This window comes from Streptomyces sp. NPDC042371 (genome assembly GCF_056437465.1).
This window is the reverse complement of record NZ_JBWKAP010000001.1, coordinates 1,022,132-1,249,709: the sequence shown is the minus strand read 5'-3', so window position 1 is coordinate 1,249,709 and position 227,578 is coordinate 1,022,132. Positions and strand designations below refer to the sequence as shown.

Below are 227,578 nucleotides of genomic sequence, written 5' to 3'. Positions count from 1 at the left end.
ACCCAGATCGCGTTGTTCTTGATGGCGGTCCGGATACTGTCGTCCGTGAAGAGCGTCTTGTAGTTGCCGAACGCGGTGAAGTCGCCCGAGTCGTCGAAGAAGCTGCGGAAGAACGAGTACCCGATGGGGTACAGGACGAGCGCGCCGAGCAGCACCAGGGCGGGCAGCAGAAAGAGCACCGCCATGGTCCTGCGGGTGCCGGTCACGCTCTTGCGCGGGGTCGGAGCCGGGGGCGGCGCCACCTCTGGCGCACCCCCGGCGTTCGCGGACGCCACCGCGTCAGTCCTTGTACGCCTTGGCCGCGGCGGTCTCCAGCGCCTGCTGCGCGCCCGCGACGTCCTTCGGGTTCGCCAGGAAGTCCTGCAGCGCCTTCCACTCGCCCTTGCCCGGCGTGCCGCCGAAGGACTGCGGGGCCTGGTCGGACATGTCGAAGCGGACGTCGTCACCGGCCGCGAGCATGGCCTTGGCGATGTCCCGCTGCACGTCGTTCGGGTACGCGGACAGGGGCAGGTTCTTGTTCGGCGAGATGAAGCCGCCCGCCTCCGCCCAGATCTTCGCGGAGTCCGGCGAGCCGAGGAACGTCAGCAGCGCCTGCGCGCCCTTGGTGTTCTTCAGCGCGACGGCCGCGTCACCGCCGACCACGGCGGGGGAAGACTGGCCGACCACGGGGAAGGGGAACACCTTGGCGTCCGTCCCCACCACGGCCTTGGTCTCCGAGATGGCCAGCGAGACCATGTCGCCCTCGAAGACCATGCCCGCCTTGGGCTGGTCGCCGCCGGTGAAGGTCTGCTTCACGGAGGCGGGGAACTCGGTCTGCAGCGCGCCCTTCGAGCCGCCCGCCACGAAGCCCTTCGTACCGAAGACCTCGCCGAGCGTGGTCAGCGCCTTCTTGACGGACGGGTCCGTCCACTTGATCTTGTGCTGGGCGAGCTGGTCGTACTTCTCCGGGCCCGCCTGCGAGATGTAGATGTTCTCGAACCAGTCGGTGAGGGTCCACGCGTCGGCGCCCGCCACGGACATCGGCGGCACGCCGGAGTCGTAGACGGTCTGCATGGTCTTCATGAACTCGGCCCAGCTCTTGGGTGCCTTGACACCCGCGTTCTCGAAGACCTTCGTGTTGTACCAGACCAGCGACTTGTTGGCGGCCTTGAAGTACACGCCGTACTGCTTGCCGTCGACGATCCCGAGCCTCTTCCAGCCCGTGGCGTAGTTCTTGTCGAGCTGCTTCTGCGCCTCGGCGCCGACCGGCTTGGCCCACTTGTTCGCCACGGCCTGCTCGATCGCGCCGACCTGCGGCAGCATCGCGACGTCCGGCGGCTGCCCGCCCGCCACCTTCGACTCCAGGAAGCTGATGATGGGGTCCTGGGCGGGTACGAAGGAGACCTGGGCGCCGGTCCTCTTCTCGAACTCGTCCAGCACCTTCAGGAACACCTTGCGCTCCGAGCCGCCCCAGACGGCGGCCACGGACACGTTCTCCCCTTCCAGCTTCGGCAGTTGGAGCGCGGCTCCGGTGTCGTTGTCCGAGCCGTTGTTCCCCTTGTCCCCGTCGTCGTTGTCGCCGCCGCACGCGGTGACGGTGAACGCGAGCGCGCCCGCGACGACGGCTGAGGCGATCTTGACGGTGGTACGCCGATGTAGCGGTGCCCTGCGTGTACGAAGAGTGCTGCGCATCACTGCCCCGTTCTCTTCCCTGGCGAGTCCCGTGCGGTCTGGTCTACGCCCGCGCGGGGAGGGGCGGCAAGAGCGCCTGCGCTGTCAACTCGCTGATCGTGATGGCGTTGTGACGTGGCGTCATGGGGTTTGGGGTGAGCTGCACGCACTGTGCGCAAGTGGGCTGTTGGCGGGGCGCACGGTCACAGGGACACGGTGGCAGGGGGACACGCGGTCAGAGCAGGGACGGCACCTGGTCCGCGGAGACGGAGCGGGCCGCCCGCTCCAGCGCACTGGCCAGCAGGGCCAGGTCCGTCGGGCCGTTGCCGAGCTCCCGCACCGGGCGCCGGGCCGGAGGGTCTCCCATCCGCTCCCACTCCAGGGGGACCACCGTGGGCCGCAGCGTCGCCGTCCGCGGAATCCGGCCCGTGACCCGGCCCGCCTGGAACGCCGTGGCCCGCCCGTCGGGGGAGCGGAGCTCGCCCCGCCCGGGCGCGGGCTCCTCGGGGCCGGAGGCCACCGCGTCAAGGACCACACGGAGCGACGCCCGCTGGCCCAGCTCGGTCTCCAGGACCCGGTCGCTGCGCCCCGTGGCCGCCACGAGATGCACCCCGAGCCGCTCCCCGTCCCGTGCGACCGCCTCCAGCGCGCGGACGACGGAACCGGCCGCGGGCCGCCCGGGGGACCCGAGCGCGGGGGAGAGCAGCGCGTCGAAGTCGTCGACGAGGACGACGAGGCGGGGCAGCGGCGGCCCCGGCTCCACCCGCTGCCGCGCCGCGGCGGGCCGCAGCCGCATCGTGGCGCTGGGCGGCGGATCGAGATCGCCGTCGAGGCCCTGCGCGGTCACGGGGGCGGAGGGGGGAGTGTCGGAGAGGGCCGAGGTCGCAGAGGTCCCGGACGTCGCGGTCGTCGTCGAGGAAGCCGAGGCCGCGGAGGGTGCGGACGACTGCGAGCGCTGCGCCACCAGCCGCCCCGACACCGCCCGCTGCGTGTGCCACTCGGCGAACCCGAGCCTGCCGAGCAGCTCGGCCCGCCGCTTCAGCTCCGCGGCCAGGGACTGCGCGAACTCCCGCATCCGGACCGGGTCGTTGGCCACGAGGTGAGTGGTGACGTGCGGCAGGTCCGTACAGACCCCGAGCCCCGTCCCCTGACGCCCGGCGACCGCGGCGCCGCCCGCGCCGACCCCGTCCCGCCCGTCGACCAGCACGATGCCGAGCCGGTCGGGGCGCTCGGCGGCGGCGAGGGAGGCGGCGACGGAGCGCAGCAGTTCCGTACGGCCGCTGCCCGCGGGGCCTTCGGCGAGCAGATGCGGCCCGTCGGTGCCGAGGTCGGCGACGACGGGACCGCGCGGGCCCGCGCCGAGCACGGCCGTGGCGCGGCCGCCGAGGGCCTCGGGGTCGTCGGCCGCCGCCGCCCACCGCGCCATCAGCGAGGCGGGCGTGGCCCTGGCGAGCCCCAGCTCGTCGAGGAGCCGGGCCGACTGGGGCAGCGGCGCGGAGACACGGGTGTGCCCCTCGCCGGAGCTGCCGTCCGTCCGCAGCGGCGCGAGGGCCCGCGCGAACCGCTCGGCCCAGGCCGCCGACACGGCGTCCACGGCGGCGACGGTGCCGTGGCCCGCGGGCCGCCCGCCCGCCGTCCGCAGCAGCCGCAGCGCGGTCGCCACATCGCCGCTGAGTAGCGCGGCCGCACCGCACGCGCGGAAGGCCGGTGACACCGAGCAGGCCGCCTCGTACGTATCGAGGACCGGGGAGGCGGGGGAGGCGGCGACCGTCTCGGCGAGGCACACGACGTGGATCCCGGCCCGCGCGCCCTCACCGGCGAGCCGGACGGCGGACTCGCGCAGCCCGGCGGACCCGGGGTCGCCGTCGACGACGACGACCGTGCGGGCGCCGGTCGCGGCGGTGCCCGTCGCCTCCGCGCCGCCGTCGGCGATGTGGTCGTCGAGACGCCGGATCAGCTCGTCCGTGCGCGCCGCCGCCTGGTCGCGGTCGTAGGCGAGGAGGAGGCGGCAGTCCTGGCCGTGGGTGGGCCGCAGATGGGGGAGCCAGCCGAGCCAGGCCCACTCGGCGGTGCGCTCGGCCACCGGGCGCGCCCGGTCCGTGCTGATCAGCACGATCTCCAGGGAGTCGGGGGAGTGCAGCGCGGCGAGCTGGGCGACGACCGCCCTGGCCAGGCCGGTGAGCCGGTCCCGGGGCCCGGCGAGGCCCAGCGAACCGGCCTCGCGCAGCCCGACCGTGACGGGGACGGCGGGCAGCAGCCCCTCCCGTCCGTCGGCGGCGGGCAGGGCGCGGTCGACCGTGCCGAGCCGCACCGCGAGCGCCTCGGGGTGGCCGGGCCCGCGCTCCCAGAGGCGGGGGCCGGGGCCGAGCGCGGTGAGCAGCAGGGCGGCGGGATCCGGCCACGCCTCGGGCGTGCGGGCGGCAGCGGTTATGGCGAGGTCCTCCGGGGAGAGGGCCGACGGTCCGCGCCCGCCTGCGGGTGTGCCGTACGCGCCGTCTACGGAGCCCTCGTGCCGGCCGTCGCCCTGCTCTCCGTACCCCTCCTGTCCCTCGTAACCCTCGTACTCGTCGAAGGTGTCGGGGCCGTCCGGGCCGTCGTACGGATCGTGGGCCTGGCCGCCGTCCCTGCCGCCGGTCAGCCGCCGGGCCCAGGCCGAGAGTCCGCCGCGCTTGCGCAGGCCGCGGGGCACGGTCGTGCCGCGCGGGGGTGTCCCGGTGCGGGTCCGCTCGGCGTCGGGGGCGCTGCCCTGGTGCGGCACCACGGGGGTCTCGGCGCCGGTGGGGCCGCCGTGCGTGCCCCGTGGCCGGTACGCCCCGTGCGCGTCGTGTTCGACCGGCGCGGGGCGGTTCTCGGACGCCCCCTGCGGGGCGTGTGCATCCTTCGAGCCGTACGCCCCCTCGGCGCCCGTGCCGGTGGCGGCGCCCCAGCCTCCCGAGCCGTACGCATGGTGGGCCGCGGATCCTGCCGGTGCCGCCTCCACGAGGGTGGGCGGCGCCGAACCGGCGGTCCGCACGCGCACGTGGCCCTCGCCGTCCGGCGCCGTCGCGAGCGGCGTGCCCGGGCCCGACGTGGGGCCGCCACCGCCGTCCGTCAGGCGGAGCGCGGATTCGCCGATGCGCAGCAGGGAGCCGGGGGAGAGCCGCACCGGGCGGTCGGTGATCTCCTTGCCGTCCACCGCCGTGCCGTTCGTCGAGCCGAGGTCCGTGACCGTGACCCGGCCGTCCGCGGTGAGCGTGACCGAGCAGTGCATGCGGGAGACGTCCGGGTCGTCCAGGGGGACGTCCGCGTCGGCGGAGCGGCCGACCTGGATCCGGCCGCCGTGCAGCAGATGGACACCGCCCGCGTCCGGACCCGCCACCACGTGCAACTGGGCGGCGGCCCCGGCCAGTTCGGGACCGGGCTCGGCGGGGGCGCCCAGCGAGAGCACCGCTCCGTCGATCAAGGGGGGCTCGCCGAGCGTGCAGCGCTGGGCGTCGAGGCGCTCCGGGCCCGCGTACAGCACGAGGGGGGCCTCGCTGCCCGCCACGGTCGTGGCGAGGCCGGACGCCACCGCGGCGAGCGCGGTCCCCGCGGGGGCGGTGACCAGGACGTCACAGACGCCGTGGGCCCCGGTCGCCGCCGTGGGGCGGTCTTGCTGCTCGGTCTGGCCGCTGCGCGGCCCGAGGACGGTCAGCCGGATCTGCATCGCCGTCAGCGGTCCCTTCTGCGCTGGGCGCCCGGCACGGGGGCACGCGCTGTGATTCCCCCCACCGCACACGGGCACGTCGGCCAGTACTGGAGGCATCCTGTCACCTGCCACTGACAACACGCCCGGCGGCCAACTGTAAGTGATCTTGATTGGTCGGCTCTGCTCGGAAAAGTGCCTGCTTGGACCGTTGCGGATATCTCCGGGCGTTCTCGAGCAAAGGTCAATTCGGGACCACTCGGCAACCAATGGCCACGGGCGAGCGTCTTTCCACCGAACAACGATCCGGCACGCCCCGGAAAGAAAAGGCCGGGCGGAATCCGACCGGCCGGTGCCGTGTTCGACGGCATTACAGTGGGTCGGAACACCATCGGACAGACCCCCGGACAGGACCAGCGTCCGGATGGGACCAGCCAGACCAGCAGGGAGCGCATGACGTGCGGCCGGTAGGCAGCAAGTACCTGCTCGAGGAGCCGCTCGGGCGCGGCGCCACGGGCACCGTCTGGCGAGCCCGCCAGCGGGAGACCGCGGGTGCCGAGGCGGCCGTTCCGGGCCAGCCCGGCGAGACCGTCGCGATCAAGGTCCTCAAGGAAGAGCTCGCCAACGACGCGGACGTCGTGATGCGCTTCCTCAGAGAGCGGTCCGTCCTGCTCAGGCTCACCCACGACAACATCGTCCGGACGCGTGACCTGGTCGTCGAGGGCGACCTCCTCGCTCTGGTCATGGACCTCGTCGAGGGCCCCGACCTGCACCGCTACCTGCGCGAGAACGGCCCGTTCACGCCGGTCGCGGCGGCCCTGCTGACCGCCCAGATCGCCGACGCGCTCGCCGCCAGCCACGCCGACGGCGTCGTGCACCGCGACCTGAAGCCCGCGAACGTCCTGCTCAAGCAGGACGGCCAGGGCATGCACCCGATGCTCACCGACTTCGGCATCGCGCGCCTCGCGGACTCCCCGGGCCTGACCCGCACCCACGAATTCGTCGGCACGCCCGCGTACGTCGCGCCGGAGTCCGCCGAAGGCCGCCCCCAGACCAGCGCCGTCGACATCTACGGCGCGGGCATCCTGCTGTACGAGCTGGTCACCGGGCGTCCGCCGTTCTCCGGCGGCTCCGCCCTCGAAGTCCTCCACCAGCACCTCAGCGCCGAGCCGCGCCGCCCCTCGACCGTCCCCGACCCGCTGTGGACGGTCATCGAGCGCTGCCTCGACAAGAACCCGGACCGCCGCCCCAGCGCCGAGAACCTCGCCCGCGGCCTGCGCGCCGTCGCCGAGGGCGTCGGCGTGCACTCCACCCCGGCGCAGATCGCCGCCGCGGAGGGCGTGGGCGCGCTGCTTATGCCGGACCCCTCGCCGGCTTACGTCCCGGAGACCCCGGGCGCGGCCGACCCCACGCAGGTGCTGCCGAACAACGCGGGCTCGTACGACCCGAACGCCGCGACCAGCGTCATGCAGAGCACCGGCGGCCACGGCGACGCGGACCCGACGTCCGTACTGCCGAACAACCGCGGCGGCAACGCCGACCCGACCGCGGTCATGCCGCCGGTCCCGCCGAACGGCCCCGGGGCGGACCCGAACGACCCGCACCCCTGGCAGAACCAGATGGCCGCGGCCCGCGACCGCAACGAACAGACGCAGTACCAGGCGTATCTGGACCCCGACCAGGACCCGCTGCGCCGCCGCCCCCAGCGCCAGGTGGCCAGGCCCCAGCAGCCGCCGCAGCAGCAGCGCCCCCAGCAGTACGCGCCGCAGCAGCCGCGCGGGCAGCGTCCGCAGCAGCAGTACGCGCCCCAGCAGCACCAGCCCCAGCACCAGCCTCAGCAGTACGCCGCGCCCCCGCAGGCGGCGCCGCCCCAGCAGCCCGCCCCGCGCCCCGCGCGCGAGCCCCGGCAGCGCAGTGCCAACCCGATGAAGATCCCGGGCCTCGGCTGCCTCAAGGGCTGTCTGTTCACCATCGTCATCCTCTTCGTGGCGAGCTGGCTGGTCTGGGAGTTCAGCCCGCTGCAGGACTGGATCGGCACGACGAAGAGCTTCTGGGGCCAGCTCTCGGACGGGTACGACAAGGTCAGCGAGTGGCTCGGCAAGCTCAACGGCAACTAGCCGAAGTGCCGCAATCCCCGTACGACCTTGGGGATTTGTCGACATCTGCAGAGTGATTTCTGCTCCCGGAGTGAAGGTTGGCGGCAAGGCCGCGTAGTTTTGTCGCCAACACGCATCCGTAGGAGCAGTCTTGACGCGCAAGATCGGCAGCCGGTACACCGCCCACCAGATCCTGGGCCGTGGCAGTGCCGGCACGGTGTGGCTCGGCGAGGGGCCCGAAGGCCCCGTCGCCATCAAGCTGCTGCGCGAGGACCTGGCCTCCGACCAGGAACTCGTCGGCCGCTTCGTCCAGGAGCGCACGGCTCTGCTCAGCCTCGACCACGCGCGCGTGGTGGGCGTCCACGACCTCGTGGTCGACGGCAACGACCTGGCCCTGGTCATGGACCTCGTCCGCGGCACGGACCTGCGCACCCGCCTCGACCGCGAGCGGCGCATGGCCCCCGAGGCGGCGGTCGCCATCGTCGCGGACGTCGCCGACGGGCTCGCCGCCGCGCACGCCGCGGGCATCGTGCACCGTGACGTCAAGCCCGAGAACGTCCTCCTGGACATGCAGGGCCCCCTCGGCCCCGGCGGCTCCCACCCCGCCCTCCTCACCGACTTCGGCGTCGCCAAGCTGATCGACTCGCCGCGCCGGACCCGCGCGACGAAGATCATCGGTACGCCGGACTACCTCGCGCCCGAGATCATCGAGGGCCTGCCGCCGCGCGCGGCCGTCGACATCTACGCGCTCGCCACGGTCCTGTACGAGCTGCTGGCTGGCTTCACCCCCTTCGGCGGCGGGCACCCCGGCGCGGTCCTGCGCCGCCACGTCACCGAAACGGTTGTGCCGCTCCCCGGCATCCCCGAGGAGCTCTGGCAGCTCCTCGTCCAGTGCCTGGCCAAGGCGCCCGCGTCCCGGCTGCGCGCCTCGGAGCTGGCCGCGCGGCTGCGGGAGCTGCTGCCGCTGGTCGCGGGGATGCCGCCGCTGGACGTCGACGAGCCGGACACGGAGCCTTCGCCGGCCGAGCAGGCGTACGAGGACGCCGACCCCGAGCCCCGGGAGGCCGCTCCCCGGCGGGGCGCGGTCCCCCTGGTCCCCGGCTCGGCCTCCGCCGACTCCAACCGCGACACCCATACGTCGATGCGCGTCCCTGGCCCCGACGAGCTGTCCGGCGGCGCCCGCGGCACGGCCCGCGCGCCCCGCACCGCCGGTGCGGCCCGGCCCGGCTCCGCCAAGCACCGCTCATCGGCGCGGCGGCGGCGGATCACGCTGGGGGTGGCGGGAGTGGTGATCGTCGCCGCGGCGGGGGTCGGCACGTGGGCCGCCACGAGCGGCGACGACTCGGACGCGTCCCCCTCCGACACCCACAACTCGGCTCCCCCGACCCCGTAACGCCCCCTCACCGAACGGCACGGGCACCCCGTGCCGCTTCCTGTGCTTCTCCACGGTGTCCGCCGGTGGGGGCCCTGTCCCGCCGCCGCGCGGCGGATACCTCCCACCCGCCCACCCGTTTACCCGGCGCCGGAGGGTGCGGGTAGCCCGTGGCGGTTGTTGTGCTTCTCCGGCTGCTGGTGGGTGTTCTGTTCCGCCGCTGCGCGGCGGCCACTTCCCACCCACCCGCCCGTTTGCCCCGCGCCGAAGGGTGCGCGTAGCCCGCCCTGGCTGGTGTGCTTGTTCACCTGGCCGCTGGGGGCGGGTGTGTCCCGTCCCGCCGCCCCGCGGCAGACGCTTCCCCCCCGGCCGTTTGCCTGCCCGGCACCGGCTGGGTGCGCTCCGCCACCCGCCCGCCGGTGGGGGTGCCTCCCCCCCCCGCCCCTCCGTAACCGGGCCGCGCCCAGTCGTCGTGCCGCCCCTACAGACCCGTGCGGTGCCGGGTGAACGGGTGGGTGGGTGGGAGGCATCCGCCGCGCAGCGGCGGCACAGGGACTCGCCCCCCCCGAGCCGCAGGGGAGCCCACAGAGGGCGCCGGAGGAGAGAGTTCCAGGCGCCCTGGAGGAGCCGCTCGGCCAGCCCCGCTTGCCGAAGCCGTTACGCTGGAGTCGTGGCAGTCGTCGATGTATCCGAAGAGCTCAAGTCCCTCTCCTCGACCATGGAGTCGATCGAGGCCGTCCTGGACCTCGACAAGATGAGGGCCGATATCGCCGTGCTCGAGGAGCAGGCGGCCGCACCGTCCCTCTGGGACGACCCGGATGCGGCGCAGAAGATCACCAGCAAGCTGAGCCACCTCCAGGCGGAGGTCAGGAAGGCCGAGGCGCTCCGTGGGCGCATCGACGACCTCGGCGTGCTGTTCGAGATGGCCGAGGAGGAGGACGACCCGGACACCCGCGCCGAGGCCGAGTCCGAGCTCACGGCCGTCAAGAAGGCGCTGGACGAGATGGAGGTCAGGACCCTCCTCTCCGGGGAGTACGACTCCCGTGAGGCCGTCGTCACCGTCCGCGCGGAGGCCGGCGGCGTCGACGCCTCCGACTTCGCCGAGAAGCTGCAGCGCATGTACCTGCGCTGGGCGGAGCGCCACGGCTACAAGACGGAGCTCTACGAGACGTCGTACGCGGAAGAGGCCGGCATCAAGTCGACCACCTTCGCCGTCAACGTGCCGTACGCGTACGGCACGCTCTCGGTCGAGCAGGGCACCCACCGCCTCGTCCGCATCTCGCCCTTCGACAACCAGGGCCGCCGCCAGACCTCCTTCGCCGGTGTCGAGATCCTCCCCGTGGTGGAGACGACCGACCACATCGAGATCGACGAGAGCGAGCTGCGCATCGACGTGTACCGCTCCTCGGGCCCCGGCGGCCAGGGCGTCAACACGACGGACTCCGCGGTCCGGCTGACCCACCTGCCGACCGGCATCGTCGTCTCCTGTCAGAACGAGCGCTCGCAGATCCAGAACAAGGCGACCGCGATGAACGTCCTCCAGGCGAAGCTCCTCGAGCGTCGCCGCCAGGAGGAGCAGGCGAAGATGAACGCCCTGAAGGGTGACGGCGGCAACTCCTGGGGCAACCAGATGCGTTCGTACGTCCTGCACCCCTACCAGATGGTGAAGGACCTGCGTACGGAGTTCGAGGTCGGCAATCCCGAGTCCGTCTTCAACGGCGAGATCGACGGCTTCCTGGAAGCCGGAATTCGCTGGCGCAAGCAGCAGGAGAAGTAAAAGCCGCCGAGAACGGCTTTATCGACAAGGTAACTGTGGCCTCAGAGGCCACAGTTACCTTTTTCGTCACAGTCAGATCTCCGTACGCCGGTCAACTCCCCTAATTTCGGACATCGCGCCCGCAACGACCTTGACGCTGCTGTGAAAAGTGGAAAGGCTAGCGCGCGGCATGCGTATTTCTGGGGCGCATGGGATCTGTGGGGGCCGATCGAATGCCCCCGGCGGTGAGCGCAGCCCCGGACGCTGCCTCACTGACGATTCAGCTACTGGGGGTAGCAGCCAGATGACGAAGAAGACGCGGATCCGTGTCGCGCGCATAGCCGCCGGTGCGGTGATCGCCGCCGGTGCCTCGCTGACCGCCGCGGGTGCCGCCTCGGCCCTCGACGTCGGCGTCGACCTCGGCGGTGTGAGCGCGGGTGCTCACGCCGACGAGAGCGGTGTCGGCGTGGACGTGGACGTTCCGGGCGCGGGCGATGAGACCCCTCCCACGGAGCCCACCGAGGAGCCCACGGAGCCGACGGAGGAGCCCACCGAGCCCACCGAGGAGCCGACGGAGCCCACTGAGGACCCGACGGACCCGACGGAGCCCACCGAGGACCCGACGGACCCGACCGACCCCACCGACCCGCCCACCTCGGACCCGACCGACCCGGGTCACGACAACGGCAACGGCGGCGGCAACGGCGGCAACGACAACGACCCCGCCGGCGGCTCCAACCCCGTCGAGCAGGGCAAGGGCAAGGACAGCCTGAGCGACACCGGCTCCAAGCCGGTCGAGCAGGGCGGCAGCAACGCCGACAAGGCCGACAACGGGGAGCTGGCCGAGACCGGCGCCGCCGAGACCACGTTCCTGCTGATCGGTGCCGCGACGATGATCGCCGGTGGCATCGGCTTCCGCATCCTGCCGCGTCTCGTCGGCAACCGCGGCGCCGCTGCCTGATCCAGGCGGTGCCGTACGCCACGTACGCATGAAGAAGGGCCCGGAGCTTCACGAAGCTCCGGGCCCTTCCGCGTGACGCCGGTGTCGGCGCCGTGACTCTCTGTGTGCCGTCTACGCGGACTGGTGTGCCAGCAGCGCGACCGCTGCGATCAGCACCACGAGCAGCGCTATCAGTGCCGCGGGATTGAGCCCCGCGAAGGGGCCCTCCTGCTGCATGCGCTCGCGATTGGCCCGGCACACGGGGCAGCGGCCTTCACTCACGGGCGCTGCGCAGTTCGCGCATACCAACCGATCCAGGGTCATGCGCTTCTCCTCCCGCACAGTCTCAGCCTGCCCAACGCTAGGGGGAACCCAATCGTTCCCCCTACCACTGTGCCAGCTTCCGCGGATTTCGGCGCGGCCCGCCCCTTCATGACGGTTTCCGGCACCGCCAGGCGTGACAATCCGCGCAACTCAGGACGCCGACTGCGCTCGCGTACCGCCTTCGCGTATGGTCACGCTCACCTACCCCCGGCAACCCGTGGTGCATCCGTGATCCGATTCGACAACGTCTCCAAGGCCTACCCGAAGCAGACCCGCCCAGCGCTCAGGGACGTCTCCCTAGAGATCGAGAAGGGCGAGTTCGTCTTCCTGGTGGGCTCCTCGGGCTCCGGAAAGTCCACTTTCCTGCGGCTCGTCCTGCGTGAGGAGCGCACCAGCCACGGCCAGGTGCACGTCCTCGGCAAGGACCTCGCGCGCCTGTCCAACTGGAAGGTGCCGCACATGCGCCGCCAGCTGGGCACCGTTTTCCAGGACTTCCGTCTCCTGCCCAACAAGACGGTCGGCGAGAACGTCGCCTTCGCGCAGGAGGTCATCGGCAAGTCCCGCGGCGAGATCCGCAAGTCCGTGCCCCAGGTCCTCGATCTCGTGGGACTCGGCGGCAAGGAGGACCGGATGCCCGGCGAGCTCTCCGGCGGTGAGCAGCAACGTGTCGCGATCGCGCGCGCGTTCGTCAACCGCCCGAAGCTCCTCATCGCCGACGAGCCGACCGGCAACCTCGACCCGCAGACGTCCGTCGGCATCATGAAGCTGCTCGACCGGATCAACCGGACCGGCACCACCGTCGTGATGGCCACCCACGACCAGCAGATCGTGGACCAGATGCGCAAGCGGGTCATCGAGCTGGAGAAGGGCCGTCTCGTCCGCGACCAGTCGCGCGGCGTGTACGGCTACCAGCACTGACGGCCCAGCTCGCCCGTACCGTCTGATCCACCTGATCCACTGAAAGGCCGCCATGCGCGCCCAGTTCGTCCTGTCGGAGATCGGCGTCGGTCTCCGCCGAAATCTCACGATGACCTTCGCGGTGATCGTCTCCGTAGCGCTTTCGCTCGCCCTGTTCGGCGGTTCGCTGCTCATGCGTGACCAGGTGAGCACGATGAAGGGCTACTGGTACGACAAGGTCAACGTCTCGATCTTCCTGTGCAACAAGGCCGACGCCGAGCAGGACCCCAAGTGCGCCAAGGGCGCCGTCACGAACGAGCAGAAGGACCAGATCCTCGGCGATCTGAAGAAGATGCCCGTCGTGGACAAGGTCGCCCACGAGTCGGCCGACGAGGCCTACAAGCACTACAAGGAGCAGTTCGGCGACTCCCCGCTGTCCAGCTCGCTGACGCCGGACCAGATGCAGGAGTCGTTCCGCATCAAGCTGAAGGACCCGGAGAAGTACCAGGTGGTCGCGACCGCCTTCTCCGGGCGTGACGGCGTGCAGGCCGTGCAGGACCAGAAGGGCTATCTGGACAACCTCTTCGGACTCCTGAACGGCATGAACTGGGCGGCCGTGGCGGTGATGGCGCTGATGCTCGTCGTCGCGCTGATGCTGATCGTCAACACCGTGCGCGTCTCGGCGTTCAGCCGCAGACGCGAGACCGGCATCATGCGGCTCGTCGGCGCGTCGAGCTTCTACATCCAGATGCCGTTCATCATGGAGGCCGCGGTCGCCGGTCTCATCGGCGGCGGCCTCGCCTGCGGAATGCTGCTGATCGGCCGGTACTTCATGATCGACCACGGTCTCGAGCTCTCCGAGAAGATCAACCTGATCAACTTCATCGGCTGGGACGCGGTCCTCGCCAAGCTGCCGCTGGTCCTCGCGATCGGTCTGCTCATGCCCGCACTTGCCGCGTTCTTCGCGTTGCGCAAGTACCTGAAGGTGTGACAAGAGCCCTCAGCGTGTCAGGGCGTCGTGCGGTTCAACCCACCGTACGGCGCCCTTCGTTGTCCTAGACTCACCGTCATGTCAGGCCTCGACCGATTCGCCGAGAGGTTCCCCGGGTCCCGCCGCATCCGCCGCGGGGCGACCCTGACATTGGTCTTCGCGAGCGTCCTCGTCACCGGCGCGGCCACCGGCTCCTGGAGCGACGCGGCGGACGACGGCCGGAATGAGCCCCCTCCTTCGGTACGTTCCGACGCCTTCGCGCCACCGGAGGGCGACCCCGGCACCGCCGACGAGGCCGCCGACGCCGCCGCGGAGGCGATGGCCGACGGCAAGTCCGGCAAGAAGGCCGCCGAGGAGGCCGTCAGCCGCAGCGGAGACCGCTGGGGGTCGGTGTACTCGCCGGGGGAGTTCCAGGAATTCGAGAAGGCCCTCGGCGGCGCGTACACGGGCGTCGGCCTGTGGGCCCGGCGCGCGGCCGACGGGCACATCGAGGTCTCCCGGGTCCAGGAGGACGGGCCCGCGGGCCGGGCCGGGATCCGCGAGGGGGACCGGCTGCGCTCCGTCGACGGCAAGCGCGTCACGGGCCGCCCCGTGACCGAGGTCCTCTCCCTGCTGCGCGGCGAGCGCGAGGGCACGCGCGGTGCGCGCGAGGGCACTCCCGTGGTCCTCGGCATGGAGCGCGGCACGCGCGCGTGGCGCGCGAAACTGCACCGGGCCAGGCTCTCCACGGACTCCGTGACCGTCACCGAGGTGCCGGGCGGCGCCGTCCTGATCAAGGTCGACGCGTTCACGAAGGGCTCGGGGGAGGCCGTGCGTGCCGCGGTGCGCGAGGCTCCCCAGGGTGCCGGGATCCTGCTCGACCTGCGCGGGAACTCCGGAGGTCTGGTGTCGGAGGCGGTCACCGCCACGTCCGCCCTGGTCGACGGCGGCCTCATCGCGACGTACGACGTGCGGGGCGAGCAGAAGGCACTCCACGCCGAGCGCGGCGGCGACACCGACAGACCCGTGGTCGCCCTCGTCGACGGCGGCACGATGAGCGCGGCCGAGCTGCTCACCGGCGCCCTCCAGGACCGCGGCCGCGCCGTCGTGGTGGGCTCCAAGACCTTCGGCAAGGGTTCGGTCCAGATGCCGAGCCGCCTGCCCGACGGCTCCGTGGCCGAGCTGACCGTCGGCCACTACCGCACTCCTTCGGGGCGTGCCGTCGACGGACAGGGCATCACCCCCGACCTGGAGGCCGAGGACGGGGCCGAGAAGCGGGCCGAGACAGTATTGACTGGCCTCGGACCCCCCTCGTAGTGCGAAAATGGCCGCACTATGGCGAAGGAAAAGGTAAAGCGCAAGGCCGCGAAGGCCGCTGAGAAGGCACCCGCCCGGAAGATGGTCGCGCAGAACAAGAAGGCGCGGCACGACTACCACATCATCGATACGTACGAGTGCGGCCTCGTCCTGATGGGCACCGAGGTCAAGTCGCTGCGGCTGGGCCGCGCCTCCCTGGTGGACGGGTTCGTGCACATCGACCGCGGCGAGGCGTGGCTGCACAACATCCACGTCCCGGAGTACGTGCAGGGCACCTGGACCAACCACTCCGCCACGCGGAAGCGCAAGCTCCTGCTGCACCGCGCGGAGATCGACAAGCTGGAGTCGAAGTCCCAGGAGTCGGGTCACACGATCGTGCCCCTGGCCCTGTACTTCAAGGACAGCCGGGTCAAGGTCGAGATCGCGCTGGCCAAGGGCAAGAAGGAGTACGACAAGCGGCAGGCGCTCAAGGAGAAGCAGGACCTGCGCGAGACGAACCGCGCGATCGAGACGGCCAAGCGCCGTCAGCGCGGCGCCTAGCCAGCGGGCCCCGTGGGTCCCCGGCGGGCCGCGCGGGAATTGGCTGGCCCCGTCGTGCGTTGTTCACGTACGATGGGTACCGCACCTCACCGCAGGTGCATTGATAAATCAACATGGGGATGATCGGTTTCGACAGCGGATGTCGAAGCAGGGGAAGCGAGCCGAGGAAGCGGCAATGATCTCGTAAACCATATGTCGCAACCAATAATCGCCAATTCTAAGCGCGATTCCCAGTCCTTCGCCCTCGCTGCCTAATAAGCAGTGACTGAAGGACCCTTAATGGGTGTCAGCCCGGGAGTGTTCCCGACCCGGATCCTGGCATAATCTAGGGAACTAAACCATCGAGCCCGGTCACGGGGTTCGATGGGAAATCAAACAGTGACTGGGCCCGTCGGAGACTTGTTCGCGAGATCACCGGGGCCGAGAAAATCGAAGCGAACTGCGCTCGGAGAAGCCCTCCTTTTGCACCGTTGGACGCGGGTTCGATTCCCGCCATCTCCACAATTCCCATGTGCGGCGAAAGCCCTCTGGCACCAGGCCAGGGGGCTTTTTCCATGCCCGGACGGCGGGCGCGGTGCGCGTCAACTCCCCTATATCGAAAGGCTGTTGGACCGGCGATCGGCGAAAAGGGCACATCCTCCGGTCATGTGACTCGTTAGGGCAAAGAGTGCAGGTTCGCAGCGGCCGTGCGGTGCAGCGCCCGGGCCGGGTAGGCAGGAGCAGGAGGCAGTCGCTTGGATGCCACCGTCACTCTCTTCGGCTCCGTGCTCGCCACCCTGGGGGTCCTGGGTGCGGCTGTGGTGGCGTATCTCGGCAAGCGTGGTGAGAACGCGCTCATGGGTTTCTCCAGTCTGACGGAGAAACTCCAGATCGAGCGGGACAGGCTGGAACGCCAGGTCGCCGAGCGGGACGCGAAGCTGGCCGAGTTGAATGCACTGCACGTGCACGATCAGAGTGAGATCGCCCGGCTGCTCATGGACAACGAACGGCTCGGAGGCACGCCGTGATTCAGCTTGAGCGACTCCTGGCCCACCGCTGGCGCACGGTTTTCCTGGTCTGTGTGCTGCTCGCGCTCTCCGGCGTCGCGGTGATCCTGTGGGCCCGGATCGACGCCGGGGACCGCCGCGCCGACCGGTTCGCGACGGAGGCGGACCGGCGCGGTGCGGCCGTCTCCACCCTCGCCCGCGACGTGCGCACCCTGCGCGCTCAGGTCCGTGCGCACGGCGACACCCCCGCCGCACCTGACCCCTCCGAGGCCATCGACGACCTGCTGGCCCGGGTACGGGTCCCCACGGGCGCCCCCGGAACGCCCGGCGAGGACGGGAAGCCCGGAGAGCAGGGCGCGCGGGGCACCGGCGGGCGGCAGGGCACGCGGGGAACACAGGGCGAGTCCGGGGAGCGGGGCGACCGGGGCACCCAGGGGGAGCCGGGCGCGGCGGGCGCCTCCGGAGAGCCGGGAAAACCCGGTGAGCCGGGGGCGGCGGGCCAGGACGGCCGCAGCGGCGAGCAGGGCCCGGCGGGCGCTCCTGGCCCGACCGGCCCTCCTGGCACGGACGGCGCCCCCGGGGCCGGTGGCTCCCGCGGCGAGCAGGGCCCCAGAGGCGAGAAGGGGGAGCGCGGCGAGAAGGGCCCCCCGGGCTCCCCCTGCCCGGACGGCTACAGCCTCCAGGAGCCGTCCGGCGACCCCGACGCCCTGATCTGCCGCCGAACGGGCGGCGGCCCCACGGCCCCGGGCCCGGCCCTGACCCTGCTGGCGGCGCTTCCGCCGCAACGTCGCCGTTTGCAGGGTCAGGAGCACTGAGGGGCGAGGCGGGGCGGTGTCGTATGGCCCGGAGTTGGGTTTGTCCGGCCGCTCCGGGCCTGCGTTGCCCCTGCTGGCGGCGCTTCCGCCGCAACGTCGCCGTTTGCAGGGTCAGGAGCACTGAGGGGCGAGGCGGGGCGGTGTCGTATGGCCCGGAGTTGGGTTTGTCCGGCCGCTCCGGGCCTGCGTTGCCCCTGCTGGCGGCGCTTCCGCCGCAGCGCCGCCGTTTGCAGGGGCAGGGGCACCGAGGGGCGAGGCGGGGGCGGTGTCGTACGTTCCGGAGTGGGGGTCTGTCCGGCCGTCCCGGGCCCCGTCCCGTATGGCTCGGAGTGGGGTCTGTCGCGGGGCGGCTGAGTCCGGGATGCTCCAGGGTCATGAGTAGACCTGTGAGACGCGTCAACACCCGCATGCGCCACTGGATCTGGCCCGCCGTGCTCGCCGTCGCGGCGGCCGGGCTCTCCGCCGGGTCTCCGGCCGGGGCGGACTCCGACCGGTCGGGGCTTCCCGAAGCCATCGACGCCATTCTGGGCGACCCGCGCATGGAGGGCGGCGTGGCCAGTGTCGTGGTCGCCGACTCCGCGTCCGGTGACGTCCTGTACCAGCACCTTCCCAGCGGGCGCCTGATGCCCGCCTCCAACACCAAGCTGCTCACCTCGGCCGCGGCCATGGAACTGCTCGGCCCCGACCACCGGTTCACCACGGACGTCCGCACCACCGCCCAGCGGCACGGCTCCGTGCTCCGGGGCGACCTGTACCTGCGGGGCACCGGCGACCCGACCACGCTCGCCAAGGACTACGACCAACTCGCTGCCAAGATCGCCGACTCGGGGATCAAGCGGGTCGCGGGGCGGCTCGTCGCCGACGACACCCGTTTCGACAGCAAGCGCATCGGCGACACGTGGGGCGGCGACGACGAGTCGGCGTACTACGCGGCGCAGATCAGCGCGCTGAGCGTCGCGCCCGACACCGACTACGACACCGGGACGGTCATCGTCGAGGTCGAGCCGGGGGCGCGGGCCGGGGCCAAACCGCGGGTGACCGTGACGCCGAAGACCGACTACGTAGACATCGATCTGCGCGCGACCACCGTCGCGGAGGGCGGCGACGACACCATCGCCGTGGAACGTCAGCACGGCAAGAACGTCATCACCGTCAGCGGCACCGTCCCGGTCGGCGGGGACACCACCAAGGAGTGGGCCACCGTCTGGGAGCCCACCGGGTACGCGGCCGCCGTCTTCAGGGACGCCCTGGCCGCGCACGGCGTGAAGGTGAGCGGACCGACCAGGGCCGGGCTCGCGACGCCGAAGAAGGCCCGCGAGCTCGCCACGCACGACTCCATGCCGCTGAAGGACCTCCTGGTCCCCTTCATGAAGCTGTCCAACAACATGCACGCGGAGAGCCTCACCAAGGCCATGGGCCACAAGGCGACAGGGCGTGCCGGGAGTTGGGACGACGGCATCACGGCCATCGGCGGCTATCTGAAGACCGCGGGCGTCGACCCGGGCAGGATCCGCCAGGTCGACGGCTCCGGGCTCTCCCGCAAGGACAACGTCGCGGCCGAGCAGTACATCAAGCTGCTGCGTTCGGCGAAGGGCGAGCCGTGGTTCGCCGACTGGTACACCTCCCTGCCGGTGGCCTGCGCCCCGGACAAGTTCGTCGGCGGCACGCTGCGCACCCGGATGTGCGGGACCCCCGCCGCCCTCAACGTCCACGCGAAGACCGGCACGTTGACGGGCGCGTCCGCACTGTCCGGCTACGTCAAGGACAAGAACGGGCGGGAGCTGGTCTTCAGCATCATCCTGAACAACTACCTGCCCTCCTCGGTGAAGGCCCTGGAGGACGCCATCGTGGTGACCCTCGCCTCCTCGACCGAGGACAAGGCGGTCCTGGTCAAGCCGCTTTCGACACGTGCGGCGGAGCGGGACGGCGGCGAGCTGGAGTGCTCGTGGCGCAAGCCCGTGCGCTGCTGAGCAGCAGGGCGCAGCAGGCGGCGGCGACCGGCACCCCGTAGCCCGCGGCGGTGCTCAGGTGCTCCACCGCCCAGCCGCCGCCCGCCGCGCCGCAGGCGATGCCCCCGAGGAGACCGGTCACGGCGAGGGTCATGCCCTCGTTCAACCGCCCCTCGGGGGTGCGGCGCTGGACGAGCGTCATCGCGGTGACCATCGTGGGCGCGGTCGCCATCCCCGCGAGAAGCAGCGCTCCGGAGAGGACGATCAGCGAGCCGGTGGTCACCACCGCGAGCAGGGGCAGTGTCATCGCCGCCGCCATCGCCGCGGCGCACAGCAGGTGGCGGCGGCCCAGCGGCCCGCGCGGCCGCGCCGCTCCGTAGACGAGCCCCGCCGCGCAGGAACCCGCGGCCTGGAGGGCGAGGACGACGCCCGCGGCCGCCTTGTGCCCCCGCTCGTCGGCGAAGGCGATCGTGACGACTTCGAGGGAGCCGAAGACGGCACCGGTGGCGAGGAAGCCGATCAGCAGAGCGGGGATCCCGCGCGCGCGGAGCAGCGATTTCGTCCCGGCCGACGGGCCCGTGCGGTCCTGCGGCGGAGGCTCCGTCGCCCGCTGGGCGGCGAAGACGAGCACGCCGGTCAGCAGCAGGAGCACGCCGATCAGGGTGCCCGCCTCGGGGAAGAGCGTGCCGCACAGGAGCGCGGCGAGGACGGGGCCGAGCATGAAACAGAGCTCGTCCGCGGCCTGTTCGAAGGAGTTCGCGGTGTGCACGGCCTGCGCGTCTCCCTTGAGGAGGTGGGCCCAGCGGGCCCGGGACATGCCGCCGGTGTTGGGTGTCGTGGCGGTGGCCGCGTACGACATGAACAGCGTCCAGTCGGGCGCTCCGTAGCGCACGCACAGCAGCAGGGAGAGCGAGCCGAGCGCGGCGATCACGGTGGCGGGCACCGCGACGCGTGCCTGGCCGTGGCGGTCGACGAGCCGCGCCGTCCAGGGCGCCACGACGGCGGTCGCCGCGAGGCCGGTCGCGGTGACGGCGCCTGCCAGCGCGTACGAACCGCGGGCTCCGGAGATCATGATGACGGCGCTCACGCTGAACATGCCCATGGGGAGCCGGGCGACGAGGTTGCCGAGGGTGAAGGCGGTGGCGCCGGGTATCGCGAAGAGACGGGCGTACGGGTTGTGGGGCATGCGGCCACCCTGACCGGGGGCGCCTGTCGGGGTCCAACACCTTCTGAGCGCGGATTCACGCACCTCCGTTGTAAGTTCCTGCGTTGTCGGATCCTGCGTTGTAGGTTCCTGCGATGACCGCAGAACCAGTCGTACGCCGTGACGTGGACCCCCGGCTGCTGCGCGCCTTCGTCGCCGTGGCGGAGGAGCTGCACTTCACCCGCGCGGCCACCCGGCTGTACGTCGCGCAGCAGGCGCTGAGCCGTGATGTCCGCCGCCTCGAACGGGAGTTGGGGGCCGTGCTCTTCGCGCGCAGCACGCGGCAGGTCACGCTGACCGCCGACGGCGAGCGGCTGCTGCCGCACGCGCGGCGCGTCCTTGCGGCCCAGGACGACCTGGTCGCCGCCGCCACGGGCGCGGCGCGTCCGCTGCTCGTCGATGTGAACAGCCCGGGCCTGGCCTTCGGGCGCATCCTGGAGCGGGCCCGCGCGCTGGTCCCGGAGTGTGAGCTGATGGCCCGCTTCGAGAGCGGCCTCACCGGATCCGCCGCCGAGATCGTCGCCGGTCGGCTCGACGCGTCCTTCGGGCGGTACGCGGGACTCGATCCGGCGCTGCGGGCCGGGCTCGACCAGCAGCCCGTGCGGTACGAGCCGATGGCGGTGCTGCTTCCGACCGGCCATCCGCTGACGGAGCTCGACGCGGTGCCGCTGGACGCGCTCGCGGGGGAGACCGTGTACGCGGGGGCGGGCAACCCCAGGACGCCGGAGTGGACCGGCCTCGCGCGTCTGCTCTTCGAGGGGCGCGGCATCGGGATCGCGCCACCCGCGCCCCTCGCCGTCGGCCCAGAGGAGTTCGAACGCATCATGGCGAAGAACCGGAATCCGGTCCTCGCGGTGGTGGACTTTCCGGCCATGCCGGGAGCCGTGCTGCGGCCGCTCGTCGATCCCGTACCGCTGTCCCCCGTATCGCTGGTGTGGCGTAAAGGTTTGATTCATCCGGGAGTTGACGCTTTGCGGACGGCCGCCGCGGCTCTTGCGGCCGAGGAAGGGTGGCTGGAGAAGCCCGCGAATGGATGGCTTCCCGCCACAGATGCACTCATCATGATGAGTCACAACTGACTGAGGACCACGCCTGCCTCCGGTCCGCTACGTTCGTGGCTCGAGTGCAGTGTGATAAAGGGAGCGCTCGGGCCGGGTGGGGGCCCGGTCCGGACGGCGGCAGTTGGGGTCGTGCGCGCACCCGAGTCAGTGACGTGGGGGGTTGTGCGTACGCATGGAAACGTGGCGAGAAGATGCTCTACCAGGACATACTCATGATCCGAACGAAGTCACCGTTCAGATCGACGGCTTGGGGCACCAGCTTGCGGACCTGTCCGCGGAGCCCGGCCGTGAGGGCGTGGCCGAGGGGCCGGTCTTCGTCGACGCGACGGGCCGCCGCAGCCGCAGGTTCCGCCGCTTGGGAGTGGCCGTCGGCAGCGCCTGTGCGGTCTACGCGGCGCTCATAGCCGGCACGCTGCTCTCCGGCAGCTCCAGCGCGCCCTGGCTGCCCATGCCGGGCCCCAAGGTCGAGAAGCCCGCGAGCAAGGCGGACGCGCCCAGCCAATCCGCGGCTGCCGCCGATCCGTCCGCCTCGTCCGGCCGCTCGCCGTCGCCCGGCGCGACGGACGCGCTCGGCGCGAAGCCCGGGCCCGGCGCCGACGACGGCCCAGGACCCGCCCGCAGCAGGAACGACGGCGACCGGCCGGGCACGTCCCCCGACTCCGCCCCCGGCGGCGGCGCCAGGCCCGACCCCGTCCCCGACCCCACGGACGGCGGCGACCCCGGCGCGGACCCGACCGGCGACCCCGGAAACCCCGACACCGACCCCACCGCCCCGGTCGACCCGCCCACCGTCCCGCCCACCGAGCCGTCGCAGTCCGGCGGAAGCGGTGGCGGCAATGGCGCCGGTGGCGGCGGGGGCGGAAACGGCGGAGGCGGTGGGAGCGGCGCCGAAGTCCCCGTCGGATACACCTCACCCGCCGAGCAGCCCCCCACGGACACGCAGCCGTCCTCCACGAACACCCAGCAGTCCTGAACGGACAACTCGGCGGTCCTGGATGGTCAACTCGGCGGTCCTGAAAGGGCACCCAGCCGCCCGGGCCGGACAACTCCACAGCCCTCACCGGATACGAAGCCGTCCTGAGCGGACAACTCAGCAGACCTAACCGGATGCGAAGCGGACCTCACCGGACAACTCAGCAGTCCTGGACGGGCACCCAGCCGTCCTGGCTGGACAACTCAGCAGCCCGCGGCCGGACAGCACAGCAGTCCTGGACGGACAGCACAGCCGCCCGGGCCGGACAACTCCACAGCCCTCACCGGATACGAAGCCGTCCTAGCCGGACGACTCAGCCGTCCTAGCCGGACACGAAGCCGTCCCCGGAGGACGCACCACGATGAACACCCGCACCACCAGGGGCCGGTCGGACCGCCCCGGGAACAGTCACGTCCAGAACCGCCGCGGAAGGCGCCGCGCCAAGCCACCCGCGAGCCCCCGGCCCCAGGCCCGGCGCCGCCGACTGCCCATGCGCCATCTGCTGCCCTCGCTGCTCCTCGTCGCGCTGCTCGCGATGCTGATGCTGCGCGGGTACGTGCACAGCGAGATCCTCGCCGACCACCGCGTCAGACCGCCCGCGCCGACCGACCACGTGCCGCGGAAGATCCTTGAGGGCGGCCCGGTCATCGACACGCGGAACGGGCGCGAGACCACGCTGAGCGTGCCCGACCACCGGATCGTGCTGACCTTCGACGACGGCCCCGACCCGGAGTGGACCCCCAGGGTCCTCGACGCCCTGAAGGAACACCACGCCCACGGCGTCTTCTTCGTCACCGGCACCATGGCCTCGCGCCATCCCGACCTGGTCAGGCGCATGGTGGACGAGGGCCACGAGGTCGGCCTGCACACCTTCAACCACCCCGACCTCTCCTACCAGTCCGCGAGCCGCATCGACTGGGAGCTCTCGCAGAACCAGCTCGCCCTCGCCGGTGCGGCGGGCATCCGCACCTCGATCTTCCGCCCGCCGTACTCCTCCTTCGCCGACGCCATGGACGACAAGTCGTACCCCGTGGCGAAGGCCATCGGCCGCCGCGGCTACCTCACCGTGGTCAACGACACCGACAGCGAGGACTGGCAGCGCCCCGGCGTCGACGAGATCATCCGCAGGGCCACGCCCCAGGGCGGCAAGGGCGCCATCGTCCTCATGCACGACTCCGGCGGCGACCGCTCCCAGACCGTCGCCGCCCTCGGCCGCTTCCTGCCCGATCTGCAGAAGCGGGGCTATGAGTTCGGGACCCTCACCGAGGCGCTGGACGCACCCAGCGCGCACACCGAGGTCACCGGCGTCGAGCTGTGGAAGGGCAGGGCCTGGGTCTTCCTGGTCGGCGCCTCCGAACACATCACCGACGGCCTCGTCGTCGCCCTCGCCGTCATCGGCGTCCTCGTCTTCATCCGCTTCGGCCTGATGCTGCTGCTCTCCGCCGTGCACGCGCGCCGGGTGCGGCGGCGGGACTTCCGCTGGGGCCTGCCGGTCACCGAGCCCGTCTCCGTCCTGGTCCCGGCCTACAACGAAGCCAAGTGCATCGAGGCGACGGTCCGTTCCCTGATGACGAGCGACCATCCCATCGAGGTCGTCGTCATCGACGACGGCTCGTCGGACGGCACGGCCCGCATCGTGGAGGGCCTGCACCTGCCGAACGTACGCGTGGTGCGCCAGCAGAACGCGGGCAAGCCCGCCGCCCTCAACCGAGGCATGGCCAACGCCCGCTTCGACATCGTCGTGATGATGGACGGCGACACCGTCTTCGAGTCGTCCACCGTCCGCGAACTCGTGCAGCCCTTCGGCGACCACCGCGTGGGCGCCGTCGCGGGCAACGCGAAGGTCGGCAACAGGGATTCGCTGATCGGCGCCTGGCAGCACATCGAGTACGTGATGGGCTTCAACCTCGACCGCCGGATGTACGACGTGCTGCGCTGCATGCCGACCATCCCGGGCGCGGTCGGCGCGTTCCGGCGCTGCGCCCTGGACCGGGTCGGCGGCATGAGCGACGACACGCTCGCCGAGGACACCGACATCACGATGGCGCTGCACCGCGAGGGCTGGCGGGTCGTGTACGCGGAGAAGGCGCGCGCCTGGACCGAGGCCCCGGAGTCGGTCCAGCAGCTCTGGTCGCAGCGCTACCGCTGGTCGTACGGCACGATGCAGGCGATCTGGAAGCACCGTCGCGCGCTCGTGGAGAGCGGTGCGTCGGGCCGCTTCGGCCGGATCGGCCTCCCCCTGGTCTCACTCTTCATGGTGCTCGCCCCGCTCCTGGCCCCCCTCATCGACGTGTTCCTGCTCTACGGCCTGGTCTTTGGCCCCACCCAGCGGACCGTCGCCGCGTGGCTGGGCGTGCTCGCGGTGCAGGCGGTCTGCGCGGCGTACGCCTTCCATCTGGACCGCGAACGCATGACCCACCTGATCTCGCTGCCCCTCCAGCAGATCCTCTACCGGCAGTTGATGTACGTCGTACTGCTGCAGTCCTGGATAACCGCCCTCACCGGAGGCCGCCTGCGCTGGCAGAAGCTGCGGCGCACGGGAGGGGTGGGGGCGCCCGGCGCCATTCCGCGACAGCGGGCGGGCAGCCATGACCGGAGGACGGTTGCATGAACAACCACGTACCCGCAGCGACCACCGACCCCTCGGCCCCCGCCCCTGCTCCGGCCGCCGCCCCGGAGAAGCCGGGCCGCGACCGCTACCTGGACCTCCTGCGCTCGCTCGCGCTCGTCCGCGTCGTCGTCTACCACCTGTTCGGCTGGGCGTGGCTGACGATCCTGTTCCCCTCCATGGGCGTGATGTTCGCGCTGGCGGGCTCCCTGATGGCGCGCTCGCTGAAGCGCCCCGCGTGGGGCGTGATCAAGGGCCGCATCCGTCGGCTCCTCCCGCCCATGTGGGTGTTCGGCGCGGCGGCGCTCTTCCTCCTCTTCGCGGGCGGCTGGGACGTCTCCGAGGACCCCGACCACGGGGGCACGTGGGGCCTGGTGTCGACGCTCAACTACGTGTTCCCGGTGGGCGCTCCGCCGTTCCCGTGGAACCTGGGCGACAAGGCGGGCCTCCTGGAGGACACGTGGCCCGCGCAGGCGGTGGGCCCGCTCTGGTACATCCGCGCGTACCTGTGGTTCGTCATGGCGTCCCCGTTCCTCCTCTGGGCGTTCCGCAAGGCGCCGTGGGCGACGCTGTTCGCGCCGCTCGTGCTGACGGCGGTGGTCGGCACGGGCGTCGTGACGATCCCCGGCGAGACGGGCAACACGATCTCGGACTTCGCGGTGTACGGGAGTTGCTGGGTGCTCGGTTTCGCACACCAGGAAGGGCTGCTGGCGCAGGTCCCCCGCTATCTCGCGGTGTCGGTCTCGGCCCTCGTCATGGCGTTCGGCCTGTGGTGGGCGTCGGGTCATCTGGGCCCGGACGGCTGGGACCTGAACGACATTCCGCTGGCGCAGGCGGCGTGGTCGTTCGGCTTCGTGGTCATCCTGCTCCAGTACGCGCCGTCCTGGCAGGAGCTGCCGGGCAGACTGGCGAAGTGGGACAAGCTGGTCACGCTCTCCAACAACCGCGCGGTCACGATCTACCTCTGGCACAACTTCCTCATCATGGCGACGGTCCCGATCATCGACATGGCGTACGACCTGCCGCTGATGGAGGACGAACGCTGGAGTTCGGCGCTCGACACGACGTACATGGTGTGGATGACCGTCCTGGTCTGGCCGTTGATCGGCCTGATGGTGGTCGCGGTGGGCTGGGTGGAGGACCTGGCGGCGAGGCGGCGGCCGAGGCTGTGGCCGAACGGGTCGGTTCCTTCGCGCCGATCTCCCCGACGCCCTCCCCGACAATCCCCCCGACACCCTTCCCGACAATCCCCACGGCAATCTCCGCGGCGATCTTGACAGAAACCGCGTAACCCCCCAATGCGTTGCGTGAATGTTACGTGCAAGTGTGCGCCCGCAATGGTTTGAAATGCCGTTGTAAATCCAGGCGTTCGGCACGTCCGGGGTGGCGTCCGGCCCGCCGCACCGAACACCAAGATTCGCTCCAGCGAACGCCATTCGCACGCAAAGTCGCAGCCCGAGGTGGCGCGATGCCGACGCGCGCCCCATGCGTTGCATTTGCCAACATGATGGTGATCATGGGCCGTAATGATCTCGACGCTGCGTGTAGCCGACTCCTAAGCTGACGGCTCTTCCCGCTGCTCGCGCCGGACGACCGCATGCCGTGCGGCGGGCCAACCTCTGCCAGGAGCTCCCTTTGCTTTACAGGAAGACCGCGCTGCGCGTCGCCGCGCCCGTCGCCGTACTCGCCCTCGCGCTGACCGCTTGCGGCGGCGGTGACGACAAGAAGTCGGACGACAAGAAGGCGGACGCCACCAGCTCCCAGAACAAGCCCGCGGAGCCGTCCACCCTGAAGGCCGGCGAGACCACCACGGGCGAGGTGAAGGAGGAGAAGGGCAACGTCACCTACGACGTCGCCGCCGAGAAGATCGACGTGGGCACGGCTGCCGAGACCAAGAAGCTGGTCTCGGACCCGAAGCAGGCGAAGGGCCTGGTCGTGGCGACCGCCCACATGAAGATCACGCACAAGGCGGGCGCCCCGCTCACGGACACGCCGAACGTGGCCGAGACGACGGAGATCTACGCGGACGGCACCCGCGGCGGCCTGCTCATCGGCGCCGCCGAGGACGCGCCGGGCTGCGAGGACGAGCTGGAGCTCGAGGGCTGGAAGAAGGGCGAGACCCACACCCTCTGCGAGACCTACCTGATCCCCGAGGGTTCGAAGGACCTCGAGGTCCGCTGGTCCGCCAAGGAGGACGGCAAGCAGATCGCCTGGAAGGTCGCCGGGAAGTAGCGGTGGCGCGTAGGTAACTGCCGTGTACGGCAGGGTTCGACGGTCCGGGCATCGCGGTCTTCGGCGATGCCCGGACGTGTGCGTCGCGAGGAGCTCAGTAGCCGACCGTGAAGCGGGAGCGGTGGTGGTTCGGGGATTCCGCTTCGTCCAGGAGCGCCACCGCCAGGTCCTCCATGGAGATGGACGAGGTGCCGTCCGCGGCCACCAGGAGTTCGTCCTTGCCGAGTCGGAACTCGCCCGTGCGCGTGCCCGGTTCGAAGAGGGCCGAGGGGCTGAGGTAGGTCCAGGCGACCCGGGTGTCCGCCGTGTGGAGCGCCGCGTACTGGGCGTTGGACGCCTCGGCGATGTGGCGCCAGGCCGCGGGGACGTACCTCGGGTCGTCGATCGCGAGGCGGCCCTCCGTGCCGGGGACCGTCAGGCTGCCCGCGCCGCCGATGACGATGAGGCGTACGTCGTCGGTGCGGGCGAGGCCGGACAGGAGCGACCTGGTGATCGCGGGGTGTTCGCGCTCGCGGCCGGGTGCGGGTCTGGTGGCGTTGACGACGACGTCCTGTCCGGCGCTCAACTCGGCGACCTGGTCTGGGCTTTCGGCGTCGCCCGTGCGGTGCGTGGCTTCCGGGTGCAGCTCGGTGAAGCGTGCGGGGTCGCGGACCACGGCGGTGACCTCGTGGCCGCGGGCGAGGGCCTCGGCGACGACGCGGCTTCCGGCGTTTCCGGCTGCTCCGAAGACGGTGATGCGCATGGGTGGGCTCCTTGAGTGAGGGGTTACCGGTGAGGGCGTGATGAGTTACGCGCGGCGGGGCTGGCGGCGGCCCTGGCCGAGCACCACGCTGCCCAGGACCAGGACGAGTCCGACGACCTGCCACACGGTGAGTGTCTGTCCGAGGATCACCAGACCGGCGAGCGTGGCGACGACCGGGTTGGCCAGGCCGAGGAAGGACACGGAGGAGGCGGGCAGGCGTTCGATGCCGCGGAACCAGAGGGCGTACGCGAGGGCCGTGCCGATGATGCCGAGGTAGGTGTATCCGGCGAGGTTGGCCCCGGTGAAGTGGTCAGGGAGGCCTTCGGCGGTGAGGGCGATGGGCGCCAGGACCAGCCCGCCCGCGGTCAGTTGCCACCCGGTGAGGGCGAGCAGCGAGACGCCTTCGGGGCGGCCCCACCGCTTGCTGAGCACGACGGCGAGGGCCATCAGCGTGGTGGCCGTCAGCATGGCCACGATGCCCGCGAGGTCGACCGTGGCGCTGCCGCGCAGGACGAGGAGGGCGACGCCGCCGACGCCGACCAGGCCCGCGATCAACGTACGGCGGGTGGGCCGCACCTTCAGGACGCCGATGCCGAAGCCTGCCACGAGCAGCGGCATGACCGCGCTGACCGTCGAGGCGACGCCGCCGGGCAGGTGGTAGGCGCCGAAGAAGAGGAGCGGGAAGAAGGCGCCGAAGTTGAGGAGGCCGAGCACGGCCGCCTTCCACCACCAGTCGCCGGTGGGCAGCCTCCGGGTCAGGGCGAGCAGGATGAGTCCGGCGGGCAGCGCGCGCAGGGCGGCGGCGAGCAGCGGGCGGTCCGGGGGGAGGAGCTCGGTGGTCGTGACGTAGGTGGTGCCCCAGGTGGCGGGGCCGATGGCGGCGAGCGCGGCGAAGCCTGCGGCGGCTTTGGCGGAGGAGCGGGGGGTCTGCGCCGGGCTGGACCCTTGTGGCGCGTTGGATCCCCGTGCCGGAAGCTGCGTGCTGACGCTGCCCGTGGTCGTGGTCTTGGACATGGCGTTCCCCTCGTCGTTCCCCTGAACGCTGTTATTCTCAACGTTGAGATAAATATGGACCCCAGGTCTGCGAACGTCAAGTATCTGAACGTTGAGAGACTTGCGTTCAGGGATACCGAGATGCCAGCCAGGAGCGGAGACACGATGTCCGAGGACGACGCCATCGACGAGCTGCGGAGCCAGTGGCGCCGCGAGCGCCCCGACCTGGATCTCGCCCAGCTGGACGCGATGGCCCTGGTCGGCCGCATCAAGCGGGCGGACCACCTGCTGAGCAAGGGCATGAAGCGGGTCTTCGTCGAGTACGGCCTGGAGTTCGCGGAGTTCGACGTCCTCGCCACGCTGCGCCGCGTCGGCGCCCCGCACGAACTCACCGCGGGCGGCCTCCTCAAGACCGCGATGGTGACCTCCGGCGCCATCACCAACCGCCTCGACAAGCTGGAACGCAAGGGTCTGATCGAACGCAACCCGGACCCCAACGACCGCCGCGCCATCCGTGTCCGCCTCACCGAGTCCGGCCGCGACCTGGTCGACCGCGCGGTGGTGGACCACATCGCGAACGAGGAGAGCATGCTGTCCGCCCTGTCACCGGAGGAGCGCGCCACGATCGACGGGGTGCTGCGGCGGCTGCTGGTCTCGCTGGGGGATACGCATCTGGGCTGAGGGTGCGTCGATCTCCGTGCGCACCGTCTCCGCATAGCGGCTGCCCTCCCGGCGCAGGGCATGCCCACGCCTCGCTCCACCTCCTCACCGCCCCCACCCCACCCCCGTGAGAGCAACGTTCCGCCGTGGTCATCGCGCGGCACAAGGTTGAAATGCGATCTCCCTACCTTCGGGACCGTCGGCCGCTGCCCGCGGACTACCCCTGGAGGCGTGAGATGTGGATCGAGCGGTGGGAACCGGAGGACGAGAGGTTCTGGAAGGAGGAGGGCGGGGAGAAGGTCGCCCGGCGGAATCTGGCGTTCTCCGTGTTGTCCGAGCACGTCGGGTTCTCCGTGTGGAGCCTGTGGTCGGTGATGGTGCTGTTCATGGGGCCCGAGTACGGGATCGACGCGGCCGGGAAGTTCTTCCTCGTGTCGATGGCGACCCTGGTCGGGGCTGTCGTCCGGGTTCCCTACACGTTTGCCGTGGCGCGGTTCGGGGGGCGGAACTGGACCGTCATCGCCGCTGCGCTCCTGCTGCTGCCCACCGTCGCCGCCTTCGTCGTCATGGAGCCGGGGACGTCGTACGGCACGTTCATGCTGTGTGCCCTGCTCACCGGCATCGGGGGCGGCAACTTCGCGTCCAGCATGACCAACATCAACTCCTTCTTCCCGTTGCGGAAGAAGGGGTGGGCGCTCGGGCTCAATGCGGGGGGCGGCAACATCGGCGTGCCCGTCGTGCAGCTCGTGGGGCTTGCCGTCATCGGGGGCGGAGGTGGGCCGCGTGCGGTGCTGGGGGTGTACGTGCCGCTCATCGTCGTGTCCGCCGTCTGTGCGTATTTGTTCATGGACAGCATTTCGTCCGTGCGCAATGACACGGGCGCGGTGAAGGCCGCGGCGCGGGACGCGCACACGTGGATCATGTCGCTCCTGTACGTGGGGACGTTCGGGTCGTTCATCGGGTACGGCTTCGCCTTCGGGCTCGTGCTGCAGACGCAGTTCGGGCGTACGCCGTTGGAGGCCGCGCAGCTGACCTTCGTCGGGCCGCTGCTCGGCTCGCTCGTCCGGCCCGTCGGCGGACGGCTCGCCGACCGGTTCGGCGGGGCCCGCATCACCCTGTGGAACTTCCTCGGGATGGGCGCCGCGACCGGCGTCGTCGTGATCGCGTCCTTGCGCGAGTCGCTGCCGCTGTTCGTCGGCGCGTTCGTCGCACTGTTCGTGCTGACGGGGCTCGGCAACGGATCCACGTACAAGATGATCCCCGGGATCTTCCAGGCCAAGGCGGAGGCCGCGGGGCTCGTGGGGGAGGCGGCCGCGGCCCAGGGGCGGCGGCTCTCCGGGGCGGCCATGGGGCTGATCGGCGCCGTCGGCGGGCTCGGCGGGCTCGGCATCAACCTCGCGCTGCGGCAGTCCTTCCAGACGGTGGGCTCCGGTACCGGCGCGTACGTCGCCTTCCTCGCCTTCTACGGTGTGTGTGCGGTCGTCACCTGGGCCGTATACCTTCGGCGGCCGGTCGCCCGTACGGCCGCGGCGACCGACACTGAGGAGAAGTCGCAGCTCAGCTACGCCGAGGTGTGACGTAACACGGCGGACATCGGAGCGAACCGGGCCCGTCACGCGCCGTTGACAGGCTCGGTCGTCCGCCGTCCACGAAACACAAGCGGGACCATAGAGATAGACGAGACAGGTGGGACTGGCGGCGCTGACGGGACTGACAGGACTGACGGGACTGAAACGAGAGTCGCTTATGCACGGCCCAGCCAGGAACGACCCGACCACCCCCAGCCCCCTCGCCGGGTTCACCGTCGGCGTGACCGCCGCCCGGCGCGCCGACGAGCTCGGCGCGCTCCTTGAGCGGCGCGGCGCCACCGTGCTGCACGCGCCCGCCCTGCGCATCGTGCCGCTCGCCGACGACAGCGAACTGCTCGACGCGACGAAGCAGTTGATCGACCACGCGCCCGACATCGTCGTCGCCACCACCGCCATCGGGTTCCGCGGCTGGATCGAGGCCGCCGACGGCTGGGGGCACGGCGAGGCGCTGCTCCGCTGTCTGCGCGGGGTCGAACTGCTCGCCCGCGGGCCGAAGGTGAAGGGGGCCGTGCGTGCCGCCGGGCTCACCGAGGAGTGGTCCCCCTCGTCCGAATCCATGGCGGAGGTGCTTGACCGGCTGCTCGGTGAGGGGGTCGAAGGGCGGCGCGTCGCCCTTCAGCTGCACGGGGAGCCGTTGCCCGGTTTCGTCGAGGCGCTGCGGGCCGGTGGGGCCGAGGTCGTCATGGTGCCCGTCTACCGGTGGCTGCCCCCGGAGGACCTCACGCCCGTGGACCGGCTGCTCGACGCGGTCGTCGGGCGGGGCGTGGACGCGCTGACGTTCACCAGCGCGCCCGCCGCCGCGTCCCTGCTCGCCCGTGCCGCGGAGCGCGGCATGACGGACGAGCTCCTCGCCGTCCTGCGCCACGACGTGCTGACCGCCTGCGTGGGACCCGTCACCGCGCTGCCCCTGCAGTCCCTGGGCATCGACACCGTGCAGCCGGAGCGGTTCAGGCTCGGGCCGCTCGTCCAGGTGCTGTGCCGGGAACTGCCGGGACGGGCAAGGGCGTTGACCGTCGCCGGGCACCGCGTGGAGATCCGCGGGCACGCCGTCCTGGTCGACGACGAGCTGCGGGCCGTGCCGCCCGCGGGCATGTCGCTGCTCGGCGCCCTCGCCCGCCGCCCCGGCTGGGTGGTGGCCCGCGCCGAGCTGCTGCGCGCCCTGCCGGGCGCGGGCAGCGACGAGCACGCGGTGGAGTCCGCGATGGCCCGCCTGCGCACCGCACTCGGCACGCCGAAGCTGATCCAGACGGTCGTGAAGCGCGGGTACCGGCTGGCGATCGACCCGTCTTCGGGGTCCAAGTACGCGGGGTGAGGCGCCTGCGGCCCCCGGCAACCGGGGGTGTGGGTTCTTGGGGGAACCTGGTGCGCCGGGTTCCGGACCCGGCCGGGGAAGGGCACTGTAGGGGTACGCAACGGCATTCACTCACCGGTAACCCCCAAGGCGGTGACACGCGCATGGCGTTGGGCACGGCCCCGGCTCCGTACGAGCTGCGATTCGACTCCGGGCGGAGCTGTCTGGACCTCGTGGCGACGAACCACCCCGCGGAACGGCTCGACTCCGTGGCGCGGCTGCGCGCCTGGCTCGTCGGCGCGGGCCTCGTCCCCGCGGAAGCGTTACTGCACGGCGCGGGTCCGCAGTGGCTCGCCGCCTTCCATGAACTGCGGGCCCAGGTCGGCCAGTTGGTGCGCGGTGAGATCGAGGGCCGTCCCCGGGCCGCCGCGGCCGCGCTCGACCGCGTCAACGCGCTAGCCGCCGCGGCACCCCCGGCCCCGTGTGCGGTTCGTGCCGCCGACGGCACGCTGATCCGCGTCCTGCGCGGCGAACCCGGCTGCGCGGCGCTCGTCGCCGCCGTCGCCCGTGACGCCGTCGACCTGCTCACCGACCCGGTGGCCCGCGCCCTGCTCCGGCAGTGCGAGGGCGACAACTGCCCGATCGTGTACCTCGACACGTCCCGCGGCCGACGCCGCCGCTGGTGCTCCAGCGAGGTGTGCGGCAACCGCGAGCGGGTGGCCAGACACCGCAGGAGGGCGGCACTCGCCCGGCCGTGAGACCGGCCCTGAATCCGGCCGTGAATCCGGCCGTGAATCCGGCCGTGAATCCGGCCCCGAGCCCGTCCCTGAGCCGGGCCGCCCTCTCCCCGCCCGCACGCCCCAACCGTACGAACGTACGCAGCCGTTGAACGCCCGGCACCCCGCCTACGTACCTCCGTCGTGAGACCAGCCCGACCCGCCGAAAGTGCGGACACCGGAGGTACGCGTGCGCAAGGATTCCGCCGTGGCCGATGAGCGCCCGCAGCCGCACCGCCATCGTCTCGGCCGGCCCCCGGGCCCGGACGAGGAGTTGATGCGCGCCCTCTACCAGGAGCACGCGGGACCCCTTCTCGCCTATGTGCTCAGGCTGGTGGCGGGCGACCGGCAGCGCGCCGAGGACGTCGTGCAGGAGACGCTCATCCGTGCCTGGAAGAACGCCGGTCAGCTCAACAGGGCCACCGGTTCGGTACGCCCCTGGCTGGTGACGGTCGCCCGGCGCATCGTCATCGACGGTCACCGCAGCCGGCAGGCCCGGCCGCAGGAGGTCGACCCGTCGCCGCTGGAGGTCATCCCCGCGGAGGACGAGATCGATAGGGCGCTGTGGCTGATGACGCTTTCGGACGCATTGGAGGACCTGACTCCCGCACATCGGGAGGTACTTGTCGAGACCTACTTCAAAGGGCGTACGGTCAATGAGGCGGCCGAGACGCTGGGCGTACCCAGTGGGACGGTCCGTTCACGGGTCTTCTACGCGCTTCGCTCGATGAAGCTGGCGCTCGAGGAGCGGGGGGTGACGGCATGACCGATTTCCACAGCCACCACGGCGCGCACCATGACGACGACCTCCACGAGACGGTCGGTGCCTACGCCCTGGGGGTGCTCGACGACGCGGAGGCCACGCGGTTCGAGGCGCATCTCGCCGGCTGCAGGCCGTGCAGGGAGCAGCTGGACGAGCTCTCCGGCATGGAACCGATGCTGGCCGCGCTCGCGGACTTCCCCGGCCCGCGCGGCGTACCGGAGATCGGCGAGCAGCTCGCCGCCCGGCCGAGCCCCCGCCTCGCCGAGCGCCTCGTCGCCGAGGTGTCCGCCAAGCGGGAGCGCGGGCGCAGGCGCGGCCTGTACCTGGTGGCGGCGGCGGTCGCGCTGATCGTCGGCGGTCCGCTCGCGGTCCTCGCGGCGACCGGTGACGGCGGCTCGAACGACGTGGCGGCCGACCCGCACCCCACCAGCCCCGCCGAGGACGCCTTCTTCCACCACATGAAGCAGAAGGCGCGGGCCACGGACCCGAACACGAAGGTCAGCGCCACGGTCGGCACGGAGGAGAAGCCCTGGGGCACGCACGCCGTCCTGGAGCTCAAGAACGTCAAGGGCCCGCTGAAGTGCTCGCTGATCGCGGTCGGCAAGGACGGCGAGAAGGAGACCGTCAGCAGCTGGTCGGTGCCCGCGTGGGGGTACGGAATCAAGGACAGCCCGGACAAATGGGCGCGCGGTCCGCTGTACGTCCACGGGGGCGCCGCCATGGACCGCAACGACATCGACCACTTCGAGGTGACCACGTTCGAGGGTGACCGGCTGGTCAAGGTCGACGTGTAGCGCACGACAAGTGCACAGGATGGGCCCCTTTCGCCTAAGGTGGACGGCTGCTCGGTTGGGGCAGCAGCACGGTGTGAAAGGGGCCTCGGTGGCCGACGTACGCGACCGCGAGATCAGCGTCGAACAGGAACATCTCGACCAGGTCTACCGACGTCTCGAGGAGAAGATCCACGAGGCGGAGTTCCTGATGAACGACGCGGCCAAGCGCTCCCAGGTCGGTACGCCGGGTGCGCTCGCCGAGCGTGACGCGCAGGTCTTCCGCGCCGGTGTCCATCTGAACCGGCTCAACAACGAGTTCGAGGACTTCCTCTTCGGACGTATCGACCTGCTTCAGGGCAAGGACGGCAAGAAGGGGCCCGACGGCGCGTACACCGCGATCGAGCCCGCGGAGGGCGCGGTCCGCGAGGACGAGAGCGGCAAGTACGCGGAGATCGCGGAGACGCTGCACATCGGCCGCATCGGCGTCCTCGACGCGGACTACTCCCCGCTGGTCATCGACTGGCGGGCGCCCGCCGCCGCGCCGTTCTACCGCTCGACCCCGGTCGACCCCGGCCGGGTCGTGCGCCGCCGCGTCATCCGCTCCAAGGGCCGCAAGGTCCTCGGCGTCGAGGACGACCTGATGCGCCCGGAGGTCACCGCCTTCCTCGACGGCGAGACGCTCCCGGTGATCGGCGACGGCGCCCTGATGGCCGCGCTCGGCCAGGCCCGCAGCCACTCGATGCGGGACATCGTGGCGTCGATCCAGGCCGAACAGGACATGGTCATCCGGGCGCCCGCCGCTTCGGTGACGTACGTGGAGGGCGGCCCCGGCACCGGCAAGACCGCGGTGGCCCTGCACCGGGCCGCGTACCTGCTCTACCAGGACCGCCGCCGGTACGCGGGCGGCATCCTCATCGTCTCCCCGACCCCGCTCCTGGTCGCCTACACGGAGGGCGTGCTGCCCTCCCTCGGCGAGGAGGGGCAGGTCGCGATCCGCGCGGTCGGCTCGCTGGTGGAGGGCGTGGAGGCGACCGAGTACGACAGCCCCGCGGTGGCGCGGGCCAAGGGCTCGTCGCGGATGCTGAACGTGCTGCGGAGGGCGGCGCGCGGGGCGCTGGAAGGCGTGACGGTCCCGGTCCGGGACCCGGCCCCGCAGGACGGCCAGCTGTCCTTCGGCGACGAGCTCCCCGAGCCGCAGTCCGCCGCGCCCGCCACCCCCACCCGGCTCCGCGTCGTCGCCTTCGGCCGCCGTCTCGAACTGGACGCCGAGCAGCTGAACCGCATCCGCCGCAACGCCCTGGGCGGCACCGCCCCCGTCAACCTGCTGCGCCCGCGCGCCCGCAAGCTCCTCCTGGACGCCCTGTGGTCGCAGTCCGGCGCGGCGGGCCGCCACAGCGACCCCGAGCTCGCCGCCGAACTCCGTTCCTCCTTCGACGACGACATCACGTCCGAGGACGACTTCATCCGCTTCCTGGACGCCTGGTGGCCGGAGCTCACCCCGCGCGGGGTGCTGACCGCGATGAGCGACGAGAAGCGCCTGGGCCGCTGGGCCCGCCGCATCCTCAACCCGGGCGAGGTCCGCAAGGTCGCCCGCTCACTGAGGCGCGACGCCCTGTCCGTGCACGACGTGGCGCTCCTCGACGAGTTGCAGGCGATCCTCGGCACGCCGCACAGGCCGCGCAAGAAGAAGGAGCTCGACCCGCTCGACCTGCTCACCGGGCTCGAAGAGCTGATGCCGCAGCGCGAGGAGTCCCAGCGCGAGCGCGCCGAGCGCCTCGCGGCGGAGCGCACCGAGTACGCGCACGTCATCGTCGACGAGGCGCAGGACCTGACCCCCATGCAGTGGCGCATGGTCGGCCGCCGCGGACGGCACGCCACCTGGACCGTCGTCGGCGACCCGGCCCAGTCCTCGTGGTCGGACCCGGACGAGGCGGGCGCGGCGCGCGACGAGGCCCTCGGCACCCGGCCGCGCCGTCGTTTCACACTCACCGTCAACTACCGCAACCCCGCCGAGATCGCGGAGCTCGCGGCCAAGGTGCTTGCCCTGGCGATGCCGGGCGCCGAGTCCCCGTCGGCGGTCCGCTCGACCGGCGTGGAGCCCCGCTACGCCGTCGTACGGGACCGGGACCTCGCCGCGTCCGTGCGCGAGGAGGCGGCGCGGCTCCTGGAGCGGGTCGACGGGACGGTCGGTGTCGTGGTGGCCATGAACCGGCGCGAGCAGGCGGCGCGCTGGCTCGCTGGGCTCGGCGGCCGGGTCGTCGCGCTCGGCAGTCTGGAGGCCAAGGGCCTGGAGTACGACGCGACGCTCGTCGTCTCGCCCGCGGAGATCGCGGACGAGTCACCGGCGGGCCTGCGTGTGCTGTACGTGGCGCTGACCCGTGCGACGCAGCAGCTCACGGTCCTTTCGGGGGAGCGCGACGAGCCGGACGCGGAGGGCGTGCCGGACCTCCTGAGGGACTGACGGCGAGGCGTTCGGGGGACCGGCCGCGAGGCGTTCGGGGGGCCGATCGCAAAGAGAACGCACGGATGCCCGGGACGGGAATTGCCTTACGGGGTTCGTTTGTTACCTTGGATGTGGCACCGGCTCGATCCAAGCCCCCGGGCCCAACCATCGTCGCTACGAGCGACCACTTGCCGCGAGGCGAGCATGGCGGGTCGGTGTCATAAGCGTTCGAGAGGCCCACGTCACCAAGTGACGTGGGCCTCTTTCTGTTTTGGACAACTTCTCGTATGGTGGAAACAAGTTTCCAAAAACGCAGCGCACTGGCCGGTGAACAAAACGTTCTCAATCCGGGGCGGCTACCACGTACTCGGCGGTAGGTGCGACCATCGGACGGCAAGAGCTACAAGGTGAAAGCAGAGGAAGTCGGCCATGGCAACGGCGCCCAGCGTCTCCTACTCGATGACGGTCCGGCTGGAGGTGCCCGCGAGCGGAACGGCGGTCTCCCAGCTCACCACGGCCGTCGAGTCATCCGGGGGCTCGGTCACCGGCCTCGACGTCACGGCCTCCGGCCACGAGATGCTGCGGATCGACGTGACGATCGCGGCGTCCTCCACCACGCACGCCGACGAGATCGTCGAGCAGCTGCGCACCATCGAGGGCGTCACCCTCGGCAAGGTCTCCGACCGTACGTTCCTGATGCACCTCGGCGGCAAGATCGAGATGCAGTCCAAGCACCCCATCAGGAACCGTGACGACCTCTCCATGGTCTACACCCCGGGCGTCGCCCGGGTCTGCATGGCGATCGCGGAGAACCCCGAGGACGCGCGCCGTCTGACCATCAAGCGCAACTCCGTTGCGGTCGTAACGGACGGATCGGCCGTTCTGGGCCTCGGCAACATCGGCCCGAAGGCCGCGCTGCCGGTCATGGAGGGCAAGGCGGCCCTCTTCAAGCGCTTCGCCGGTATCGACGCCTGGCCGATCTGCCTGGACACCCAGGACACCGACGCCATCGTCGAGATCGTCAAGGCCATCGCCCCCGGCTTCGCGGGCATCAACCTGGAGGACATCTCGGCGCCCCGCTGCTTCGAGATCGAGGCCCGGCTGCGCGAGGCCCTCGACATCCCCGTCTTCCACGACGACCAGCACGGCACCGCCATCGTCGTCCTCGCCTCCCTCACCAACGCCCTGCGCGTGGTGGGCAAGGGCATCGGCGACGTGCGCGTGGTCATGTCGGGCGCGGGCGCGGCCGGTACGGCCATCCTCAAGCTGCTGCTCGCCGCTGGCGTCAAGAACGCCGTCGTGGCCGACATCCACGGCGTCGTGCACGCCGACCGCGAGGACCTGGTGGGCGCCGAGGCGGACTCGCCGCTGCGCTGGATCGCCGACAACACCAACCCCGAGGGCCTCACGGGCACCCTCAAGGAGGCCGTCGTCGGCGCCGACGTCTTCATCGGCGTGTCGGCTCCGAACGTGCTGAACGGCGACGATGTCGCCGCGATGGCCGATGACGCCATCGTGTTCGCGCTCGCGAACCCGGACCCCGAGGTCGACCCGGCGATCGCCCGCCAGACGGCGGCAGTTGTCGCCACCGGGCGCTCGGACTTCCCGAACCAGATCAACAACGTCCTGGTCTTCCCCGGCGTCTTCCGCGGCCTCCTGGACGCCCAGTCGCGCACGGTCAACACGGAGATGATGCTGGCCGCCGCGGGCGCCCTGGCGGACGTCGTCGCCGAGGACGAGCTGAACCGGAACTACATCATCCCCAGCGTCTTCAACGACAAGGTCGCACCCGCCGTGGCGGACGCCGTGCGCACCGCCGCGAAGGCCGCGGGCGCCGCTGTGACAGGCGCCACGGCCTAGCGACACGGCGCGTCGCGGGACCCGGGCCCCACGGGGCCCCTCTAGGGTGGCTTGGCAGATAGCCCTCCCGGCCCCCGGCATTTCAGGGGCGGCGGACGCTTTTCGTGTGACCCCCAAGGGCGCCGGATTGGCTTTCCCGCCGCAGGTGGGGGCAGGATGCGTAATCGGGCGCGAGGGTCTGAGGTCAGACCCGGGTCCGGGGACTGTCCGAGGACCCTGGCAGCATCGTCTTCGCTGTGCCCATCATGCGGCTCTGCCGCGTGGCACGCCTCAACGGCAAAAGAACACGGGAGTACAAACATGAACCGCAGTGAGCTGGTGGCCGCGCTGGCCGACCGCGCCGAGGTGACCCGCAAGGACGCCGACGCCGTGCTGGCCGCGTTCGCCGAGACCGTCGGCGAGATCGTTGCCAAGGGCGACGAGAAGGTCACCATCCCCGGCTTCCTGACCTTCGAGCGCACCCACCGTGCCGCTCGCACCGCCCGCAACCCGCAGACCGGCGAGCCGATCAACATCCCGGCCGGTTACAGCGTCAAGGTTTCGGCTGGTTCCAAGCTGAAGGAAGCGGCGAAGGGCAAGTAGCCCCGAGCAGCTGAAAGAGGCGGCCACCCATTCGGGTGGCCGCCTCTTTCGCGTGCCGTGGTGCTTGCCGTGCCTGCCGTCAGGCCAGCGGGGCCTTGCCGGGCAGCTCGACCTTCGCGCCGAGCTCCACGAGCTTCGCCATGAAGTTCTCGTAGCCGCGGTTGATCAGGTCGATGCCGTGGACACGGGACGTGCCCTGCGCCGCCAGGGCCGCGATGAGGTACGAGAAGCCGCCGCGCAGGTCCGGGATGACCAGATCGGCGCCCTGGAGCTTCGTGGGGCCGCTGACGACCGCCGAGTGGAGGAAGTTCCGCTGGCCGAAGCGGCAGTCGGAGCCGCCCAGGCACTCGCGGTAGAGCTGGATGTGCGCGCCCATCTGGTTGAGCGCCGAGGTGAAGCCGAGCCGGGACTCGTAGACCGTCTCGTGGACGATGGACAGGCCCGCGGCCTGCGTCAGGGCCACGACGAGCGGCTGCTGCCAGTCGGTCTGGAAGCCGGGGTGCACGTCCGTCTCCAGGGCGATCGCGTTGAGCGAGCCGCCCGGGTGCCAGAAGCGGATGCCCTCGTCGTCGATCTCGAAGGCACCGCCCACCTTCCGGTAGGTGTTCAGGAAGGTCATCATCGAGCGCTGCTGGGCGCCGCGGACGTAGATGTTGCCTTCGGTCGCCAGGGCCGCGGAAGCCCAGGAGGCAGCCTCCAGGCGGTCCGAGAGGGCGTGGTGGTTGTAGCCGCCGAGGCTGTCGACACCGGTGATCCGGATGGTCCGGTCCGTGTCCATGGCGATGATCGCGCCCATTTTCTGCAGGACGCAGATCAGGTCCTCGATCTCGGGCTCGACCGCGGCGTTCGAGAGCTCGGTCACGCCCTCCGCGAGCACGGCGGTGAGCAGGACCTGCTCGGTGGCGCCCACGGACGGGTACGGCAGACGGATCTTGGTGCCGCGCAGGCGCTGCGGGGCCTCCAGGTACTGACCGCCCTCGCGCTTCTCGATGGTGGCGCCGAACTGGCGGAGCACCTCGAAGTGGAAGTCGATCGGACGGCCGCCGATGTCGCAGCCGCCGAGGCCGGGGATGAAGGCGTGCCCGAGGCGGTGCAGCAGGGGGCCGCAGAAGAGGATCGGAATGCGCGACGAGCCCGCGTGGGCGTCGATGTCGGCGACGTTCGCGCTCTCCACGTGGGAGGGGTCCATGATGAGCTCGCCCGGCTCCTCGCCGGGGCGGACCGTGACGCCGTGCAGCTGCAGCAGGCCGCGCACGACGCGTACGTCACGGATGTCGGGGACATTGCGCAGCCGGCTCGGGGCGCTGCCGAGCAGCGCGGCCACCATGGCCTTTGGCACGAGGTTCTTCGCGCCGCGGACACGGATCTCGCCCTCGAGCGGGGTACCGCCATGGACAAGCAGGACATCATCGGTGACGGTCATGAATCTCGCGTTCCGATTGGCTGGACGGGGGGACCAAAGGGCCAAGCGTAATGGCCGCGTACCCCCCTTCCGTAAGGCTGCGGACGCACAAACCACGTCATGAGTTCGTGACAACACGAACCGTGCGGAACCGGACACACCGGGTCACCACCCGCGACGTGCGTCCCGGCCGCCTCTTCCGGGCCCTGAGCTGCATTCACTCCGGTATGCGCATTGCCTCCCCGCGCAGGGCAAAGATGCGGGATCATGTGGTCCATGACCGAGGTGTCCTCGCTCACAGGCCGGCTGCTCGTGGCCACACCGGCCCTGGCGGACCCGAACTTCGACCGCGCGGTGGTGCTGCTCCTCGACCACGACGAGAAGGGCTCGCTCGGCGTTGTCCTGAACCGCCCGACGCCGGTGGACGTCACCGACATCCTGGAGGGCTGGGGGGAGCTGGCGGGCGCGCCGGGGGTGGTCTTCCAGGGCGGTCCCGTCTCGCTGGACTCGGCGCTCGGGGTCGCGGTGATCCCCGGTGAGAAGGGCGCGCCGCCGCGCGCCGCCCGGCGGCGGGCCGGTGCGCGGTCCCCCGTCCCCGCGGACCCCATCGGCTTCCGCCGTGTGCACGGCGCGATCGGCCTCGTCGACCTGGAGGCCCCGCCGGAGCTCCTCGCCGCGGCCCTCGGCTCCCTGCGGATCTTCGCGGGCTATTCGGGCTGGGGCCCCGGGCAGCTGGAGAACGAGCTGGCGGACGGCGCCTGGTACGTGGTCGAGTCCGAGCCGGGTGACGTCTCGTCGCCGGACCCGGAGCGGCTGTGGCGGGCGGTGCTGCGGCGCCAGCGCAGCGAGCTCGCGATGGTGGCGACCTATCCGGACGACCCGTCGCTGAACTGACGGGAGCCGGACTGCCGGGACTGGTGCAGGTACCGCTCGGCCAGCGGATGGGCGTCCCTGGCGGGGATCGCCAGGTGCACGGTGACGGACGGGGCGTTCTTCAGGCGTACGCAGCGCAGCGACGGGTGGGTGTTCCTGCGGGCCACCGGTTCGGGGGCGATGCCCACCCCGTGCCCCGCGGCCACCGCCTCCAGCCACTCGTCGAGGTTGTCGGCGGTGCAGGCGAGCCGGGGCCGACGCTCCGGGGGCCACAGTTCCGGTCTTGTCGTGCCGGTCACCGTGTTCACGACCAGCGGCAGATCGGCGAGCTCAGCCCAGTCGACCACGCGGCGCCCCGCCAGCTCCGCGGCCCCCCGCGCGACGACGGCGACGCGCGGCTCCCGCAGCAGCACCCGGGTGCGGACCGCGGCGCCGGACGGCACGTCGCCCCGTACGACCGCGACGTCGCACGCGCCCGACAGGAGCCCGGCGAGCGGCTCGTCGCGCCGCACGAGCCGCACCCCCGCGCCGGTCGCCGCCTTGAAGGCGTGGACGAGCTCCGCGCAGGCCTGCGGCAGGAGCGAGGTGAACCCGAGCCGCAGGAGGGGCGGCTCGCTGCCCGCGGTGCGCAGCGCCCCGTCGATCCGGGAGAGCAGTGGCGCCAGCTCGTCGCGCAGTCGGCTGCCGGCCTCGGTGAGTTCGACGCGCCGCGTGGTCCGCTCCAGGAGGCGGGTGGCGAGGGCGTCCTCCAAGGCCCGCACGGTCCGCGTGAGTGCGGGCTGCCCGACGCGCAGGGCCGCGGCGGCGTGCGTGAAGCTCAACTCGTCGGCGACGGCGAGGAAGCCTCGCAGGTGGCGCAGTTCGACACCGTCCGGTACGTGATCCATGCCGCCCCAGCATAAATGAGCGCCGCAGGCATTTCCCCCGGGATGCGGAGGGTGCCTACGTTTCCCACTCGCCGTGCGAAGCGGCGCGAGGAGACAGGGGAGTTGAGCGCTGTGCGCAAGGTGTGGCTGTTGATGGTGGGGTCCTTCACGCTGGGGCTCGACGCCTATGTGATGGCGGGGCTGCTGCCGGTGGTCGCCGACGACCTGGGGACGACCGTCTCGCTCGCCGGGCAGATGGTCACCGTCTTCACCCTCGCGTACGCGGTGAGCGCGCCGCTCGTCGCCGGGCTGCTCTCCGGGGTGCGGCCGCGCGTGCTGATCGTCGCCTCGCTCGCCGTCTTCACGCTCGGCAACGGGCTCACCGCGCTCGCGCCGGGCCTCGCCGTGCTGCTCGTCTCGCGTGCGGTGGCGGGGGTCGGCGCGGGGGTCTACTCGGCGCTGTCCACCGCGGCCGCCGCCTCGCTCGCGGGGGAGGAGCGGCGCGGGCGGGCGCTCGCGCTGGTGATGGGCGGGATGAGTTCGGGCACGGTCCTCGGGGTGCCGCTGGGCGTGCTGCTCGCCGACCACACGTCGTGGCGGGCCACGATGTGGCTGGTGACGGGGCTCGGCGCGGTCGCGCTGATCGGCCTTGCGGTGGGGCTGCCCGAGGTGCCCGCCGCGCCGTCGGTGCCGATGCGGGCGCGGCTCGCGGCGCTCACCGACCGGAAGGTGCTGCCCATCGTCGGCGTCTCCTTCCTGGGCGCGGTGGCGAGCCTCGGCCTCTACACCTACCTCGCGCCGGTGCTCGACTCGGCGGGCGGCGTCGGCGAGGGACAGGTGGCGCCCTACCTGTGGGCGTGGGGGATCGGCGGCGTGCTCGGCAGCGTCGTCGCCGGGCCGCTCGTGGACCGCACCGGCCGGGTGTTCGCCCTGGTGACCGGGATCGTCGCCACCCTCGTCGTCGCGATCGGCGTCCTGCCGCTGCTCGGCGCCGCCGCCTACCCCGCGCTCGTCGTCTGGGGCGCCGCGGGCTGGGCGTTCCAGGTCCCGCAGCAGCACCGCCTCCTCGCCCTGCGCGCCGGACGCGGCACGGTCGCCCTCGCCCTCAACAACTCCGCGCTCTACCTGGGCAGCGCGGTCGGCTCCGGGGCGGCCGGGCTCGCCCTCGCGGGGGGACTCGCACCCAAGTACCTGCCCTGGGCGGCGGCCGCGGTGGCGGCGGCGGGCCTGGCCCTGCACCTGCTGCACCGGGCCCCCGCGCAGCCCCCGGCCGCCGCCTCACCCGACACTGCCGCTGCCGGGACGCCCCGGGCGTGAGTACCCTTGGCCGTTATGAGCACTCTTGAGCCCGAGCCCGAGCGCGGGGCAGGTACGGGGACCCTCGTTGAGCCGGCGCCGCAGGTGTCGCACGGTGACGGCGACCACGAGCGCTATGCGCATTACGTCCAGAAGGACAAGATCATGGCGAGCGCGCTCGACGGCACGCCCGTCGTGGCGCTCTGCGGCAAGGTGTGGGTCCCCGGCCGCGACCCGAAGAAGTACCCCGTCTGTCCCATGTGCAAGGAGATCTACGAGTCCATGGGTGCAGGCGGCGACAAGGACAAGGGCGGCAAGGACGGCAAGAAGTAGTCCCTTCCGGTCCTTGACGAGACCCCTTCACGGCCCCTGACGAGACCGGTTCCGGTCACCCGACGAGGCCACTCGCCCGAGGGGCGTTGCGCCTGCCGCAACGCCCCTTTTGCGTTGTGCAATCGCGTGACAGCCTACGGTTTCATGACCTTTGAGCACCTCATCCCGGCGCCCGCACGCGCCGAGGCCACGCAGAGCTCGTCCTTCGTCATCGACGCCGCCACGACCCTCTGGGCCGGGCCCGGCACCGAGTCCACCGAGCGGTGGCTGCGGGCCGCGCTCGGCGGCGCGCTCGGTCTGTCCCTCCAGCACGGCTCCGACGGCGCCGCCAACTCCCTTGCCCTGCGCGTCGACGACTCCCTGGAGCCGGAGGCGTACCGGCTCACCATCGACAGCGACCGGGTCGAGATCCGCGGCGGCGCGGCAGCCGGTGTGTTCTGGGGCGCCCAGACGCTGCGTCAGCTCGTCGGCCCCGACGCCTTCCGCCGCGCCCGACTGCGGCCCGACGGCGCCGAGGTGGCCGTCCCCGCGGGGGTGATCGAGGACGCGCCCCGCTTCGGCTGGCGCGGCATGATGCTCGACGTCTCCCGGTACTTCATGCCGAAGGACGGGGTCCTGCGCTACCTCGACCTGCTCGCCGCGCACAAGCTCAACGTCTTCCACTTCCACATCACCGACGACCAGGGCTGGCGCGTGGAGATCAAGCGCCACCCCAGGCTCACCGAGGTCGGCTCCTGGCGGTCCCGCACCAGGTGGGGCCACCGCGCCTCGCCCCTCTGGACCGAGCACCCGCACGGCGGTTACTACACCCAGGACGACATCCGCGAGATCGTCGCGTACGCGGACTCCCTGCACATCACCGTCGTCCCGGAGATCGACATCCCCGGGCACTCGCAGGCCGCCATCACCGCCTATCCGTACCTCGGCAACAGCGACGTCGTCGACACCGAGGCGATGACGGTCTGGGACAGCTGGGGCGTCAGCCCGAACGTCCTGGCCCCCACTGAAGACGTACTCCGCTTCTACGAAGGGGTCTTCGAGGAGATCCTCGACCTCTTCCCCTCCACCTTCGTCCACGTCGGCGGCGACGAGTGCCCCAAGGACCAGTGGAAGGCCTCGGCCACCGCGCAGGCCCGCATCAAGGAGCTCGGGGTCGGCGACGAGGACGGGCTGCAGAGCTGGTTCATCCGGCACTTCGACCGCTGGCTCGCCGACCGCGGGCGGCGGCTCATCGGCTGGGACGAGATCCTGGAGGGCGGCCTCGCCGAAGGCGCCACCGTCTCCTCCTGGCGCGGCTACCGGGGCGGCATCGACGCGGCCAAGGCGGGCCACGACGTCGTCATGTGCCCCGAGCAGCAGGTGTATCTGAACTTCCGGGAGGACGGCGGCCCCGACGAGCCGATGCCCATCGCCTACGTCCGCACCCTGGAGGACGTCTACCGCTTCGAGCCCGTCCCCGCCGAGCTCACCGAGGAGGAGGCGGCCCACGTCCTGGGCACCCAGGCCAACGTCTGGACCGAGGTGATGGAGCACCAGGGACGCGTCGACTACCAGGTGTTCCCGCGCCTCGCGGCCTTCTGCGAAGTGGCGTGGCGGAAGCTGCCCGCCCCCGCCGAACGGGACTTCGCCGACTTCGAGCGGCGAATGACCGCCCATTACCCGCGACTTGACGCCCTGGGGGTCGACTACCGGCCGCCGAGCGGCCCGCTGCCGCGGCACCAGCGCCCCGGCGTGCTCGGACGCCCGATCGAGGGGCCGCCCCCGAACCTGTGAGCAGGGCCCCGAGCGCGTGCTCCCGGCGGCCCACGCCGGGAGCACGCGCCGCCGGAAGCCGTGCGAAACCGCCACATCCGCCTGGTTCGCGGACGAATGCCTCCTAGCGGACCCCCGCGTCGGGGCCCGGGGAAGATGTGCCAGAGTTGCCACGTCCGGGTTGTGAGCACGTACCGTACGGCGGAACAGGCGTAACGGTGACACGTCGCGAAACGGCGAGCGCTTCACCTACGCGATGTATGTGGAGTACGCGGCCGGGCATCGGGAAGGGGCAGCCGGTTTTGAGCACGCACGCACCGCAGGCGGCACAGACACCGCAATCGGTGACGCTGCCCGCCACGCTGGACGAGGCAGTGGCGGCACTCGCCGCCATGCCCGCCGCCGTGCCCGTCGCCGGTGGCACGGACCTGATGGCCTCGGTCAACTCGGGACAGCTGCGCCCCGCCGCCCTCGTCGGCCTCGCCCGCATCAGCGAGATCCGCGGCTGGCAGTACCAGGACGGCCACGCCCTGCTCGGCGCCGGTCTCACCCACGCCCGCATGGGCCGCCCCGACTTCGCCGCCCTGATCCCCGCCCTGGCCGCCGCCGCGCGCGCCGCGGGGCCGCCCCAGATCCGCAACGCGGGCACCCTCGGCGGCAACATCGCGTCGTCGGCGCCGACCGGCGACGCGCTGCCCGTCCTCGCCGCGCTGGAAGCCGTGCTGATCATCGCGGGACCCGGCGGCGCCCGCCGCGAGATCCCCGTCTCACACCTGCTCGCGGGCATGGAGATGCTCCGCCCCGGCGAGCTCATCGGCTTCGTGCGCGTGCCGCTGCTGCACGCCCCCCAGGTCTTCCTCAAGGCGACCGGACGCACCGGCCCCGGCCGGGCCTCGGCCTCCGTCGCACTGGTCCTCGACCCCGCGCGGCGCGGGGTGCGGTGCGCGGTCGGCGCCATCGCGCCCATGCCGCTGCGGCCGCTGGAGGCCGAGGAGTGGGTGGCCTCCCTGATCGACTGGGACGGGGAGCGGGGCAGCCTCGTCCCGGAGGCGGTCACCGCCTTCGGTGAGTACGTGGCCACCGCGTGCATCCCCGACCACCCCCCGGCGGCCGACGGCACCGAACAGCCGCTGGCGCCCGCTGTACTGCACCTGCGGCGCACCGTCGCCGCGCTGGCCCGACGAGCACTGGGGAGGGCACTGTCGTGAGCGACGACCGGCACGATGAGAACACGGCCGACGGCGGCGGCTGGCAGCCGCACCCGCAGGGCGAGTACGACTCGGACGCCACGGCGTTCGTGCAGCTCCCCGAAGGCATGCTGGACGCCCCGCTCGCCGCCCCCGGGCACGGCTACGTACCGCCGCAGATAACGGTCAACCCCACCACCGCGGCCGCCACCGACCCGGCGGCCACCGGCGCCTGGGTCATGCCGCCCGAGGTGACGGGCGCGGTCCGCTGGCCCGAGGCGGGCGCGGGCACGGGCGTGGCGCAGGAGCAGCCCGAACCGCACGCGCACGCGGAGCCGCACGCGCACGCGGACCCGCACGGGTACGACCCGCGGGCGACCGGCCAGTGGAGCTTCCCCGAGGCGGAGCCCGCGGGACAGCAGCAGGCCTACGGGCAGGAGTACGGCCACCAGTACGGACAGGCGGCCCCGGCTCCCGCGCCCGGCGCCTCCGACGTCACCGGGCAGTGGTCGATCCCCGTCGCAGATGGTGATCTGCCGGACGAATCGGGCGAGTTCACGGCGTCCTCGCTCGCCGCGCAGTGGGGCGGCACGCCGCCCGCGACGCTGCCCGGCGGCGCGGCCGCGCCCTGGGCGACCGGGGCGGGCGCCGGTGCGCCCTGGAGCACGCAGTCGCAGGAGGTCGTGCACGAGCCCGTCCTGGACGTTCCTCAGGAGAGCTACGTCCCGGAGCCGGAGCCGGAGCCGCAGCCCCAGCCGGTTGCGGAGCAGGAGCCCCAGGCGGAGAGTCGGTTCGAGAAGACGCAGTTGCTGCGGGCGATCAGGGTGCCGTCGGAGGAGCCGCCGGTCGCGGAGCCCGAGCCGGAGCCCGAGCCCGAGCCGGTCGAGGAGTTCGCCGAGCCCGTCGAGGTCGTACCGGCCCCCGAGCCGACCGTGGAAGCCCCGGCAGAAGTCGAGCCCGAGGGCGTACCCGACGTACTCGACGCACCGGTCGGAGCGGACGAAGCAGACGAAGCAGACGAAGCAGACGGAGCGGTCGAAGCGGTCGAAGCGACCGCCCCGGACGAGACCACCGAAGCTGAAGCCGAGGCCGAGGCCGAGGCCACCGTCGTCACCGACCCCGAGCCCGAGCCCACCCTCACCCCCCTCCACGACGACCACCCCCTCGTCTCCTACGTCCTTCGTGTGAACGGCACCGACCGTCCCGTCACCGGCGCCTGGATCGGCGAGTCCCTGCTCTACGTCCTGCGGGAGCGGCTCGGTCTCGCCGGGGCCAAGGACGGGTGCTCGCAGGGCGAGTGCGGGGCCTGCAACGTCCAGGTGGACGGCCGTCTCGTCGCCTCCTGCCTCGTCCCCGCCGCGACCACCGCGGGCAGCGAGGTCCGTACCGTCGAGGGCCTCGCCGCCGACGGGCAGCCCTCCGACGTGCAGCGCGCGCTCGCCGCGTGCGGAGCCGTGCAGTGCGGCTTCTGCGTGCCGGGCATGGCGATGACCGTGCACGACCTCCTGGAGGGCAACCCCGCCCCCAGCGACCTGGAGGCCCGCCGCGCCCTGTGCGGCAACCTCTGCCGCTGCTCCGGCTACCGCGGTGTCCTCGACGCCGTGCGCGAGGTCGTCGCCGAGCGCGAGGCGACCTCGACCGCCGCAGCCGAGGCCTCGGCGCAGGACGAGCACGACCACGGCCACGAGCACGGTCATGCGGACGCCCGTATCCCGCACCAGGCAGGCCCTGGTGACGGCGGCGTCCACCCGACCGCGTACGACGGCGGACCCGGACCCGAAGGACCGCAGGGCCCCTACGGCCAGGACGGAGGCCACGCGTGAGCACCGAAGCCACCACCGCGACCACGCCCGCCGCCGACCGTCAGGCGGCCGAGCAGCCGCCGCGCGGCATCGGCGCCTCCCTGCCGTCCGCGGAGTCCCGCGTGAAGACGGAGGGCACCTTCCCCTACGCCGCCGACCTGTGGGCCGAGGGCCTGCTGTGGGCGGCGGTCCTGCGCTCCCCGCACGCGCACGCCCGCATCGTCTCCGTCGACACCAGCCACGCCCTGGAGATGCCGGGCGTCCGCGCGGTCGTCACGCACGAGGACGTCCCCGGCGAGCAGCTGCACGGCCGCAGGACCGCGGACCGGCCGGTCTTCGCCTCCGATGTCGTACGCCACCACGGCGAGCCCATCGCCGCCGTGGCCGCCGACCACCCCGACACCGCACGGATGGCCGCCGCGGCCGTCATCGTCGAGTACGAGGTGCTCGAACCGGTCACCGACCCGGAGAAGGCCTTCGAGGCCGAACCGCTGCACCCCGACGGCAACCTCATCCGCCACATCCCGCTGCGGCACGGCGACGCGGAGGCGGCGGGCGAGCTCGTCGTCGAGGGCCTGTACCGCATCGGCCGCCAGGACCCGGCGCCGATCGGCGCGGAGGCGGGCCTCGCGGTGCCGCGCCCCGACGGCGGCGTGGAGCTGTACATCGCCTCCACCGACCCGCACGCCGACCGCGACCGGGCCGCCGCCTGCTTCGACATCAGCCCGGACCGCGTGAAGGTGGTCGTCACGGGTGTGCCGGGCGCGACCGCCGACCGCGAGGACGCGGGCTTCCAGCTCCCGCTGGGCCTCCTGGCGCTGCGCACCGGCTGCCCGGTCAAGCTCACCGCGACCCGCGAGGAGTCCTTCCTCAGCCACGCCCACCGCCACCCGACGCTCCTGCGCTACCGCCACCACGCGGATGCCGAGGGCCGCCTGGTCAAGGTGGAGGCGCAGATCCTGCTCGACGCGGGCGCGTACGCGGACACGTCGTCGGAGGCGCTCGCCGCGGCGGTCTCCTTCGCCTGCGGTCCGTACGTCGTGCCGAACGCCTTCATCGAGGGCTGGGCGGTCCGTACGAACAACCCGCCTTCCGGGCACGTCCGTGGCGAGGGCGCACTCCAGGTGTGTGCCGCCTACGAAGCCCAGATGGACAAGATCGCCAAGAAGCTGGGCGTCGACCCGGCGGAGCTGCGGATGCGCAACGCCATGGCGACCGGCGACATCCTGCCCACCGGGCAGACCGTGACGTGTCCCGCCCCGGTGGCCGAGCTCCTCGCCGCCGTGCGGGACGCCCCGCTGCCCGAGCTCCCCAAGGACACCCCCGAGGACGAGTGGCTGCTGCCCGGCGGCCCCGAGGGCGCGGGCGAACCGGCCGCCGTCCGCCGCGGCGTCGGCTACGGCCTGGGCATGGTCCAGCTCCTGGGTGCCGAGGGCACGGACGAGGTCTCCACGGCCACCGTGAAGGTCCACGACGGTGGGGCGACGGTGATCTGCGCGGCCGTCGAGACCGGCCAGGGCTTCACCACGCTGGCCCGCCAGATCGTCCAGGAGACGCTGGGCATCGAGGACGTCCGCGTGGCGCCCGTCGACACCGACCAGCCGCCCGCGGGTCCGAGCTGCCGCGGCCGCCACACCTGGGTGTCGGGCGGGGCGGTGGAGCGCGCGGCGAAGATGGTCCGCACACAGCTCCTGCAGCCGCTCGCCCACAAGTTCGGGATGTCGACCGAGCTGCTCCAGATCACCGACGGCAAGATCACCTCGTACGACGGCGTGCTCTCCACGACCGTCACCGAGGCCCTGGAGGGCAAGGAGCTCTGGGCCACGGCCCAGTGCCGCCCGCATCCGACCGAGCCGCTGGACGAGGCCGGGCAGGGCGACGCCTTCGTGGGCATGGCGTTCTGCGCGATCCGCGCGGTCGTTGACGTCGACATCGAGATCGGTTCCGTGCGGGTCGTGGAGCTGGCCGTCGCGCAGGACGTGGGCCGCATCCTCAACCCCGCCCAGCTGAAGGCCCGCATCGAGGCGGGCGTCACCCAGGGCGTGGGCGCGGCGCTCACGGAGAACCTCCGCACGCCGCGCGGTCTCGTCCGCCACCCCGACCTGACCGGCTATGCCCTGCCGACCGCCCTGGACACGCCGGACATCCGCATCGTGAAGCTGGTCGAGGAGCGGGACGTCGTGGCGCCGTTCGGCGCGAAGGCGGCCAGCGCGGTCCCGGTCGTGACGTCACCCGCGGCGATCGCCTCGGCGGTCCGCGCGGCGACGGGCCGCCCGGTCAACCGCCTCCCGATCCGCCCCCAGGCGGCGGTCGCGGTTCCTTCGACGTAGAACCGAGTGTGTTCGTGGCGGGTTGGGGGATTTTCACCCTGGTGGGCGGCGCGGTGCTGGCCACCAACGTGTGCCGGGCGGCGGAGTGGTTCCAGATGCTCTCCTACCAGCAGCGGCGATGGCCGAAGAGTGTGACGACCGTGCGCGTCGGAGGGGCGCTTTTCTCGGTGGCCGGTGCCATGGCTCTCCTGAGAGTCTGGTGAGGTGCGGAGCGAACGAAGCGCGGAAGCGACGGACGGGCCCCGCGGGCCCCGCGGTGTCATCGTCGTCACCGGCATCATGGCGTCCGGCAAGTCCACGGTCGTGGCCGAGCGGCTGCCGAAGGCCGCACATGTGCGGGGCGACGCGTTCCGCCGGATGATCGTGTCGGGCGGGACGCCGTACGAGGGCGTTCCTGGCGGTGCGGGCGAGGCCCAACTCCGGCTCCGCTACGGCCTGTCGGCGTCGGCCGCCGACGCGTACGCCGACGTGGGATTCACCGCGGTCGTCCAGGACGTCATCCTGGGCGAGGAGTTGAAGACCTACGTGGACCTCGTGCGCACCAGCCCCGCGTACGTCGTCGTGCTCGCCCCGCGCCCCGAAGCTGTCGCCGCCCGCGAGGCCGCCCGCGGCAAGACGGGGTACGGCGCGTGGACGGTCGGGGAGCTGGACGCGATCCTGCGGGAGTGGACGCCGAAGGCCGGACTCTGGCTGGACAGCACGGAGTTGACGGTCGGCGAGACCGTGGACGCGATCCTGGCGAGGCTGGACGAAGCCCGGGTGAAGTGACTCCACCCGGGCCCCGTGGTGAGCGCTACTTGCCGTAGTACGCGTTGTGCAGGGACACGGACGACTTGTTGCCGTCCTTGTCCGTGATCCTGGCGCGGAGCGAGACGCCCTTGCCCTTCGCCGGGTTCTGCACGGAAACCTTCCCGTCCCGGACGGTGACCTTCTTCCAGGTCCCGCCGTCGTCGTACGAGACGTACACGGCAAGGGACTTGAGATTCCCCGCGTCCGCCGCGGCGCCCTGCACGGTCACCGGGACGGACTGGGTCGCGCCCGCCGGTGCGCCGCTCGACAGGTCCAGCTTCGGGGCGAACCGTGCCGTGGAGGCGGGGAGTCTGGTGCGGCCGGCAGTCTTCTCGGAGCGGAACGTCCAGGAGGCCTCGACGCGTGAGGAGGCCGTGGCCACCTTCGGGTCGCGCCGCACGGACGTGGTGAGCCGGTACTCGGCGTCGCCCGACGGCACCTCGAACGTCTCGGCGCCGCTCACCGCGTCGTTCTTCTCGGCGATCTTCGCGCCGTTGCGGTAGAGCGTCGACTTCTCGGCGGAGTACGCGCTCCAGCCCGCGTGTCCCTCGCCATCCGCGACGACGGGGATGCGGCCGCCCAGCTTGTCGCCCTCGCGGAAGACGCCGATGTCGGCGGCGTTCAGGGCGGGCCCGAAGACACCGACGTTGAAGGCCCTCGTGTAGCTCTTGCGGGCCTTGAACGTCTCGGGGGCCATCTCGTAGTAGCCCTCAAGGACCGGCTCGCCGTCCGCGTCCTTGTCGCCGTACTGGTCGAAGTCGATGCCCCACTTCGTGCCGCCGGTCGCGGTCACGTACGTCGTCGTGGTGCGCGGCAGCTTCGTCGGCTCGAAGATGTGCGAGATGCCGCCCGCCTCCGGCCGGTATCCGGCGACGGCGAGGGAGCCCGACCTGCCCGGGGCCGAGGCGCCCGAGCGGACCTTGAGCGTGGCGAAGTCGGCGGGCTTCAGGTGCTTGGTGTAGCCGGTCGGGATCTTCTTGACCTGGCCGCCGAGGAGCATGTCGTAGCGGGTGCCCGCGCCCTTCGTCCAGGTGCCGAGCCACTGCAGCCCGAAGCCTTCGGGGACCTCCGCGCCCAGGTGGGCGGTGCGCAGGCCGTGGAAGGTGTTGTTGAGGGGGCTGGACTCGTAGCGCTTGTAGATGTAGCGCGGCCAACCCGACACCGCCTTGGCGTCGCGGTCGGGCACGGTGATGTCGACGGGCTTCGCCTTCCGGGCGTCGAGCGTCACCGTCATGTTCTTGTCGACGGTCAGCCGGGGCTGGAAGAGCCAGTCGGTGCCCTTGTCGGCGTCGTCCGGGTCGACGAAGACCGACCAGTCGAGCAGGTAACTGCCCTTGGCCACCCGGACCTTGGCGGTCTTGCCGTCCGGGAAGAGGTTGAGGCCCTTGTCCTTGCCGCTCATGGCCGACATCGTCGCGTCGTGGTGCGCGGTGGGCCTGCCGTCGCGGCCGATCGTCTTCAGCGTCACCTCGTACCGCTCGATCTCGCGCTCGACCGCGGCGGCGGTGCGCACGGTCTGGCCGCTGCCGCTCGCCACGACGTACGCGGAGTACGTGCCGTCGACGGTGCCGCCCGGCCGTGTGTCCGTGGTCAGGTCGACGGAGGCGGTGCCGCCCGCGGGGACGTTCACCTTCTTCGCGCCGAGGGTGAAGAACCCGGCGGGGGCGGGGTTGCCCTTCGGGTCGGTGGCGTCCACGGCGAGGTCGAGGGTGACCTCGTCCTTGCCGAGGTTCTTGTACGTCACCTTCTTGGTGACGGGCTCGTCGTCGGTGTGCGGCCACTTCTGGAGGCCGTAGTTGAGGGAGACGGGTTCGGCGATCACGGTCTGCTTGATGGCCTTGTCGACGGCGACGCGTCCCGAACCCTGCTGGAACGCCGTGTACTTGCCGCCCTTGGTGGAACCGGTGAGCGCGCCCTTGAGCTCGTCGTGCTTCCACTCCGGGTGCTGCTGCTTGAGCAGGGCGGCGGCGCCCGCGGCGTGCGGGGTCGCCATCGACGTACCGGAGATCGTCAGATAGCCCTCAGGCTTCTGACCGACCTCCTCTTCGAGGACCGAGCCGGGTGCCGCGGCGGCCGTGATGTCGACGCCGGGCGCGGTCACGTCGGGCTTGATCGCACGGTCGCCGACCCGCGGGCCCTGGCTGGAGAAGTCCGCCAGCTTGTCGTTGTCGTCGACCGCACCCACGGTGAGGGCCGCGTCCGCGCTGCCGGGGGAGTTGACCGACTTGGCGGCGCCGTCGTTGCCCGCGGCGATGGCGAAGAGGATGCCCTTGTCCTTGGAGAGCTTGTTGACCGCGGCTTCCAAGGGGTCGATGCCGGGCTGGTCGTACCCGCCGAGGCTGAGGTTGACGACGTCGGCGCCCTCTGCGGCCGCCCAGTCCATGGCGGCGAGGATCCCTGAGTCCTCGCCCTCGCCCGCGTCGTCGAGGACCCTGCCGTTGAGCAGCTTGGCGCCGGGCGCGACGCCCTTGAGCCTTCCGCCGGACTTGGCGCCGGTCCCGGCCGCGATGGAGGCGACGTGGGTGCCGTGGCCGTAGTGGTCCGCGGTGCCCGGAGAGGTGGAGAAGTTCTTCTCGGCGAGGATCTGGCCCTTGAGGTCGGGGTGGGTGGCGTCGACGCCCGAGTCGAGGACGGCGATCTTGACGCTCTTGCCGTCGTATCCGGCGGCCCACGCCTTGTCGGCGCCGATCTGCTTGACGCTTTTGTCGAGGGTGGCTTTACGGGTGGCGTCGGGCCAGACGTGGCTGATGCCGTCCTTGCTGCTGGTGAGCGCCTTCCACAGGGCGGCGGCGTCCTGGGGCGGGGTGGTGAGGGCTTCGGCGTTCAGCGTCTTCAGGTTCCTGCGGACGGTGGTGGCACCGGCGGCGCGGACATCGGCCTTGGCGGCGGTGACGGCGGTGCGGGATCCCTTGTAGCCGACGATGAGTTTGAGGCTGCTCTTGGACTCCAACTCGGCGGTGTCGAAGAGCCGTTGGTCCACCCTGCCGTCGGCGATCAGGCGCCGTGCGTCGGAGGGCAGGACGAGGGTGTGGCCGTTCGGCAGCCGCTGTGTCCGCACGGGTATGTGCGCACGGCCCTTCGCGGGCCGGAAGGCGGTGACGCGCCCCGAGCGGTCGAGGGTGACGCGGTCGCCGGTGAGGAGGGTGAGGTTTGTGGGCTTGGTGAGGCCTGTCCCTGGTGCCGGGGCTTTGGTGGTCGGTGCGGTCGGTGGTGTGGCCGACGCGGGGCCGGTCGTGCCCGCGGCGAGGGCCATGGCGGCGGCCGCGGCGATGGTGGCCGCGCCCGCTCTCTTGGCGTGGTTGCGCAAGTTCTCCCCCTGGAATCGTGGTCCGAGGTGCTGTCCGGGGAGTATGCAGAGCGCCGAGCCGTGTTCCGAACTCCGTTACCGAATCGGCTAGTTGGGGTTACGTGTCTGTGTGGTTCCCATGAGATTCTGAGAGATGGTTCACGGGAACCCGTGGGTTCGGGCGGCCTCGGTCTCCGCGCGCTACCAGATCTCTTCGTCCATGAACTCCGCGGCGCCCAGGGTGGACGGCGGGACCGCCACCGGCGTCACCGACAGGAGCCCGCGGTCCTCGGGATGCACCACTGCCGAGAAGCGGTACGCGTCCGGGGTGAGCCGAACCGCGCCCTCTCGGCATTGGAGGTCGACGCGGATCTTCAGGGTCCTGGTGGCGCAGGGCGCGGTGTGCCGCCGGGTCAGTACGCCGTCGTCGGCGGCGTCGACGATGTCGGCGGGCTCGCCGTTCAGATGTACGGATATGCGGGCCTCGGCGTGGGTGAACTGCTGGCGCAGCAGCTCCACTTGGGCGAGCGCCGCGCGGGCCTGGAGGTCGGCTGCGCGGGAGGTCTGTCTCGCCGCCACGACCTGCCATGAGGCGATACAGGCCGCGGATGCGGCCACCAATGCGCTGCCCGCCGCGATGTAGTCCCTAGTTTCCACAGGCACCCCCGTCCCATACTGGCGCGGGAAACGCGAGAGGGGTGGTCCCTTGTGAGGGACCACCCCTTCGGTTGCTGCGGTGCGGCGCGATGACGCGCCGTCGGAGGCCGTGGCGGGATTCGAACCCGCGTTACTGGATTTGCAGTCCAGCCCCTGAGCCTCTCGGGCACACGGCCAAGTCGTCGACCGATCTCGTCGACCTGACTTCTTGAACGTAGCCGTGGTCATGCGACCGCCTCAAGCGATCACGGGGTGCCGCAACGGGACTGCCATACGGCGTTCACGAACGGGGTGACCTGGGCGTACCGCGACCGCCGCTGTCACCGGGGCCGCTCGGTGTCTTCGACTCGTACCGGGGCCGCCCGGTGTTTTGCGGAGTGTGGCGGTTCCGGGCCGGGAGTAAAGGGCGCTCCGCTGCGCTGCGCGTCGGCTGCGCCGATTCCGCTGCGCTCCACCCTTGACTCCCGCCCCTCCACCGCACGCAGACCTTGACCCGGACGGCCAGGGGTGGGGGCTGCGGGTCCGGCTGGGATGGGTCATCACCTTTCATCGCCGGGTGCGGACCGGCCCAACGTGAGTCACCCTCACCGCATGCGTGCGGCATCGCCGCTCGGGTCATTGGCTCGCGCGGCCGGGTGCGGACCGGCCCATCGTGCGTCGCTCTCACGGTTTGGGGTGGGTCAGCCGCTCTCGTTGCCGGGTGCGGTCCGGCCCATCGTGCCTCGCCGTCGCCGTCGCCGTCGCCGTCGCCGTCGCCGTCGCGGTTGGGGTGTGGGTGTGGGTGCGGGTGCGGCATGGCGTGCGGGCGGCGACCGCCCCGCCCGAAGCGCCACCAGCCCTCGGCCCTGGGCCCCGGGCCCTCCGGCACCTACTTTGGGAAAGTTGCGAACCGACCCGCCGCGCGCCCCCTCGCTACGACTCCCGCGCCCCGGCTTGCGAGGTCCCGTGAGGGGCGTGGGGCGTGGGGCGTGCTGGGTCGGTCGTCCCTTCCGGCACCAACTTCCGCAAAGTTGCGGCCCGGCTCATCGTGGGCGGCCGTCACCGTGAGGGTTCTGCCCACCGCGCGGCCTCGCCGCTCGGGCCCTCGGCTCGCGCTGCCGGGTGCGGACCGGCCCATCGTGCGTCGCTCTCACGGTTTGGGGTGGGTCAGCCGCTCTCGTTGCTGGGTGCGGTCCGGCTCATCGTGCCTCGCCGTCACCGTCACCGTCACCGTCGCGGGTGCGGGTGCGGGTGCGGGTGCGGGTGGGGGTGGGGTGTGGGTGTGGGTGTGGCGTGCGGGCGGCGACTGCCCCGCCCCAAGCGCCACCAGCCCCGGGCCCCGAGCCCCGGGCTCTCCGGCACCTACTTGGGAAAAGTTGCGAACCGACCCGCCGCGCGCCCCCTTCCCGCACCCCGCGCGCCGTCCCGCCCACCACTCATCTCCCGCATCCGGCAGGGCAAGCCCGCATGCGCGGGGGCCGCATGGGGCTTGGATGGGGGGCGCGCGGCGATCCCCTTCGCAACTTTCCCAAAGTAGGTGCCGGAGGGGGCGGCCCGACCCAACCACCCACTCCCACACCCCCCACGCCTCCTACACCTCGCGCATCCGGCAGGGCACGCCCGCATGCGCGGGGGCGCATCCGGCATGGGTGGGGGCGCGCGGGGAATCCCTTCGCAACTTTCCGAAAGTTGGTGCCGGAGAGGGGGGGGCAGCCCTCGGCCGGGCACAGTGCATCGACTGTCGCTCTCGCCCACGATGGGCCGGTCCGCACCCGATAACGAGAGCGGCTGACCCGACCCGAACCGTGAGGGCGACGCACGTTGGGCCGGTCGGCACTCGGCCGCGCGAGCGGATGGCCCGAGCGGCGAGGCCGCGCGGCTGGCTCAGCCGCGACCGTGGCGGCCGCCCACGATGGACCGGTCCGCACCCGGCAGCGCGAGGGGATGACCCATCCCAGCCGGACCCGTAGCCCCCACCCCTGGCCGTCCGGGTCAAAGTTAACGTGCGGTGCAGGGGCGGGAGTCAAGGGTGGAGCGCAGCGGAATCGGCGCAGCCGACGCGCAGCGCAGCGGAGCGCCCTTTACTTCCGGCCCGGAACCGCCACACTCCGCAAAAAACCGGGCGGCCCCGGTCACCATCAACGCCCCCGGCCCACCGAAGTCGCAGAGGGCGCGCACTCACGTACTAGGCCAAGAACTGGCCTAGTTGCCTTCTAGCGTGACGCATGTCCGACGGAGCCGTACCAACGGAAGGCGGTCGCCACCATGCCCCACACCGACACCGACACCGACACCACGACCCTCGGCGAGACAGCGCTCACCGGCGAGCGTGCCGACCTGCTGCTGGCCCTGGCCCAGCACCGGACCATGCTGCGTCACACCACCCGCGACCTCACCGACGAGCAGGCCGGACTGCGCACCACCGCCAGCGAGCTGTGTCTGGGCGGCATCATCAAGCACGTCACCTCGGTCGAGAGGGTGTGGTCCGCCTTCATCCAGGAGGGCCTCGCGGCCCTGGGCGCCGTCACCGACATGACCGACGACGACTGGGCCAAGCGGGCCGAAGAGTTCCGGATGTTGCCCGGCGAGACGCTGGCGGGTGTCCTCGACGCCTATGAGGAAATCGCCGCCCGCACGGACGAGTTGGTACGCGGGCTGCCCGACCTGGACGTGTCCCACCCCCTCCCGGACGCCCCCTGGTCCGCGCCCGGCACGCGCTGGTCGGCGCGGCGCGTCCTGCTGCACGTCATCGGCGAGACCGCGCAGCACGCGGGTCACGCGGACATCATCCGCGAGTCCCTGGACGGCGCCCTCAGCATGGCGTGACCGTGCTCGTCAGAACCGCGCCGGACACGACGTCGAAGAGGCGATCGGCGCGCGGTGCGAGCGCGGGCTGGTCGCCGAGCCAGGCGAGCATGGCCACCAGCGCGAACAGGTCAGCCCCGTCGATGTCACCCCGCGCCACACCCGCCGCCTGGGCGCGGGAGAGGAGCCGCGCACCGGCCGCCCGCAGGGCCACGCACGAGGCGTGGAGCGCGGATTCGGGGTCCGTGATGGCGGCCGCCATCAGCGCGGTCGCGCCCCGGTAGTGCGTCGTCCACGCGACGCCGTCACGCAGCCACGAGACGAGGGCGTCCCCGGGCGTACTCGACGTCTCAAGTGCGCACGCCTTCGCCGTCAGTTCGTCGAAGCCCGTGCGGAGCAGCGCGTCGAGCAGTGCCTCACGCGTCGGGAAGTGCCGCAGCAGCGTCGCGAGCCCGACATCGGCTCGGCGCGCGATGTCGCGCAGCGCCACGTCGACGCCCTGCTCGGCGATGGCGGTGCCCGCTACGGCGAGCAGATGGTCGCGGTTCTTCCTGGCATCGGCCCGCATCTGTCCCTCTTGCTTGACTATCCGGATCGCTGATCCATATATTCGGATCAGTGATCCGTTTATGTGGATCGCTGGTACGGATAAGCGTATCCCGCAGCGCGAGCAGGAGAGAAGCGATGGCGATGATGGCGACGCAGACGATGAAGACCGTCCGGCTGCACGAGTTCGGCGGCCCTGAAGTCCTGCGGTACGAGGACGCGCCGGTTCCCGAGCCGGGGCCGGGGGAGGTGCTCGTCCGCGTGCACGCGGTCGGTCTCAACCCTCCCGACTGGTACGTACGTGAAGGGCTGCTCAACATGCCTCCCGAGCTCAAGCCCCCGCTCGATCTCCCTCTGATTCCGGGGACCGACGTCTCGGGCGTCGTGGCAGCCCTCGGCCCCGGCGCCGATGCCGACCGCTTCTCGGTCGGCGACGAGGTGATCGGCCTGCTGCGCTTCCCCACGGCTCTCCAGGGCAGCGCGTACGCCGAGTACGTCACCGCCCCGGTGGTCGACCTCGCCCACAAGCCGACCACCGTCGACCACGTGCACGCCGCCGGGCTGCCCATGTCCGGGCTGACCGCGTGGCAGTTCCTGATCGAGCTCGGGCACGACCACCCCTCGCCCTTCCAGGACGCCCCGCACAGCCCGATCGCGCTCGACAGCGGCACCACGGTGCTCATCAACGGCGCCGCGGGCGGCGTCGGGCACCTCGCCCTCCAACTGGCCAAGTGGAAGGGTGCCCGCGTCATCGCCGTGGCCTCCGGTGCCCACGAGGCGTTCCTGCGCGAGCTCGGCGCCGACGAGTTCATCGACTACACCAAGGAGCGGCCCGAGGACGTCGTCCGCGACGTCGATCTGGTCCTGGACACGGTCGGCGGCCCTGCCAGCAGGCGCTTCCTGCGCACCCTCAAGCGCGGCGGCTCCCTCTACCCCGTCTACTTCGGCGAGTTCGACGACGAGGAGAACGCCGAGCTCGGCATCACGGTCTCGCTCACCCAGGTCCGGTCGAGCGGCGCGCAACTCGCCGAACTGGGCCGCCTGGCCGACGCGGGCACGGTGCGGGTCGCGCTCGACAGTACGTTTCCGCTCGCGGACGCCCGGGCCGCGCACGAGCGGGCCGCCCGGGGGCACATCCAGGGCAAGATCGTGCTCACGGTCGCATAGCCGGTCAGTCGGTTTGAGGCGGCGGATCGATCTCCGCCCAGATCGTTTTGCAGGGCCGGAGTGGCAGCGGACCCAGGTCCGTGCCCCAGCGGTCCGCGAGTGCCTCGATCAGGAGCAGGCCCCGCCCCGACTCCGCCTCGACGGAGGGCCTGCGGGGGTGCAGTGGCGGGCTCCGGTCGGCCCGCGCGTCCGTCACCTCGATACGCAGCGTGTTCGCTGCGCTGAGCAGTAGCGCCAGCCGGAAGCTCCGACCCGGCACGTGGCCGTGCAGCACGGCGTTGTTCGCCAGCTCCGCGACGACGTGCTCCGCCGCCTCGCACGGGTGGCCCCAGCTGTGCAGTTGCTCCCTCGTCAGGAGCCGGGCCAGTCGCGCGCCTCTTCGAGTCGCGGAGAGCAGGATCGTGAACTGGCGTACGGATGTGGGGGTTTGAGCCCGGGTGGTTTCTTGGTTCACGTCACTCAGCGTGGCGGGGCGTGCGTAGCGTGGACAGGGTGGCGCGCTGTGCGTGCGGGGTCTGTCCGGACGTTGTCCCGGCTTGTCCCGGCTGTCTCGGTCGGCGCCCGGGTACGTGTGCGCGTTGAGTTGGGGCGGTACGTCGGAGGTGGGCGCGGTGGAAGAACGTAACGACGGTGTGGACGAGCCGGGTTGGGACGTCGACCCGGAGGATGAGATCAGCTCGGTGGTCGAGATGGTCGGCCATCAGCTGAGGCTGCGGAGGGAAACGGCGGGGATGAGGGTGGCCGAATTCGCGCTGGCCATCGGGTACGGGGAGGACTTGGTCCGGAAGGTGGAGCGCGGTGCGCGGATCCCGCGCCCCGAGTATCTGGACAAGGTCGACGAGGTGGTGGGGGCGGGGGGCTTCGTCTCCGCGATGAAGAAGGAGATGAGGGAGGCCCGGTACCCGCGGAAGGTTCGAGAGCTGGCGAAGCTGGAGGAGCGGGCGGTCGAAGTGGGCTTGTACAGCAACCACAACGTGCATGGTCTTCTACAAACGGAGGAGTTCGCGCGAGCCCTGCTGGAAACGCGGAGGCCCACGTACGCGGTCGAAGATCTGGAGCGTCTGGTGGCTGCGCGAATGGCTCGCCGGTCGATTTTCGACCGCTCACCTGCGCCTGAGCTCAGCTTCGTACAGGAAGAGGTGACCCTGCGGCGGCCTATCGGGGGGACAATGGTGCTGCGCCTTCAGCTCGAACGTCTGCTGGAGGTGAGCGAGTTGCGGAACGTCGAGGTTCAGGTGATGCCCACTGATCGTGGCGACCACCCCGGGACTGGCGGTCTGATCGAGTTGCTCAAGTTCGGTGACGGTACTGCTGTGGGCCGCTCCGATGGCGAGTTCGGCGGCCGTCCAGTCTCTGATCCGAGGCAGCTCCGTATTCTTGAACTCCGGTATGGCATCATCCGGGCCCGTGCTCTCACGCCGGGAGAGACGCGGACCTTCATCGAGGAAGTGCTGGGAGAAACATGATCCGCAAGGGCTCTGCTGGTGACCGCGTCGAACTGGAGTGGTTCAAGAGCAGCTACAGCAGCAGCAGCAACGGCGAGGACTGCGTTGAGATTGCGTTGGAGTGGCGCAAGAGCAGCTATAGCGACAGCAACGAGTCCGGCGACTGCGTCGAGATCGCCACCACCCCCGCCCTCATCCACATCCGCGACTCCAAGACCCCCCGTGCCCCCCACCTCACCCTCACCCCCTCCTCCTGGTCCACCTTCATCACGTACGCCTCACGCGGCTGAGAGACGTACGACCAAGGAACGATCAGGTCCCCACCCCCGGACAGGGGTAAAACCAACCGACGCCTCTTACGCTGGCGTGCATGACTGACACCGGCGGCGTACTGAGCAAGCCCTACCGCGCCCTGAGCATCGGCATCGTCTCCGTCGTGCTGCTGATCGCCTTCGAGGCGACCGCCGTCGGGACGGCGATGCCGGTTGCCGCCCGGGAGCTCGACGGCGTCTCGCTGTACGCCTTCGCCTTCTCCGGGTACTTCACCACGAGCCTCTTCGGCATGGTGCTCAGCGGCCAGTGGGCCGACCGGCGAGGGCCGCTCGGACCGCTCGCCACCGGCATCGCGCTGTTCGCCGCGGGGCTGCTGCTGAGCGGGACCGCAGGGTCGATGTGGCTGTTCATCGCGGGGCGGGCCGTGCAGGGGCTCGGCGGCGGACTGGTCATCGTCGGGCTGTACGTGATCGTCAGCCGGGCCTACCCCGAGCACCTGAGGGCGTCGATCATGGCGGCGTTCGCGGCGAGCTGGGTCGTGCCGTCCGTGGTCGGTCCGCTGATCTCCGGGACGGTCACCGAGCACCTCGGCTGGCGGTGGGTCTTCGTCGGCATCCCCGTCCTCGTGCTCGCGCCGCTCGCGCTCGCGCTGCCCGCGATACGGCGGACGGCGTCCGGGCCGGTCGACCCGGACGCGCCGGTCGCCGCGTTCGACCGGCGCCGCATCCGGCTGGCGCTCGGGATCTCGCTGGGGGCGGGGCTGCTCCAGTACGCGGGACAGGAACTGCGGTGGCTCTCGCTGCTGCCCGCCGTGGTCGGCGGGGCGGTCGTCGTGCCCGCGGTGCTGGGGCTGCTGCCCAAGGGGACGTACCGGGCGGCGCGTGGGCTGCCGTCGGTCGTGCTGCTGCGCGGCGTCGCGGCGGGGTCGTTCATCACCGCGGAGTCCTTCGTGCCGCTGATGCTCGTCACGGAGCGCGGGCTCAGCCCGACCATGGCCGGGCTCTCGCTGGCCGTGGGCGGCGGGACCTGGGCCCTCGGGTCGTACGTCCAGTCGCGGCCCCGTATGGAGCCCTACAGGGCGCGGCTCGTCGCGTCGGGGATGGTGCTCGTCGCGGCCTCGATCCTCGCGGCTCCCTCCGTGCTGATCGAGGGGGTGCCGGTGTGGGTCGTCGGTGTCGCCTGGGGCTTCGGATGCTTCGGCATGGGCATGGTGATCGCCTCGACCAGCGTGCTGCTGCTGCGGCTCTCCGCGCCCGAGGACGCGGGGTCGAACTCGGCCGCGCTGCAGATCTCCGACGGACTCTCGAACGTCCTGCTGCTCGCGGCCGGAGGCGCCGCGTTCGCCGCGCTGGGCGGCGGCACGGTGGGGGCGGGGCACGGTGCGGACGCGGCGGAGGGGGTCGCCGGGTCGCATCCGGCCGCGTTCGTCGCCGTCTTCGTGCCGATGGCCGTGGTCGCGCTGGCCGGGGCGTGGGTGGGGACGAGGCTGCAGGGCGCGCAGGTGCCGGACGAGACCGCACCGGTCCCGGCGCCGGACGAGACGGGGCTAGTGGTGACCGACGTGGTGACGGACGTACGAATGGACGCGCTGTCGGACGCGGCGCCGGACGCGCGGACGGACGTACGGACGGACGGCTAGCCGGACGCGATGTCCGACGTACGAGCTGACGTGCAGGGGGACATGCTCACCGGCACATACGCACCGCACCCGCGCCCCGCGCACCCCGTGTGAGACCCGTCGCACCTGCCCCGGTCACCGCCTCGCCCTCAGCGGAACGTCAACGCATCACCGGTAAGGTGGCCCGGTTGTCATACGTGCCGCCGACCCGCGAACCCGGAGACCGTGACTACCACCAGCGCCGCCGCCAACTCCTCCCACCACCTCTCTCCCGCCTTCCCCGGCCGCGCCCCCTGGGGCACCGCCAACAAGCTGCGAGCCTGGCAGCAGGGGGCGATGGAGAGGTACCTCCAGGAGCAGCCGCGAGACTTCCTCGCCGTCGCCACCCCCGGCGCCGGCAAGACGACGTTCGCGCTCACGCTCGCGTCCTGGCTGCTGCACCACCACGTGGTGCAGCAGGTCACCGTGGTCGCGCCCACCGAGCACCTGAAGAAGCAGTGGGCCGAGGCCGCCGCCCGCATAGGCATCAAACTGGACCCCGAGTACAGCGCGGGACCGCTGAGCAAGGAGTACCACGGCGTCGCCGTGACGTACGCGGGCGTCGGCGTGCGGCCGATGCTGCACCGCAACCGCTCCGAGCAGCGCAAGACCCTCGTGATCCTCGACGAGATCCACCACGCGGGCGACAGCAAGTCGTGGGGCGAGGCGTGCCTGGAGGCCTTCGAGCCCGCCACGCGCCGCCTCGCGCTCACCGGTACGCCGTTCCGGTCCGACACGAACCCGATCCCCTTCGTGCAGTACGAGGAGGGGAACGACGGCATCCGGCGCTCCTCCGCCGACTACACGTACGGCTACGGCAGCGCGCTCGGCGACGGCGTCGTGCGGCCCGTCATCTTCCTTTCGTACTCCGGCAACATGCGCTGGCGGACCAAGGCCGGTGACGAGATCGCCGCGCGGCTCGGTGAGCCCATGACCAAGGACGCCGTCTCGCAGGCCTGGCGCACCGCCCTGGACGCGCGCGGCGAGTGGATGCCGAACGTCCTCAAGGCCGCCGACAAGCGGCTCACGGAGGTCAGGAAGGCCATCCCCGACGCGGGTGGCCTCGTCATCGCCTCCGACCAGGACTCCGCGCGTGCCTACGCCAAGCTGATCCGCGAGATCACCGGGACCAAGGCCACCGTCGTCCTCTCCGACGACACCGGCGCCTCCAACCGCATCGACGACTTCAGCGCCAGTACCGACCGGTGGATGGTCGCCGTCCGCATGGTGTCCGAAGGCGTCGACGTGCCGCGCCTCGCGGTGGGCGTGTACGCCACGACGATCTCCACGCCGCTCTTCTTCGCGCAGGCCGTCGGCCGTTTCGTGCGGTCCAGGCGGCGCGGCGAGACCGCGTCGGTCTTCCTGCCCACCGTCCCCGACCTGCTCACCTTCGCCAACGAGATGGAGGTGGAGCGGGACCACGCCCTCGACAAGCCGAAGAAGGAGGGCGAGGAGGACCCCTACGCCGAGTCCGAGGCCGAGATGGACGAGGCGAACAAGCAGGAGGACGAGGACACCGGGGAGCAGGAGCAGTTCTCCTTCGAGGCCCTGGAGTCCGAGGCCGTCTTCGACCGCGTGCTCTTCGACGGCGCCGAGTTCGGCATGCAGGCGCACCCGGGGAGCGAGGAGGAGCAGGACTACCTGGGCATTCCCGGGCTCCTCGAACCCGACCAGGTGCAGATGCTGCTCCAGAAGCGGCAGGCCCGGCAGATCGCCCACAGCAAGAAGAAGCCGGACGACGAGGCGGACCTCCTCGAACTGCCCGCCGAGCGGCGGCCCGTGGTCTCCCACAAGGAACTCCTCGGGCTCAGGAAGCAGCTGAACACGATGGTGGGCGCGTACGTCCATCAGAGCGGGAAGCCGCACGGCGTGATCCACACCGAGCTGCGGCGCACGTGCGGGGGGCCGCCGAGCGCGGAGGCCACGGCGGGGCAGCTGCGCCAGCGCATCGAGAAGGTCCAGGAGTGGGCCACCCGGATGAAGTGACGCCCGGCCGTTCCTGAAGTGACTTTCGGGTAAGGAGTCGGGGGTTCCGAGTGGGGAGGTCGTGTGCGGAGGTCGTGCGTGCGGCCTCCCGGGCGGCCGTCCCGTAACGGGGCAATGGGGGGCGCTAGGGGCGCCTCGGTGCCCGGATTCTGGACGAAGTCTTCCGCTCAGCGGGACGGCCTCGCTAATGTCCCCGCAAAGCACACGCCCCGTGGCAGCGCCGCCGCGGAGCGCAGCCGGTGTTCCGACCGGCGGCCTCTGACGCGCGTCGCCCACGGGACCGGCGACGCAACCGCCGCGTAGGGGGGCCGCCGACCCTCACCTAAGGAGTGGGCGTCGTGACCGCGGAGACTTCCCAGACGCTCGACCGAGGACTGCGCGTCCTCAAGCTGCTGGCCGACACCGACCACGGACTGACGGTCACCGAGCTCTCCAACAAGCTCGGCGTGAACCGCACGGTGGTCTACCGCCTGCTCGCCACGCTCGAACAGCACGCCCTCGTCCGACGCGACCTGGGCGGCCGGGCCCGCGTCGGCCTCGGCGTGCTGCGGCTCGGGCGGCAGGTGCACCCGCTGGTGCGCGAGGCCGCGCTGCCCGCCCTGCGCTCACTGGCGGAGGACATAGGGGCGACGGCCCACCTCACGCTCGTCGACGGCTCGGAGGCCCTCGCGGTCGCGGTGGTCGAGCCGACGTGGACGGATTACCACGTCGCGTACCGCACGGGCTTCCGTCACCCGCTGGACCGGGGAGCGGCGGGCCGCGCGATCCTCGCGGCCAGGCAGAGCCTGATCACCGACCCCGGCTACGCGCTGACCCACGGCGAGCTGGAGGCGGGCGCGAGCGGCGCGGCGGCCCCGCTGGTGGGCGTCACCGGCCTGGAGGGCAGCGTGGGAGTCGTCATGCTGGCGGACTCCGTGCCGGAGCGGGTGGGGCCGCGGGTGGTGGACGCGGCGCGGGAAGTCGCCGACGCGTTGCGCTGAGGCCGGGGGGAAATGTGAGCCCGGCCGGCGATTGAGGACGAGCTCGGCGCAGCCGGCGATGACCGGACCGCAGCCGAAGGCCTCCGCGCGTTAGATTGATCCCGTGTTCTCGCTCTCTCGTCTTACGCGCCCCCAGGCCCTCGCTGTCTGCGCCCTGCCCGTCGTGGCTCTGCTCGCCGTCGCCGGGCTCGCGCCGTTGCCGTTCGCGGTGGCTCAGCCCGGGGGGACGGCGGACGTGCTCGGGAAGCACGAGGGAAAGCCCGTCCTGACGGTCAGCGGCGTGCCGACCCGCAAGACGCACGGTGAGCTGCGGATGACCACCATCGTCGCCACGGGGCCGGAGATGGACGTGTATCTCGGTGACGTGATCGACGGATGGTTCCGGAGCGACCGCGCCGTGATGCCAAAGGACTCCGTCTATCCCGTCGGCGACAACGTCAAGGAAGTCGAGAAGCACAACCTCGGCGACATGAAGAAGTCACAGGACGACGCCACGGACGCGGCGCTGAACTATCTGAAGGCGAACGGGGTCGACGACACCGACAAGGTGAAGGTCAAGGCCGACCTCGGCAAGATCGGCGGGCCGAGCGCCGGGCTCTTCCTCTCGCTCGGGATCATCGACAAGCTCGACGGCGACGGCAGCGGCGGCGACCTCACGGGCGGCCGCAAGATCGCGGGCACCGGCACGATCGAGGCCGACGGCACGGTCGGCCCGGTCGGCGGCGTGTCCATGAAGACGCAGGGCGCGCGGCGCGACGGCGCGACCGTCTTCCTCGTCCCGAAGGACGAGTGCTCGGACGCTCAGGCCGAGCTGCCGGACGGGCTGCGGCTGGTGCCGGTCACGACGCTGAAGGGAACGGTCGACGCGCTGCGGGCGCTGGAAAAGGGCGGGAAGGTCCCGAGCTGCTGACGAGGCGCAGGCCCAATTCGACCAGGCTCCAGCCGAGTTGAGTGCGGATTGCTGCGTGGCGCTGGGGTCGGGTAGGTGCCGTGCGGTGTAATTCCTCGGCGCGGGCGTGATGCAGGGACAGGTGGATGTCCGAGTGCATGGCTGTCGATCCTCTCACTCTGCGGGGCGCGTCGGGATGAGCTGGGTCTGGATGCGCACGGGAGTGGCTCGGGGGTCGTTCTTGCCCTTCACCAACTCGCGGTATTCGTCGATGACTTGATGGAGCTTCTCGCTCAGCTCCGTGGTCAGCTCGGGGGTCAGGTCCAGCGTGGCGTCACTCAGTTCGGAACTGGCCTGCCACTCCTCGGGCCACTCGTGGCGGGTTCCGACCCAGGTCGCCATCGCCTCTCCGTAGAGGGTCACCACTTCGTGGAGGTAGAGCTGGGCCGCCCCGCGCACGGCCGGGTCCGGGTCGCGTGCCAGGGAGTCGCTGAAGTAGGTCCACTGGTGTGCCGCACGCCACCACCGTTCGCGCCCCTTACCGTGCTCCGGGTCGTCGTCGATGAACCCGTGTGCCGCGAGTTGGCGCAGGTGGTAGCTGGTGGAGCCACTGGACTCGCCCAGGCGCGCGGCCAGTTGGGAGGCGGTCGCGGGGCCGTCCCTGCGCAGTGAGCCGAGCAGGCGCATTCGCAGGGGGTGTGCGATCCCGCGCAGTGAGCGGGGGTCGAGTTGGATGCCCTCACGGGGATCGGCTTCCGGCATGCCCCGTAGCGTAGCCATGCAAAGACTCCTCTGCAACGGGTTCTTTGCAGAGGAGTCTTTGTGACTTGCCGTCAGGCAGCACGCGTTGTCGCTACTCCTTCACGAAGCCCTCCTGGATCAGCCAGTCCTTCGCCACCTCGTGCGGGTCCTGGCCGTCCACGTCCACCTTGGAGTTGAGGTCCCGCGCCACCTTGTTGTTCAGCTTCTTCGTGATGGGGGCCAGGACCTCCGCCATCTCCGGGTGCTCCTTCAGGGACTTGCTGTTGATCTCCGGGGCGACGTTGTAGTTGGGGAAGAAGTGCTTGTCGTCCTCCATCGTCGTCAGGTTCATCGCCTTGATGCGGCCGTCGGTCGTGAAGACCTCGCCGTACGTGCACGTCCCCTTGGAGGCCTGGGTGTAGATGATCCCCGTGTCCATCTTGGTGATGCTGGAGGAGGGGATCTTCATCCCGTACTTCTTCTGCATGCCGGGCAGCCCGTCCTCCCGCGACGCGAACTCGCTCTCCACACAGAGCGATACGGCCTTCGGGTCCGACTTCGACAGGGCCGCCACCTCGGAGAGCGTCTTCGTCTTGTACTTCGACGCGTTCTTCTGGTTCATCGCCAGGGCGTAGGTGTTGTTGAGCGTGGCTGGGTCGAGCCAGGTGACGCCGTTCTTCAGGTCCGCGTCGCGCACCGCCTGCCACTGCTTCCGCGGGTCGGTGATCGGCTTGGTGTTGCCCTGGTACGTGATCCAGGCCGTGCCCGTGTACTCGTACATGGCGTCCGCGTCGCCGCCCTTCACGGCCTCGCGCGCACCGATCGAGCCCTGGATGCCCGTGCGGTCGAGCACGTCCGCGCCCGCCGCCTCGAACGCGATGCCCATGACCGCGCCCAGGATGAGCTGCTCGGTGAACTCCTTGGAGGTGACCGTCAGATCGGCGCCCTTCAGGGGCAGGCCCTTGCCGATGGAGCCGGGCTTGACGTCGTCCACCATCGGGCTGCCGCTGGTGAGCCCGCAGGCCGCCAGCAGCGCGCCGCCCAGGACGGCGACCACGGTCGTGCGTGCGGTGATCCAGGTGATCCCGGGGTTCCTCATGCCTCCACCTCCAGGCCCCTGGGGCGCAGGAACAGTTCGGCCAGCGAGGCCAGCCAGTCCACCAGGAGCGCCAGCGCGATCGTCAGGATCGAACCGAGCATGAGGACCGGCATGCGCTGGTTGGTCATGCCCGTGGTGATCAGGTCGCCGAGGCCGCCGCCACCGCCGAACGTGGCGAGCGTCGCGGTGCCGACGTTCAGGACGAGCGCGGTGCGGACGCCCGCGAGGATCAGCGGTACGGCCAGCGGGAGTTCGACCTTCGCCAGGACGCCGAGCGGCGACATGCCGATGCCGCGGGCCGCCTCGATCAGGGTCGGGTCGTTCGCCTTCAGGCCCGCGATCGTGTTGGAGAGGACCGGCAGGACCGCGTAGATGATGATGCCGATGAGGGCGGCCTTCTCGCCGATGCCCAGCCAGATCACCAGGAGCGCGAGGAGGCCGATCGCGGGGGTCGCCTGGCCGATGTTGGCCACGGCCATCGCGACCGGTGCGCCTTTGCGCAGCTTCTTGCGGGTCAGCAGGATGCCGAGCGGGATGGCGATGATGAGCACGAAGAACGTCGAGATCACCGTCAGCTGGATGTGCTGGCGCAGCCTGAGCCAGACGTTCCCGTTCGCCAGCGCGTTCTTGGAGATCGAGTCGAGGTCGGCCTGCTGGAACCACCACCAGGTCGCCAGCAGGACCACCGCGAGCACGGCGGGCAGGAAGGTCAGCTTCTGCCAGGTGACCCGGCGTGGCGGCTTCGCGGCGACCAGCGCGGGCGGGGCCTCCAGCTCGGCCTCGCCCTCGTCGCGGAAGGCGAGCCCCTTGACGTCGTGCTCGCCCCGCGGCCGCGACGCCTGCTTCGGGGACGGTTTGCGGTCCGGGATCCGGGGCGTGTCCCCGGAGGTGCCTGTCACGCGCTCGCCTCCCCGCCGAGACCCTCCTGCGCGTCATGGGTCTGCCGGGCGCGCTGCTCCTCCAGTTCGTGCTGGTGCTCCACGGCTTCGAGGCGGTCCGCCTCCAGCATCTCGTGGACGGAGTTCATCAGCGTCTCCATGTCGACGACGCCCGTGTACTCGCCGCGCCGCCCGGTCACCGCGACCCGGCCCGCGTTGTCCGTGAGGACGGCCTCCAGCGCGTCGCGCAGGGTGGCGTCGCGGGTCACCGTGTCGTGCACGAGGGTGCCCGCGCGGGCCAGCGACCCCTTGGCGAGCGTCAGGTCGCCGCGGCGCAGCCACTTGTAGGGGCGGCCGCGCTTGTCGAGCAGGAGCAGCTCGTTGGTGCCGCCGCCGCGCAGCTTGTCGAAGATGTCCTGCAGCGGGTCGTCGACGGTCACCGTCGGGATGTCGGCGATCTCCACGTCGCGTACGCGGGTGAGGTTGAGGCGTTTGAGGGCCGCGCCCGCGCCCACGAAGCCCGACACGAAGTCGTCGGCGGGGTTGGTGAGGATGGCTTCCGGGGTGTCGAACTGCGCGATGTGCGAGCGCTCCCGCAGCACGGCGATGCGGTCGCCGAGCTTGATGGCCTCGTCGAAGTCGTGCGTGACGAAGACGATCGTCTTGTGCAGCTCGTGCTGGAGCCGGATCAGCTCGTCCTGGAGGTGGTCGCGGGTGATCGGGTCGACGGCGCCGAACGGCTCGTCCATCAGGAGGACGGGCGGGTCGGCCGCCAACGCCCGTGCCACGCCCACGCGTTGCTGCTGGCCGCCGGAGAGCTGGCGCGGATAGCGGCCGTGGAACTCGGCGGGGTCGAGCCCCACCAGGTCGAGCATCTCCTCGACCCGTGACTTGATCTTCGACTTGCCCCAGCCGACCATCTTCGGCACGAGCGCGATGTTCTGCGCGACGGTCATGTGCGGGAAGAGGCCGGAGGACTGGATCGCGTACCCGACCTTGCGGCGCAGCTTCACCGGGTCGATGTCGGTGACGTCCTCGCCGTTGATGCGGATGCGGCCGCCGGTCGGCTCGATCAGGCGGTTGATCATCTTCAGGGTGGTCGACTTCCCGCAGCCGGAGGGGCCCACGAAGATGACGATCTCGCCCGCCTTGATCTCCATGTTCACGCTGTCCACGGCGGGTTCGCTGCTGCCCGAATAGCGCTTGGTGAGGTTCTCCAGCTCGATCGTCGCTCCGGAGGTCGTGGCGGCCCGCCCGGCGCCCTCGGCCGTCGCACCCTCGTGCGGTGCGCTCTCGCTGGCGGTGGTCTCAGACACGGATCCCCCTCGGGATGGTCAGCCTGCCGATCAGGACGTACGCGGCATCGAAGAGCAGCGCCAGGACGACGATCCCGAGCGTGCCAGCGAGCACCTGGTTGAGCGCGTTCTTGCTGCCGAGCGAGCCGATCCCGCGGAAGATCTCGTTGCCGAGCCCGGGGCCGGACGCGTACGCGGCGATGGCCGCGATGCCCATCAGCATCTGGGTGGAGACGCGGATGCCGGTCAGGATGGGCGGCCAGGCGATCGGCAGCTCCACCCTGAAGAGACGGGCGAGCCGCGACATCCCGATGCCCTTGGCCGCGTCGATCAGCGAAGGGTCCACGCCCCGCAGCCCGACGATGGCGTTGCGCACGATCGGCAGCAGCCCGTACAGGGTCAGCGCGATGACGGTCGGCGCGACGCCGAGCCCGACGATCGGGATCAGCAGACCGATCATGGCGAGGGACGGCACGGTGAGGATGGTGGACGTGGTGGTCGTGGCGAGATTGCCCGCCCATTCGCTGCGGTACGTGAGGACGCCGATCAGTACGCCGATGAGGGTGGCGACGACCATGCACTGGAAGACGGCGCTCGCGTGCTGAAAAGCGTCCGTCAGCAGTTGCTGGTGGCGGTTGCCGAGGTAGTCCCAGAAGTTCACTGAAGTGCTCACCTCGCCTTTCCGAAGGTACTCACTAGTCGGTGACTCGGGTCGGTGACTCAGGGGTCTTCGGACGCCTGCTCCACCAGCGGGATGATCCGCAGCGGAACGGGGTTTTCCATGACGATCGCCGTGGAAGCCCGGACGATGCCATCAAAGCCCACGACCCGGTCGATCACACGTTGGAGATCCGCGTTCGACCGGGCCACGAGGCGGCAGAGCATATCGCCGTGCCCCGTGATGGTGTGCAGTTCAAGGACCTCGGCGACGGTCGCCAAATGGGCCCGTACGTCAGCCCCCTGGCCCTGTTTGATCTCCAGCGTCGCGAAGGCCGTCACCGGGTAGCCGAGCGCCGCGGGATCGACCTCCGGGCCGAAGCCGCGGATGACTCCATTGGACTGAAGCCGGTCCATCCGCGCCTGCACCGTGCCGCGCGCCACGCCGAGCCTGCGGGACGCCTCAAGAACCCCGATACGCGGCTCCCGCGCCAGGAGCACGATGAGTCTGCCGTCCAGATGATCGATCGCCATGACGCCTCCATGGTGGTCATGATGTACAGATAGCCCGCCCATCCTGGCCACCCACTGAGCAGATTGACCACTGAAAACGAGAACTATTGCGCACCTTGTGGTTCAGCGGGAGCCTCACACCATGACTGAGACCACCACCCACACCACACCCGACACCGCGCGCGAGGCCGACCCCTTCCCGGTCAAGGGAATGGACGCGGTCGTCTTCGCCGTGGGCAACGCCAAGCAGGCCGCGCACTACTACTCCACGGCCTTCGGCATGAAGCTGGTCGCCTACTCCGGACCGGAGAACGGCAGCCGCGAGACCGCGAGTTACGTCCTCACGAACGGCGGTGCGCGCTTCGTCTTCACCTCCGTCATCAAGCCCTCCACGGACTGGGGCCACTTCCTCACCTCCCACGTGGCCGAGCACGGCGACGGCGTCGTCGACCTCGCCATCGAGGTGCCGGACGCGCGTGCCGCGTACGCCTACGCCGTCGAGCAGGGCGCACGGGGCATCACGGAGCCCTACGAGGTCAAGGACGAGAACGGCAAGGTCGTCCTCGCCGCCATCGCCACGTACGGCAAGACCCGCCACACCCTGGTGGAGCGCACCGACTACGACGGGCCGTATCTGCCCGGTTTCGGGCCCGCGAACCCGATAGTCGAGCCCCCGGCCAAGCGGACCTTCCAGGCGATCGACCACTGTGTCGGCAATGTCGAGCTCGGCAAGATGAACGACTGGGTCGGCTTCTACAACAAGGTCATGGGCTTCACGAACATGAAGGAGTTCGTGGGCGACGACATCGCGACCGAGTACAGCGCGCTGATGTCGAAGGTGGTGGCCGACGGGACGCTCAAGGTCAAGTTCCCGATCAACGAGCCCGCCATCGCCAAGAAGAAGTCGCAGATCGACGAGTACCTGGAGTTCTACGGCGGCGCGGGCGTCCAGCACATCGCGCTCGCCACGAACGACATCGTCGAGTCCGTCCGCACGATGCGCGCGGCGGGCGTCCAGTTCCTGGACACCCCCGACTCGTACTACGACACCCTCGGCGAGTGGGCCGGTGAGACGCGCGTCCCCGTCGAGACCCTGCGCGAGCTGAAGATCCTCGTCGACCGCGACGAGGACGGCTACCTGCTGCAGATCTTCACCAAGCCGGTCCAGGACCGCCCGACCGTCTTCTTCGAGATGATCGAGCGGCACGGCTCGATGGGCTTCGGCAAGGGCAACTTCAAGGCGCTCTTCGAGGCGATCGAGCGCGAGCAGGAGAAGCGCGGCAACCTCTAGTCGGGTTAGTCCGGCTGCGTTCGCCATGCGTGGTCCGGCTTGAAAGCCACGTCGTACCGCGCGGGGACGTCCCTGAACCTGCCGGGTTCCGGGATCAAGGGCCGGTGCGGCAGGCCGTGTTGGAGCGTAGGAGCGCCGAGGTTCTCGAAGAACCGCTCGAACGTGCCTGCCGGGCCCGCCGCGACGCCCACGACCTGACTGTGGTGGCGCTCCATGCGGTAGGCGTGCAGGCAGTTCTTGGGCACGAAGCCGAAGTCGCCGGGGGTGAGCAGCTTTTCCAGCTGCTCGCCCTCGGTGTCCTCGACGAACAGCCGGACGGCGCCCTGGGTGACGTAGAAGACCTCGTGCGTGTCCGCGTGCACATGGGCCGGTATGAGGTCGCCCTTGGGGCCCTCGACGGTGAAGAAGTTGAAGGTGTTCTCGGTCTGCTCGCCGCCCGCGTAGACGGTGATCAGGTCCCCGAACAGATGGGCGCGGTCGCCCTCGCCCTTCTCGATGACGTAGGGCTTGCCCGGCTCCGGGGGGATTCGGGACGCCCTGCGGTAGCGGGTGGCGTACTCGATGGTCATGGGCGGCGCTCCTCGCGGCTCGTTCCTTGATGTCAGGTACCCTGACATTAATGACTGAGGACCCCGCCCGACGCAACCTGCCCCAGCTCCTCGGCGAGGCCCGCCGCTGGTTCGAGGAGGGGCTCCTGACCGCCATGGACACGGCCGGTGCCACCCCCGTGTCGCCGACGCAGGTCCAGCTCTTCGCCGTCCTCGACGACGAGGGCACCACGGTCTCCGAACTCGCCCGCCGCATGGGCGTCACCCGGCAGACCGCCCACCAGGCCGTGCACGGCCTCGTAGGCGCCGGGCTCCTGGAACAGGTCGCCGACCCCGCATCCGCCCGGCAGCGGCTCATCAGGCGCACCCGGGAGGGCGAGCGCGCGCACCGCGAGGCCGAAGCCGTCCTGGCGCGGCGGGAGGAACTGCTCGCCGAGCGCATCGGCCGGGACGCGGCCGACGCCTTGCGGGCGGCGCTCGAAGCGCCGTGGGGACCGGCGGTGGACTAACGCGCCGGGGCGGTCCGCGCGGTGCTCGGGGCGGTCCGCGGCTGCGCGGGCTGACGCTGGGGCTGGGTGCGTGGTGTCCGGCTGCGCGGGGGAGAAGCCTGACGGGCCGGTGCCACCGGGCGCGGCGCGTACATCTGCTCGGGCCCGCCCTCCGGCGGCTCGCCAAGCGCCGCCAGCGCCCGCTTCGCCGCGGGCACGCCCAGCGGCGAGAAGTACGGGTTGATCCGCAGCGCGTCGCGGAGGTGGCGGCGCGCTGCGCCGTACTGACCGAGCTCCCGCTCGATCGTGCCCCGGTGGAAGGCGAACAGGGCGCTGCGCGGGCCCTTCTCCATCGCCTTCGTCACGAGCTTCAGGCCCGCCTCGCCGTCCCCGGACCGGTGCAGCGCCCAGCCCAGCGCGTCCGCCGTCTCCGGACTGCCGTGCCGCTCGTACTCCGCGGTCAGCCGCTCCACCGCCGCGTCCGCGTCACCGTGGTCCGCCTCGAAGAGGCCGAGGATCCGCTCGTTGTTGATGCCGCCGGAACCCTCCTGCTTCACCCGGGCCCGCAGCGCGTCGTACTGCGCCCGCGCCGCCGGGACCAGCCTCAGCGACTCGTACAACTCGCCCAGCTCCAGGGCGTACTCGGGCAGCGGATGCCTGGCGAGCGCCGAACGGTAGGCGTGCAGCGCCTCCGACGAGCGGCCGAGGGCGGCCAGGGCGCGGCCCCGGCCCGCCAGCGACGGATGGTGCTCGGCGTCGGCGGCCAGCGCCGCGTCGTAGTAGCGCAGCGCCACCGTCGGCTCGCCCCGCTCCCACGCGAGCTCCGCGACCCGGTACAGGGCCGCCGCCTTCGCCGCGGGCGCCTGGGTGAGCGCCGCCGCGTCGGTGAGCGCGGCGTTCGCGTCCTCGCGCCAGCCGCGGTCGCGGTAGACCTGCCCGGACCGCGCCATCACCGCGGGGCCCGAACCCAGCTCCTGCAAGGACTCCAGGGCCCTGCCCACGCCCTTCGCGTCACCGAGCCCGCTGTACGCGTCGATCAGCGCGGGATACGCCGCCCACCGCTTCGGCGCCTGCTTCGCCGCGAGCTCGCCCCACTTCTTCGCGGCACGGAAGTCGTGCCGGGCGTTGGCGAGCGTGGCGAGCCCCGTCAGGGCCTCCGGATTCCCCTGCGGCCGCGTCTTCAGCGAGGTGTTCAGCGCACGCTCGGCCTTCGGGAAGTCCGCGACGTCCGCACGCCGCACGCCCCGCGCCACATACGCCGAGCCGAGCACCGCCCACGACTGGTCGTCCCCGGGATGGGCCCGCAGATGCGCCTCGCGCTCACCGATGAGCGCCGCCAGATCCGGCAGCGCCGCGGGCGCGCCCGCCCCCACGGCCGCCATCGCCCGCCCGGCCGGGCCGAGCGCGGGCGGCGCCGCCTTCGCCGCCATCTCGTCGTCCAGGGGCAGCAGCACGAGCACACCGCCGAGCACCACGCTCCCCGCCACGGAGCCGATCAGCACACGCTTCACCGAAGGCCTCATGACGTCACTGTGCGTCAGTGACGTCAATACGAAGAGCACATCCCGGCATGTGGAAGGGCGTCGCACACGGGTTCACACCGATGGCCCCGGGTGCGAGGCTGTGATCATGAGCCGCACCCTCATCGACCTCCTCCAGGAAGGCCTCCCGGCCGAGGCGATCCTCACCGACCCGGACGTCACCTCCTCGTACGCCCACGACATGGCGAGCTTCTGCGAAGCGGGCGAACCGGCCGTCGTGGTGCTGCCCCGCACCGTCGAGCAGGTCCAGCACGTCATGCGCACCGCCACCGAGCTGCGCGTCCCCGTCGTCCCGCAGGGCGCCCGCACCGGCCTGTCCGGCGCCGCGAACGCCAGCGACGGCTGCATCGTCCTGTCCCTCGTCAAGATGGACCGCATCCTGGAGATCAGCCCCGTCGACCGCATCGCGGTCGTGGAGCCCGGCGTCGTCAACGCCGCGCTGTCGCGCGCGGTCGGCGAGCACGGCCTGTACTACCCGCCGGACCCCTCCAGCTGGGAGACGTGCACCATCGGCGGGAACATCGGCACCGCCTCCGGGGGCCTGTGCTGCGTGAAGTACGGCGTCACCGCGGAGTACGTCCTCGGGCTCGACGTCGTCCTCGCCGACGGACGGCTCATGAGCACCGGGCGCCGCACCGCCAAGGGCGTCGCCGGATACGACCTGACGCGCCTCTTCGTCGGCTCCGAGGGCAGCCTCGGCATCGTCGTCCGCGCCGTCCTCGCGCTCAAGCCCGAGCCGCCCCAACAGCTCGTCCTGGCCGCCGAGTTCCCCTCGGCGCAGGCCGCGTGCGACGCCGTCTGCAAGATCATGGAGGGCGGCCACGTCCCGTCGCTCCTCGAACTGATGGACCGTACGACGGTGAAGGCCGTCAACGCGCTGGCCCAGATGGGCCTGCCCGAGACCACCGAGGCGCTCCTGCTCGCCGCCTTCGACACCCCGGACCCCGCCGCCGACCTCGCCGCCGTCGGCGCGCTCTGCGAGGCCGCGGGCGCCACGCAGGTCGTCCCGGCCGAGGACGCCGCCGAGTCGGAAATGCTGCTGCAGGCGCGGCGGTTGGCCCTCACCGCGCTCGAAGCCGTCAAGGGCACCACGATGATCGACGACGTGTGCGTGCCGCGCTCCAGGCTCGCCGAGATGCTCGTCGGCGTAGAGCGCATCGGCGAGAAGTACGACCTGACCGTCGGGGTCTGCGCGCATGCGGGCGACGGCAACACCCATCCCACCGTCTGCTTCGACGCGGCGGACCCCGACGAGGGCAGGCGCGCCCGCGAGTCCTTCGACGAGATCATGGCCCTCGGCCTCGAACTCGGCGGCACCATCACCGGCGAACACGGTGTCGGCGTCCTGAAGAAGGAGTGGCTGGCGCGCGAGATCGGCCCGGTGGGAGTGGAGATGCAGCAGGCCGTCAAGGCGGCCTTCGACCCGCACTCACTCCTCAACCCGGGCAAACTCTTCTGACAGACAGCCGTAGGTGCAGCTGTAGGTGTATTCGGCTCCGCGATCGCCCCCGTGGCGGCGGAGCTCACTCACCGTCCTTGGACTCGTCCGAGGGCCACGGGTCGCTCAGCCACAGCTCGTCCGCACGGCTACGGCCGGAGGCGGGCGCGAGCAGCTCGGCGAGGCCGTCGTCGATGCCGAGCTGCTCGGCCTCAGAACCCGGAGGGACCACCCGCAGCGTCCGCTCCAGCCAGGCCGACACGGCGGCGGCCGGCGCCTCAAGGAGCGCGTCGCCGTCCGGCGAGCTGAGCGCCATCAGGACGACGCTGCGCCCCTCCACCTTCGTCGGCCAGACCCGCACGTCCCCGTGGCCGCACGGCCTGAACACCCCCTCCACCAGGAGCTCCCTGGCGAACGTCCAGTTCACCGGGTGCTCGGAGCCGATGTGGAAGGCGATGTGGACGGCATAGGGGTCGGCGGTGCGGTAGGTGAGGCGGGCCGGGACGGGGATGGCCCGTTCCGGTGAGAGGACCAGTTTGAGCTCCAGCTCGCGTTCCACCACGGAGTGCATATCGATGCCCTTCCTTCTCCTTGTAGCTCTTCGCGGGCCCTGGGAGCGGACCCGTACGAGTGGAGAGCGCGAGATCCACGCGGCATTACGCGGGTTCCGGAAATTTTCTTCGGACGACTTCGCGGAGGGGGCAGGAAGGGGGCGTCGGGGACGCGGGGGATGTGTGGGGAGCGTGCCCGGAAAGTGGTCCGTAGGGCGGGACCCACCCGATGGGACACGGAGGTCTGATAAATGTGGAGCCCCCAGAAGACCCCCGAGCAGATACGGGACGACGGACATGAGCGCCCCAACTCCGGCCCCAGGCGACGATCGGCCGCGCGAAGGCTACTACCCCGACCCGTCCATTCCCGGATATGTCCGGTACTGGAACGGTGCTGCCTGGGTGCCCGGTACGAGCCGTCCCGCGCCGTCCGACGGCGAGCCGCTGCCGCCCCCGCCCGGCGCGGGCACCGGCGGCGCCCCCGCGGACGCCGCGCCCGCGGAGGAGACGGGCCCCGTCTTCTTCGACGAGACGCCGCACGCGGGCCAGTCCGAGCAGGGGGACCCGGAGACGGGCCGGTTCGAGGCGGCGCACCCCGAGTCCGTACACCCCGAGTCCGCGCCCCCCGAGGCCAACCAGCACGGTTCGAGGCCCGAGCCCGCCTCCGCCTGGCACGCCGACGCGGGGCGGCAGTCCGGCCTCGGCGGCGAGCAGGAGCGCCGGGTGTCCTGGGGCGGCGCTCCGGGCCAGGCCGACCCGCGGGTGCCGAGCGACGCGACGCCCGAGAGGGCGCCCGAAGCCCCCAAGGCCCCGGAAGCGCCCGAGCCGCCGCAGGACGAGAGCAACCCCGGCACCGTCACCATCCGCGCCGTCAAGCCCGGCGCCGCCAAACCGACGGCGGGCGAGGGCACGGTGACGTTCCGTCGGCCGACCGGGCCGGTGCGGCCCGCGGCCGAGAGGCCCGGCGGGCAGGCCACGCCCGCCGCGTCGGCCGGTACCGACGGCACCATGTCGATCCGCGCGATCCGCCCCAAGTCCGCGCAGCAGGGCGGCAGGACCGCCACGGGCCGCCCGTCCTCCGTACCGCAGCAGGGGGGAGTGCCGGCCCAGGCGGCCACACCACCCCAGGCCCCGCAGCCGCAGGCCCAACAGCCCCAGCCCGCCGTGCCGCAGCAGGGCGGTGCAGGCGGTGTCCCCTCGCCCGTCACCTCAGGGCCCGGCGGCGGCTCGCCCTCCTGGGCCCAGCAGGTGCACCAGCTCGCCCAGTCCCCGGTGCCCGGGGCCGACGGGGCCCCCGGGCAGCAGGGCGAGGGACAGCCCGTCGTGCCGTGGAAGCCGGTCGCCGAGGACCCGTTCCTCGCGCTCGCGCAGACCCAGGCCGCGGCCCGGCCCGCCGGACTCGGCAGGCGCCTGGCCGCACGCCTCATCGACACCGTCGTCCTCGTCGCCGTCACCGGCGCCGCCGCGCTGCCGCTCGGCACCAAGGCCGCCGACCACGTCGACAGCAAGATCGACGCGGCGAAGCTCTCCGGCGAGAAGACCACGGTCTGGCTCCTGGACGGCACCACCGCGGGCTACCTCGGCCTGATCCTCGCCGTCCTGCTGCTCTTCGGCGTCGTCTACGAAGCGCTGCCGACCGCCAAGTGGGGCCGCACCCTCGGCAAGAAGGTGTGCGGCATCGAGGTGCGGGACATGGAGGAGCACGAGGCGCCGACGTTCGGGGCGGCGCTGAAGCGCTGGCTGGTGTACAGCATTCCGGGCGTGCTGGTGATCGGCGTCGTCGGCGTGCTGTGGTGCGTCTTCGACCGGCCGTGGCGCCAGTGCTGGCACGACAAGGCCGCGAAGACCTTCGTCGCGGGGTGAGCCTGGCGGCGGCCGGGTCAGAGCCTGTGTCATAACCCGGTCGGCCGCTCGCCGGATGCGGAGCGGGGGCCGAAGCGGTCGACTCGGGCCATGAGCACCGAACCGCCGCAATATCCGCCGCCGGACGACGACCCGTTCAAGAAGCAGCCGCCGCAGCAGCCCCCACAGGGCGGCGGCTCCCCGTACGACACCCCGCCCCAGGGCGGTGGCTCGCCCTACGGGGCCCCGCCGCCCGGTTCAGGCCCTCCGCCCCCGGGAGACGGCGGCGGCTCCCCCTACGGCGCCCCGCCGCCGCCCTACGGCGGCGATCCGTACGGTGGGGGACCCGGTGGCCACGGCGGACAGGACCCGCTGGCCGGGATGCCTCCGCTGGCCGACGGAGGCAAGCGCGTGCTCGCCCGCATCATCGACATGATTCTGGTGGGCATCATCGTCGGTCTGCTGTCGTGGCTGTTCGGCACAGCGGAGTACGACATCGACCCGGACAACGTGAACACGGGCAAGTCGTTCGGCCAGTCGCTGCTGGCCGCCGTGCTCTACATCGCGTACGACAGCTTCATGATCTCCAAGAGCGGTCAGACGCTCGGCAAGAAGTGGCTGGGGATGCGGGTCGCCAACCTCAACGACGGGGCCACGCCGACGCTGCAGACCGCTCTCGCCCGGGCGGCCGTCCTCTGGCTGCCGTTCGCGTTCTGCTGCGCCTGCATCTGGACGGCGATCTGTGGTGGCTGGAGCTTCTTCGACAAGCCCTACAAGCAGGGCCTGCACGACAAGGCCGCCAAGACGGTGGTGGTCAGCGCGTAGGTTCCCGCACGGAGTCGGCGAGCACGGGGTCGGCTCGCACGGCGTCGCGCTGCTCCGGGACGCGCCCTTCGGCGGAGGAGGCCACCGGAACGGAGCGCGCGGCGGGCGCTTTGGGCTGTTTGGGCAGCGGGACCGTCACGGCGACCAGCAAACCGAGGCCCAGTGCGGCCAGGGCTATCACCGCGATGCCGACTCCCGAGGAGGTCTGGGAGAGCAGGAGCATCGCGAGGGTCGAGAAGACGACGGTCACGGAACCGTAGGTGATCTGTGCGGTGGTCGGACGTGGCATGGTTCGCGGCATGACGTGATCCGTCCTCGGCAGGGATCCCCCCATGGCTTTTGGCCAATGGGGGCGGATGCGGATATATGAACGGCTGTATACGAATCAAAGGGTCCCCGACGGCGACGACTTGGGATGTGCCGTCTCGCGCGGTAGCGCACCGTCGATTGGGACTCTATTCCGCTGCATGCCCGACGGGAACGGGCGGTAAGCGTGACCTAACCCACGGTGCCGGAGCACAGGGGGCGCACGGGTTCATGACGTCCACTAAGTGGACAGAAGGGCGCGCCTGTTGACCTTCGGCGTGGGGCAGTGCTCCGTGTCCGGATAGCGGTGCCGCGCGTCTGCATAGTGCACTTGGCCTGTTCAAGTCAAGGACTGTCTTTTCTCCCGTACTTCCGGTCGAATGTCGTCACTTGTGACGCGTACATCGCGCGCGGACCTCCTCCGACCGGGAATTACGGTCCGCCATTTTCGCGCGGGCGCGGGGGAGGAATTCATCAAGTGACAGTCAGAACACGGACGTTCAGAGCCACCGCGGTGGCCGTGGCGGTAGCCGCGGCCGCCGCGACGTTCTCAGTGGCGACGGCTTCGGCGGAGGACGGTGCCTCGGGCGGGGCACCGGCCATCGACCGGCAGGACCCGTCGCGCCCCAAGGCGCAGGTCGACCACGACCTCGAGGGGCCGTTCAGCAAGCAGCAGGCACAGCAGCGCAAGGCCGCCCTGCAGCAGGTCGTCGCGGGCGACGCCAAGGTCCAGAAGAAGGGCGGCTCGCAGGTCGTCAAGCTCGACGACAAGAAGTACGTCGAGCTGGGCCGGGAGAAGACCGACAAGATCTTCACGATCCTGGTGGAGTTCGGGGACAAGGTCGACGACACGACCATGTACGACCCCGATGGCGCCGAAGGACCGGAGCAGCCGGTCAAGAAGTACGGCGGCAAGCCGGGACCGCTGCACAACAAGATAGCCAAGCCGGACCGTGCGAAGGACAACAGCACGGCCTGGCAGAAGGACTACAACCAGAAGCACTTCCAGGACCTGTACTTCGGCAAGGGGAAGGACTCGAAGGGCAAGGCGAAGCACTCGCTGAAGACCTACTACGAGAAGACCTCCTCCGGCCGGTACTCGGTCGACGGGGAAGTCGCCGACTGGGTCAAGGTCGACTACAACGAGGCCCGCTACGGCTCGAACTACTGCGGCGACACCAACTGCCCGAACGTCTGGGACGCGGTCAAGGACGGCGTGACCGCCTGGGCCAAGGACCAGAAGGCGAAGGGCCGTACGGACGCGCAGGTCAAGGCGGACCTGGCCAAGTACGACCTCTGGGACCGCTACGACTTCGACGGCGACGGCAACTTCAACGAGCCGGACGGCTACATCGACCACTTCCAGATCGTCCACGCGGGCGAGGACGAGTCGGCCGGTGGCGGCGCCGAGGGCACCAACGCCCTGTGGGCGCACCGCTGGTACGCCTACGGCAACGACGCGGGCAACACCGGCCCGTCGAACAACAAGGCCGGTGGCACCCAGATCGGCGACTCGGGCATCTGGGTCGGTGACTACACGATGCAGCCGGAGAACGGCGGCCTCGGCGTCTTCGCCCACGAGTACGGCCACGACCTGGGTCTGCCCGACCTGTACGACACTTCGGGCAAGGGTGACAACTCGGTCGGCTTCTGGTCGCTGATGTCGGCCGGTTCCTGGCTCGGCACCGGCAAGGACGCCATCGGTGACATGCCGGGCGACATGACCGCCTGGGACAAGTTCCAGCTGGGCTGGCTCGACTACGCCAAGGCGAAGGCCGCGACGACGTCCGAGCACAAGCTGGGCGTCTCCGAGTACAACACCCGGCACCGCCAGGCGCTCGTCGTCGACCTGCCGAAGAAGTCCGTCACCACCAATGTCGTGAAGCCCGCCGAGGGCTCCAAGCAGTGGTGGAGCGACCAGGGCGACGACCTCAAGAACACGCTGTCGCGCTCCGTCGACCTCACCGGCAAGTCCAAGGCCGAGCTCTCGCTGCAGGGTTGGTGGGACATCGAGGCCAACTACGACTACCTCTACACCGAGGTCTCCACGGACGGCGGCGCCAACTGGACGCCGATCGACGGCACCGCGGACGGCAAGCCGATCACCCGTGACGCGGGCGACAAGCCCGCGTTGACCGGTGTCTCCGGCGCGTACAAGAAGCTGGCCTTCCCGCTCGACGCCTACGCGGGCAAGAAGATCGACGTCCGCTTCCGCTACTCCACGGACGGCGGCGCGGGCGGCAAGGGCTTCGCGGCCGACGCGCTTTCGGTCACCGCGGACGGCGCCAAGCTGTTCGAGGACGGCGCCGAGGGCGACGACAACGGCTGGGCGTCGAAGGGCTTTTCGCGCATCGGCGAGTCCTTCACCAAGAAGTACGACCAGTACTACCTCGCCGAGAACCGTCAGTACGTCTCGTACGACAAGACCCTTGAGGTCGGCCCGTACAACTTCGGTTCGAAGATCCGTCCCGACTGGGTGGAGCACTACCCGTACCAGACCGGCCTGATGGTCTGGCAGTGGGACACCTCGCAGAAGGACAACAACACCAGCCAGCACCCCGGCAAGGGTCTGATCCTTCCGGTCGACGCGCACGCGAAGCCGCTGAAGTGGAAGGACGGCACGGTTCTGCGCAACAAGATCCAGCCGTTCGACGCGCCCTTCAGCAAGTACGCGACGGACAAGGTGACGCTCCACAACGGGGACGTCGCGCTGAAGATCAAGTCCCAGAAGGGCGTCTCGGTCTTCGACGACCGCAAGGGCACCTACTGGTACAGCGAGAACCCCACGGGAAGTGTCAAGGTCACTGACACCAACACTCAGATCAAGATCATCAAGCAGCCCAAGGACGGCTCGACGATCACGGTCCAGGTGGGTCGCTCGACGAAGTAGTTAGCGTTTACGCAGGTCAAACCATGATCGGCCGTCGCCCTCTAGCGGGCGGCGGCCGATCGTGTTTAGGTGCGTCCTGTGGATTTCTTATTGACGCGGGACCCGGACCGGGGTCTCGTGCGATGTCTCACGGGGGTGTGACCAAGCATGTCCGCAGGAGGTTTCTGCAAGCTGCCGAACGGCAGCGTGGTGGTGGCGCTGACCCTGCCGAACCCGTCGCCGTCCGGCGGCACGGTCCGGATGATCGTGCACGCCGTGAACCGCGCGAGGGCCCTGACCCGGCTCCGCAATCTGGGCCTGCGGGCCGTCTACCTCCGCGGCAACGCGGAACCACCGACTCCGGACGAGGTGACGGCGGTCCTGCACCATCCGGACGGCCTCATATGGCGCACGGCGCCGGACGACGCGGCGGAGCTGTGGCACCCGATCCGGGCGCTGCGGCGACAGAGCCGCGGCACGGCCGGGGTGCCGTTCTGACGGCACCCCGGTCGGGCGGCGAGGTGGACTCCCCGGGGGCGCGGGGAACCGCGCGACCAGCCCCCACCGGGCCGCAGGTCAGACGACGGGCTTGCCCGTGAGTTCGACCCCGGCCGAGCGGAGCTCGGCCATCGCCGCTTCCGTGGTCGCCGCCGTGACCCCCGCCGTCAGGTCCAGGAGCACGGTCGCTTTGAACCCCTCCCGCGCCGCGTCCACCGCCGTGGCCCGGACGCAGTGGTCCGTCGCGAGGCCGACCACGTCGACCTCGGTGATCTCCCGCTCCCGCAGCCACTCGGCCAGCGAGACCCCGTTCTCGTCGACGCCCTCGAAGCCGCTGTACGCCGCCGAGTACGCCCCCTTGTCGAAGACCGCGTCGATGGCACCGGAGGCGACCGCGGGCGCGAAGTTCGGATGGAAGCCGACGCCCTCCGTACCGGCCACGCAGTGCGGCGGCCAGGAGTCGACGTAGTCCGGGTGGTCGGAGAAGTGGGCGCCGGGGTCGACGTGGTGGTCGCGGGTCGCCACCACGTGGCGGTAGCCCGCCGGGGCCTGGCCGATCAGCTCGGTGACCGCGGCGGCCACGTCCGCGCCACCGGCGACCGCGAGGCTGCCGCCTTCGCAGAAGTCGTTCTGCACGTCTACGACGATCAGGGCGCGGCGCATGGCGGGTGTCCTTCGGCTCGGCAGTGCTCGGCAGTGCGGGGGTGGTGGGGGCGGCGGGGGACTCGGCCGGATGGAACCGAGCGTAGAGACTTCAACCACGTTGTGGGAGGGGGCCACGGGCGGCCGGGCCGCCCCTCCCCGCGATGTCAGACGTATTCCGTCGGAATGACCGCTTCGCCCCGCGACAGCTGGGTCGCCGAGAGCGGGAGGCCCGCGCGCGCGGCGGCGTGCCGGTCGCGGACCGTGTCCAGCGGCTCGCGGGCGACCACCTCACCGCCCTTGACCAGCTCGGTCAGGAGCTGCCGGTCGGCGAGTCCGGCCGGGACGGCGCCCGTGCCGACGACCTCGGCCTCGGCCACCCCGTACTCGTCGGTCCGGCGCGCGGCCCACTTGCGGCCGCCCAGCGAGGACTTGGCGCCGAGCGACTTCTTCGCCACCGGCTCCAGGTCGGCCTTCGGGTCCGCCGAGTGCGCGCGGGCCACCAGCTTGTAGACCATGGAGCAGGTGGGGTGCCCCGAGCCGGTGACGAGCTGGGTGCCCACGCCGTACGCGTCCACGGGCGCCGCCGCGAGCGAGGCGATGGCGTACTCGTCGAGGTCGGAGGTGACGACGATCTTCGTCTCCGTCGCGCCGAGCTCGTCCAGCTGCTGGCGCACCCGGTGGGCGACGAGCAGCAGGTCGCCGGAGTCGATGCGGACGGCGCCGAGCTCGGGCCCGGCGACCTCGACGGCGGTGCGGACCGCCTCGGTCACGTCGTAGGTGTCGACGAGCAGCGTGGTGCCGGGGCCCAGGGACGCGACCTGGGCGCGGAACGCGTCGCGTTCGTTGTCGTGCAGCAGGGTGAAGGCGTGGGCGCTGGTGCCGACGGTCGGGATGTCGTAGCGGAAGCCCGCGGCCAGGTCGGACGTGGTGGCGAAGCCCCCGACGTACGCGGCGCGGGACGCGGCGACGGCCGCAAGCTCGTGGGTGCGGCGGGCGCCCATCTCGATCAGCGGGCGGCCACCCGCGGCCGAGGACATGCGGGAGGCGGCGGCCGCGATGGCCGAGTCGTGGTTGAGGATGGAGAGGATCACCGTCTCCAGGAGCACGCACTCCGCGAAGGACCCCTCGACCCGCAGGATCGGCGAGCCGGGGAAGTAGACCTCGCCCTCGGGGTAGCCCCAGATGTCGCCGCTGAAGCGGTAGCCGGAGAGCCATTCGAGGGTCGGCTCGTCGACGATCTCGCGCTCGCGCAGGAAGCCGATGACGTCGGCGTCGAAGCGGAAGTTCTCCACGGCGTCCAGGACCCGGCCCGTTCCGGCCACCACTCCGTAGCGCCGCCCCTCGGGGAGTCTGCGGGTGAAGACCTCGAAGACGGAGCGCCGGTCGCCGGTGCCCGCCTTCAGCGCGGCCTGCAGCATCGTCAGCTCGTACTGGTCCGTGAAGAGCGCCGTCGACGGAACATCCACCGGCAGGCCAAGGTCCGCTGTGTTCATACGAGGGATGCTACCCCCAATCTCGTCACTCTGACGATTTCGTGGGGCGCGCCAGAGGCCATTTGTGCGAGGGCCCCCTCGGAGTGGCAGCATGGGGCAGGTGAGTACGGCTCCCGCAGAGATCACACGCCCGGAATCGGACGAAGAGGCGCTCGTCGTCCCCGAGCCGGACGTCCCCTGGATCACCCTGGTGCACAACGACCCGGTCAATTTGATGAGTTACGTGACGTATGTGTTCCAGACGTACTTCGGGTACTCGAAGGAGAAGGCCACGAAGCTGATGATGGACGTCCACCAGAAGGGCCGCGCCGTCGTCTCCAGCGGCAGCCGCGAGGAGATGGAGCGCGACGTACAGGCCATGCACGGGTACGGGCTGTGGGCCACCCTTCAGCAGGACCGCAAGTAGCGGACCGGAAGCAGCGGACCGGAAGTAGCGACGCATCTGATGCCAGGACAATTCGAAGCGATCCCCGGCGGCGGTGCCGCCGTCGCGCTCGACGAGGTCGAGATCTCGATCATCCGCTCCCTCGCCGTGCAGCTCCTGGAGCTGATCGGGCCGGGTCCGGGCGGTGAGGTCTCCGACGACCCGCTCGCGGAGCTCTTCGCCGAAGGCCCCAGCGAGCCGCCCGCCGATCCGGTGATGCAGCGTCTGCTGCCCGATGCGTACGGCGGTCCGGGCAGCGAGAACGGCGCGAGCGACGAGGACGAGCTGCGGGCGTATTCGGCGGAATTCCGGCGGTTCACAGAGAATGACCTGCGGGCCAAGAAGCGTGACGACGCCCTGGTCGTGATCCGCTCGCTCGACGCGATGGCGGCGTCGGGCGAGGGCGGAGCTGTCCTGAAACTGTCGGTCGAGGAGTCCCGGAACTGGCTGGGCGCCCTCAACGACCTCCGCCTCGCGATCGGCACACGGCTCGAGGTGAGCGACGAAGACGACGCCGATCTGCTCTACCGGCTGCCGGACTCCGACCCCCGCAAGCCGATGGTGATGGCCTATCTCTGGCTCGGCGGACTGCAGGAAACGCTGGTCGGGACGTTGCTGGACTGATTCCGGGCAGGAATCCGTGCAGAATGCAGTGAAATTTGTTGTAGTAGACAGGTTCCGTTCGCTCCGCGGGTGGTTCGCTCAGCGGAGCCTCAAATCCGGATAACGATCCCGTCACGTCATTGCCCGGCTTTGTGGTGTCAAGGGCACTTTGTCCGCTTCTCCTTGTGGTGTGCACCACAAGTGGCTCATTCCCTCACTGTTGCCACCGTGATAAATCTTCACGACCGCTCGGCGACGCCACCCATGTCGCCGAGGGCGCTTCAGCCGGCAGACCGCCGGTAGCACTCCATCCATATCCGGGGGGATCAGGACCTGATCCGCAGCCACAACGCAGATGTGCGGGCGCGGATCGGCATGGAGAAAGGCGTCACCATGACCTCAGTGCAGGTCGAAGAGCACCACGACGAGCACGACAGCAATGGGGTCGTGCACGGCTCGTCCGGCGAGGGCGAGGGATATCAGCGCGGGCTCGGAGCCCGGCAGATCCAGATGATCGCGATCGGCGGTGCCATCGGCACCGGCCTGTTCCTCGGCGCGGGCAAGGCCATCCACAAGGCCGGACCGAGCCTCATCCTGGCGTACGCCATCGCGGGCCTCGTCATCTTCTTCATCATGCGGGCGCTCGGCGAGCTCCTCATGTACCGGCCCGTGTCCGGCTCCTTCTCGGAGTACGCACGCGAGTTCATGGGCCCGTTCTTCGGATTCGTGACCGGCTGGACGTACTGGCTCTTCTGGGTCGTCACCGGCATCACCGAAGTGACCGCGGCCGCCCAGTACATGCAGTACTGGACCCACGACTCATTCCCGCAATGGGCCTACGCGCTGGTCTTCACCGTCATCCTGTACGGCGCGAACCTCATCTCCGTGAAGCTCTTCGGCGAGCTGGAGTTCTGGTTCTCGATGGTCAAGGTCACCGCCATCATCGGCATGATCCTGATCTGCGTCGGCATCCTCACCATCGGCTTCTCCGACGCCGGTGACACCGCCACCGTGGCCCACCTGTGGAACCAGGGCGGTTTCTTCCCCAACGGCATCGGCTCCACGCTGATGACCCTGCAGATCGTGATGTTCGCCTTCCTCGCCGTCGAGCTGGTCGGCGTCACCGCGGGCGAGTCCAAGGACCCGAAGACCGTCCTGCCCAAGGCCATCAACACCGTGCCGTGGCGCATCGCCGTCTTCTACGTCGGCGCGCTCATCATGATCCTGTCGGTCGTCCCGTGGACCTCCTTCAAGCCCGGTGTCTCGCCGTTCGTCGCGGCCTTCGAGGAGATGGGTCTCGGCGTCGGCGCCGCGATCGTGAACTTCGTGGTCCTCACCGCCGCGCTCTCCTCCTGCAACTCCGGCATGTACTCCACCGGCCGCATGCTGCGCGACCTCGCGATGAACGGCCAGGGCCCCAAGTTCTTCACCAAGCTCACGAAGAACGGCCTGCCGCTCATCGGCACCACGGCCTCCGCCGCGTTCATGCTGGTCGGCGTCTGGATCAACTACCAGTGGCCGGGCGAGGCGTTCAACTACGTCGTCTCCTTCGCGACCATCTCCGGCATGTGGGCCTGGATCATGATCCTGGCCTGCCAGATCCGCTACCGCCGCAAGGCCGACCGCGGTGAGCTGCCGCAGTCCACCTTCCGGGCCCCGGGCGCCCCGTACACCAGCTGGTTCGCCCTGCTCTTCATCGGCATGGTCATCGTGATGATGGGCATCGACAAGGACGCGCGGATCTCGCTGTACGCCGCTCCGGTCTGGGCCGCGATCCTGACGGTCTCCTACCTGATCCTCAAGAGCCGCAACCCGGAGGCCGCGGCCTTCAACAAGCGCAAGATCGGCGCCTCCGGCGGGGTCTCCTCGGAAGACTCCCTCTCCAAGGACTGAGGCTCCCCAAGGCCACCGTCCAGCATTCGGGCCCGCGCGTACCACACTTCGGTACGCGCGGGCCCCTCTGCTTATCCTGGCTGCCATGCTGACCATCACCCAGGCCCTCCACGACCAGATCGTCGCGCACGCGCGCCAGGACCACCCCGACGAGGCGTGCGGCGTGGTCGCGGGCCCGGAGGGCACCGGACGTCCCGAGCGGTTCATCCCGATGCTGAACGCCGCCCGCTCGCCCACGTTCTACGAGTTCGACTCGGGTGACCTGCTCAAGCTCTACCGCGAGATGGACGACCGCGACGAGGAGCCGGTGATCGTCTACCACTCGCACACCGCCACCGAGGCGTACCCCTCGCGCACCGACATCACCTACGCCAACGAGCCCGGCGCGCACTACGTCCTGGTCTCCACGGCGGACACCGACGACGCGGGCCCCTTCCAGTTCCGCTCGTACCGGATCGTGGACGGCGAGGTCACCGAAGAAGAAGTAAAGGTCGTCGAGGCATACTGAGCTTTACTCAAGAGGGCGGCAGGAGCCAGGAAGCCGGTGCGAAACCGGCACGGTCCCGCCACTGTGACCCCACTCCGAAGCCGGGGCGGGGGAGTCAGGAACTGACCTGCCGTCCTCCTCCACGCAACGCAGGGGACGCGGAAATCCCCTGGAGGAGGCAGTTCAGCCATGTCCCGCCACACCGGCATACGCGCCCTGGCCGCCGCGGCCCTGCTCGTCCCGCTCGCCGCGTGCTCCTCGTCGGACTCGGGCGACGCGGGCGGTGACACCAAGCCCGCGGCCAAGACCGCCGGATTCCCGTACACCGTCACCAACTGCGGTGTGAAGACGACGTACGACGCACCCCCGAAGCGCGCCGTCACCATGAACCAGCACGCCACCGAAGTCATGCTGGAACTCGGCCTCAAGGACCACCTCGCGGGCACGGCCTACCTCGACGACAAGGTCCTGCCGCAGTATGAGAAGGCGTACGACTCCATCCCGGTCCTCGCCAAGGAGTACCCCTCCTACGAGAAGCTGCTCGCCGCCAACCCCGACTACGTGTACGGCGGATACGCGAGCGCCTTCCTCGCGAGCGACGGCCGCAGCCGCTCCGCGCTCGCCAAGTCCGGCATCGAAAGCCGCCTCAACGTCGAGGGCTGCGCGAAGCGGCCCGTCTCCATGGACGACGTCTACCGCGAGATCCGCGAGGTCGGCTCCACCTTCGGGGTGCGGGCCCGCGCGGACAAGTGGGTGAGCGGCGCTCAGCGCGAACTCGCCGCCACCGCAGAGAAGTCGAAGGGCAAGAAGTCCCGCTCCGTCTTCGTCTACGACAGCGGCGACAAGACCGCGTTCACGGCGGGCGGCCGCGGCATCGGCAACGACATCATCAAGCGGGCGGGCGGCCGCAACGTCTTCGCCGACGTGGACAAGTCCTTCAGCGACGCGTCCTGGGAGTCCGTCGTGAAGAACAGGCCCGAGACCATCCTGATCCTCGACTACGGCGCCACGACCGTCGCCCAGAAGAAGAAGCGCCTCCTCGACGATCCGGTCCTCCAGGACGTCCCCGCCGTCAAGAACAAGAGCTTCGCGGTGCTGCCGCTGTCGGACATGGTCACGGGAGTACGAGCACCCGAGGCGGTGAGGAAGCTGGCGGCGCAGCTGTGAGCGGCCAGCGCACCCAGCTGCGGGAGAGCAGCCCCGCGGGGCAGGGTTCCCAGCCCGTCCGGCGTTTGACGAGCCCGAAGGGCGATCGGCGGAGCTCAGGGGGGCGGCGCCTGGTCGTCCTGACGGTGCTCGCCGTCGCCCTCGCCGCCGTGACGCTCGCCGGGCTGGCCCTCGGTTCCGTCCGCATCCCCACCGCCGACGTCCTGGAGATCCTCACGGGCCGCGCGGAGCCTTCGCCGTTCCGCACCATCGTCCTTGACGTGCGGCTCCCGAGGATCATCCTCGGAGCCACCGTCGGAGCAGGACTCGCCGTCATCGGCACCGTCCTCCAGGCCCTCGTCCGCAACCCCCTCGCCGACCCGTTCCTGCTCGGCGTCTCCTCGGGCGCCTCCGTCGGCGCGGTCGGCGCGATCGTGCTCGGCTCCGCCTTCGGCCTCGGCGCCGCCCTGTCGACCAGCGTCACCATCCCGGCCGCCTCCTTCGCGGGCGCCCTGATCTCACTGGTCCTCGTCTACGCCCTGGCCCGCAGCGGAGGCGGCGGCTTCGCCACCGGCAGGCTGATCCTCGCGGGCGTCGCCGTCTCGTACATCCTGACCGCGCTGACCAGCCTCATCCTGGTCACCGCCGACAGCGCGGACCACCTCAAGGAGGTCCTGTACTGGACGCTCGGCGGCCTCGGCAACGCCCGCTGGGACATGCTCGCCCTGCCCTGCGTCACCCTCATCCTCGGCACGGCCCTCCTGATGTCGATGGCCCGCCCCCTCGACCTGCTCCTCGCCGGTGAGGAGGGCGCCACCGTCCTCGGCCTGGACGCCACCCGGTTCCGTGCCGGAGTCTTCGTCCTCGCCTCGCTCCTCACCGGCGCCCTGGTCGCCTACAGCGGAGCCATCGGATTCGTCGGCCTGATGGTGCCGCACGCCGCCCGCATGCTGGTCGGCGCCGCGCACCGCGCACTGCTCCCGGTCGTCGCGCTGATGGGCGCGGTCTTCCTGGTCGCCGCCGACCTCGCCGCACGCACCGTCGCCGCGCCGCAGGACATCCCCGTCGGCGTGCTCACCGCGCTCACCGGCGGCCCGTTCTTCCTGTGGCTGCTGAGGCGGCGCAACGAAGGAGTACCGGCATGACCCAGCCGCCGCCCGCCGGTGAACTGCGCACCGAGCGCCTCTCGTACGAGGTCGAAGGCAGGCTCCTCGTGGACGCCGTCGACCTCACCGCCGACCCCGGCGAGACCGTCGGCGTCGTCGGCCCCAACGGCAGCGGCAAGACGACGCTGCTCCGCTGTGTGTACGGCACGCTGCGCCCCACCGGCGGCCGCGCCCTCCTCGACGGCGACGACCTGCACACCATGCCCCCGAAGGCGCGCGCCCGGCGCCTGGCCACGGTGCCGCAGGACGGCCAGGCCGCCTTCGAGCTGACCGTCCGGCAGGTGGTCGCCATGGGCCGCTCCCCGCACAAGCGGTTCTGGGAGGCGGACACCGCGGCCGACGACGAGCTCGTCACGGCGGCGCTCGCCCGGGTCGGCGTCGACGAACTGGCCGACCGCACCTTCCCCTCGCTCTCCGGAGGCGAGCGCCAGCGCGCCCTGGTCGCCCGCGCCCTGGTCCAGGAGCCGACCCTCGTCGTCCTCGACGAGCCCACCAACCACCTGGACATCCGCTACCAGCTGGAGATCCTCTCCTTCGTACGTAACCTGGGCACCACGAACCTCCTGGCCCTGCACGACCTGAACCTGGCCGCGTACTTCTGCGACCGCCTCTACGTCCTCGACGGCGGCCGTCTCGTCGCCTCCGGGGCGCCCAAGGAGGTCCTCACCGCCGAGCTGCTCGCCACCGTGTACGGCGTGACGGCCGAGGTCAGCACGCATCCGCTGACCGGCGCCCCGACCGTCGTCTATCTGCCGCCGCCCGCATCCTGAACGGATTCCGTCCACCAGTTGAGATCACATTCCGGGATCCGGACCGGGAATCGATACGATGACCGCATGGTTCCCCATGACGTGAGCGAAGAGACGCCGAGCGCACCCCTGCTGCTCGTGGCGCGGCTGCACGTCGACCTGTGCCGCCTCGCCAGCGCCATCTGTACCCGCTGAACCGGTCCACCGCGGCCCGACGCACGGCCGCGGGCCGCGGCGGCCGCCTCCGTACGCCCGGCGCACCACACCGCAAGCCCCGCGCCGCCGCGCGCCCACCACTCGCACTTCTCGACTCCCGACAGGAGCCCTCAGCATGGCCATCGAGGTCCGCATCCCGACCATCCTCCGCACCTACACCGACGGCGCCAAGGCCGTCGAGGGCAGCGGGGACACCCTCGCCGAGCTCTTCACCGACCTCGACTCGCGGCACGCGGGCATCGCCGGACGCATCGTCGACGACGGCAAGCTCCGCCGCTTCGTGAACGTGTACCTCAACGACGAGGACGTCCGCTTCCTCGACGGCATCTCCACGAAGCTCGCCGACGGCGACAGCGTCACGATCCTGCCGGCCGTCGCCGGCGGCATGGTCTAGGCCCGATCCCGGATGCCTCGCTACGACTCCCCGCTCGCCGCGGTCGGCAACACGCCGCTCGTCCGCCTGCCGCGGCTCTCCCCTTCGGAAGACGTCCGCATCTGGGCCAAGCTGGAGGACCGCAACCCGACCGGCTCCATCAAGGACCGGCCCGCCCTCCACATGGTCGAACAGGCCGAGAAGGACGGCCGGTTGACGCCCGGCTGCACGATCCTGGAGCCGACCTCGGGCAACACCGGCATCTCGCTCGCCATGGCGGCCAGGCTCAAGGGCTACCGCATCGTGTGCGTCATGCCGGAGAACACCTCGCAGGAGCGGCGCGACCTGCTCGCCATGTGGGGCGCCGAGATCATCTCGTCCCCGGCGGCGGGCGGCTCCAACACCGCGGTCCGGGTGGCCAAGGAACTGTCGGCCGAGCACCCGGACTGGGTGATGCTCTACCAGTACGGCAACCCCGACAACGCGGGCGCCCACTACGCCACGACGGGCCCGGAGATCCTCACCGACCTCCCCTCCATCACCCACTTCGTGGCGGGCCTCGGCACCACGGGCACGCTGATGGGCGTCGGCCGCTACCTCCGCGAGCAGCAGCCGGACATCAAGATCGTCGCGGCGGAACCCCGCTACGACGACCTCGTCTACGGCCTGCGCAACCTCGACGAGGGCTTCGTCCCCGAGCTGTACGACGCCTCCGTCCTGACCACCCGCTTCTCCGTCGGCTCGGCCGACGCCGTGACGCGCACCCGCGAACTCCTCCAGCAGGAGGGCATCTTCGCGGGCGTCTCCACGGGCGCCGCGCTGCACGCCGCGATCGGCGTCGGCAAGCGGGCGGTCAAGGCGGGCGAGTCCGCCGACATCGTCTTCGTCGTCGCCGACGGCGGCTGGAAGTACCTGTCGACGGGCGTCTACACCGCCGCGACGACCGAGGCGGCCATCGAAACACTGCAGGGCCAGCTCTGGGCGTAGGACCGTGCTGGGCGGGCCGGATCCTCCGGCCCGCCCGCCACTAGCCCGCCAGGTACTTCACCTGGTCCCACAGCACCGGATCCATCACCCCGGCCCTGCGCCGGAAGTCCCACACCGGCACGTCCCGCAGCTCGTCCGTCTCCAGGAAGCTCGCGCGGCCCTCCGCGTCGCCCACCGCGCCCGGCGGCAGCGGAATCACCCCGGCCCGCTCGTCGTGGTACTTGCTGGTGATCTTCGCGACCAGCGCGCGCTCCCCGCGCACCGACAGGACCAGACACGGCCGGTCCTTCCCGCCTGGACCGTCCTCGTACGGCACCCGCGCCCACCAGATCTCGGCGGGCCGAGGCGTCGGCAACCGCCGCCTCGACCCTCTCGGCGGCCGGGTCCTGCCCGGCGGCCGGGAACTCCGCTTCCGGGGTCCGCGCCCCCAGCCGTCCACCAGCGTGACGACGAGCGCGAGCACCACCACTGCGGCCAGCGCGAGCCACCACGACGTGTCCATACCCACGACGGTACCGGCGCGCATCCCGCACCGCCTGCCGCCTCCCCCGGTCCCACAAGCCCCCCGAACCGGTGACAGTGCAGGTGAGTTCCCCCACAACGGCCCGCGACGGAGGAGCGACCAGGCCTTTTGCGCCTTACGCTCGACGGACCGCACACTCCCCAGCTCTCCTGCCAGCGCGGAGGTTCCAGCTTCATGAAGCTCACCGTCGTCGGCTGCTCGGGGTCGTTTCCCTCCGTGGACTCGGCCTGCTCGAGCTACCTCGTCGAGGCCGACGGCTTCCGGTTGCTGCTCGACATGGGCAACGGCGCCCTCGGCGAGCTGCAGCGCCACATCGGTCTGTACGACCTCGACGCGATCTTCCTCAGCCATCTGCACGCCGATCACTGCATCGACATGTGCGGGTACTTCGTGGCCCGCTACTACCGCCACGAGGGCGGCCGTTGCGCCCCCATCCCGGTCTACGGCCCCGAGGGCACCGAGCAGCGCCTCACCACCGCGTACGCGGACACGCCCTCCGCCTCCTCGATGAGCGAGGTCTTCGACTTCCACACGGTCAAGCCCGCCTCGTTCGACATCGGCCCTTTCTCGGTGCGCACCGAGAAGATGCGCCACCCCGTCGAGGCGTACGCCATCCGCATCGAGCACGCCGGGAAGTCCCTCACGTACTCCGGGGACACGGGACCCTGCGACCACCTGGACGAACTCGCCACCGGAACCGACCTGTTCCTGTGCGAGGCCGCCTTCACGTACGGCAAGGAGAACATCCCCGACCTGCACCTGAACGGCCGAGAGGCCGGGGAGTCCGCCCGGCGCGCCGGTGCAGGAAGGTTGCTGCTCACCCACGTCCCGCCGTGGACGGATCCCCAGGTGAACCTCGCCGACGCCCGCGCCGTGTACGCGGGCCCCACCGCTCTCGCGGCGCCCGGCGCGACGTACGAGGTCTGAGAGCCTTCAGTCCCGGCGGTGGCCGCGGCCGCCCAGCGCCATCCGGTTCCACGTGTGGCGGCGGCCGCGGATCGCCACCGAGTAGTCGTACATGACCTCCGGGTCGCACATCCCCGGCAGGAACGAGTCCCCGAAGTGGTGGGCGTCGATGCCCACCTCCTTCGCCGTCAGGGCGAGTTGGGGCACCACGTTCGCGTGCGAGCCCTCCTGGCTGGTGCCGATCGCGCCCATCACCACCGCACCCGCGTCCTGCACGGCGGCCACCGCCTCGGCGGCCAGCTCCTTGGTGACGCCCGGCAGCGTGCCCGGCAGGGGCAGCACCACGCCGTCCGCACCCGCGTCCACCAGCGAAGTAAGACGGTCCACCGTGACCCGCTCCGGATGCCCCGCGTGGTGCATCTTGCCGCTCCACAGCGCCACGTCGTCACCGAGCCCGGCGCGCAGCTCCTCGGTGACCCGCGCGAGTCCTTCGTACGAACCGCCCGTGCCCGGGTTCGCCGTCAGACAGAGCATCGCCGCACCCATGTCGATCAGCCGCTTGGCGTACTCGGGCTTGGCGCGGCGGATCTCGGGGACGTCGCCGGGCTCCAGGTTGATGCCGACCGGGCGCCCGATGTACGCGGCGAGGTCGGTGAGGGAGGTGAACGTGCCGAGGCCCGGCAGGGTGAGGCGCTCGCCGTCCCAGGCGCGCTCGATGAGGTTCAGGACGACGATGTCGGCGCCGAAGGCCGCGACCAGCTCGGCGTTGTGGACGCCCGGCATGCCCGGCATCGGGATCAGGGCGGCGCGGTCGGCGAAGACCTCGGCGACCATGGTGCGGCCCTCCGCGGCGGCGACGGAGGCGGTCAGGGCGCGGCCGCGCAGGGCGGCGAGGCGCTCGCGGTCGAGGTCGAGGATGCGGGGAGTCCGCTGGTCGTTCATACCTCGACCGTATGCCCCGGACACGACGAAGCCCCTCGCCGTTGGTACCTACGGCGAGGGGCTTACGTCACTCAGGTGCGGGCGGAGACTACTTGCCCTCCGCCTTCAGGAGCTCGGCGAGCTCCTCGTCGGACTCGCGGCCCGGCGTCGGCAGGTTGAACTTGGTGATCGCGAAGCGGAAGACCACGTAGTAGACCGCCGCGAAGCAGAGGCCGACCAGGGCCAGACCCCACGGGTTCTTCGCGATGCCGAGGTTCAGCAGGAAGTCGACCGCACCGGCCGAGAAGCCGAAGCCGTCCTTCATGCCGAGCGCCCAGGTCAGCGCCATGGAGACACCGGTGAGCACCGCGTGGATCGCGTACAGGACCGGCGCGATGAACATGAAGGTGAACTCGATCGGCTCGGTCACACCGGTCACGAAGGCGGTGAGCGCGAGCGAGAACATCATGCCGCCGACGACCTTGCGGCGCTCGGGACGGGCGCAGTGCACGATCGCGAGGCAGGCGGCGGGCAGCGCGAACATCATGATCGGGAAGAAGCCGGTCATGAACTGGCCCGCGGTCGGGTCGTGGTGCAGGAAGCGCGCGATGTCGCCGTGGTAGTCCACGCCGCCGTCGGTGTAGGAGCCCGCCTGGAACCACGGGAAGGAGTTCAGGAGGTGGTGCATGCCGACCGGGATCAGCGCGCGGTTGGCGACACCGAAGACACCGGCGCCGACGGCGCCCGAACCGACGAGCCACTCACTGAAGTTGTGGATGCCGGCGCCGAGGACCGGCCAGATCAGACCGAAGACGATGCCCGCCACGAGGCCCGCGAAGGCCGACAGGATCGGGACGAGGCGGCGGCCGCCGAAGAAACCGGCCCAGTCGGGCAGCTTGGTCCGGTAGAACTTCTGGTAGAGCAGGGCCACGATGATGCCCATGACCACGCCGCCGAGCACACCGGCGTTGACCGGCGCCTCGTTCATGACGATCTTGCCGTCCACGACGGACGCGACCTTGGGCAGGTTCTTGTCCGTGAAGGTGGCGAGCACCTTCTGGAAGACCAGGTAGCCGGTCACGGCCGCGAGGGCCGTCGAGCCGTCCGACTTCTTGGCGAAGCCGATCGCGATGCCGACGCAGAACAGCAGCGCCATGTTGTCGAGCAGCGCGCCACCGCCGGCCGCCATGTACTCCGCGAGCTTGTTGACGAAGGTCGGGAACGACTCCTTGCCGAGCATGTCGGTCTGGCCGAAGCGGACGAGGAGGGCCGCGGCGGGCAGCACGGCGACCGGCAGCATGAGGCTGCGGCCGATGCGCTGCATGACAGCCATCACGCCGGCGCCCTTCTTCTTCTTGTCGGCCGCGGGGGCGGCGCTGGGCGTGGACACAACTTCCTCCAGTGGGCAAGGCGCCGCCTGGGGACATGGAAGTGGGGGACGGCGGCGTCTCCGGGGGACGCGGCGAGAAGGCCGCGTGGTCTACACCAATTAGTGGTGTAGACCTGTTGTAGCACGGTGAAGGTGACGTAAGGAACCCACGATTCCTGTGGGCTGGGCCATATCCGGATATGACAGACGAAAGACCCCCGGACCAGAGGTCCGAGGGCCTGACGGAGAGGTCGAGGAGCTCGACTCGCGGGGGGAGTTACGCCTTGGTCTGCTCCCGGTCGAGAGCCTCCGCTTCCTCCTCTGGTTCACGTCCAGGGGTGTGCAGATTGAACTTGATGATGACGAAGCGGAATAGCGCGTAGTACACGACGGCGAAGCACAGACCGATCGGAATGATCATCCATGGCTTGGTCGCCAGGCTCCAGTTGATGACGTAGTCGATCAAGCCCGCGGAGAAGCTGAAGCCGTCCTTCACGCCCAGCGCCCACGTCACCGCCATCGACACACCGGTGAGCACCGCATGGATCGCGTACAGCAGGGGCGCGATGAAGAGGAACGAGTACTCGATCGGCTCGGTGATGCCCGTGACGAACGACGTCAGACCGACCGAGAGCATCATGCCGCCGACCACCTTGCGGCGCTCCGGGCGCGCGCAGTGCGTGATCGCGAGGGCCGCCGCGGGCAGCGCGAACATCATGATCGGGAAGAAGCCCGAGGTGAACTGGCCCGCCGTCGGGTCGCCCGCCAGGAACCGGTTGATGTCACCGTGCACGACCGTGCCGTCCGGCTTGGTGAAGTCGCCGAACTGGAACCACACGAAGGTGTTCAGGAACTGGTGCAGGCCGACCGTGAGCAGCGCGCGGTTGGCGACACCGAAGATGCCGGAGCCCAGCCAGCCGAGGTCGACGAGCCACTTGGAGAAGCTGGTCAGCGCGTCACCGATGGGCGGCCAGATCCAGACGCAGAGACCGGCGAAGACCAGGCCCACGAACGCCATGATGATCGGCACCAGCCTGCGGCCGTTGAAGAAGCCGAGCCAGTCGACCAGCTTCACGCGGTGGTAGCGCTGCCAGAACCAGGCGGCGAGCAGCCCCATCACGATGCCGCCGAACACCCCTGGATTCTGGTACGCGGCCTGCGCCACCTTCCCGTCCTCGGCCACGCACACCCCGCTCCACATGCCCGCGCCGCCGAAGACGGTGTCCTGCGGACAGCTGTCGGGGAAGGCGCGGAGCACCGCGTAGTAGACGAGGAAGCCCGCGACCGCAGCGAGCGCGGTGGAGCCGTCCGACTTCTTCGCCATGCCGATCGCGACACCGATGCAGAACAGCAGCGGCAGGCCGAGCGAGGAGTCGAGGAGCGAACCGCCCGCCGCCGCGAAGACCTTGGCGACGTTGGTCCAGCCGAGGCCGTCGTCCCCGAACACGTCGGGCTGTCCCAGCCGGTTCAGGATGCCTGCCGCGGGCAGGACCGCGATGGGCAGCTGGAGGCTGCGTCCCATCTTCTGGAGGCCCTGGAAGAGGCCGTTCCACCACTTCTTCTGCGGCACCGCCGCGGCGGTCGAACTCATCGGCGTCCCTCCCGGAACAAGCCAGGTTTGGCGGTCGTTGAAAACTGGTGTAGACCAGTTGCGGAACGTGTGGGAGCGCCGCCCGATGGGGGATGGCACCTTGACCGTCATCATTGGGCACGACTGTCGTAACCGCCCGCGAAGATGGTCCAACCGTGCGTTACCGTGACAAAGCGGTCCCCCGGCCGCGAGAAACACAGGGAGAAAGACATGGCCAGCAAGGCTGAGAAGATCGTTGCCGGGCTCGGCGGCATCGACAACATCGAAGAGGTCGAGGGCTGCATCACGCGCCTGCGCACCGAGGTCAAGGACCCGGCTCTGGTCGACGACGCCGCCCTGAAGGCCGCGGGCGCCCACGGTGTCGTCAAGATGGGCACCGCGATCCAGGTCGTCATCGGCACCGACGCGGACCCCATCGCCGCGGACATCGAAGACATGATGTGAGTTCCTGACCCCCTGAACTCACGGCCGAGGGCCCCGTCCGGACGACTGTCCTGACGGGGCCCTCGCGCATGTGCCACCGGCGTACGCCCTCCGCCGGGGCGACGGCGGCGAGAGCCGGGGTGACGGCCGCGAGAGAGCTCGGGGTGACGGCCGCGAGAGAGCCCGGGGTGACGGCGACGAAAACCCGGAAACCCCGCGTCCACCCACCGGATAGGCTCATCGCCATGTCTCGAATCGACGGCCGCACCCCCGAACAGCTCCGCCCCATCACCATCGAACGCGGCTGGAGCAAGCACGCCGAAGGATCCGTCCTCATCTCCTTCGGCGACACCAAGGTCTTCTGCACCGCCTCCGTCACCGAAGGCGTCCCGCGCTGGCGCAAGGGCAGCGGCGAAGGCTGGGTCACCGCCGAGTACTCCATGCTGCCCCGCGCCACCAACACCCGCGGCGACCGCGAATCCGTCCGCGGCAAGATCGGCGGCCGCACCCACGAGATCAGCCGCCTGATCGGCCGCTCGCTCCGCGCCGTCATCGACTACAAGGCGCTCGGCGAGAACACGATCGTCCTCGACTGCGACGTCCTCCAGGCCGACGGTGGCACCCGCACCGCCGCCATCACCGGGGCGTACGTGGCACTGGCCGACGCCGTCGCCTGGGCCCAGGGCAAGAAGCTCATCAAGGCGGGCCGCAAGCCCCTCACCGACACCGTCTCCGCCGTCTCCGTCGGCATCGTCGGCGGCGTGCCGCTCCTCGACCTCCGCTACGAGGAGGACGTGAAGGCTGACACCGACATGAACGTCGTCTGCACCGGCGACGGCCGCTTCGTCGAGGTCCAGGGCACCGCCGAGGCCGAGCCCTTCGACCGCAAGGAGCTCAACGCGCTGCTCGACCTCGCCGTCGGCGGCTGCGAGGACCTCGCGGCGTTCCAGCGCGAGGCCCTGGAGCAGACCCGCTAGCGGGACATACGACCCACGTCGTTCAAGCAGGCAACCAACAACCCCCTGCCGGGCGTTGTTACGAGTACGGGCGCGCGGACGAAGCCGCGCGTCCGTACGCACCCTGGGGAGGGGACCGAACCATGGCCGCGCGCCACCGTCGCATCGCCACCGCCGTCGCCACGGCACTGATCGTCATCCCGGCCGGCGTCGGCCTCGTCGGCTGTGACGCCGTCTCGAAGGCCCTGGACTGCGTCCAGACCGCCGACACGATCGCCGACAGCGTCACCGACCTGCAGCAGGCCGTCGAGAACGCGGGCGACGACCCCGCCGCGGCGGACAAGGCGCTCGACGACATCGGCAAGAACCTCGACAAGATCGGCGACAAGACCGACAACACGGACGTGAACAAGGCGGTCGACGACCTCGACAAGGCCGTCGACAACGTCCGCCAGTCGGTCAAGAACGGCGACGCCACGCCCGACGTCAGCCCGGTCACGGACGCGGCGGGCGAACTGACGAAGGTCTGCACGCCGTAGCGGCAGCGGTGAGGCGGCGATACTGGGGAGATGACCCGCCTCATCCTCGCCACCCGTAACGCAGGCAAGATCACCGAGCTCAGGGCGATCCTCGCCGACGCAGGCCTCACCCACGACCTCGTCGGCGCGGACAGCTATCCCGAGATCCCCGACGTCAAGGAAACCGGCGTCACCTTCGCGGAGAACGCCCTCCTCAAGGCCCACGCCCTCGCCCAGGCCACGGGCCTGCCCGCGGTCGCCGACGACTCGGGCCTCTGCGTCGACGTCCTGAACGGCGCCCCCGGCATCTTCTCCGCCCGCTGGGCAGGCCGCCACGGCGACGACCGGGCCAACCTGGACCTGCTCCTGGCCCAGCTCTCCGACATCCCCGCGGAACACCGCGCCGCCCACTTCGCCTGCGCCGCGGCCCTGGCCCTCCCCGACGGCACGGAACGCGTGGTCGAGGGCCGCCTCCTCGGCACCCTCCGCACCGCCCCGTCCGGCACGGGCGGCTTCGGCTACGACCCGATCCTCCAGCCGGAGGGGGAGACGCGCACGTGCGCGGAGCTGACGGCGGCGGAGAAGAACGCGATCAGCCATCGGGGGGAGGCGTTCCGGGGGCTGGTGCCGGTGGTGCGGGAGTTGTTGGGCTGACGCCGAACGGGCCGTGGGGCCGGTCTCGATCGACCGGCCCCACGGCCCGTTGTGAGTGCGGCCGGTGGGACTCGAACCCACACGGGTGTGAACCCACTGGGACCTAAACCCAGCATGACTGCCAAATTCCATCACGGCCGCTCAAAAACGGTCACTAGCGTCTGACCGGCGGCATTCAGTCTACGGGTAGGGCCGACTGCGCGGCGAGAGGCCGTCTTTTCTTCTGACGGCACCACGTCTCCGTCAGGGCGTGGCAATTGGGACACAGGTAGCGCAGATTCTCCCGCCGGTTGTCGCGCCAGTCCCCGTTCACGTGGTCGATCTGCAGAGTGAGCGAATGTCCCAGCCACTCGCCGGTATTGGCGCACTGCGCACACGCGTACGGAACCCCGATCTCGGTCAGGGCCCGGTGGAGCTGAGCCCTGTTGGCCCGCCCGGAGTGGTCCGGCAGGACGACCAGAACGCGGTGTGCGGTCGAGAGTGGCGCGGGACGTTCCGGCTGCCCCCAGGCTCGGCGCTTGAAGTGGCTGGTGTCGAGGCCGAGGCGGGTGGCTGCGCGCCGGATGCGCCGGTGGTTGGTGTCGTTCACCTCCATGGCGAGACCGCGCATCACATCGGCGTAGCTGGTCGAGCTTTCCACCAGCTCGCGGAGGTTCTCCTCCGGGATCGGCAGGCGCCGGTGCGAGAAGTGCTCGGTGTCGATGTGCCGGGCACGCAGCATGCGGCTCAGCGTTGCGCGTGAGCGGCTGTCGTCCGGCACACCGAGTGCTCGAGCCACACCGCGCACGCTTGTGGCTGCCGCGGCCGCTGTCCGCAGCTCCTCGGCAGAGAAGGGGAGGTCCAGCTCGGGGCGATCGATGCCGGGAAAGTGGCTGATGTCGATGCCCGCCGCACTGATGCGTCGCCGGATATGGGAGAGCGTCCCTGTGGCTGGTGCGGCGCCCAGCTTCAGCGCAACTTCACGCAGTGAGGAAGAAGAGGCGGCAGCTTCGGCGATGTCGGCGTCCGGGTACTTGCGCCATGGGCTGCGTTTGGCGAAATGGCTCGTGTCGATGCCGTGGCCGGTCACCTTCTCCTGAAGCACGCGCCGTTGCCCGCCGCTTGTCCCGAGGCCGAGGCGGCGCATCAAGTCGGTCCAGTTACGAGCCTTCGGGACGATCGCCGCCAGCCGATGCTTGCTATAGGGGTCCCGCTCGTCCATGTGCCCACCCGCCCTCTCGGCCACGCGTTCGCAGCCTCGTACGGCCTAACGAACCGAAAATCGGACCGTTACTACCGATAAGCGGAACAGCCCGCCTCACTTCTCAGTGGGGCGGGCCGTTCCGTTGGGGGAGGAGGGGCGAGGTCAGAACTTCGGGGTCGTGGCCTGGGACTCGACCATCTCCGCCGCCTCCTCCTTTGTCTCCACCGACGGCGGCGATCCCGACAGCGGCTTCTGGGCCGTTTCCTTCATGCAGGCCACCGCGATGACGCCGACGAGCGCCGCGGCCATCGAGTAGTACGCCGGGATCATGTCCGTGCCCGTGATGCTGATCAGGGACGTGATGACCAGGGGGGCCGTGCCGCCGAAGAGGGAGGCGGAGATGTTGTAGCCGACGGAGAGGGAGCCGTAGCGGACCGAGGTGGGGAAGAGGGCCGGGAGCGTGGCCGACATCGTGCCGAGGAGGCAGACCAGGGAGAGGCCGAGCAGCAGCATGCCGCCGGAGACCGCCACCAGGCTGCCCTGCTTGATGAGCAGGAACGACGGGATGGAGAGGACCAGGAAGCTCAGCATGCCCGTCATCAGGAGCGGCTTGCGGCCGAAGCGGTCGGAGAGCTTGCCGACCTGGTTGATGATCAGCATCAGGACGACCATCGTGCCGATGAGGATCAGGAGGCCGTGCGAGTCGTCGTAGCCGAGCTCGTCCGAGAGGTACGTCGGCATGTAGGACAGGAGCATGTAGTCGGTGACGTTGTACGCGCCGACCAGGGCGATGCAGAGGATCAGCGTCGGCCAGTAGTCGCGGAAGATCTTCGCCAGGTCGCCCTTGGCCGTCGACTCGACGGTGGACGCACCCTCGGACGCCGAGTGGAAGGTGGCGTCCTCCATCTTCTGGAAGGCGGGGGTCTCGTCCAGCTTGAGCCGCAGGTAGAGGCCGACCAGGCCCAGCGGGCCCGCGACGAGGAACGGGATGCGCCAGCCCCAGGACTCCATGGCGTCCGAGCCGAGGGCGGTGTTGAGGATGAGGACCAGGCCCGCCGCGCCCGTGTACCCGGCCAGCGTGCCCATCTCCAGGAAGCTGCCGAAGAAGCCGCGGCGCTTGTCGGGCGCGTACTCGGCGATGAACGTGGAGGCACCGCCGTACTCACCGCCCGTCGAGAAGCCCTGGACGAGGCGGAAGAAGATCAGCAGGACGGGGGCCCAGAAGCCGATCGTGTCGTAGGACGGGATCAGGCCGATGGCGAGCGTGCCGATCGCCATCATGATCATCGTCAGCGCGAGGACCTTCTTGCGGCCCACCTTGTCGCCCATCGGGCCGAACACCATGCCGCCGATGGGCCGCACCAGGAAGGACACCGCGAAGGTGGCGAACGAGGAGATCAGCTGGGCCGTGTCGTTCCCGGACGGGAAGAAGACGTGTCCGATGGTGACGGCCAGATAGCTGTAGATGCCGAAGTCGAACCATTCCATGGCGTTGCCCAGCGAGGCCGCTTTGACGGCCCGCTTGACCGCGGCCTCGTCCGTGACCGTGATGTCGGTACGGCGCAGAGGCGGGTTCCTGCGGCGTTTCACCGCTCGGAACAGGGTCCGGTGGCGCTTCATCGCCTCCGGGTCGGCCTCGGCCTCGATCTCTTCTTGGGCCGCCATGGAGTGGTTCCTTTCGTTCTTCGTGCAAGTTCCCCGAGAGATCACTTGCTCGAAGATGGCCGATGCAAACGAAGGCCCCCCGTCAGGGGGCCCACGTCACACCGGGACGGCGAACGAAAGGGAGGGGCCGGTGCGGATCAGACGCCGAGGTCCCTGATGATCTTGGCCACGTGGCCCGTGGCCTTCACGTTGTAGAACGCGTGCTCGACCTTGCCCTGTCCGTCGACCACCACGGTGGAGCGGATCACGCCGGTCACCGTCTTGCCGTACAGCTTCTTCTCGCCGAAGGCGCCGTACGCCTCAAGGGTCTCCTTGGAGGGGTCGCCGACCAGCGTGACCTTGAGGTTCTCCTGCTCGCGGAACTTCGCGAGCTTCTCCGGCTTGTCGGGGGACACGCCGATCACGTCGTACCCGGCGGCGGCCAGCACGTCGAGGTTGTCCGTGAAGTCGCAGGCCTGCTTGGTGCAGCCGGGGGTGAGCGCGGCGGGGTAGAAGTACACGATGACCTTGCGGCCCTTGTGGTCCGCCAGCGAGACGTCCTTGCCGTCGGCGTCGGGCAGGGTGAAGGCGGGGGCGGTGTCGCCGGGCTGCAGTCGCTCGCTCATGGGCGCTCTCCTCATACGGGTGGCCGGGTGGTTCGCAAAGAGTGTGGTGACGGAGTCGAGCGTAATAGGGGTGCCGTGGGGTGCGGCGCGCGCGAAGCTGACAGACTGTGGTCAGAGTTCACGTCCACACAATCGATACGACCACGGAGGCAGCGCGGTGTCGGATGCCAGGACCCCTGCGCAGATCGAGGCGGACATCAAGCGCCGGCGCGACCAGCTTGCCGAGACCCTCGACGAGATCGGGGTGCGCGTCCACCCGAAGACGATCGTCGGCGACGCGAAGGCCAAGGTCGTCGCGGGCGTGGACAACTCGCTGGGCCGGGCGTACGTAGGGGCGAACCGCCTCGTCTCGGACGTGCGCGGACAGCTCGTCACGGAGGACGGTTCGCCGCGCATCGAGCGCATCGTGCCCGTCGCCCTGGTGGCCGTCGGTCTGGTGGGGCTCCTCGTGGTGAGCTCGCGCCGACGTGGCGCCTGACGGGACGAGTGCCGCCCCGGGAGCCCACGGGCCCTGCCGGGGCAGGTAGGTTCTGGGGCGTGACCGAGAAGCCCCCCGTGACATCCAGGACTCCCCACGACGACAAGCTGCCCATCCGCATGCTGCACGACCGCGTGCTGGTGCGGCAGGACACGAGCGAGGGTGAGCGGCGCTCCGGCGGCGGCATCCTGATCCCCGCGACAGCGGCCGTGGGCAAGCGGCTCGCCTGGGCCGAGGTGGTCGCGGTCGGGCAGAACGTCCGGACGGTCGAGCCGGGCGACCGGGTCCTGTACGACCCGGAGGACCGCGCCGAGGTCGAGGTGCGGGGCGTGGCCTACGTACTGATGCGGGAGCGCGATCTGCACGCCGTGGCGGCCGACCGGTTCGAGGGGTCCGAGGACTCGACGGGTCTGTACCTGTAGGAACTGCTGGACCTGTAGGACCTGTAGGACCTGTAGGACCTTCAAAACGTATGCGTAAGGGGCTGGTGACCATCGTCACCAGCCCCTTACGCATACGTTTTGCTACCTTGGAAGGACCCCGACGAGACGCGCCGTACCGGGTTCCTGCAAAGACGACGCACCCCCATCAGGTAACGCGTTCGCGTTTCTACTCGTCGGAGGTGCCGTCATGGCCTGGGTTCTGCTGATCATCGCCGGTCTGCTCGAAGTGGGCTGGTCGATCGGGATGAAGTACACGGACGGCTTCACGCGCCTGTGGCCCAGTGTGTTCACGGGCGCGGGCATCGTCGCGAGCATGATGCTCCTGTCGCACGCCGCCAAGACACTGCCGATCGGTACCGCCTACGGAGTGTGGGTCGGCATCGGCGCGGCCGGTGCGGCGGTGCTCGGCATGGTCATTCTGGGTGAGCCGGTGACCGCCGCCCGGATCTTCTTCGTCTGTCTGCTGCTGGTGGCCGTGGTCGGCCTGAAGGCGACCTCCGGCCACTAGAGGTCCCCAGGGCCGGAGGAGCGGGGCTCGGCGGCGCGTCAACCGTCCGTGAGGCCGCCGAGCGCCCCGCCGTCGTCCGTGCCGCCGTCCTGGCCGCCACCGGTATCGGTGCCGCCGCCCGTCGGCCCGCCCTGGGCGCCGCCGTCGGTGGGTCCGCCGTTGGCGGCGCCGCCGTCCGTCGGCCCGCCGGTGTTCTGGCCGCCGGTCTCCTGGCCGCCCTGCTGGCCGCCGTCCTGGCCACCCGTCTGGCCGCCCGTCTGGCCTCCGTTGTCCTGGCCGCCCGTGGTGGTGCCGCCGGTGTCCTGGTCGCCGGTGGTGCCGCCGTCCTGGCCGCCCCCGGTGTCGGGGCCGCCGTCCGTCGTGCCGCCGGTGCCGGGCTCGTCGACGCCGCCCGTCGTCGGGTCGGGCACCTCGGGCAGGTCCGCGCCCTGCTCCAGCTCCAGGTCGAAGTCCTTGACCGGCTTGCCCTCCAGGGCCGACTTGGTGAACTGCGCCCAGATGCGCGCCGGGTAGGCGCCACCGTTGATGCGGGCCTCGCCGAGCGCGCCGTACAGCGGGGTGTGCGCCCCGGTCTCCGGGTCCTGGCCCATGACGGCGACGACCGTGGCGAGCTCGGGGGTGTAACCGGCGAACCAGGCCGCCGTGTCGTTCTCCGCGGTGCCCGTCTTGCCCGCGGCCGGGCGGCCCGCGCCCTGCGCCGCCGTGCCGGTGCCGCCCTGGACGACGCTCTGCAGGACCGACGTGGTGGTGTCGGCGGCCTCGCGGGTGACGGCCTGCTGGGTCCGCTGCTCCGGCAGCTCGATCTCGCTGCCGTCCTTGGTGATCTTCTCGACGAGCGTGTACGTGCCGTGCTTGCCGTGGTTCGCCAGCGTCGCGTACGCCTCGGTCATGTCCAGGACGCTCGCGGTGGAGGGGCCGAGTGCGATCGACGGGGACGCGGTCAGGTCGGGGGTGTTCTCGGGGACGCCGAGGTCGACGGCGGTGTCCTTGACCTTGCCGGAGCCGACGTCGACGGCCATCTGCGCGTACACCGAGTTCACGGACTTGTCGGTGGCGGTGCGGACGGTGATGTCGCCGTAGTTGACGTTGTCCTCGTTCTCGGGGGCGTACGTCCCGCCGCTCCAGCCCTGCACCGGGCGCTTGTTGGTGCCGTCGTAGACCGTGTTCGGGGTGATCGGGCGGCCGTCCTGGGTGACCGAGCCGTTCTCCACGGCCGAGGTGAAGACGAACGGCTTGAACGTGGAGCCGACCTGGTAGTCGCGCCGCGTCGCGTTGTTGACGTACTGCTTGGTGTAGTCGATGCCCCCGTACATCGCGACGACCTTGCCGGTGGCCGGGTCGATGGAGGCGCCGCCCGCGCGCACGTTGCGGTCGACCTTGCGCGCCTTCTTGTCGACCTTCGACATCACCTGCTTGTCGACGGCCTCCTTGAAGGCGTCCTGACGGTCCTTCTGGAGGGTCGTGGTGATGCGGTAGCCGCCCTTGGCGAGGGTGTCCTCATCGATGATCTTGTTGGCCGTCAGATAGTCCTCGACGGCCTTCACCACATAGCCGCGCTGCCCGGACAGGCCCGCGGCGCCCTTCGCCTCGTCGGGCACCGGGAACTTGCTCTTCGCCCGGTCGGACTTGCTGAGCCAGCCCTCCGTGACCATGCCGTCCAGGACGTAGTTCCAACGGCCCGCCGCGCGCTGCTTGTTCTCGGGGTGGGTGGCGACGTCGTACGCGTTGGGGGAGTTGAGGAGGGTGGCGAGGTAGGCGCCCTGGGCGACGGAGAGGTCCTGGACGTCCTCGCCGTAGTACGCCTGGGCGGCCGCCTGGATGCCGTACGCGTTGCGGCCGAAGTAGCTGGTGTTCAGATAGCCCTCGAGGATGTCGTCCTTGCTCACCTCGCGGTCCAGCTTGATCGAGATGAAGAATTCCTTCACCTTTCGGGTGACCGTCTGCTCCTGCCCCAGGTAGTAGTTCTTCACGTACTGCTGGGTGATCGTGGAGCCGGACTGCTTGCCCTTGCCGGTGACGGTGTTCCAGGCCGCGCGGATCATCGCCTTGGGGTCGACCGCGGACTCGCCGTAGAAGTCGCGGTCCTCGGCGGCGAGCACGGCGTGCTGGACGGTGAGCGGGACCTGCTTGAGCGGCACCTTCTCGCGGTTGACCTCGCCGTCGCGGGCGATCTGGGTGCCGTCGGAGTAGAGGTAGACGTTGCTCTGCTTGGTCGCGGCGGCGTTCGCGGGCGGGATGTCGACGAGCATGTAGCCCGCCATGAAGCCGCCGATGCACAGCAGGACGATCAGGATGAAGCCGCCGAGGACCATGCGCCAGGTGGGGAAGATCCGCCGCCATCCCTTGCGCTTGGGACGCTTGGGCTTCTTGGGCTTCTTCCCGTCAGCGGAGGCGCCCGCGGCTCCGGACGCCGCCTCGGAGGCCTCAGCCGACTCTGCGGACCCAGCCGCCTTCGCCGTCCCCGCGGACCCCGCCGCCTTCGCCGCCCCCGACCCCTCCCCGGCCGGGCCCGTCGCGGTGTCAGCGGGCGTGTCCTGCGGCTCCCTGGGCGCCCAGCCCTGGCGCCCGGCAGGACCCTGCTGCTGCGGCTCGTCGCTCATGTCTTGCGGAACTCCCGGTTAGCGTCGTACATCCAGTACGCCTCGTAAACCCGACTGCAACCCCGTTGCAACCCCATTGGACACCGTTGCCACATGCGTTCATGACCAGGCACGCGCCCCCGCGCCGAAAATGCCTGGCACGAGCGACTCCGATCGCACTAGGCTCCAGCGCTTTGGCCCGATTCGGGACGAAGCCCACTGTGAAAGGGATGCTCGTGCGTGCTGGACGGTTCCGTTTGTACGCGGCCGTCACCGAGGGGAGCTTCCGCAGGTACGCCACGTATCGGATGGCGACGGCCGCGGGGGTGTTCACGAACACCGTCTTCGGGCTGATTCTCGCCTACACCTACCTGGCGCTCTGGGACGAACGGCCCGGCCTCGGCGGCTACGACCAGTCCCAGGCACTCACCTATGTGTGGCTGGGCCAGGGGCTGTTGACGGTGATGGCACTGATGGGCGGCGGCTTCGAGGGCGAGCTGATCGAGCGGATCCGCACCGGGGACATCGCCGTCGACCTGTACCGGCCCGCCGACCTGCAGCTCTGGTGGCTGGCGGCCGACCTGGGCCGGGCCGCGTTCCAGCTGCTCGGCCGCGGAGTCGTACCGATGGTCTTCGGAGCCCTCGTCTTCGATCTGACGCTGCCTGAGGACGCCCTGCGCTGGCTGGCGTTCCTGGTGGCCGTCGCGCTCGGGGCGCTGGTCAGCTTCGCGATCCGGTTCCTGGTGGCGCTCTCCGCCTTCTGGCTGATGGACGGCGCGGGCGTCACCCAGGTGGCGATGCTCGCGGGCACGTTCTTCTCCGGGATGCTGCTGCCGCTGAACGTCTTCCCCGGCGCCCTCGGCGAGATCGCCCGCGCGCTGCCCTGGTCGGCGCTGCTGCAGCTGCCCGCCGACGTGTTCCTCGGCGAACGCTCCGGGACGGCGCTGCTGGGGACGTACGCCTTCCAGCTCGGCTGGGCGGCGGCGCTGCTGACGGCCGGGCGGCTGCTGCAGGCCGTGGCGACGCGACGGGTGGTGGTCCAGGGTGGCTGACGGTGACCGGCTCGGGCTCAGGCTCCAGGCCCTCCGGGAAGGGGTGCGCGCCTACCGCCTGATCTCCGCCATGTGGATCCGCTCCCTCATGGCGTACCGCCTCTCCTTCGCGATGACCGCGCTCGGCAACTTCGCGGTGACCGCGTTCGACTTCCTGGCGATCCTGCTGATGTTCTCCCAGGTCGACAGGCTCGGCGGCTACTCGCTGCCCGAGATCGCGTTCCTGTACGGCGCCGCCTGCACCGCGTTCGGGCTCGCCGACCTCGCCCTCGGCTCCATGGACCGGCTCGGCAGACGCGTGCGCGACGGCACGCTCGACACGCTCCTGGTGCGGCCCGCCCCGGTCATCGCGCAGGTCGCCGCGGACCGCTTCGGGCTGCACAGGATCGGCAGGCTCGCGCAGGCCACGCTCATCCTCACGTACGCCCTCGTGGTCCTGGACATCGACTGGACCCCGCTGAAGGTCCTGATGGTGCCGCTGATGCTGCTGTGCGGCGCGGGCATCTTCGCGGCGGTGTTCGTGGGCGGCGCTGCCTTCCAGTTCGTGGCGCAGGACGCGGCGGAGGTGCAGAACGCCTTCACGTACGGCGGCACCACCCTGCTCCAGTACCCGCCGACCCTCTTCGCCAAGGACCTGGTGCGCGGCGTCACCTTCGTCCTGCCGCTGGCCTTCGTGAACTGGCTGCCCGCGCTGTACGTGCTCGGGCGGCCCTATCCGCTGGACCTGCCGACCTGGGTGGCGTTCACGCCGCCGCTGGTGGCCCCGGCCCTTCTCGCGCTCGCGGGCCTCGCCTGGCGCACGGGCCTCCGTTCGTACCGCAGCACAGGGAGCTGAACTGACATGGCGGATCCCCTCATCGAGCTGGACGGGGTGGAGAAGGTCTTCGACGTACGCAGGAAGACCGGCTTCCTGCGGCGTGCGCGCCACGAGGTGCGGGCGGTCGACGGGATCTCCTTCACCGTGCCGCGCGGCGAGATGGTCGGCTACATCGGCCCGAACGGTGCGGGCAAGTCCACGACGATCAAGATGCTGACGGGCATCCTGACGCCGAGCGGCGGCCGGTTGCGGGTCGCCGGAATCGACCCCTCCCGCGAGCGCACGCGCCTGGCCCGGCGCATCGGCGTGGTCTTCGGCCAGCGCACCACGCTCTGGTGGGACCTGCCGCTGATCGACTCGTACCGCCTGATGCACCGGATGTACCGGATCCCGGACGCCCGCTACGCCGAGAACCTCGACCGCTGCGTGGAACTCCTCGAACTGGGCTCGCTCCTCGACGTCCCGGTGCGCCAACTCTCCCTGGGCCAGCGGATGCGCGGCGACATCGCGGCGGCGCTGCTGCACGACCCGGAGGTGCTGTACCTGGACGAGCCGACGATCGGCCTGGACGTGATCAGCAAGGCGAAGGTCCGCGATTTCCTGCGGGACTTGAACGCCGAGTCCCGCACGACGGTCCTCCTCACCACCCACGACCTGACCGACATCGAGCAGCTCTGCAAGCGGGTGATGGTCATCGACCACGGACGCCTCATGTACGACGGTCCGCTGGCGGGCCTGCACGAGGTGGGCGAGAGCGAGCGCACGCTGGTGGTGGACCTGGAGCGCGAACTCCCTCCGATTGAGGTGGGATCGACGGCGAGGGTGGTGAAGGTGGAAGGCCCAAGACAATGGCTGGCCTTCCCTTCCTCACAGTCCGCAGCCCCCCTGGTCGCCCGCATCGCGAACGACTACCCCCTGGCCGATCTCTCCGTCAGAGAACCGGACATCGAGGCGGTCATCGCGAAGATGTACGCGGAGAAGCCGACCTCGTAGGCTGCGGAGCTATGAGCGACGACCGCCCGAACCTCCCAGACGTCCCTTCCGGACCCTCCGCCCCCGACCTGCGGGCATCCGACGCCGACCGTGACCGGGTCGCCGAGCAACTCCGGGACGCGATGGCCGAGGGCCGCCTCGACATGACGGAGTTCGAGGAGCGCCTCGACGCGACGTACAAGGCGCGTACGTACGGAGAGCTGGAGCCGCTCACCCGCGACCTCCCGTCGCACGAAGTCCGCCCCGCCAAGGCGGACCTGGTGAAACACCCGGTGAGCGACGACCCCGTCGCCATCGACTGGTCCGAGCGCATGGTGTCGGGCGGGCCGTCCTCGACCGGCGGCTTCGCCCTGTGGAGCGGCTTCGGCCGCAAGGGCAGCTGGGTGGTGGGCCGCGTGTTCACCTGCTTCGCGATGTGGGGCGGCGGCGAGATCGACCTGCGCGAGGCCCGGTTCACGGACCGCGACGTCGAGATCCGCTGCTTCACGATCATGGGCGGCATCCAGGTCATCGCCCCTCCCGAGCTGACCGTCGTGGTCAAGGGCTTCGCCTTCATGGGCGGCTTCGACGACAGGGCAACGGGCGAGGGCACCCCCGGCTCCCCCCGCGTGGTGGTCAAGGGCTTCGCGCTCATGGGCGGAGTGGGCGTGGACAGAAAAATCCGCAGAATCGAAAAACTCCGCCAACGAGAAGAACGCCGCCAACAAAAACTGAACCGCCGCAAAACGGAAGACTGAGGGCACGACGGCCAGCCCAGGGGCGCGGGGAACTGCGCGACAGAGCCCCGGGTGGGCTGAGCTTGACGGCCTGGCGGGCCCACGGGTAGCTCAGGGGCGCGGGGAACTGCGCGACAGAGCCCTGGGTGGGCTGAGCTTGACGGCTGGCGGGCCCACGGGTAGCTCAGGGGCGCGGGGAACTGCGCAACACCCCGGGTGGGCTGAGCCTGACGGCTGGCGGGCCCACGGGTGGGTCAGGGGCGCGGGGAACTGCGCGACCAGCCCCGACGGCCCGTCAGCCAACGGACAGGCCCCACACGGAGACGGAAGAGGAGATCAGAGCTCGGCCGCAGCCGAGCCCTTCAGATGCGAGAGATTGAACGTCTCCGCCATCCGCCGGAACCCCGCATCGGACGGATGCAAATGATCCCCCGAGTCATACCGCTCCCGAAGCTTCCGCGGATCATAAGGATCCCGAAGCGCCCGATCGAAGTCGACGAACTCGTCGAAGACCCGCCCCGACCGAATCTCCTCGTTCACGGCCTGCCGCACGCCCTCCAGAGCGGGCGCATACCCCCGGTGCCCCCCGAACGGCATGAGCGTCGCGCCGACGACCCGCAACCCGCGCGTATGCGCCTGCCGGGTCAGCTCGCGCAGCCCCTCGACGATGCGGTCCGGATCGTTCTGGTGCGGGTTGCGCAGGATGTCGTTGACGCCGAGGGCGATCACGACGGCCTTCACACCGGTCCGGTCCAGAACGTCCCGGTCGAACCGGGAGAGCCCGCTGGGATTGATCGCGGGGTTGCCGAGGCCGTCGGAGAGGATGCGGTTGCCGCTGATGCCCTGGTTCACGACGCCGTAGCGCGGCGCGCCCGACTCCGCCCGCAGTCGGCCCGCGAGGACGTCGGTCCACCGCCGGTTGGCGCCCATCGTGGAGGAGATGCCGTCGGTGATGGAGTCGCCGAAGACGACGACGGTCCCGTCGGTCTCGTTGCTCAGCACGTCCACCGCGGAGAGGTAGCGCCAGTACGGGCTCTGCTCGGTGTACGCGTCGCCCAGCTGGTCCTCGGTGCGGTCGCCCTCGGCGACGTAGCTGATCTGCCGCGCGTGGGGGTGGTAGGTGACCGGCCCGGACGGGGTCGGCGAGTACGTCGTGACCAGCAGGTCCGTGTCGTGCGGCACCCGCACCCTGGCGGCGTCGCTCATGACCTGCTGTCCCGGCGGGATCACCACGGACGTGTTGCCGTTGAAGGTGAGCCTGCGCAGCGTGCCCGCCGCGGCCGCCGGGTTGTTCGACGCGGAGGCCAGCGCGATCGAGGCGTGCGTGATGCTGAGCGGCGTCGTGCCGTACAGGTTCGAAAGGGTGATGCGGGCGCTGCTGCCGCCGACGCTCGTGTGCACGACGTTGCGGATGGAGCGGCCTGCGAACCCCTTCTGCTCCGTGCCCGGTTCGGACCCCGCGGGCGAGGCGGACCAGGAGCCGACCCAGACGCCGGAGGAGGCGGGTGCGGCGGAGCTGCGGGGGCCGCGAGGGCCCGCGCTGATGTCCTGTGAGCCGCCGTCGGTGCCGGTGACTCCGACGTATATGGCGGCGGAAATCACCACTATGACCGCGAGAACCGCGGCGAGAAGGGCATAACCGTGTCGCTTGGTCATGCGGGCTCTTTCTCCTCGGGCAGGGGGAGCCCCGAGGCTCCGATGTGATCACCCCATGATGCGGCATGGGCCGTGAGGCGGCCGACACTGCCCCCCTCCGTCCAATGAGACGCCGGGAACTTGTCGTCCGTTCCAGGAGTCGGTCAGGAAGGGGCGTAGAACACAGGCCGTGGGGACAATCGGGACACAGGACAGGGGAACAGTGCGGACGAGGACGATGCGAACGGGCCAGGTGGAGTGAGTGGATCGCACAAATGCGGAGGAATCGGCCAAGGCGCACGGCGAGCAGCATGCCCACGGGGACGGCACTCCAAGCCGCACCCCGACCGAAGCTGACGGCACCGCCTTCGGGGCGGGCGGCTCCACGAATGGCCTAAGGGGCGTGGTCGGGAACACGTCGGCCACGGAAAGGGCCGCCCCCGCCACGGAAAGGGCCGCCCCCGCCACGGAGGGGGCCGCCCCCGCCACGGAGGGGGCCACCCCCGCCACCCCCACCCCCGGCGGCTTCACGTACAGCCCCGCCGACGAGGAGAAGCGCCGCGGCGTCCGCCGCATGAAGATCACGGCGACCGGCCTCCTCGTCTTCGTCGCCGTCGTCTACGTACTGGCGAAGTGGGCGCAGAACTCCGGCGCGGGCCCCTGGGCGGGTTACGTGGCCGCCGCCGCCGAGGCAGGCATGGTCGGCGCGCTCGCCGACTGGTTCGCGGTCACCGCGCTCTTCCGCCACCCCCTGGGCCTGCCCATCCCGCACACGGCGATCATCCCGAACAAGAAGGACCAACTGGGGGCGTCACTCGGCGACTTCGTCGGGGAGAACTTCCTCTCAGCCGATGTCGTACGAGGCCGCCTGCACGCCGTGGGCATCGGTGGCCGCCTCGGTGCCTGGCTCGCCGAGCCCGCGCACGCCGACCGGGTGACCGCCGAGCTCGCCACGGCCCTGCGCGGCGCCCTCACCGTCCTGCGCGACTCGGACGTGCAGGCCGTCGTGGGCGAGGCCATCACGCGCCGCGCCGACGCCCAGGAGATCGCCCCCGGCATGGGCAAGATGCTGGAGAAGGTCGTGGCGGACGGCGGCCACAAGCGCGTCGTCGACCTGGTGTGCGTACGGGCGCACGACTGGCTCGTGGAGCACGCCGACTCGGTGATGGACGCGGTGCAGGGCGGGGTGCCCGGCTGGACCCCGCGGTTCGTCGACAAGAGGGTCGGCGAGCGGGTCTACAAGGAACTGCTCCGCTTCGTCACCGAGATGCGGGACATGCCGGAGCACCCCGCGCGGGGCGCCGTCGACCGCTTCCTCGCAGACTTCGCCGCCGACCTGCAGTCCGACTCGGACACGCGGGAGCGCGTGGAGCGGCTGAAGCGTGAGGTGCTCGGGCGCGACGAGGTCCAGGACCTCATCGCCTCCGCCTGGTCGGCCGTGCGCGCCATGATCGTGGCCGCCGCCGAGGACGAGCGCAGCGAGCTGCGCCTGCGCGTGCGGGCCTCGCTCCTCTCGCTCGGCGCACGGATGGCGACGGACGGGCGGCTCCAGCAGAAGGTCGACGGCTGGGTGGAGGGCGCGGCGGTGTACGTGGTGACGACGTACCGCGACGAGATCACCTCCCTCATCACCGACACCGTGGCGGGCTGGGACGCGGAGCACACGTCGAAGAAGATCGAGGCACACATCGGCCGTGACCTGCAGTTCATCCGGATCAACGGCACGGTGGTGGGCTCCCTGGCGGGGCTGGCGATCTATACGGTGTCGCGGCTGCTGGGGGCGTAGACACGCATCGCTCTCCGGGCGCCCCCTGCGCCTCGGGGGAGGCCCGGCCCAGCGTGCGTGAGAGTACGTTCGCTGGGCACTCTGGAGGGGCCCCTCGGCGTCGGGGGAGCCGTCGCTCGTGCCGTGCGGGAGTGCGGGTCGGCGACGTGGCCGCAGCGGAAGGAGCCGCCCGCCATGACCACGCCGCCCCAGCCGTCCCAGCCGCCCCAGCCGTCCCCCACATCCGCCCAGGAGCCAGGCACCACCGTCACCACGGCAGTCCCCGCCCGCCTGGACCGGCTGCCCTGGTCCCGCTGGCACTGGATGATCGTGATCGGTCTCGGCACGGTCTGGATCCTGGACGGCCTGGAGGTCACCACCGTCGGCAACATCGCGAGCCGCCTCTCCGAGGACGGCAGCGGCCTGACGATCACCTCCGCCCAGGTCACCGGCGTGGCGGCGGCCCTCTACGTGGCGGGGGCGTGCGCCGGGGCGCTCTTCTTCGGTCGGCTCACCGACAAGTACGGCCGCAAGAAGCTCTTCATGGTCACCCTCGCGGTCTACCTCGGCGCCACCGCCCTCACGGCGCTCTCCTTCGACGCCTGGTGGTTCTTCCTCTTCCGCTTCCTGACGGGCTTCGGCATCGGCGGGGAGTACGCGGCCATCAACTCGGCGATCGACGAGCTCATCCCGTCCAAGTACCGCGGCCGCGTCGATCTGATCATCAACGGCAGCTACTGGCTGGGCGCGATCGGCGGCTCGCTGCTCTCGGTCCTCATGCTCAACACGAGCATCTTCCCCAAGGACCTGGGCTGGCGGCTCACCTTCGCCCTGGGCGTCGTCCTCGGCCTGGTGATCCTGCTCGTACGCCGCCACGTCCCCGAGAGCCCGCGCTGGCAGTTCATCCACGGCCACGGGGAGGAGGCGGCGCGGCTCGTCTCGTCGGTGGAGCGGGAGATCGAGGAGGAGAAGGGCGAACGCCTGCCGCCGCCCGACCGCGAGATCACCATCCACCAGCGCAAGAGCATCGGCTTCGGGCTCATCGCCAGGACGGTCTTCCGCGAGTACCCCAAGCGCTCGGCGCTCGGCCTGTCCCTCTTCATCGGCCAGGCGTTCCTCTACAACGCGATCACCTTCGGCTTCGGCGCCATCCTGACCACGTTCTTCGACGTCCCGTCCGGCAGCACGGGCTACTACTTCGCCGTCATCGCCGCCGGAAACTTCCTCGGCCCGCTCTTCCTCGGCAAGCTCTTCGACACGGTCGGCCGCCGGATCATGATCTCGTCGACGTACCTCCTCTCCGGCATCCTGCTCTTCGCCACGGCCTGGCTCTTCGGCCGCGGCTCGCTGAGCGCGACGACGCTCACGGCCTGCTGGTGCGTGGTCCTGTTCTTCGCGTCGGCGGGCGCGAGCAGCGCGTATCTGACGGTGTCGGAGATCTTCCCGATGGAGACACGCGCCATGGCCATCGCCTTCTTCTACGCCATCGGCACGGCGGCGGGCGGCATCAGCGGCCCCCTGATCTTCGCCGACCTGACGGAGTCGGGCGTGGTCGGCGACACGGTCCTGGCCTTCCAGATCGGCGCGGGCCTGATGTGCGCGGCGGGTCTGGTGGCGGCGGCGCTCGCGGTCAACGCGGAGCGTCGGTCCCTGGAGGACATCGCGAAGCCGCTGTCCTCGGTGGAGCGGTAAGGGCCGAGCGCCCGCCTGCCCCACCACGTACGTCCGCCCCGCCACGTACGCCTACCGGGCTGGTACGTCCGCCCCGCCACGTACGCCTATCGGGCCACCTGCGCCCACGTCTCCCTGCGTGCCCTGCGTGCCCCGCGTGCCCCGCACGGTGAGGACGGTCAGCGAGGCCGCGGCGCACAGCACGCCGACCCCCACCCACATGACGTCGTACGCCCCGAACGCGTCCCGTGTCACACCCCCGGCGAACGCCACCGCCCCGGCCCCCACTTGATGCCCGGCGCTGACCCACCCGAAGACGACGGGGGCGTCGGCGCCGAAGTGCGTGCGGCACAGGGCGACGGTCGGCGGCACCGTCGCCACGTCGAGCAGCCCGAACAGCACGGCGAACGCGACGAGCGGCACGTCCACCGTGGCCGTCAGGAGCAGCGGCAGCGCGAAGAGGGTGAGCCCGCGCAGGGCGTAGTACGCGCTGAGCAGCCGCCGGGGGTCGAACCGGTCGGTGGCCCACCCCGACCCCACCGTCCCCGCGACGTTGCAGAGCCCGATGACCGAGAGCAGCGAGGCGGCGGCGGTCACCGGCATGCCGTGGTCGTGCGCGGCGGGCGCGAAGTGCGTCCACATCACGCCGTTGGTCGAGGCACCGCAGACCGCGAAGGTGCCGACGAGCAGCCAGAAGGGGGCGGTGCGGGCCGCGCGGCCGAGTACGGGGAGGGCGGCCGCCGACCGCGGGGCCGACGCCATGGCTTCGGGGTTGCGTACGGAGGCCCAGACCACCGGGAGGGCCAGCGTGGCGGCCCCGGCGAGCACATAGGCGGCGACGCGCCACTCGTACGCATCGATGATCCACGACATGACGGGCAGGAAGGCGAACTGTCCGACCACGCTCGCCGCCGTGAGCAGTCCGGTGATGAGGCCGCGCCGCGCGGTGAACCAGCGTTCGCTGACGGTGGCGGCGAAGGTGGTGGCGGTGGCGCCGGTGCCGAGCCCGACGAGTACGCCCCAGTACAGAACGAACTGCCACGGTGAGGTCATGGTCGTGGTGAGCGCGGCGCCGGTCCCCACGAGCAGCAGCGCCCCCGCCGCCACGAGCCGCATCCCGAGCCGGTCCATCAGAGCCGCCGCGAACGGCGCGGTCGCCCCGTACACGACCATGTTGACGAGCGCCCCGAGCCCGACGGACGAGCGTGACCAGCCCAGATCGTCGTGCAGGGGCCCGACGAGCAGCCCGGCGAGCGTGCTGAACGCCCCGGCGACGACGATGGCGAGGGCGGCTCCGGCGGCGACGGCCCAGGCGCGCTTCTTGCTACTGGTCTCGGTGCTGATCTCCATGCGTACGAGCCTGAGTGGACGGGACGGGCCACGACGACTGGCCGGATGGCCATAGGGTGCAAGAATCTGGCCATGAATGCGGATGCGGATGCGGACGTAGATGCGGATGCGGGCGGAGAGGGAACAGTCGGACAGGGAACAGCCGGGCGCCCGGTGGTACCGGCGGCGCCCCACGAGGTCGCGGTCCTGATCAGGGACGGCGTGCTGCCGATGGAACTGGGCCTGGTGCACCAACTCCTCGGCACGGCGCGGTCGGCCGAGGGAGACCTCCTCTACTCCGTACGCACCTGCGCGCCCCGCCCCGGCATGATCCGCACGAGCGCGGACTTCCCGGTCTTCGCCGAGCACGGCCTCGACGTGGTCGCGGCGGCGGACACGGTGATCGTCCCGGCGTCGCACGAGAGCGACGAGGCCCTGGAGCCGGGAGGGCTCGACGCGGAGGTGGCGGGTGCGCTGGCCGCCGGTGGCCGGGTGGCGTCGATCTGCACCGGCTCCTTCGTCCTGGCGGCGGCGGGGCTCCTGGACGGCCGCAGGGCGACGACGCACTGGATGTCGGCTGACCACATGGCACGGACGTTTCCCCAGGTCACGGTGGACCCGGACGTCCTGTACGTGGACGAGGGCGAGGTGCTCACCTCGGCGGGCGAGGCGGCGGGCATCGACCTCTGCCTGCACATGATCCGCGAGGACCACGGCGCGGTGGTGGCCGCGGAGGTGGCCCGCCGCACGGTGATTCCCCCGCACCGGGAGGGCGGCCAGGCGCAGTACATCCAGCGCCCGCTGGTGGACGCGGGGCTGACCTCGACCGGCAGGTCCCGTGCCCACGCCGTGAAGTGCCTGGCGGACCCGTTGACCCTGGCGGAGCTCGCGGGGGTGGAGTCGATGAGCGTGCGGACGTTCAGCCGCCGCTTCCGCGAGGAGACGGGCCTGACGCCGATGCAGTGGCTGACGCAGCGCAGGGTGGACCGGGCCCGGGAACTCCTCGAATCCACGGACCACACGGTCGACCGCATCGCGACGGAGACGGGCTTCGGCACGGGGGCGTCGCTGAGGCAGCACTTTGTGACGGGGGTAGGGGTATCGCCGGGCGCGTACAGAAGAACGTTCAGGGGGACAGGCCTCCCGAACAACCGACCGCCCACCGAATGAGTACGCGTACTCTGTCGCACCCCGTGTCCGGGAGGGCACGGTCGACCCCATGACCAGGATGCCGCTCACTCGCCCGACCCGGCCTGCTCAGCCCCTATTCACGCTGCGGCCTCTGCCGAAGACGGCACGGCTGCCGAGGTACGCGACCCGCCTCCTGGGCGCGGCCCTCGCGGCCACGGCGTACGTGGCCTGCCTCCCCTGGGACCTGCGCAACCGCCCCGAAACGGCGGGCTCTCTCCACGAGACGACGCCGGTGACGGCAACGGGCGTCACGCTCCTGGCCGTCTCACTCGTGGCCCTGGCGGCCTACTTCGGCATAAGGGACCGCCCGGTATGGACGCTGCTGGTGGTGGCGGCCCCGCCCGCGACGCTGATGTACGTCTCGTTCAACACGCATCCCACGCAGGACGCGCAGGCATGGCCCCTGGCGTGGGCGTCCTTCACGCTGCTCTTCGGGGCGGGGGCGCTGATGGTGGCGGTGGCGGCGAGGAGGGTGGCGCGGGACACGAAGTGACCGCGCCGCCCCGGTAGTTACCCTCCCTGCCCGCTACCCGCGCCGGTCGGCGAGCACCCAGGAGGCAAGCCCGACGCCACCGGCGACACCGAGAACGGCGGGCCAGGCGCCCACCTTCTTGGCCAGCGGATGCGACCCGGCGAACCCGGCGACGTAGGCCGCGGTGAGCGCGGCCGCGGTCTTCCCACCAGCAGCCTCCCGCCACTGCCGAGCGGCCACGACTCCGGCCGCACCGAGCACGACCCCGCCGAGGGGGCGCTTCTTCGTGAAGCGGGCGGTGGCGTATCCACCGATGAGCCCGGCGGCGGCTATGGGGGCGGTGGAGATGCGGGCCATGAGGACTCCCGACGTAGGCGATGGGTCATCCACAGTTGTGCCTGCGGATCCGTAGCCGAGATTACGCCGACGGTCTCAGGAGCGGTCAGAGTGGTACCGGATGCGCATAACGGGACAGCCGTCACGCCTGCCTAGGCTCGTGTCACCTGCCGCCGGTACGGGCCGCGATGAAGCGGGACCAGGCATCGCGGCGCACGGCGACGGTAGGACCGTCGGGGCCTCGCTTGGAGTCCCGGACGTAGACGGTCTCAAGAGTGCGGGCGCACTCTACGCATTCGCCGCCTGCGTTATTGCTGTATGAGGACGTGGACCAGACGAGGTCGGTTGGGAGGCGCGGGGGAGTGACGCCGGTGCTCATCGTGTGTATTCCTTCAGGATCGACTTGATCAGCTGGGACGACTGCACGGGGCTCAATGCGACCGCGCGCAGGTCGTCGAAGGCGCGGGTGTACTGCCGCACATGATGCTCCCCCTCCAGGTAAACCGCATCCGTGATGCCATCGCGGTAGACGATGTCCGGATCCTCGGGATCTGGGAAGCCCAGCATGGTGAAGGGGCCGGTCATCGGGTAGATGCCGGAGCCGAAGGGGAGGATCTGCACGGTGACCGAGGGCAACTTCATGTCGTCCACTAGATGATCCAACTGCATGCGCATCACGGAACGTTCGCCAATGATGTTCCGCAGTGCTGCCTCGTGGATGACGAACCAGGCATCGGGTGCGTCTCTGTTTCTCAGGAGGCTCTGGCGCTCCAAGCGCACCTGAACTGCCCGCGCGACGTTCTCCTCCGAGATCCCGTGACTGTAGGTGTACATCTCTCGGACGTATTCAGGGATCTGTAGAAGGCCCGGGATCATTTCAACCTGGTACTGGCGGAAGGACGAGGCTTCCTGCTCGAGGCCGATGTAGATGTTGAACCACTCGGGGATGCCTCCGGCGTGCTGCTGCCACCAGCCCTTCGTCCGGGCCTGCTTGGCGAGTGACTTAAGGAACTCCCTTATCTCGTCACTGGTTTCGTAGAACCGGCACAGGGCATCAACGTCGGACGTCTGAACGCGGCCGTGACCGGTTTCCATGCGGTTCACCTTGGATCCGCTCCAGTCGAGGGCAGCCCCAACTTGTGCGCACGTCACCTCATTTGACTCACGCAGCTTCTTCAGCTCGATGGATAGCCGCCGACGCCGCGCTGTTGGGGATCCTGCCATTCCGGCACCTCCTCGTTAGCCCGCCACAGTCTTCATGGCGAGAGGCATGCTTGCCAATCACTCCATCGCGTGATTCTCGCCGTGCACATTGCATCCCGGGATGCGTGCAAGCCACGCTGTGAGCACGCAGACGCGCTACCGATCGTGCAACAAGCCTGGTGACGAGGGCAGTTGCGTTGCTGTGAGCGCGTGATCCTCGACGGAGAGGAGATGTACGTGATTCAGGAGAATTGCATGCAGCGCAAGCCGTGGGAGCTCGCCTTCCTCGCAGAGCCGGAGGAAGTGGCGGCGTTGCGTCGGCTGCTCCGCCTGCATCTGGGAGTTTGGGGGCTGCACGCGCTGGTGGATGCAGCGCAGCTGTGCGTGACCGAGTTGGTGACCAACGTGGTCACACACGTGGGCATCGGTACGCCGACCCGTCTGGCAGTGGCCGTGAAGGATGCCTATCTGCGCATCGAGGTCCATGACCCGGACACCAAGGCCCTGCCAACCCTCCTTTCGGGCACGCAGAGGATGCCGCAGCTCAGAGAGTCGGAGGCAGGACGCGGGCTGGCCTTGGTAGATGCGGTGGCGGACCGGTGGGGTGTCCAACTACAGGCAGACCAGAAAGTGACCTGGTGCGAACTGAGGACAAACCTGAGCTCGCCGTACGGACACACTGATGGACCGCGCGTGACACGCGCCGAGTCCATCCTCGGTCTGTATGGATGGGCGGCGAGGAAGCATCCCGAACGGGGCGAAGGGGCAGGCCTGTTGCCAGCCATGGCGGGCCGGATGTCGGCGATCGAAGTGATCGCCGACATCCTCCATTGGCTGCACGCCCACGGTCATGACCCGGATGACGCCCTCGACTGCGCGCAGACACGCTTTGAGGCCGAGATCGAGGTCGCATGACTGGCAGTGAGGCCGGGGGCAGCTCTGGCTTCACTCAGCCCTACGAGGGTGCGACCTTGGAGTAGGTGAAGACATCGGCTGGGAGTTCGTACTGGAGCTCCCACTCGATGGCCATCGGCTTACTGCCCTTGTGGGTCCGGTACGTCGCAGGACCCAAGAACATCCAGGGCTGTGACTTGCCGATGTCGGTGTCCTTGTAGCGGCGCATGAACAGGAGGACGTGGCTGCCGCGCTCTGCATGTTGCTGGTAGCGAAGCCCGGTGGGTGAGTGCTCAGACGTGGTGCTCTGTGACTCCCAGTGGAAGACCTTCGGGCTGAGCGCGTAGTCCTTGTAGCGGACCGTCGGGGAGAAGTCCTTCTCGTTCTTCTCCAGCGTGATCAGCAGCGTGTCCGACTCGTACTCAGGCGCCCAGACCACACCCTGAGCGAAGGCGCCGGGCATCTGTCCGCCGAGCTTCGCGATGCCGAGGGCTGCAAGCACCTCGGATCGGTTGTAGGCGCTGTGGATCTTCAACGGCAGATCTGCGTGTGTACCTTCTGGGCTGATCGGAAAGTGGTCGGCCGTGCCGATCACGTACTCAATGACCTGGCTGAGTTCGCTACGAAAAGCGCTCTGGCTGCGCAAGGAACTGAGCCCGTCACCGTAGCTGGAGAAGCCACCGGCCTTGTCCCACAGGTTGAAGAACAACATCCGTGCGTAGCCCTGTTCACGCGGGCTCAACTCGGCGTAGTGAGGGGCGTCGTCGGAGAGCAGCCGAAGGTACGTCTGTGCGCGCTCCGGGTCGTCTACGTGCAGGAAGGCGTGGACGCGCTTGAGTAGATCTTCCTCACCAGGTTGCAGGGCTTCGTCGAGGAGGCCAGCGCGGCGGAGGACTGTCGACCAAGAGTTGCTGTTCTTGTACAGCTCCTTGATCTCGCGGCGACTCTCCTTCAGGTAATCCTTCAACTCCGGTGCTGCGTAGTCCCTGGCCTCTCTGGCGAGGATCTGAATGTTCGCTTTGATCTGAGTGCGAATGTTCTCGACCACAAGGTCCTTCGACTTCCCCTCCAGAATGATCTGACAGCCGGAAGGTAGCTGAGGGAAGCCGTGTTCCGCATGCTCCAGAAGGCGATTACGGGAGAGGTTAGTTAGGGCGCGGAACTGCTCCTCGAACCGGAACTCCTTGCGGTGCTGGCCAATGAAGTCGAGGACGGTGAGAACTGGCTTCGTTTCCGTGCGGCGCAGCCCGCGCCCCAGCTGCTGGAGGAATACCGTGGCGCTATTGGTGGGGCGCAACAGGAGCAGCGTATCGACATCAGGGATATCTAGTCCCTCATTGAACAGGTCCACTGAGAAGATCACTTGGATCTCACCCTTGCGGAGCTGGTCAAGTGCAGCCTTGCGTTCCTCGGTACGTGACTCGCTATCGAGGGCAACGGCCTGGAACCCCGCCTCGCGGAAGACCCGCGCCATAAAGTACGCATGCTTCCTGTTGACGCAGAAGCCGAGGGCGCGCATGGAGGACGGGTCGGATACCTTGTCTTGCACCTGCTTGATGACGATGCGGGCCCGAGCGTCATCTCCGGTGTATAGATTCCCGAGTTGGTTCACATCGTAGGTGCCAGACGACCAGTTGAGCTGGGTTAGGTCGGTGCCATCTGGCACTCCGAAGTAGTGGAAGGGGCACAGGAGATCATTCTCCAGTGCTTCCCATAGGCGCATCTCGGCGGCAATGCGCCCCTCGAAATAGAGGTCTTGAACATTGCGTCCGTCCGCCCTCTCGGGCGTCGCGGTAAGGCCGAGTAGCTGTCCCGGCTTGAAGTGCTTGATGATTCGTTCGTACGTGTCTGCTGCCGCATGGTGGAACTCATCAATGACGATTACGTCGAATTGCTCAGGATCGAGCTTCTCCAGACGGTCGGCCTTGAGTGACTGAACGCTAGCGAAGACATGCTTCCAGTCGCTGGGCTGCTCGCCACTGAAGAGGAGTTCACCGAAGGAAGCATCGTCCAGCACCTCACGATATGTGCGCAGTGACTGTCGCAGGATCTCCTGGCGGTGTGCGATGAACAGGAGGCGAGGGAGCTTGCCGTCCGACTTCTTGCGTAGATTTCGGTAGTCGAGGGCGGCCATCACGGTCTTGCCGGTGCCGGTGGCGGCGACCAGTAGATTTTCGTGTCTGCCTCTCAACTCCCTCTCGATTTGGAGGCGTTCAAGCATGTCTTGCTGGTGTGGATACGGGCGCACTTCAAGGCCAGACAGATTGATCTGCATGTCCTCGCCGCGTCCGGTTCCACCAGCTTGACGCAGGGCGATGTCGAGTCGTGCGCCGTCGCGGTCGGGGGCGTAGGTTTCGAAGGCGATGTCGTTCCAGTACGCATCGAAGGTCGCCTCGAACTTGTTCAGTACGGCCGGTGTGGCGATCGCTGAGAGGCGTACGTTCCACTCCAGCCCATCCAGTAGCGCGGCCTTGGAGAGGTTTGAGCTGCCTACGTATGCCGTGTCGAAGCCGGTGTTGCGTCGGAAGAGCCAGGCCTTAGCGTGTAGGCGTGTCGAGCGGATCTCATAATTGACCTTCACTTCGGCGCCGAAGTCCCGGACGAGACGGTCGAGCGCAGTGCGGTCGGTGGCACCGATGTACGTCGTCGTTATCACACGGATCGGAACGCCACGCTCGGCTGCGGCCCGCAAGGAGTCTTCAAGGACGCGGATGCCGTACCACTTCACGAAGGCGCAGAGCAGGTCAATGCGATCAGCGGTTGCTAGCTCGGCCCGAAGCTCTGCTCCGAGGCTGGGGTCTTCAGGCGAGTTGGTGATGAGTGCCGTCTCGGAGAGCGGAGTCAGCGGGCGAAGGCTGTAGACGCCTGCGGCTTCCTGCTCGGCGAGGGCGAGGAGTTGGCGGGGGCCATCGGAGATGAGACCCGCTGCCGACGTGGTGCCCACGTCTGGTGCAACCGACTCCAAGGTCTCCATGAGCTGATTGGCCGCGGCAACTCGCTTGTCGTGGGGGAGTTGACTGAGCCGGTGCTCGATGGCCGTACTGAGATAGCGAGCGAGCGCGTGGGGCGAGGACTCTTCGCTGACCTCGGCGTCGATGGCCTTCCAGCCAGCGGCTTCTAGGCGATCGAGGTCGCTTCGAAGGCCTAGGGTCACAACCTTCTCGTACACCCCTGCTGGTTGCTCGCTGTCTTGCGGCTCCGCCACGGCGACTCCTCTGGTCTCAGACGGGAAACGGTGCGCTCAGCACAAGTCATAACAGGGTCTTCCGTGAGTGCTGGCTGGCACGAGGGAGGGGCGATCCGTTGTCAGTGGCGACTTGTATCGTCCGAACATGACCGAATGGATGATCAATCCTGGCGATGTTGTGAGCCGTGCTGACCTCAAGGCGAGGTACGGCGGGGGCATTCAGGGAGGAATCCTCTCCTCTCTGGACAATGAACACGTCCGCCTGTTCTCTGATGACAGTAAGGCGGCAGAGAACGGCTACCAGGATGGATGGCTGGCAGAAGAAGATGAGCGGGGAGCGATCTTCGAGTACACGGGTCAAGGGCGGCTGGGAAACCAGACTCTCGGCGGAAACAACGGCACCGTGGCCAACCATGTCGGCAAAGGTAAGAGGTTGCACCTCTTTGTTGCCGATGGGAAGAGGGCGGGCAGCGGCGCCGTTTGGCAGAGGTATGTAGGAGAGTTCGCCCTCGACGAGGTCGAGCCCTTCACCTTTCGCAGGGCGAAGGACGCGAAGGGTGAAATGAGGGAAGTAGTTGTCTTCCGGCTGCGCCCGCTCGGAGAGCACGAGCAGCGGAAGGCGGACCGAATAGGCCCTTCCCCCAAGACGGAGGTGCACCGCTTCGGCGCCTCACAGACGGAGAGTTCCCTCGCGGCGACGGAGAAGCATGGGAGTGCGGAGGGTGAGCGTGCAGCCTCCCCGGCCGGAGTGGCTGTGCGTCGGGAATCTGACCTGCGTACGGCGTACGAGTCGTTCCTCATCGCTCAGAACCACGGTGTTTTTCGGCACCGGATACGGATTAAGGGGTACTCCGCGGCTTTCTGGACGGATCTCTACGACAGTACTGAAAACGTCCTGTACGAGGCAAAAGGGTCGTCGACACGCAAGGCTATAAGGGAAGCAATTGGGCAACTGTTTGACTATCGCCGACACATAGATGAGAGCGACGCGAAACTTGCTGTCTTGCTCCCTGAGGCCCCTAGCAGCGACCTCAGGGATCTCCTTGCCGTAGTGGGGATCTCGCTGGCCTACCGGGAAGATGGCCAGTTCATTCGTGAAATGTTCTAGGGCCTGGGCTAAGTCCCCGGCGCGCGCGCTCCGTTAGGCCGGATCCGCCGTGGCCCCGTGACACGACGAGTAGGTCTGCCCCGACCCACACCAGCAACCCCCATCCCCCTCCGGCGGCCAAGAGACCGCCCGTCCCCGCGCCGCCAGCGTCGTCGCGTACTGGGGCAGGAGTGACGGGTCCTCCGGGGAAGAGGCCTCCGAGGCGGCGAAGGCCTCGTAGGACGGGACCGTTCCCGTGACGATGCCCAGGTTCGGGGTGCCCGAGGCCGAGAGTTCCCTCAAGGACGACTCTATGGTCGACAGGTGCGCCTCGTGGGACGGGTACTCCGAGGTCAGGGCCGGGTACGCCGTCAGGAGTTCGGTGAGTTCCGTCGACGGCCAGTGCAGGACCGCCACCGGGAAGGGGCGGGACAGGGCCTCGCGGTAGGAGCCCAACTCCGCCTGGATGCGGGTGATTTCCGCGCGCAGCTCCGCGGGGTTCTCCGAGCCCAGGGACCAGACCCGCTTCGGGTCGTGGAGTTCGTCCAGGGAGACCGGGGCCGTGGAGACGCGGTCCGCCATCGCGTCCCAGTCGTCGTGCTCCGCGCCCAGGAGGCGGCGTACGCGATGGCGGCCGAAGAGGAGGGGGTGCGCGGAGTAGGGAGGCTCGGTCGTCGTGGTGGGGAGCAGCAGGGTTGCCGCCTCCGTGAAGGTGGCGTGCGCCTGCTCCAGCTCGTCGTGCGACTCCAGTGACTCCGCCACGATCACCCACGGTGCCGGGTCCCGCGGGGCCGCCGTGCGCACTCCGTCGATGATCGCGCGGGCCTCCGCCTCGTGGCCGTACTCCCAGAGGTTCGACGCCTTCAGGGCGCGGATCAGGAGAGGGGCGGACGGGGGGTGGGGGGCCGACGGCGACAGGAGGTTGTCGTAGAGCGTCGTCGCGCGGTCGCGGGCGCCGGCCAGTTCCAGGTGGGCCGCGGCCTGGAGGAGGAGCTGTTCGGCGTCCTCCGGGTACAGGTCGGCCGTGCGTTCCAGGCGCTCGGCTTCGGCGATGTGGTCGACGTCGACGTGGTCGGCGGCAGCAGCAGGCTTCTCGGGGCGCATACGGGACACGGTACTGCGGAGGGGGCCTCCTGTAGGAGGGGGTCGGTGTGGGTCCCCCGGCCCGCCTTCGCCCCACCCCTGCCCCGCCCCGCCCCGCTTCGGGCATGGATTGTTGCGGGTGGGGCGCCTATCCTCCGGGCGCCCGGAGGAATGGCGCCGGAGAGCGGCCATCGCGCGGAGGAGGCGTTGTGCGGGTTCGCGTAACGGGTCGTGTACCGGTTGTCGTGCAGCAAGGGCGCCGCCCGCCCCGCCCCCTCGGCGTGCGCCTGCTCTGGAACGGGGCCGAAGTCGCCGTCACCCTCGGGCTCGTACTGCTGCTGCTCGTCGCCCATCAGCTGTGGTGGACCAATCGGCAGGCCCGCGCCGCCGCCGAGAAGAAGGTCGAGGCCCTTGAGGAGGAGTGGGGACGGTCCGGTTCCGGGGGAGAGGGGGAGGGAGAGGGAGAGGGGGCGGCGCAGGAGGAGGACGGGGGAGGAGGTAGGGGTGCCTCCTCGGGGGCCGGGCGTGAGCGCGCGCGTGGCTCCTCCGTCGCCGGGGCGCCTCAACCCGTCCGCCACGCCCCCGCACCCCGCTGGGACCAGGCCTACGCCGTCCTCCGCATTCCACGGATCGGGATCCGCGTTCCCGTCGCCGAGGGCGTGAGCAAGGGAGGCGTGCTCAACAAGGGGTACGTCGGGCACTATCCGCGTACCGCTCAGCCCGGCCAGGGCGGCAACTTCGCGCTCGCCGGGCATCGCAACACCCACGGCGAGCCGTTCCGGTACATCAACCGGCTGCGGGACGGGGACGAGGTGAGCGTGGAGACCAAGGGCGCCGTGTACACGTACGTCGTCGACAAGGCGTTGGCGCGGACCTCCGCCCACGACGGCGGCGTCATCAGGAGCGTGCCGCGCAGCGACGTGCGCAAGGGGTACGGGTACAGCCGGGCCGGGTACTACATCACGCTCACCACCTGCACCCCCGAGTACACCTCGAAGTACCGGCTCGTCGTGTGGGGGAAGCTCCGGTCCATGCGACCCAGGTAGTACGGAGGCAGCCGCTAAGGTCGCCTCGTGATCGCTCGACGTCCCCATCTCCTCTGGCTGCTCGGCCCCTTCGTGCTCTATCTCGGGGTGCTGCCGTTCGCCAATCGCGTGCGGCCCGTGGTTCTTGGGCTGCCCTTTCTGTTCTTCTGGCTGCTGTGCGCGACGGTGCTCACGCCGGTCTGCGTGTGGCTGGCCCACAGAGGTGACCGCAAGAGCCGCGGCGGCCGCACGAGGCGCGACGGCCACAAGAAGCCGGAGCGTGCGGCATGAGTGACGGAGGCATCGCCACCACCGTCTTCGCCGTCTTCATGGCGGGCACCGTCGCCCTCGGCCTCGCCGCCGTCCGCGGGCGCGGAAAGCAGGGCGGGATCGCCGAGTGGTCCGTGGGCGGGCGCAGTCTCGGGGCCGTCTTCATCTGGGTGCTGATGGCGGGGGAGGGCTACACCAGCTTCAGCTATCTGGGGGCCGCGGGCTGGGGGTACAACTACGGGGCTCCCGTGCTGTACGTCGTCGCGTACATGTCCTGCGGATACGCCGTGGGGTACGTCGTCGGACCGATGCTCTGGGCCTACGCCCGGCGGCACGGGCTCGTCAGCATCTCCGACATGGTCGCCCACCGGTACGGGCGGCCCTGGCTCGGCGCCGGCGTCGCGCTGCTCGTCACCGTCTTCTTGCTGCCCTACATCCAGTTGCAGATCACCGGCATGGGCGTCGTCGTGTCGACCATCTCGTACGGCGCCATCAGCCTCAACTGGGGCTACTTCATCGGGTTCGCGGTCACCACCGGGTTCGTCGTGGTGAGCGGGCTGCGCGGGAGCGCCTGGGTGTCCGTGCTCAAGGACGTGCTGGTCGTCGGGACGCTCGCCTTCCTCGCCCTCTACGTACCCCAGCACTACTTCGACGGATACGGTCCGTTCCTCGACCGGATCGTGCACGAGAAGAGCGCCTGGCTTACCCTCCCCGGCAGCGGAGGCAGCCCCTACGGAGAGGCGTGGTTCGCCACGACGTCGCTGCTCAACGCGTTGACCGTCGTCATCTTCCCGACCACCGTCGCCGGGTACCTGGGCGCGCGCAGCGCGGACGGGCTGCGGCGCAACGCCATCTGGCTGCCCGCCTACAACGTGCTGCTCTTCGTGCCCATGCTGCTCGGCATGGCCGCGCTCTTCGTCGTGCCGGGACTCGTCGGCGCCGAGTCCAACCTCGCGCTGTTCAGGCTCGTGGTCGACTCGCTGCCCGCGTGGGCCGTCGGCGTCATCGGTGTCGCGGCCGCGCTCTCCTCCATCGTGCCGATGGCCGTGTTCATGCTGGTCATCGGGACGATGTGGGGCAGCAGTGTGCTGTCGCTGCTGCCCCGGTGGCGCACCCCGCAGCGGCAGAAGCTCGCCTCGCAGGCGGTGGTCGTCGTGGCGGGAGCCCTCGCGCTCGCGATGACGTACGGGGCGCCCAACACCCTCGTACGACTCTCGCTCATCTCGTACGAGGGGATGGCCCAGCTCGTACCGATCCTGCTGCTCGGCCTGGTGTGGCGGAAGCTGACGCTGGCCGGGGCGTTGAGCGGGCTCGTCGTGGGGGTGGGGATCGTGTGCGCCCTCGTCTTCAGCGACCACGATCCCGTCTTCGGGGTGAACGCGGGGATCGTCGCGCTCGCCGCGAATCTGGCGGTCGCGCTCGTGGTGTCGTACGCGGGTCCCGCCGACCGCGCCGACGGGCGGCCGGACGACGAGGTCCTCGCGCGCGATCCCCTTGACGAACTCGACGAGCTCGACGAGGCGGAGGCCGGGCCCGCCCGGGGCGTCAGGCCTGCCGGGGGGAGTGGTTCCGCTCCCGCAGCATGAGCACGGTGACCGCCGCGAGCACGGCGAGGCAGGCCGAGACCGTCATCGCGAGGTTCGCGCCGTGCGCGAGGTCGTCCGTCGAGGTCGACACCGCGATCATCAGGGCGACGCCCGCGGCCGAACCGACGTAGCGCGCCGTGTTGTTGGCGCCCGAGCCCATCGCGGCGCGTTCGGCAGGCACGGACTCGACCGAGAGCAGCGGGAGCGCCGCGTTCAGGAGGCCGCTGCCCGCGCCGGAGACGAGGAGGCCGGGCAGCAGCCGGGTCCAGGAGCCCGAGGAGGCCGCGCCCAGCATCGTCACGGCGGCGACGGCGTGCAGGGCGAAACCGACGGCCAGTTGGTGGCGGGCCGAGACCCGGCCCGCGAGCCGCCTGGCCTGCAGCGCCGCCACGAAGGACGTGCCCGACCAGATCACGAGCAGCCAGGCCGTGCTCATGACGGAGAGGCCCAGCGTGTGCTGGAGCAGCGTCGGCAGGTAGCTGAACAGGCCGATCACGGAGAACCCCGTGAACAGGGCGCCCGTCGTCGAGGCCAGGAACAGCGGGCGGCGCAGCAGGGCGAGGTCGAGCATCGGGGTCCGGACGCGGTGTTCCACCGCCACGAACGCGGCGAGCAGCACGGCGGCCGCGGCCAGGAGCGCCGCCACGGGCGCGCGCAGCCAGCCGTCCCGCCCCAGGGTGAGCGCGGCCACCAGTGCCGTCAGGGCCAGGCCGAGGGTGGCTGCGCCCGCCAGGTCCGGGCGGCCGCGGCGCGCGGCGCGGGACTCGGTCAGCGCGCGGGGGGCGAGGGCGGCGACCGCGAGGGCGGCGGCGCCGAGGGCGGCGTACGCCCAGCGCCAGCCGTCCGGGCCCGCTCCCGCCAGGGCCCCCGCGACCGGCGGGCCCGCCGCGATGCCGCCGCTCACGAAGGCGCCCCAGATGCCGGTCGCCCTGATCCGCCCGGCGCCCGCGGGGAACGCGTGCACGAGCAGGCCGAGGCTGCTCGCGAGGATGGCCGCGCTCGCCGCGCCCTGGGCCAGGCGGGCCAGTGTGAACAGCCAGGTCGACCCGGCGAGCGCGGAGAGCGCGGCGGTGATGCCGAGCGCGACCGTGCCGGAGAGGAAGATCCGCCGCCGTCCGTAGTCGTCGGCGAGGCTCCCCGCGACCAGGAGCACCGCGGCGAGACCGAGCGGTGTGCCGTTGAGCAGCCAGGCCTGGGCGGAGAGCGGGGTGTGCAGGGCGGCGGCCGTGTCGGGGAGCGTGATCATCGGCGCCGTGTACGTCATCAGGGTCACGGCCGTGGCGGCGCTGGTGACGGCGAGGGTGGCGCGGGCGTGCGGGGCGCCGGACGGGGGTGCGGGGGCGTCCGGTGCCGGAGTGGCCGGTGCCGGGGCGGTGGAGGTGCGGGCGAGGCGGGTGGACATGGTGGAGCCCTTCGAGGTTCAGTCATTGAACTCGGCGAGTGTGACGACCGTAGCATTCGGAGTTCATTCACTGAACCTCGTACGGGAAAAGTGGTTAGAGTGGGGTCATGGCTCTCGGCAAGGACTACGCCGCGCAGGAGTGCGCGATGGCCCGCGCCCTGGAGGTGGTCGGCGAGCGCTGGACGCTGCTCATCGTCCGCGACGCCCTCTATGGAGTGCGGCGGTACAACGACTTCCTCGTCCACCTCGGCATCCCGCGCGCCGTCCTCGCCGCCCGCCTGCAGACGCTCGTCGCCGCGGGCGTCCTCGACAAACGGCCGTGCCCCGAGGCGCCGAGGCGGCACGAGTACGTGGTGACGGAGCGCGGCGAGGCCCTGTGGCCGGTGCTCCGCGCGCTCGGGGTGTGGGGGCGCGACCACATCGCAGGCACCAAGCCGCCGCGCTACTTCCGGCACGCGGCGTGCGGCACCGAGCTGGGCGCCGGGGGCGACTGCCCGGCCTGTGGCGGCCTCGTCCCCGTCGGGGACGTCGAGATGCTGCCGGGCCCCGGGCTCGATCCGGACCCGGCGGATCCGGTCAGTCGCGCGCTGGCCCGGCCCCGCAGGCTGCTTCAGCCGGTCGAAGTGGATCCTGTATAACGGCAGTACGACGAAGAGTGTTCGAGCGCGAGCGTGAAGAGAGGAGGGGGACGGTGATGCACGACGTGATCCGTGGCTGGAAGAACTGGAAGACGGCCGCGCGCCCCGCCTTGCTCCTCCTGTTCCTCCTCGTCGAAGTCGTCCTCGTCGACACCGGAGGCCTCGCCTCCGCCGTCGCGCTCGCCGCGACCGCCGCCGCGGGCTCCGCGCTCGCCGCCTGCTCCGTGATCGCCGCGCGCTGCGCGCCCGCCGTGCCCCGCACCAGAGTGCGCACGGCCATCCGCGACCGCGAGATGCGTACCGCCTTCCTGCCTCAACGCGACCCCGACGCCAGGGGCCGCAGGCGCCCCCGAGCACCCGGCCGTCTCGTCCTGACGGCCGCGTAGGGGATCACGCCCAGCATCCTGAGGCTCCTTGTCCTGAGGCACTTTGCCCTGAGGCACCTTGCCCTGAGGCTCCCTTCCCGGGATCTTTCCTGAGGCGCTCTTTCTGAGTCCCCCTCGCGGGTCGTCACGCCGACGCGACGGCAGCCCTCGCTGTCCGTCGCTCCTTCTCCCACGGCACGACGAGACCCCGGAGGCCTTCTCCATGTCCGCTTTCATGTCCCTGTTCGCCGAGCTGGTCGGGCGCATCGCCGACCTGCTCGACCCGCTCTTCCACGCCTCGGCGACCGCCGCCGCGATCGTGCTGTTCACCGCCTGCGTACGGCTCCTCGTCCACCCGCTCTCGCGCGCATCGGCCCGCGGACAGAAGGCGCGCGCCAAGCTCAACCCGCAGATCGCGGAGCTGCGCAAGAAGCACGGCAAGAACCCCGAGAAGCTGCAGAAGGCCGTCCTCGAACTGCACCGCAAGGAGAAGGTGTCGCCGCTCTCCGGGTGCCTGCCCAGCCTCTTCCAGCTCCCGGCGTTCTTCCTCCTCTACCACCTCTTCTCCAGCTCCAGCATCGGCGGCGACGCCAACACGCTCCTCGACCACACCCTCTTCGCCGCGCCGCTCGGCGGCCGGTGGAAGGACGCGCTGGCGGACGGCGGGGTCTTCGGCGCACAGGGCCTGGTTTACGTGGGTCTCTTCGTGATCGTCGCCGCCGTCGCCACGTTCAACTACCGGCGCACCAAGGCGCAGATGGCCGCCAACCCGCCCGCGCAGCAGAGCGGTGAGCAGCAGGTGCCGGGCATGGGGGCGATCGCGAAGGTGATGCCGCTGATGTCGTTCATGACTCTGTTCACGGTGGCGGTGGTGCCGCTGGCCGCAGCGCTGTACGTGGTGACCAGTACGACGTGGAGCGCGGTCGAGCGGGCGGTGCTGTACCGGGACATGCCGGGCGGGGCGGGGGTCCTGGCTACCGCCGGGTAACGGTCCAGTACGTGAACCGGGTATTGCATACCGCACTCGGACCTTGGACGATCGACCAAACCTCCGATGGCCGCAACCCATCGGCCGGGCTACCGAAGGAATGGAGTCTGACCATGAAGCTGCTGCGAGTCGGTACGTCCGGTGCGGAGCGTCCGGCGCTCCTCGACGCCGAGGGAACTCTTCGGGACCTGTCGGGGGTGGTCGCCGACATCGACGGCGCGGTGCTCGCCGACGCGGACGCACTGGGCCGGATACGGGCCGCTGCCGACGCCGGTGACCTGCCCGTTCTCGACGCGGACGGGCTGCGCGTCGGCCCGCCGGTCGGGCGCATCGGCAAGGTCGTCTGCATCGGCCTCAACTACCACGACCACGCCCGCGAGACGGGGGCGGAGCCGCCCGCCGAGCCGGTCGTCTTCTTCAAGGCGGCGGACACGGTGGTCGGCCCCGACGACACCGTCCTGGTGCCGCGCGGCTCGGTCAAGACGGACTGGGAGGTCGAGCTCGCCGTGGTCATCGGACGTACGGCGCGCTACCTGGAATCGCACGAGGAGGCGCTGGCGCACGTCGCGGGGTACGCGGTGGCGCACGACGTGTCCGAGCGGGAGTTCCAGATCGAGCGGGGCGGCACCTGGGACAAGGGCAAGAACTGCGAGACGTTCAACCCGCTGGGCCCCTGGCTGGTCACCGCGGACGAGATCGCCGACCCGCAGGCCCTCTCCCTGAAGCTCTGGGTCAACGGCGAACTGAAGCAGGACGGCACGACCGCCGAACAGATCTTCCCGGTCGCGGAAGTGGTGCGCTACGTAAGCCAGTTCATGACGCTCTACCCGGGCGACGTGATCAACACGGGCACACCGGCGGGCGTGGCGATGGGCCAGCCGGAGCCGAAGCCGTATCTGCGGGCGGGCGATGTGGTGGAGCTGGAGATCGGGGGGCTGGGGCGGCAGCGGCAGGAGTTGAAGGACGCGTAGCGCCGTGACGCCGTGAGGTTCCGTCCCTCCTTGTGAATTGCGCCAGGCGCCCCTGGTTCCGGTCTTGGCTCCGGTCTTGGCTCCGGTCTTGGTTCCAGTCCTGGTTCCAGCTCTGGTTCCACAGGGGCGCCGCCGTGCCGCTCAGCCGGTGATGAAGCGTTCCAGCGCCTCGACGACCAACGCGTGGTCCTTCACCTGCGGCAGCCCCGACACCACCACCGCGCCGATCACCCCCGCGCCCTCGACCGCGATCGGGAACGCGCCCCCGTGGGCCGCGTACACGTCGGGGTCGAGGCGGGAGGAGTCCTCGAACGTCGTGCCCTTGGCGCGGAAGCGGGAGCCGACCAGGAGGGACGAGCAGCCGTAGCGCTCCACCACGCGGCGTTTGCGGTTGATCCAGGCGTCGTTGTCCGGGGTCGAGCCGGGCAGGGCCGCGTGGAAGAGCTGTTGGCCGCCGCGGTGGATGTCGATCGCCACGGGGGCGCTGCGTTCGCGGGCCAGTTCCACCAGGAGGGTGCCCAGTGTCCACGCGTCGTCGTGCGTGAAGTGGGGGAGGACCAAGCGGCTTTCCTGGGCCTCCAGTTCGTCGATGGCCGGGGCGCCGGGGGGCGTGTACGCGGTGGAGGGGGTGGTGGTCACAGGGTCACCGTCACGCCGTCGCGGGCCGAGCGGCGCGCCGCTTCCAGGACGTCCAGGGCCGCGGCCGCCTCGTGCGCGGTGACGGGATTCTCGCCGGTGCCGCGCAGGGCGGCGGCCACCGACGCGTAGTACGCGGGGTAGTCGCCCGGCAGGGTCGGCAGAGGGCGGCCGCCGCCGGTCAGGGGGGACTCGCCGGAGCCGACCCGGCCCCACAGCGACTCCGGTTCCACGCCCCAGGGGCCGTCGGACGCGGGGCGCTTGCCGTCGCGCAGGGCCGCCTCCTGCGGGTCGAGGCCGTACTTCACGTACCCCGCCTGGGAGCCGAGCACGCGGAAGCGCGGGCCGAGCTGGGCCGTCGTGGCGCTCACGTAGAGGTGCGAGCGGACGCCGTTCGCGTGGGTGAGGGCGAGGAACGTGTCGTCGTCGGCCTCCGCGCCCGGGCGGCGGACGTCCGACTCGGCGTACACGCTCACGACGGGGCCGAAGAGCACCAGGGCCTGGTCGACGACGTGGCTGCCCAGGTCGTAGAGGAGGCCGCCGATCTCCTCCGGGTTGCCGGACTCGCGCCAGCCGCCCTTCGGCTGCGGCCGCCACCGTTCGAAGCGGGACTCGAAGCGCCATACGTCGCCGAGCTCACCGTCGGCGAGCAGCTTGCGCAGCGTACGGAAGTCGTTGTCCCAGCGGCGGTTCTGGAAGACGGACAGGAGCAGCCCGCGCTCGTCCGCGAGCGCCGCGAGCTCGCGCGCCTCGCTGGCGGTGCCCGCGATGGGCTTATCCACGACGACTGGCAGGCCCGCCTTGAGCGCGGCGGTCGCCAGCGACACGTGCGTCTTGTTCGGGGAGGCGATGACGACCAGGTCCAGCTCGTCCGCGCGGTCCCACAGCTCGTCGGCCGAGTCGGCGCAGCGCAGGTCGTCGCCGAACTCGGCGCGGGCCTGAGCCTGCCGCTCGGGGTTCGACGTCACGACCGTGTCGAGGACGAGGCCCTCGGTGGCGGCGATCAGCGGGGCGTGGAAGACGGAGCCCGCGAGGCCGTACCCGACGAGGCCGACGCGGAGGGGGAAGCCTGCGGAGGGGCGCGTGGAGCCTGTACCAGTCATGCTCTCCACTTAAGCAACGGTGTTGCCAAAGTGCAAGCGGGCGGGACAATGGGGGCGTGAAGTCGTACGTGAACAGGGCAAACCCCGGAGTGAACCTGCCAGTGCTGCGCGGGCACAACGCCGCGCTCGTGCTCGATCTGCTGCGCGCGGCGGGCGAGTCTGGCATCAGCCGTCTGGAACTCGCCGAGCGCACGGGGCTCACTCCGCAGGCGGTCAGCAAGATCACGGCGAGGCTGCGGGCGGAGGGGCTTGCCGCGGAGGCGGGGCGCCGTGCCTCGACGGGCGGCAAGCCCCGCACCGTGCTCCGCCTCGTCCCCGCGGCGGGCCACGCGGTCGGCCTCCACCTGGACCGGGACGAGCTGACGGCCGTCCTCGTCGACCTGACCGGCACGGTCGTCGCCGAACGCCGCGCCCCGCTCGCCTTCGGCGCGGGCGTGCAGGCGGTGGTCGAGGCGGCGGCTGGGGAGGTGCGGGAGCTTCTGGAGGGTGGGGAGGGTGGGGAGGGCGGTGATGGGGGTGCTTGGCCGGTTTCCGGGGTCGGGGTCGCGTTGCCCGGGCCGCTCGATCACGCCGAGGGCGTGCTGCACCGGGTCACCGGGTTTCCGGAGTGGGACGGGTTCGCGCTGCGCGACGTGCTCGCGGAACGGCTCGGGCTGCCCGTCGCGGTGGACAAGGACACCAACGCCGCGGCGCTTGGCCTCGCCCTTGCGGGCGCGGCCGACTCCTTCGCCTACCTTCATCTGGGCACGGGGCTCGGTGCCGGGCTCGTGCTCGGGGGCGCCCTCCATCGCGGTGCCCGTACGGGTGCGGGCGAATTCGGGCATCAGGTGCTGCAGTTGGACGGTCCGCGGTGCGAGTGCGGGGACCGTGGGTGCGTCGAGGCGCTCTGCCTCGCGGCCGTCGCCCGGGGCGAGTTCGAGGAGGCGGCGCGGGTGCTCGGCACGGCCGCGGGCAACCTCGTCGGCCTCCTCGACATCGACCGTGTCCTGCTCGGCGGCCGGACCGTCTTCGCCGAGCAGGACCTTTTCGTACGAGAGGTAGGCGCGGTCGTCGCCGCGCGGGTGCGGCGCGGGGGCGGGGGAGGGGCGGTGCCGGTTCCTGTGCCGGTGAGCCTCGCCCCCGGCGGGGAGCGCGCCGTCGCGGAGGGTGCGGCCCAGCTCGTCCTCGCGCCCGTCTTCGGCCGCGCGGACGTGGCCTTTCCCGCCCGCCTGGGCTGAGCGGAGCGCAATGCGCGGGGCGGGGAATCTCGCCTGATTGAGGGGACTCCGGCGGGCCGATCGGTCCTATCGGGCGGTGGCGGGACGGCGGGGCGGGGTGGAGGTGGCAGGGTCTCGGCCCATGGCGCGAGGACCGTTCCCCCGGTTCCGCCCCGGGCCCCCGTCCCCTGCCCGTCGCCCTGTCCGTCCCTCTGTCTCCCCTGCCCCCCCTTGCCCGTCCCCCTGCCCGTCCGGCTCCCGGGCCCCGCTCCTCGCACGCGGCTCCCGTTCGCCGTTGCCCGCTCAGCAAAGGTTCGGTTCTTCATGCGCTTCCGCAGGCCTCTCGCCCTCGGCATCACCACCGCAGTCGCCGCCCTCGCACCCGTCGCCGTTGGCGGGGTGTCCGCGGGGGCCGCCGGGGGCGGGGTGCGGGACGGCGGCCGGGTCTGCGCGGGGGTGGAGCCGAGGGGTGGGGTGGGGGCTGTGGAGGCCCCCTGCGGCGCTGCCCGAAGGGGCGCCGTCGCGCGACGCGCCGCCGACCACCCCACCTGCGCCTCCGGCGACCGTGCCGACTTCCCCCTCGACACCCGCATCCACCGGGGGCCCGCCGCCTACGAGCCCGGCGGCGAGCGCCAGGAGTGGACGCTCGACCTCACCAACGCGACCGACGAGACCTGCGGCAACATCCACCCGATCCTCGTCCTCGTCGACCAGGAGCGGACGTTGAAGGCTCGGCAGGTCCGCCTGGAGTTCGACGACGGGAAGCGCGAGCGGACCGTGGCCTTTCAGAAGACCGCGCGGGGCGAGAACATCGGCGTCTTCGGCGGCGGCTTCCCTGGGTTCACCGTCGGCCCCGGCCGCACCGTCACCGTCAAGGTCCGCCTCGCCTTCGCCGACGGCACCGCGACCAACCACGTAGTGGCATCCGCCGCGCTCGTCCAGCGCAGGGACGACGACGGCGACTGGGTCGGCGAATCCAACAACTACCCCTTCGACATCGCACCCGAAGGCGCGGTCGTCCCCTCGGGCAGCCCGTCCGCCGGGCGCCTCGAAGAGCTCGCCGAGACCGGGCCCGGCACCCCGCTCGGCGTGGGACTCGCCGTGGGCGCCGTCCTCCTGGGCGCGGGCGCCCTCGCCGTGGGGGCGCATCGCCTGCGCGCGGCGGGGAAGCGCTGAACGATCCCCCCGCCGCCCCCCCTCAACTCCCCCCGCCACCCCGCGTTCACCCACCCGTTCACGTACGTCTGCGAACATCCCCAGGTGGACAACCCGAACCCCGTACCCGCCTCCCCGCACGCCTCCCCCCAGCTTCCCGCCCACCTCCTGGAGCAGGCGCCGGGCGCGCCCATCCGGTCCGGCATTCCCGAGCACGGGCGCATCCCGAAGTACTACGCCGTGAAGGCCAGGATCGCGGCGCTCATCGAGGAGTTGGGGGACGGGCAGGCGCTGCCCACCGAGCGGGACCTCGCCGAGCGGTACGAAGTGGCGCGGGAGACCGTGCGGCAGGCGTTGCGCGAACTGCTCCTGGAGGGGCGGCTGCGCAGGCAGGGGCGCGGCACCGTCGTCGCAGGTCCCAAGCTGGAGCAGCCGCTGTCGCTCGCGAGCTACACGGAAGGCGTGCGGCGCCAGGGACGTACGCCCGGCCGTCATCTCATCTCCCTCGACCGCTTCCCCTGCCCCGCCCCGCTCGCCGCCGAGATCGGTGCCGAACCGGGCGAGCCCGTCTGGCACATGGAGCGCGTGCTGCTCGCCGACGACGAGCGGGTCGGCCTGGAGAGCACCTACGTCTCCGTGGCCCGCGTGCCGCGGCTCGACGCCGACTTCGAGCCCGACTCCTCCTTCTACGCGTACCTGCGCGACAGCCTCGACATCTCCTTCGGGGACGCCGACGAGCGGATCGAGACGGTCCTCGCCACTCCGCGCGAGGCGCTCCTCATCGGGACGCCGCCCGCGCTGCCCATGCTGCTGATCCACCGGTTGTCGCGGGACACGGACGGTCGGCCGCTGGAGCGCGTACGCACCCTCTACCGCGGGGACCGGTTCTCCTTCACCACCCATCTCGGTTCGAGCTGAACCGTTTCCCCGAAGCGGAGAGCGCCGCTCAAGTAACAGAAACATAACGGGTCTAGTCCAACCTTGGGTGCCCGTTCACCGTCCCGTTGCCCACCCGCCCCGCGCGAGTCACCGGCCCCCAGCAGCGTTGCCGCCGTGAGAGTCATCGTCGTAGGAGCCGGCGTGGTGGGAACCATGCACGCCTGGCACGCAGTGGAGCGCGGCCACGAGGTCGTACAGATCGAGCGCGAGAGCGAGGCCCGCGGGGCGTCGCTCCGCAACTTCGGACAGATATGGGTGAGCGGCCGGGCGGGCGGCGAAGAGCTCGACACCGCCCTGCGCGCCCGCGAGCTGTGGGAGGGCATCGGCGAACGCGTCCCGGGCCTCGGCTTCCGGGCCAACGGCTCCCTCACCCTCGTCCGCAACGAGCGCGAGCGCGCCGTCGCCGAGGCGGCGCTCGCCCGCCCGGACGCGGCCGCCCGCGGCTACAAGCTGCTCACCGCCGAGGAGGCGCGCGACCTCAACCCGGCCCTGCGCGGCGAGTTCAGCGCCGCCCTGTGGTGCGAGCGGGACGCGGCCGTGGAGCCGCGCACCGCCCAGCTGCGGCTGCGCGAAGCCCTGTTGAAGTCGCCCCGCTACACCTTCCTGCCGGGCCGCGAGGTCCGTGAGGTCGTCGGCGGGAGCGCCGTGCGCGACGACCACGGCGACGTGCACACGGGTGACGTCGTCGTCCTCGCCACCGGCGCCTGGCTCGGCGGGCTCGTCCGCGAGCTGGCAGGACCCGACCTGCCCGTGCGCCGCGTGCGGCTGCAGATGATGCAGACCGAGCCCCTCGGTGAACCGCTCACCACCTCCGTCGCCGACGCGGACAGCTTCCGCTACTACCCGGCGTACAAGTCGGACGCCCTCGACGCGCTCAACGCCGGGCAGGCGCAGACCCCGACCGCCGCCGCGCACAAGATGCAGCTGCTCATGGTGCAGCGCAAGGACGGCGGCCTGACCATCGGCGACACCCACGAGTACGAGCACCCCTTCGCCTTCGACACCGTCGAGGACCCCTACGACCACCTCACCGAGGTCGTCGAGGGCTTCCTCGGCCGCCCGCTGCCGAAGATCAGGCGGCGCTGGGCCGGGGTGTACGCGCAGTGCGTCGACACGAGCCGTGTCGTGCACCGCCAGCAGGTGCGGGACGGCGTGTGGCTGGTCACCGGGCCCGGCGGGCGCGGCATGACCTGCTCGCCCGCCATCGCCGAGCAGACCGCGGACCAACTGGGATGGTGAACGAATTGAGCACGCACCGTACGGGCCTCGTCGTACTGGACATGGCGGGCACCACCGTCGCCGACGGAGGCCTCGTCGAGCAGGCCTTCGCCGCCGCCGCGCGCGAACTCGGCGTCGAGCCCGACTCGGCGGACCACGCCGCGAAACTGGAGTACGTCCGCGCCACCATGGGCGAGTCGAAGATCTCCGTCTTCCGGCACCTGTTCGGCGAGGAGAAGCTCGCGCAGCAGGCCAACACCGCCTTCGAGACGGCGTACGGGAGGCTGGTGGACGGCGGCCGCATCGCCCCGGTCCCCGGCGCGCGGGAGGCCATCGAGGAGCTGGCGGACGACGGCAGGACCGTCGTCCTGACCACCGGATTCGCCCGCGTCACCCAGAACGCCATCCTCGACGCGCTGGGCTGGCGGAACCTGGTCGGCCTCACCCTGTGCCCCGCCGACGCGGGCGGCCGCGGGCGCCCCTACCCGGACATGGTGCTCAGCGCCTTCCTGCGGACCGGCGCCGTGGACGGCGTGCGGGACGTCGCGGTCGCGGGCGACACGGTCTACGACATGCTCAGCGGCGTACGCTCCGGCGCCTCCGTCGTCGCGGGCGTGCTGACCGGCGCCCACGGCGGCCCGGCGCTGCGCGAGGCGGGCGCCACCCACGTGCTCGGTTCCGTCGCCGAACTGCCCGCCGTGCTCCGGGGAGACGGCTGATGGGCAGCGGTATCCGCTTCGACCGGGTCAGTGTCGCGTACGACGGGAACACCGTCCTCGACTCCCTCGACCTGACCGTCGAGCCCGGCGAGGTCATGGCGCTGCTCGGGCCCTCCGGGTCCGGCAAGACCACCGCGCTGCGGGCCGTCGCGGGGTTCGTGCGGCCCGTGTCCGGGCGGGTGTTCATCGGGGAGCGCGACGTCACGGGCCTGCCGCCGCACCAGCGGGGCATCGGCATGGTCGTGCAGCAGTACGCGCTCTTCCCGCACCTGCGCGTCGAGGACAACGTCGCCTTCGGCATGAAGGCGCAGAAGGCGGCCAAGGGCGAGATCCCCGGGCGGGTCGCCGAGGCCCTGGAGATGACGGGGATGGCCGCGTACGCCAAGCGGTATCCGCGCGAGCTGTCCGGCGGGCAGCAGCAGCGGGTCGCCATCGCGCGGGCGCTCGCCATCCGGCCGGGGGTGCTGCTGCTCGACGAGCCGCTGTCCGCGCTGGACGCGCAGCTGCGGTCCGGCATGCTGGCGGAACTCGCCCGGCTGCACCGGGAGTTGCCGGACGTCTCCATCCTGTACGTCACCCACGACCAGGTCGAGGCGCTCACCCTGGCCGACCGGATCGCCGTCATGGACCGGGCCCGGCTGCAGGACTGCGGGACGCCGCAGGAGCTCTACCGGGCGCCTCGCACGGAGTTCACCGCGTCCTTCGTGGGCAACGCGAACCTCCTCGCGGTGACGGTGGGAGCGGCGGGGGTCACCCTCGGCGGGACCGGGCTCAAGGTCGACACGGGGGGCGTGGCCGCCGGGGTGACGGCCACGCTGTGCGTGCGGCCGCATCTGGTGGGGCTCGGGGAGGGGCCGAACGCCCTCACCGGGCGGGTCACCGAGGTCCAGTGGCGGGGCGCCACCCACCGGTTGTACGTCGATGTCGCGGGGGAGCGGGTCAAGGCGGACGTCCGTGAGTTGCGGACGCCGCCCGCCATCGGGGACACGGTCACTGTCCACTTCGCGCCCGAGGATGCGGTGCTCCTTGCCGGAGGGGTGACCGGTGGGTAGTCCCGCGGAACGCCTCGCTTCGAGCGAACCGGCACGGGTGGGCGGTACCCGAACCGAGGCCGGGCACCGGACCCGCAAAGCACCCGCGTTCGTATGGGCCCTGCCCCCCGTCGCCCTCCTCGGCGTCTTCTTCCTCTATCCCCTCTTCCTCGTCGTCCAGCAGTCCCTGCAGCCCGACACCGGTGGGACCTCGCTGCAGCCCTACTCCGACGTCTTCGCCTCGGAGGCGTTCCGGGAGGCGCTCGGGACCACCGTGTGGCTGGCGCTCGGGGCGACCGTGGGATGTCTCGTCCTCGGGTTCGCGCTCGCGCTGGTCATCGCCTTCGTGCCGTTCCCCGGCGGGAAGGCCGTCGCGAAGTTCATCGATGTCTTTCTCTCCTTTCCGTCCTTCCTGATCACCCTTGCCCTCCTCTTCATCTACGGGACCAAGGGCATGGCGAACGGCGTGTGGACGGATGCGACGGGCGCCGCCGAGGGGCCGTTCCAGTTCCTGACCACGCCGTGGGGCGTGCTGCTCGCCGAGATCACGTACTTCACGCCCTTCGTGATGCGGCCCCTGCTCGCCGCGTTCTCGCAGATCGACACCGCGCAGATCGAGGTGGCCTCCAGCCTCGGCGCCCGGCCCGCCCGCATCGTGCGCCGCGTCATCCTGCCCGAGGCGCTGCCCGCGCTCGCCGCCGGCGGCAGCCTCGTCCTCGTCATGTGCCTGAACGAGTTCGGGATCGTCCTCTTCACGGGGGCGAAAGGGGTCACGACCCTGCCGATGCTCGTGTACAGCAAGGCGATCCTCGAGTCCGACTATCCGGCGGCGTGCGTCGTCGCCGTCGTCAACATCGCGATTTCCGTGGGCCTCTACGGCCTCTACCGGGTGGTGAGCCGTCGTGTTGGTGCATAGCCGCAAGGGGAAGTGGGCCACCTGGGCCTTGTTCTTCGTGCTCTTTTTGCCGCTCTTCGCGCTGCCGCTGCTCGTGATCCTCATGGCGTCGTTCTCCGAGCACTGGTCGGGCGCCTTCCCGTCCGGCTTCACCGGTGAGCACTACGCGTCGGCCACCCGCGGCGACTCGCTGCGGGCCCTCACCACCAGCCTGGTCACCGCGGTCGCCGCGAGCCTGCTCGCGCTCACCGTCGGGTCCTGGGCCGCGCTGGCGGGGGCCTCGATGAAGAGGGGCGGCAAGAAGCTCCTCGACGCGCTGTTCGTGCTGCCCGTCGCCGTGCCGTCCGTGGTCGTCGGCCTCGCGGTCCTCGTCGCGTTCAGCAAGCCGCCGATGATCCTCAACGGCACGAGCTCGATCGTGATCCTCGCGCACGCCATTCTCGTCACGGCGTTCGCCTACCAGTCGGTCTCGGCTGCCATCGTGCGTCTCGACCCGGCGTACGAACAGGCCGCCGCCTCGCTCGGCGCCCGGCCCTCGTACGTCCTGTGGAAGGTGAAGCTGCCGCTCCTGCTGCCGTCCCTGACGGCGGCCGCCGGGCTCTGCTTCGCGCTGTCCATGGGCGAGTTGAGCGCCACGATGATGCTCTACCCGCCGGACTGGATGCCGCTGCCCGTGCAGATCTACGCGGCCACCGACCGCGGCTCCACCTTCACCGGCGCTGCCGTCGCGGCGGTCCTGATGGCGGCCACGCTGCTCGTCCTGCTGGCCGTCTCCCGCATCCGCACCCGCGCCTCCTACCGCTGAAAACCGTCCTGTCCCACGGCTCTTCAAGTCTTCAAGGAGTACGAAACGTCATGTCACGCCTTATCCGAGTCCGCCACGTCCGCACGGTCGCCGCCGTCACCGGCAGCCTCGTCCTCGCCGGATCCCTCACCGCGTGCGGCGGCAGCTCCGCCGCGTCCGACGAGAAGGTCGTCACCGTCTACAGCGCCGACGGCCTCAAGGGTGAGAACGGCGACGGCTGGTACGACCGGGTCTTCAAGGACTTCGAGAAGAAGACCGGCATCAAGGTGAACTACGTGGAGGGCGGCTCCGGCGAGATGGTGCAGCGCGCCGTCCGCGAGAAGTCCAACACGCAGGCCGACGTCCTCATCACCCTGCCGCCCTTCATCCAGCAGGCCGATGAGAAGGGCTTGTTGAAGGCCTACGAGCCCAAGGGTTCGGATCAGGTCGACGGCGCCGACAAGGCCGCCGACGGCAAGTGGACCTCCGTGGTGAAGAACTACTTCGGGTTCATCTACAACAAGAAGGAGCTGAGCGGCGGCAAGGCACCCAGGACGTGGGAGGACCTCACCGACGGCTCGTACAAGAACAAGGTGCAGTACTCCACGCCCGGCGTCGCGGGCGACGGCACCGCCGTGCTCATCAAGGCGATGCACGACTTCGGCGGCAAGGAACCGGCGATGGAGTACCTGAAGAAGCTGCAGACCAACAACGTCGGCCCGTCCGCCTCCACCGGCAAGCTCGCGCCCAAGGTCGACAAGGGCGAGTTGCTCGCCGCCAACGGCGACGTCCAGATGAACTACGCGCAGTCCAAGGACATGCCGAACCTCGGCATCTGGTTCCCGGCGACCGCGAAGAACCCGGACAAGCCCACCACCTTCGCGCTGCCCTACGCGGCCGGGCTCGTCGGCAAGGCCCCGCACAACGCCAACGCGAAGAAGTTCCTCGACTTCATGCTCGGCCAGGAGGCGCAGCGGCAGGTCAGCGAGATCGGCGGCGGCTTCTCCGCCCGCAAGGACGTCAAGGCCACCGACGCCAACGCCATCGCCCTCGACAAGATCATCGAGGGTGTGGAGGTCTTCGAGCCGGACTGGGCGGACGTCTCCGAGAACCTTCAGTCGTACGTGGAGGACTGGAAGTCGGCGACCGGTAGCTGACAGTTCACCGTCGCACCCCTGGCCCCAGAGGGTTCGGTCGCGAAAAGATAACGGGTATGGACCCAACGCCCCTGGTTCTCCGGGGGCGTTGGCGTGCACCGCCCCCCACCACGTCTTCCGGAGGACCACGTGTCGTCAGGCATCACCCGCCGCTCACTGCTCGTCTCCACCGCGGCCGCCGCCCTCGCCGCAGGGCCCCTCGCGGCCGCCGCCAGAGCCGCCGCCAAGACCCCCAAGGTGCTCGTCATAGGCCTCGACGGCGCCCTGCTCAACAGAGTCAAGGACGCGGACACCCCCACCCTCAAGGGCCTGATGGCCGCGGGCCTCACCGCGCCCAGCGCGCTCTACGCCAACCCCCTCGCCCCCACCTCGTCGGGACCCGGCTGGTCGACCCTCATCACCGGCGTCTGGCCCGACAAGCACAAGGTCGTGAACAACGAGTTCACCGGCCACCAGCTCGCCGCCTACCCGGACTTCATGACCCGCGTCGAGGCGGCCAGGCCCGGCCTGCGGACGTACGCCGTCGCGTCCTGGAACCCCATCACCGACATCATCTTCTCCGCGAAGGTCGACACCCGGGTCTCCACGCCGTCCGCCGAGTACGACACGGGCACCACGGCACGCGCCGTCGCCGAGCTCGGTAAGGGCAGCCCCGACGCGGTCTTCGTCCAGCTCGACAACGTCGACCACGCGGGCCACGACAGCGGCGCGGCCAGCCAGGCCTACCTCGACGCGCTGCACGGCGTCGACACCCAGGTCGGGCAGCTCCTCGCCGCCGTCAAGTCCCGTGCCACGTACGGGAACGAGGAGTGGCTCGTCATGATCACCGCCGACCACGGGCACACCGACGCGGGCGGCCACGGCGGCTCGACCTGGGCCGAACGGCAGACGTTCCTGATCGCCACTGGTCCCACGATCACCGCGGGCTCCGTCCGCCACGACGTCCGCATGCCCGACGTCGCAGCGACCGCCCTCGCCCACCTCGGCATCGCCATCGACCCGGCCTGGGGCCTGGACGGCCGCCCCGTCCAGCAGCCGAGGCCCGACGACTTCGACGCCCTGCGCCCGGCACTGGGCGGCCCCGTGGACGAGGGCGGCATCGGCGCGGGCGTCATCGGCTTCACGCACACGCCGCCGAGCGGCTGGACCGTCGACAACGCGAGGATGGGCACCGGCGGCGTCACCGAGTGGCGCGGCTGGTCCTTCACGACGGACGAGTTCTGGACCAAGGCCGAGCGCGACCAGCGGCGCGAGAACAACATCCGCGCCCGCGGCGTCTTCGCGGTCGCGGACGGCGACGAGTGGAGCGACAAGACGGTCTCGGGCACCTTCGACTCGACGCTGACCAGCCCCTCGTACGACGTACGGGGCGGGGCGCGGGCGACACTCACGTACACGACGTACTACCGCCACGAGGCCCCGCAGAAGGGCGAGGTGCTCGTCTCCTACGACGGCGGCACGCCGACGGCGGTGAAGACGTACACGGCGGACACCCCCTCCGTCGTGGAGAACATCGCGCTCCAGGTCCCCGCGGGTGCACGGAAGGCCCAGGTCCATTTCCGTTACACCGGGGCCAACAACTGGTACTGGACCATCGACGGGGTCAAGATCGCGGGTTCCTGATTAGGCTGTGGGCGTCGGCACAGCGCTGTCCCGGCGCCCCAGCAACCCCGTACACCGCAGGAGTGCACCCCATGGCAGAGCGCAAGCCCATCGAATCGTGGCTCACCGACATGGACGGCGTGCTCATCCACGAGGGAGTGCCGATCCCCGGCGCCGACGCCTTCATCAAGAAGCTGCGCGAGTCGGGCAAGCCCTTCCTGGTCCTGACGAACAACTCCATCTACACCGCGCGCGACCTCCAGGCCCGGCTGACCCGGATGGGCCTCGAAGTGCCCGTCGAGAACATCTGGACCTCCGCGCTCGCCACCGCCAAGTTCCTCGACGACCAGCGCCCCGGCGGCACCGCGTACGTCATCGGGGAGGCGGGCCTGACCACCGCCCTGCACGACATCGGGTACGTCCTCACCGACCACGACCCGGACTACGTGGTCCTCGGCGAGACCCGCACGTACTCCTTCGAGGCCATGACCAAGGCCGTCCGCCTCATCAACGGCGGGGCCCGCTTCATCTGCACCAACCCCGACGAGACAGGCCCCTCCACCGAGGGCCCGCTGCCCGCCACCGGGGCCGTCGCCGCGCTGATCACCAAGGCGACCGGCCGGAGCCCCTACTTCGCGGGCAAGCCGAACCCGCTGATGATGCGGACCGGGCTGAACGCGATCGGCGCGCACTCGGAGACCAGCGCCATGATCGGCGACCGCATGGACACGGACGTCCTCGCCGGACTCGAAGCGGGCATGGAGACGTTCCTGGTGCTCACGGGCCTCACCTCGCGGGCCGACATCGACCACCACCCGTTCCGGCCCTCGAACGTCGTGGACTCCATCGCCGACCTGGTGGACCGCGTCTGACCGGACCGGGCCCGACCGGGCCGCCGCCCGTTTGCCGCATCAAGATGCGGAGCCGCCCGCGCCGAGTGAACCTCGTAGATGGAGGTTCACGATGCGTATATGTTCCCTTGCTCTCCGTGGGGCAGGAGTGGCCGTCGCCCTGGCGGTCGTCCTGCCCGCAGGCGCGGCCCAGGCCCACGAGGACGGCTCCGTACGGGCCACCGTCTCCCCGGCAAGCACCGCGCCCGGCGCCACCGTGGAGGTGAGCGTGACGGGCTGCAGCGGCACGACCGGTACGGCGGGGTCGGGGGCCTTCGAGGGGGACGCCGACCTCACCGGCCGTGACGGCGACAAGTACGCGCTCAGCGGCAGCGCCCGGATCAAGCACGACGTCTCCGGCACCTACGACGTCACGGTCACCTGCGACGGCCACCCGCACCAGAGCGCGGGCACCGTCCGGATCGAGCGGCACCACCCTGACCCGGTCTCCCCGGTACGGGCAGGTGGCGGCGGCACCGCGCAGCTGACCACCGCCGCGACCGCGGAGGCGAACGAGGCCGGGCCCGGCACCCGGCACGCCGTGATCGGCCTGATCCTCGCGGGGGTCGCCGCCGTCGCGGTGGCGTTCCGCAGCGTCCGCCGACGCCGCTCCGAGTGACGGGCGGGACGCCACCATGTCCGGCGCCGAACGCGCTTCCGGGTCGGGACGGCTCCTGACCGGAGTCGCCTGGGCGGTCCTCCTGGTCGGCCTCTGCCTCTGGGGCAGCGACATCGCGGGCCTGCGCGGCGGGTTGTCCGCGCCCGCCACGGGCGACGTCGCCGCGGTCGGCCGCCCCCTCGGCGTCGAACTTCCGCCCGCGCACGAGCCGTTGGAGGCCGCGCGGCCCGAGCGCGTCGACGTGCCTTCGCTGAAGGTGCGGGCCCCGGTGACGGCCCGCGGCCTGGACGGCGACGGCGCGATCGACCCGCCGCCCTTCGCGCAGTCCGGCACCGTCGGCTGGTACGGCGGCGGCACCCGCCCCGGCGCCCCCGGCGCGGCCCTCTTCGTCGGCCACGTCGACACGGAGACCGAGCCCGCCGTCTTCTACGACCTCAGCACCCTGCGCCCCGGCGAGAAGGTCGAGGTCTCCCGGGACGACGGCAAGGTCGCCGAGTTCACGGTGGAGGACGTACAGGTCGTCGACCGCGACCGCTTCGACGCGAAGAAGGCGTACGGCCCGCGCGAGGACGGCCGCGCGGAGCTGCGCCTGATCACCTGCGGCGGCACCTTCGACAAGAACGCGCGCACCTACACGGCGAACGTGATCGTCTCCGCGTACCTCACCGATGTGAGCGCGTGACGGCGCCGAGAAGTCCCGGTCCCGGTACGCGACCCGTACCTGGCCCGGTCGGCGGCCCGCTCCCCCCGGAGCCGCCGACCGGGCTGGTCCTCGACCGCGCGCGCACGAGCTGCGGGAGAAACCCGGCGCCGGCGCGGGAGGTGCGGGGACCATTCCCGAATTGCGGAATGGTCGACATGGCCGGGGGCTTGGGCCGTGCAACCGACTTTAGAACGAATGAGCGCGTGGGCCTAGAGGCGATGGCGACAGAATGACGCCAAGTCGCACATTCCTCTCCCTGCGTGATCACCGCAGGTGGGGAACCCTGCATCAGGAAGGTCCGGACCTACCCCGGCGGAGCGCTTCCGCGTCGATCTTGCCCCTGATCACTTGGGTGGCCACCAGGTCGATGACCTGCTGTTCTCTGCGTGCGTAACCCCGCAGCGCCGCGAATGCCTCGTCCATGCCGGTGTTCCAGCGCTCAGCGAGCAGACCTTTGGCTTGTTCCACGTGAATGCGGCTGTCCAACGCCCTCTGCAACTGTGCGGAGAGCACCCGGTAGGCGGAGTGGGTGCGGTGATTGTGCAGGCCCGTGGCCGCGGCATTGGCAAGAGCCTGCGCGATCCGCATCCCGCGTTCGGACGTCACCCGGTGCCCGGGCCCGTCGTCCCGATTCGCCGCCGCGACAAAGATGTTGAGCACGCCAAGTATCGTGCCGTCCCGCCTGATCGGCACCGCGTACGTCTCCTCGATGCCGTGCTCGCCCGCCCGCTCGGCGAACTCCGGCCAGCGGGCCCCGGCGCCCTCGGGACAGATCCGCATCGGCGGCACCGGCTCCCCGGTGTCGAAGCTCTCGACGCACGGACCGCCGCAGTACTGAACCTCCAGCAGCCCCCGCACCGCCACCTGTTGGCGACCGCAGGGGACGATGCGCACCTCTTCGTTCCCGCCCGTGTACATCACGCCGACGCCCCGGGCGTCGACAAGCTCCTCGCAACGGTCCGCGAGCCACTCCAGATAGCGGTCGAGGTCGAAGTCGTCGGTCAGGGTGTCCGTGGTTTCCACCAGAATGTCCGCAAGCCGCAGTTCCCTGTCGCGGTCTCGCATGCCCCATCCACCTCCACTCCCCGCGGACTGCGCCTACCCCGACCGGGCGGGCTGTAACAGCTCTCCTACAGCTCTCTGCGCAGGGCGGGCAAGCCTCGTGGGCAGGGATGACGTGTGTCAGGATTGAGAAACGGACAGTGCACCCGAGGGGGAGTGGATGTACCGCAATGGCACCGGTCGCGGGCACGGTTTCGCGGCCATGGGGATGCGGACGGGAGTGGCGCTCGCGGGGGCCGCGCTGCTCCTCGTCGGGTGCTCCTCCGGCGGTGACTCGGACGGCGATTCGTCCAGTCCGCCGGTGAAGCAGCAGCCCAAGGGCAAGGATCCGTACTGGGTCAATCCGGACGGCAACGCGGCCAAGCAGGTCGAGTCGTACGCCAAGGACGACAAGAAGGACGACGCCGAGCAGATCCGGAAGATCGCCGAGCAGCCGGTCGCCGAGTGGATCGTCCCGGAGAACGCGGAGGACCAGGCGCGCGGCTTCACCGAGGCGGCGGAGAAGGCCGACCGGGACGCCCTGCTGGTCCTCTACAACATCCCGCACCGCGACTGCGGTCAGTACTCGGGCGGCGGCGCGGCCGACGGCAACGCGTACCGCGCCTTCGTCGACCAGGTCGCCAAGGGCATCGGCGACCGCCACGCCACGGTGATCCTGGAGCCCGACGCGGTCCTCCACATGGTCGACAACTGCACGCCCGAGCAGTTCCACGAGGAGCGGTACGACCTCCTCAACGGCGCCATCGGCAAGCTCAAGTCCCTGAAGAACACCAAGGTGTACCTGGACGCGGGCAACGCGGGCTGGAAGAACCCCGACTCCCTCTGGGAGCCGCTGAAGCGGTCGGGCGTCGAGCAGGCCGACGGCTTCTCGGTGAACGTCTCCAACTTCCAGACCACCGCGGTCAGCACGGAGTTCGGTAAGAAGCTGTCGGCGAAGATCGGCAACAAGCCGTTCGTCATCGACACGGCGCGCAACGGCAACGGGCCGTACACCAAGGGCAAGGACCCCTGGTGCAACCCGCCCGGCCGGGCGCTCGGCGAGACCCCGACGACGAAGACGAGCGATCCACTCATCGACGCGTACCTCTGGGTGAAGCGGCCCGGTGAGTCCGACGGCACGTGCCGGGGTGGGCCGAAGGCGGGCGAGTGGTGGCCGGAGTACGCGTTGGGCCTCGCGAAGTCTTCTGGCTAGGAGCGCCCCGTAAGGGGCGCGGGGAACTGCGCGAGCAGCCACGAGAAAGCCACAGTCGCATCTGTTCGGAATCCCGGCAGACGCGACTGCGGCTCTTTCGCCGCTACGGCCCCGCTAGGGAACCCTCACCCACTGCGCCTTGCTCGGCGTGCCCTGGTCGTCCGTCACGAAGAGCATGTACCAGCCGGACTCGACCACGCTCCGGTTCTTCGGGAGCGTCACCGTGACCTTGCCCTGCGACTTCTTCAGGTCGAGCGCGATCGACGTCTGGTCGATGTCCGTGACGTGCGTCGACGCACTCGGCTTGATGAGGCGGGCCGTCTTGATGGACGAGGAGTGCTTGGTCGGGAACGTCCCCGACCCGCCCCGCGCGATCGTCTTGGGCCCGGCGCCGAGCGACGGCTGCGACCCGTGGTACAGGTACGGCGGCGTGTAGATCTCGATGCGCTGCTCGAAGACGCCCGGCTTCGTGTTGGCCTTGTCGGCGTAGAGCGAGTCGGAGCCGAAGAACATCACGCGGCCGTCGGGGAGCAGGATCGACCCTGAGTGGTAGTTGCGCCCGACCTCGGGGTCGGCCACCCGCTTCATCTCACCGGTCTTGGCGTCGTAGATCCGCGCCTGGTGGATGTTGGAGTCGCCGCGCCCGCGGTAGTCCTCGGAGCCGCCGGAGATCAGCACCGAGTCGTCGGGCAGCGTCGAGATCTGCGGATAGCGCGTGCCCTTCTCCAGTGAGGGACCGTCCGTGAACTTCGGGGCGTCCGCCTTCAGGTCGACGATGCGGGTCTTCTCGCTGGACTCCTTGGACTCGCCGACACCGCCGCCGCCGACCACCATGTACTTCTGGTCCTGGGCGGGCGGCAGTTCGACCGTGCCGGAGGTCTCCATGAGCTTCGGGTCGCTCAGCCCCGGGATGCCCTGCCACTTGTTGGTCCGCAGGTTCCAGACGCCGGGCTTGCGGCCGACGTCGTCCGGGCCGTAGCCCGCGTTGGAACCGGAGTAGAAGAGCTTGCCGTTGGCCATCTGGAAGATCGCAGGGTACGTCGGGAACTGCCGGATGCCCTTGGTGTACGTCCACTTCTTGGTCTTGGGGTCGTACACCTCGTTCTTGCCCGGGACGAGCTGGCCGATCTCGTCGAGGCCCGAGGTGGAGAGGATCTTGCCGTCGGTGAGCGTGGTCAGCGTGGGGTACCAGCGCGCCTCGTTCATCGGGTCGACCTTGATGTACCGCTCGGCGATCGGGTCGAACTCGAAGGTGTCCTTGATCCCCTGGAAGTCCTTCTTGTCCAGGGCGAGCTTCTCCGCCATGCCGTAGACGTTGCGGGTGTCGGCGCCCTTCAGGCCCTGGACGCGGTAGTTGTCCTGGGTGCCCGTCTCGTACTTGGCGCCGCTCTTCTGCGCCTCGACGTAGACCCGGCCGAGGCCCGGCTCGGTGCGCACGAACGCGCCGGTCTGCGGGTCGAAGACCTTCTTCGCCTTCTCGACCAGGACGTTGTCCTGGGAGACGAACGTCTTGCCGGTCTTCTTGCCGGTGAACTTCGTCCCCGCGGGGATCGTCTTCGGCTCGTCAGGGTCCTCGTTGTGGACGACCATCAGGCCGCCCGCCTTGGTGATGTCGCCCTTCAGCTTCTCGTAGCGCTGGGTGCCGCCCGCGATCAGCAGATTGCCGTTGCCCAGCTGGGTGTGGCCCGTGCAGAACAGGTCGGTGGGCGTCGGGATCTTCTTGATGGTGTTCTTGACCGGGTCCCACAGCCGGGTGTCGAACTTCTTCTTGTCGAAGTTCTTCTGGTTGTTGCCGGACCCCGCGACCATCAGGACCTTGCCCGTGTGCAGCAGCGCCGCGTGGATGGTGTTCTGGCGGTACTCCTCGGGGAAGTCCAGGACCTCCCAGTGGCCGTTGTCCGCCTTGTACTCCGGCTTGTTGATCTTGTAGTCGTGGTACTTCTCGGAGCCCACGCGCCACAGCCAAGGGCCGTTCATCCCTGCCAGCGCAAGGACGACCGCCGCGCCTATCGCGATGCGGCGGGCGCGGCGGCGGCTGGAACGGTCTTTCATTTCTTACGTCCCCCAAGGGAAATCTGCATGGTCTGGTCGGGCGCCGCCCAGCTGGGCTTCTGCTGCGGGGCGTGCGGCAGGGGCGCTGTGGCGTCGCGCTGCTGCGGCACCGTCGTGTCCGGCCCCTGCGGCGGCCCAAAAGTCCCGGCCTGCTCGGGGGGCTTGGGCTTCTTCTTGTCCTGGCGCATGCCCCACCGCCACGCGAAGATCGGCGCGGCCGTGATCAGCAGGGCGAAGGTGGCCCAGGTGATCATCGCGGGGTGCGAGTGCCCGTACATGAAGGAGGCGGCCATCGAGGCGGCGAAGACCAGGATGAAGAACAGGTGGATCCGGAAGGTCCCGAACAGCGTGTCCGGGCTCGCCGAGTCGCCCTTGGGGGTCACCACGAACTTGCTCTTGCGGCGCAGCGCGGCGTCGAGCAGCGAGCGCGCGTAGATCGGCGCGGAGAGCGCCGACATCACCATGCCCGCCACACCGCCGGAGCCCTCGGGCTCGTGCGGGGAGACGTTGTGCCTGCGGTTCCAGATGTACAGGCCGATCTGCAGCGCCGAGGCGTTGCCGTACAGCATCAGCCAGATGGTCGGGTCGATGTTCACGCCGGACGCGCCGAGACCCAGGAACAGCGCACAGCTCAGCGCCGCCAGGATCCAGTTCATGGCGGACATCGGGTAGAAGATGACCATCATCGTGTAGTTGAAGAGACGGCCGGGCGGCAGCGAGAACGGTGCCTTCCAGAACTGCTTGAGGATCGTCTCGTACGTGCCGCGGGACCAGCGCAGCTGCTGGGTGAAGAAGTCCGTCCAGGCGTTGGGGCCCTCACCGACCGCGAGCACGTCCGGGGTGTAGACCGACTTCCACTTCTTGCCGGTCTGCGGGTTCGTGGCGCGGTGGATCTCGAAGCCCGTCGCCATGTCCTCGGTGATCGAGTCGTACAGGCCGCCGATCTGCTTCAGGGCCCTGATGCGCACCGCGTTGGACGTGCCGACGAACATCGGGGCGCCGTACGCGTTGCCCGCCCGCTGGATCAGCGCGTGGAAGAGGAACTGCTGGGACTCGGCGGCCTTGGTGACGAAGTTGTCGTAGTTGCCGTAGACCTGCGGGCCGATGACGAAGCCGACGTTCTCGTCGCGGAAGAAGCCGAGCATCCGCTCCAGGTAGTTCGGCATCGGGACGTGGTCGGTGTCGACCGATGCGAAGTAGTCGTAGTCGTCGCCGTGCGCGTCGAGCCAGGCGTTGTAGTTGCCGTGCTTGGTCTTGGCGCGGTGCGGGCCCTTCGCCATGTTCCACTTCGCGACGCCCTTGCGGGAGAAGTGGTGCACGCCGAGCCGTCTGCAGACTTCCTTGACCTCAGGGTCGTCACCCTCGTCGAGGAGCCAGACGTGCATCAGACCGCGGTGCCGGATCTTGACCGCGGCCTCCAGCGTCTTCGTCACCATCTCGATCGGCTCCTTGCCGGGCACGAACGAGGTGAGGAAGGCGACTCTGGTGCCGGTCTCGGGCACCACGGGGATCGGGTCGCGGGCGACGAGCGTCGCGTGCGCGTTGGAGAGCACGTTCATGCAGCGGAAGAACTCGATCAGACCGATCGATATGAGCATGACGACGTCGAGGACCGGCAGCCACTTGTTGGCGACGTAGTCCCGCTGCGTCCAGTGCTCGGGCTGGAGCAGCCAGCCGAGCAGCACGAGCGAGAGCAGCGGGGCCGCTCCCAGCATGAGCGCGGCCCGTACCTTGTGCGGCTCCTGCGAGAGCAGCGAGCGGTACTTCACCTTGTACGGCTTGCTCGGGTCGGGCTGCGTCAGCGGCCCGGCGAGTCTGCTGTAGTGCTCGTAGTCGTACCGCGGCAGGGTCTTCTTGATTCTTCGGAAACCACCCGTCCTGTGCGACGGCACCCTGAGCTGTGTCGTCTCTGACGGGTCGTTCTGCCGCGCGCCCGTCGGCGTCGACGTCATGAGTCATCCCCCCGCACGCGGTCGCCCGCGTGTTCGTAGGTCGTTCCGTTCGCTCCGGTTCCCCTCGGCCTTTGCGAACGCATCAGCGGCAGGCCACCGTCTCCTTAGACATAGAACGGCGACCTTCCGGTTGCATGATGCCCCCCTCGACATCGCTTCATGAACGGGACCCCCGTCCCTGTCCCGCCGCGGTCGTTCCGGGCCCCCAACTGCCCCGTATCGCCCGCCTCATGAGAGCCAATGGCTCCAGGACAGGGTTCTACGCCTCATGGCATGATCGCAAGAGCGAAACAAGGGGTTTACCGGTCATAGGAGCGATTTGGGGCGTCTGCTGGGACTGGTGTTCCCAGGCGGGTTCGGATGTTACCGAAGTGCTCGCGTATGGCCAGCTCAGCGCGGGTGGCGTCGCCCGAGCGCACCGCCTCCAGGATCTCGCGGTGCTGACGGCAGGTGATCTTGGGGTCCTGTGGTACGTCCACCAGGTCCGTCCTGACCCGGTGGAAAGCATCCCAAAACGCCTCCAGAACCTCACCGAGGAGCCGATTTCCCAGACCGCGGTACAGCGTGGCGTGAAATGCACGGTCGGTCTCGGCGCGCACGGCACCCTCCGCGGACGCCGCCTCGGCCTCCATCCGCGCGACGAGCGCGTCGAGTTCGGCCAGGTCGGTGTCGGGCACGCGGCCCGCGAGGCGTGCGATGAGCCCCGTCTCCACGGCCTCCCGCAGCTCCAGGAGCTGGAGCAGGCTGTCCTCGCCGCGATAGTGGCCCGCGACCGTGCGGAAGGCGAGGCCCTCGATCATCGGTGCGACCGACATCGGGCCGACATACGTACCGAAACCGTGCCGGATCTCCACGATCCCCATGGCCTGGAGCGCCTTGAGAGCCTCCCGCACGGAGTTCCTGCTGACACCCAGGCGCGCCATCAGCTCGGGCTCGGTCGGCAGCGAGGCCCCGGAGGGCAGCCTCGAATCGATGATCAGCTTCTTGATCCGCTCCTGGATGTCTCGCGCCATGGCGACACGGTAGCGGTACGCGCACGGGGTCAGGCCCCGGACGGGAACGACGAAGGCCCTCCGCGTGAACGGAGGGCCTTCGCTGTCTGTGCGCCGCCAGGGACTCGAACCCCGGACCCGCTGATTAAGAGTCAGCTGCTCTAACCAACTGAGCTAGCGGCGCCTGCTGACCTGGAGAACTCTACCGGATGTCCGGGGGTGCTCAGGACCACCGGCGGCGGCCCCCGCGGGGCCCGTGCGGCGCCGGTGCGGGGAGCGGGCGGGGCCGGTGCATCATTCGGACCGTCAACATGCGGTATCCCCGCACAGTTGAGAAACTGACGGACGTGCAGATGCGCGAACATTCTTTTCTGGGGTGTGAGGGGAATCGCATGGAGGCCGCTCCGGTATTCGAGGAATTCACCCCCGAGAGCGACTGCGACTGTCCCGGCTGTATCCACTGGCGGCGCACGGCGCCGCACGCTCTCCCGCTGCGGCTCGGCGGCCATCCGGCGGCGCACGGCGCGCGCCGCGCCCTCGTCCTCGCCGCGGCTGCGGGCACGGTGCTCGGCGGCCAGGCGCTGCCCGCGGCGGCATCCGTCGAGGTGGGAGGCCACCTGGCGGGTACGGGCGCGGTCCCGGCCGACGACGGCCCCGGCACCCCGCAGGGCGGCGCGAGCCCGCTGCACGGCCGCCCGGCCACCGTGGCGCCTGGCCCGCCGGGAGCGGCCGCCGTCCGGGCGACCACCCGGGCGGCGATCATCAACCGGGCCAAGAAGTGGGTCGCGGCGAAGGTGCCGTACAGCATGGACAAGTACTGGTCCGACGGCTATCGGCAGGACTGCTCGGGCTTCGTCTCGATGGCCTGGAACCTGAGCGGAAACGAATGGACGGGCAGCCTGAGCACCTATGCGGTGCGCATTGCCAAGGACGATCTGCAACCCGGCGACATTCTTCTGTTCCACAATCCGAAGGACCCAAACAAGGGCTCGCACGTGACCCTTTTCGGGGGATGGACGGACTACACGCACTCGCATTACATCGCCTACGAACAGGCACGTCCGTACGCCAGGAAACAGGCGACCCCCTATGCCTACTGGACCAACGGAAACAGCTATCTGGCCTATCGCTACAAGGGCGTGGGCGGCGGCTCACCGGGCGGCTCGGGCACGTCGGGCCCCGCCTCGGCCCGGTACCCGGGCGCGGGGTCCTTCGGGCCGGGGGCGGACAACAAGTACGTGACGCGGCTCGGCAAGGCGCTGGTGGCCCGGGGCGGCAAGCGGTTCTACCGGTCGGGGCCCGGGCCGCGCTGGAGCGACGCGGACCGCAGGGCGACGCAGGCGTTCCAGCGGGCGCAGGGCTGGCGGGGCAAGGACGCGGACGGTCTGCCGGGGCCGACGACGTGGACGTACCTGATGAAGGGGAAGGGCCGGGACATTCCGGGGGCGGGCGCCTCCGGGGCCGCTGGCGGCGCGGGCCGGAGCGCGGGCGCGCCCGCGTACCCCGGCCGTGACGTCTTCCGGCCGGGCCGCTCGCACCCGGCGATCGAGCGGCTCGGCAGACAACTGGTGAAGAAGGGCTTCGGCAGGCACTACGTGCGGGGCCCGGGTCCGGCCTGGAGCGAGAGCGACCGGCGCAACGTGGAGGCGTTCCAGCGGGCCCAGGGCTGGCGGGGCGCGGCGGCCGACGGCCAGCCGGGGCCGGAGACGTGGCGGCGGTTGTTCCAGTGAGCGGTGGCGTTTCCGTGAGCGGTGCGAGCGTCCCGGTGAGTGGTGCGAGCGTCCCAATGAGCGGTGCGAGCACGAACAAGATCGAGGCACGAACGAGTCGGAGGCACGGATGAGTGCGACGGCAGCTTCACAGCCAGAGTCCCCGCGGTCCGACGGGGCGCCCGAGCCGGGCGCGCGGTCGCCGCGGGTGATCCAGAGCGAGGCCACCACCGAGATCCCCGTGCACCTCCTCTTCCGCGACGACCCGGACGGCGCGACGGGCGTCCCGCTCGCGCCCGCCGTGGTGCGGCGCAGGCGGGGGTCCGGCGAGCAGCCGCGGGTGACGCGGCGGAGCACGCCGTACGTGACCGCGCCGGTCGCCCGGCCGGTGCCCGACGTCGACCCGGCCCTCGTGCCGCGGCGGGCCCGCGTGCTGCCCGGTCTCGCCGGGGTGTTCGGCGGCTGCGCGGGGGTCGCCGGGTGCGCGCTCTCGCTGTGGTGGGCGGGGGTGCTGCCCGAGCCCGCGCTGCGGGTGACGGGGCTGCCCGGGTACGAGGGGGCCGGTCTCGGGGCCGCGCAGTGGGCGTCGCTCGCCGGGTCGGGGACGCTCGGCCTCTTCGGGTTCGGCGGTCTGGCCCGCGGCCGGGTCGGCAGGGCCTGGGTGCTCAGCCTCTTCGGCCGCTACCGGGGCACGGTCCGCCGCACCGGCCTCATGTGGGTGAACCCGCTGCTGCTGCGGCGCCGGGTCGACGTACGGCTGCGGCACTGGCGGAGCGAACCGATGCCTGCCGTGGACCGCAGCGGCGTGGCCCTGCGCGTCGTACTCCTGGTCGTGTGGCGGGTGAAGGACCCCGCGCGGGCGACGCTCGCGGTCGAGGACCACCAGGAGTACCTGCGGGAGTGCGTGGAGGCGACGACGGCCCGGGTCCTCTCGCGGCTGCCCGCCGACGCCTTCCACGACGACGGCCCGACCCTGCGCGACGCCGACGCCGTCGGCTCCGCGCTGACCCGGGCGCTCGCCGCGGACGCGGAGGCGGTGGGCGTCGAGGTCTTCTCGGCGCAGCCCACCCGCATCGAGTACGCCCCCGAGGTCGCAGCCGTGATGCAGCGCCGCCGGGTCGCCGCCCTCGACGCGCGCCACCGCGACACGGTCCTGACCTCGGTGGTCGACTCGGTCGAGGACACGGTGACGCGGCTGACCACCCGGGGGCTCGTGGAGCTGGACGACTACGAGCGCAAGGCTTTGGTGAAGGACCTGACGGTGGCGTTCTATACGGGCCATGGAGAACACCGATGACGCGGAGAACACCGATGAAGTGAAGAAGGGCGACGGGGCGACCGGCCTCGCGGCCCTCACCGCCGACGCCTGGCGGCTGACGGACGGCGTCCCGCGCGCCGTGCTCGGCATCGCGGGCCCGCCGGGCACCGGCAAGTCGACGCTCGCGCGGGCCCTGGTCGAACGGCTCGGCGAGGGCGCCGCGTATCTGCCGCTGGACGGCTTCCACCTCTCCAACGACCAGTTGGCGCGGCTCGGCCTGACCGGCCGGAAGGGGTCGGAGCCCAGTTTCGACGTGGCGGGATACGTCGCGCTGCTGCGCCGGGTGCTCGGCGACCGGGCGCGCGACATCTACGTACCCGATTACGACCGCACGCTCCACGAGCCGATCGCGGCCCGGCACCGCGTCGCCCCGGGCGCCCGGCTGGTGATCACCGAGGGGAACTACCTCGCCTGCGATCTGCCCGGCTGGCGCGAGGCGCGGGGGCTCATGGGGGAGTGCTGGTACCTCGACTCACCTGGAGAGGTACGTGAACAGCGGCTGCTTGAGCGGCAGTTGGCGGGCGGCCGGACGCCGGAGGAGGCCGCGGCCTGGCTCGCGGCGAACGACGGACCCAACGGTGAACTCGTGGCGACCTCGCGTCGGCGATGCGGACGGATCCTCTCCACGATTGGTATGGACATGTTCAACTAACGGCAATAATCTGAACTTGGTCTAGACCGCAGTGCGCGCACGTCCCACGGAACTCCCACGTTCGTTCGGCAGGAGCGGCACATGCGAAACAAGAAGATGTACGCGGCCATGGTCGGCCTCGGCACGGTCGGCGCGTTCGCGCTCTCCGCCGGTGGCGCCAGCAGCCACGGCTACACGGATCTGCCGGCCAGTCGGCAGATCAACTGCGCCAAGGGCGTGGTGTCCAACTGCGGCTCCATCCAGTACGAGCCGCAGAGCGTCGAGGGTCCCAAGGGCTTCCCGGCCGCGGGTCCTGCCGACGGCAAGATCTGTTCGGCGGGCATCGCCGGGTTCGACCAGCTCAACTCGCCCAAGGCGCCGGGCGGCGGGGCATGGCCGACGACGCAGGTGAGCGGAGGTCAGAACTACACGTTCCGCTGGCAGTTCACCGCACGCCACCGCACCACGGACTTCAAGTACTACATCACCAAGCAGGGCTGGGACGAGAGCAAGGCGGTGACCAGGTCGGCCCTGGAGACCACGCCGTTCCTCAACGTGCCGTACAACAGCCAGCAGCCGCCCGCGACCCTCTCGCACAGCGGCACGATCCCCGGCGGCCGCAGCGGCCACCACGTGATCGTCGCCGTCTGGACGGTCGCGGACACGTCGAACGCGTTCTACGCCTGCTCGGACGTCAAGTTCTGAGGAATGCTTGAGGATCTTCCCCCTGCCCCACGGGTAAGTTCTGCGCACGCCGTGCCGACCTCACGGCGTGCGCAGAGCCGCGCGCGCGTCCCGCGAGCGGTCGGAACCAGCACCGGGGGAACCTCATGGAGTTCATCTTCTATGCCGTGCCAGGAATCATCGCCCTGGGGGCGATCCTCATGGCGGCCCAGGTGGTCAAGCGCTCCGCCCAGGTGAGCCGGGCCTGGAACGGCGGGCTCACGGCCGAGGCGCGCTGCCTGCGCGCCTACACGACGACCAGCGGCCACAGCGACACCATCTCCACGACGCTGCACCACGTCTACGAATTCACGCCCCGCGCAGGCCGCCCCGTCCGCTTCGAGGAGGAGAACGGCCCGGCGACGACCGTCGAGGGCGACCTTGTCACCGTGCACTACGAAGCAGGGCGCCCCGAAGCCGCCACCGCCCACGCCCCGCGCCCCGTCGCGATGGCGGCGGGCACGGTGGGACTGCTCTGCTTCTTCGGCCTGATAGTGGCCTTCTGTGTCTTCTTCATGGCGACCGCGCACTCCGTCTTCGAGGAAGACATCTTCAACGGCATGCCGTGACGCTCCACTTCTGACGGAGCGTCAATTATGGTGCGCGCCCATGGAGTCCACCGATGCAACGGTCGCGGAACTCGTACAGGCGCGGTGGGGCGACCACCGCACCGGCCTGCGCCACGCGGGTGGTGAGCTCAGCCACCACCAGATGACGGCGGGCGCGGCGGCCAGAGCCGCGCTCCTCGCCGACCTGCTGCCACGGCACGCCGCGCCACACATCGGCGTCCTGCTCGACAACACCCCCGAATACCCGCTCTGGCTGAGCGCGGCGGCCCTCGCGGGCGCCGCCGTGGCAGGCATCAACCCCACCCGGCGCGGCCCCGAGCTGGCCCGCGACATCCTGCACACCGACTGCACGGTCCTCGTCACGGAACAGGCCCACCTGCCCCTGCTCGACGGCCTCGAACTCCCCGGCGTACGCCTCCTGGTGACCGACACGGACGCCTACACGCACCTCCTCGCGCCCTACGCCGACGCGAAGCCGGACATCGCAAGGACCGTGCGCCCCGACAGCCGCATGCTGCTCTACTTCACCTCCGGCTCGACCGGCGCGCCCAAAGCGGCGATCTGCAGCCAGGGCCGCCTCGCCGCGGCAGGCCGCTCCCTGGTCACCCACTTCGGCGTGCGCGCCGAGGACACCCACTACATCTGCATGCCCATGTTCCACGGCAACGCGGTGATCGCCGACTGGGCCCCGGCGCTCGCCGCGGGCGCGGGCGTGGCGCTGCGCGCCCGCTTCTCCGCGTCCCGGTTCCTCACCGACGTACGCGACTTCGGGGCGACGTACTTCACCTACGTGGGGCGGGCGGTCCAGTACGTCCTGGCCACGCCCGAGCGCCCGGACGACCGGGAGAACCCCCTGCGGGTCGGCTTCGGGACCGAGGCCGGTGCGGTGGACGCGGCACGCTTCGAGGAGCGGTTCGGGGTGCGGCTCGTCGAGGGGTACGGGTCCTCCGAGGGCGGCGCGGCGATCCAGCGCACCCCGGGCACGCCCCGGGGGGCGATCGGCCGCGCGGCCCCCGGCGACGACCTCGCGGTGGTGGACCCGGGGACGCGCAGGGAGTGCGAGGCGGCCCGGTTCACCGACTCCGGGCGCCTCCTCAACGGCGAGGAGGCGATAGGGGAGTTGGTGAACCGCGGACCGAACCCCTTCGAGGGGTACTGGCGCAACGATCAGGCCCAGGCGGAACGCCAGCGGGACGGCTGGTACTGGACGGGGGACCTCTTCTACCGCGACACCGCCGGGTACCTCTACTTCGCCGGGCGCACGGACGACCGGCTGCGGGTGGACAGCGAGAACCTGGCGGCGGCGATGATCGAGAACATCCTCGCGCGGTACGCGGGGGCGGCGGCGGTCGCCGTGTACGCGGTGCCCGACCCGGTCTCGGGCGACCAGGTGATGGCGGCGCTCGCGCCCCCGCCCGACACCCCCTTCGACCCGCTCGACTTCGCCGAATTCCTGCTGAGCCAGCCCGACTTGGGGACGAAGATGACACCCCGCTTCGTGCGGGTGGTCCGGCGGATGCCGGTGACGGCGACGAACAAGGTCGCACGCGGGGCGCTGCGCCGCGAGGGCTTCCGCTGCGACGACCCGGTCTGGTGGCGCCCACCAGGCGCCGCCACGTACGAACGCCTCACGCCCGCCGACCTGGCGAACCTCCTGGGCCACTACCGGGATCAGGGCCGCGACTCCCTGCTCGCGTGAGGAATCCGTGGTGCGTGAGGAATCCGTGGTGAAGGAACACAACTCGGTAAAACCGTTCTCACGAACGATTACGATCCACATCCATGAGCGCGCCAGAACAGACCGAGTCGACGGCACCGAGCGACCCGACGCAGGACGACTTCCAGGACGATCTCCAGGACGAGGTCATGCCCCAGGACGGCCCCACGCCCGCCGCCCGCGCCCGGCGCGCCCGCATCGCCGCGGCCTCGCTGCTGATGGCCGCGGCGGCGGTCGTGCTCGTGCTGCGTCTTGCGAGCCGCTCCTCGGTCCTCGTCGTCGGCGTCTACGGCCTGCTGCTCATCCTCTGCGGCGGAGTGATCGAACTGAGCCGCCGCGGCCGCACCCGGCTCGGCACCTGGCTGCTGGCCGCGGGGCTCGTTGCGGCGCTGGTCATGGACGGATTCGTCCTGTCGTAGGCCCGCCCCACAGGCGCGGGACCTCAGGACTCCAGGTACCGCAGCACCGCGAGGACCCGGCGGCTGTAGCCGGTCGTCCGGTGCAGGCCCAGCTTGTCGAAGATCGCGTTGAGGTTCTTCTCGACCGCGCTCAGGGAGATGTGCAGCTTCTCCCCGATGGCCGCGTTGGTGTGTCCCTCGGCCAGCGCCTCCAGGACCGTGCGCTCCCGCGGGGTGAGGCGGGTCAGCGGGTCGACGTGGGTGGTGCGGATGAGCAACTGCCGCACGACTTCGGGGTCGATGGCGGCGCCCCCGGCATGCACCCGCTCCAGCGCGTCCAGGAACTCCTCGACCTGGGCGACGCGGTCCTTGAGGAGGTAGCCGACCCGCTCGGCGCTCGAAGTGAGCAGCTGCGCCGCGTAGTTGCGCTCCACGTACTGGGAGAGGACGACCACGCCGATCTCCGGGCGGAGTTCACGGATGCGCACCGCGGCGCGCAGGCCCTCGTCGGTGTGGTCGGGCGGCATCCGGATGTCGGTGACGACGACGTCGGGGGTGTGTGCCTCGACCTCGCGCAGGAGCGCCTCCGCGTCGCCCACGGCGGCGAGGACCTCGTGGCCCTCCTCGGCGAGCAGCCGGACCAGGCCCTCCCGCAGCAGGGTCGAGTCCTCGGCGAGGATTACGCGCACGGCAGCTCCGCGGTGATCGTGGTGGGACCCCCGAGGGGGCTTTCGACGTGCAGGGTGCCGTCGAGCGCGGCGACCCGGCTGCCCAGGCCGGTCAGTCCGCTGCCCGTGGGGTCGGCGCCGCCGACCCCGGTGTCGCGGACGAGGACGCTGAGCGTCGTCCCCCGCTGCTGTACGCGGACGGAGACCTCGTCGGCCGCAGAGTGCTTGGCCGCGTTGTTCACGGCCTCCGACACGACGAAGTAGGCGGCCGTCTCGACGGCGGAGGGCAGCGGATCCGGTACGTCGTACTCCATGCGCACGGGCACCGCGCACCGCTCCGACACCCCGCCGAGCGCCTCGCGCAGCCCCAGGCTGTCGAGCGCGGTGGGGTAGACCCGCCAGGCCACCTCGCGCAGCTCGGTGAGGACCTCCTGGGCTTCTTTGTGGGCCTGTTCGAGCAGGGCGTCGGCCCGCTCGGGGGTGCGGCCGCGGCGGGCCCGGCCGAGCAGCATGGCGAGGGCGACGAGCCGCTGCTGCACGCCGTCGTGCAGATCGCGCTCGACGCGCCGCCGCTCCACGTCGACCGCCCGCACCACCGCGGCCCGGCTGGTGGCCAGCTCGTCGATGCGGCGCTGCAGCAGTTCGCGCTCGGAGGGGCCGAAGCACTCGCGGGCCAGCCGGGCGTCCTGCTCGGTCAGCGCGCGCAGCCCCTGCACGGCGAGGAAGAGCAGGGTGCCGCCGAGCACGACCTGGCTGAGCACGTCCACCCAGGTCATCGAGGACCGGGTGAGCGCGACCGCGAAGATCCCCGCGAGGACGGCGCCGAAGTCGACGAGCCCGACCACGACCGCGCACAGCAGCCCGGAGTAGGTGCGGGCCGCGAGATAGCGCAGGATCTGCCGGTCGTCGGCGCGGTGCTCGGGGAACACGTCGTGGAAGAAGAGGGACCGGCGCCACCGCTCCAGCGCGGTGAGCCTGCGGGCGCCCGCCGCGAGCAGTGCGTGGGCGCGCACGCGGGTGCGCGGCCAGAGCAGGAAGGCGCCGAGGACCGCCCCCGCGACGACGAAGTACAGCAGCCCGAGCAGGGCGGTGAGGCACCCCACGAGCACCCCGGCGACCCGCATGAGCAGCGGCGCGGCAACGGGTTCTCTCACATCGCCCGACACTAGCCGAGCCCCTAGGGCCGACGGTGGCGGGCCTCGGCGGTGTCCCGCGACCGCTTCCCGGACCGGACGCGCACCGCCACGTAGATCGCCACGGCCGCGACGACCAGGACCAGGACGGCCTTGGACAGGAGCCCCACGTACGTCTCGACCGCGTCCCACTGGTCGCCCAGCCAGTACCCGGCAAGGACGAGTACGGAGTTCCAGACCAGGCTGCCCAGCGTGGTCAGGACGAGGAAGACCGGCAGCCGCATCCGCTCCACACCGGCGGGTACGGAGATCAGGCTGCGGAAGATCGGCACCATCCGCCCGAAGAGGACGGCCTTGGTGCCGTGCTTGGCGAACCACGCCTCGGTCCGCTCCAGGTCGGAGATCTTGACCAGCGGCAGCTTCGCCCACAGGGCGTGCATGCGCTCGCGTCCGAAGAGCACCCCGATCCAGTACAGGGTGGCGGCGCCGACCACCGAGCCGAGCGTCGTCCAGAACAGCGCGGAGGCGAGGCTGATCACTCCCTGCCCGGCGGCGAAGCCGGTCAGCGGCAGGATCACCTCGCTGGGCAGCGGCGGGAAGAGGTTCTCCAGGGCGATGGCGAGCCCCGCGCCGGGCCCGCCCAGGGTGTCCACGAGGTCCGCGGCCCAGCCCGCGATGCCACCTGCGGGTTCCTGGGGGAGGGCGAGAGTCATGAGATCCATGGAAGCAACGCTAGAAACCGCAGGTCATCGGCGGTATGAGGGTTGCCGTCGGGTAAGGGTGCGGTTTCCCGCACCCTGTCAGGAGCACCCCCTGGGACCAGGTACTATTAATGAGTCAGCAGGCGCCGCTAGCTCAGTTGGTTAGAGCAGCTGACTCTTAATCAGCGGGTCCGGGGTTCGAGTCCCTGGCGGCGCACTTGCGAATGTCGAAAGGGCGTTCCCGGTCTTCCGGGGACGCCCTTTCGGCGTACCGGCGCACCGGCACCCAGGGGGTCCGCTAGATCGCCAGCGAGAGCAGCACCGGCGCCGCCCCGCGGTTGAGCGTGTCCGCGGCCTCGCGCAGCCGGTGGGCGTGCTCGACCGGCAGGGACAGGGCGAGGCAGCCGACGGCGGAGCCCGCGGTGATGGGGACGGCCGCGCAGACCGTGCCGACCGCGTACTCCTGGAGGTCGAGGACCGGGACCGTGGCGGGCTGGGAGGCGAGACGGTTCAGCAGGACCTGCTCGTTCGTGATCGTCCGGGAGGTGAGGCGGGCCATCTTGTGGCGGGAGAGGTGGTCCCTGCGGCCGTTCACGTCGAGCTGGGTGAGCAGGCTCTTGCCGACCGCGCTGGCGTGGGCGGAGGAGCGGAAGTCCACCCATTCGTTGACCGCGGGGGTGTGGGGGCCTGCCGCGAACTCGGTGACGCGGACCTCGCCGTCCACGTACCGGCTGATGTAGACCGCGGCGCCGATGGAGTCGCGCAGCCCGTCCAAGGTGCGCTGGAGCTTCTCGTGCAGCGCCTGCGCATGGTGGCGGGTCGAGCCGAGACGGCTGAGGGTCTCCCCGGTGACGTACGCCTCGCCGTCGGTGAGCTGTTCTACGTACCCCTCGCTGCTCAGCATGCGGAGCAGGGGGGTCAGCTGGGACAGGGGCAGTCCGGTGTCGCGGGAGATGCGGGCGGCGGTCACTCCGGTGCTGTGCCGGGCGACGGTCTCGAGCACCCGCAGGGCGCTCTGGACGGAGCTGTGCGGCGTGATCGCCTCGTGCTGCAACGCCACGGCTTCCCCCTGCGTGGAACTGTTCCGGACAGTTGGGCTCCGTCCCACGATAACCGTCAAGTGGCGTATTCGGAGCGTCTGGTGAGGAGATTGGTGGCGCGTTCCGGATCTGTCATCAGGAACGCGCCACCATGGCATATGCCCAGGTCATGCCACTGGCCGTGGGCCCGCCTCAGCCGTCACAGCACCGCGCTGAGGAACTCACGGGTGCGCTCGTGCTCCGGCTCGGTGAAGATCTTCTCCGGCGTGCCGGATTCGATGACCCGACCCGAGTCGAACATGAGTACCTGGTCGGAGATGTCCCGCGCGAAGTTCATCTCGTGCGTCACGCACAGCATCGTGATGTCCGTGGTGTGCGCGATGTCGCGGAGCACGTCAAGGACGCCCGCCACCAGCTCCGGGTCGAGCGCGGACGTCACCTCGTCGAGCAGCAGCACCTGCGGGCGCATCGCCAGGGCGCGCGCGATGGCGACGCGCTGCTGCTGGCCGCCGGAGAGCTGCGTCGGGTACGCGTCGCAGCGGTCGCCGAGCCCCACCAGGTCGAGCAGTTCGCGGGCGCGCTGCTCGGCCTCGTCCTTGGACAGGCCGAGGACGCTGACCGGCGCCTCCATGACGTTGCGCAGGACCTTCATGTTCGGGAAGAGGTTGAACTGCTGGAACACCATCCCGATGTTCTTGCGGACCTCGCGGACGTGCTTCTCGCCCGCGGGGACGAGCTTGCCGTTCTTCTCCTCGTGGGTGAGGTACTTGCCGCCGACCTTGATCGTGCCCTGCTCCGGCTTCACCAGCGTCATGAGGAGCCGCAGGATCGTGGTCTTGCCGGAACCGGACGGCCCGATCAGCGTCACGTGCTTGCCGGAGGCGACGGAGAAGTCCAGCTCGTCGAGGACGACGTTCGAGCCGTAGCGCTTGACGACCTTGTCGAAGCGGATCAGCTCGCTGCCGTCGACGGCCGGGTTGGGGATTTCCTGGGAAGTGCTGTTGTCAGCGGACAAGGCGACGCTCCAAAACTCGCAGAAGAAGAGAGGCCGGGTAGGCGATGACGATGAAGGCGACACCGACCACGCTGATCGCCTCGAAGGTGAAGGTCGTCTGGCTGTAGTTCTGGGCCTGGCCCAGCATGTCGAGCGCGCCGATGGCCGCCATCTGCGGCGACTCCTTCAGCATGACGATCACGTAGTTGCCGAGCGCGGGGATCACCCTGCGGACTGCCTGCGGCAGGACCACGGCCGTCCAGGTGCGGCGCTTGGAGAGGCTGAGCGCGGTCGCCGCCTCCCACTGGCCCGCCGGTACGCCCTCGATGCCCGCCCGGTAGACCTCGGAGGTGTACGTCGAGTAGTGCAGCCCGAGCCCGACGATGCCCGTGGTGAGCGGGGACATCGAGGGCCCCCACTCCGGCACCACGTAGAACAGGAAGAACAGCTGCACCAGGAGCGGGGTGTTCCTGATGAACTCGGTGACCACCGTGACCGGCCAGCGGATCCACTTCTGCGCCGAGCGCTGGGCGACCGCCCAGACCAGGCCCAGGGAGAAGGCGATCAAGGAGCCGAAGAGCAGCGCCTTGAGGGTGAGTTCCACGCCGTCCCAGAAGAGCGGCATGAACTCGTCGACGTGATCCCAGTTCCAGTTCACTTCGTACCCCCCGTGGTCGAGACGACGACGTCGATCGACGACTTGGAGCGCAGCCCGCCGAACAGGCTCGTCTTCTCGGGCGTCTGCCCCACCCGCTTCTTGGCGTGCCGCTCCAGGAGCCGCATGCCGCGCGTGAGGATGAACGCGAGGACGAAGTACAGGACGAGCAGCAGCGTGTAGATCGGCGCGCTCTCGTTCTTGACGAGCCGCAGCAGGTCACCGGCGAACGTCATGTCGGCCACCGCGATGAGGGACACCAGCGACGTGCCCTTCAGCAGCTCGATGAGCAGGTTGTTGAACGGCGGGATCATCTCCGGCCAGGCCTGCGGCAGTTCGATGCGGCGCAGCCGTTGCGTCGGGGTGAAGTTCAGGGCGATGCCCGCCTCGCGCTGTGCGGTCGGTACCGCGGCGAGCGCGCCGCGCACGATCTCCGAGGCGTACGCCCCGTACGTGATGCCGAGCGCAAGCACGCCCGCGAACATCGGCTCGAAGCTGATGTTGAACAGCGGCGGCACCGTGAACGCGATCCAGAACATGAAGACCAGCGACGACGTGCTGCGGAAGATCTCGAAGTAGGCCCCGGCGAGGAACCGCACGATCCACAGCCGGGAGGTGCGCAGCACGCCGATCGGGAAGGCGATCACGAAGGCGAGGGCCGCGCTGAGGACCGTGACCTGGATGGTGATCCAGATGCCCGGCAGGAACCAGTTCTCGAAGAACTCCGACGACATCATGACGAGGCGCCCTTCGCCGGGGGACACAGCTTTTCCACGGTCAGCTTCGTCATCTCGGCCTCGGTGAAGCCGAACGGCTTGACGATCCGCAGGAGTTCGCCGCTCTCCTTGAGCTTGTGCAGCTCCTTGTTGAAGGCGTCCCGCAGGTTCTTCTCGGAGGGCCGGAAGGCGAAGCCGCCCGCGCCGTAGGCGGGTTTGCCGTCGACTATGGGCTGGAAGGGCTCTGTCGCCTCGACCCTCGGGTTCTTCTTGATCACCGTGCGCACGGTGACGTTGGTGCCTGCGAAGGCGTCCACCCGGCCCTGCGACACGGCGTCCATGCCCGCCACCTGGTCGGGCAGGACGAGGATGCCCTTCACACCGGCGGCCTCGGCGTAGGCGATCTCCGCGTAGGCGGTGCCGCTCGCCAGCTTCAGGCCCTTCTTGGCGATGTCCTCGTAGTTCTTGATGCCGTGCGGGTTGCCCTTCTTCACGATGAAGGAGTCGAGCATGAGGTAGTCGGGGTCGGAGAACAGCACCTGGGCGCAGCGCACCGGCGTGATGTACATCCCCGCCGACACCACGTCGAACTGCCTGGCCTGGGTGAGGCCCGGGATCAGAGCGCCGAACTTGGTGGGTACCGCCTCCACCTTGGGTACGCCGAGGCGGGGGAAGATGACCTTGGCGATCGCCGGCGCCTCGCCCGTGACCTCGCCGTTCTCGTCGATGTATCCGAACGGGACCTCGCCCGCGACACCGATCCTGACCGTGCCGCTGTCGCGCAGGCGGTCCAGCAGATCGCCCCCCTCAACCTTCCCCTCGTCGGGAACGCGGCTGCATGCCGACGCCCCGAATACGCCCAGAGCCGCCCCGCCCGCTCCGGTGAGCAGGGCGCGGCGGCGCACCGCTCTGCCTGTGAATCCCTCGTTGTTCCCAAGTGGTGGAGCCATGGGCGCGCGGCTACCCGACTCCACGCGAGTTATGCCGATGAATTCAGGCCCCTGATGCAATCGTTGTCCCCTTGACCCAGGGAGGAGCATGGGACACATGGCAGAGCGATTCATCGAAGTCTCCCTCGCCAAGCGAGGGGTTCAGTGCACGGCAAAACTGCTCGACGACCGGGCTCCGGTGACCTGCGCGGCGGTGTGGGAGGCACTGCCGCTCGGCTCGGACGTCTATCACGCGAAGTATGCGCGCAACGAGATCTATGCCCTCTTTCCGGCTTTCGCGGACCGTGAGCCGCCGCTGGAGAATCCGACAGTCACTCCCATCCCGGGAGATCTCTGTTATTTCTCCTTCTCCGGTACGGAACTGGGCACCCAGGCGTACGGATACGAGGCGGAGGCCGACGTCCAGGCGGGCACCACCGTCGTCGACCTGGCCCTCTTCTACGAACGGAACAACCTGCTCCTGAACGGTGACGTCGGCTGGGTCCCCGGCATCGTCTGGGGCCAGATCGTCGAAGGCCTCGACCGGATGGCCGAGGCCTGCAACGACCTGTGGCGTGCGGGCGCCCAGGGCGAGACGCTGAACTTCCGCCGCGCCTGAGGCGCGTTCAGCCGAGTGCGGGCGGCGCGATCGCGGCGCTGCCCGACTCGTACAGCGCGTGCGCGGCACGGAGCACCACCGTGTCCGCGTGCCGCGCGGCGACGATCTGCACGCCGATGGGCAGGCCGTCGTCGTCGACCCCGCAGGGCACCGTCGCGGCGGGCTGCTGGGTGAGGTTGAAGGGGTACGTGAACGGGGTCCAGCCGGTCCACCGCCGGTGCCCCGACCCCTTCGGCACCTCGACGCCCGCCTCGAACGCGGTGATCGGCAGCGTCGGCGTGACCAGCAGGTCGTACGTCGAGTGGAAGCGGCCCATGCGGCGCCCGAGGTCCATCCGGATGTCGACGGCCGTGAGGTAGTCAAGCGCGCTGTACCGGGCGCCCTGACCGCAGATCTCCCGCAGCCCCGGGTCGAGCAACTCCCGTTGCGCGGGCGACAGATGCTGCACGACGCGCGCCGCCCCGCTGAACCACAGGGTGTGGAAGGCCTCCACCGGGTCGGTGAAGTCGGGGTCGGCCTCCTCGACGTACGCGCCCTGCGCCGCGAGCGACTCGACCGCCCGGCGCACCGCCGCCGCGACGGCGGGACGCACCGCGACCTGACCGCCCAGCGAGGGGGAGTAGGCGATGCGCAGCCCGCGCACGCCCCCATCCAGGCCCGTGCGGAAGCTCCCCGCCACGGGGCCCAGCTGCGACCAGTCGCGGTCGTCGGGGCCCGTGATGACCTCCATCATCAGGGCCGCGTCCGCCGCGTCGCGCGTCATCGGCCCGACGTGGGCGAGCGTGCCGAACGGGCTCGCGGGATACAGCGGCACCCGGCCGTACGTCGGCTTCAGCGCGAAGATCCCGCAGAACGACGCCGGGATCCGCACCGAGCCGCCGCCGTCCGTGCCGAGCGAAAGGGGGCCCGCACCGACCGCCACGGCGGCCGCGCTGCCCCCGCTGGAGCCGCCGGACGTGCGCGACGGATCATGCGGATTCCGGGTGATGCCGCTCTGCGGTCCGTCCGTCACGCCCTTCCAACCGAACTCCGGTGTCGTGGTCCGCCCGATGAACACCGCGCCGTGCTCGCGCAGCCGGGCGACCGCAGGTGCGTCCTCGTTCCACTTGCCCTCCGGACGCACTGTCCGCGAGCCGCGCAGCGTCGGCTCGCCCCGGAGCAGGAGCAGGTCCTTCACCGACACCGGAACGCCGTCCACCAGGCCCTGCGGCGCACCCCGCCGCCACCGCTCCGCGCTGGCCTCGGCCTGCGACAACGCCGAATCCCGCGTCAGCCGCACGAAGGCGTTCACCGCGGGCTGGGTCTCCTCGGCCCGGCGCAGGGCGGCACGGACCGCGTCGACCGGACTGAATTCGCCCTTGCGATAGCCATTGACGAGTTGTACGGCCGTGAGATCCGCGAGCTCGGTCATGCAGGCTCCTCAGCAGACGGGGGGGGGATCAATGACCTGGGACATACCCACGTTCCTTGTCGACCACGTTCGTCAGCGGCCGGTCCGCCGCCCACGCCTCGAACAGCTCGACGAACTGCGCGCCCAGCGCGTCGCGCCAGCCGATCGTGTCGCCGCTCATGTGCGGGGATACGAGCAGTCCCGGCGTCGTCCACAGCGGGGAGTCCGCGGACAGCGGCTCGTTCTCGAACACGTCGAGGGCGGCGCCCGCGATCCACCGCTTGGACAGGGCCTCGACCAGGTCGTCCTCGACGACGAGGGGCCCGCGCCCGATGTTGATGAACCGCGCCGACGGCTGCATGAAGCCGAAGCGCCGCGCGTCGAACATGCCCCGCGTGTCGTCCGTGAGCGGCGCCGCGCACACCACCCAGTCGGCCCGCGCCATCAGCCGGTCGAGCTCCTCCGTGGCGTGCACCCCGGGGCGCGCCGTGCGGCCCACCAGGGCGGTGATGATGCCGAGCCCCTTCAGCGTGCGCACGATGGCCCGCCCGATGGGCCCCGAACCGATCACGCACGCGCGCGTGCCCGCGATCCGCTGGGTCTCGCGGTGGCGCCAGGAGCGCTCGCGCTGCAGCTCCAGGGTGCGCGGCAGGTCCTTGGCCATGGCGAGCACCAGCGCGGCCACGTACTCCGCGATGGGCTGGTCGAAGACGCCCCTGGCGTTGGTCACCACGGTGTCGGACGCGGCGAGTTCGGGGCACATCAGATGGTCCACGCCCGCGCTCGCGGTGTGCACCCAGCGGGGCCGCGGCCCCTCGCCGGGCCAGGCGCGGCGCACCGCGTCCGAGGTGAAGTCCCAGACCAACAGCGCGTCGGCGAGGGGCAGTCGCTCGGCCAGCGTGGCCTGGTCGGCATGGAGGATCCGGGCCTGCCCGGCCAGGCTTCCGAGGCGTGGCGGCGGGGTCGGTGGCTCGGCGTCAAGGACGAGGACGGTCGTTTCGGAAACCGAAGGGACACCGTTTCGCAATGAGATTCCGCTTCCCTGTTCAGAGGTACGGCCGAGCCCCGTCACAAAGTCGGCTCAGCCGTCTGAGATGTGCGGATTGACCACGCTCGCACCCGAACCTACCTTCGTCAACAGAGGCACTGCTGTACCGGCTCTCCAAGAACCAGTACTCTCCGTGCAGCCGATCGCACACGCTGTGTTGGTGCGCCCGCGCAGCCACTCCCCGTCCCGACGTCCCGGCGCGTCGCCGGCATCGCTCGTCCCCGGCCCCCGGCCGGTCCCTGAACACACGCACGACCTTGGGGACTGCTCATGGACGTCTCTTTTCTCGGCGGACCACACCCTCAACGCGGTGTAGGTGTCGTCGCCCCCTTCGACTTCGTCCTCGACCGCGAACTATGGCGCTGGATCCCGGACGAGGTCTCCCTTCATCTGACCCGGACGCCGTACGTGCCAGTGGAGGTCAGCCTCGACCTCGCGCGCCTGGTCAGCGAGCACGAGACCCTCGCCGAGGCGGTCCGCGCACTCACCGCCGCCGAGCCCGAAGTCCTTGCGTACGCCTGTACGTCGGGCAGCTTCGTCGGCGGCACACCGGGTGAACGCGCGATGTGCGAGGCCATGACCCGCGAGGGTTCGGTCGCCTCGGTGACGACCTCGGGCGCGCTCCTGGAAGCCCTCGACGAACTGGGCGCGCGGCGCATCGCGCTCGTCACGCCCTACACCTGGTCGGTCACCCAGTCCCTGGAGGAGTATTTGGCGGAGGCGGGGGTGGCCGTTGCGGGACGCGCCTACCTCGGCCTCACCCGGCACATCTGGAAGGTGCCCTACCGGGACGTGGCCGACATGGCCCGCCGCGCGGTCCGCGGCAGCGAAGGCGGCGTGAACTGTCTCTTCATCAGCTGCACGAACCTGCCGACGTACGACGTCATTCCGCAACTGGAAGCGGAACTGCAGATGCCGGTGATCTCCGCGAACCAGGTGACGATGTGGTCGGCGCTGCGTCGACTGGGTACCCGTGCGGTAGGGCCCTATCAGGCACTGATCGATCCGACGGCGAGGCCGGGCGCGAGCCCGCTGAACCCGCCGGCACCGCCCCAGGGCCTGCCCGAAGTACCACCCGCAGAAGGAGGAGGCTGGACGTGACGGCACTCGGATTTCTCTACCCGGGGCACTCGGCCGAGGACGACTACCCCCGCATGGAGCAGATGCTCGGCAGCGACATCCGGCTGCAGGTCGTCCACACGGACATCGGCGAGGACGCGCACCGGGTCGACGCGCTGCTCGAAATGGGCTCCGCCGACCGGCTCGCCGCGGGCGTCGAGGAGCTGCGGCTCTCCGGCGCCGAGGCGGTCGTGTGGGCGTGCACCAGCGCCAGCTTCGTCTTCGGCTGGGAGGGCGCGCACGACCAGGTCCGCAAGCTGGCCGTGACGGCAGGACTGCCCGCCTCGTCGACGTCGTTCGCCTTCGCCCACGCCGCGCGCGAGGTGGGAGCCACCCGCGTCGCGGTCGCGGCGACGTACCCGGAGGACGTGGCCGGGCACTTCTCGGCGTTCCTGAAGGACGCGGGCGTGGAGGTCGTGGCGGCCAGGGGGAGCGGCATCATCACGGCGGCGGAGGTCGGCACGTGGGGCCGCGACGAGGTCTTCGCGCTGGCCCGCGCGGGCGACCACCCGGACGCCGAGGCGCTGCTCCTGCCGGACACGGCCCTGCACACGGCGGCGTACGTCCGTGATCTGGAGGCCGAGCTCGGCAAGCCCGTCCTGACGGCGAACCAGGTCACGGTCTGGGAGGCCCTGCGGCTGGCCTCGCGGCGCGTGAACGCCCCGGCGCTGGGCGCCCTCTTCACGAAGGAGCCCTTGGTCCAGGTCAAGGGCTGAGGATCAGTCTCACCACCGTTAACGTCTGGACGGATCCGGAGACGTAGTACAGGACGATCGCGCCGTCGACCGTGGCCTCCCTGCGGTCGGGGTCGTCCCGCACGGGCGTGGAGCCGTGGCCGTACGGATACCGGCCCACGGTGCGGGAGAGTGCGGCGCGGAACGCGTCGGCGTCACCCATCTTGGAGAGGGTGTCGTCGGCGGGCGGCGCGTAGGTGACGCGGTGTGCCCTGCGGTGGCGCGGGCTCATGACGTGCCCCGTCGCTCGGCCTCGTCCGAGGCGAGCCGGGCGAGGCGGGCCTCGGCGTCGGGATCGGGCACGGCCTCCAGCATCCAGTGCCGCATCACCGCGTGGATCTCGTCGACCCCCGCCGCGTTGATGGCCCGGTCGAACTCCGCGCGCCGGTCCGCGGGCAGGGCGGCGCGGATGTCGGGGATGGTGTTGGGCACCTCGACCTCGACTCCGTCGACGAGGGTCTTCAGGGGATCAGCCATGGCCAGCACCGTAGCCGGGCGGCCGCGCCGACGTGCGGGGAATAAAACGGAGTGAGCCTCCTGTTGCTGGTTCCGTGGCCACGGGCGCCGGTTCCGTGGCCGCGCGAGCCACGAGACGACGTACGTACGCAGCGCAGGAGGCACCCCAAGTGACAGTGGACCCCACCGACGACGGCATCCACGGCGAGCGGCACGGCACCGCGCCGGTCCCCCTGTCCGTGCTCGACCTCGTCACCGTCGGCGCGGGGCGCACCGCCACCGACGCCCTGCGCACCAGCGTCGACATCGCCAAGCAGGCCGAGGCCCGCGGCTACCACCGCTACTGGGTCGCCGAGCACCACTCCATGCCCGGCGTCGCCTCCTCGTCCCCGGCCGTGATCCTCGCCCACCTCGCCGCCCACACCGGACGCATCCGGCTCGGCTCGGGCGGCGTCATGCTGCCCAACCACGCGCCGCTCGTCATCGCCGAACAGTTCGGCACCCTGGAGGCGATGGCCCCGGGCCGCGTCGACCTGGGCCTCGGCCGCGCCCCCGGCACGGACGGCGCCACCGCCGCCGCCCTGCGCCGCACCCAGCGCCTCAACGAAGGCGCCGACGACTTCCCCGAGCAGCTCGCCGAGCTCACGCGCTTCCTGGACGACGACTTCCCCGACGGCCACCCCTACCGCCGCATCCACGCCGTCCCCGGCCCCGTCCAGGCGACCTCGCCCGGCGGCGTCCAGTCCCCGCACCGCCCGCCGCTCTGGCTGCTCGGCTCCTCCGGCTTCAGCGCCCGCCTCGCCGGTGTCCTCGGCCTGCCGTTCGCCTTCGCGCACCACTTCTCCGCGCAGAACACGATCCCGGCGCTCGACCTCTACCGCGAGTCGTTCAAGCCCTCCGCGCTCCTTGCCGCCCCGTACGCCCTCATCGGCGTCTCCGCGCTGGCGACCGAGGACGAGAACGAGGCCCGCCGCCAGGTCATGGCCGCCGCCCTGAACATGGTCCGCCTGCGCACCGGCCGCCCCGGCCTCGTGCCCACCCCCGAGGAGGCGGCGGCGCACGAGTTCACCGAGATGGAGCGGGAGTTCATCACCAGCTGGAACTCCAACGTCATCCACGGCACCCCCGACCAGGTCCGCAGCGGCCTCGACGACCTCGCCAAGCGCACGGGCGCCGACGAGCTCATGCTCACCGCCAACGCCCACAGCGGCGAGGCGCGCCTGCGCAGCTACGACCTGATCGCGGACGCGTACGGCCTGCCGAAGGCGTAACCACCCCTGCGTCGGAGGGGCCGACCGCTCAGGCGGCCCCGTCCAGCAGTATGGAGATACGATCCGCCGCGACCGGCCGGGAGTAGAGCCAGCCCTGTCCCGTGTCGCAGCCGATCCGCCGCAGCCGCGTGGCCTGGGCGGCCGTCTCCACGCACTCCGCGGTGACCGTGAGCCCCAGCCGGTGGGCGAGCTGCACCATCGCCTCGACGATGACCTCGTCGGCGGGGTTGGTGTGCTCCTCGCCCTCCTCGTACTGGAAACCCCGTACGAAGGAGCCGTCCAGCTTGAGGACGGAGACGGGGAGCCGGCTCAGGTAGGCCAGGTTCGAGTAGCCCGTCCCGAAGTCGTCGATGGCGATCCGCACGCCCATGTCGCTGAGCGCCTGCAGCGCCTGGAGCGGGCGGCCCGCCGACCCCATCACGGCGGACTCGGTGAGCTCCAGCTGCAGGAGGTGGGCGGGCAGCCCGGTCTCGGCGAGGATCTCCGCGACGTCCGCGACCAGGTCCGAGTCCCACACCTGCCGCACCGCCACGTTGACGCTGACGAACACGGGCTCCCGCTCCGGGTGCTCCAGCTGCCAGCGCCTGGCCTGCAGACACGAGCTCCGCAGCACCCAGCGGCCCAGCTGCACGATCGAACCGTCCTCCTCGGCCAGTCCGATGAACCGATTCGGCGTCAACAGGCCGAACTGCGGATGCTGCCAGCGCACCAGCGCCTCGACCCCGTGCAGGCCCTCGTCGTCGAGCCCCACCAGCGGCTGGTACTCCAGGACGAACTCGCCGCGCTCGACGGCGGGCCGCAGCGAGCTCGCGAGGGCCTGCCTGGTCATCCGGTGGGCGTTGCGCTCGGGGTCGAACAGCGTCCAGCGGGCCTTGCCGTCGGTCTTCGCCCAGTACAGCGTGGTGTCGGCGGCCTGCATCAGACCCGTCGTCGTGGTGCCCGCGGCGCGCCGCTCCACGACGCCGATCGACGCGGAGACGGAGAGCCGCTGCCCGGACAGGTCGAACGGTTCCTGCAGCGCCTTCAGCGTCGTGTCGGCGAGCTCGGCCAGCTGATCCGTGCCGGTCGAGTCCTCCACGAGCAGCGCGAACTCGTCGCCGCCGAGCCGGGCGACCAGCGGCGCCGTCGATCTGCCGTACCCGGCCCGGTCGGCGCAGCGCGTGAGCCGCTCCGCGACGGCGGCGAGCAGCCGGTCGCCGACCCGGTGGCCGAGGGTGTCGTTGACCGCCTTGAACCCGTCGAGGTCGAGGTAGCAGAGCCCGATCCGGCCGGTGCTCGTGTCGTCGTACGTCCCCGCCTCCAGGGCGGTCGCGAGGCGCTCGAAGAACAGGTTGCGGTTGGGCAGCCGGGTCACCGGGTCGTGCATCTGCACATGGCGCAGCCTGGCCTGCAGCTCGCGGCGCGTGCTGATGTCTGCGGCGGCGAGCAGGACGGCGCCGCCCTCGTCCCGGTCGACGGGCTCCGGCATCGGCGAGACGGTGATCTGTACCCAGAGTGACTGCCCGTCGGGGTGCTTCAGGCGCCGGGTGCAGCGCAGCTTGGCCTGGCGGCCGCGCAGCACCTCGCGGTACGCGTGCCAGGTGCGGGCGTCGGAGGCCAGATCGGTCAGGTCGGCGGCGACGCGCCCGGTGAGCGCGCCGGGGGCCGCGCCGAAGAGGGCGGCCATGGCGTCGTTGGCGCTGATGACGAGGCCCTCGCCGTCGACGACCGCGAGGGGGAGGGGCGCGGTCGCGAAGGCGCCGCGGTAGTCGGACCCGTCGATTCGGCGACGCTCCGTGACGTCGGTACGGGTTCGGTCGGGCGCTGTGACCGTGGATGCGGTCCCTTCGGACGTTCCGTTCACCGCTTGCTCCCGCAGTGCAGTTTGTTGCCGGACAGGTCTTGTCGGGCGGCGGGCAGGGGGCGGGCGGCGGTGGGGGGACCGGGCCCGCGCAGGAAAGTGTGCCGATCATAGAGGCTGGCCAGAGGCCCGTTCCAGCCGTGTCACCGGGCCGGGTGGGGTGCACCGTCGTCGGCAGATCGTTTCTGCTCGGCCCTGAACTGGTTCCGTTGCGACCCGATCGATTGTGACGTTCCGTGAGCGTTCGGGGTGTCGCGCCCTTGTTCCGTACTCACTCGGAAGGGCCAGACAAACAGGGCGTACTTCAACAAAACATCACAAGGTGGGTGAGGTGTCCCGCATTCCGCACCCGGAGGTCGACGTGCCGCGTCAGCTCCCCCCTTGGGGACTCACCCGTGGAGGGGAGAACTCCCGCCTGCGCAGCACCGCCGCCTTCCTCACCTCGCTGACCGCCCTGGCCGCCACCTCACTGGTCGCGGGCCCCGCGATCGCCGATTCCACCGCGGGACCGTGCGCCCTGCGCCGCACCGCCGCGCACCACTCGGAGGGCCTCGACACCTGGAACACCGCCTACCCGCGCCCGGCCAGGACCCTGAACGCGGTGATGGTGTTCCTCTCCTTCCCCGACTCCCCGCCGCAGACCACCCCCGACGAGCTGACCGCCGACTACTTCCCTGCCACCAGCCAGTTCTTCGAGCGAGCCTCGTACGGCAAGTTCGCGCTGCGCCCGCACCCGCGGCGCGAGTGGGTCGAGATGCCGCGGGACTCCCTCTCGTACGCCATACAGCGCGACTGGAACCCCAAGCGCCGCGCCGCCTACCTGCGGGACGCGGTGGCCGCCGCCGATCCGCACGTGGACTTCTCGCGGTACGACGTCGTGTACTTCGTCGCGGACCCGGACGCGCCCGGCGTCGACTCGGACGCCACCAAGGTGGTGAACTTCGACCGGCCGATGCGGGCCGACGGCACGGACATCCGGCGCATCGTCACCGTCTTCGAGCGGCACCCGCCGGACCGCAACGTCCTGGCCCACGAGACGGGCCACGTCTTCGACCTGCCCGACCTGTACCACCGGCCCACCGACGGCAAGGGTGACTGGGACACCTACGTCGGCGACTGGGACGTCATGGGCAGCCAGTTCGGGCTCGCTCCCGACCTCTTCGGCTGGCACAAGTGGAAGCTGGGCTGGCTGGCGCCGCGGCAGGTGCGGTGCGTGGGCGTGGGGACGGAGCGGCTGACCATGGAGCCGCTGGCGGCCCCCGTGGCGCCCGGCGCCCTCGGCGGCACCCGGCTCGCCGTGGTCCGTACGGGCCGGGACAGCGTGCTCGCCCTTGAGGTGCGCGGCTCCACGGGCAACGACCACGCGACGTGCACGGAGGGTGTGCTCGCCTACGAGGTGCGGAACGAGACGGCGTCGGGCGGCGGCCCCGTCGAGGTCGTCGACGCCCATCCGGAGTCGGAGTCCTGCTGGGGCGACTCGGTGTATCCGCAGCTGGCGGACGCGCCGGTGCGGGTGGGGGAGAGCTTCACGGTGCCGGGCCACGACGTGCGCGTCGAGGTGGCGGGGCGGACGGCGTCCGGGGCGTGGACGGTGCAGGTCACGGCGGGCTGAGGCGGCGTACGAGCTGCTCGCGCCGATACGCGAGAAGCCCCTCGCTTCCGCGAGGGGCTTCTCACCGTCTGTGCGCCGCCAGGGACTCGAACCCCGGACCCGCTGATTAAGAGTCAGCTGCTCTAACCAACTGAGCTAGCGGCGCCTGCTGACGTCGTAGACCTTAGCACTCTGATCGCCGCCAGGAAAAATCGATATGCGCACGGCGGCCGACACCGCGGAGCGGGCCGCGCGGACGCACGCCCAGAGGACCACCTCGGGCCCCGGGAGCCACGGATGCCGGGTGCCGGGGGCCACCAGCCAGCGCGATCCCAGGCGGCCGCCGGGCGCGGTGCGCGGGGCGCCCTCGGCGGCCTCCGGGACCTCTGCGGGCGCGGTGAGCGGCGGCACGGTGACCGCGTCGCCCGTGCCGTGACAGAGCACGGAAGGGACCGCCGCACCCCACTCCTCCCACTCCAGGAGGGCGGGCAGGCGCTGTGCGGTGCCGGGGGCGGTGAAGAGCAGGACGCGGCCGCGGTGCGCGGCGACCGGGCCCGATCCCGGGCCCTCCTCCCATAACCGGTCGAGCATCCGCCGCCCGAAGACCGCGGGGACGCTCACCACGTCGAACGCGGAGCCGCAGGGGAGCACGGCGGGGGCGTCGGGCCGACTGCGCCAGTGGGCGAGGGCGCTGCGCGGATACGTTTCGGCGGAGGCCAGCCAGGCGGCTCCCTCGGCGGTGACGTCGTCACAGGCGTCGTGGGCGGGCCCGGTGGGGGACGGGCCGACGGGGGACGGGGCGGTGTGGAGGGATGTACTGCTCATGGCAGGTACGTCTACCGGTAGTGAAGGTTCCATTTCTGGCGGTTACGGGAAACCGGGACAGGAGGGAGTGGGGTGGGGTACCTTGCCCCCTTGTCATATGCCAGACGATCTTGATCCGCTAACGCTTCTCGGCGCCGCCCCGCAGCAGATCACGGCCGAACTCGACCATCTTCTTCGCGTAGTCCTCGGTCCACTCCGCGCGCTCCGCGATCAGCGCGGGCGTCATCCGGTCGAAGCGGCGGGGGTCGGCGAGCTGGGCGGCCGCGATCGCCTGGAACTCGACGGACCGGTCCGTGGCGGCGCGGAACGCGTGGGTCAGCTCGGTCGCGCGGTCCAGCAGCTCGCGCGGGTCCTCCATCGACTCCAGGTCGAAGAAGTGCTCCGGGTCGGCACCGGCCTCCGCCGGTTCGAAGAGCAGCGGCGCGGGCCGCATGCGCTGTTCGGTCCGGGGCCGCTCGGGCTCCGCCATGGTTGTTCCTCCTCGTACGTCGGCCATCTCCTATTGTCCCTTGCCGCACAAGTGGGCCACGGGGCCCGCGCGGTGGCGTACCTCTCAGCACGGCAGGGCCGGTCCTCACTACGCTGACCGGGAGTGCGGACGCGACCGGTGGGGGGACCATGACGCGGCACGGCGGGGGCCCGGACGACTTCGCATGGCCCTGGCCGCACGCGGCCGACGTGGCCCTCTACCGGAACGTCGTCCAGGGCTGCCTCTGGGAGCCGCGGCTGCGCCAGTACTACGGCCTGCGCCTCGCGGTCTCGCCCGACGCCCTGGAGCGGACCGCCTACGGGCGCACCTTCGTCGACGTGGTGCACGACGAGACGCGCGCGGAGTACGAGCTCTACCGGCGGACCGCGGACCTCCTCGCCCACCATCGAAGGCGGCGCGCCGAGTTCGGTGGGGTGCCCGCGCCAGACGCCTGGCTGCGGGCCTGGGCGTTGCTGGCGCTCGCCAGCCTCCTGTGGTGGACGGTCGGCGTGTGGCTGGTCGACGGCCGCGGCGCCGAGTGGACCGGCCGCGCCCTGGTGGGCGGCCTCCTGCTCGGCGCGCTCGTGGTGGCCGTCCGCGCCGACTCGCGCCGTCGCGTGGTGGCCGCGGTTGGCCTGGTCCGGTCCGGCGGCGCGGCACGACGGCTCGGACGGCGGCTGACCGGGCGGCGCGAGGAGTGGCAGCGGGCCCTTGAGGGGAACGGCGTGCTGCCCGGCCTCGAGGAGGCGGCAAGGGACCTGCTCGGCCCGGCGTGGGAGCAGTTCCTCTCCGGCGAATCCTTCGACGGGCTGCGGGAGTTGCACAGTCCGCAGTACGTGGTCCTCAGCGCCGCCGAGCAGCAGCTGAAGCAGCGGATGAACCAGATCCACGGCGGCACGATCGCGGTCTGCGGGCCGCGCGGCGCGGGCAAGACCACCCTGCTGAGGGCGTGCTCCACCCATCAGCAGGAGACGCCGCGCGACTTCTCCGTGTTCGTCAGCGCCCCGGCCGAGTACAGCCCGCACGAATTCCTGCTCGCGCTCTTCGGGAAGGTGTGCGCGGGCTATCTGGACGAATTCGGCACGGGCGTGCCGGACCTCGGCGAGTACCGGCCCCGCAGGCGCCGCGCGCTGACGGCGGGACTGCAGGCGTTGCGCTGGCTGGTGCGGATGGCCCTTGCCCTGGGGGCGATCGCCGCCGGGCTCTACCAGGCCGCGCTCTGGTCCCGGGAGGAGTTCGTCTCGCCGCGGGACGTGGACCGGATGCGGGAGAGCGGCGCGGACGCCTGGGCGAGCGCGGTCGGCTTCTGGCAGGACCATCCGTGGATCGTCGGCATCCCGCTCGTGTACGTGGGCTTACGGCTGTTCCCGTCCTTCCGGCGCCCGGTGCGGGCCAGGGCGTCCCTCGACGAGAGGTGCGTACGGCACCTGGCAAGGCTGCGCACGGTGCGGAACACCACGACCGGGATGAGCCTCGGCCTCCCGCAGGTCCTGGGCGCGGCGACCACCGCCTCCAGCTCCACCTCCGTCTCGTCCGTGCCGTTCACCTTTCCTGAACTGGTCGCTGAGTACCGCGAGTTGCTCGAAGCCATCGCCGACGAGGTGGGGCGGTGGCACGGCGTCCGCGTGGTCATCGCCATCGACGAACTCGACCGGCTCGGCGATATGGAGACGGCCCGGAGGTTCCTCGGGCAGATCAAGGCCGTCTTCGGCGTCCGGAACGTCTGCTACCTCATCTCGGTGGCGGAGGACATCGGCGCCGCCTTCGCCCGGCGCAGCCTTCCCCACCGGGATGCCACCGACAGCTCCATCGACGACACGTTCTACGTACCGCCGCGCACCACAGGGGAATCGGAGCAGATACTCGCCCGGCGGGCCGAGCGCCTCGGCCACCCCTTCGTGCTGCTGGCGCACGTCCTGTCCGGCGGGATACCGCGCGACCTCATCCGCTACGCACGCCGCCTCGCCGGGGCGCAGCACGACGCCACGCAGGGGGAGGAGCGGGACCTGATCCGGCGGGTCGTCCAGGAGGAACTGGTCAACACGCTCGAGGGGTTCCGTACGCTACTGGCCCTGACGGACGCGGGGCCCGAGGGCGGCCCGCTGATGAGCCGCCTCCACGCGCTGGTCCGCCTGCTGCACCCGGCGTACGGCGCCGACGAGCGGGAGATCGAGGCGCGCCTGCGGGAGTTGGTGGGGGACGTCGGCACGGCGCCGACCGGCGAACCCGCACGGCCCGACGGTCCGGATCCTGCCGCCCCCGAGCCGGACGCGGGCGGTGGCCTGCGCCACGAGGTGGTCGTCTGCACGTACTTCGCCTTGACGCTCCTCCAGGTGTTCGGCAGGCCCGACCTCGACCCGCGGCGCCGACGGGCCCAGAGCAAGGGACCGGACGGCGAACTCGACCGGCTCGCCGAGGCGCGCCAGGAGCTGGCCATCTCCTCGTACAGCGCACACACGATCCTCGACCGCTTCCGCGCGGCGTGGGAGCTGCCCCGGATCGTGCCGCCGACGGCGGCGTACCGGACTCCGTCGCCCCGTTAGCCCCCTGGCAGCCCCACCGTCCCGCGGCCTCTAACGGGGCCGCCAGGCCACCCGGTGTTCCGCGAGGCGGGCCAGGACTGCGTGGTTCGCTTCCCAGCCGTCCGGGCTGTTTCCTTTGGCCGCCTCCGGCGGCGTGCCGGTCTCCGTCCGGCGGGGGCGGTGTTGAGGTGGGTGTCGATCAGGGGTGCCACGGCACCCGGTGTTCGGCGAGGCGGGCCAGGACTGCGTGGTTCGCTTCCCAGCCGTCCGGGAACTTGACCGTGACGCCCAGTTGGACCGGTTCCGTGGACGGGTGGTCGTCGAGCAGGGTGCCGACGCCTGCTCGGCAGATCACGATGCAGGCGTGGCGGTGCCGGGATGTCAGGACGCAGAGGCGGCCCGTTTCCAGGTGGAAGGCCGTGGCGTCGGGGCGGCCCGAGAGGGGGTGCAGGACGACCGTCACGTCGTACTCACGGCCCTGGAGGCGGTTGGCCGTGTCCACCGTGATGTTCGTGACGCCCAGGTCCGCTAGCGCGGCCCGGACCGCCGCCGCCTGGTCGCGGTGGGCGGTGCCGACCGCGATGCGGTCCGCGGTGAGGGGTGTGGGGTCGGGGCCGCGTTCTGACGTGGCTGCGCCGCCGCGGTCGAGGAGGCGGCGGACTACCTGGGCCAGCGCCCGGACCGCCTCCGGGTCCGTGCGCGGCGTGTTGCGCGCGGGCAGTTCGAGGAGGCCCCAGCCCGCCTCCGCCGCCTCGTCGATCACCCGGTCGGGACCCGAACCGTCCGACGGCACCGCGAAGTTCAGCGCACGGTCCCCGGGACCCGTGCCGCTGCGGAAGGGCGTGTAGGGGTAGAACGCGTCCGAGACCAAGGGCGCGGCCGAGGCCGGTAGCCGCCAGGACACCGGCAGGCGGTGCTGCGGCAGCTCGGGATTGTGGGCCAGGAGCGTCGCCACGGCGGACGCCGACGGGTCGTAGGAGAGACCCGCCCACTGCTCTGCGCCCACGATCGAGAACGGGTCCAACTGCCCCGGGTCGCCCACGAACAGCGCCCGCTCGAAGAGCCCCGCCACGGCGAGCAGCGCGTCCGAACGCATCTGGTACGCCTCGTCGACGATGGCGTGCCCCCACGGCGCGTCGAGCTGCCCGGCATCGACATGTGCCCACTTCGCGGCCGTCGAGATGACGACGTCCAGGCCCGCCAGGTCGCCCGCCTTCGTCGACTTGCGCACGTTCGCCAAGTCGTCGAGCGCCTTGTCGTACGGATCGGGGTCGCTGCTGTGCAGACGCCCCACGGGAAGCTCGGGATCCTTCTCGGCGAGCCGCAGAACGAGGTCGTCCACCTGCGCGTTCGTCTGCGCGATGACCATCAGAGGGCGGCCCGCCGCGGCCAGTTCACGGGCCGCACGGACCACGAGCGTCGACTTCCCCGCGCCGGGCGGGGAGTCGACCACGACGCCGCGGTGCGTGCCGTGCAGCGTGTCGTGGAGGATCGCCTCCGTGGCGCGCGCGGCCTCGGCGCCGGGGTCGAAGGAGGCGCCCGCGGGCGGGGCGAGCTGCATCACAGGGTGTCCTCCGCGGTCACGGGGTCGGGGCTCTCTGCGGTGGTCGACGGCGGCCCGCCGTGCGTCCACGGGGTGTCCTCGGGGTCGGGCAGCTTGGGGCCGCCGCGCTGCTCGTGCTCGAAGAGCGTCCAGCAGATCCGGTCGCCCTTGCCGGGGACGGACCCGGCATCGGGCTCCTTGCCGCGGCCCATCTTGTCGGTGATCCGCAGCACGACCGTCCCCTTGCCGCCCTCGCCCTCACCCTCGTACGCCACGAACTCCGCGGTCTGCGGCTTGCCGCCGAGCGCGCGGTACACCTTCGTGCGCTCGCCGAGGTGCGGGTGGTCGTCCGTGCGGACGGTGACGAGCGGGCGCGGCCGCGGGCTCTTGGCCTCGCTGTACGCCATGACGACCTCCGTCACCTCGCCGACGAAGGCCTCGCCCGCGAGGCGGCGGCCCGCCATCACCAGGGGGTCGTCGAGGGCCTCCTGGGCGTCGAGGCGGGCCTGCTCGCGCTCGCGGGTCGCCAGCTTGTTCGCCGCGGTGACCGCGTCGTCGACGCGGGGCTGCGGCGGCTCGCCCGCCGTCACGCGGTCGCGGTGGGCCGTGAACGACCAGCGGTCGCGGGTCCACCGGTCGGTGGCGTGCGGGGCCTCGGGGAGCGTGCACAGGGCGTCGAGGCCGCGCCACACGGCGTCCCAGGTGGGGCGGGTCCTGGTCTCGATCAGCGCGTGGATCTCCCGCTCGGCGGCGGTCAGGCGCGCCAGCCGCTCGTCCGCCTCGATGCCGTCCTCGGCGGCCGCCAGGGCGCTGCGCGCGCGGTCGTAGCGCTCCATGGCAGGGGCCAGCAGGTCGTTGTCGAACGCCGGGTCCGTGGCCGGGCCCGCGGGTGGGCAAAGGAGCTGGCCGTCCCCGTCGCGGGCCAGCTCGGCGCGGAGCGCGGCAGCGGCGCCCGAGGTGCCCTCCGGGGCCTCGATCCAGGCGAGCAGGGCGCCCAGGTGCTGGTCCTCCAGGCTGGACTGGCCCGTCGCCCAGTGCCGGGAGAGCAGCTCCGTCATGGCCGTGAGCAGCGACGACCCGGGGACGCGGGCGCGCTCCCCGAAGTGCGTCAGCCAGCGGCCGAGGAGGGGGACGCGGGGCGGGGCGGGATGGGGCGCCTCGGGGTCCTGCTCCGCGGTGCGGCGAAAGCGGGTGGAGCGGCCGAGGAGCCGGACGAACTCGATGCCCGCGCGGCTCGGCACGATCAGCTGCGGGGCGTCCGCGCAGAGCTCGACCTCGACCTTGACGCGCTTGCGGGTCTCCGGGTCGGTCTCGTTGCGCTCGGCGGCCTCGACATCCTCCGCGTACCCGTCGACGTACGGCAGGACGATCTCGGCGAGCTGGGCGAGGAACGTGAAGCGCAGGTCGCGGTCGCGGGGCTGGGGCACGACGAGGAGGCGCGGCGATGTCCGCTCCGTCCCGACGAGGGCGCCGAGCGGTGCGCCCGCCTCACCGGCGGTGATCAGGGGGACCAGCACCAGGGGGCGCTGGGAGATGTGCCGGTGCCGCACCGTGGCCCGCGGCTGGGCGCGGCCGGTGGTGACCGCCTCCAGCCGGGCGAGGCTGTCGATCAGCGACAAGGTCGTCCCTCTTTCGTCCGCGGGTCCTGCCGGTCCTGCCGGTGCTGACGGTCTTGACGGGCCTGCCGGTGCTGACGGTCTCGACGGTCCTGCCGGTCCGGGGTCAGCGTGACGCACCCCCCGAGGCCCCCGCGCCGGAGAGCGCCTCCTGTCGCAGCTCCGCCGCCCTGCGCAGCGCGGCCACCGCCGGGTCGTCCGGATCGCCCGCCGTGCCACGGGCGGCCGCGAGCACCTCGCCGATGGACGTCAGGCCGCCGAGATCGCCGCGGATCGAGCGGCCGAGCGACGTCACCTCGCCCTCCTCGCGGGCCCGCTCCCGGCAGTGGAAGGCCAGCTCGCAGGCGGCCAGGCACTCGGGGGCGTACGTCGCGGGGACCGACTCGACCGCCGCTGTCAGCTCCGCGGCGGGGCGCCGCACGTCGAAGGTCGTGCCCGGCGGCAGCTCCGCCGCGATGTCCTCGACGCGGGTCAGCCTGGCCAGCTGGCGGCGGGTGACCGAGAGCTGCTTGCGGACGTCGACCGCGGAAGCCGACGGCAGGTTCGAGAAGTCCTTCGGGCAGACCAGGAGCACGTGGTGCCGCACCTGGGGCGCCGGGTCCATGCGCTCGGCGACCTGCTCCAGCGCCAGTGCGTACACCGCGGACTGGCGGGCGGCCCCGCCGACCTTCGCCGCGTCCGCCGAGCCGTCGATCATCGGGAAGGACTTGATCTCGACGACCGTCCAGCCGCCGTCCGGATGGACCACCACCGCGTCCGGCTCCAGGAACGCGGGAGTCCCCGCGACGTCCAGCGCCAGCATGGGGTGGTCGAGGAGCGTCCAGCCGCTGGAAGCGGTCGCCTCCCGCAGCGCGAGCGCGGTCCGCGCGGCACGCCCCTCGGGGCCCGCCGCCGACAGGTCGGGCACGGCCGCCTCGCCCGGCACCGGCTCGGGCCCGCCGCCCAGCCTGCCGTGCGTCAGCCGCAGCAGCTCCGCCCCGCCGTCGGCCTTGACCCGCGCCTCGAAGGCATTGCCCCGCATGAACGCGAACTGGGACTGGCCGAAGCCGGAGGGCGAGCCCAGCGACTCCGCGAGCGCCGTCTTGTCCACTCCCGCGCCGTCAAGGAGCGCGCGCCGTCTGCACCCAGGGTTGGCCGCGAGCGCGGCCAGCGCCCGGGCGTCCAGCGGCCGCGCGACGAGGTCCGCGCCGCGCAGCTCAGTGAGCCGCTGCCGGAGCGCCGTCCCCTGCCTCTGCGGGGCGTCCTGCGTCGGCTGGGCGGGCACTCGACTCGGCGCCGTGGGGGGCACTCTGCTTGCGCTGTCGGGGAATTCGCTCACCTGTCGAAGTCTGGCACCCGGGACTGACAATTGAGGACTCTGTGGCGGACGAGGGCTCGGTGGCCGACAGGAAGCGCGCCCGAAGCCGGTTCGTCACGGGCTCCGTGAGCCGCTGCACGGGCCGTACGAGCAGCAGCCCGACGCCCATCACGGCGGCGCCCGCGACCGCGTCGAAGAAGTAGTGGTTGGCGGTGCCCATCACCACGATCGTGGTGATCAGCGGGTAGGCGACCGCGGCCACCTTGGTGAGCGGCGAGCGGCCGCAGCGCCACAGCATCACGCCGCACCACAGGGCCCACCCGACGTGCAGGCTGGGCATCGCCGCGTACTGGTTGGTCATCCCGCCGAGCCCGCGCGGCGCGCTCGCCTCGCCGCCCCACCAGCCGAAGTCGCTGTACTGCGCCATGGTGTCGACGAAGCCGTAGCCCTTGCTCAGCAGCCGGGGCGGACAGGTCGGCAGGAGCGTGAAGCCGATCAGGCCGATCATGGTGGAGGTCATCAGCCAGGCGCGTGCCGCCCGGTAGTGGACCGCGCGGCTGCGGAACAGCCAGATGAGGACCGCGGGCGTGACGAGGTAGTGCAGTGAGGCGTACCAGAAGTCCGCGGGGACACCGATCCAGGCGTTGCTGGTGAACAGGCGGTTCAGCGGGCTCTCCGCGTCGAGACGCAGGAACTGCTCGGCCTTGAGGATCCCCACGCCGTGATCGATCGCACTGGCGACGTCGCCCCGCACGATCAGCCGGCCCGCTGAGTACGCGGCGTACACCAGCACGATCAGTGGCAGCTCGGTCCACCAGCGGAGCCGGTGCCCGGTTATGCCCATGGTGCCCGGCACGTCGGTCTTCGGCATCCGGTAGGTCCCCCATCGTCTCTGTTCATGCGGCCTGTACCGCGCGTCCCTGTTCATGCGGCGTATACCGCCGCCTCACTTTACGGCGGTCGCCGGGGTGGTCGAGGCATCCCCCGGTCGTCTTAGACGCAGAGATCGGCGACCGGGTTGCCAGGCAGGGCGAGTGCTCTGCCACAGGTGGGTGATGATGGAGGGGGCAGGCGCCCGCTGTCCGTAAAAAGCACCAAAAGTGTCACCGGCGCTCGTGGCCGGATCGGCATGTGTACGACTTGGAGAGATTTCCATGGCACCGCGCATCCTGCTGGCCAGGCACGGACAGACGGAGTGGTCGCTGTCCGGAAAGCACACCGGCAGGACCGACATCCCCCTCCTGGAGGAGGGCCGCCGTGGCGCGAAGCTCCTGGGCGAGCGGCTGCACCGCGCGCCCTACGACGGCCTCCCGGATGTCGAGGTGCGCACGAGCCCGCTGTCCCGCGCGCGGGAGACCTGCGAGATCGCCGGGTTCGGCGACCGCGCGACCACCTGGGACGCGCTCATGGAGTTCGACTACGGCGCGTACGACGGCATGACCCCCGCCGACATCCAGGCGATCCGCCCCGGCTGGTTCATCTGGCGGGACGGCGTCCCCGAGGGCGAGACGCTGGCGCAGGTCTCCGCGCGCGCGGACGAGGTCGTGGAGTGGGCGCGCAGCGCCGACCGCGACGTGCTGGTCTTCGCGCACGGCCACATCCTGCGGGTCATCGGGGCGCGCTGGCTGGGGCTCGGCATCGAGTTCGCCGCCCGCATCCGCCTCAATCCGACGTCCCTCTCGGTCCTGGGCTGGGCCTACGGAGAGCCTGCCGTCGAGTCGTGGAACGAGACGGGTCACCTCGCTTAGCAGCCCGGGACGGCTACACCGCGTGCGGCAGGGAGGCATGCTTCTCCAGGAACTCGCTCACGCCGGTGGTGCTGCCGTGCGGCAGGAGCACCCGTGCCGTCGTGGCGAGCATCGACTGGATGCGTGAGGACTGCACCTCGATGAGGAGCGCGAGGACCCGCAGCCCCGCCTCTGCCGCCTCGTCGGGGCGGCCCGCGCGGGCCAGGTCGTCGGCGAGCTCCGCGGTGTAGAGCGCGATGTTCCGGGTGAACTGCGGGGTCTGCGAGGACGCGATGGCCGCGGCGATCCTGGCGTGTCCCGCGGCCCGCCCCCACTCGCCGAGGGCGGACCAGCACTGCGCTTCAAGACCGGCCAGCTCGGCCGGGCCGTAGAAGCTCATCCACTCCGGGTCGTCGTCGCCGGGCCCCCGGTCGAAGAGGCTGTGGGCGCGCAACAGGGCCTGCTCGCAGCCCCCGCGGTCGCCGAGCCCCGCCCAGCCCCCGGCCTCCCGCAGTGCGATCAGGGAGAGCAGCCGGTGCGAGCCGAAGTGGCGGGCCGCGCGGGTGGCCGCCTGCGCCGCCCGCACCGCCTCCCGCGGGCGTCCCGCGTCGCGCGCCAGGAAGGCCGTGTTGCAGAAGGCGTGCGCCTCCAGGGCGGCGTCGCCGTAGACCCGGGCCGTGGCGAGGGCCTCGGCGTAGTGCGAGCGGGCGTCGTCGAAGCGGCCCGAGTCGTGGGCCAGCCAGCCGACGGAGATCGCCAGTTCACCGGCGCCCGCATGCAGCCGGTCCGAGGTGGTCTGCCGGGTGGTGGTCCCCGCGTCGAGCAGGGTGTAGGCGGTGCGCAGCGGGGCGGCGGCGCGCCGGTAGAGGCCGTCGGCGCCGTGCCGGTCGTCGAGCAGCCTGATCTTGCGCACGGCCTCCTCGACCGCGTGGACCTCGGCCTCGCCGACCCTGCGGCCGCACAGGGCGGCGGCCTCCGCGGGGCCGCTCAGGGTGAGACCGACGGGTCCCAGGGCCGCGGCCACGGTGGCCGTGGAGCCGGTCATGAACGCGCGACGCTGCACGTCGCTCTCCTCGTGGGTCTGGACCGTGTACGGATCACAGGCGCGGGGGTCGGGCTCGGTGCGGGCCCCCCTTCCGCGCACCAGCGCGCGGGGCGCGAATCCCAGGTCCGTCAGGGTCCGGCCCGGGAACATGTGCAGGAACACGCGCTCGTAGGCGTAGTTGGGGCAGCGGATCTCGCCCGCCTCCACGCGCCCGACGTAGCGTGCGTCGCAGCTGACCCGCTCGCCGATCTCGCGGGCGGCCCGTCGGACCGCCGCGGCGAACTCGCCGGGTGAACGCTTTCCGCGGAGCTGCCGGAAAGCAAGGTTCGGTCGTGGGGACTGAGTTGACGATGTCATCGGTGACGACGCCATGGCCGGACCCTCTCGTGCGGATCGTGCCGGATCGTGCACACGCTCGCGCACTGGACGCCGCGCCCGCGCGCTGGATCTCGCGGGCCTGCCCCTGTTCCGGCGGAGCACGAACGTACCGGGTGTGATGGGTCCACCACACCGAGTTTGGCTACAAACCGGATATCTCACCCGGGATCCGCCATGAACTGCCATCCTTTGTGGCGGCGCGCCGCAGTGCCTGTTGACGCCCTGCCGCGTTGAACCATGAGGAGCGGGAGCAGGGCGGCTGCCGCACTGACGAGGAGGGGTTTCCTTGTTGGAGACCGGCGCGGAGAACAACGACTTCCGTACGGCGAACCGCACGACGGCGCGGCACTGGCCCACGCAGGAGGGCAGCGCGCCGCCGCCCCCCGGCCCCGAGCCCTGCGACGACGAGTGCTGCGACCTCGTCACCGTCCCCGCCAGGCAGGGCCTCGAAGCGGTGGACATCCTGCGCCGCGGGTCGGCCGAGACCATCGGCCCCGTGCTGCACGACGGGGGCTGCGACACCCTCGGCTTCCTCGTGCCGCCCGGCACCGCCGACGGCTGGGACCTGCCGGGCAGCGCCTGCACCCAGACCTTCGGACGCGGCATGCGCGTGTACGCGGACCCGGCGCCGGGACCCACAGGACCCGTCGTCCCCGACCCGCCGGTCGCGGGCACCGGCTGGCTGCTCCCGCCGGACGGCGAGAACGACCCCGTCACCGACCCGGCCGTCCTGCGGGCCGCGCTCGGCCAGGCGGCCCGCACCATCGAGGCCGCCGACAACTGCCGCTGACCGGCCCCCGCAGCACCCCGCACCACCCCTGCGCCTGATCCCCGCGCACTACCCCTGCGCCTGATCCTCGCGCCCGATCCCTGCGCCTGATCCTCGCGCCTGATCCCCGCGCACTACCCCTGCGCCTGATCCCCGCGCCTGATCCCCGCGCACTACCCCTGCGCCTGATCCCCGCGCCTGACCCCCGCGCCCCACCCCTGCGCCCGACCCAGGCGCACCACCCCCCCCGCGCCCGATCCCCGCGCCCGTTCCTGCCCCCGCCCCCGCCCCGTCGGCGGGCCGCGCCGTCCACGTGCGCCGATAATGGCCTGATGGCAAGGAACAAGCGGTCCCGGGAGGCGCGGGAAGCCGTCGTCGAGAAGGTCGACGGCGGGCTCGCCGAGCTCATACCCGACCGGGACAGGCCGCGCGCCTGGACCCTGCTCGTCGACGGCGCACCGCAGTCCCACGTGGACCTCGACGACCCCGCGTACCTCAACTTCGAGTACCAGCGCAGGATCGGCCACATCGCCGACCTCGTCGCCCCGCCCGGCAAGCCGATCCACGCCCTGCACCTCGGCGGCGGCGCCTTCACCCTCGCCCGCTACGTGGCCGCGACCCGCCCCCGCTCCACCCAGCAGGTCGTCGAGCGCGACACCGCCCTCGTCCAACTCGTCCGCCGCGAACTGCCGTTGGACCCCCAGTCGCGGATCCGGGTGCGCGGCACCGACGCCCGCGAAGCCCTCGCCAAGATCGCCGACGGCTGGGCGGACCTCGTCGTCGCCGACGTCTTCAGCGGGGCACGCACCCCCGCCCACCTCACCAGCACCGAATTCCTCAGCGAAGTCCGCAGGGTCCTGAAGCCCGGCGGGTACTACGCGGCGAACCTCGCCGACGGCCCGCCCCTCGCGCACCTGCGCGGCCAGCTCGCCACCGCCGCCGCGCTCTTCCCCGAGCTCGCCCTCGCCGCCGACCCCGCCGTGCTCCGCGGCAAACGCTTCGGCAACGCCGTGCTGCTCGGCTCCGACCGGGAGCTGCCCGTCGCCGAACTGACCCGGCGCTGCGCGGGCGACCCGCACCCCGGCAGGCTCGAACACGGCCGCGGGCTCAAGGACTTCAGCGGCGGAGCGGCGGCCGTCACGGACGCCGCGGCGGTCGCCTCGCCCGCACCGCCGCCGTCGGTCTTCCGCTGACCGCCATGGTGGCGGGCCGCGTGCCGGTCAGTACTTGTCGATGTCCACCCGGGGCGCCGTGTCGTGCCAGGTGCAGAAGACCGAGACCCGGGCCGCGCCACCCGTGAACTCCACGCGGATCCACTTGTCCTGCTTCCACGTCTGCACCGACCAGCCCGCCGCCGGGGTCGCCGAGACCAGCGTCGCCGCGTTCTTGCCGAGATCGAAGACGACCCGGCCGCCCGCGGTGTTGTAGCTCTTCACCGTGCCGGTGCCGGAGCCCGTGGGCGGGGATGAGGTGGGCTTGTCGGAGTGCGTTCCGGACGGGGTGGGCGACTTCGGGGGCTTCTGCGACTTCTGCGACTTTGACGGGTTCGGTGACTTCGCGGGCTTTTGTGACGACGAGGGCCCGGAGCGGTGCGTCGAGGAGACGATGGGCTCCGTACCGCCCTGGCCGCCGTCGTCGGCCGCCAGCGGCAGGGCGCGCGGCGGGTCGTAGGCGGTCCCCGCCATCACCGTGTGGACGCCCCACCAGGACAGCGTGACCGCCGCGCCCGTGGCGAGCGACCATGCGATTCCGTGTACGAGTCCTCTGCGCATCGCGGGCCATACTGCACCACGCGCCGCACATGTGTCCTGTGGGGGACCCGGCGCCCGCGGACGACCGGGTTCCGCCGTATGGCGTACGGTGCCGCCCATGGCAAGTGTGCTCGTCGTCGAGGATGACCAGTTCGTACGCTCCGCCCTCATCCGGCATCTGACCGAGGCATCGCACACCGTGCGCAGCGTCGGCACGGCCCTGGAGGCGCTGCGGGAGGTCGCCCATTTCCGTTTTGACGTGGTGATCCTGGATCTCGGCCTGCCCGACCTCGACGGGTCGGAGGCGCTGAAGATGCTCCGCGGGATCACGGACGTCCCCGTGATCATCGCGACCGCGCGGGACGACGAGGCGGAGATCGTACGGCTCCTGAACGACGGCGCCGACGACTACCTCACCAAGCCGTTCTCCGTCGAGCACCTCTCGGCGCGCATGGCCGCCGTGCTGCGCCGCGCGCGCGTCACGGCGGGCGAGGCGCCGCCGAGCAACGTGCTCCAGGTCGGCGGGCTCTGCATCGACCCGCTGCGGCGCCAGGCCGAGCTGGACGGCGCGCGGCTGGACCTGACCCGGCGCGAGTTCGACCTGCTGGCCTTCCTCGCCGGGCGGCCCGGTGTCGTCGTGCCGCGCAAGGAGCTGCTCGCCGAGGTCTGGCAGCAGAGCTACGGCGACGACCAGACCATCGACGTACATCTGTCGTGGCTGCGGCGGAAGTTGGGCGAAACGGCCGCCCGCCCGCGCTACCTCCACACCCTGCGCGGGGTCGGCGTGAAGCTGGAGCCGCCGGTGCCGGAGCCACAGCTGTGAGGTGGGCCCTCGTCAAGGTCTGCCTGGCCGTCACCACGATGGTCGTGGTGGCCTTCGCGGTGCCGCTCGGCCTCGTCGTCAAGGAGATGGCGAGGGACCGTGCCCTCTCTAACGCGGAACGGCACGGTGCGGGCATGGGCCCCACGCTCTCCATCACCACCGACCGCGCCGAGCTCACCCGGGCCGTCGCCTCGTCCGAGGCGGGCGGCGACGGGCGGATGGCCGTGTACGTGCCTGCCGTCGGGGACGCCGACGCCTTCGAGGTCGGCGACCCGAGGGCCGGGGCGCGAGCGGTGGAGGCCACCCGCAAGGAGGGCCGGGCCAGGACCACCGGGGTGCCCGGCGGCTTCGTGGTCCTGCAGCCGACCGCGCTCAGCTCGGGCACGGCGGTCGTGGAGATCTACGTCCCCGAGGCCGAGGTCAGCAATGGCGTGACGACGGCGTGGGTGGTGCTCGCGGGCGTCGGCATCGCCCTCGTCATCGGCTCGGTCGCGGTCGCGGACCGGCTCGGCGTACGCATGGTCCAGCCCGCGAAACGACTGGTGGGCGCCGCGCACGACCTCGGCGAGGGAAAGCTGGGGGCGCGGGTGCCGGAGGAGGGGCCCACCGAACTGCGGCTCGCCGCGGTGGCGTTCAACTCGATGGCCGACCAGGTCGTACAACTCCTTGCCAACGAGCGGGAGCTGGCGGCCGACCTCTCTCACCGGCTGCGGACGCCGCTGACGGTGCTGCGGCTCAACGCGGCCTCGCTCGGCGAGGGCGACGCGGCGGAGCAGACCCGCACGGCGGTCGAGACGCTGGAGCGCGAGGTCGACACGATCATCCGCACCGCCCGTGACGCCAAGCCGCAGACGGCGATGGTCGGCCCCGGCGCGGGCTGCGACGCGGCCGAGGTGATCCGGGAGCGGATGTCCTTCTGGTCGGCGCTCGCCGAGGACGAGGGGCGCGAGGTCCGGGTGGCGGGCGTCGACCGGCCGGTCCGGATACCGGTGGCCCGCCCCGAGCTGGTCGCCGCGCTCGACGCGCTGCTCGGCAACGTCTTCCGGCACACGGCCGAGGGCACCGCCTTCTCGGTCGACGTCCACAACGGGGAGGACGCCGTGATCGTGCTCGTCTCCGACGCGGGCCCCGGCATCGCCGACCCCGAGGCGGCGCTCGCCAGGGGTGCGGGCTCCGGCGAGGACGGCTCCACGGGCCTCGGCCTCGACATCGTGCGCCGCCTCGCCGAGTCCACGGGCGGCGATCTGCGCATCGGCAGCTCGGTCCTCGGCGGTACGGAGGTCCGCATCTGGATCCAGCTGGGCTCCCACCGGCCCGCGGCGGGGCGCCGGGGGCACCGGGGGGCGGCCGTCCGTCGACGCCGCCGCGCTCCCAGCACGGGCTGATTTCCGGTGGGTGCCTCCCTGCGGGTGCGTCGTGGTTGCTCGCGCAGTTCCCCGCGCCCTTAAAAAACACCACGCGAGGCCCCCGCCAGGCACACGGAGAACTGCGCCCGAGCGCCCCTTCCGGGGGCGCGGGGAACTGTGCGAGCAACCACCCGCGACCCGCGGTCGAGCATCACCTTTAACCACCCCCGATCTCTTCCTTAAGGGCGCCCTAAGATCCTCAACTCGGCGCAGGGTTGCCCCTTTTGTCGTCCTCCGCGCGGCTAGCGTGATCGCACCCCCACCCCCGTACAGCTAAGGCAGGAACGCGATGAGCAGCACGCACCGGCGCACGGTGAGCACCCGGTCCAAGGTCATCGGCGGACTCGTCGCCGCGTCCCTCGTCGGCGGCGGCGCCTTCCTCCTCTCCGGCACGGCACTGGCGACGAAGGCCCCGGCCGACAAGTCCACGGAGTCCGCGGAAGCCACGCAGGCCGCCGCCAAGTTCGCGCCCTTCGTCGACACCTCCCTCACCCCGGCCTACGACCTCCTCGACACCGCGGAGAAGACCGGCGTGAAGGAGTTCAACCTCGCCTTCATCACCTCCGGCGGCGGCTGCGAGCCCCTGTGGGGCGGCACCACAGGCCTCGGTGACGACAAGGTGGCCGCGCAGATAGACGACCTGCGCGCCAAGGGCGGCGACGTCCGCGTCTCCTTCGGCGGGGCCGCGGGCTCCGAGCTCGGCCTCAAGTGCGACAGCGCCGACGCGCTGGCCAAGGCGTACGGCAAGGTCATCGACAAGTACGAGCTGACGAAGGTCGACTTCGACATCGAGGGCGGTGCCCTTCCCGACACCGCCGCCAACACCCGCCGCGCGCAGGCCATCGCGCAGCTGCAGAAGGACCACGAGGGCCTGGACGTCTCGTTCACGCTGCCCGTCATGCCCGAGGGCCTGACCCAGCCCGGCGTCGACCTCGTCGCCGACGCGAAGAAGAACGGCGTGCAGGTCTCCGCCGTCAACATCATGGCGATGGACTACGGGCCGTCCTACAACGGCGACATGGGCAAGTACGCCATCGACGCCGCCACCGCCACGCAGAAGCAGATCAAGGGCGCCCTCGATCTGTCCGACGAGGCGGCCTGGAAGACCGTCGCGGTCACCCCGATGATCGGCGTCAACGACGTCACCACCGAGGTCTTCAAGGTCGACGACGCCACGGAGCTGGTGAAGTTCGCCGCGGAGAAGGACCTCGGCTGGCTCTCGATGTGGTCCTCGACCCGCGACAAGGCGTGCGAGGGCGGCTCGGGCGGCGGCGCCTCGCCGGTCTGCTCCTCGATCGAGCAGGAGCCGCTCGCCTTCACGAAGGCCTTCGGCGCCTACAAGTAGGCCCCTCCGAACCACCGCCCCCCACGGCGCCTCGACCGGTACCCCCCACCCGGTCGGGGCGCCTACCTCTCTCCCGCGCTACCCCTTGGACGCCTGCCACTCCGACGCGTAGTCGTTGAAGATCGACCGCAGGTGGTGCCCGATCTTCAGGTAGTCGAGGTCGTCGAGGTTCGCGAGCGACACCCGCACCGACCATTCGGGGCCTTCGAAGCCGCCGCCGTTCAGGAGCACCACGTGCGTCTGCTCGGCGAGGCGGAACAGCGGGTCGACCGGCTCGTAGTTCTTCTCCAGGAAGTCGGCGAAGTCCTTGCCGTGGACGCGTTCCGCCTCGGCGAGCAGGTCGAGCTCGATGTAGTAGCCCGCCCGGTGCGGGTCGTCCGAGATCTTCATCTCGGCGCCCTCCAGGAGGAGTTCGAGCCGCTGCCGCACGATCGCGCGGATGCGCAGCTTGTAGGCCTGCCCCTGCTCGAGCATGTCGAAGAGGGAGAAGAGCACCATCATCATCTGCTGGGGGAGGGACAGCCCCGAGGTGTGGTTCAGCGCCACCTGACGGGAGTCCGCGACCAGCCGGTCGATGAATTTGATCTTCTCCGGCTCCAGCGTCAGCGTGCCGTACCGCTTGGCGAGCCGGTCCTTCTCCGTCTGCGGCAGCGCCGCGATCAGCTCGTCGATGACGTTGTCGTCGTTCAGCCCGATCACGCCGAGCCGCCAGCCGGTGGCGCCGTAGTGCTTGGAGTACGAGTAGACGAGCAGCGTGTTGCGCGGCAGGTCGGCGGCGACGGACCGGAAGCCCTCGACGAACGTCCCGTACACGTCGTCCGTCACGATCAGCAGGTTCGGGTTCGACGTGGCGACGATCTGCTTGATCTGGTCCGCGACCCGCTGACTCAGCGCGAGCGAGGGCGGGTTGGAGGGATTGACCAGGCAGACCATCTTGATGTCCGGGTCGGCGAGCTTGGCCACCTCCTCCTCCGGGTAGCGCCACTCCCGCACGCCCGCCTCGGCGAACATGCTGGCCTCGACGTACGTTACGTCGAACTCGTACGTGTCGAGCTCGGGGATCTCGACGTACGGCGTGAACACCGGCACCATCAGGGCGATCTTGTCGCCCTTGTGCAGGACCCCGTTCTTCATGAGCGAGTCGAAGATGTAGCACATCGCGGCCGTGCCGCCCTCGGTGGCGAACAGGCTGAGGTTGCCCGGCGGGGGTTTGTGGTCGAACATCTCGTCTGCGATGTAGCCGCGCACGATCTGCTCGGCGTGGTTCAGCATCCGGTCGGGGACGGGGTAGTTGTCGCCGACCGAGCTGTCCGTCAGCTCGTGGATGAAGTCGTCCCGGTCGAAGCCGAACCGCTCGACGGCGTACTCGACGCACTTCTGGAGCAGCTCGATGCCGGGCAGGTCCGGGTGCTGCCGCACGAAGGTGTCGAAGCGGGCGCCCGATCCCTTCTTCTCCGGCATGCCGCCGAGGTCGTCGGCGGTCCACACCCTCCTCGACTCGGAGAGGGCGAAGTAGCCGAGCGCGTAGAAGGCCTCGCGGGGCCCGGTGGCGATCCAGTTGGGGTTGCCGCGTCCCGCGTTGAGCATCTGGACGCTGGACGTCTCCTTCTGCCCCGGCTTGTCGGCCTGTACCGCCTGGGCGATCTGGATGAACTTGTCCTTCAGCTCGAAGGGGCTGAGCTGGGCGAAGGACTGGATTTCCTCGCGGGTGAAGGTGGTCTTGGGCACGGCTCGTTCCTCCGGGGATCAGTGGTGGAGCAGGACGATGACGGCGCCCCAGATCGTCAGGAGCACGTTTCCGACGGCGTACGGAATCGTGTAGCCGAGCGTCGGGATCTGGGACCTGGACGATTCGTTGATCGCGCCGATCGCCGCGGTGGTCGTCTGGCCGCCCGCGAGGACGCCCATCAGGATCGGGAAGCGGATCTTCTGGACGTAGTGGCCGAAGAGGAAGCCGACGATCAGCGGGATCACCGTGGCGACCGCACCGAACACGAGCAGGCCCCAACCGGCCGTCGAGAGGCCGGAGGTGAAGCTCGGCCCCGCGTTGATGCCGACCACCGCGACGAACAGGCAGAGCCCGAGCGTGTCCATGAACCACTGGGCGCCGGGCGGGACGTTCCCGTACGTCGGGTACTTGCCGCGGATCCACCCGAAGACCAGGCCCATGATCAGCGCGCCGCCGGACGTGGAGAGCGAGATCGGCACGCCGCCCGCGGTCAGCGCCGGGATGCCGATGCAGCCGCCGAGGAAGATGCCGAGCCCCACCCAGATCATGTCGGTGGCGAAGGACGTCGGGACTGGCTTGCCGAGCTCCTTGCCCGCCGGGTCCACCAGGCGTCTGGGGCCGGTGAGGACCAGGGTGTCGCCGCGCTCCAGCCGGGTGGAGAGGCGGTAGGGGAAGTCGGCGCCGGAGCGGTACAGCTTGTCGACGTAGACACCGACCATGAACGGCTCGCGCCGCAGGTCCCCGATGGTCCTGCCCAGGTGGCCCTTCTCGGAGGCCACGACGTGCAGTGACTCGGTCTGGTAGCCGAGGAGTTCGACGTCGTCGGTCTCGGCGCCGATGTGCGTACGGGCGTCGAACTCGACGAGCGAACCGCGCAGCGCGCTGAGCGCCACGACATCGCCCTCGCGCAGGGCGAGCTGCTGGTCGTGGTCGAGGATGTTCCCCTCCCTGCGGACGCGGGTGAGGTAGACCCGGCGGCCCAGCTCGCGCTGCTGGTTCTCGAAGTCCTCGACGGTGCGGCCGATGAGGTCGGGGCGCTGGATGGTGTAGGCGCGCAGGACGACCTCGTAGTAGCCCTCGGCGAGGTCGGGGTCGTCGCCGGGGGCGTCCAGTTCCTTGGCCAGGGCGGCGGATTCGGCCGCCAGGTCCTTGCGGTAGAGCTTGGGCAGGACGTTGGCGAGCAGCATCGCGCAGAGGATCGTGCCGAGGGGGTACGTCACCGCGTATCCGATGGCGACCAGGTTCGACTCGCTCTTGATCTGCGCGGAGCTGAGCCCCGGCAGATTGGAGATCGCGTCGCCCGCGACACCGATGACGGCGGACTGGGTGAGCGCGCCGCCGAGCAGACCGGCCGAGAGCCCGGGGCCGTAGCCGAGCATCGCGGCGAAGCCCCAGCAGACGAGCAGACCGGTCACACAGACGACGACCGCGTTGAGCACCTGCGGAAGGCCGTCCTTCTTCAGGCCGCGGAAGAACTGCGGGCCGACCTTGTAGCCGAGCGCGAACAGGAACATCGTGAAGAAGAGGTTCTTCACGGTGCCGTCGATGTCGACCTTGAACTGCGCCCCGAGCAGCAGTCCCGCGATGAGGCAGCCGGTGACCGCCCCGAGCCCGATGGCCTTGTAGCGCAGCTTCCCGAAGAGGAAGCCGATCGCCACGGTGATGAAGACGAGCAGCTCGGGATGGGGCTGGAAGATGTTCCGGTTGAGGAAATCGATCATTCTCTACGCTCCGGACGCGCCACGTCAGGCGCCGAGTACGCCGACGAGGATCGGCCCGGTCAGAGGAAGCAGGAAGTTCGAGAGGGCGTAGGTGATCGTGTAGCCCAGCAGCGGGACCGAGCTCTGGGCCACCTGGGTGACGGAGGTGATCGCCGGGGTCGAGCACTGCTGGCCCGCGATGGCGCCGATGAGGAGCGGTTTCTCGATCTTCAGGAGTTTGCGGCCGACGAGGAGCGAGATCGTCGCGGGCACCAGGACCATCGCGATCCCGGCGAACGGGAGCAGCGCCCCGTACTCCTTGAGCAGCGGCCAGGCCTGCGGCCCCGACACGAGCCCCGTACAGGCGATGAAGATCGCCAGGCCCATGTCCTTGAGGGTGTTCGCGGCCTGCGGCGGGAACGCCCCGAAGGTCTGCTTGCGGGAGCGGAACCAGCCGAAGAGCAGCCCGGAGATCAGACAGCCGCCGCCCGTGCCGAGCGACATGGGCACATCGCCGAAGTGCACGACGACCTGCCCGAGCAGGGAACCGGCGGCGATGCCCAGACCCAGATAGATGAAGTCGGTGGCGTCGTTCCTGACGACCGAGCCGATCCTCGCGACCAGCTTGTTCAGGCCGGAGCGCGCGCCCACCAGGGTGAGCACGTCGCCGCGGCGCACGGTGGTGCCACCGGTCGCGGGCAGATGCTGGTCGCCGCGCAGCACGTCGGTGACGTACACGCCGTCCTTGATGAACTCGGGGTGCTCGTGCTGGAGGGCGTCCACGCTCATGCCGTCCGTCGACTTCTCGGTGACGGCGACCTGGGTGGTGGCCAGCGGGGTGTCGACGCCGGGGATGCCGGGGGTCTCGGGGCCGATGAGGTGCCCGGACTCGATGACGTTGGCGCGGCGGCCGACCACCAGGACCAGGTCGGAGAGGGTGAGCGCCAGGCCGGGCGCGGGCGTCAGGTTCTTGCTGCCCCGCTTGACGGCCTCGACGGTGACCCGTCCTTCGAGATCCGACTCCAGGTCGCCGACGGTCCTGCCGTCGGCCGTGGTCACCAGATAGGTGCGGCCGACCATGCCCGGCAGTGCCTGGCGCTCGTCGGGCTCCAGGCCGCCGCCCGAGCCGCGCATCTTCTCCCACAGCTCGCGCGAGGCGTCCCGCAGGTTGATGCGCAGCATCATCGGCATGATCTGGCTGGTGTAGAGCACGATGGTGATCAGGCCGAAGAGGTAGCAGACCGTGTACGCGGTGGCCACGTGCCCCTGGTACTGGGTGATCTGGTCCGGGGTGAGGCCGTCGAGCTTGCCGATGGCCTCGGTCGCCGTACCGACGACGGCCGACTCGGTGGCCGCGCCCGCCAGGATGCCCGCCGCCGTGCCGACGTCCAGGTCGAAGGCCTTGGCGAGGCCGAACGCGATGCCCAGGACGCAGACCAGTTCGATGCCGCAGAGCGCGAAGAAGCGCAGGCTCTCGCGGTTGAGGTTGGAGAAGAACTGCGGGCCCGCGAGATAGCCGAGGGCGAAGATGAAGAGCGCGAAGAAGATCGTCTTGACGTCGTCGGAGACGACGACCTCGGCCCAGGCGCCGAGCAGCAGCGAGACGATCAGCGTGCCGCAGATGCCGCCCAGGGTGATGGGGCCGACGCGCACCTTGCCCACGAGGTAGCCCAGGGCGAGGCAGATGAACAGCGCGAACTCGGGGTGATCACGGAGTACGCCCACCGGCGCTCACCGTGCCTGGTCTATTGCGATATGAGATTTATATGGCATATCGGCAACCTAAGGAGCCGGGTGGTGTGCTGCCACTCGGCTCCCGGGCCGCCGCTCCCCGCAGGTCAGTCCGCGGCGTACTCGCGCGGCAGCTCACCGGCGCCCGCCACCGTCGCGTACCAGCGGGCGCTGGACTTCGGCGTGCGGACCTGCGTCTCGTAGTCGACGTACACCGCGCCGAAGCGCTTGCCGTAGCCGTACGACCATTCGAAGTTGTCCAGGAGCGACCAGAGGTAGTAGCCGCGGACGTCGGCGCCGTCGGCGATGGCCCGGCGGACGGCGGCCAGGTGGCCGTGCAGGTAGGCGATGCGCTCCGGGTCGTGGACGCGGCCCTCCGGGTCGGGCTTGTCGTCGTAGGCCGCGCCGTTCTCGGTGACGTACAGCGGGAGTCCGGGCGCCTCCCGCGTGTACCGCATGATCAGCTCGTGCAGCCCGGTCGGGTCGATGGTCCAGCCCATCTCGGTGCGCTCGCCGGGCGTCTGGTGGAAGGCGACGTCGTCGGAGCCCGGCCAGGGGGAGTGGTCGCTGGCCCCGTGCCCGTCGGCGCGCCTGCTCCCCGGTCCTTCCGGGGCGGCCGACACCAGCGCGGGCGTGTAGTAGTTGAGGCCCAGCGCGTCCAGCGGCTGGTGCGCGGCGGCCAGGTCGCCCTCGCGCACGCAGGACCAGTCGGTGACCCGGGCCGTGTCCGCGAAGAGCTCCGCCGGGTAGGCGCCGTGCAGCATCGGGCCGTGGAAGATGCCGTTGGCGAGGTTGTCGATGCGCCGCCGGGCGTCCTGGTCCCGCGGGTCGTCGGAGACCGGCCTGACCACCGCGGAGTTGAGGCTGACCGCGACCTGGGCGCGGGCGGGCAGGGCGGCGCGCAGGGCCTGTGCGCCCAGGCCGTGTGCGAGGTTCAGGTGGTGGGCGGCGTGCAGGGCGGCCGCCGGGTCGGTGCGGCCGGGGGCGTGGACGCCGGAGCCGTAGCCCAGGAAGGCGCTGCACCAGGGCTCGTTGAGCGTGATCCAGGACGAGACGCGGTCGCCGAGCGCCTCGCCGACGATGGACGCGTACTCGGCGAACCGCAGGGCGGTCTCCCGCACCGGCCAGCCGCCCGCGTCCTCCAGCTCCTGCGGCAGGTCCCAGTGGTAGAGGGTCAGGGCGGGCCTGATGCCCTTGGCGAGCAGCTCGTCGACGAGGCGCCGGTAGAAGTCGAGGCCGCGCTGGACGGCGGGGCCACGCCCGGTGGGCTGCACGCGCGACCAGGAGACGGAGAACCGGTAGGCGTTCAGGCCGAGGTCCGCCATGAGCGCCACGTCGTCGCGGTAGCGGTGGTAATGCTCGACGGCGACGTCACCGGTGTCGCCGCCCGCGGTGCGGCCCGGGGTGTGGCTGAAGGTGTCCCAGATGGAGGGGGTGCGGCCGTCCTCGCGCACGGCGCCCTCGATCTGGTACGCGGAGGTGGCCGCGCCCCAGAGGAAGTCCGCAGGAAAGGTAAGGGGTTCAGGCATGGAAGCGCTCCCATGGGTAGAGGGAAGAGGCGTACGTAAGAGAAGGGGGCAGGGGAAGTCCGGGAGCCCGCGGGCCCCCGGAGGCCTCCCTGAGGGTCAGCCCTTGACCGCGCCCTGCATGATGCCGCTCACGATCTGCTTGCCGAACAGGATGAACGCGAGCAGCAGCGGCAACGTGCCGAGCAGCGCGCCCGCCATGATCACGGCCCGGTCGGGGATGTAACCCGTGCCGAGGGAGTTGAGCGCCACCTGCACCGTCGGGTTCGACTGGTTCAGCGCGATGATCGGCCACAGGAAGTCGTTCCAGGCCATGACGAACGTCAGCAGGCCGAGGACCGCCATCGCGGGCCGCGCCGCCGGGAACACCACGTGCCAGATGATCCGCAGACTGCTCGCCCCGTCCATCCGCGCCGCCTCGATCAGCTCGCTCGGCAGCGCCTGCACCAGGTACTGCCGCATGAAGAAGACCCCGAAGGCGCTCACGAACGTCGGCAGGATCACCGCCTGGAGCTGATTGGTCCACTGCAGGTCCGCGACCCACAGATACAGCGGTACGACGCTGAGCTGCGGCGGCACCATCATCGTGCCGATGGTCAGCAGGAGCAGCGCCCCGCTGAACCTGAACTTCAGCTTGGCGAAGGCGAATCCGGCGATGGTGGAGAACAGGACCGTGCCGATGGTGATGCTGCCCGCCACGATCGTGGTGTTCAGCATCGCGTCGCCGAGGCTCGCCTCCGTCCACGCCCGTTCGAGGTTCTTGAAGAGGTTGCCGCCGAACCACACGGGCGGCGGCGTCTGGGCGAGCCGTCCGCTCGTGCGCGAGGCCGCGACGGCCGTCCAGATCAGGGGCGCCAGCGAGATCGCCGTGAACAGCACGAGGACCGCGTACGTGAGGGGGCCCGCGTGCATCGTCCGCCCGGCCTTCCGGCCCAGGGGGCGCGCCTTCCTCGCCGGGTCCGCCGTACGGGCCTTCGTCGGCTCCACCGTGCGGGCCTTCATCGGTCCTTCCTCAGGCGTCGGGCGATCAGCATGTTGACCGCGGCGATGAGCAGCAGGATGACGAGCATCAGCCAGGCGACGGCCGACGCCCGCCCCAGATGGCCGTTGATCCAGCCCTGGTCGTACAGATAGAGCCCCAGCGTCTGGAACTGGTGGTCGGCGCCGCCCTTGGACCCGGCCGTGCCGCCGAACAGCAGCGGCTCACCGAAGAGCTGGGTGGCCCCGATGGTGGAGACGACCACCGTGAACAGGATCGTCGGCCGCAGCATCGGGATCGTCACGTGCCGGAACTGCTGCCAGCGCGAGGCGCCGTCCAGCGCGGCCGACTCGTACAGGTCGTGCGGCACGGCCTGCATCGCCGCCAGATAGATCAGCGCGTTGTACCCGGTCCACCGCCAGATGACGATCGACGACACGGCGAACTGCGAACCCCACGAGGATTCCCGCCAGTTGACGGGGTCGAAGCCGACGGAGCCGATCACCCAGTTGACCATCCCGCCGTCCCACGCGAACAGGAGCGTGAAGACCAGCGAGGCGCTCGCCACGGACGTCGCGTAGGGGGCGAGCATCGCGACCCGCCACAGGGTGGAGCCGCGCAGCTTGTAGTTGAGCAGGTGCGCGATGCCGAGCGCGACGGCCAGCTGGGGGACGGTGGAGATGATCCCGATGGTGAAGGTGTTGCCGAGCGCGTTCCAGAAGTACTCGCTCTGCAGCAGGTTGGTGTAGTTGTCCAGGCCCAGCCAGGTGCTGTCGTCGAGATTGGTCAGCTCCAGGCGGTGCAGCGAGGCCCAGCCGGTGTAGAGGAGCGGGAAGAGGCCGAAGGCGCCGAAGAAGAGGAAGAACGGCGCGACGAAGACGTACGGCGACGCCTTGATGTCCCAGCGGTACAGGCGGCTGCGCCAGGGTGACGGCGTGCGGGAGGTCTTGCTCCCGGTCGCGGCCGGGGCCGCGCCCCCTTGTCCGGGGGACGCGGTCTCGGCGTACTCAGCGGTCTCGGACATGCGCGTCACTGTCCCAGAACATCCTTGATCTCCTTCTGGGCCGCCTCCCAGCCCTCCTCGGGAGACTTGCCCTGCTGCTCCACCTGGAGCACACCGATGTCGGTGATGGACTGGCCGATCTGGGCGTCCTTGATGCCGTAGACGGCCGAGGGGGTGTTCTTCGCGATGTCGGCGAAGATCTCCGTGATGGGCGCGTCGTTGAAGTACGCCTTGGTGGCCGCCGAGGGCTTCAGCGTGCTGTACGCCGACGGGGTGGACGGGAAGCTGGCCTGCTTGGCGAAGACCTTCGCGAGCTGCTCGGGCTGCGTCAGCCAGACGGCGAGCTCGGTCGCCTCCTTCTTGTGCTTGCCCGCGCTCGGCACACCGAGGAACGTGCCGCCCCAGTTGCCGTCCGTCGGCGCCTTGGCCATGTCCCACTGGCCCTTGCCCTCCGGGCCGCCCTTCTCCTGGATGTATCCGGCCATCCAGGCGGGGCAGGCCACCGTGGCGAACTTGGCGTTGGCGAAGCCCTGGTCCCATGTCGGGTCGAACTGCTTGAGCTTGGCGGACATGTCGCCCTGGGCGACCTTCATCGCCGCGTCCCAGGCGTCCTTGCGGCCCTGGCTGTCCTCGTAGATCTCCTTGCCGCCCTTGTCGTAGTACCGCTCGGTGGCACCGGCGAAGACCGCGTTGTAGACGCTGGCGGCGGAGTCGACGAACTTGGTGCCCTTGGGCGCCTTCGCCATGTACTTCTTGCCGAGCGCGACGTACTTGTCCCAGTCGCCCGCCCACTCCTTCGCGAGCTTCTCGCGGTCGGTGGGGAGCCCGGCCTTCTCGAAGAGGTCCTTGCGGTAGCAGAGCGCGGTCGGGCCGATGTCGACGCCGAGGCCGATCGTCTTGCCGTCCTCGGTCGTGGCCTGCTGCCACTTCCAGTCGAGGTACGTCGACTTGTCCACGCCCTTCGCCTTGCCCAGGTCCTCGAACTTGGCGCCCTGCGTCTGCACGACCTCGGTGATGTTGCTGACCTCTATGGCCGCGACGTCGTTCACGCCCGCGCCGGACTGCAGCTGGGTGAGCAGCTTCGGGTAATAGGCGTCGTTCCGCTCGATCACGTTCTCTTTGATCTTGATGTTCGGATGCGACTGCTCGTACTCGTCGTAGAGACCTGCCTGCTTCAGGCCCAGCACGCCGAACGTGCCCACGTTGAGCGTGACCTTGCCGTCGCCTGCCGAGCCGCCCTCGTCGTCGCTCGAACAAGCGGCCAGCAGGCTCGTGGCCAGCGCGGCCGTGGCCGCGTACGCCACGAGTCGGCGGGTTCGACGGGACCGGCGGAATGTGCTGCTGCGCATGACGTCCTCCTGTTGCCTGACGTGCCGACCCCCCGGCCAACTGCACTGCTGGGCCCGTTGGTTCACTCTGCGGCTCGGGCGGGGAACGTGCGGGATGTGTACGTGTCAGGTAGTGTGGGAGCGCTCCCACAAGTGATGAGTTGAAGACTCGTGGCTGGCGCCGGGGGTGTCAAGGGACCGGACAGGGAGTTACGTCTTCGGTTATCGGGCCGTTACGGGACGTCTGTGGATCGGCCCGGCGGACCGGCGAAGATCGGGCTGTTACATTCCTCGCCGGGGGAAGTGTGACGGGAGGCGGACTATGGCAGCTCACGCGGCGCGCGGCCGCAGCGGCGGACGGCCCACTCTGGAAGAGGTGGCGGCGCGGGCGGGGGTCGGCCGGGGGACCGTGTCCCGAGTGATCAACGGTTCGCCGCGGGTGAGCGAGGCGACCAGGACCGCCGTCGAGGCCGCCGTGGCCGAGCTCGGGTACGTGCCCAACACCGCGGCGCGCGCCCTGGCCGCCAACCGCACGGACGCGATCGCGCTGGTCGTGCCCGAGCCGGAGACCCGCTTCTTCGCCGAGCCGTACTTCTCCGACGTCCTGCGCGGAGTCGGCGCCGAGCTCAGCGAGACCGAGATGCAGCTGCTGCTGATCTTCGCGGGCAACGACCGCAGGCGCCAGCGCCTCGCCCAGTACCTCGCGGCCCACCGCGTCGACGGAGTCCTCCTGGTCTCGGTGCACGCCGACGACCCGCTGCCCGACCTGCTCGCCCAGCTGGAGATCCCCGCGGTGATCAGCGGCCGCCGCTCCGCCGAGGAGGCGCTGCCCTCCGTCGACTCCGACAACTACGCAGGGGCCTGCTCCGCCGTGGAGCACCTCCTGTCGCGCGGCCGCACCGCCATAGCCACCATCACCGGCCGCCTCGATGTGTACGGAGCCCAGCGCCGCCTGGACGGCTACCGCGCCGCGCTGCGGGAGGCGGGCCACACGGTGGACGAACGGCTGATCGTGCAGGGCGACTTCACGGAGGAGGGCGGCCGCCGGGCGATGCGGGAGCTGCTCGCCGCCTGCCCCGAGGTGGACGCGGTGTTCGCGGGCTCCGACGTGATGGCGGCCGGTGCCCGCCAGGCGCTGCGCGAGGCAGGGCGCCGTATACCCGACGACGTGGCCCTGGTCGGCTTCGACGACTCGGCGATCGCCCGTCACATGGATCCGCCGCTGACGAGCGTGCGGCAGCCGATCGAGGAGATGGGGCGCGCGATGATCGACCTCCTCCTCGCCGAGATCGCGGACAGCCGCCCCGCCGCCGTCCGGCGCCTGGAGCGGCGCCAGCTGGTGCTCCCGACGCAACTGGTGGAGCGGGACTCTTCCTGAGCCGCGGGACCTTACTCCTTTCCGGACTCCTTTCCGGCCCGCCCGGCGTCGCTCCCGGCGCCCGCGCTCCGCTCCCGCTCGTCGGCCCTGCGCTCGCGACGGTCGGCCAGCCGCTCGCGGGCGTCCGCCGCCTCCTCGCGCTGACGGCCTTCCGCCTCGGATGGACTGTTCCGCGGATCGGGTCCCGCGGTGGCAGTATGCTCCGGCGGCCGCCCTCCGGAACGCGTGAACGGCCCTACACTCACGGCCGAGGAGCCAGGCACATGAATTTCCCCCAGTACGGCGGCCCGGGTGACGGCGACGGCTGCGGTGTCGTCGACCACCACCTGGACGGCACCGCTGTCCGCTGCGCGGCGGCGGGCGCGTGGCACATCGCGTGGGAACACGAAGGCCCGGACGAGGTCAGGACGTCATTCGTGTGCGAAGGCCACATGGAGACGGTGCGGGCCGCCCACCCCTATCTGGACAGACATCCGGTCGGCCCGGACTGCACGCACCCCCGTACGCGCTGGGTGGACAGCCGCATCGGCGCCTACTGCACGTCACCCGTGAAGATCGCGGACTCCGACTCCATGTCCGGCGAGACCTCGATCTGAATCGTCTTCTCGGCCTTCGGCAGCTCGCACGCCCACGTCACCGTGATGGACCGGCCCGCGAGGAGCTTCGTGTCGGGCCCGCCGTTCAGCCCGCGCTCGGTGTCGAAGATCGATTCGCTCGACTTGCCGTCCTTGCCGTAGGAGCAGTTGGCGGAGAACGCCGACGTGTCGACGGTCGCCTTCCCGTTGTTCTTCACCCGCACGCCGAACTTGATGTACGGCGTGTTCTCCGGCGACCCGTACGAGCTGGACGTGCCACGGGCGAACTTCGACAGCTTCACCTCGACGTCGCTCTCGTACGTCACGGTGTCTTCGAGGCCCGCCACCTCCGCGTCGGAGCTCTCCGCCTCCGGCTCGTCGATCGACTCCTCCTCGACCGGCTCCTCCTCGCCCGCGACCACGTCGTCGCCCGATGCGGGCTTGGCGGAGCTGGTGGTCTCCGGCTTCTTGTCGTCGTCGCGGCTGTTGACGACGACGATGCCCGTCACGACGACGGCGGCGATGACCGCGGCGGCCGAGCCGATGATGACCGCGTTGCTCGCGCCCTTCCGCGGCGGCGGCGGAGGAGGCTGCGGCGGAAATACGGGCGGCGGTGGCGGCATGGTGTTGCTCATGGGTCCCCCCTGCAGTTGTGCTCTCTCTGCGCATGATGCGTCGTCGTGTGCATCATGTGAAGGAGGAGTGTCTGTTTCGTGATGCGGGAAAGGCCCCGGAGCTCGCGCGGCCAACCGCCAGTTCACGGCCTCGTCGACTGCCGCGTGCAACTCGTCGAGGGTGCGCCGCGGTGGGCCGAGCGGCACGTCGTACGCGGCAAGGCTCGCGGAGATTTCCGGGAGGGCGAGGTGGACGCGGGTCTCGGTGCCGGTGAACGAGGACTCCAGTCGGGCGAGGTCGACCTGCCGCATGCGTCGGGCCTTGCGGGTGGCAGCGATGCGCTTGCCCAGCGCAGCAGCGTCAAGTGGCGGCACACTGGCTCCAGTTCGAGGCGTCCACTTCGAACCGTATCCCCGTGATCACGCATTGGTGCGGGAACGGCCCCACCTGTAATCCGCAGGCGGGGCCGTCTCCGTTGGCGCTCAGCGCTCGACGATGCCGACGAGGTCCATGAGCGAGTCGATCTGGTAGTCAGCCGCCTCTACCACCTCCGGCGCATCCGCCCACAGATGCCCCCACGGGCCACGCCGCAGATGAGCCGTACGCAGCCCGCCCGCACGGGCCGGGAGCGTGTCGTTCTGCGGGTGGTCGCCCACGTAGAGGATCTCCCCAGCCGGGACGTCGGCCTCGGAGACGAGGCGGGCAAAGAAGTCTGCTGACGGCTTCGCGACACCCCACTCACCCGAGGTCGCGATCAGGTCCGCGGGCAGGTCGAGCGAGCGCAGTAGCTCGGCGGCCTTCGCTGTCTGGTTGCCCGCGATGATGACGGGGACACCGGCCTCGCGCAGGGCCGCCAGGGCGGGGCGGACGTCCTCGTACACGTCGCTCTCGTCCAGGTACTCACCGCGGCCAGCGTCCTCGCGGGCCCGGTAGGCGGACGGGATGTCGATCCCCGGTTGGATCAGTCGCAGCGCCTCCGAGTTGTCCTTCCCCTGGGCGACCACAGCCCCGACGAGCGCCGACATGGTGTGGCGTGGCACGTGGAGCCAGTCGGCCCATGACCCCCAGTGGCGGTCATCTCGGACGATGGTTTCGCCTACGTCGAATGCGATGGTGCGGATCATTCGGGAACCCTAGTCGGGCCCGCGGGGAAGGTGACGGGGACCGGTCACCGTATCGCCTTCTCGGCCTTCGGCAGCTCGCACGCCCACGTCACCGTGATGGACCGGCCCGCGAGGGGGTTCGTGTCGGGCCCGCACGACGAAGGGCCGGTCTGCTTTCGCAGACCGGCCCTTGATCAATCAGGGTGAGTGACGGGACTTGAACCCGCGGCCACCTGGACCACAACCAGGTGCTCTACCAACTGAGCTACACCCACCATGTCCGGTCGTTTGTCGTTCTTCCGACCGGCCGAGAAAAAGTGTACAGGGTCCGAAGGGGTGCTCGCGCACACGTTTCCCGGACCCCGTACACAGGGCTCCTGCCGGGGCTATTCCGCAGGCAGGACGTGCTTGGCCGCGATCGTCCGCGCGGTCTCCGAGTCGGGTCCCGGCTGCGGGACGAAGATCGCCTCGCGGTAGTACCGCAGCTCCGCGATGGACTCGCGGATGTCGGCGAGCGCGCGGTGGTTTCCGTTCTTGTCCGGACTGTTGAAGTACGCCCTCGGATACCAGCGCCGGGCCAGCTCCTTGATCGAGGAGACGTCGACGATGCGGTAGTGGAGGTACTCCTCCAGCGTCTGCATGTCCCGCAGCAGGAAGCCGCGGTCGGTGCCGACGGAGTTTCCGCACAGGGGAGCCTTCCGCGGCTCCTTGACGTGCTCACGTACATACGCCAGGACCTGCTCCTCGGCGTCGGCCAGCGTCGTGCCGCCGGCCAGCTCGTCGAGGAGCCCCGAGGTGGTGTGCATCGTGCGCACCACCTCGGGCATGGTCTCCAGCGCCGCGTCCGGCGGGCGGATCACGATGTCCACACCTTCGCCGAGCACGTTCAGTTCCGAGTCGGTGACCAGTGCGGCCACCTCGATAAGTGCGTCGTCCGTCAACGAGAGCCCGGTCATCTCGCAGTCGATCCACACCATGCGATCGTTCATGCGCCTTACCCTACGGCGCACTCCTCTGCCCGGGCAGAGGTGCACGCCCTGGCGCGTACGCGTCCGAGTTCGGCTTGCCGGGCTCGGTCGGCACCGAGGTCGAAGGGCCGAGCGCACTCGCGGCTGCCGTACGCCTGGTCTGGGACGGCACCGGACCGGCCTCCACCAGGGTGGGCACCGCCTGCGCCGTCGCCGGCACGGACTCCAGTGCCCGCTCGCCCTGCGGCCTGCGGGCGCGGTAGGCGGCCCGGTAGGCAGCGGGGGACGAACCCAGCTGACGTCGGAAGTGACCCCGCAGCGCCACGGGCGACCGGAAGCCGCAGCGGCCCGCGACCTCGTCGACCGAGTAGTCGGAGGTCTCGAGCAGCCGCTGTGCCTGGAGCACCCGCTGGGTGATCAGCCACTGCAGCGGCGCGCTGCCCGTGAGCGAACGGAACCTGCGGTCGAAGGTGCGCCTGCTCATATAGGCGCGCGCGGCCAGCGTCTCCACGTCGAACTGCTCGTGGAGGTGCTCCAGCGCCCAGGCGACGACCTCGGCCAGCGGGTCGGCGCCGATCTCCTCAGGTAAAGACCTGTCGAGATAGCGCTCCTGGCCGCCGGCCCTGCGCGGCGGCACCACGAGCCTGCGGGCGAGTGCACCCGCCGCTTCGTTGCCGTGGTCCGTGCGCACGATGTGCAGACAGAGATCAATTCCGGCCGCGGTGCCCGCGCTCGTCAGGACGTCCCCGTCGTCGACGAAGAGCTCGCGCGGATCCACGTGGACGGATGGATAGCGCTTCGCGAGCGTCGGCGCGTACATCCAGTGGGTGGTCGCCGGACGGCCGTCGAGCAGCCCGGCCGCGGCGAGTACGAACGCCCCCGTGCACAGCCCGACGATGCGGGCGCCCTCCTCGTGCGCGCGACGCAGTGCGTCGAGCGCCTCCGGTGGTGGCGGCGACGTGATCGACCGCCAGGCGGGCACGACGACCGTGCCGGCCCGGCCGATCGCCTCGAGGCCGTGTGGCGCGGTGAGTTCCAGTCCGCCGGTGGTCCGCAGCGGGCCCTCCTCACCGGCACACACCAGCAGCCGGTAGCGGGGGACCCCCGCGTCCTGCCGGTCGATGCCGAACACGGAGAGCGGTATGGAGCTCTCGAAGATGGGACCGCCGCTGAAAAGCAGCACCGCTACGATCTCCCGGCGGCGACGCCCCGAGAGTTTCCGAGCCGCGGCCTCCGGCGCGGCAATGGAGTCGTGGCTCATGGTGCTAAACCCCCCTCGGGCTTCGCGGCTCCCTGTTCTTGGCGTTTTTGGCGTTCTCGACGTGCTTGACGCGCTTGCCTGGCTTGTCGCTCCTGCACGTTTCCCCTCGGTCCTCCACCAGTCCCCCGCCGTAATACAGTCAAGATCGAATCTACTGCGTCCCGTGCTGCCGGGGTGACCAGTTCATCACTCGGCAGATTGTCGACATGGCAACTTGGCGTGAAGCATTCGATCACGAAGCGTTGCACTCGGGCGGCTTGCTGGGAAGTGCGCCTTCGCTCCGTGGCCGGTCCCCGTAGGGTGCGGGCGGCCTGAGCGCGTCTTTCAGCCCTGGTCGGACGGGGGTTGAGGGGGCGTTCGGCCAAGAATTCGGCGGCCCCCGGAAGTTGGCTGAAAACATACGGGAGCGTGTGTGTGAATTGGTCAGTCCAACGGTGCACCATCGGCACTCTGACGAGTGCCCCTGTGCGCGCCCACACCCGTTCTGCCGTGCCGTCCGCGGTGCCCGTTGTTCTGTTCTGCAAGCAGTCGCGCGGCGCCGCGCTCGGACTGCCGCAGGAGCACCCGGCACACCCCCGTGACGGCCACGAGTCCGAGCGCCGCGCCGGTGGCGCCGGCGAGTGAGCCGCCGTACCCGACAAGGACGACGGGGACCAGCACGCAGCTGAACGCGGCCCAGCGGACCACGTCGCTCGCGGCGTCCTGCGGGGGCGCGTCCGGCGGCTCGTGGGTGCGCGGCGGGGGCACCGCGGCGGGCCGTCGCCCGTGCGCTCCTTGCTCTGGTGAAGACTCGGGTGAAGAAGGGAAGCGGGTGGAAGGTGGGGACGCGGTCGAAGGTCCAGGCACGGCGTGCTCCCTGTGGCGATGGTGTACGGAGGTCCAGCGCTGTCCAACGCAAGGTGCGTCGGCGGGTCACTGGGAAGGCCTCCGGGTGGCGCCGGACGGGTGGGCAAACCGCCTGTAGGAGGCAGCAACCATTGCCATACGGGCGCGGCTCATGCATGCTCCGGTGAACGCCGGGAGGCCCTGTGCAGGCCCGGTGCGGGCTCCGAGCGGGGCTCTTCGCAGGCTCTGGGCAGAGGAGGAGTGTCGCCGTACCCTTGGGGGTATGAGGTTGGGAAGATGATTCCCGGACGACCTTCCAGGTCCTGAACTTTCGCACCACCTGAAAAAGCCTGCCCTCCCACAGAGGACTCCTTCGCCGAGACACCGATGGCCGGTCACGAATTCTCCGAACCTGCGGACCGCAAGCGGCAGGTCGCCGATCCGACAGCGACCCCCCGCGCGGCGGAAGAACCGCGTCACTCCTGCGATCCCGCCTTCCGGCACGGTGTCGTCGTCGGCTTCGACGGCTCGACCTCCAGTGAGCGGGCGCTCGCCTATGCGATCGGGATGGCCCACCGCTCCGGATCGGGCCTGATCATCGTCCACGTCGCCAACCGGCTGCCCACCACGGTGTGGGCAGGGTGCGAGCCCCCGGTCTTCGTCGACGTGCCCGACCACCGGACGGAGGTGCTCGGCCTGGAGCTGGCCTGCGCGGAGTATCTCTCCGAGGTGCCGTGGATCCTCGTCGAGCGCGGCGGCGACATCTGCCACGAGCTGGAGGAGGTCGGCCGCGAGTACAGCGCGGACGCGATCGTCGTCGGTTCCACGCACGGCATCGTGGGGCGCATCTTCGGCTCGGTCGCGGGCCGGCTCGCGCGCCGGGCGCAGCGCCCCGTCGTCGTCATTCCTTAACGACCGCACGCCCTCGGTGAGTTGGGGGGCGTGGGTCCCAACTCGCCTTGTGAGGCGGTTTTGTGGACAGATAAATCTACTCGCGCGTAGAGGTGGTTCGTGCCCTGGTGAAGGGTACATAAGGGTCACAACGGCGGCGTCTCGGGCCGGAGGGTGACGGCCACCGGACGAGGCGGGCGCGGGTCGGGGTAATGGGCGACCCCGGCCCTTGAGGAACGACCCCCTGTGTGCTGGTGGCACGCACAGGGGGTCGTTCACTTGGGTCCGGCGGGTGTGACTACTCCACCGTCACGGACTTCGCGAGGTTGCGCGGCTTGTCGATGTCCCGGCCGAGTGCCAGCGCCGTGTGGTAGGCGAGCAGCTGGAGCGGGATGCCCATCAGGATCGGGTCCAGCTCGTTCTCGTTCTTCGGGACGAGGATGGTCTGGTCGGCCTTCTCCTGCTCCTGGTGCGCGACGGCGAGGATCTTGCCGCTGCGGGCCTTGATCTCCTCCAGGGCGGCGCGGTTCTTCTCCAGGAGGTCGTCGTCGGGGACGATCGCGACCGTCGGCAGGGCGGGCTCGATGAGGGCGAGCGGGCCGTGCTTCAGCTCGGAGGCGGGGTAGGCCTCGGCGTGGATGTACGAGACCTCCTTGAGCTTGAGGGAGGCCTCGCGGGCGACGGGGTAGCCGCGTACCCGACCGATGAAGAGCATCGAACGGGCGTCCGCGTACTGCTTGGCGATCTTCTTGATCTCGTCCTCCTGCTTGAGGATCTCCGAGATCTGTCCGGGCAGCTTGCGCAGGCCCTCGATGATCCGCTTGCCGTCGGAGACCGACAGGTCGCGGATGCGGCCGAGGTGCAGGGCGAGCAGGCCGAAGGCGACCGTGGTGTTGGTGAAGCACTTGGTGGAGACGACGCAGACCTCGGGGCCCGCGTGGACGTACACGCCCGCGTCCGCCTCACGGGCGATCGCCGAGCCGACCACGTTCACGACGCCGAGGACGCGGGCGCCCTTGCGCTTCAGCTCCTGGACGGCGGCGAGCACGTCGTACGTCTCGCCGGACTGGGACACCGCGATGTAGAGGGTGTCGGGGTCCACGACCGCGTTGCGGTAGCGGAACTCGCTCGCGGGCTCCGCGTCGGCGGGGATGCGGGCCAGCTCCTCGATCATCTGGGCGCCGATCATGCCCGCGTGGTACGAGGTGCCGCAGCCGAGGATCTTGACGCGGCGCACCTTGCGGGCGTCGTGCGCGTCGAGGTTGAGGCCGCCGAGGTGCACGGTGGAGAAGCGGTCGTCGATGCGGCCGCGGAGCACGCGGTCGACCGCGTCGGGCTGCTCGAAGATCTCCTTGTGCATGTACGTGTCGTGGCCGCCCATGTCGTACGACTCGGCCTCCCACTCCACGGTGGTCGGCGAGGCCGTCGTGCGCGAGCCCTCGGTGGTGTAGGTGCGGTAGTCGTCGGCCTTGATGGTGGCCATCTCGCCGTCGTCGAGGGTGACGACCTGGCGGGTGTGGGAGACGAGGGCCGCGACGTCCGAGGCGACGAACATCTCCTTCTCGCCGATGCCGAGGACCACGGGCGAGCCGTTGCGGGCGACGACGATGCGGTCGTTGAAGTCGGCGTGCAGCACGGCGATGCCGTACGTGCCCTCGATGTGGCGCAGCGCCTCGCGGACCTTCTCCTCCAGCTTGTCCGCCTGGGAGCGGGCGATGAGGTGGGTGAGGACCTCGGTGTCGGTCTCGGAGAGGAACTCGACGCCGTCGGCGGTGAGCTTGGCGCGCAGCTCGGAGGCGTTGTCGATGATGCCGTTGTGGACGACGGCGACCTTGTTGTCCTCGGAGAGGTGCGGGTGGGCGTTCTCGTCGGAGGGCGCGCCGTGGGTGGCCCAGCGGGTGTGGGCGATGCCGGTCGTGCCCTTGAAGCGGGCGGGGACCTTGGCCTCCAGGTCGCGGACGCGGCCCTTGGCCTTGACGGTCTTCAGACCCGTCGCCTTGGGGCTGGTGACTGCGATGCCCGCGGAGTCGTAGCCGCGGTACTCCAGGCGCTGCAGGCCTTCGAGGAGGAGCGGGGCGACGTCACGCTTGCCGATGTACCCGACGATTCCGCACATAAAGGGTGTCCTAGCCGTAGACGATGCGGCGCAGCTGCCTGAGGGTGAGCTCCGGAGGTGCGACCGCGCGGTATTCGAGATCCGCCGAGATCTGCTGGAAGATCGCCGCGTTCAGCAGGCCCTGACCCTGCAGTTCGCGGTGGCGGCGACGGACGAAGTCTTCGGTCGTCTCGTCGAAGTAGGCGAGCACGTCCTGGATGACCCGCAGCGCTTCGCCCCGCTGGAGCGGGGTGCTGCGGGTGAGGTGATCCACCAGGTCGTCGTGCATTCGTTGATCCTGAGGTATCGGACACCCTTTCGCAAGAATCCTGCCCGGAATCGGGCAGGAGCGTGTCGAACGGGCCAGTGGGTGGCGCAAAGGGCGCTCACGTGAGGCTCGCCCGCGGCGTTCACATGCGGCGCAGGACCGCCTGCTTGGCCGTCGCGAACTCCTCGTCCGTGAGGATCCCGGCCTGGTGCAGCTCGCCCAGTTCGCGCAGGCGGCGCAGGAGCGCGTCGTGGTCATCGGCCGCGGGCCGCGGCGCCTCGGCCGCCGCGCCGTCGGGGGAGGAGCCCGCGAGCGCCTTCGGGGCGGGGCCCGAGGGGTGTGGCAGCCGGGCCTGGACCGCGGCCGCCACCAGCGCCATCAGCGGGTCCTTCTTGAAGCCCCACAGCTCGACCGAGTTCGGGTCGTACTTCGGCGGGGCCTTGGTCGGCGCGTTCTTCACCGTGAACCGCAGATGGCCGTTCTCCAGGCCGACCGCGGGCTGCCACTCCACCGCGGCGACGTCCGCGAGCGCCAGCGACCGCGGACCGGCCGCCGTCTTGGCCTCCTCCGTCTTCCAGTTCCACTCCAGGCGGATGTTCTCCCCGTCGAAGCTCGCCGTGCCGTCCCCCGCGGAGACGGACAGCGGCACGGAAGGGCCCGTGAGGAGGTAGGCGTCGCAGGGCGCGGCAGGCACCTGTTCGATCAGATGGGCGTTGCGCACCTCGTCGACCAGATACTCCGCGACCCCGTACCGGTCTGGCTCGACCGTCAGCTGGTACGGATCGGAGGAGTCCGTCAGCTTCCCGCCCGTCGACTGGAGCAGCGGGTCGGAGCCGTCCCGCAGCCGCAGCCTCAACCGCCCCGACTTCTTCCCCTGTTCGAAGGAGATGCCCGCCAACGCGGCCAGGGGAACCGTCAGTTCGCCCAGTGTCTTGCGCAGCAGGGACACGTTCTTGTCGTGGCCCGGCACGAGGCGCAACGTCTCTCCGTCGAAGGTCCAGGTCCCGTCGCGCTGGATGATTTCCGCCATGCCAGGATTCTCGCACCGAGCACTTGGACAAATGGTCTACACCCCTTGACCCCTTGTGGGGGCCGGGTTACCAATGGGGACCGTTCGATTGCGATGCACCACATATGCGCCCGAAGGGACCCGCTTGTGAGATCGCACAGAAGAACGACACGCATACTCGGCTCGCTCCTGCTCGTGGCGGCCGCCGGAATCTCCTCCTTCGCCGCCGCACCCGCCTCGGGAGGGGCGAGGGCCCCCGCGGTCACCCCACTCGGCCAGGTCGTCCCCGCGCCCCTCGCGGCCGAGGCGGCCGGGGACGGGTACGAGATCACCGCCAAGACCCGGATCCGCGTCGGCAAGGGCAACGCGGAGGAGCGCCGCGTGGCCGAGTACCTCGCCAAGGTGCTGCGCCCCTCCACCGGCTACAAGCTCCCCGTCACCAGCGACAAGGGATCCGACGGCATCCGGCTGCGCATCAGCGCCGAACCGGCGAACAAGGAGCTCGGCGACGAGGGGTACCGCGTCATCTCCGCGCGCGGCTCCCTCACCATCACCTCCTGGAGCGGCGCCGGTCTCTTCTACGGCGTGCAGACCGTGCGGCAGCAACTGCCCGCCGCCGTGGAGAAGCAGACCAGGCAGCGCGGCCCGTGGCGGATCGCGGGCGGCACCGTCAAGGACATGCCGCGCTACGGCTACCGCTCCACGATGCTCGACGTCGCCCGCCACTTCTTCACCGTCGACCAGGTCAAGCGCTACATCGACCAGGCCGCCCTCTACAAGATGAACAAGCTGCACCTGCACCTCAGCGACGACCAGGGCTGGCGCATCGCCATCGACTCCTGGCCGCGGCTCGCGACGTACGGCGGGTCCACGCAGGTCGGCGGCGGCAAGGGCGGGTACTACACGAAGGCGCAGTACAAGGAGATCGTCGACTACGCCGCCTCGCGCTACCTGGAGGTCGTCCCCGAGATAGACATGCCGGGGCACACCAACGCCGCGCTCGCCTCGTACGCCGACCTGAACTGCAACGGCGTCGCCCCGCCGCTCTACACCGGCACCGAAGTCGGCTTCAGCACGCTGTGTGCCAAGAAGGACGTGACGTACGACTTCGTGGACGACGTGATCCGTGAGATCGCCGCGATGACGCCCGGCAAGTACCTCCACATCGGCGGCGACGAGGCGCACTCCACCAGCCACGAGGACTTCGTCGCGTTCATGGACAAGGTCCAGCCGATCGTCGCCAAGTACGGCAAGACGGTGATGGGCTGGCACCAGCTGACCGCCGCCGAGCCCGCCAAGGGCGCCGTCGCCCAGTACTGGGGCTACGACAGGACCGGCGCCGCCGAGCGCGAGCAGGTTGTGAACGCCGCGAAGAACGGCACGAAGCTCCTGCTCTCACCGGCCGACCGCGCCTACATCGACCACAAGTACACCAAGGACACCCCGCTCGGCCTCTCCTGGGCGGGCTACGTCGAGGTGCAGCGCTCCTACGACTGGGACCCGGCCACCTACCTCCAGGGCGCGCCCGCGGACTCGGTCATCGGGGTCGAGGCGCCGCTGTGGACGGAGACGCTCTCGACCTCCGCGCACCTGGACTACATGGCGTTCCCGCGGCTGCCCGGCATCGCCGAGCTCGGCTGGTCGCCCGCCGCCACGCACGACTGGGACAAGTACAAGGTGCGGCTCGCCGCGCAGGCCCCGCGCTGGGACGCGCTGGGCATCGGCTACTACGAGTCGCCGCAGGTGCCCTGGCCCGGCAAGTAGCCGCAGTCCAGGCCCAGTCCGTTCAGGAGCGGGGCCCCCGAGGACCGTCTCGGGGGCCCCGCTCGGTCATGGGGCGGACAGCTGCCGCAGGTCGTACCACTCCACGAGGAACGACGGCACGCCCTCGCACAGGCCGAGGTAGGCATCGCGGTGGCCGGAGGCCGCGATCGCCATGTAGGCGCGCTCGACGTCCGTCAGGGTGGCGTCCCGCATCATCCAGTGCTCCGCCAGGGGGTGCGTCACCCAGCGGTGCACCAGCTCGGAGTCGGTCAGGGGGTCGAGCGGGCGGAGCGTGAAGTCGGCGCTCCCGAGGCCGGTGAGCGGGCGGACGTCAGCAAGCGCGGTCAAGGTGCTCTCCCAAATACTGCTCGGCGTGGCCGGCGATCAGGTCGAGGACGGCTTCGATGTCGTCGGTGGTCGTCCCCGGGTCGAGCAGGGTGAACCTGAGGTACTGGCGGCCCCCTGCCCTGGTGCCCGCCACGACGGCGTCGCCGGAGGCGAAGAGCGCCTTGCGGGCATACAGGTTGGCGCGGTCGATCGCGGCGGGCGCGCAGATCTTCGCGGGGATGTAGCGGAAGACGAGCGTGGAGAGCTGGGGCTCGGTCACCACGTCGAAGCGCGGGTCGGCGACGAGCAGTTTCCAGCCACGGGTGGCCAGGTCGCAGACCTCGTCGAAGAGGTCGCCGATGCCGTTCGCGCCCATCACGCGCAGCGTCATCCACAGCTTGAGGGCGTCGAAGCGGCGGCCCGTCCGCAGGTCCGGCAGCGCCCGGTCGCGCACCAGGACGGCGGCGGAACCCACCGGTTGGAAGAAGGCCTTGTGGAAGTCCACGCTCACGGAGTCGGCGCGCTCGATGCCGTCGAGGAGGTGCCGGTTCCCGCGCGAGGCGAGCAGCCCGCAGCCGTACGCGGCGTCCACGTGCAGCCAGGTGCCGTACTGCGCACAGAGCCTGGCGATCTCCGGCAGCGGGTCGATGGAGCCGAAGTCGGCGCTGCCCGCGGTGGCGACGACCGCCATGGGGGAGAGGTCGTCGCGTGCGCAGCGCTCAAGGGCGCGGGCGAGGGCCACGGTCTGCAGGCGTCTGCTGCGGTCGGTGGGGACGGTCACGACGGCGTCGTCGCCGAGGCCGAGCAGCCGGGCCGTGCGCCGGACGCCGAGGTGGGCGGCCTCGGAGACGAAGATCCGCAGGGTGGCGGGGTCCCGGTCCCCGGCCTCCTCGCGGGCGAGCAGCAGCGCCTGCAGCTCGGCTTGGGCGCCGTCGTCGGTGAACGCTCCGTCGGCGGCCGGTCCGAGGCCGATGCGCTCGGCGGTCCAGTCGATGACGCGGCGCTCGATGAGGGGAGCGCCCGCGGGCTGGTCCCAGGTGCCGAGGGCGGAGTTGGCGGCAGAGAGCACCGCTTCGCCGAGGACGGCGGGGATGACGGCAGGGGCGTACAGGTGGGCGAGGTGGCGGGGGTGGTGGGCGCGCACCGCGTCGCGCAGGTACAGCTCGTCGAGTTCGGCGAGGGCCGCGCGGGTGTCGTGCAGGGGCTCGTCCAGGTCGACGGCGTCGATGCGGGGTGCGAGGCCGTCGGCGGACGTGGCGGTGAACGGGCGGGAGGTGGTGGCGAGTCGGGCGGCCACCCGCTCGACTCCTTCGGTCACGGAGCTGCGGTACCGCTCCGCGGTGGTGCCGTTGAGCAGGTGCGAGCGCATGAACTGTCCTCCGGGTGAGGGGTTGACTTAGGTAAGCCTAACCTAAATTCAACTCCCTTTGGGGTCCCGCCCCGGAAAACGAAACCGCCCCCTCCGGGAGTGAAGGGGGCGGCGGGTGGCGGCGCTGGGCGGCGGCCGCGGGTGGCGGTCGCCGCTTCGGCTACTTCAGCTTCTTCGCCTTCTCGATCGCGTCGGCGAGGTCCTCAAGGATCGGCGCGCACTTGTCGTACGAGAAGATCGGCTCCGCGACGCGCGGGATGACCTGTCCGGCCTTGACCGCGGGCAGCTTCTTCCAGGTCGGCTTGGACTCGTCGAGGGCGGCGGGCTGCAGGGCGGAGGAGCGGTTGTCCATCATGATGAGGTCCGCGTCGTACTTGTCGACGTTCTCCCAGCTCAGGTTCTCGAACCAGCCGCCGGACTCCTTCTTGGCGCTCTCCGGCGGCTCGATGATGTTCACGCCGAGCGCCTTGAAGTACTCCAGGTCGACGGAGAGGTTCGAGCCGGAGACGTAGAACAGGTCCTGGCTCGCGGAGCCGATGAGGACCTTGATGTCCTTGTGCGCCTTGGCGACCTTGCGCAGTCGCGCGGACGCGTCCTCGAAGCGCTTCTTCGCCTTGACGACCTTGTCGGCCTTCACGTCCGCGCCGAGCGACTCGGCGAGCTCCTGGATGCGCTGCAGCGGGTGCGTGAGCTGGCGGTCGTAGACGCTGATGCCGACGCTCGGGGCGAGCTTGAGGATCTTGTCCTTGCTCTCCTCGGGCACGTACCAGAGCGTGCCCTTGTCGTCGAACATCGTGGAGAGCAGCACGTCCGGGGCGAGGCCCGCGTACTTCTCGATGTTGAACTGACCCCATTCGTTGCCGATGACCGTCAGCTTGCTGATGTCCATGTCGCCGGCCTGGACGTCGGGCTTGCCGTCCTTGGTCTTCGTCGGGCCGAAGACGCCCTTGACCTCGATGCCGTAGTCGAACAGGGCGGCGGCGACGCCCGTGAACGCCACGATGTTCTTCGGCGCCGCGTCGCGCTTGGCGGTCTCGCCGCGGTCGTCCTTGAAGCTCCAGGGGCCGGTCTTGCCACCACCCCCGGTCGCGCCGGCTCCGTCCTTCTTCTCGCTGCCGCAGGCCGCCAGGAAGGCGGTGAGGCCGAGGGCGCCGCCGGCGGCGAGGACGCCTCGGCGGGACGGCTGGGGGAGGCGGACCTGGCGCATGTGGGTCTCTGCTTTCGTGACGTACGGCGGCGGGGCCGCTGGCCGGAATTAGAGCTTAGGTTAACCTAAGCTAACTCCCGGTTCTGCGACCCCTCGCGGTACGGCCCCGCTCAGCTCGCGAAGCCCAGCTCCCTGGCGATCAGCATGCGCTGCACCTCGCTCGTCCCCTCGCCGATTTCCAGGATCTTCGAGTCCCGCCACATGCGGGCCACGGGGTACTCGTTCATGAAGCCGTACCCGCCGTGGATCTGCGTGGCCTCGCGGGCGTTGTCCACCGCGACCGTCGAGGAGTAGAGCTTGGCGATGGCCGCCTGCTTCTTGAAGGGCTCGCCCGCGACCAGCCGGGACGCCGCGTCGTACCACCCCACGCGGGCCATGTGTGCCCGTGTCTCCATGTCGGCGATCTTGAACTGGATGGCCTGGTTCGCGCCGATCGGCCTGCCGAAGGCGTACCGCTCCCGCGCGTACTTCACGGACTCGTCCACGCAGCCCTGGGCGAGACCGGTGGCGAGCGCGGAGATCGCGATCCGGCCCTCGTCGAGGATGCGCAGGAACTGCGCGTACCCGCGGCCCTCCTCGCCGAGGAGGTTCGCCGCCGGGACGCGGACGTCCGAGAAGGACAGCTCGCGGGTGTCCGAGGCGTTCCACCCCACCTTCGAGTAGGGCGCGGCGACCGTGAACCCGGGCGTCCCGGACGGCACGATGATCGAGGAGATCAGCGGGCGCCCGTCGTCCTTGCGGCCGGTGACGGCGGTGACGGTGACCAGGCCCGTGATGTCCGTGCCGGAGTTGGTGATGAAGCACTTGGAGCCGTTGATCACCCACTCGTCGCCGTCGCGCACCGCCGTCGTGCGCGTGC

At 70.7% G+C, this 227,578-nt stretch carries 207 protein-coding genes, 6 tRNA genes, 1 other RNA gene and 2 riboswitches (2 of these 216 cut by a window edge); of the genes, 122 read left to right on the top strand and 92 right to left on the bottom strand.

Annotation, left to right across the window (positions count from 1 at the left end; translation table 11 throughout):
* The 3 genes from AC068B_RS05515 to AC068B_RS05505 all read right to left on the bottom strand — a co-directional run.
* On the bottom strand, nt 1-206 hold the beginning of the coding sequence (locus tag AC068B_RS05515; protein ID WP_478669283.1) for a carbohydrate ABC transporter permease. 1,075 nt of this gene lie to the left of the window's left edge; the window shows 206 of its 1,281 coding nt (coding positions 1-206); the start codon lies at nt 204-206; its stop codon lies off the left edge, out of view.
* Nucleotides 207-279: 73 nt separating this feature from the next.
* Complete coding sequence (locus tag AC068B_RS05510; protein WP_478669128.1) at nt 280-1,671, bottom strand: ABC transporter substrate-binding protein; 1,392 nt, start codon at nt 1,669-1,671, stop codon at nt 280-282.
* A gap of 214 nt (nt 1,672-1,885) precedes the next feature.
* The gene (locus tag AC068B_RS05505) at nt 1,886-5,335 is read right to left on the bottom strand and encodes an FHA domain-containing protein (RefSeq protein ID WP_478669127.1); all 3,450 of its coding nucleotides are present in this window, start codon (nt 5,333-5,335) and stop codon (nt 1,886-1,888) included.
* Nucleotides 5,336-5,772: 437 nt separating this feature from the next.
* On the opposite strand from AC068B_RS05505, the gene AC068B_RS05500 reads away from it, so the two are divergent.
* From AC068B_RS05500 to AC068B_RS05485, 4 genes are all read left to right on the top strand, one after another.
* On the top strand, nt 5,773-7,431 hold the full coding sequence (locus tag AC068B_RS05500; RefSeq protein ID WP_478669125.1) for a serine/threonine-protein kinase: 1,659 nt from the start codon (nt 5,773-5,775) through the stop codon (nt 7,429-7,431).
* A 130-nt stretch (nt 7,432-7,561) separates the two neighbouring features.
* Nucleotides 7,562-8,803 (top strand): serine/threonine-protein kinase, encoded by a 1,242-nt coding sequence (locus tag AC068B_RS05495; protein WP_478669124.1) that lies wholly within the window; start codon nt 7,562-7,564, stop codon nt 8,801-8,803.
* Nucleotides 8,804-9,452: 649 nt separating this feature from the next.
* Nucleotides 9,453-10,559 carry a peptide chain release factor 2 gene (prfB, locus tag AC068B_RS05490; protein ID WP_356267464.1) on the top strand — a complete coding sequence of 369 codons (1,107 nt, stop codon included), beginning with the start codon at nt 9,453-9,455 and terminating at the stop codon, nt 10,557-10,559.
* A gap of 283 nt (nt 10,560-10,842) precedes the next feature.
* Complete coding sequence (locus tag AC068B_RS05485) at nt 10,843-11,499, top strand: hypothetical protein (RefSeq protein WP_478669123.1); 657 nt, start codon at nt 10,843-10,845, stop codon at nt 11,497-11,499.
* Between the two features lie 111 nt (nt 11,500-11,610).
* Here the strand turns inward: AC068B_RS05485 and AC068B_RS05480 are convergent, their stop codons facing one another.
* A complete protein-coding gene (locus tag AC068B_RS05480) occupies nt 11,611-11,802 on the bottom strand; it encodes a hypothetical protein (RefSeq protein WP_150168511.1) in 192 nt (63 codons plus the stop codon).
* 228 nt (nt 11,803-12,030) lie between these two features.
* On the opposite strand from AC068B_RS05480, the gene ftsE reads away from it, so the two are divergent.
* The 8 genes from ftsE (at nt 12,031) to dacB (ending at nt 19,297) form a co-directional block, all read left to right on the top strand.
* A complete protein-coding gene (ftsE, locus tag AC068B_RS05475) occupies nt 12,031-12,720 on the top strand; it encodes a cell division ATP-binding protein FtsE (RefSeq protein WP_055569411.1) in 690 nt (229 codons plus the stop codon).
* 52 nt (nt 12,721-12,772) lie between these two features.
* Nucleotides 12,773-13,690: a permease-like cell division protein FtsX gene (ftsX, locus tag AC068B_RS05470; protein ID WP_356267460.1), complete on the top strand. Its 918-nt coding sequence runs from the start codon at nt 12,773-12,775 to the stop codon at nt 13,688-13,690.
* Between the two features lie 78 nt (nt 13,691-13,768).
* Entirely contained in the window at nt 13,769-14,986 is a 1,218-nt protein-coding gene (locus tag AC068B_RS05465) for a S41 family peptidase (RefSeq protein WP_478669121.1), read from the top strand.
* Between the two features lie 18 nt (nt 14,987-15,004).
* Complete coding sequence (gene smpB / locus AC068B_RS05460) at nt 15,005-15,526, top strand: SsrA-binding protein SmpB (protein WP_478669119.1); 522 nt, start codon at nt 15,005-15,007, stop codon at nt 15,524-15,526.
* Nucleotides 15,527-15,641: 115 nt separating this feature from the next.
* Nucleotides 15,642-16,030: a transfer-messenger RNA gene (ssrA, locus tag AC068B_RS05455) on the top strand.
* 230 nt (nt 16,031-16,260) lie between these two features.
* Nucleotides 16,261-16,533, top strand: a complete 273-nt coding sequence (locus AC068B_RS05450; RefSeq protein ID WP_478669118.1) for a hypothetical protein — start codon at nt 16,261-16,263, stop codon at nt 16,531-16,533.
* Nucleotides 16,530-17,327: a collagen-like domain-containing protein gene (locus AC068B_RS05445; RefSeq protein WP_478669117.1), complete on the top strand. Its 798-nt coding sequence runs from the start codon at nt 16,530-16,532 to the stop codon at nt 17,325-17,327. Before AC068B_RS05450 ends, AC068B_RS05445 begins: the two co-directional genes overlap by 4 nt.
* A 374-nt stretch (nt 17,328-17,701) precedes the next feature.
* Nucleotides 17,702-19,297 carry a D-alanyl-D-alanine carboxypeptidase/D-alanyl-D-alanine endopeptidase gene (gene dacB / locus AC068B_RS05440; protein ID WP_478669116.1) on the top strand — a complete coding sequence of 532 codons (1,596 nt, stop codon included), beginning with the start codon at nt 17,702-17,704 and terminating at the stop codon, nt 19,295-19,297.
* Here dacB and AC068B_RS05435 read toward each other — a convergent pair.
* On the bottom strand, nt 19,218-20,462 hold the full coding sequence (locus AC068B_RS05435; RefSeq protein ID WP_478669114.1) for an MFS transporter: 1,245 nt from the start codon (nt 20,460-20,462) through the stop codon (nt 19,218-19,220). The genes dacB and AC068B_RS05435 overlap by 80 nt on opposite strands.
* A gap of 113 nt (nt 20,463-20,575) precedes the next feature.
* Here AC068B_RS05435 and AC068B_RS05430 point away from each other — a divergent pair, with 113 nt between their 5' ends.
* From AC068B_RS05430 to AC068B_RS05410, 5 genes are all read left to right on the top strand, one after another.
* A complete protein-coding gene (locus AC068B_RS05430; RefSeq protein ID WP_478669113.1) occupies nt 20,576-21,559 on the top strand; it encodes a LysR family transcriptional regulator in 984 nt (327 codons plus the stop codon).
* A 229-nt stretch (nt 21,560-21,788) separates the two neighbouring features.
* The gene (locus AC068B_RS05425; RefSeq protein WP_478669112.1) at nt 21,789-22,514 is read left to right on the top strand and encodes a hypothetical protein; all 726 of its coding nucleotides are present in this window, start codon (nt 21,789-21,791) and stop codon (nt 22,512-22,514) included.
* A gap of 490 nt (nt 22,515-23,004) precedes the next feature.
* Nucleotides 23,005-25,125, top strand: coding sequence for a bifunctional polysaccharide deacetylase/glycosyltransferase family 2 protein (locus AC068B_RS05420; protein ID WP_478669282.1), 2,121 nt, complete (start codon nt 23,005-23,007; stop codon nt 25,123-25,125).
* Nucleotides 25,122-26,399, top strand: coding sequence for an acyltransferase family protein (locus AC068B_RS05415; RefSeq protein ID WP_478669110.1), 1,278 nt, complete (start codon nt 25,122-25,124; stop codon nt 26,397-26,399). Before AC068B_RS05420 ends, AC068B_RS05415 begins: the two co-directional genes overlap by 4 nt.
* A gap of 358 nt (nt 26,400-26,757) precedes the next feature.
* Nucleotides 26,758-27,354: a hypothetical protein gene (locus AC068B_RS05410; RefSeq protein ID WP_478669109.1), complete on the top strand. Its 597-nt coding sequence runs from the start codon at nt 26,758-26,760 to the stop codon at nt 27,352-27,354.
* A gap of 94 nt (nt 27,355-27,448) precedes the next feature.
* Here the strand turns inward: AC068B_RS05410 and AC068B_RS05405 are convergent, their stop codons facing one another.
* Both AC068B_RS05405 and AC068B_RS05400 read right to left on the bottom strand, forming a co-directional pair.
* Nucleotides 27,449-28,096, bottom strand: coding sequence for an NAD(P)-dependent oxidoreductase (locus AC068B_RS05405; protein ID WP_478669107.1), 648 nt, complete (start codon nt 28,094-28,096; stop codon nt 27,449-27,451).
* A gap of 45 nt (nt 28,097-28,141) precedes the next feature.
* Nucleotides 28,142-29,110: an EamA family transporter gene (locus tag AC068B_RS05400; protein WP_478669106.1), complete on the bottom strand. Its 969-nt coding sequence runs from the start codon at nt 29,108-29,110 to the stop codon at nt 28,142-28,144.
* A 144-nt stretch (nt 29,111-29,254) separates the two neighbouring features.
* On the opposite strand from AC068B_RS05400, the gene AC068B_RS05395 reads away from it, so the two are divergent.
* From AC068B_RS05395 to AC068B_RS05355, 9 genes are all read left to right on the top strand, one after another.
* Complete coding sequence (locus AC068B_RS05395) at nt 29,255-29,770, top strand: MarR family winged helix-turn-helix transcriptional regulator (protein ID WP_478669104.1); 516 nt, start codon at nt 29,255-29,257, stop codon at nt 29,768-29,770.
* 215 nt (nt 29,771-29,985) lie between these two features.
* Nucleotides 29,986-31,326 carry a nitrate/nitrite transporter gene (locus AC068B_RS05390; protein ID WP_478669280.1) on the top strand — a complete coding sequence of 447 codons (1,341 nt, stop codon included), beginning with the start codon at nt 29,986-29,988 and terminating at the stop codon, nt 31,324-31,326.
* Nucleotides 31,327-31,495: 169 nt separating this feature from the next.
* A complete protein-coding gene (locus AC068B_RS05385; protein ID WP_478669103.1) occupies nt 31,496-32,650 on the top strand; it encodes a uroporphyrinogen-III synthase in 1,155 nt (384 codons plus the stop codon).
* Nucleotides 32,651-32,793: 143 nt separating this feature from the next.
* On the top strand, nt 32,794-33,387 hold the full coding sequence (locus AC068B_RS05380; RefSeq protein WP_478669102.1) for a CGNR zinc finger domain-containing protein: 594 nt from the start codon (nt 32,794-32,796) through the stop codon (nt 33,385-33,387).
* A 208-nt stretch (nt 33,388-33,595) separates the two neighbouring features.
* The gene (locus AC068B_RS05375) at nt 33,596-34,171 is read left to right on the top strand and encodes a sigma-70 family RNA polymerase sigma factor (protein ID WP_478669100.1); all 576 of its coding nucleotides are present in this window, start codon (nt 33,596-33,598) and stop codon (nt 34,169-34,171) included.
* On the top strand, nt 34,168-34,962 hold the full coding sequence (locus AC068B_RS05370) for a zf-HC2 domain-containing protein (RefSeq protein WP_478669099.1): 795 nt from the start codon (nt 34,168-34,170) through the stop codon (nt 34,960-34,962). Before AC068B_RS05375 ends, AC068B_RS05370 begins: the two co-directional genes overlap by 4 nt.
* A gap of 88 nt (nt 34,963-35,050) precedes the next feature.
* Nucleotides 35,051-37,402, top strand: a complete 2,352-nt coding sequence (locus AC068B_RS05365; protein WP_478669098.1) for a HelD family protein — start codon at nt 35,051-35,053, stop codon at nt 37,400-37,402.
* A 411-nt stretch (nt 37,403-37,813) separates the two neighbouring features.
* Nucleotides 37,814-39,244 (top strand): NAD-dependent malic enzyme, encoded by a 1,431-nt coding sequence (locus tag AC068B_RS05360; protein ID WP_478669097.1) that lies wholly within the window; start codon nt 37,814-37,816, stop codon nt 39,242-39,244.
* A gap of 300 nt (nt 39,245-39,544) precedes the next feature.
* The gene (locus AC068B_RS05355; protein WP_016645140.1) at nt 39,545-39,826 is read left to right on the top strand and encodes an HU family DNA-binding protein; all 282 of its coding nucleotides are present in this window, start codon (nt 39,545-39,547) and stop codon (nt 39,824-39,826) included.
* Between the two features lie 79 nt (nt 39,827-39,905).
* Here the strand turns inward: AC068B_RS05355 and murA are convergent, their stop codons facing one another.
* Nucleotides 39,906-41,249: a UDP-N-acetylglucosamine 1-carboxyvinyltransferase gene (murA, locus tag AC068B_RS05350; RefSeq protein WP_478669095.1), complete on the bottom strand. Its 1,344-nt coding sequence runs from the start codon at nt 41,247-41,249 to the stop codon at nt 39,906-39,908.
* 255 nt (nt 41,250-41,504) lie between these two features.
* Between murA and AC068B_RS05345 the strand changes: the two genes are divergently transcribed.
* The gene (locus AC068B_RS05345) at nt 41,505-42,122 is read left to right on the top strand and encodes a YqgE/AlgH family protein (protein ID WP_478669094.1); all 618 of its coding nucleotides are present in this window, start codon (nt 41,505-41,507) and stop codon (nt 42,120-42,122) included.
* Here the strand turns inward: AC068B_RS05345 and AC068B_RS05340 are convergent.
* A complete protein-coding gene (locus tag AC068B_RS05340) occupies nt 42,095-42,988 on the bottom strand; it encodes a LysR family transcriptional regulator (RefSeq protein WP_478669092.1) in 894 nt (297 codons plus the stop codon). The genes AC068B_RS05345 and AC068B_RS05340 overlap by 28 nt on opposite strands.
* Nucleotides 42,989-43,099: 111 nt before the next feature.
* On the opposite strand from AC068B_RS05340, the gene AC068B_RS05335 reads away from it, so the two are divergent.
* The 7 genes from AC068B_RS05335 (at nt 43,100) to AC068B_RS05305 (ending at nt 52,435) form a co-directional block, all read left to right on the top strand.
* Entirely contained in the window at nt 43,100-44,284 is a 1,185-nt protein-coding gene (locus tag AC068B_RS05335) for an MFS transporter (protein WP_478669278.1), read from the top strand.
* A 15-nt stretch (nt 44,285-44,299) separates the two neighbouring features.
* Nucleotides 44,300-44,596: a DUF3039 domain-containing protein gene (locus AC068B_RS05330; RefSeq protein ID WP_356267418.1), complete on the top strand. Its 297-nt coding sequence runs from the start codon at nt 44,300-44,302 to the stop codon at nt 44,594-44,596.
* 144 nt (nt 44,597-44,740) lie between these two features.
* Nucleotides 44,741-46,369 (top strand): beta-N-acetylhexosaminidase, encoded by a 1,629-nt coding sequence (locus AC068B_RS05325; protein WP_478669091.1) that lies wholly within the window; start codon nt 44,741-44,743, stop codon nt 46,367-46,369.
* A gap of 281 nt (nt 46,370-46,650) precedes the next feature.
* Nucleotides 46,651-47,556: an FAD binding domain-containing protein gene (locus tag AC068B_RS05320; protein WP_478669089.1), complete on the top strand. Its 906-nt coding sequence runs from the start codon at nt 46,651-46,653 to the stop codon at nt 47,554-47,556.
* Nucleotides 47,553-49,358, top strand: coding sequence for a (2Fe-2S)-binding protein (locus AC068B_RS05315; RefSeq protein ID WP_478669088.1), 1,806 nt, complete (start codon nt 47,553-47,555; stop codon nt 49,356-49,358). The genes AC068B_RS05320 and AC068B_RS05315 overlap by 4 nt, the downstream gene beginning before the upstream one ends.
* Nucleotides 49,355-51,667 (top strand): xanthine dehydrogenase family protein molybdopterin-binding subunit, encoded by a 2,313-nt coding sequence (locus AC068B_RS05310; RefSeq protein ID WP_478669087.1) that lies wholly within the window; start codon nt 49,355-49,357, stop codon nt 51,665-51,667. Before AC068B_RS05315 ends, AC068B_RS05310 begins: the two co-directional genes overlap by 4 nt.
* Before the next feature lie 204 nt (nt 51,668-51,871).
* Nucleotides 51,872-52,435, top strand: coding sequence for an AAA family ATPase (locus AC068B_RS05305; RefSeq protein WP_478669085.1), 564 nt, complete (start codon nt 51,872-51,874; stop codon nt 52,433-52,435).
* Between the two features lie 25 nt (nt 52,436-52,460).
* Here the strand turns inward: AC068B_RS05305 and AC068B_RS05300 are convergent, their stop codons facing one another.
* The 3 genes from AC068B_RS05300 to AC068B_RS05290 form a co-directional block, all read right to left on the bottom strand.
* The gene (locus AC068B_RS05300; RefSeq protein WP_478669277.1) at nt 52,461-55,709 is read right to left on the bottom strand and encodes a S8 family serine peptidase; all 3,249 of its coding nucleotides are present in this window, start codon (nt 55,707-55,709) and stop codon (nt 52,461-52,463) included.
* A 234-nt stretch (nt 55,710-55,943) separates the two neighbouring features.
* Nucleotides 55,944-56,399, bottom strand: coding sequence for a hypothetical protein (locus tag AC068B_RS05295; RefSeq protein WP_478669084.1), 456 nt, complete (start codon nt 56,397-56,399; stop codon nt 55,944-55,946).
* A 104-nt stretch (nt 56,400-56,503) separates the two neighbouring features.
* A tRNA-Cys gene (locus AC068B_RS05290) sits at nt 56,504-56,575 on the bottom strand.
* A 2,068-nt stretch (nt 56,576-58,643) separates the two neighbouring features.
* Between AC068B_RS05290 and AC068B_RS05285 the strand changes: the two genes are divergently transcribed.
* Entirely contained in the window at nt 58,644-59,204 is a 561-nt protein-coding gene (locus tag AC068B_RS05285) for a DinB family protein (protein ID WP_478669083.1), read from the top strand.
* On the opposite strand, the gene AC068B_RS05280 is transcribed toward AC068B_RS05285, so the two are convergent.
* Nucleotides 59,191-59,751: a TetR/AcrR family transcriptional regulator gene (locus AC068B_RS05280; RefSeq protein WP_478669081.1), complete on the bottom strand. Its 561-nt coding sequence runs from the start codon at nt 59,749-59,751 to the stop codon at nt 59,191-59,193. The genes AC068B_RS05285 and AC068B_RS05280 overlap by 14 nt on opposite strands.
* Before the next feature lie 125 nt (nt 59,752-59,876).
* Between AC068B_RS05280 and AC068B_RS05275 the strand changes: the two genes are divergently transcribed.
* Complete coding sequence (locus AC068B_RS05275; RefSeq protein WP_478669276.1) at nt 59,877-60,896, top strand: NADP-dependent oxidoreductase; 1,020 nt, start codon at nt 59,877-59,879, stop codon at nt 60,894-60,896.
* 4 nt (nt 60,897-60,900) lie between these two features.
* Here AC068B_RS05275 and AC068B_RS05270 read toward each other — a convergent pair whose 3' ends face one another.
* Nucleotides 60,901-61,350 (bottom strand): ATP-binding protein, encoded by a 450-nt coding sequence (locus AC068B_RS05270; protein WP_478669080.1) that lies wholly within the window; start codon nt 61,348-61,350, stop codon nt 60,901-60,903.
* Between the two features lie 157 nt (nt 61,351-61,507).
* On the opposite strand from AC068B_RS05270, the gene AC068B_RS05265 reads away from it, so the two are divergent.
* The 6 genes from AC068B_RS05265 (at nt 61,508) to AC068B_RS05240 (ending at nt 68,147) form a co-directional block, all read left to right on the top strand.
* On the top strand, nt 61,508-62,362 hold the full coding sequence (locus tag AC068B_RS05265; RefSeq protein ID WP_478669079.1) for a helix-turn-helix domain-containing protein: 855 nt from the start codon (nt 61,508-61,510) through the stop codon (nt 62,360-62,362).
* A complete protein-coding gene (locus AC068B_RS05260) occupies nt 62,359-62,631 on the top strand; it encodes a DUF397 domain-containing protein (RefSeq protein ID WP_478669077.1) in 273 nt (90 codons plus the stop codon). Before AC068B_RS05265 ends, AC068B_RS05260 begins: the two co-directional genes overlap by 4 nt.
* Nucleotides 62,632-62,711: 80 nt before the next feature.
* Entirely contained in the window at nt 62,712-64,253 is a 1,542-nt protein-coding gene (locus AC068B_RS05255) for an MFS transporter (RefSeq protein WP_478669076.1), read from the top strand.
* 204 nt (nt 64,254-64,457) lie between these two features.
* Nucleotides 64,458-66,257, top strand: a complete 1,800-nt coding sequence (locus AC068B_RS05250; protein ID WP_356265139.1) for a DEAD/DEAH box helicase — start codon at nt 64,458-64,460, stop codon at nt 66,255-66,257.
* Between the two features lie 338 nt (nt 66,258-66,595).
* A complete protein-coding gene (locus AC068B_RS05245; protein WP_356265137.1) occupies nt 66,596-67,237 on the top strand; it encodes an IclR family transcriptional regulator in 642 nt (213 codons plus the stop codon).
* A gap of 103 nt (nt 67,238-67,340) precedes the next feature.
* Nucleotides 67,341-68,147 carry a S16 family serine protease gene (locus AC068B_RS05240; RefSeq protein ID WP_478669074.1) on the top strand — a complete coding sequence of 269 codons (807 nt, stop codon included), beginning with the start codon at nt 67,341-67,343 and terminating at the stop codon, nt 68,145-68,147.
* Nucleotides 68,148-68,300: 153 nt separating this feature from the next.
* Here AC068B_RS05240 and AC068B_RS05235 read toward each other — a convergent pair whose 3' ends face one another.
* The 6 genes from AC068B_RS05235 to AC068B_RS05210 all read right to left on the bottom strand — a co-directional run bounded on the left by AC068B_RS05235 (nt 68,301) and on the right by AC068B_RS05210 (nt 73,330).
* Nucleotides 68,301-68,906 carry an ArsR/SmtB family transcription factor gene (locus tag AC068B_RS05235; RefSeq protein ID WP_478669073.1) on the bottom strand — a complete coding sequence of 202 codons (606 nt, stop codon included), beginning with the start codon at nt 68,904-68,906 and terminating at the stop codon, nt 68,301-68,303.
* A 73-nt stretch (nt 68,907-68,979) separates the two neighbouring features.
* Nucleotides 68,980-69,966 carry a glycine betaine ABC transporter substrate-binding protein gene (locus tag AC068B_RS05230; RefSeq protein WP_478669071.1) on the bottom strand — a complete coding sequence of 329 codons (987 nt, stop codon included), beginning with the start codon at nt 69,964-69,966 and terminating at the stop codon, nt 68,980-68,982.
* Complete coding sequence (locus tag AC068B_RS05225) at nt 69,963-70,739, bottom strand: ABC transporter permease (RefSeq protein WP_478669275.1); 777 nt, start codon at nt 70,737-70,739, stop codon at nt 69,963-69,965. The genes AC068B_RS05230 and AC068B_RS05225 overlap by 4 nt, the downstream gene beginning before the upstream one ends.
* Nucleotides 70,740-70,861: 122 nt before the next feature.
* Nucleotides 70,862-72,070: a betaine/proline/choline family ABC transporter ATP-binding protein gene (locus AC068B_RS05220; protein ID WP_478669273.1), complete on the bottom strand. Its 1,209-nt coding sequence runs from the start codon at nt 72,068-72,070 to the stop codon at nt 70,862-70,864.
* Between the two features lie 82 nt (nt 72,071-72,152).
* Nucleotides 72,153-72,800, bottom strand: a complete 648-nt coding sequence (locus AC068B_RS05215) for an ABC transporter permease (RefSeq protein ID WP_478669271.1) — start codon at nt 72,798-72,800, stop codon at nt 72,153-72,155.
* A 59-nt stretch (nt 72,801-72,859) separates the two neighbouring features.
* On the bottom strand, nt 72,860-73,330 hold the full coding sequence (locus AC068B_RS05210) for an Lrp/AsnC family transcriptional regulator (RefSeq protein ID WP_030794967.1): 471 nt from the start codon (nt 73,328-73,330) through the stop codon (nt 72,860-72,862).
* 121 nt (nt 73,331-73,451) lie between these two features.
* Between AC068B_RS05210 and hppD the strand changes: the two genes are divergently transcribed.
* The gene (hppD, locus tag AC068B_RS05205; protein WP_356265123.1) at nt 73,452-74,600 is read left to right on the top strand and encodes a 4-hydroxyphenylpyruvate dioxygenase; all 1,149 of its coding nucleotides are present in this window, start codon (nt 73,452-73,454) and stop codon (nt 74,598-74,600) included.
* Between the two features lie 5 nt (nt 74,601-74,605).
* Here the strand turns inward: hppD and AC068B_RS05200 are convergent, their stop codons facing one another.
* Nucleotides 74,606-75,169 carry a quercetin 2,3-dioxygenase gene (locus AC068B_RS05200; protein ID WP_478669070.1) on the bottom strand — a complete coding sequence of 188 codons (564 nt, stop codon included), beginning with the start codon at nt 75,167-75,169 and terminating at the stop codon, nt 74,606-74,608.
* Between the two features lie 50 nt (nt 75,170-75,219).
* On the opposite strand from AC068B_RS05200, the gene AC068B_RS05195 reads away from it, so the two are divergent.
* A complete protein-coding gene (locus AC068B_RS05195) occupies nt 75,220-75,657 on the top strand; it encodes a MarR family winged helix-turn-helix transcriptional regulator (RefSeq protein WP_478669068.1) in 438 nt (145 codons plus the stop codon).
* On the opposite strand, the gene AC068B_RS05190 is transcribed toward AC068B_RS05195, so the two are convergent.
* Nucleotides 75,654-77,159 carry a tetratricopeptide repeat protein gene (locus AC068B_RS05190; protein WP_478669067.1) on the bottom strand — a complete coding sequence of 502 codons (1,506 nt, stop codon included), beginning with the start codon at nt 77,157-77,159 and terminating at the stop codon, nt 75,654-75,656. The two genes, AC068B_RS05195 and AC068B_RS05190, sit on opposite strands and share 4 nt — an antisense overlap.
* A 106-nt stretch (nt 77,160-77,265) precedes the next feature.
* On the opposite strand from AC068B_RS05190, the gene AC068B_RS05185 reads away from it, so the two are divergent.
* On the top strand, nt 77,266-78,636 hold the full coding sequence (locus AC068B_RS05185) for an FAD-binding oxidoreductase (protein ID WP_478669065.1): 1,371 nt from the start codon (nt 77,266-77,268) through the stop codon (nt 78,634-78,636).
* A 64-nt stretch (nt 78,637-78,700) separates the two neighbouring features.
* Here the strand turns inward: AC068B_RS05185 and AC068B_RS05180 are convergent, their stop codons facing one another.
* Nucleotides 78,701-79,186 (bottom strand): SsgA family sporulation/cell division regulator, encoded by a 486-nt coding sequence (locus AC068B_RS05180; protein WP_468562913.1) that lies wholly within the window; start codon nt 79,184-79,186, stop codon nt 78,701-78,703.
* A gap of 277 nt (nt 79,187-79,463) precedes the next feature.
* Here AC068B_RS05180 and AC068B_RS05175 point away from each other — a divergent pair, with 277 nt between their 5' ends.
* Nucleotides 79,464-81,029: an RDD family protein gene (locus tag AC068B_RS05175; RefSeq protein WP_478669064.1), complete on the top strand. Its 1,566-nt coding sequence runs from the start codon at nt 79,464-79,466 to the stop codon at nt 81,027-81,029.
* 90 nt (nt 81,030-81,119) lie between these two features.
* Nucleotides 81,120-81,833 (top strand): RDD family protein, encoded by a 714-nt coding sequence (locus AC068B_RS05170; protein WP_478669062.1) that lies wholly within the window; start codon nt 81,120-81,122, stop codon nt 81,831-81,833.
* On the opposite strand, the gene AC068B_RS05165 is transcribed toward AC068B_RS05170, so the two are convergent.
* A complete protein-coding gene (locus AC068B_RS05165; protein ID WP_478669061.1) occupies nt 81,823-82,122 on the bottom strand; it encodes a hypothetical protein in 300 nt (99 codons plus the stop codon). The two genes, AC068B_RS05170 and AC068B_RS05165, sit on opposite strands and share 11 nt — an antisense overlap.
* A gap of 495 nt (nt 82,123-82,617) precedes the next feature.
* Here AC068B_RS05165 and AC068B_RS05160 point away from each other — a divergent pair, with 495 nt between their 5' ends.
* Nucleotides 82,618-85,029 carry an immune inhibitor A domain-containing protein gene (locus AC068B_RS05160; protein ID WP_478669060.1) on the top strand — a complete coding sequence of 804 codons (2,412 nt, stop codon included), beginning with the start codon at nt 82,618-82,620 and terminating at the stop codon, nt 85,027-85,029.
* A gap of 147 nt (nt 85,030-85,176) precedes the next feature.
* The gene (locus tag AC068B_RS05155; protein WP_478669058.1) at nt 85,177-85,506 is read left to right on the top strand and encodes a hypothetical protein; all 330 of its coding nucleotides are present in this window, start codon (nt 85,177-85,179) and stop codon (nt 85,504-85,506) included.
* Between the two features lie 78 nt (nt 85,507-85,584).
* Here the strand turns inward: AC068B_RS05155 and AC068B_RS05150 are convergent, their stop codons facing one another.
* Together AC068B_RS05150 and AC068B_RS05145 are read right to left on the bottom strand one after the other, a co-directional pair.
* On the bottom strand, nt 85,585-86,169 hold the full coding sequence (locus AC068B_RS05150) for an isochorismatase family protein (protein WP_478669057.1): 585 nt from the start codon (nt 86,167-86,169) through the stop codon (nt 85,585-85,587).
* Between the two features lie 146 nt (nt 86,170-86,315).
* Nucleotides 86,316-87,644 (bottom strand): nicotinate phosphoribosyltransferase, encoded by a 1,329-nt coding sequence (locus AC068B_RS05145; RefSeq protein ID WP_468562899.1) that lies wholly within the window; start codon nt 87,642-87,644, stop codon nt 86,316-86,318.
* 91 nt (nt 87,645-87,735) lie between these two features.
* Between AC068B_RS05145 and clpS the strand changes: the two genes are divergently transcribed.
* The 10 genes from clpS (at nt 87,736) to AC068B_RS05095 (ending at nt 95,688) form a co-directional block, all read left to right on the top strand.
* On the top strand, nt 87,736-88,050 hold the full coding sequence (gene clpS / locus AC068B_RS05140; RefSeq protein ID WP_055567822.1) for an ATP-dependent Clp protease adapter ClpS: 315 nt from the start codon (nt 87,736-87,738) through the stop codon (nt 88,048-88,050).
* Nucleotides 88,051-88,089: 39 nt separating this feature from the next.
* A complete protein-coding gene (locus tag AC068B_RS05135) occupies nt 88,090-88,692 on the top strand; it encodes a DUF2017 domain-containing protein (RefSeq protein WP_478669055.1) in 603 nt (200 codons plus the stop codon).
* Between the two features lie 372 nt (nt 88,693-89,064).
* Nucleotides 89,065-90,564 (top strand): amino acid permease, encoded by a 1,500-nt coding sequence (locus tag AC068B_RS05130; protein ID WP_478669054.1) that lies wholly within the window; start codon nt 89,065-89,067, stop codon nt 90,562-90,564.
* 85 nt (nt 90,565-90,649) lie between these two features.
* Entirely contained in the window at nt 90,650-91,072 is a 423-nt protein-coding gene (locus AC068B_RS05125) for a M67 family metallopeptidase (protein WP_150218328.1), read from the top strand.
* A 3-nt stretch (nt 91,073-91,075) separates the two neighbouring features.
* Nucleotides 91,076-91,196: riboswitch (cobalamin riboswitch) on the top strand.
* 44 nt (nt 91,197-91,240) lie between these two features.
* Nucleotides 91,241-92,218, top strand: coding sequence for an ABC transporter substrate-binding protein (locus AC068B_RS05120; protein WP_478669052.1), 978 nt, complete (start codon nt 91,241-91,243; stop codon nt 92,216-92,218).
* A gap of 65 nt (nt 92,219-92,283) precedes the next feature.
* Nucleotides 92,284-93,342: a FecCD family ABC transporter permease gene (locus AC068B_RS05115; RefSeq protein WP_478669051.1), complete on the top strand. Its 1,059-nt coding sequence runs from the start codon at nt 92,284-92,286 to the stop codon at nt 93,340-93,342.
* Nucleotides 93,339-94,133 (top strand): ABC transporter ATP-binding protein, encoded by a 795-nt coding sequence (locus tag AC068B_RS05110; protein WP_478669050.1) that lies wholly within the window; start codon nt 93,339-93,341, stop codon nt 94,131-94,133. Before AC068B_RS05115 ends, AC068B_RS05110 begins: the two co-directional genes overlap by 4 nt.
* 66 nt (nt 94,134-94,199) lie before the next feature.
* Entirely contained in the window at nt 94,200-94,307 is a 108-nt protein-coding gene (locus tag AC068B_RS05105; protein WP_317850449.1) for a putative leader peptide, read from the top strand.
* Nucleotides 94,308-94,443: 136 nt separating this feature from the next.
* Nucleotides 94,444-94,722: a MoaD/ThiS family protein gene (locus AC068B_RS05100; protein WP_468562887.1), complete on the top strand. Its 279-nt coding sequence runs from the start codon at nt 94,444-94,446 to the stop codon at nt 94,720-94,722.
* A 12-nt stretch (nt 94,723-94,734) separates the two neighbouring features.
* On the top strand, nt 94,735-95,688 hold the full coding sequence (locus tag AC068B_RS05095; RefSeq protein ID WP_478669048.1) for a PLP-dependent cysteine synthase family protein: 954 nt from the start codon (nt 94,735-94,737) through the stop codon (nt 95,686-95,688).
* Between the two features lie 40 nt (nt 95,689-95,728).
* Here the strand turns inward: AC068B_RS05095 and AC068B_RS05090 are convergent, their stop codons facing one another.
* Nucleotides 95,729-96,190, bottom strand: coding sequence for a type II toxin-antitoxin system PemK/MazF family toxin (locus AC068B_RS05090; RefSeq protein ID WP_468562883.1), 462 nt, complete (start codon nt 96,188-96,190; stop codon nt 95,729-95,731).
* A 195-nt stretch (nt 96,191-96,385) separates the two neighbouring features.
* On the opposite strand from AC068B_RS05090, the gene AC068B_RS05085 reads away from it, so the two are divergent.
* Nucleotides 96,386-97,138 carry an MBL fold metallo-hydrolase gene (locus AC068B_RS05085; protein WP_468562881.1) on the top strand — a complete coding sequence of 251 codons (753 nt, stop codon included), beginning with the start codon at nt 96,386-96,388 and terminating at the stop codon, nt 97,136-97,138.
* A gap of 6 nt (nt 97,139-97,144) precedes the next feature.
* On the opposite strand, the gene AC068B_RS05080 is transcribed toward AC068B_RS05085, so the two are convergent.
* The 3 genes from AC068B_RS05080 to AC068B_RS05070 form a co-directional block, all read right to left on the bottom strand.
* On the bottom strand, nt 97,145-98,059 hold the full coding sequence (locus AC068B_RS05080; RefSeq protein ID WP_478669046.1) for a DUF7916 family protein: 915 nt from the start codon (nt 98,057-98,059) through the stop codon (nt 97,145-97,147).
* A gap of 88 nt (nt 98,060-98,147) precedes the next feature.
* Nucleotides 98,148-99,371 (bottom strand): PTS transporter subunit EIIC, encoded by a 1,224-nt coding sequence (locus AC068B_RS05075; protein WP_478669269.1) that lies wholly within the window; start codon nt 99,369-99,371, stop codon nt 98,148-98,150.
* A gap of 313 nt (nt 99,372-99,684) precedes the next feature.
* Nucleotides 99,685-100,998, bottom strand: a complete 1,314-nt coding sequence (locus tag AC068B_RS05070) for a PTS transporter subunit EIIC (RefSeq protein ID WP_478669045.1) — start codon at nt 100,996-100,998, stop codon at nt 99,685-99,687.
* 144 nt (nt 100,999-101,142) lie between these two features.
* On the opposite strand from AC068B_RS05070, the gene AC068B_RS05065 reads away from it, so the two are divergent.
* From AC068B_RS05065 to rdgB, 4 genes are all read left to right on the top strand, one after another.
* Nucleotides 101,143-101,442: a PTS sugar transporter subunit IIB gene (locus AC068B_RS05065; RefSeq protein WP_356265053.1), complete on the top strand. Its 300-nt coding sequence runs from the start codon at nt 101,143-101,145 to the stop codon at nt 101,440-101,442.
* Between the two features lie 224 nt (nt 101,443-101,666).
* Nucleotides 101,667-102,398, top strand: a complete 732-nt coding sequence (gene rph, locus AC068B_RS05060) for a ribonuclease PH (protein ID WP_478669043.1) — start codon at nt 101,667-101,669, stop codon at nt 102,396-102,398.
* Nucleotides 102,399-102,520: 122 nt separating this feature from the next.
* Entirely contained in the window at nt 102,521-102,916 is a 396-nt protein-coding gene (locus AC068B_RS05055; RefSeq protein WP_356265048.1) for a hypothetical protein, read from the top strand.
* 30 nt (nt 102,917-102,946) lie between these two features.
* Nucleotides 102,947-103,549: an RdgB/HAM1 family non-canonical purine NTP pyrophosphatase gene (rdgB, locus tag AC068B_RS05050; protein ID WP_478669042.1), complete on the top strand. Its 603-nt coding sequence runs from the start codon at nt 102,947-102,949 to the stop codon at nt 103,547-103,549.
* Between the two features lie 56 nt (nt 103,550-103,605).
* Here rdgB and AC068B_RS05045 read toward each other — a convergent pair.
* The 4 genes from AC068B_RS05045 to bcp form a co-directional block, all read right to left on the bottom strand.
* Nucleotides 103,606-103,690 (bottom strand) — tRNA-Leu (locus AC068B_RS05045).
* A 34-nt stretch (nt 103,691-103,724) separates the two neighbouring features.
* The gene (locus AC068B_RS05040; RefSeq protein ID WP_478669040.1) at nt 103,725-104,750 is read right to left on the bottom strand and encodes an HNH endonuclease; all 1,026 of its coding nucleotides are present in this window, start codon (nt 104,748-104,750) and stop codon (nt 103,725-103,727) included.
* 144 nt (nt 104,751-104,894) lie between these two features.
* A complete protein-coding gene (gene proP / locus AC068B_RS05035; protein ID WP_478669039.1) occupies nt 104,895-106,397 on the bottom strand; it encodes a glycine betaine/L-proline transporter ProP in 1,503 nt (500 codons plus the stop codon).
* Nucleotides 106,398-106,534: 137 nt separating this feature from the next.
* The gene (gene bcp / locus AC068B_RS05030) at nt 106,535-107,002 is read right to left on the bottom strand and encodes a thioredoxin-dependent thiol peroxidase (protein WP_356265035.1); all 468 of its coding nucleotides are present in this window, start codon (nt 107,000-107,002) and stop codon (nt 106,535-106,537) included.
* A gap of 157 nt (nt 107,003-107,159) precedes the next feature.
* On the opposite strand from bcp, the gene AC068B_RS05025 reads away from it, so the two are divergent.
* From AC068B_RS05025 to AC068B_RS05015, 3 genes are all read left to right on the top strand, one after another.
* Entirely contained in the window at nt 107,160-107,480 is a 321-nt protein-coding gene (locus AC068B_RS05025; protein WP_356265032.1) for a DUF3618 domain-containing protein, read from the top strand.
* Nucleotides 107,481-107,599: 119 nt separating this feature from the next.
* Entirely contained in the window at nt 107,600-107,902 is a 303-nt protein-coding gene (locus tag AC068B_RS05020; RefSeq protein WP_055568690.1) for a GroES family chaperonin, read from the top strand.
* A gap of 100 nt (nt 107,903-108,002) precedes the next feature.
* Nucleotides 108,003-108,064: riboswitch (guanidine-III (ykkC-III) riboswitch) on the top strand.
* Nucleotides 108,065-108,110: 46 nt separating this feature from the next.
* A complete protein-coding gene (locus AC068B_RS05015; RefSeq protein ID WP_356265029.1) occupies nt 108,111-108,431 on the top strand; it encodes a DMT family transporter in 321 nt (106 codons plus the stop codon).
* Between the two features lie 38 nt (nt 108,432-108,469).
* Here AC068B_RS05015 and AC068B_RS05010 read toward each other — a convergent pair whose 3' ends face one another.
* Nucleotides 108,470-111,031 carry a transglycosylase domain-containing protein gene (locus AC068B_RS05010; protein WP_478669037.1) on the bottom strand — a complete coding sequence of 854 codons (2,562 nt, stop codon included), beginning with the start codon at nt 111,029-111,031 and terminating at the stop codon, nt 108,470-108,472.
* A gap of 209 nt (nt 111,032-111,240) precedes the next feature.
* On the opposite strand from AC068B_RS05010, the gene AC068B_RS05005 reads away from it, so the two are divergent.
* The 4 genes from AC068B_RS05005 to AC068B_RS04990 are packed head-to-tail and all read left to right on the top strand — an operon-like array spanning nt 111,241 to nt 114,609.
* On the top strand, nt 111,241-112,062 hold the full coding sequence (locus tag AC068B_RS05005; protein WP_478669036.1) for an ABC transporter permease: 822 nt from the start codon (nt 111,241-111,243) through the stop codon (nt 112,060-112,062).
* Nucleotides 112,055-112,897, top strand: a complete 843-nt coding sequence (locus AC068B_RS05000) for an ABC transporter permease (protein ID WP_478669035.1) — start codon at nt 112,055-112,057, stop codon at nt 112,895-112,897. The genes AC068B_RS05005 and AC068B_RS05000 overlap by 8 nt, the downstream gene beginning before the upstream one ends.
* Nucleotides 112,898-112,903: 6 nt before the next feature.
* Nucleotides 112,904-113,872, top strand: coding sequence for an ABC transporter ATP-binding protein (locus AC068B_RS04995; RefSeq protein ID WP_478669033.1), 969 nt, complete (start codon nt 112,904-112,906; stop codon nt 113,870-113,872).
* A gap of 11 nt (nt 113,873-113,883) precedes the next feature.
* Nucleotides 113,884-114,609 (top strand): DUF1707 SHOCT-like domain-containing protein, encoded by a 726-nt coding sequence (locus AC068B_RS04990; RefSeq protein ID WP_478669032.1) that lies wholly within the window; start codon nt 113,884-113,886, stop codon nt 114,607-114,609.
* A 315-nt stretch (nt 114,610-114,924) separates the two neighbouring features.
* Here the strand turns inward: AC068B_RS04990 and AC068B_RS04985 are convergent, their stop codons facing one another.
* Complete coding sequence (locus AC068B_RS04985) at nt 114,925-116,244, bottom strand: SGNH/GDSL hydrolase family protein (protein WP_478669031.1); 1,320 nt, start codon at nt 116,242-116,244, stop codon at nt 114,925-114,927.
* Nucleotides 116,245-116,626: 382 nt separating this feature from the next.
* Here AC068B_RS04985 and AC068B_RS04980 point away from each other — a divergent pair, with 382 nt between their 5' ends.
* Together AC068B_RS04980 and AC068B_RS04975 are read left to right on the top strand one after the other, a co-directional pair.
* On the top strand, nt 116,627-118,009 hold the full coding sequence (locus AC068B_RS04980; RefSeq protein WP_478669267.1) for a DUF445 domain-containing protein: 1,383 nt from the start codon (nt 116,627-116,629) through the stop codon (nt 118,007-118,009).
* A 174-nt stretch (nt 118,010-118,183) separates the two neighbouring features.
* A complete protein-coding gene (locus AC068B_RS04975; RefSeq protein WP_478669029.1) occupies nt 118,184-119,680 on the top strand; it encodes an MFS transporter in 1,497 nt (498 codons plus the stop codon).
* 51 nt (nt 119,681-119,731) lie between these two features.
* Here the strand turns inward: AC068B_RS04975 and AC068B_RS04970 are convergent, their stop codons facing one another.
* Nucleotides 119,732-121,009, bottom strand: coding sequence for an MFS transporter (locus tag AC068B_RS04970; protein ID WP_478669028.1), 1,278 nt, complete (start codon nt 121,007-121,009; stop codon nt 119,732-119,734).
* Nucleotides 121,010-121,219: 210 nt separating this feature from the next.
* On the opposite strand from AC068B_RS04970, the gene AC068B_RS04965 reads away from it, so the two are divergent.
* Complete coding sequence (locus AC068B_RS04965; RefSeq protein ID WP_478669265.1) at nt 121,220-122,158, top strand: GlxA family transcriptional regulator; 939 nt, start codon at nt 121,220-121,222, stop codon at nt 122,156-122,158.
* 49 nt (nt 122,159-122,207) lie between these two features.
* Nucleotides 122,208-122,672 carry a hypothetical protein gene (locus tag AC068B_RS04960; RefSeq protein WP_478669027.1) on the top strand — a complete coding sequence of 155 codons (465 nt, stop codon included), beginning with the start codon at nt 122,208-122,210 and terminating at the stop codon, nt 122,670-122,672.
* Nucleotides 122,673-122,705: 33 nt separating this feature from the next.
* Here the strand turns inward: AC068B_RS04960 and AC068B_RS04955 are convergent, their stop codons facing one another.
* From AC068B_RS04955 to AC068B_RS04945, 3 genes are all read right to left on the bottom strand, one after another.
* Complete coding sequence (locus AC068B_RS04955) at nt 122,706-123,008, bottom strand: hypothetical protein (RefSeq protein WP_478669026.1); 303 nt, start codon at nt 123,006-123,008, stop codon at nt 122,706-122,708.
* Between the two features lie 142 nt (nt 123,009-123,150).
* Nucleotides 123,151-123,366: a DUF397 domain-containing protein gene (locus tag AC068B_RS04950; RefSeq protein WP_478669024.1), complete on the bottom strand. Its 216-nt coding sequence runs from the start codon at nt 123,364-123,366 to the stop codon at nt 123,151-123,153.
* Entirely contained in the window at nt 123,363-124,211 is an 849-nt protein-coding gene (locus AC068B_RS04945) for a helix-turn-helix domain-containing protein (RefSeq protein WP_478669023.1), read from the bottom strand. Before AC068B_RS04945 ends, AC068B_RS04950 begins: the two co-directional genes overlap by 4 nt.
* A 234-nt stretch (nt 124,212-124,445) precedes the next feature.
* Between AC068B_RS04945 and AC068B_RS04940 the strand changes: the two genes are divergently transcribed.
* Entirely contained in the window at nt 124,446-125,105 is a 660-nt protein-coding gene (locus AC068B_RS04940) for an ATP-binding protein (protein WP_478669263.1), read from the top strand.
* Between the two features lie 40 nt (nt 125,106-125,145).
* Here the strand turns inward: AC068B_RS04940 and AC068B_RS04935 are convergent, their stop codons facing one another.
* Nucleotides 125,146-128,289 carry a DEAD/DEAH box helicase gene (locus tag AC068B_RS04935; RefSeq protein ID WP_478669021.1) on the bottom strand — a complete coding sequence of 1,048 codons (3,144 nt, stop codon included), beginning with the start codon at nt 128,287-128,289 and terminating at the stop codon, nt 125,146-125,148.
* A 127-nt stretch (nt 128,290-128,416) separates the two neighbouring features.
* On the opposite strand from AC068B_RS04935, the gene AC068B_RS04930 reads away from it, so the two are divergent.
* The gene (locus AC068B_RS04930; protein WP_478669020.1) at nt 128,417-129,379 is read left to right on the top strand and encodes an SRA domain-containing endonuclease; all 963 of its coding nucleotides are present in this window, start codon (nt 128,417-128,419) and stop codon (nt 129,377-129,379) included.
* 33 nt (nt 129,380-129,412) lie between these two features.
* Here AC068B_RS04930 and AC068B_RS04925 read toward each other — a convergent pair whose 3' ends face one another.
* Nucleotides 129,413-130,462, bottom strand: coding sequence for an SEC-C domain-containing protein (locus tag AC068B_RS04925; RefSeq protein ID WP_478669019.1), 1,050 nt, complete (start codon nt 130,460-130,462; stop codon nt 129,413-129,415).
* A 224-nt stretch (nt 130,463-130,686) separates the two neighbouring features.
* On the opposite strand from AC068B_RS04925, the gene AC068B_RS04920 reads away from it, so the two are divergent.
* The 3 genes from AC068B_RS04920 to AC068B_RS04910 are packed head-to-tail and all read left to right on the top strand — an operon-like array spanning nt 130,687 to nt 133,322.
* The gene (locus AC068B_RS04920; protein WP_478669017.1) at nt 130,687-131,487 is read left to right on the top strand and encodes a class E sortase; all 801 of its coding nucleotides are present in this window, start codon (nt 130,687-130,689) and stop codon (nt 131,485-131,487) included.
* A gap of 27 nt (nt 131,488-131,514) precedes the next feature.
* Entirely contained in the window at nt 131,515-131,757 is a 243-nt protein-coding gene (locus tag AC068B_RS04915) for a DUF3311 domain-containing protein (protein ID WP_478669016.1), read from the top strand.
* Nucleotides 131,754-133,322, top strand: coding sequence for a sodium:solute symporter family protein (locus AC068B_RS04910; RefSeq protein ID WP_478669015.1), 1,569 nt, complete (start codon nt 131,754-131,756; stop codon nt 133,320-133,322). Before AC068B_RS04915 ends, AC068B_RS04910 begins: the two co-directional genes overlap by 4 nt.
* Here AC068B_RS04910 and AC068B_RS04905 read toward each other — a convergent pair.
* Nucleotides 133,282-134,724, bottom strand: coding sequence for an MFS transporter (locus tag AC068B_RS04905; RefSeq protein ID WP_478669013.1), 1,443 nt, complete (start codon nt 134,722-134,724; stop codon nt 133,282-133,284). The two genes, AC068B_RS04910 and AC068B_RS04905, sit on opposite strands and share 41 nt — an antisense overlap.
* Nucleotides 134,725-134,831: 107 nt before the next feature.
* Between AC068B_RS04905 and AC068B_RS04900 the strand changes: the two genes are divergently transcribed.
* The 4 genes from AC068B_RS04900 (at nt 134,832) to AC068B_RS04885 (ending at nt 137,686) form a co-directional block, all read left to right on the top strand.
* Nucleotides 134,832-135,362 (top strand): winged helix-turn-helix transcriptional regulator, encoded by a 531-nt coding sequence (locus AC068B_RS04900; protein WP_478669012.1) that lies wholly within the window; start codon nt 134,832-134,834, stop codon nt 135,360-135,362.
* A gap of 56 nt (nt 135,363-135,418) precedes the next feature.
* Nucleotides 135,419-135,748, top strand: coding sequence for a DUF6412 domain-containing protein (locus AC068B_RS04895; protein WP_478669261.1), 330 nt, complete (start codon nt 135,419-135,421; stop codon nt 135,746-135,748).
* 202 nt (nt 135,749-135,950) lie between these two features.
* The gene (locus AC068B_RS04890) at nt 135,951-136,715 is read left to right on the top strand and encodes a YidC/Oxa1 family membrane protein insertase (RefSeq protein WP_478669011.1); all 765 of its coding nucleotides are present in this window, start codon (nt 135,951-135,953) and stop codon (nt 136,713-136,715) included.
* 113 nt (nt 136,716-136,828) lie between these two features.
* The gene (locus AC068B_RS04885; RefSeq protein ID WP_478669009.1) at nt 136,829-137,686 is read left to right on the top strand and encodes a fumarylacetoacetate hydrolase family protein; all 858 of its coding nucleotides are present in this window, start codon (nt 136,829-136,831) and stop codon (nt 137,684-137,686) included.
* Between the two features lie 141 nt (nt 137,687-137,827).
* On the opposite strand, the gene AC068B_RS04880 is transcribed toward AC068B_RS04885, so the two are convergent.
* Both AC068B_RS04880 and AC068B_RS04875 read right to left on the bottom strand, forming a co-directional pair.
* Nucleotides 137,828-138,325: a heme-degrading domain-containing protein gene (locus AC068B_RS04880; protein ID WP_478669008.1), complete on the bottom strand. Its 498-nt coding sequence runs from the start codon at nt 138,323-138,325 to the stop codon at nt 137,828-137,830.
* Nucleotides 138,322-139,425: a Gfo/Idh/MocA family protein gene (locus AC068B_RS04875; RefSeq protein WP_478669006.1), complete on the bottom strand. Its 1,104-nt coding sequence runs from the start codon at nt 139,423-139,425 to the stop codon at nt 138,322-138,324. The genes AC068B_RS04880 and AC068B_RS04875 overlap by 4 nt, the downstream gene beginning before the upstream one ends.
* 56 nt (nt 139,426-139,481) lie before the next feature.
* Between AC068B_RS04875 and AC068B_RS04870 the strand changes: the two genes are divergently transcribed.
* From AC068B_RS04870 to AC068B_RS04810, 13 genes are all read left to right on the top strand, one after another.
* Nucleotides 139,482-140,642 carry an ROK family transcriptional regulator gene (locus AC068B_RS04870; RefSeq protein ID WP_478669005.1) on the top strand — a complete coding sequence of 387 codons (1,161 nt, stop codon included), beginning with the start codon at nt 139,482-139,484 and terminating at the stop codon, nt 140,640-140,642.
* A gap of 303 nt (nt 140,643-140,945) precedes the next feature.
* Nucleotides 140,946-141,797, top strand: coding sequence for a hypothetical protein (locus tag AC068B_RS04865; RefSeq protein ID WP_478669004.1), 852 nt, complete (start codon nt 140,946-140,948; stop codon nt 141,795-141,797).
* A 147-nt stretch (nt 141,798-141,944) separates the two neighbouring features.
* Nucleotides 141,945-142,694 (top strand): GntR family transcriptional regulator, encoded by a 750-nt coding sequence (locus AC068B_RS04860; protein ID WP_478669259.1) that lies wholly within the window; start codon nt 141,945-141,947, stop codon nt 142,692-142,694.
* 135 nt (nt 142,695-142,829) lie between these two features.
* On the top strand, nt 142,830-143,954 hold the full coding sequence (locus AC068B_RS04855; RefSeq protein WP_478669003.1) for a TIGR03364 family FAD-dependent oxidoreductase: 1,125 nt from the start codon (nt 142,830-142,832) through the stop codon (nt 143,952-143,954).
* A 5-nt stretch (nt 143,955-143,959) separates the two neighbouring features.
* Nucleotides 143,960-144,652 (top strand): HAD family hydrolase, encoded by a 693-nt coding sequence (locus AC068B_RS04850; RefSeq protein WP_478669002.1) that lies wholly within the window; start codon nt 143,960-143,962, stop codon nt 144,650-144,652.
* Nucleotides 144,652-145,704, top strand: coding sequence for an ABC transporter ATP-binding protein (locus tag AC068B_RS04845; RefSeq protein WP_478669000.1), 1,053 nt, complete (start codon nt 144,652-144,654; stop codon nt 145,702-145,704). The genes AC068B_RS04850 and AC068B_RS04845 overlap by 1 nt, the downstream gene beginning before the upstream one ends.
* 37 nt (nt 145,705-145,741) lie before the next feature.
* Nucleotides 145,742-146,599 carry a 2-aminoethylphosphonate ABC transporter permease subunit gene (locus AC068B_RS04840; protein ID WP_478669257.1) on the top strand — a complete coding sequence of 286 codons (858 nt, stop codon included), beginning with the start codon at nt 145,742-145,744 and terminating at the stop codon, nt 146,597-146,599.
* Nucleotides 146,586-147,383 carry an ABC transporter permease gene (locus AC068B_RS04835; protein WP_478668999.1) on the top strand — a complete coding sequence of 266 codons (798 nt, stop codon included), beginning with the start codon at nt 146,586-146,588 and terminating at the stop codon, nt 147,381-147,383. The genes AC068B_RS04840 and AC068B_RS04835 overlap by 14 nt, the downstream gene beginning before the upstream one ends.
* Before the next feature lie 50 nt (nt 147,384-147,433).
* Nucleotides 147,434-148,519 carry a 2-aminoethylphosphonate ABC transporter substrate-binding protein gene (locus AC068B_RS04830; RefSeq protein WP_478668998.1) on the top strand — a complete coding sequence of 362 codons (1,086 nt, stop codon included), beginning with the start codon at nt 147,434-147,436 and terminating at the stop codon, nt 148,517-148,519.
* 129 nt (nt 148,520-148,648) lie between these two features.
* The gene (locus AC068B_RS04825) at nt 148,649-150,142 is read left to right on the top strand and encodes an alkaline phosphatase family protein (protein WP_478668996.1); all 1,494 of its coding nucleotides are present in this window, start codon (nt 148,649-148,651) and stop codon (nt 150,140-150,142) included.
* 71 nt (nt 150,143-150,213) lie between these two features.
* Nucleotides 150,214-150,993, top strand: a complete 780-nt coding sequence (locus AC068B_RS04820) for an HAD-IIA family hydrolase (RefSeq protein ID WP_478668995.1) — start codon at nt 150,214-150,216, stop codon at nt 150,991-150,993.
* 127 nt (nt 150,994-151,120) lie between these two features.
* Nucleotides 151,121-151,630, top strand: coding sequence for a hypothetical protein (locus AC068B_RS04815; protein WP_356264921.1), 510 nt, complete (start codon nt 151,121-151,123; stop codon nt 151,628-151,630).
* A gap of 16 nt (nt 151,631-151,646) precedes the next feature.
* Entirely contained in the window at nt 151,647-152,312 is a 666-nt protein-coding gene (locus AC068B_RS04810) for a class F sortase (protein ID WP_478668993.1), read from the top strand.
* A 309-nt stretch (nt 152,313-152,621) separates the two neighbouring features.
* On the opposite strand, the gene AC068B_RS04805 is transcribed toward AC068B_RS04810, so the two are convergent.
* Nucleotides 152,622-153,398, bottom strand: a complete 777-nt coding sequence (locus AC068B_RS04805; RefSeq protein WP_478668992.1) for an ANTAR domain-containing protein — start codon at nt 153,396-153,398, stop codon at nt 152,622-152,624.
* A gap of 157 nt (nt 153,399-153,555) precedes the next feature.
* Between AC068B_RS04805 and AC068B_RS04800 the strand changes: the two genes are divergently transcribed.
* A complete protein-coding gene (locus AC068B_RS04800) occupies nt 153,556-154,587 on the top strand; it encodes a glycoside hydrolase family 6 protein (RefSeq protein ID WP_478668990.1) in 1,032 nt (343 codons plus the stop codon).
* Nucleotides 154,588-154,701: 114 nt separating this feature from the next.
* Here the strand turns inward: AC068B_RS04800 and glxA are convergent, their stop codons facing one another.
* From glxA to AC068B_RS04780, 4 genes are all read right to left on the bottom strand, one after another.
* Entirely contained in the window at nt 154,702-156,639 is a 1,938-nt protein-coding gene (gene glxA, locus AC068B_RS04795; protein ID WP_478668989.1) for a radical copper oxidase GlxA, read from the bottom strand.
* Nucleotides 156,636-158,591, bottom strand: a complete 1,956-nt coding sequence (locus AC068B_RS04790) for a glycosyltransferase family 2 protein (protein ID WP_478668988.1) — start codon at nt 158,589-158,591, stop codon at nt 156,636-156,638. The genes glxA and AC068B_RS04790 overlap by 4 nt, the downstream gene beginning before the upstream one ends.
* Nucleotides 158,592-158,890: 299 nt before the next feature.
* Nucleotides 158,891-159,604, bottom strand: a complete 714-nt coding sequence (locus AC068B_RS04785) for a FadR/GntR family transcriptional regulator (protein WP_478668987.1) — start codon at nt 159,602-159,604, stop codon at nt 158,891-158,893.
* Nucleotides 159,605-159,693: 89 nt separating this feature from the next.
* A tRNA-Lys gene (locus AC068B_RS04780) sits at nt 159,694-159,767 on the bottom strand.
* 208 nt (nt 159,768-159,975) lie between these two features.
* Here AC068B_RS04780 and AC068B_RS04775 point away from each other — a divergent pair.
* From AC068B_RS04775 to AC068B_RS04745, 7 genes are all read left to right on the top strand, one after another.
* Nucleotides 159,976-161,313, top strand: coding sequence for a peptidoglycan-binding protein (locus AC068B_RS04775; protein WP_478668986.1), 1,338 nt, complete (start codon nt 159,976-159,978; stop codon nt 161,311-161,313).
* A gap of 109 nt (nt 161,314-161,422) precedes the next feature.
* Nucleotides 161,423-162,589, top strand: a complete 1,167-nt coding sequence (locus AC068B_RS04770) for an SPFH domain-containing protein (protein ID WP_478668985.1) — start codon at nt 161,423-161,425, stop codon at nt 162,587-162,589.
* The gene (locus AC068B_RS04765; protein WP_478668984.1) at nt 162,573-163,262 is read left to right on the top strand and encodes an AAA family ATPase; all 690 of its coding nucleotides are present in this window, start codon (nt 162,573-162,575) and stop codon (nt 163,260-163,262) included. Before AC068B_RS04770 ends, AC068B_RS04765 begins: the two co-directional genes overlap by 17 nt.
* A gap of 81 nt (nt 163,263-163,343) precedes the next feature.
* Entirely contained in the window at nt 163,344-163,946 is a 603-nt protein-coding gene (locus AC068B_RS04760) for a lytic polysaccharide monooxygenase auxiliary activity family 9 protein (protein WP_478668982.1), read from the top strand.
* 125 nt (nt 163,947-164,071) lie between these two features.
* Complete coding sequence (locus AC068B_RS04755; RefSeq protein WP_478668981.1) at nt 164,072-164,533, top strand: DUF3592 domain-containing protein; 462 nt, start codon at nt 164,072-164,074, stop codon at nt 164,531-164,533.
* A gap of 40 nt (nt 164,534-164,573) precedes the next feature.
* The gene (locus tag AC068B_RS04750) at nt 164,574-166,232 is read left to right on the top strand and encodes an AMP-binding protein (protein WP_478668980.1); all 1,659 of its coding nucleotides are present in this window, start codon (nt 164,574-164,576) and stop codon (nt 166,230-166,232) included.
* 83 nt (nt 166,233-166,315) lie between these two features.
* The gene (locus AC068B_RS04745; RefSeq protein ID WP_478668978.1) at nt 166,316-166,669 is read left to right on the top strand and encodes a hypothetical protein; all 354 of its coding nucleotides are present in this window, start codon (nt 166,316-166,318) and stop codon (nt 166,667-166,669) included.
* Between the two features lie 23 nt (nt 166,670-166,692).
* Here AC068B_RS04745 and AC068B_RS04740 read toward each other — a convergent pair whose 3' ends face one another.
* From AC068B_RS04740 to AC068B_RS04730, 3 genes are read right to left on the bottom strand one after another with little or no spacing between them, the layout of a single operon-like run.
* Nucleotides 166,693-167,337: a response regulator transcription factor gene (locus tag AC068B_RS04740; protein WP_478668977.1), complete on the bottom strand. Its 645-nt coding sequence runs from the start codon at nt 167,335-167,337 to the stop codon at nt 166,693-166,695.
* Nucleotides 167,328-168,470 carry a sensor histidine kinase gene (locus tag AC068B_RS04735; protein WP_478668976.1) on the bottom strand — a complete coding sequence of 381 codons (1,143 nt, stop codon included), beginning with the start codon at nt 168,468-168,470 and terminating at the stop codon, nt 167,328-167,330. Before AC068B_RS04735 ends, AC068B_RS04740 begins: the two co-directional genes overlap by 10 nt.
* Nucleotides 168,471-168,493: 23 nt before the next feature.
* Nucleotides 168,494-169,171, bottom strand: a complete 678-nt coding sequence (locus AC068B_RS04730; protein WP_478668974.1) for a DedA family protein — start codon at nt 169,169-169,171, stop codon at nt 168,494-168,496.
* Between the two features lie 122 nt (nt 169,172-169,293).
* Between AC068B_RS04730 and AC068B_RS04725 the strand changes: the two genes are divergently transcribed.
* Nucleotides 169,294-169,367: transfer RNA gene (locus AC068B_RS04725), tRNA-Lys, on the top strand.
* A gap of 81 nt (nt 169,368-169,448) precedes the next feature.
* On the opposite strand, the gene AC068B_RS04720 is transcribed toward AC068B_RS04725, so the two are convergent.
* The 5 genes from AC068B_RS04720 to ehuB form a co-directional block, all read right to left on the bottom strand.
* Nucleotides 169,449-170,210: an IclR family transcriptional regulator gene (locus tag AC068B_RS04720; protein ID WP_478668973.1), complete on the bottom strand. Its 762-nt coding sequence runs from the start codon at nt 170,208-170,210 to the stop codon at nt 169,449-169,451.
* 179 nt (nt 170,211-170,389) lie between these two features.
* A complete protein-coding gene (gene ehuA / locus AC068B_RS04715; protein WP_478668972.1) occupies nt 170,390-171,205 on the bottom strand; it encodes an ectoine/hydroxyectoine ABC transporter ATP-binding protein EhuA in 816 nt (271 codons plus the stop codon).
* Nucleotides 171,195-171,842: an ectoine/hydroxyectoine ABC transporter permease subunit EhuD gene (gene ehuD, locus AC068B_RS04710; RefSeq protein ID WP_478668970.1), complete on the bottom strand. Its 648-nt coding sequence runs from the start codon at nt 171,840-171,842 to the stop codon at nt 171,195-171,197. The genes ehuA and ehuD overlap by 11 nt, the downstream gene beginning before the upstream one ends.
* Nucleotides 171,839-172,576 (bottom strand): ectoine/hydroxyectoine ABC transporter permease subunit EhuC, encoded by a 738-nt coding sequence (ehuC, locus tag AC068B_RS04705; RefSeq protein WP_478668969.1) that lies wholly within the window; start codon nt 172,574-172,576, stop codon nt 171,839-171,841. The genes ehuD and ehuC overlap by 4 nt, the downstream gene beginning before the upstream one ends.
* The gene (gene ehuB / locus AC068B_RS04700) at nt 172,573-173,505 is read right to left on the bottom strand and encodes an ectoine/hydroxyectoine ABC transporter substrate-binding protein EhuB (RefSeq protein WP_478668968.1); all 933 of its coding nucleotides are present in this window, start codon (nt 173,503-173,505) and stop codon (nt 172,573-172,575) included. The genes ehuC and ehuB overlap by 4 nt, the downstream gene beginning before the upstream one ends.
* Nucleotides 173,506-173,602: 97 nt before the next feature.
* Here ehuB and AC068B_RS04695 point away from each other — a divergent pair, with 97 nt between their 5' ends.
* Nucleotides 173,603-174,103 carry a DUF3830 family protein gene (locus tag AC068B_RS04695; protein WP_359352363.1) on the top strand — a complete coding sequence of 167 codons (501 nt, stop codon included), beginning with the start codon at nt 173,603-173,605 and terminating at the stop codon, nt 174,101-174,103.
* Nucleotides 174,104-174,110: 7 nt separating this feature from the next.
* Here AC068B_RS04695 and AC068B_RS04690 read toward each other — a convergent pair whose 3' ends face one another.
* Together AC068B_RS04690 and AC068B_RS04685 are read right to left on the bottom strand one after the other, a co-directional pair.
* Entirely contained in the window at nt 174,111-175,514 is a 1,404-nt protein-coding gene (locus tag AC068B_RS04690) for an amidase (RefSeq protein WP_478668966.1), read from the bottom strand.
* A gap of 28 nt (nt 175,515-175,542) precedes the next feature.
* Nucleotides 175,543-176,520 carry a D-2-hydroxyacid dehydrogenase gene (locus tag AC068B_RS04685; protein ID WP_468562755.1) on the bottom strand — a complete coding sequence of 326 codons (978 nt, stop codon included), beginning with the start codon at nt 176,518-176,520 and terminating at the stop codon, nt 175,543-175,545.
* A 291-nt stretch (nt 176,521-176,811) separates the two neighbouring features.
* On the opposite strand from AC068B_RS04685, the gene AC068B_RS04680 reads away from it, so the two are divergent.
* On the top strand, nt 176,812-177,642 hold the full coding sequence (locus AC068B_RS04680; protein ID WP_478668965.1) for a maleate cis-trans isomerase family protein: 831 nt from the start codon (nt 176,812-176,814) through the stop codon (nt 177,640-177,642).
* Entirely contained in the window at nt 177,639-178,376 is a 738-nt protein-coding gene (locus tag AC068B_RS04675) for a maleate cis-trans isomerase family protein (RefSeq protein ID WP_478668963.1), read from the top strand. Before AC068B_RS04680 ends, AC068B_RS04675 begins: the two co-directional genes overlap by 4 nt.
* Here the strand turns inward: AC068B_RS04675 and AC068B_RS04670 are convergent.
* Both AC068B_RS04670 and AC068B_RS04665 read right to left on the bottom strand, forming a co-directional pair.
* Complete coding sequence (locus AC068B_RS04670; protein WP_356264857.1) at nt 178,366-178,626, bottom strand: hypothetical protein; 261 nt, start codon at nt 178,624-178,626, stop codon at nt 178,366-178,368. The genes AC068B_RS04675 and AC068B_RS04670 overlap by 11 nt on opposite strands.
* Nucleotides 178,623-178,871: a hypothetical protein gene (locus AC068B_RS04665; protein ID WP_359352349.1), complete on the bottom strand. Its 249-nt coding sequence runs from the start codon at nt 178,869-178,871 to the stop codon at nt 178,623-178,625. The genes AC068B_RS04670 and AC068B_RS04665 overlap by 4 nt, the downstream gene beginning before the upstream one ends.
* A gap of 149 nt (nt 178,872-179,020) precedes the next feature.
* On the opposite strand from AC068B_RS04665, the gene AC068B_RS04660 reads away from it, so the two are divergent.
* Entirely contained in the window at nt 179,021-180,121 is a 1,101-nt protein-coding gene (locus AC068B_RS04660; RefSeq protein ID WP_478668962.1) for an LLM class flavin-dependent oxidoreductase, read from the top strand.
* 28 nt (nt 180,122-180,149) lie between these two features.
* Here AC068B_RS04660 and AC068B_RS04655 read toward each other — a convergent pair whose 3' ends face one another.
* The gene (locus AC068B_RS04655; protein WP_478668961.1) at nt 180,150-181,964 is read right to left on the bottom strand and encodes a putative bifunctional diguanylate cyclase/phosphodiesterase; all 1,815 of its coding nucleotides are present in this window, start codon (nt 181,962-181,964) and stop codon (nt 180,150-180,152) included.
* A gap of 328 nt (nt 181,965-182,292) precedes the next feature.
* On the opposite strand from AC068B_RS04655, the gene AC068B_RS04650 reads away from it, so the two are divergent.
* Entirely contained in the window at nt 182,293-183,573 is a 1,281-nt protein-coding gene (locus AC068B_RS04650; protein ID WP_478668959.1) for a M6 family metalloprotease domain-containing protein, read from the top strand.
* 71 nt (nt 183,574-183,644) lie between these two features.
* Here the strand turns inward: AC068B_RS04650 and AC068B_RS04645 are convergent.
* The 3 genes from AC068B_RS04645 to AC068B_RS04635 all read right to left on the bottom strand — a co-directional run bounded on the left by AC068B_RS04645 (nt 183,645) and on the right by AC068B_RS04635 (nt 184,846).
* A tRNA-Lys gene (locus AC068B_RS04645) sits at nt 183,645-183,718 on the bottom strand.
* Nucleotides 183,709-184,377 (bottom strand): bifunctional DNA primase/polymerase, encoded by a 669-nt coding sequence (locus AC068B_RS04640; protein ID WP_478668958.1) that lies wholly within the window; start codon nt 184,375-184,377, stop codon nt 183,709-183,711. The genes AC068B_RS04645 and AC068B_RS04640 overlap by 10 nt, the downstream gene beginning before the upstream one ends.
* A gap of 118 nt (nt 184,378-184,495) precedes the next feature.
* Nucleotides 184,496-184,846 carry a hypothetical protein gene (locus tag AC068B_RS04635; protein WP_356264842.1) on the bottom strand — a complete coding sequence of 117 codons (351 nt, stop codon included), beginning with the start codon at nt 184,844-184,846 and terminating at the stop codon, nt 184,496-184,498.
* 149 nt (nt 184,847-184,995) lie between these two features.
* On the opposite strand from AC068B_RS04635, the gene AC068B_RS04630 reads away from it, so the two are divergent.
* Nucleotides 184,996-187,389, top strand: a complete 2,394-nt coding sequence (locus AC068B_RS04630) for an ATP-binding protein (protein WP_478668957.1) — start codon at nt 184,996-184,998, stop codon at nt 187,387-187,389.
* 178 nt (nt 187,390-187,567) lie between these two features.
* On the opposite strand, the gene AC068B_RS04625 is transcribed toward AC068B_RS04630, so the two are convergent.
* From AC068B_RS04625 to AC068B_RS04610, 4 genes are all read right to left on the bottom strand, one after another.
* Entirely contained in the window at nt 187,568-188,929 is a 1,362-nt protein-coding gene (locus AC068B_RS04625) for an AAA domain-containing protein (RefSeq protein WP_478668955.1), read from the bottom strand.
* Nucleotides 188,929-190,530 (bottom strand): hypothetical protein, encoded by a 1,602-nt coding sequence (locus AC068B_RS04620; RefSeq protein WP_468562736.1) that lies wholly within the window; start codon nt 190,528-190,530, stop codon nt 188,929-188,931. The genes AC068B_RS04625 and AC068B_RS04620 overlap by 1 nt, the downstream gene beginning before the upstream one ends.
* Before the next feature lie 103 nt (nt 190,531-190,633).
* Nucleotides 190,634-191,791 (bottom strand): hypothetical protein, encoded by a 1,158-nt coding sequence (locus tag AC068B_RS04615; RefSeq protein WP_478668954.1) that lies wholly within the window; start codon nt 191,789-191,791, stop codon nt 190,634-190,636.
* Nucleotides 191,724-192,695, bottom strand: a complete 972-nt coding sequence (locus AC068B_RS04610) for a phosphatase PAP2 family protein (protein WP_478668952.1) — start codon at nt 192,693-192,695, stop codon at nt 191,724-191,726. Before AC068B_RS04610 ends, AC068B_RS04615 begins: the two co-directional genes overlap by 68 nt.
* 283 nt (nt 192,696-192,978) lie before the next feature.
* On the opposite strand from AC068B_RS04610, the gene AC068B_RS04605 reads away from it, so the two are divergent.
* On the top strand, nt 192,979-193,572 hold the full coding sequence (locus AC068B_RS04605; RefSeq protein ID WP_478668951.1) for a histidine phosphatase family protein: 594 nt from the start codon (nt 192,979-192,981) through the stop codon (nt 193,570-193,572).
* A 13-nt stretch (nt 193,573-193,585) separates the two neighbouring features.
* Here AC068B_RS04605 and AC068B_RS04600 read toward each other — a convergent pair whose 3' ends face one another.
* Nucleotides 193,586-194,968: a tetratricopeptide repeat protein gene (locus AC068B_RS04600; protein WP_478668949.1), complete on the bottom strand. Its 1,383-nt coding sequence runs from the start codon at nt 194,966-194,968 to the stop codon at nt 193,586-193,588.
* 295 nt (nt 194,969-195,263) lie between these two features.
* Here AC068B_RS04600 and AC068B_RS04595 point away from each other — a divergent pair, with 295 nt between their 5' ends.
* Nucleotides 195,264-195,764 carry a hypothetical protein gene (locus AC068B_RS04595; protein WP_478669255.1) on the top strand — a complete coding sequence of 167 codons (501 nt, stop codon included), beginning with the start codon at nt 195,264-195,266 and terminating at the stop codon, nt 195,762-195,764.
* 311 nt (nt 195,765-196,075) lie between these two features.
* Nucleotides 196,076-196,936, top strand: coding sequence for a spermidine synthase (locus tag AC068B_RS04590; RefSeq protein ID WP_478668948.1), 861 nt, complete (start codon nt 196,076-196,078; stop codon nt 196,934-196,936).
* A 27-nt stretch (nt 196,937-196,963) separates the two neighbouring features.
* Here the strand turns inward: AC068B_RS04590 and AC068B_RS04585 are convergent, their stop codons facing one another.
* A complete protein-coding gene (locus tag AC068B_RS04585; RefSeq protein ID WP_478668947.1) occupies nt 196,964-197,515 on the bottom strand; it encodes a hypothetical protein in 552 nt (183 codons plus the stop codon).
* A 97-nt stretch (nt 197,516-197,612) separates the two neighbouring features.
* On the opposite strand from AC068B_RS04585, the gene AC068B_RS04580 reads away from it, so the two are divergent.
* The 3 genes from AC068B_RS04580 (at nt 197,613) to AC068B_RS04570 (ending at nt 201,068) form a co-directional block, all read left to right on the top strand.
* Complete coding sequence (locus AC068B_RS04580) at nt 197,613-198,317, top strand: response regulator transcription factor (protein WP_478668945.1); 705 nt, start codon at nt 197,613-197,615, stop codon at nt 198,315-198,317.
* Nucleotides 198,314-199,702, top strand: coding sequence for a sensor histidine kinase (locus tag AC068B_RS04575; RefSeq protein ID WP_478668944.1), 1,389 nt, complete (start codon nt 198,314-198,316; stop codon nt 199,700-199,702). Before AC068B_RS04580 ends, AC068B_RS04575 begins: the two co-directional genes overlap by 4 nt.
* Before the next feature lie 310 nt (nt 199,703-200,012).
* Nucleotides 200,013-201,068 (top strand): chitinase, encoded by a 1,056-nt coding sequence (locus tag AC068B_RS04570; protein ID WP_478668942.1) that lies wholly within the window; start codon nt 200,013-200,015, stop codon nt 201,066-201,068.
* 78 nt (nt 201,069-201,146) lie between these two features.
* On the opposite strand, the gene AC068B_RS04565 is transcribed toward AC068B_RS04570, so the two are convergent.
* From AC068B_RS04565 to AC068B_RS04535, 7 genes are all read right to left on the bottom strand, one after another.
* Nucleotides 201,147-202,796: a bifunctional aspartate transaminase/aspartate 4-decarboxylase gene (locus AC068B_RS04565; protein WP_478668941.1), complete on the bottom strand. Its 1,650-nt coding sequence runs from the start codon at nt 202,794-202,796 to the stop codon at nt 201,147-201,149.
* A gap of 18 nt (nt 202,797-202,814) precedes the next feature.
* On the bottom strand, nt 202,815-204,518 hold the full coding sequence (gene aspT, locus AC068B_RS04560) for an aspartate-alanine antiporter (RefSeq protein ID WP_478668940.1): 1,704 nt from the start codon (nt 204,516-204,518) through the stop codon (nt 202,815-202,817).
* Nucleotides 204,519-204,542: 24 nt separating this feature from the next.
* Complete coding sequence (aspT, locus tag AC068B_RS04555; protein WP_478668938.1) at nt 204,543-206,222, bottom strand: aspartate-alanine antiporter; 1,680 nt, start codon at nt 206,220-206,222, stop codon at nt 204,543-204,545.
* A 113-nt stretch (nt 206,223-206,335) separates the two neighbouring features.
* A complete protein-coding gene (locus tag AC068B_RS04550; RefSeq protein WP_478668937.1) occupies nt 206,336-207,757 on the bottom strand; it encodes a GH1 family beta-glucosidase in 1,422 nt (473 codons plus the stop codon).
* A gap of 96 nt (nt 207,758-207,853) precedes the next feature.
* Nucleotides 207,854-208,756 carry a carbohydrate ABC transporter permease gene (locus AC068B_RS04545; RefSeq protein WP_478668935.1) on the bottom strand — a complete coding sequence of 301 codons (903 nt, stop codon included), beginning with the start codon at nt 208,754-208,756 and terminating at the stop codon, nt 207,854-207,856.
* The gene (locus AC068B_RS04540) at nt 208,753-209,757 is read right to left on the bottom strand and encodes a carbohydrate ABC transporter permease (protein ID WP_478668934.1); all 1,005 of its coding nucleotides are present in this window, start codon (nt 209,755-209,757) and stop codon (nt 208,753-208,755) included. The genes AC068B_RS04545 and AC068B_RS04540 overlap by 4 nt, the downstream gene beginning before the upstream one ends.
* Before the next feature lie 5 nt (nt 209,758-209,762).
* Entirely contained in the window at nt 209,763-211,085 is a 1,323-nt protein-coding gene (locus AC068B_RS04535; RefSeq protein ID WP_478668933.1) for an ABC transporter substrate-binding protein, read from the bottom strand.
* A 301-nt stretch (nt 211,086-211,386) separates the two neighbouring features.
* Between AC068B_RS04535 and AC068B_RS04530 the strand changes: the two genes are divergently transcribed.
* Together AC068B_RS04530 and AC068B_RS04525 are read left to right on the top strand one after the other, a co-directional pair.
* Nucleotides 211,387-212,442: a LacI family DNA-binding transcriptional regulator gene (locus AC068B_RS04530; protein ID WP_478668931.1), complete on the top strand. Its 1,056-nt coding sequence runs from the start codon at nt 211,387-211,389 to the stop codon at nt 212,440-212,442.
* 263 nt (nt 212,443-212,705) lie between these two features.
* Nucleotides 212,706-213,038, top strand: coding sequence for a hypothetical protein (locus tag AC068B_RS04525; RefSeq protein WP_478668930.1), 333 nt, complete (start codon nt 212,706-212,708; stop codon nt 213,036-213,038).
* Here AC068B_RS04525 and AC068B_RS04520 read toward each other — a convergent pair.
* The 6 genes from AC068B_RS04520 to AC068B_RS04495 all read right to left on the bottom strand — a co-directional run bounded on the left by AC068B_RS04520 (nt 212,975) and on the right by AC068B_RS04495 (nt 217,711).
* Nucleotides 212,975-213,652, bottom strand: coding sequence for a DUF4352 domain-containing protein (locus AC068B_RS04520; protein ID WP_478668928.1), 678 nt, complete (start codon nt 213,650-213,652; stop codon nt 212,975-212,977). The genes AC068B_RS04525 and AC068B_RS04520 overlap by 64 nt on opposite strands.
* Nucleotides 213,653-214,114: 462 nt before the next feature.
* Nucleotides 214,115-214,756 carry an HAD family hydrolase gene (locus AC068B_RS04515; RefSeq protein WP_478668927.1) on the bottom strand — a complete coding sequence of 214 codons (642 nt, stop codon included), beginning with the start codon at nt 214,754-214,756 and terminating at the stop codon, nt 214,115-214,117.
* Between the two features lie 181 nt (nt 214,757-214,937).
* Nucleotides 214,938-215,010 (bottom strand) — tRNA-His (locus AC068B_RS04510).
* A 111-nt stretch (nt 215,011-215,121) separates the two neighbouring features.
* Nucleotides 215,122-215,724 (bottom strand): oligoribonuclease, encoded by a 603-nt coding sequence (gene orn, locus AC068B_RS04505; protein ID WP_359352290.1) that lies wholly within the window; start codon nt 215,722-215,724, stop codon nt 215,122-215,124.
* Between the two features lie 10 nt (nt 215,725-215,734).
* Nucleotides 215,735-216,964: a GlxA family transcriptional regulator gene (locus tag AC068B_RS04500; protein WP_468562682.1), complete on the bottom strand. Its 1,230-nt coding sequence runs from the start codon at nt 216,962-216,964 to the stop codon at nt 215,735-215,737.
* Nucleotides 216,965-217,387: 423 nt separating this feature from the next.
* A complete protein-coding gene (locus AC068B_RS04495; RefSeq protein WP_478668925.1) occupies nt 217,388-217,711 on the bottom strand; it encodes a hypothetical protein in 324 nt (107 codons plus the stop codon).
* 465 nt (nt 217,712-218,176) lie between these two features.
* Here AC068B_RS04495 and AC068B_RS04490 point away from each other — a divergent pair, with 465 nt between their 5' ends.
* The gene (locus AC068B_RS04490; protein ID WP_055565530.1) at nt 218,177-218,701 is read left to right on the top strand and encodes a universal stress protein; all 525 of its coding nucleotides are present in this window, start codon (nt 218,177-218,179) and stop codon (nt 218,699-218,701) included.
* 277 nt (nt 218,702-218,978) lie between these two features.
* Here AC068B_RS04490 and glmS read toward each other — a convergent pair whose 3' ends face one another.
* From glmS to AC068B_RS04475, 3 genes are all read right to left on the bottom strand, one after another.
* Entirely contained in the window at nt 218,979-220,796 is a 1,818-nt protein-coding gene (gene glmS, locus AC068B_RS04485) for a glutamine--fructose-6-phosphate transaminase (isomerizing) (protein WP_478668923.1), read from the bottom strand.
* Nucleotides 220,797-220,806: 10 nt separating this feature from the next.
* Complete coding sequence (locus AC068B_RS04480) at nt 220,807-221,064, bottom strand: hypothetical protein (protein WP_478668922.1); 258 nt, start codon at nt 221,062-221,064, stop codon at nt 220,807-220,809.
* A 121-nt stretch (nt 221,065-221,185) separates the two neighbouring features.
* Nucleotides 221,186-222,073: a DUF4429 domain-containing protein gene (locus AC068B_RS04475; protein ID WP_478668920.1), complete on the bottom strand. Its 888-nt coding sequence runs from the start codon at nt 222,071-222,073 to the stop codon at nt 221,186-221,188.
* A gap of 93 nt (nt 222,074-222,166) precedes the next feature.
* Between AC068B_RS04475 and AC068B_RS04470 the strand changes: the two genes are divergently transcribed.
* The gene (locus AC068B_RS04470) at nt 222,167-223,816 is read left to right on the top strand and encodes a beta-N-acetylhexosaminidase (RefSeq protein ID WP_478668919.1); all 1,650 of its coding nucleotides are present in this window, start codon (nt 222,167-222,169) and stop codon (nt 223,814-223,816) included.
* Between the two features lie 66 nt (nt 223,817-223,882).
* Here AC068B_RS04470 and AC068B_RS04465 read toward each other — a convergent pair whose 3' ends face one another.
* The 4 genes from AC068B_RS04465 to AC068B_RS04450 all read right to left on the bottom strand — a co-directional run.
* On the bottom strand, nt 223,883-224,164 hold the full coding sequence (locus tag AC068B_RS04465) for a GNAT family N-acetyltransferase (protein ID WP_478668918.1): 282 nt from the start codon (nt 224,162-224,164) through the stop codon (nt 223,883-223,885).
* Nucleotides 224,148-225,512, bottom strand: a complete 1,365-nt coding sequence (locus AC068B_RS04460) for a pyridoxal phosphate-dependent decarboxylase family protein (RefSeq protein WP_478668916.1) — start codon at nt 225,510-225,512, stop codon at nt 224,148-224,150. The genes AC068B_RS04465 and AC068B_RS04460 overlap by 17 nt, the downstream gene beginning before the upstream one ends.
* 160 nt (nt 225,513-225,672) lie before the next feature.
* Nucleotides 225,673-226,719: an ABC transporter substrate-binding protein gene (locus AC068B_RS04455; protein WP_478668915.1), complete on the bottom strand. Its 1,047-nt coding sequence runs from the start codon at nt 226,717-226,719 to the stop codon at nt 225,673-225,675.
* Between the two features lie 110 nt (nt 226,720-226,829).
* Nucleotides 226,830-227,578, bottom strand: partial view of an acyl-CoA dehydrogenase family protein gene (locus tag AC068B_RS04450; protein ID WP_478668914.1) — the 3' portion only. It continues 406 nt past the right edge of the window; 749 of the gene's 1,155 nt are visible here — the last part of the coding sequence; the start codon falls outside the window, past its right edge; the stop codon is at nt 226,830-226,832.

Coding starts and splice junctions, on each gene's coding strand:
- AC068B_RS04455 (WP_478668915.1), bottom strand. CDS start 226,719: ATGCGCCAGGTCCGCCTCCCCCAGCCGTCCCGCCGAGGCGTCCTCGCC.
- AC068B_RS05015 (WP_356265029.1), top strand. CDS start 108,111: ATGGCCTGGGTTCTGCTGATCATCGCCGGTCTGCTCGAAGTGGGCTGG.
- AC068B_RS05155 (WP_478669058.1), top strand. CDS start 85,177: ATGTCCGCAGGAGGTTTCTGCAAGCTGCCGAACGGCAGCGTGGTGGTG.
- AC068B_RS05390 (WP_478669280.1), top strand. CDS start 29,986: ATGTGGATCGAGCGGTGGGAACCGGAGGACGAGAGGTTCTGGAAGGAG.
- AC068B_RS05005 (WP_478669036.1), top strand. CDS start 111,241: ATGCTCGTGCGTGCTGGACGGTTCCGTTTGTACGCGGCCGTCACCGAG.
- AC068B_RS04580 (WP_478668945.1), top strand. CDS start 197,613: ATGGCAAGTGTGCTCGTCGTCGAGGATGACCAGTTCGTACGCTCCGCC.
- AC068B_RS05210 (WP_030794967.1), bottom strand. CDS start 73,330: ATGGCGATCGATCATCTGGACGGCAGACTCATCGTGCTCCTGGCGCGG.
- AC068B_RS05380 (WP_478669102.1), top strand. CDS start 32,794: ATGGCGTTGGGCACGGCCCCGGCTCCGTACGAGCTGCGATTCGACTCC.
- AC068B_RS05010 (WP_478669037.1), bottom strand. CDS start 111,031: ATGAGCGACGAGCCGCAGCAGCAGGGTCCTGCCGGGCGCCAGGGCTGG.
- AC068B_RS05405 (WP_478669107.1), bottom strand. CDS start 28,096: ATGCGCATCACCGTCTTCGGAGCAGCCGGAAACGCCGGAAGCCGCGTC.
- proP (WP_478669039.1), bottom strand. CDS start 106,397: ATGGCGGCCCAAGAAGAGATCGAGGCCGAGGCCGACCCGGAGGCGATG.
- AC068B_RS04640 (WP_478668958.1), bottom strand. CDS start 184,377: ATGAGCAGTACATCCCTCCACACCGCCCCGTCCCCCGTCGGCCCGTCC.
- AC068B_RS04690 (WP_478668966.1), bottom strand. CDS start 175,514: ATGACCGAGCTCGCGGATCTCACGGCCGTACAACTCGTCAATGGCTAT.
- AC068B_RS04480 (WP_478668922.1), bottom strand. CDS start 221,064: ATGCACGACGACCTGGTGGATCACCTCACCCGCAGCACCCCGCTCCAG.
- AC068B_RS04695 (WP_359352363.1), top strand. CDS start 173,603: ATGGCAGAGCGATTCATCGAAGTCTCCCTCGCCAAGCGAGGGGTTCAG.
- AC068B_RS05330 (WP_356267418.1), top strand. CDS start 44,300: ATGAGCACTCTTGAGCCCGAGCCCGAGCGCGGGGCAGGTACGGGGACC.
- AC068B_RS04670 (WP_356264857.1), bottom strand. CDS start 178,626: ATGAGCCCGCGCCACCGCAGGGCACACCGCGTCACCTACGCGCCGCCC.
- AC068B_RS05510 (WP_478669128.1), bottom strand. CDS start 1,671: ATGCGCAGCACTCTTCGTACACGCAGGGCACCGCTACATCGGCGTACC.
- AC068B_RS05135 (WP_478669055.1), top strand. CDS start 88,090: ATGCCAGGACAATTCGAAGCGATCCCCGGCGGCGGTGCCGCCGTCGCG.
- AC068B_RS05485 (WP_478669123.1), top strand. CDS start 10,843: ATGACGAAGAAGACGCGGATCCGTGTCGCGCGCATAGCCGCCGGTGCG.
- orn (WP_359352290.1), bottom strand. CDS start 215,724: ATGAACGATCGCATGGTGTGGATCGACTGCGAGATGACCGGGCTCTCG.
- AC068B_RS05100 (WP_468562887.1), top strand. CDS start 94,444: ATGGCCATCGAGGTCCGCATCCCGACCATCCTCCGCACCTACACCGAC.
- AC068B_RS05075 (WP_478669269.1), bottom strand. CDS start 99,371: ATGGCTGTCATGCAGCGCATCGGCCGCAGCCTCATGCTGCCGGTCGCC.
- AC068B_RS04500 (WP_468562682.1), bottom strand. CDS start 216,964: ATGAGCCACGACTCCATTGCCGCGCCGGAGGCCGCGGCTCGGAAACTC.
- AC068B_RS05275 (WP_478669276.1), top strand. CDS start 59,877: ATGGCGACGCAGACGATGAAGACCGTCCGGCTGCACGAGTTCGGCGGC.
- AC068B_RS04775 (WP_478668986.1), top strand. CDS start 159,976: ATGGAGGCCGCTCCGGTATTCGAGGAATTCACCCCCGAGAGCGACTGC.
- AC068B_RS04905 (WP_478669013.1), bottom strand. CDS start 134,724: ATGTCCACCCGCCTCGCCCGCACCTCCACCGCCCCGGCACCGGCCACT.
- AC068B_RS05465 (WP_478669121.1), top strand. CDS start 13,769: ATGTCAGGCCTCGACCGATTCGCCGAGAGGTTCCCCGGGTCCCGCCGC.
- rdgB (WP_478669042.1), top strand. CDS start 102,947: ATGACCCGCCTCATCCTCGCCACCCGTAACGCAGGCAAGATCACCGAG.
- AC068B_RS05260 (WP_478669077.1), top strand. CDS start 62,359: ATGATCCGCAAGGGCTCTGCTGGTGACCGCGTCGAACTGGAGTGGTTC.
- AC068B_RS05110 (WP_478669050.1), top strand. CDS start 93,339: ATGACCCAGCCGCCGCCCGCCGGTGAACTGCGCACCGAGCGCCTCTCG.
- AC068B_RS05150 (WP_478669057.1), bottom strand. CDS start 86,169: ATGCGCCGCGCCCTGATCGTCGTAGACGTGCAGAACGACTTCTGCGAA.
- AC068B_RS04830 (WP_478668998.1), top strand. CDS start 147,434: ATGTCACGCCTTATCCGAGTCCGCCACGTCCGCACGGTCGCCGCCGTC.
- AC068B_RS05185 (WP_478669065.1), top strand. CDS start 77,266: ATGAGCCGCACCCTCATCGACCTCCTCCAGGAAGGCCTCCCGGCCGAG.
- AC068B_RS04960 (WP_478669027.1), top strand. CDS start 122,208: ATGACCAGGATGCCGCTCACTCGCCCGACCCGGCCTGCTCAGCCCCTA.
- AC068B_RS04750 (WP_478668980.1), top strand. CDS start 164,574: ATGGAGTCCACCGATGCAACGGTCGCGGAACTCGTACAGGCGCGGTGG.
- AC068B_RS04525 (WP_478668930.1), top strand. CDS start 212,706: ATGAATTTCCCCCAGTACGGCGGCCCGGGTGACGGCGACGGCTGCGGT.
- AC068B_RS05345 (WP_478669094.1), top strand. CDS start 41,505: ATGACCGAGGTGTCCTCGCTCACAGGCCGGCTGCTCGTGGCCACACCG.
- AC068B_RS05300 (WP_478669277.1), bottom strand. CDS start 55,709: ATGGCCCTCGCCGCGGGCACGACCGGCCCCGCGTCGGCCACACCACCG.
- AC068B_RS05055 (WP_356265048.1), top strand. CDS start 102,521: ATGGCCGCGCGCCACCGTCGCATCGCCACCGCCGTCGCCACGGCACTG.
- ehuB (WP_478668968.1), bottom strand. CDS start 173,505: ATGGCTCCACCACTTGGGAACAACGAGGGATTCACAGGCAGAGCGGTG.
- glxA (WP_478668989.1), bottom strand. CDS start 156,639: ATGAAAGACCGTTCCAGCCGCCGCCGCGCCCGCCGCATCGCGATAGGC.
- AC068B_RS05095 (WP_478669048.1), top strand. CDS start 94,735: ATGCCTCGCTACGACTCCCCGCTCGCCGCGGTCGGCAACACGCCGCTC.
- AC068B_RS05430 (WP_478669113.1), top strand. CDS start 20,576: ATGACCGCAGAACCAGTCGTACGCCGTGACGTGGACCCCCGGCTGCTG.
- AC068B_RS04470 (WP_478668919.1), top strand. CDS start 222,167: ATGCACCACATATGCGCCCGAAGGGACCCGCTTGTGAGATCGCACAGA.
- AC068B_RS04965 (WP_478669265.1), top strand. CDS start 121,220: ATGGAACTGGGCCTGGTGCACCAACTCCTCGGCACGGCGCGGTCGGCC.
- AC068B_RS04490 (WP_055565530.1), top strand. CDS start 218,177: ATGGCCGGTCACGAATTCTCCGAACCTGCGGACCGCAAGCGGCAGGTC.
- AC068B_RS04755 (WP_478668981.1), top strand. CDS start 164,072: ATGGAGTTCATCTTCTATGCCGTGCCAGGAATCATCGCCCTGGGGGCG.
- AC068B_RS05480 (WP_150168511.1), bottom strand. CDS start 11,802: ATGACCCTGGATCGGTTGGTATGCGCGAACTGCGCAGCGCCCGTGAGT.
- AC068B_RS04945 (WP_478669023.1), bottom strand. CDS start 124,211: ATGGCAGGATCCCCAACAGCGCGGCGTCGGCGGCTATCCATCGAGCTG.
- AC068B_RS04970 (WP_478669028.1), bottom strand. CDS start 121,009: ATGGAGATCAGCACCGAGACCAGTAGCAAGAAGCGCGCCTGGGCCGTC.
- AC068B_RS04890 (WP_478669011.1), top strand. CDS start 135,951: ATGTCCGCTTTCATGTCCCTGTTCGCCGAGCTGGTCGGGCGCATCGCC.
- AC068B_RS04535 (WP_478668933.1), bottom strand. CDS start 211,085: ATGCGCAGCAGCACATTCCGCCGGTCCCGTCGAACCCGCCGACTCGTG.
- AC068B_RS04950 (WP_478669024.1), bottom strand. CDS start 123,366: ATGAGCACCGGCGTCACTCCCCCGCGCCTCCCAACCGACCTCGTCTGG.
- AC068B_RS04635 (WP_356264842.1), bottom strand. CDS start 184,846: ATGGCGGAGCCCGAGCGGCCCCGGACCGAACAGCGCATGCGGCCCGCG.
- AC068B_RS04550 (WP_478668937.1), bottom strand. CDS start 207,757: ATGCCTGAACCCCTTACCTTTCCTGCGGACTTCCTCTGGGGCGCGGCC.
- AC068B_RS05200 (WP_478669070.1), bottom strand. CDS start 75,169: ATGACCATCGAGTACGCCACCCGCTACCGCAGGGCGTCCCGAATCCCC.
- AC068B_RS04625 (WP_478668955.1), bottom strand. CDS start 188,929: ATGCAGCTCGCCCCGCCCGCGGGCGCCTCCTTCGACCCCGGCGCCGAG.
- AC068B_RS05415 (WP_478669110.1), top strand. CDS start 25,122: ATGAACAACCACGTACCCGCAGCGACCACCGACCCCTCGGCCCCCGCC.
- AC068B_RS05120 (WP_478669052.1), top strand. CDS start 91,241: ATGTCCCGCCACACCGGCATACGCGCCCTGGCCGCCGCGGCCCTGCTC.
- AC068B_RS04765 (WP_478668984.1), top strand. CDS start 162,573: ATGGAGAACACCGATGACGCGGAGAACACCGATGAAGTGAAGAAGGGC.
- AC068B_RS04845 (WP_478669000.1), top strand. CDS start 144,652: ATGGGCAGCGGTATCCGCTTCGACCGGGTCAGTGTCGCGTACGACGGG.
- AC068B_RS05020 (WP_055568690.1), top strand. CDS start 107,600: ATGCTGCACGACCGCGTGCTGGTGCGGCAGGACACGAGCGAGGGTGAG.
- AC068B_RS05400 (WP_478669106.1), bottom strand. CDS start 29,110: ATGTCCAAGACCACGACCACGGGCAGCGTCAGCACGCAGCTTCCGGCA.
- glmS (WP_478668923.1), bottom strand. CDS start 220,796: ATGTGCGGAATCGTCGGGTACATCGGCAAGCGTGACGTCGCCCCGCTC.
- AC068B_RS04630 (WP_478668957.1), top strand. CDS start 184,996: ATGACGCGGCACGGCGGGGGCCCGGACGACTTCGCATGGCCCTGGCCG.
- AC068B_RS05280 (WP_478669081.1), bottom strand. CDS start 59,751: ATGCGGGCCGATGCCAGGAAGAACCGCGACCATCTGCTCGCCGTAGCG.
- AC068B_RS04865 (WP_478669004.1), top strand. CDS start 140,946: ATGCGCTTCCGCAGGCCTCTCGCCCTCGGCATCACCACCGCAGTCGCC.
- AC068B_RS05190 (WP_478669067.1), bottom strand. CDS start 77,159: ATGAGGCCTTCGGTGAAGCGTGTGCTGATCGGCTCCGTGGCGGGGAGC.
- AC068B_RS05360 (WP_478669097.1), top strand. CDS start 37,814: ATGGCAACGGCGCCCAGCGTCTCCTACTCGATGACGGTCCGGCTGGAG.
- AC068B_RS04940 (WP_478669263.1), top strand. CDS start 124,446: ATGCAGCGCAAGCCGTGGGAGCTCGCCTTCCTCGCAGAGCCGGAGGAA.
- AC068B_RS04800 (WP_478668990.1), top strand. CDS start 153,556: ATGTACCGCAATGGCACCGGTCGCGGGCACGGTTTCGCGGCCATGGGG.
- AC068B_RS05435 (WP_478669114.1), bottom strand. CDS start 20,462: ATGCCCCACAACCCGTACGCCCGTCTCTTCGCGATACCCGGCGCCACC.
- AC068B_RS05065 (WP_356265053.1), top strand. CDS start 101,143: ATGGTCCAACCGTGCGTTACCGTGACAAAGCGGTCCCCCGGCCGCGAG.
- AC068B_RS04900 (WP_478669012.1), top strand. CDS start 134,832: ATGGCTCTCGGCAAGGACTACGCCGCGCAGGAGTGCGCGATGGCCCGC.
- AC068B_RS05175 (WP_478669064.1), top strand. CDS start 79,464: ATGAGCGCCCCAACTCCGGCCCCAGGCGACGATCGGCCGCGCGAAGGC.
- AC068B_RS04955 (WP_478669026.1), bottom strand. CDS start 123,008: ATGGCCCGCATCTCCACCGCCCCCATAGCCGCCGCCGGGCTCATCGGT.
- AC068B_RS04930 (WP_478669020.1), top strand. CDS start 128,417: ATGACCGAATGGATGATCAATCCTGGCGATGTTGTGAGCCGTGCTGAC.
- AC068B_RS04540 (WP_478668934.1), bottom strand. CDS start 209,757: ATGTCCGAGACCGCTGAGTACGCCGAGACCGCGTCCCCCGGACAAGGG.
- AC068B_RS04925 (WP_478669019.1), bottom strand. CDS start 130,462: ATGCGCCCCGAGAAGCCTGCTGCTGCCGCCGACCACGTCGACGTCGAC.
- AC068B_RS04475 (WP_478668920.1), bottom strand. CDS start 222,073: ATGGCGGAAATCATCCAGCGCGACGGGACCTGGACCTTCGACGGAGAG.
- AC068B_RS05130 (WP_478669054.1), top strand. CDS start 89,065: ATGACCTCAGTGCAGGTCGAAGAGCACCACGACGAGCACGACAGCAAT.
- hppD (WP_356265123.1), top strand. CDS start 73,452: ATGACTGAGACCACCACCCACACCACACCCGACACCGCGCGCGAGGCC.
- AC068B_RS04875 (WP_478669006.1), bottom strand. CDS start 139,425: ATGACTGGTACAGGCTCCACGCGCCCCTCCGCAGGCTTCCCCCTCCGC.
- AC068B_RS04585 (WP_478668947.1), bottom strand. CDS start 197,515: ATGCGCAGAGGACTCGTACACGGAATCGCATGGTCGCTCGCCACGGGC.
- AC068B_RS04520 (WP_478668928.1), bottom strand. CDS start 213,652: ATGAGCAACACCATGCCGCCACCGCCGCCCGTATTTCCGCCGCAGCCT.
- AC068B_RS05340 (WP_478669092.1), bottom strand. CDS start 42,988: ATGGATCACGTACCGGACGGTGTCGAACTGCGCCACCTGCGAGGCTTC.
- AC068B_RS04810 (WP_478668993.1), top strand. CDS start 151,647: ATGTCCGGCGCCGAACGCGCTTCCGGGTCGGGACGGCTCCTGACCGGA.
- AC068B_RS04770 (WP_478668985.1), top strand. CDS start 161,423: ATGAGTGCGACGGCAGCTTCACAGCCAGAGTCCCCGCGGTCCGACGGG.
- AC068B_RS04605 (WP_478668951.1), top strand. CDS start 192,979: ATGGCACCGCGCATCCTGCTGGCCAGGCACGGACAGACGGAGTGGTCG.
- smpB (WP_478669119.1), top strand. CDS start 15,005: ATGGCGAAGGAAAAGGTAAAGCGCAAGGCCGCGAAGGCCGCTGAGAAG.
- AC068B_RS05170 (WP_478669062.1), top strand. CDS start 81,120: ATGAGCACCGAACCGCCGCAATATCCGCCGCCGGACGACGACCCGTTC.
- AC068B_RS05105 (WP_317850449.1), top strand. CDS start 94,200: ATGGTTCCCCATGACGTGAGCGAAGAGACGCCGAGCGCACCCCTGCTG.
- AC068B_RS04790 (WP_478668988.1), bottom strand. CDS start 158,591: ATGACGTCGACGCCGACGGGCGCGCGGCAGAACGACCCGTCAGAGACG.
- ftsX (WP_356267460.1), top strand. CDS start 12,773: ATGCGCGCCCAGTTCGTCCTGTCGGAGATCGGCGTCGGTCTCCGCCGA.
- AC068B_RS05090 (WP_468562883.1), bottom strand. CDS start 96,190: ATGGACACGTCGTGGTGGCTCGCGCTGGCCGCAGTGGTGGTGCTCGCG.
- AC068B_RS05230 (WP_478669071.1), bottom strand. CDS start 69,966: ATGAGGAACCCCGGGATCACCTGGATCACCGCACGCACGACCGTGGTC.
- AC068B_RS04995 (WP_478669033.1), top strand. CDS start 112,904: ATGGCGGATCCCCTCATCGAGCTGGACGGGGTGGAGAAGGTCTTCGAC.
- AC068B_RS04910 (WP_478669015.1), top strand. CDS start 131,754: ATGAGTGACGGAGGCATCGCCACCACCGTCTTCGCCGTCTTCATGGCG.
- AC068B_RS05080 (WP_478669046.1), bottom strand. CDS start 98,059: ATGAACGACCAGCGGACTCCCCGCATCCTCGACCTCGACCGCGAGCGC.
- AC068B_RS04570 (WP_478668942.1), top strand. CDS start 200,013: ATGAGCAGCACGCACCGGCGCACGGTGAGCACCCGGTCCAAGGTCATC.
- AC068B_RS04745 (WP_478668978.1), top strand. CDS start 166,316: ATGAGCGCGCCAGAACAGACCGAGTCGACGGCACCGAGCGACCCGACG.
- AC068B_RS04680 (WP_478668965.1), top strand. CDS start 176,812: ATGGACGTCTCTTTTCTCGGCGGACCACACCCTCAACGCGGTGTAGGT.
- AC068B_RS05395 (WP_478669104.1), top strand. CDS start 29,255: ATGTCCGAGGACGACGCCATCGACGAGCTGCGGAGCCAGTGGCGCCGC.
- AC068B_RS04985 (WP_478669031.1), bottom strand. CDS start 116,244: ATGACCAAGCGACACGGTTATGCCCTTCTCGCCGCGGTTCTCGCGGTC.
- AC068B_RS05505 (WP_478669127.1), bottom strand. CDS start 5,335: ATGCAGATCCGGCTGACCGTCCTCGGGCCGCGCAGCGGCCAGACCGAG.
- AC068B_RS04785 (WP_478668987.1), bottom strand. CDS start 159,604: ATGGCGCGAGACATCCAGGAGCGGATCAAGAAGCTGATCATCGATTCG.
- AC068B_RS05145 (WP_468562899.1), bottom strand. CDS start 87,644: ATGAACACAGCGGACCTTGGCCTGCCGGTGGATGTTCCGTCGACGGCG.
- AC068B_RS05370 (WP_478669099.1), top strand. CDS start 34,168: ATGACCGATTTCCACAGCCACCACGGCGCGCACCATGACGACGACCTC.
- AC068B_RS04530 (WP_478668931.1), top strand. CDS start 211,387: ATGGCAGCTCACGCGGCGCGCGGCCGCAGCGGCGGACGGCCCACTCTG.
- aspT (WP_478668940.1), bottom strand. CDS start 204,518: ATGATCGATTTCCTCAACCGGAACATCTTCCAGCCCCATCCCGAGCTG.
- AC068B_RS05180 (WP_468562913.1), bottom strand. CDS start 79,186: ATGCACTCCGTGGTGGAACGCGAGCTGGAGCTCAAACTGGTCCTCTCA.
- AC068B_RS05235 (WP_478669073.1), bottom strand. CDS start 68,906: ATGGCTACGCTACGGGGCATGCCGGAAGCCGATCCCCGTGAGGGCATC.
- AC068B_RS04545 (WP_478668935.1), bottom strand. CDS start 208,756: ATGAAGGCCCGCACGGTGGAGCCGACGAAGGCCCGTACGGCGGACCCG.
- clpS (WP_055567822.1), top strand. CDS start 87,736: ATGGGGCAGGTGAGTACGGCTCCCGCAGAGATCACACGCCCGGAATCG.
- AC068B_RS05195 (WP_478669068.1), top strand. CDS start 75,220: ATGACTGAGGACCCCGCCCGACGCAACCTGCCCCAGCTCCTCGGCGAG.
- rph (WP_478669043.1), top strand. CDS start 101,667: ATGTCTCGAATCGACGGCCGCACCCCCGAACAGCTCCGCCCCATCACC.
- AC068B_RS05325 (WP_478669091.1), top strand. CDS start 44,741: ATGACCTTTGAGCACCTCATCCCGGCGCCCGCACGCGCCGAGGCCACG.
- AC068B_RS05070 (WP_478669045.1), bottom strand. CDS start 100,998: ATGAGTTCGACCGCCGCGGCGGTGCCGCAGAAGAAGTGGTGGAACGGC.
- AC068B_RS04895 (WP_478669261.1), top strand. CDS start 135,419: ATGCACGACGTGATCCGTGGCTGGAAGAACTGGAAGACGGCCGCGCGC.
- AC068B_RS05165 (WP_478669061.1), bottom strand. CDS start 82,122: ATGCCACGTCCGACCACCGCACAGATCACCTACGGTTCCGTGACCGTC.
- bcp (WP_356265035.1), bottom strand. CDS start 107,002: ATGAGCGAGCGACTGCAGCCCGGCGACACCGCCCCCGCCTTCACCCTG.
- AC068B_RS04760 (WP_478668982.1), top strand. CDS start 163,344: ATGCGAAACAAGAAGATGTACGCGGCCATGGTCGGCCTCGGCACGGTC.
- murA (WP_478669095.1), bottom strand. CDS start 41,249: ATGACCGTCACCGATGATGTCCTGCTTGTCCATGGCGGTACCCCGCTC.
- AC068B_RS04820 (WP_478668995.1), top strand. CDS start 150,214: ATGGCAGAGCGCAAGCCCATCGAATCGTGGCTCACCGACATGGACGGC.
- AC068B_RS04515 (WP_478668927.1), bottom strand. CDS start 214,756: ATGATCCGCACCATCGCATTCGACGTAGGCGAAACCATCGTCCGAGAT.
- AC068B_RS05085 (WP_468562881.1), top strand. CDS start 96,386: ATGAAGCTCACCGTCGTCGGCTGCTCGGGGTCGTTTCCCTCCGTGGAC.
- AC068B_RS04665 (WP_359352349.1), bottom strand. CDS start 178,871: ATGGCTGATCCCCTGAAGACCCTCGTCGACGGAGTCGAGGTCGAGGTG.
- AC068B_RS05125 (WP_150218328.1), top strand. CDS start 90,650: ATGCTGACCATCACCCAGGCCCTCCACGACCAGATCGTCGCGCACGCG.
- AC068B_RS05285 (WP_478669083.1), top strand. CDS start 58,644: ATGCCCCACACCGACACCGACACCGACACCACGACCCTCGGCGAGACA.
- AC068B_RS04805 (WP_478668992.1), bottom strand. CDS start 153,398: ATGCGAGACCGCGACAGGGAACTGCGGCTTGCGGACATTCTGGTGGAA.
- ehuC (WP_478668969.1), bottom strand. CDS start 172,576: ATGATGTCGTCGGAGTTCTTCGAGAACTGGTTCCTGCCGGGCATCTGG.
- AC068B_RS04460 (WP_478668916.1), bottom strand. CDS start 225,512: ATGCGCTCGCACCTGCTCAACGGCACCACCGCGGAGCGGTACCGCAGC.
- AC068B_RS04975 (WP_478669029.1), top strand. CDS start 118,184: ATGACCACGCCGCCCCAGCCGTCCCAGCCGCCCCAGCCGTCCCCCACA.
- AC068B_RS05385 (WP_478669103.1), top strand. CDS start 31,496: ATGCACGGCCCAGCCAGGAACGACCCGACCACCCCCAGCCCCCTCGCC.
- AC068B_RS05355 (WP_016645140.1), top strand. CDS start 39,545: ATGAACCGCAGTGAGCTGGTGGCCGCGCTGGCCGACCGCGCCGAGGTG.
- AC068B_RS05420 (WP_478669282.1), top strand. CDS start 23,005: ATGCGCCATCTGCTGCCCTCGCTGCTCCTCGTCGCGCTGCTCGCGATG.
- AC068B_RS04885 (WP_478669009.1), top strand. CDS start 136,829: ATGAAGCTGCTGCGAGTCGGTACGTCCGGTGCGGAGCGTCCGGCGCTC.
- AC068B_RS04610 (WP_478668952.1), bottom strand. CDS start 192,695: ATGCCGAAGACCGACGTGCCGGGCACCATGGGCATAACCGGGCACCGG.
- AC068B_RS04590 (WP_478668948.1), top strand. CDS start 196,076: ATGGCAAGGAACAAGCGGTCCCGGGAGGCGCGGGAAGCCGTCGTCGAG.
- AC068B_RS04990 (WP_478669032.1), top strand. CDS start 113,884: ATGAGCGACGACCGCCCGAACCTCCCAGACGTCCCTTCCGGACCCTCC.
- dacB (WP_478669116.1), top strand. CDS start 17,702: ATGAGTAGACCTGTGAGACGCGTCAACACCCGCATGCGCCACTGGATC.
- AC068B_RS04600 (WP_478668949.1), bottom strand. CDS start 194,968: ATGGCGTCGTCACCGATGACATCGTCAACTCAGTCCCCACGACCGAAC.
- AC068B_RS05255 (WP_478669076.1), top strand. CDS start 62,712: ATGACTGACACCGGCGGCGTACTGAGCAAGCCCTACCGCGCCCTGAGC.
- AC068B_RS04730 (WP_478668974.1), bottom strand. CDS start 169,171: ATGGATCTCATGACTCTCGCCCTCCCCCAGGAACCCGCAGGTGGCATC.
- AC068B_RS05040 (WP_478669040.1), bottom strand. CDS start 104,750: ATGGACGAGCGGGACCCCTATAGCAAGCATCGGCTGGCGGCGATCGTC.